This is a genomic window from Pseudomonas sp. ok272 (genome assembly GCF_900109995.1).
Lineage (GTDB): Bacteria > Pseudomonadota > Gammaproteobacteria > Pseudomonadales > Pseudomonadaceae > Aquipseudomonas.
Genome location: NZ_FOCB01000002.1, coordinates 290981 through 513612, shown reverse-complemented (window position 1 = coordinate 513612; position 222632 = coordinate 290981). Strand labels below are relative to the sequence as shown.

Below are 222632 nucleotides of genomic sequence, written 5' to 3'. Positions count from 1 at the left end.
ACCACATCGGTGGCATCGAGCGTCAAGGCTTGTGCGCCGTCCTTGACCTTCTGGCCATCGTTGCGGTTTTCCGCCAGGGCGACTTCGCCGCAGGAGAAAGCCATCAGGCCGAGAGAGGTCGACCACAGACGCCAGGTGTGCGGACGCTGTGGGCTTGATTGATCGGACATGGGGAAAACGCCTCCTTGAGTAAGAAGGCGGGATTCTCATCTGCGAACCATTATCAATCAATCCGATAATGCTTCTCAATCGTGACAGCGTGTAACGGTGGCGAACTTTTACCGCCATCGACAATCGTTCGGGCCAGGGCAATCACCGCCGCCCGATTCGGATTGCGCAGCGGGCGGTGTTCCCGACGAAACCAAGGCGGTGTTCTATCCTTAATGATCAAACACACCTCAGGAGTACCGGCCATGGCGACCCCAAAGCCCCACGAACCGGACGACGTTGACGATCAGGCGCATGAGGAAGAGGCGAGCGAGGAGGAAAACCCGCCTTCGCAAACCTGGAAGCACCCCGACGACGGCAAGGAGTTGTCCGAGCGTGACCAGGAGCGGCCGCTTAAGCCGTGAGCCTACCGGCTCACTCCAGGGCATTCGCCGCGTTGCGTGGGTCAGATAGCACGACGCTGTAGGCCTCGCGTGGTACGCCAGCCAGGCGGTTGTCCAGCAGCGCGCTCAAGGATTCGTCCGGATTCAGGTACGCGTCGCCAAAGTCGCTGCCGAGTGCGGTGGGATGGGTGACGATTTCCAGTACGCCGTCGGTCGGTGGTGCGGCGTTGCGCACGTCCGCGGGGGTGCACACATAGTCGGCCGTCGCCCCGGCCAGGCTGCGCAAACGTTGGTTAAGGCAATGCTTGAACACGCGCTTGGGCAGGCTGAGGTTGTGCCCCAGGTTGCGTGCCAGGCGCACCGGCACCCCTTGCTGGGCGGCGAAGCGCGCGACGAGTTCGCCGATGGGCCAGATGTTGTGCACGTGCTGATGGGAATCCAGGTGGCTGGGGCGCACGCCGTGGTCCAGGCACTGCTGCCATTGGGCCTGGAGTTCCTCCAGTACCGCCGCGCGCTGCTGGCGGTTGAGCCACAGGCGGTGGCGGGGCAGGTTCAGGTCGAACTCGCCAGCGTCGTTGCAGAACCTCGGCTGCCGGAGGATGGCCCGGCTCAGCGGCCGGCCATAGGTCAAGTTGAAGTGCAGGCCCACGCGGCCTTTGAGCAATGGCTGTTGGGCCAGCGCGCACGCGGCGGCGAAGGCCGGCATGTTGGCCATGGCGGTGGCGGAACTGATCACCCCGGCCTGGAACGCCGCCAGGATCACCGCGTTCTCGTTCGTGCTGAGCCCGAAGTCGTCAGCGTTGACGATGAGGTGGCGAGGCATGCTCGTGCTCCATGGCAGGGGCATTGGCTGGGCGGTGTCTGGCCCGCCATGCGTTGAGTCGAGGTTTGAGGTGCTGCCAGAGCCGCAGGCCCAGGCCCAGGCAAATACCGCTGGGGCGCCATGAATAGAAGCTCCAGCGCCAGTGCTCCCGTTGGCCGGTCATACGCTCGTGCAATTGATGGCTGGAGTTGTCCAGGCTCACGCGCGAAGCGTCGATCCACAGCCAGCCGTCGTCCAGCCCCCAACGAATCCACTCGTCAAGCAGCACGCGGCCGCTGCCCAAGTCCGCGTACTGGGGCAGGAACGCCAGGTTGTAGTCGTAGAGCCGACCCTGTGCCAACAGGCCCAGGCGATAGCTGATGCAGCGCCCCGCAAGCTCCAGCAACACCACCCGCACCTGCCCTTGGGCCGCAAGGGCGGTGAAGGCCTCGCTCATCCAGTGCCGATGCCGCGCCTCGCTGAAAATTCCCACCCCCTCGTCACCCTTCCAACTGACGGCTTCGACCTCGGCGATGGCCTCCAGGATCGGTCCCATGTTCGAGGCGTCCGGGGTCAGGCGGCGGACCTGTGCGCCGCAGGCGGCGATGCGTTTGCGCGCCCGGCGCAGCTTGTAGCGTGGGTCGCCGGAGACTTCCTGGCGGTCGTCCTCGCTGATGCGGTGCACCGGCACCCGGCAACTGATGCGGTGTTCGAAGGTGGAACTCAGGGGCAGCCACGCCGTCAGCGCCGGCTGTCGATCCCGGGGCGTCGCGAGTTCATTGAGTTGCAGCAGGGCGTGCGGCAGTCGGCGGCGGATCACGCCCAGGGCCTGGCGTGCGTGTTGATCGTCGAGGCTGGCGAGCAGGGCGATGCGGTCGGCCAGCGGATAACCCAAGTGGCGCACCACGGTGAACGGCAACCCGGCAAAGCGTTCGCGGCGGCAGATCAGGGGCAGGCACAGGCACAGGTGCTCGCCCTGCCAGCCGAGCAAGACGTGCAGCGTCGTGTCGCTGGGCAGGGCGTGCTCGGCGGCGCGCAGCCAGGCCAGGTTGTTGAAGGGCGTGGCCTCGGGAATGCGTTGGCACAGCGCTTCATAGTCAAGCGGTGCAACGTCCTCGCTGTCCAGTGAGGTGCACCACGCCCAGCGCAGCGCCGGGGTGCTCATGACGCACTCCAGCGCAAGGCGAACAGGGTTTCCCCCGGCAGCTCGAAGCTGACCCGGCCGCCCAGGCACTGGAAGGGGGCGGGCCGGCTCTGGTTGTCGGCGCCGAAGACCATCAGGGCGTCGCGCGGCGTCGGGCAGGCGCCGGCGATACCGAGCACGCTGACTTGCTGGCGCCGTGGCGTCTTGTTGACCCCCAGCAGGCTGCGCCGTGGGCCATCGGCCATGGCCAGCACGTCGACCTCGAAGGCGTCGTTGTCCAGGCGCACCACGTCCTTGAGCCAATGCCGGGCGATGAATTGCTGGGCGTAGCCCACCGGTTTGAGGACGTAGTGCTCGTTGCCGGTGTCGCGCAACATACCTTTGCGGTGGTTGCCTTCGTCGTCGATCTGGAACCAGTTGAGCATGTCCAGCAGACCGTCCTGGGCCGAGTTGATCGCCACTGACGCCCACCACAGCGAGGCGAAGTGGGTCTCCTGCTCATAAGGGCTGAGGGTCGGGCCGCTGGAGATGTTGGTCTGGTCCAGCAGCAGCGCCTTGCGGGGCCGGCCTTGGGTGTCCAGGCCCACGAGGTCGGCGGCGCGGCGCACGGTGTCGCGGTAGACCCGGGTGGCCAGCAAGTCGCGGACCATCCACTCGTGCCAGGCCAGGGCGTCAATCTGTTCGCCCGACTCCTTGAGCAAGCGTCGCGCCCAGTCGATGCCCCGACGCTCGCGGGCGTTGTCGGCCAGGGGGCCGTTGACCAGGCGAGAGCTGGCGGGCATGGCGATCCGCACCCCGGCCCGGTAGTTGGCCGGGTCGCTGCGCACCTGGAGCGCCATGTGGGTGAAGATCGCCTGATAGTCGGCGTAGCTCGCGTAGTTGAGGTTCGGTTCGTCAGCGAAAGCGATGTAGTGCAACCCCTTGCCGCCCAGGGCGCGGGTGCCGGCGAGCCAGGCGTCGAGCCCGGCGTTGCTCACCGTATCGGCGCGCAGGTCGGCCACCCGCCCGGTGCCGGCCAGGAGGGTGATGTCGTGGGTAATCCCCAGGTGCTCTTGATAGAAGCGGCGGAACGGGTCTTCGTACTGCGGGCGCTTGGCGCTCAGGTCGACAAAGCTGTAGTAGGTGGCCGCCCGGGGCTTGAGGGCCTCGAACAGCGCTGCGGTCTCGGGTGGCGGCAAGGCGTAGGGCAGGGCGGCGCCCAGGTCCGGGGTGCGGCCGATGACGTCGCCCCGCACGGTGAGGTGGACCTGGCCGTCGTCCTGGCGCAGGGGCGTGAGCGACTGCGGCGCCTGGGCAAACAGGTTGGCCGTGCCGTCGAGCCAGAAGGCCGCCTTGCCGCTGCCGCGCAGGGTCAGGCGCCAGACCTGTTCGCCGGTGTCGACCGGCAGCGCCACCTGATCGTACTGCCAATAGTCGCGGTAGGGCTTGAGGACCAGGTCCAGTTGTTTGTCGTCGCTCACGCGCTCGGCGTGCAGGGCGTTGACACCGTCGTGGTACTTGCCGGCCAGGATCGCCTGTTCACCGGCGCCGACGTTGAAGTACAGCTCATCGCCGTCGCGGGTGTGGGCGCTGAAGTGCAGTTTGACGGGGGCGAACAGCACGGCGGTGTGCTCATCGGTTTCGACCCGGTAGCGTCGAAAGCTGTAGCCGGGGATCTCCAGGCGATAGCTGGCGGCGCTCGGTGCCAGGGGCCAGCGCTGGCTGCCACGGCTTTCGTTGGCCTTGATCTGCCGTTCGCCAGTGAGCCGACCCTGGCCGTCGATCAGGTACAGCTGTTCTTCATTGGCATCGGCCTGCCAGGCCGGGACCCAACTGACGGTGACCGTGGCCGGGCGATCGGTTCGTAGGTACAGGCTGGCGTCGCGAATGCTGTCCCAGGCCATTGGCGCTGCCTCGGCGTTGAGGCTCAAGCCCAGGCCGATCAGCAGCGCAAGACGGTTCATGCCGACTTGCCCATGAGCATCTGGCGCATCGGTGCGAAGTCGCTCGGCAAGATCACCAGGGTCTGCCAGAACGACACGCCGCTGAGGCGGCAATAGAGGATCAGCATGGCGAGGGTCACGGCGAGGTAGGCGATCGACGATGCCATGGCGGCGCCGACGATGCCGTAAGGGGGGATCAGCAGCAGGTTCAGCGCCAGGTTGAACAGCGCGCCCACGCCCATCATCAGCGACAGGGCGCCGGGCCGGTTCTTGCCCAGTAAGTCCAGGCGCAGGATGCTGAAGTAGCACAGCCCCAGCACGCCGGGCAGCAAGGCCAGCAGCGCCGGGTAGGCCGGTTGGTAGACGATGCCGAACAGGGTGACGATCAGCCACTCGCCGATCAGCGCCATGCACAGGCACGCGATGATCATCACCGTGGCCGTCAGGCGCAGGGCCAGCGGCGTCAGGCGCTCCATGGTCTCCTCCTGCTGCAGCAGGCGCTTCATCAGGGGCGTGGTCACCGCTTCCGGAATGATGAACAGCAACTCGGCGGCGGCGGTGGCCATGGCGTAGTGACCCAGGGCCGCGCTATTGAGCAACGCGCCGATGAACAGGAAGTCGGAACGCAGGATCACCTGCTGGAAGAGCAGGTCCGGGTGGCTCCTGGCGCTGTAGCGCAGCAGTTCGTTCTGCCCGGCACGGTCCCACTGCAAGCGCAACGGGTTGTCGCGCCCGAGCCAGACCCAGCCCACCAGCACCACCAGGCTGATGCCCGCCAGCCAACTGATCAGCGCCGCTTCCAGGGCGTAGCGTTTCCACATCCAGAACAGCGCCAGGAACAGCAGCAAGGGCGCCAGGGATTCGAGCAGGCGCAGGACGTTGAACGCGACCACGCCGCCGGAGGCGTTGTGCAACGTCAGCAGGCCGCTCTTGAGCACGGCCAGCGGCACGGCCAGCAGCAGCAACCAGGCCAGTAGGCCGAGTTGAATGGTGATGTCCAGTTCATGGCCGAACTCGCGCACCAGCGCCACCACCAGCAGGGTCAGCAGCGCCGCCAGCAGACAGCCGAACACCAGCACCTGGCTGAGCAGCAGTCCCATGTTGTGTTGCTTGGCCGCCTGGAACCCCACCGCTGAATTCAAGCCACCGCTGGTGGCGGCGCTGATCAGGTCGGGCAGGGTGCTGAGCAGGGCGAACAGGCCCCGTTCGCTGGGCCCGAGGATGCGCGCCAGCAGTACGTTGCGCAGCAGGCGCACGGCGATCATCGCCAACTTGGTGCCCATGCTCAGGGCCAGGTGCCGCAGGTACTGGGTGCGGCTCTCGCTCATGCCCGGGCCCCCCGGGCGATGCGCCAGGCGAGCAGTTCGGGGCGGCTGGCGGTGCGCTGGCTGACCCCGAAGCGCGGCAGGGCCAGCGGGTCGCCGTGGCCCCGGTAGAGGCCGGCGCCGGTGCCCAGGGCAAACGGGTAACGGTGCTCGGTCAAATGCTCGCGGACCCGCTGGTCGTGGTCGCCATTGGGGTAGCAGTACACCGGCAGTGGCTGTTGGCAGCCATTGTCCAGGGCCTCGCGGCTGCGTCGCAGTTCCTGGTCCAGGCGCTGATCGTCGAGGCGCGTGAGGATGGTATGGCTGGCGCCGTGGGGGCCGAAGTTGATCAACCCGGAGTTCTCCATGGCGCGCACTTGATGCCAGTCCATGGCCTGGGGCAACGGCTCCTCGGGGCAGGCGTCGGTGAGTTGGCCGAGGATCTGCGGCGACAGGCGCTTGAGGGTTTGCAGGTAGTGCGCCAGGGCCTGGCTGCGGCGTTGCTCGTCGGGGTCGGCCAGGCATTCCTGGGGCGGTGCCAGGTCCATCTGGCGCAGGACCTCGACCAATTGCTGGCGTGGCGCGTCGCCATGACTGCCCCACAGGGTTTCGCCCAGGCTTTCCCACCAGAAGCGCTGGCGGCTGCCGATGAAGTCGGTGGACAGGAAGATGCTCGCCGGCACGCGATGGCGTTGCAGCAGCGCGAAGGCATTCAGCGCGTTGTCCCGCCAGCCGTCATCGAAGGTCAGGGCCACGCGGGGGCGGTCGGCGTTGCCGGGGTTGTTCAGCAGCTCCATCAGCGGTACGCAGTCGAAGTGGCGCTTGAGCCAGAACAGCAAATGCCCGAACGCCAGGGGGCCGACACACAGCTCGTTGCGATGGGGCAGGGCGGCGGCCTGGTCGTCGGCCAGCACCCGGTGCAGCATCAGGATCACGCCGGCGCCCTGCAGTTGCCGGCGGCCCAACGGAGAGTTGAGGTACAGCCAGCCAGCGGAGCGTTTGAGCAGTTGCTTGATTGGCATGGGCGTCGACTCTCAGCGATTCTGTTCGGGGTTCCATTGGCGGTATCGGTGGCCCCGCAGGAACTGCCACACCCCGCTGCTCATACCGGCCAGGGTCACCAGCACGAAGGCCGCCAGGCGAAACGGCTTGGGCAGGCGGTGGTGCACGTCCAACAGGCCAGCAATAGCGATAGCGTAGCTGAGCAATTGCGCGATGAGGGTCAGGCGGTAGAACGGGTGGACGTTCCACAGCCAGGCGTTGCTGAGCAGCAGCGGGAGCAGCAGCAGTGGCGCCAGGCGGCGGATCAGCTTGTGGCTGATCAACGCCAGGGCGTACAAGCCGTGGGTCAGCGGGTTGAGCAGCTCACGGCGCTGGGCCAGGCTCTGCAAGCCACCGACGGTGACGCGCTGGCGGCGGCGGAATTGTTTGTCGGCTTCGTCCACACCCTGGTCGAGCACCACGGCCTCGGGCACGTAGACAATCCGCTTGAAGGCCACCGGGGCGCAGGTGCTGATGAAAAAGTCATCGTTGACCTCGGCAGGGATCGGCTGGAACAACTCGCGTCGTAGCGCCAGCAGCGCGCCGTCGGCGGAGACCATGCAGCCGGTGCGGTTCTCCACCCGGCGCAGCCAGCCTTCGTAGTGTCGATACAGGCTGTCGCCCAGGCTCAGGCCCTTGCCGGGGTTGGGAATGATCATGTGCCCGGCGCAGGCGCCGACATCCGGGTCATGCAGGGGCGCGAGCAACTGTTCGAGGGTGTCGGCGGACCAGTGGTTATCGGCGTCGGTGAACACCAGGATGTCGCCGCTGCTCCTGGCGACGGCGGCATTGAGGGTGGCGGCCTTGCCCTGGCGGGGCAGGTCGAGCACGGTAATGCGCGAATCGATAACCCGGCGGGCGCAGGCCACGGTGGCGTCGGTGGAACCGTCGCTGGCGAGGATGATCTGTAGGCGTCGCGCCTGATATCCCTGGGCCAGGATGCTGTGCAGTTTGTCCTCGATGTGCCGGGCTTCGTTGTGGGCGGCGATCACCACGCTGATGCGCATGGGCTCGGCGCTGGCGCGGCGTCGCGGGGTAAACAGCGGGCACAGCACCGTCAGCAGCAGCGGGTAGCCCAGGTAGGCGTAGACCGGCAGGAGCAGGCATGTCCAGAAAATCGCTTCAGCCACGGGCGGGCCTCCTGGCATTCCAATGGCACAGGCTGAGGACGAATGCCGCGCCGGCCAGGTGCAGGCGCACCCAGTGCAGGCCCCACAGTTGCAGGGTCAGTGTCGGCTCGTGATGCTTTAAGCTTTGGCGCAGGCTCAAGAGCAAGGCCGGCAAGGCGGCCATCAGCAACATCAGCGTAGCGATGTGCAACTGGCCGTCGAGCAACGCCGACAGCGCCATGAAGTCCAGCACCCAGGCGCCCAGCGACAGTAGCGGAAAGCGCAGCAGGCGCAGGCTCAGGCCCTGGGTCTGCAGCAACTGCACGTGGCTGCCCTGGCGCCACAGCTCCTTGCCAATCCACTCCCGCCAACTGCCTTCATAGCCCCAGTGCAGGGCGGTGCATTCGTTGATCGAGATCAGGCGCGCGCCGGCCTGGGCCAGGCGCAGGGTCAGGTCCTTGTCTTCACCGGTACGCAGGTTTTCGTCAAACCCGCCGCTGGCCAGGAAGCGTTCGCGCTGCAGCAGCAGGTTGGCCGAGGGCAGCCATTGCACCGCCTGCGTTGTCTGGCTGGTCGGGCGCAAGGTGCGGCGTTGCCAGGCGCGGGCAAACCAGGGGGCCTGGGTGGGGGTGTGCAGGTCCAGCGCCAGCACGTCCGCCTGGCCGGATGCGTGCAGGTCGATCAGCCGCTTGAGCCCGTTCGGCGGCAGTTCGATGTCGGCATCGATGAACGCCAGCCATTCACCGTGCGCCACTGCCGCGCCGCGATTGCGCAGGGCGCCGATGGTCAGGCCCGGCAGGCTCAAGACCTGGGCGCCGAGGCGGCGGGCAATGTGTGGGCCCTGGTCGGTGGAGCCGTTGTCGACCACGATCAGCTCGCACGCCAGCCCTGCCACGTCTGCCGCCAGTCTGGCGGACTGCAGGGTGCGGCCGATGTGCTGGGCTTCGTTGTACATCGGCACCACCACGCTGATGCCGCTCATGGCCGGCGTTCCGGCAGCGGGCTTTGCTCGGCCTGCAGGCGCAGCACCCAGGACAGGGCCAGCATGATCCACAGGTACTTCTGCGCCGGTGCGCTCAAGAACATCAGGAACAGCGCCAGCGACAGCAAGCTCATGCCCAGGTGGGTGATCAGGTCGGCCTGGTCCCAGTCGCCGCGTTGCAGCCAGGCCCGGCGCGCGCGTTGCAGGTTGAACAGGCCCAGGCCCAGCAGGCCGACAAACAGCAGCCCCGCCGGGATGCCCAACTCGCTGAAGATCTCCAGGTAGGTGTTGTGGGCGCGCCGGTACAGCTCGCCGGTACTGCGGTTGAAGGAAAAGGCCTTGGCGAAACCGGTGCCGGCGTAGTGCAGCGCGAAGGTGCCGGGGCCGGACCCCAGCAGCGGGTTGTCCTCGATCATCTGGCGGCCGACCACGATGTACGAGGCACGGCGGCTCAGGGATTCGTCCTGGTGCCCGGAGGCGCCCTGGCCGAGGATGCTCAGCGACTGGATACGGGCGACGTAGCCGGCGGGCATGGCGTAGATCGCCAGGGGGATGACGATGGCCGCGCCGAGCATGGCGAATCCCAGGTGCCGTGGACGGATGCGCGGCAGTTGGGCGTGGTAGTGATAGAGGCCGATCAGCAGGCTGATGAACAACACCACCAACCCCGAGCGCGACTCGGTCTTGGTCATGCCGGCGAGCAGCAACAGGCTGCACGCCAGCCAGAACAGCCGCTGTGGCCAATTCGGGCTCTGGCGTACCAGCAGCAGGGCCAGCGGCACGGCAAAGGCAATCAGCATCGCGAAGGCGTTGGAGTCCGCCAGCAGCCCGGCGGCGCGGCCCTGATCCTGATATTGGGTGGAGAACATCGCCAGCACGCAGGTCGAGGTCACGCTCAGGGTCGCCAGGCGACAGAACATCAGCATGTTCATGTCGCGGCCGATCAACAGGGTAATCACGAACAGCACCAGACCCACGCTCCATTCGCGCAGGTTGTACAGGGACATCCCCAGGTTGGCGCTGGCCAGAAAACTCAAACCGTACAAGACCATGAACCACGCGAGGAATCGCCACAGGTTGCTGCGCAGGCGATCGGCGGGGAGTTGATGCAGCAGCAGTTGCAGGCACAGGATCAGCGCCAAGGACGCGCCGACCAGTTTCGAGCCGGTCAGTTCGCTGTCCTTGAACAGGCCTTCAAGCGGCACCAGGGCGACGATGCCGAGCAAGCCCCAGGCCGGGCGCCGGTACAGCAGCAGGACGCCAACGATGCCCAGCACGGCGCCGGGCGCGAGATAGGGCCAGGGGCTGGCCAGCAGCAACACACCGAGCAACCCCAGCAGGCTGACCAGCGACAGTGGGATGATCATGCCCGTGCCTCCTGTGCCGTGCGGATGTACAGCTGCGACCAGCGTTGCGCCAGTGCGCGCAGGTCGTAGCGTTCCAATTGCGTGCGCCGGGCGTTGTCCGCCAGGTTCCGAGCCTGATCGGGGTCGCGGTGCAGGCGCTCGATCTGCCGGGCGAGGCCGGCGCTGTCGGCGGGCGCGGCGAGCAGGCCGTTGTGTTCGTCCTGCAGCACGTCGGGAATCCCACCCACGGCAAAGGCCGCCACCGGCACCCCGGCCTGCATCGCTTCCAGCAGGATCATCGGCGTGCCTTCGGTCCGAGAACTGATCACCAGGGCATCGAGCTGCATCCACCAGGTGTCCATGTCGGTCTGGTAGCCGGGCAGGCGGATGCGCTCGTGCAGCCCGGCGGCATTGACGCGCGCCAGCAGGCTGGGGCGCTCCGGGCCGTCGCCGAGCATCACGCCATACAGCTTGGGGTGTTGCCGGCACAACGGGATCAGCGCATCGAGAAACAGGTCCGGGCCTTTTTCGACACTCAAGCGACCGACGAAGCCCGCCAGCCAACGCTGCCGATCATGGCGCGCGCGCGCGGGGACCCGCAGGTGGGGCAAGCCGTTGGGGATCACGTGCAGCTTGTCCGCCCGCACGCTGGCTTGCCGGCACAGCAGGGCAATGCTTTCGGCGACGCAGACCACCCGATCCACCGAAGCGGTGCGGCACAGTTGCAGGCTCAGCCAGGTGTAGAGGCGTTGCTTGCGGCTGCGGGGGGTGAAGCCATGCTGGGTGATCACCAGCGGCAGGCGCAGCCAGGTGGCGGCGACCCAGCCCAACACCAGGCCCTTGAAGTTGTGGGTATTGATCAACGGTCGCTCGCTGCGCCGGCTGCGCAGGTGACGCAGCAGTTCGCGCAGCCCGTTGATGGGCTGGCAGTCCACCTGGGCCTCGCGAAAGCGGCTGACCAGGGCCGGCGGCGCGTCGAGAAACAGCACCTGGTGGCGCCCCGGCGTCGCCAGGCAATGGTCCAGCAACATCCGCTCGGCACCGTAGAAGCCGCCGCTGCTGAGCAGATGAATGATCGGCAGCGCAGGGGCGGCCTGCCCGTTCAATGGCGCACCCAGTGCATGAAACTGGGCACGGTCCAGTTCGGGTGCGGGTTAGTCGGCATGACGTTCTGATCGTTGATCACCAGCAACACCGGCAGGCCCAGTTGATGGCTGATTTGCGCCGGGTGCTTGAAGCGATGGTCGAGGAACTCACGCACATACACCAGGGCAATCGCCAGTAGCAGGCCGGTGAGCAAGCCGAACGGAATGATCAGCAGCGGCCTTGGGAACGATGGCTCGGTAGGCTCGTAGGGCGGGCTGAGGACCCGGGCGTTGGACAGGTCGTTGTTGAACAGGCGCGCGGTGCTGCTTTCGGCGAAGCGTTGGGCGTAGGTGCCGAAGGCGGCGTGCAGGGCGTTGATCTCGGTGTCCATCTGGCGTTGTTTGCTTTCGACTTCCTGGAGCTGGTGGATGCGGTCCTTGTACTCGGCGATGCGCGCGGTCTTCTGGTCGATCACCGAGCCGAGCACGGCCAGGTCGTTGGTGCGCTCCTGGATTCGGTTGTTGACGACCTTGAGGAACCCCTGGCGGGCGCGGCTGATTTGCTCGCGGGTCAGCAGCATCGGTTCACTGCCCGGTTGGAACACGGCCAGGTCATTGTTGTAGCGCGTTACCAAGGCGGTCAGTTGCTCGCCCAACTGACCGATCTCCCGGTCCTGCAGGGCGACATTGTCGATGGTGGTGCTGAAGGTATAGGGGAAGGTGTACTCGCTGAGTTTGTTCGAGGCGCTGACGCTGGCGTAGCTGGCCTTGAGGTAGTCGAGCCAATGCTGGCCTTGCAGCAGGCGGTCACGGTACTGGTTCAGCGCCTGTTCCTCGGTGTTGATGGCATTGAGGCGGAAGGTGATTTCTTCCTTGGGATCGGAGGCGCCGATGCTTTCGAGCAACGTCAGGCGCGTGCCTTCCAGGTTGTCGAGGCGGGCCTGGTACTGCTGCTTTTTCTGTTCGTAGAACGTCTGCGGCAGGTCGATCGATTGCAGCTCCTGGCGGTTCTTCAGGTAGTTCTGCAGCAGTTGCGCGACGAAGCGCGTGCCCTGGGTCGGATCGCCAAAGGCGTAGACGATCGAGATCACGTTGGAGCCTGGCAGGGTCTCGATCTTGAGGTTGTCCAGGGCCTGTTGCGTGAGCCCGTCCAGGACCGTGTCGCGCACCGGATCGACTTCAAGTCCCAGCACGTTACGCACCGGGTTGATCACGTACGCGCGCAACGGGTTGATCACCCAGTTGCGCAGCGGCGTGCCCACCAGTCGGGAGAATAAGCCGGGGGCGGGGTCGTATTGGCCCTGCTCGCGCAGGTCGCTGATGGTCTGGCGGACCAGGGCGGGCGAACGCAGGATGTTGGCCTCGGTTTCCATGTCCGACAGCGACGGTGGAATGAACGTGGCGTTCTCCTGGTTCAGGGAAGTCGTGGCGTCGCCCTGGGACAGTTTCTTCGACTGCACGATCACTTGTGCCGTGATGTCGAAGCTTTGCTTGAGCACCAGCGGCAGCGCCAGGGTGATCACGGCAAACACCAGGAATACCCGCTTCACCAATTGCTTGTTGGCGAAGAAGATCCTGAAGAACTCATGCAGGTAGTTTTCTTTGGGATTCATGTTCATTCCCCTGCGAGTTAGTTGGAGTTGTTGTCGCTTTTGTTGTCGACGCGATAGCCGAAGCTAAAGCCCACTCCTTGAAACAACACGACATCCGCCAGTTGCCGCGCCAGTTCGCCGGCACTGGCCAGCTTGGTCTTGGGTACGAACAGCATGTCGTCCGGTTGCAGGTAGGCGATCTGCGAGGCGTCGCCGGCCAGGGCCTTCTCGACGTCGTAGTGACGGGCTTCGACCTGATTGCCGGTGCGCCGCATGATCACCACTGAATCCAGGCGCGCCTTGATATTGGCGCCGCGGGCCAGGCTCAGGGCTTCAAGCACCGAGATGGGCCGGCGGACCGGGTAGGCGCCCGGCTGGCCGACTTCCCCCAGCACATAGACTTCGTTGCCTTGGGTGGACTTGAGCATCACGTCGACGCTCATCCGCCCGGGCAGTTGCTCGTAGCGTTTGTTGAGGAAGGTTTGCAGCTGGCTGATCGTCATGCCTTGCAGCGGCACGGCGCCGACTTCCGGGAAGCTGGCGTAGCCGTCATTGCCCACAGTGATTTCCCGGCTCATGCCGGTGGCGGGGTGGTTTAGCGTGTTCTTGAGGTCCTGCTCGTTGGACAGCGGGCTGATCACTTGCACGGTCAGTTGGTTGCGATTGGGCTGGAACAGGGCCTTGCGCTGATAGGCGCGCTGGACCTCCTCGCGGGCCTGGTCGCTGGTCAAGCCTTCGATTTTCACCGAGGTATTGGCGCCGGGCAGTTGGATGGTGCCGTCGGGCAGCACCACCTGGGTGCCGTTGAGTTGGCTGGCGGCACTGAAGGCCAGGCTGATGGTATCGCCGGACTGCACGCGATAGGCCGCCGAACCGCTGGTGCTGACGTGGAAGATCACGTCCAGTTTGTCGCCTGGGCGCAACGTCTGCTCGACTCTGGGCATGTCCGTGGCCTGGGCGTTGGCCGGTGCGGCCGTGAGGATCTGCACCGGCATCATGCGGGTTTCATCGGTGGTGCTGGAGCAACCTGCAAGAGGCAGCAACAGCAGGGCAAGCCATTTCACGTTCATGTCGATATCCTCTGGCCGCTGTTATTACAGGTTGTTGTAGAGCCATTTGGGCATGTAGTACTTACGGCCGTTGAAGATGCTGCCGACCAACTTCGCCCCCGCCTGGGTCAAGCGCTGGCTGGCGGCCTGGGCCACTTCCCAGCGGGTGTCCTCGGCGCGCACCACCAGCACCACGCCGTCCACCAAGGTGGCGATGACCAGGGTGTCGCCGGCCGAGTACACCGGATCGCCGTCAATCACCACGAAGCGGTAGGCCTCGCCCAACTCCTTGAGCAGCGGTTTCAACTGTTCGGGCGTCAGGTGGTCGCCGCGTTCGTGACGGCCGCTGGGCAGCAGGTGGAAGGGCAAGCTGGGCAACTGCACGATGCAGTCGTTCAGCGCCGGGGTGGATTCGCGTTGGAACAGCAGGTCGCGAAAGCCCCGTTCCTTGTGCAGGCCCAGTTGCTGGCTGAGGCTGTGGGCGGACTGGCTGGCGTCGACCAGCAGGACCAGGCCGCTGCTCATCTGCGACAGTTGCCGGGCCAGCGCCAGGGCGCTGGTGCTGATGCCGTCACCGCTGTTGGCGGCCGTCAGGAACAGGACACGCAGGTCCTGGTCGAGCACGGTCGCGGTCAGGTTCGACTCGCTGGGGTTTGCGATGGTCAAGCTTTTAGTGCTGGAACCGTCCATCTCAACATGCTCCGTTGCCGCTGAAAACCTTGAAGGGTGTCTTGAGCAGGATCTTCAGATCCAGCAGAAGGCTCTGATTGGCGATGTAACTCAGGTCGAGCTCGACCCGTTGATCGAAGTCGATGTTGCTGCGCCCGGAGATCTGCCACAGGCCGGTCATGCCGGGGTAGATGCTCAGGCGGGCGAGGTGGGCATCCTTGTAGCGATAGGCGTTGAAGGAGGTCGGCCGCGGGCCTACCAGGCGCATGTCGCCGGTCACCACGTTGATCAGGTTGGGCAGTTCGTCGAGGCTGCTGCGCCGCAGGAAACCGCCAATCCGAGTGACGCGCGGGTCCTGGTCGATTTTGAAGTCGATGGCGTCGATCCCGTGTTTGTTCAGGTGACGCAGCGACTCCTTGAGCTCTTCGGCGTTGACCACCATGGTGCGGAACTTGTACATGCCGAACGTGCGCCCGCGATAACCGGTGCGTTTCTGCACGAACATCACCGGCCCCGGGCTGCTGAGCTTGATGATCACGGCCAGCCCCAGCAGCAACGGCGACAGCATCCCCAGCAGCGTCAGCGCGCCGAGGGTGGCGACCACCCGGTTGGTGCGAGACAGGGTCCACGGGCGCCCGCCGGCCCGGCCAGTGATCCAGCCACGCCCCTGAATGTGAATGGCGGTGTCCAGGCGCATGCGATGTTCGGGGTCCAGACGCTTGTCGCGCCGCATCTGTTTGGACGGTAGACCCTTCTCGTGACCCGTCATAAACGCCTCCGTACCGGCAAGAGCTCGTCCAGGCGCAGTGATTGCCCGGTGAGCGACGTTGGGATGACGGGCAATACGTAGTAATCACGGAACCAGGCCACGAAACGCCTGAGCCCTTCATCGAGTTCGATGCGCGGGTGAAAACCGGTGTCGTCTTCCAGCTCGTGGACATCGGCAAAGGTGTTCAGCACATCACCAGGTTGCAGCGGCAGCAGTTCGACCTGGGCCTTACAGCCCAAGTGCTTTTCCATCAATGCCAGGTAGTCCTTGAGCTCCACCGGATGCTCGCCACCGATGTTGTAGAGCTTCCAGGGCGCCATGCTGGTGGAGGGGTCCGGGTGTTCGCGGTCCCAGTCCGCCGCGAGAAGCGGTGGCCGGTCGAGCAGGCGGGCAATACTTTCGACGATGTCGTCGATGTAGGTGAAATCGCGTTGATGCTGGCCGTAGTTGAACAGCTTCAGCGGTCTGCCCTCGACGATGGCCTGGGCGAAGCGGATCGGCGACATGTCCGGCCGGCCCCAGGGGCCGTACACGGTAAAGAACCGCAGGCCGGTGCACGGGATGCCGAACAGGTAGCTGTAGCTGTGGGCCATCAGCTCATTGGCTTTCTTGGTGGCGGCGTACAGCGACAGCGGGTGATTGACGCCATCGTGGATCGAGTAGGGCGTGTGCTGGTTGGCGCCGTAGACTGAGCTGGACGAAGCGTAGAGCAAATGCTTGACCGGGTGGTGGCGGCAGCATTCGAGGATGTTCAGAAAACCGCTGAGGTTGCTGTCCAGGTAGGCCCTGGGATTATCCAGGGAATAGCGCACCCCGGCTTGCGCGGCGAGGTGAATCACCACCTCGGGTTGTTCGCGGGTGAACAGCGCGGCCATGGCTTCGGTATCCGCCAGGTCGGCGTGTACCAGCGGGAACTCGCCTGTCTGTTCCTGTACCCAGCGCACACGGGCGTACTTGAGGGCGGGGTCGTAGTAGTCGTTGAAGTTGTCCAGCCCGACGACATGATGCCCATCTTGCATTAGCCTCAGTGCGCAGTGGGCTCCGATGAACCCTGCGGCACCTGTGACCAGAATTTTCACGCGTTAGCACTCGCTGGCTTGACGTGCCACAGGCAAATGCAACCCGTACCAAATACGTTCACGTCCATACTGGCGTGCCTCGTAGAGCGGTGGATGTAACTTGGATGAGACTGATAAGAGGGGTATAGCCTAGCGCTGGCAAATCGTGTCATCAAAATGACGCGAAATCCGTGGTGGCAAATGGATCCCTTTCGAGCAAATTGCCATCAAGTGCCCTTGGATAATGGCTTTACTCGGTTTTTAGGGGCGTCGGGGCGTTTTGAAGAATGCGATAGACGGTCGTATAGCTTGTGTTACAAGGGCTCCAGAGGATTTTTGGTGTCAGAAATGAGTTAACGGGTTTTTGACGGTTTTCGTCCGGAAAATGCGAATTATTGCGCTTTCCATAGGGGCTGCTAATGTCAAAAACAGCATGTGATTCAGTCTCCTATGAACCCTAATGCAAATGACATCAAGAGCCTTGACGCGCCATGACTCGATACCTCAAGGAACTGCTGCTGTTCCTGTACTTGCTCCTGAGCTACAGCGCCTATCTCGAGCGCTTCGATGCCATGGGACTGAGTCTGGCGCTGGTGCTCTACGCCGGCATGTTCACGCTGTTGGCGCTGACCTTGTGGCTGTGCGCGTATATCCGCCCGACGCTGGTGCGCCACCTGTTCGCCGTGGTGATGTTCTGCTCGGCGGTGTTCTTCGATGTCTACACCCGTGTCACGGCCGGCTACCTGACCTACGGCAGCTTTGTCTCGCTGGTGTACTCCGCCGGCTTCATCCAGGAGTCGCTGGACCAGTATCAGCCCGTGATTCTCGCGTCCCTGGCCCGTGGGCTGTTGTTGCTGCTGGGGCTGGGCCTGAAGCCGCGTCGACGCCTGTCGGTGCCTGGATGGGTGCCGGTGACGGCGCCGTTGTTTGGCGCGCTGCTGCTCAGTGCGGTGCTGTTCATACGGGCCGGCGAGGGTGCTCGCGGACTGCCAATCATGTACACACCGTTGGCCTACCTGAACTTGTTCACCTATGAGTCGCTGCACAACACGGTGGGCCCGCGCGAACCGGTCAGGCTGGCGCGCGTCGATCAACCCGGCGGCCATGACATCGTGCTGGTCATCGATGAGAGCGTGTCCGGCAACTACCTGGACATCAACACCGCGTTCGGTGCGCACAGCAACCTGAAGGAGGCGCGTCCAGGGCTGGCAATCTTCAACTTCGGCTATGCCGCCGCCATCGCCAATTGCAGCGCCGACACCAACGTGACCCTGCGTTATGGCGGTACCCGCAGCGACTACATGCGCATCAACAGCACCCAGCCCTCGATCTGGCAGTACGCGAAAAAGGCCGGGTTGCGTACGGTCTACATCGACGCCCAGCGTACCGGCGGCAACCTGCAAAACCTGATGACGAACCTTGAACGCAAGGATATCGACCAGTTCGTCCAGTTCGACTCAACCGCCGTGCGCGACCGCGACATGGCAGCGGCACAAAAGCTGATCGAGGTGCTCAACGATGGCGTGCCGACGCTGGTGGTGATCAACAAGGTGGGCGCCCATTTTCCGGTGCATGACAAGTACCCGGACGACTTCATGGCGTACCGGCCGGCCTTGCCCCGCGGACAGTTCCTGGAGGTCTCTGACACGGGCCTGCGCGACGGGTTTAATGGCCAGCCCGACGATTGGCTGCGCTACCGCAATGCCTACAAGAACACCTTGCTGTGGAACGTCGGGGAGTTCTTCAACCGGGTGTTTGCCCAGGCTGATTTGCGCAACACCACGCTGATCTACACCTCCGACCATGGCCAGGATCTGCATGAGCGCGGCAACCCGGGGTTGGATACCCATTGCGGCAGTGACCCGGTGGAAGAAGAAGGCCTGGTGCCGCTGGTGGTGATCCAGGGCAGCGGCGTGCACACCATCGACTGGCAGGCCGCGCTGGCCGGCAACAAGGATCGCTCCAGCCACTACAACATCTTCCCCACGCTGTTGCAGTTGATGGGCTACGACCTGGCGGCGATTGAGCCGGTGTACGGCAAGCCCCTGACCGAGCCGACGGTCGATGACTTCACCTTCAACTACCGGTTCAATGCGCGACTGGGGGCCAAGCCCGCGTGGAAGCACATCGACCTGAACACCATTGTCACGCCGGGCCAGGCCCCGTCGGTGGTGGCAGGCGGCAATCCGTAGCGGCGCGGGGGTTTATCGCCAGGCGTGTCCAGGCCTCACCACGGCGTGGTGTCGCGGCTGATCCTTTTCCAGGTGAGCCCGTCAGTGGTCCGATAGGTTCCACCGCCGGTGCAGCATCCTCCGGCACCGATCGCCCTGCGGCCGAGCCAGACGGTGAGCGCGCCTTTTTCCGCCTTCAGCCACTGCCGTTCACAGATGGAGCCTAACGGGTAGGACTCGGCCTCAAGCACTTTGACGATCTGACGATCCGGCGCCCCGTCCTTGATTTGATGGATGGCACATCCGTAGACAACGAAGTGCACGGCGTTCCCCGCCAACACGCCTTCAAAGACCAGCTCGGGCGGGGTCTCGGCCAGCAGACTGTCGACTTCACTGAGTTGCGGTTCAGGGGCGGGCTCCGGCAGCAACCCGGACACCAGGAAGTAGGCGGCCGCACCGCCTGCGAGCAGCACCAGCAACGTGCCATAGAGAAAAACCCGTAGCAGCACTGATCTTATTTTCACGTCACTGTCCATGCCCGGGGGGCTAAGCGGTTTGCCGACGCATCGTCAGGATGGCTGTGCCGAAAAAAATGAAGGTGGAGCCGACGATGCGATTGAGCCACTTGGAGAACGCCGGTCGGCTCAATGCCCCTTTGGCCCGGGAGGCGAGCAGGGCGTAAAGGCTGAGGGAGCCCAGCGACAGTGCCATGAAAATTAGGGTCAGGATGAGGAACTGCGGGAGCAGCGCCGAGCCTTGGTCGATGAATTGCGGGAACAGCGCGGTGAAAAAGATCGTCGCCTTGGGGTTGGTGGCGGCGGTCAAAAATGCCGATTTGAACAGCTTGAGGCGTGAGGGCGCATTGTCATTGGCGGTCGCGTTGGCGGGGACTGCAAGCACTTGGCTCTTTTTCAGCAATTGTTTGGCGCCAAGATAGAACAGGTAGCCGGCGCCGACGAACTTCACCGCATTGAAGATCCATTCGGAACTGGCAATCAATGCCCCCAGGCCGAGCATGGCGGCCGCGGACATGCAGAACAGGCCGCTGATATTGCCCAGTGACGACCACAACGTGGATTTGGCGCCGTACGTGAGGCTGTTGTTGAGGGCCATCAACGTGGCAGGGCCGGGGCTGGCGACTGAAACCGCGGCGACCAGGGTGTAGGTCAAAACCAGGTGAGCTTCCATTCTTCGATCTCGTAGGGCGTTGGAGCCGCGATTCTACGTTTAAATGCCGGCGCAGTTACAGGCCGGCGACGTTGCTCACGGGGCGTGACGGGCTGGTTTGTTCATTTGCGCTTGATGAGGTACAGCGTGTCGTTGGCTGAAAACAGGGCGTAGTTCAGGTGAGGGTTGCTGTAATAAGCAAAATCAACCAGCAGGCTTTCCTTGGGCGGGAAGTCTTCACCCTTGAAGTCAGTGCGCGATAACGTGCCTTTGTTCTTGAACTTCAACGTGCTGTTGCCCAAGTCGACCTGGTAGTACCCCATGCCCTGCCACAGATAATTCATGTGCGCGGCGTTGTTGTTTGAGCCGCCTGAGGACTCGAATTTTTTGTAGGTGATTTTTTCAAAGTACGCAATGCGGATGTTGGCGGGGGGGACGTACCGGCCGAAGTAGCGCTCGGTCTCCGTGAAGTCGGTAAATAGGGTGTTGAAGATCGGCAGTTGTTTTCCGGTGTAGTCACTTTTTAAGGTGTTGCCATACAACACATACCATTTGCCCGTCGAGTTTAAGTAAAACACCTTGCGTACGCGCCGTTTGTTCTCGGTGGGGCTGATCGCCTCATACACGGTAAATTGGTCGAGTCGCGTGCTTTTTTTAACCAGGTCAGCGTAGAACTCATCCAGTTTCTCCGGGCTCCAGGCCAGGTCCTGATTGAGCGCAATAAGTGGCTTCCTGGTTTTGTCCCCATCGAGCGGCCAGGTGGTGTAGTAGGTGTGTTCCTTGTTGACCAGGAACACCCCGTCTACCAACTGCTCATCGCCGGTGCTTTGTGCAATCAACAGGTTGCGGGTGAACTGATAGGTGTCGACGATCTTTCCAGACGTGTCCAGTTTGTAGAATGTGTACCGCTTGGTGTGGTCGTTGATGGTGGCAGTGGCCTTGATAATGACCCTGTTATTGGCTTTGTTGATGCTGTGTTCGACGGTGGAGGAGGGCGCCAGGTTAAATTTTTCGACGGTGTAGTTATCGACGTCGGTAATGTCGGCGAGGTCCTTGTAGTCGGCGAATTCGGCGGGTAGTTTTTCGGGGGTGTCACTGAATAAAGACAGGCTCGCACCTTGGGCTTCAATGCCCGCTAGCAGGGTCAACACGCAAATAGTTGCGGCGCGGACAATACGATGCATCATGCAATCCTTCTGGTTCAAGGGCGGTTACCCTACCTCATGCTCTCCCAGCGTCCAATGGGCGTCGCGCGCCGACGGCACGCGGGACAATCTCTCGCTCAAGTACTTTAACGCAGGCATTACGCGCTAAAGGGGGCGGCCATTCAGGCGCTGTGACGCGAGCGGTACAGCCCTGGCGCGCAATCGAACCAACGCAGGCAGGCGCGGTTGAAGCTTTGCACGTCGCTGTAGCCGAGCTGGTCGGAGATCTGCACCAGCTCAACATCCGTTTGGCGCAGCAAGTCTTCGGCACGGTAGCGCCGGTACTCGTCCAGTAACTCGGAGAAGCTCCAACCCAGGGCTTTCAAACGCCGGGCGGCGGTGCGTTCGAGCAGGTGCTGGGTGGTGCAGAAGCTCTGCCAATGGGCGCCGGGCAGGTCGCTGATCAGGTGGTCAGCGACCAATTCCAGCAAGGTCGCCTCACTGTTGCGGCGAGTTTGCTCCAGCAGTTCCACCAGGGTGTCTTCCAACTGGTGGTTACCGGGTGTCAGTGGCTGGACGAACAGCCGGGGTTCCAGGCGGATGATGTTGTTCGCCTGGCGCCATTGCACGGGCGCGCGGAAGGCGTGCTCATGGGCCAGCGCACAGGCAGGGGCCGGTTGGATCAGGCCGACACCGAGGATCGGGTCCTCGCCCAGGCCGCTGGCGAGCAGCTTGCGGCGCAGCATGCTGCAGATGCTGACCAGGATGTAGTCGGTCATTGGCGCCGTCGCCCGCAGGCTGCCGATGTCCAGCAAGTGCAGCTCCACCGTGCCTTCGCCATGGACGATACGTGCCTGGAAGTGGCCATTGAAGAACGGGAAGAACCGCACGAAATAGGCGCAGGCGCTTTCCAGGGACGCCGCCACATCAAACAGGTAAGTCAGGCCATTGGTGGAGGTGGACACGAAGCGCCGGCCAGCCGCCAGGCCTACGAGCGGGTCATCGGTGCAGTCCTGGACAAAGGCCCAGAAGCGTCGCGACATGAACAGGGGAATCCGCATGAACGGGGTGCGCAGTTCAAACAGGGTACGGCGAAACACGGCCTCGATGTGCTCGCGGGCAATACCGCGGGCCAACAGCTCCTCCATGGCCGCTTGCAGGCTTGGGGCATAAAAGGCGTTGGGTGTCGGTTGATCGCTTTTTGTCATGTAGGGCTCAGAACATGTTTCGGTTCACTGGTTAGGCTGCCCGACGTTAAGCGATTTGCCGGAGCAAGACCATGCTTGATTTACGCCAGCTCGACCTCAATCTGCTGCTCGCCTTCGATGCTATTTACCAGCAACGCAGCGTCACCCGTGCCGCTCAGGTCATGTGCCTGTCGCAACCGGCGATGAGCAATGCGTTGCGCCGCCTGCGTGACTTGTGTGGTGACCCGCTGTTCATCAAGAGTCGCCTGGGCGTGACGCCGACCCTGGTCGCGCATCGGCTGGCGGACTATGTACGCAACGCGCTGGAATGCCTGCGCGATGGTTTGAAGATGATCCCCGCCGCTCGCCAAAGCAGCCCGTTGCTGCGGATCAGTTGCCTGGACTGCCTGCAACCGGTGCTGCTCGATGCCTTGCTCCAGATGCCCCATGCCGACTGGCAAGTACGCTACTTCCAGCCGCGCCGGCGCGATGCCCTGCAAGAGCTGGCGGCGGGCAAGCTGGACATTCTGATCGACCTTGACCAGCCACTGGCCGGATTGGCGGGTTTACACAAGCAGGTCTTGCCGGCCGATCACTATGTGTTCGCCTGGGGCGAGGCGCTGAAGGAGCCGCCGCGCACCCTGCAAGCCTACTTGGCGCAACCGCAGATCCAGGTTTCCAGCCGTCGGGACGGATTGAGCCCGGTGGACCTGCACCTGGGGTTGAAAAGCCTGCGTCGGACCATCGCCGTGAGCACCCAAAGCACCCTGGCCGCGAAGATGATTGCCGACCGCCAGCCGTTTGGCCTGAGCCTGCCAAGCCGGGTCGCCAGTGCCCTGGGGATGCAGCAGGCGCCATTGCCGCTGGATGAGCCGGTGCCGTTGCAACTGGCGCTGTACATAGAGTCGCGCTACCGCTTCGAACGCAGCCGGGAAGAGGCCATGCACTGTCTGCTACAGGCCTTGGGCGAGCCACGGGCGCCATTGGCGGTGGCGCGCCGGGCCTGACTCAGAAGGCATAGGGAATCGTCACTTTGGCCCAGAGCATCTGGCCCTCGGGGCGGTTTTCCACGTCAAATTCCTTGGCCCAACGCAATTCGGCCGTGGCGTACTTCAAGAAGGTCAAGTGCACCGCCGGGCCGATGGCGAACACCTGGCCCTTGACCCCGTCGTTCACATCCTCGCCGTTGAACTGCACGGTCCTGCCGTACTGTTTGTCGTCGGTGGTCTGCTTGAGGTAATAGCCGTTCAAGCCGATGTGCAGGTTATCGGCTACCTGATAGCTGGCGGAATAATCGAAGTGAAAGATCTGCCCGGAACGGTAATCGGTGTCGTGGTTTTCCTGGTTGAAGCTGTAGGTGGTCTTCATCGACAGCTCGGTATTTTCCGTGGGTAGCCAAGTGAAGGACACCAGTGGTTTGTAGGTGTAGAAGTTGTTGCTGGTGTTGGCCAGGCGCGAGGCGTCGTATTCGCCGGTGGGAATGGTGACTTCCAGGGCGGCGGCCAGTGTCAGGTTCTTTCCCATGTCCCACAGGACAATCGGCGCCAGGGTGGTGTCGCCCATGCTCTCGCGATCATCCGACAGGCCGAAGACCGCCACCTCCTGTTTAATCCACGGTTGGGCGATGTAGAAGCCCAGGCGTCCACCGGCCACGCGCAACGGGCTCAGGTAGTCCAGGCGTGGAATCACCGCCTCGGACTTGATCTCGACGCCCGGCACCTTGCCGCCCAGGGAACTGATGTCCAGTTTGGTGGCTTTGTAATAGTTGTAGTAAAGGTTGAACGCGACCATGTTGTCGGGAAGGTTGTCGCTGTCCAGGGGCAAGATGAAAAAGCCGTCGGTGCCTGGGCCGATGTTATCCACGCCCGATTCGGTGGCGTGTGCCGACAGGCCGACACAGGACAGCAGGGCCACGCTTGTTGCCAGTCGCAGGGGAGAGAACGCACGAGTCGGATTCATTTTTTGGCTCTTATTATTGTTAGCGAATATTTCTATCGGCCGTCACGGGGACCGGGACTTAGAAATAAGCTGTCAGCCTCCGACAGGGCAGGGTATTGCCGGACACAGAGCGGACTTCTGCGGCCAGCCTGTGTCCGCTGGCGGAACACGTAACTGGAGGCGTGCATGGAATTGGCTGTCACGCGGTCAGGCGTGTTAACGTTCTGAGACATAACTGGTTACAAAAATAAGAACTGAACCTGATCCGGAATTCGCTGCCATGCCTATCAATGTCATCGACCCTACCTACGACTTGGCGCTGGTCTCTCCCTTCATGCTGCAAACCTTGGCCGAGGTGGCTGGCGCAAGGGGCATCGATCCCCATGGCTTGTGCCGCGGCCTGGGTTTTTGCCTGGATGACCTGCAAGACCCCGCACAACGGATTTCCTATCGCCAGGCCGTGGCGATGATCCAGCGCGCACTCAAGGTCATTCCCAACCAGGGGCTGGGCTTGTGGGTGGGCAATCAGAACGTGCTGGGGACACTGGGCTTGCTGGGACACGTGCTCTCGCTGTGCAGGACCCTGCGTGATGCGTTCGAGGTGGGCATGCGCCATCAGCACACCTCGGGCGGGATCGTGGTGTCCAGCGTGCGGGAAGAGGCTGCACAGGTGCTGGTGGAGGCCGATTGTCGCCTGCCGTTTGCCGAGGTGCAGATGTTCGCCGTGGAAGAGTTCTTCGCCAGCCTGCTGGTGTATGGCCGGGCGCTGGTGGGGGCTGACTTCAATTGCGTGCGCGTCGAGTTCGTGCACGCGGCCCCCGACTACGTGGCCGAGTACCACCGCCTGCTGGGGCCTGATGTGCGCTTTGGCTGCCTGCACAATCGGTTGGTGCTGGAGGCGCGCTGGCTTGACGTGCGCTTACCCAATCATCATTCCCTGGCCCTGCGCCAGGCGGTGAATTTATTGGAGGCCGAAGGTGCCCAGGTGCATCAGAAAATCGACCTGATCCAGGCCGTGGAGCGGGCGATCTCCCGCGACCTGACGCGCGGCAGCCATATCGAGAAAATTGCCGGCGACCTGAACATGAGTGGCCGCACCCTGCGTCGGCGCCTGACCGAGCATGCCCTGACCTTCGAGACCTTGCTGGAACAGGTGCGCCAGGCACGCACCATGAGCCTGCTGGCCAACCCACAGATGTCCATCGAACGCATCACCGAGGAAGTCGGCTATAGCGATGTGCGCAGCTTCAGGCGCGCGTTCAAGCGTTGGACCGGACAGAGCCCGAGTGCGTACCGGGGCGAGGCTCACTGTTAGTCAGGCAGGCGCTCCTTCGGCCCATTTCAAATCCAGCTTGTACGGCGCACAGCCGCTGCTGGCGAAACTCAGGTAGCGGCCGAACAGGTGGATCAGGTAAATCGAGCCAATGTCCCGGTAGCCCAGTCGGTAGCAAGACTTCAGCGAGTCGAAGTTGTCTGATTCGACGTACGAGACCAGCCCTTCGAAACCCTGTTCCAGGTAGTGCTTGAGCGCCAGGTTCATGCCGATGGCGTGCAGGCGCTGGCCGCGATAGTCGAGATGGGTGAAGCCTTTGTACATGTAGACGAAGGACGTGCTGAAGTGCAGGAACAACTCCGGCGGATCGATAGGCGTCGGCTGGCGCGAGTACCAGCCATAGGAGGCCAGAATCTCGCCATCGAAGAGGCCAAAGCACTGGTCACCCTTGGCCATGGCCTCATCGATGAAATGATCGGGCAGTTCGTTGACCGGGGCCAGGGCGTAGTGGCGCAGTTGCTGTTCACTGAGAAACATCGGCGTGAGGTGGGCCGGGTAGTCGAGAAACTTGGGGTCGACGTGCTGCAACGTCAGACCGCGCAGGATCTTGAACCGAGTGAAGAGGTTGACCAGCCTCAACAGCATCAGGTGCAGGGTGCTGGTGAAGCCGACCTTGTGTAACTTCACCTGGAATCTTTGGAACAGTTGCTGCGCGAGCATGAGGTCCTCCCGGGAGGTGTCGGGATCTTGAACACGACAGGCGTCGTGACGGTGCACTGCCTTTTGGCTAACTTGTAACAAGATGTTAGCAAAAGAATCGGACACCAGTCGGCGAATGAAAGTCGGAACAATGCTGATGGGAGCGCTTCGTATCCAGACGGCCCGGTTGCTGGCCATTGCACACAAGCCTTCCTGTGCCGGTTAAACTTCCCCCCTTTCTTGAAGGAGTTCTCATGAGTTACTACCAGCCTGGCATCCTTGCCACCCCCGTTCCGCCTCAGGCGCGTCATCTGTTTTTTGCGCTCCACTGCGTTGAGGCTTTGCCGGCGGCAATCGATCAACTGATGACCTTAGTGGATGGCAAGTCAGCGGTGGTCGGGCTGGGTAAGTCGCTGGTCAATGCCCTGGGTGGAAAAGTGGCGGGGCTGCGGCCGTTCCCGGCGATGATCGGCGTGGGTGTCGATAACCCCTCGACTCAGCACGCGCTTTGGCTGTGGCTGCACGGTGATGACCGTGGCGAGTTGCTCAACCGCAGTCGTGCCATCGAAGCAGCACTGGCACCGGCCTTTAGCCTGGTGCAGATGAGCGAAGCGTTCCGGCATATGACCGGCCATGACCTCACGGGCTACGAAGACGGCACCGAAAACCCCCACGACGAGGCTGCGGTGGCCGCGGCCCTGGTGGCTGAAGGCGAAGCAGGTCAGGTGGGCGGTAGCTTTGCCGCGATCCAGCAATGGCAGCATGACCTGACGGGCTTCAATGCGCTGGCATCCGATGAACAAGACAACATCATCGGCCGCCGCAAGAGCGACAACGAAGAGCTTGACGATGCTCCGGTGTCTGCCCACGTCAAACGCACTGCCCAGGAAAGCTTCACCCCCGAGGCGTTCATCGTCCGTCGTTCCATGCCCTGGATCGAAGGCGAGCGTGCCGGCCTGATGTTCCTGGCCTTCGGTCATTCCTTCAGTGCCTTCGAAGCCCAACTGCGGCGCATGAGCGGTCTTGAAGATGGCATCGTTGACGGCTTGTACCGCATGAGCCGACCGATCACCGGTGGTTACTACTGGTGCCCACCGCTCAAGGATGGTCGCCTGGACCTGCGGGCACTCAACCTCGGTTGACCCCATCGCCGTCCTGACGCGCACCAGGTCGGCCACTTCGGTTAAATCGACGTACTGACACTCGCCGCACAAGGCTATTTCGCCGAGTCGCCTTGCTTGATATCGCCGCAAAAAACCTCGATATCGCCACTGTCCGGGGCACTTCGCACCACGACGGCGTACTCACCGGACAGCAGGGCCGACATGGCGACAGGTGCACTTCTTGAGAACGCCCAACCGCGTACGGGTTGGCGTTCGGTGGTGACGTGATCATTCATGGCGTAGGCAATCGGCCCGGGTTGCTGGCAGCTGCCTTTATGGATAAAGGTATAGAGGCGCAGGGGCAGCGATGCTCCGTTTGGAACACCGCTGATAAAAAAACTGAACCCGGTTTTATCACCCCAGTCGGCCAGCGTGACGTTGCCGATCTGACCGGTGTTCTGTCGGCTGGCAACCAAGGGAACGCTCACTACATGGCCAGGTTGAGTGGTGCAGCCGTAAAGGCTTGCGGTGATCATTAGCGCTGCAAGTGAGTTTCTGTACTTCATTGCCAACCTCCTGCGTTGAAGAACTGCGATGGGAGATTATCCGGTATAGCTCATCTCGAGTCCCTTCGATGCTTTCACCCCAACAGCATCAAGATTGACCGGGCTGTTTGACCTCCTTTATATCGCCTAGCGTCAACCCTGTGCTGTTGCGCCATTGAGTGCCTTGGTACGTGAGAAATAGCCGTCTTTGGGCAGTTCACCGTGGCAACCCGGAGGAATGATCAGGTAGTTGCCGCCCTTGCCCTGGTCCGGACCGATACGCCCGAGGTCTTCAATCGGCCGCTGCCAGGCATCCAGCACTATGGCGTACTGATTACCCGCAGGAATCTCCACCACCAGCGGGCCGGTTTTGTGCAGGTTGAAATAGCTGAACGAATAGATGACGTCATCGTTGCCCGTTTGCAGCGCTTGGTTGATCTGCAAGCCCTGGTCGAATATGAACAACTCCATGGGCGCGATACCGATGCGCCGCGCCCCTTCGCTCATGGCGCCCAGGCCAACCCGTGGCTGGGCCCAGATATAGGCTTGTACGGCGCGCTGATAGTCCAACTCGTCGTATAGACGCTGGCTGGTTTTTGCGCTGGGATAGTTATTGTTCTCGAAGGCAAATACAGACTGATTGACCTTGCCGACGTGTTCGCTGGCATACACCTTCCCACTCTGCAGGCCGGGCAGCAAAGCCAACGTCAAGATCACTGACGTCAATGAGTAACGACTGAATCGAGTTTCATTTTTGTTGTTTTCCTCGTTGATTGGCGCGAGGTAAACGATAGGAAGGTTGAACGTCCAGGTGCCACGTCTGATTGGACTATTGCATCATGATTGGCGGCATTGGCCATGCTGAAAACCCGGCCTTGAAGTCGGGTTTTACGGCTTCGATAGCGCTTGGCCCTGAGGAAACAGACTGGGCAAATGCCCATGCCATTACATCAGGGCTTAGAGCGCTGTTCCTGTGATCTGCGGGCAGCATTCATTAAGGCGGGGGAAATCACCAAACTCGTCAATGATGTCCAGATAATCGGGGTGTAAGGCCTTTAGGCCCAGGCAGTTATCCAGCCAGGCATTCATCTCAAACAGCATCACTGGGGCGGTGCATGAAAACGCGCGAAGTGCTTCGATGACGGCGTTGCGAAGTTCTGCATCGGATGGCACGCCTCTGGTGCTGACGTACTGATCGATAAAGCACTCGATTGAGAACTGTTCGCAGCTTGAAACGATGATTTGCTCTGGGGTGCTCGGGTAAAGCCTTGCGGGGTGAGGTGACACCGTGAACTCCTGTGTTGAAACGTCCGTGAAGTCTGCAGTGTTTAGATCTCTTGAAGGATATGGATCCAAACGCGCGGCGCGTATTCTACGTATTTCCCTACAAAAAGCATGGCAAAGCAGGCGGCTTCCGACAGGTGGTGTTCCGCGGCTTTCTCCAGGGGCCGGGCGCTGCGGGCCGAGCGTCGGTGGCGGATGGGGTTTGAGCAGGAGTTGGTTACCGTCAAGCGGTCTGTCGGTAGCGACTCCAACAGCCTATTCTGGTTCTAGATGGCCAGCGTGGCAGTAAGGAGCGTAGCGTCATGATTCAGTGCAAGCGTGCTTATATCGCTGCGGCCCAAGACGATGGATATCGTGTTCTGGTCGACCGCCTGTGGCCGCGAAATTGTCGAAAGGACTTTCTTCAATTGGCGGCATGGCGTCCTGATGCAGCGCCTTCCACGCCGTTACGCAAAGCTTTCAAAAGCGGGGAAATGGATTTTGTGCAGTTCGCAACGGCCTATCGCCAAGAGCTGGCCGCTAGCCCACAGAATTGGCTGGAACTGCTCGTGTTCGCCGAAAGAGGGACGCTTACGCTGATTTTTTCAGCCAAGAATCCGCAAGCGAACAATGCTGTCGTTCTCGCTCAATGGCTGGAAGATGAGTTGGATCGTCATGCAGGTCCTAGCTCGCCAGTGTGTTATCGGAGCGATTTTCCTGATGACTGAATTGAGCGGCGACAGCTTACAGGCTACGAGCAGGCGCGGGCTACCGCTGAAGAAGGACGAAAAAAACAAAGCCCCGAAGTTTCTCGCCTTCAGGGCTTTTTCTTCGCCTCCATCCCTTAATGTTTGGGGAGCGTGGCGGGCAGGCTATTAGAACCGTTTACGACAAGCATCAGAGAGTGAGCTTGCCGCTGTTCACTGGTTTTTCGAACGGCCTGCCTTTTCTTTTCCATGATGTTGAACAAGCAGGTAAGCCCTTACGCCGAGCGCGGCGAGGCAGAAAACCATTCCGGTGATAAATTGAAATGTGGTCACGGGAAGCCTCCAAAACAATCAACAGAGAACCATCTCATTTGATGACATCTTAAGCAAGTTGCGACTTGTTACTGATTGTGGCTTACCTTCCTGCCGGTAACCGCTACAGCGTGCGGTATGACGAACTGCTGGCCCTGCAGCACGTGCGCGAATGCCGGGCACTGCCTGATGTGCATGCCGACCTTCACGCCTTTTGTGCTGGTGCGGTATCACTGGTCTGATGGTGATCGTGTTTGCCACTCGTTCGTGACTGACGGCCATATCCAGTTCCTGAGCGACTGTACGCATGCACTGGCGGGTCAGACGGTTGACCTGCGTGAGTTCAGCGAGGACGACCTATGAACGCCGCAACCTGCAAGCATCTGCGCAACACACGGATTTCAATCTCTGACACGTACTTTTCTACCGTGGGAATCGAATCCGACTTTTTCAACACAAACGGCAAGAAGCGGGCGCTCCAGGTCCCCTCGCTCCCCCTCGTATTTGAAGTCTCTTTTTCCCGCCGCGGGCCGTAGATGTTCCGTTCGTCCACAACCCTTGCATAGGTATAGGGGGTATACCTATCATGCGAGCAATATAGGTAGGGGGGGTATCCAATGGGGCATATCGCAGCAAACAAAGACGATCTTCTTAAGCGCGTTAAACGCATCGCCGGACAAATCCAAGCCCTTGAACGGGCACTGGAATCGGACCTCGATTGCGCCAAAACACTGCACCTTGTTGCGGCCACTCGCGGAGCCATCAACGGTTTAATGGAGGAAATCATCGAGGATCACGCGCGGGAGCATGTTGCTAACCCTGGGCTCAGTGAAGAGGAGCGTAACAAGGGCGTCGAAGAGCTTCTTGAAGCTATTCGCCGTTACTCCAAGTGAATACATCCAGGCACACACCCATGAACAGCACGAACATAAACTACACGCACGACCACGTGTTCCTTGGCTCAGCGCACGACGAAAATGCCAAGCGTACGCTTTGGGTAGTGGCGCTAACTGCTGTGATGATGGTCGGCGAAATTACCGCCGGGTATATCACGGGTTCGATGGCGTTATTGGCCGATGGTTTTCACATGGCAACTCATGCCGGCGCATTGGGCATCGCGGCGGCTGCTTACGGATACGCTAAACGCCACGCTTCCAGCCAGCGCTACAGTTTCGGTACCGGAAAGGTTGGAGACTTGGGCGGGTTCGCTTCGGCGCTGATTCTCGGTATGGTTTCCTTGGGAATTGGCGTTGAGTCCGTCATGCGCCTCTTGCAGCCAACGGAAGTTCAGTTCGGCACCGCTACGCTCATCGCTATTGCAGGTTTGATCGTCAACATCGTCAGTGCCCTGCTGCTGGGCCACGGACACAGTCATGGGCACGATCATGATGATCATGGCCATACCCATGCTCATCACGGGAACGACAACAACCTGAAATCGGCCTATGTCCACGTTATCGCAGACGCGCTGACTTCGGTTCTGGCCATCGCAGCGCTGCTCGCCGGTCGGTATCTGGGTTGGGTATGGCTGGACCCGCTCATGGGCATCGTCGGCGCCATCGTTATCGCGCGCTGGGCGTGGACCTTGATGGGGGTTACCGCAGGTGTATTGTTGGATCAAACAGACGCGCACGTTGCCGAGGAAATCCGAGAACTGGTTGAGAAACCGGGGGATGCCACCATCACAGACTTGCACGTCTGGCGGGTTGGACCGCAAGCCCATGCTGCCATCGTCAGTGTGCTTGGTGAGTCCAGTGCGAACGCCGACAGCATTCGTGAACGTCTCAAGCCGGTTCACGAAGTCAGCCATCTGACGGTCGAATTTCGACCGGCCTGATTCAGCGCCTCCCCTCCATTATCTCCAAAGGAACCTGCGATGCCTCCAGGGAAACGTGAACTGGCGCGGATCGAACGCCGCTTGATAACCATGCTGACCGAAGCGTGCGAAACAGCAAAAGGTGAAATCAAAGGCTTTACCTGGCTCACCCACACTGTTGACCTGAACACGTTGGCTGAAACCCTGAAGGTGATCTGGGTGTTCGAAACCCTGGCTGACAGAAAGCTCGCCCAGGTTGATGCGAAGGCTCGCATCTTTGAGCTGACAGCCATCGCGTTGAATGAAGCCTACATCGATCTGAGCCTTTTAGATCGCAATGTCCGCTTTGACTCTGAGGAAGAATGCCAGCGCATTCATAGTGGCGATTGGCAGAAACGTCTGGCGAAAGGTTACTGACGATGGCTAAAGAAATCGGAAATCCCTGCATCTCGGTGTGCCAACTGAGGGGTGATCTGTGTGTCAGTTGTGGGCGGAGCAAGGAAGACATCAGAACGTGGAAGCGCATGAAGCGGCCTGAAAAAATGGCCGCGGTGCAAAGGGCGAATGCGCGCTTGAAAGGGCTCAAGTAAGCACAGGGATAGTCGCGTGCACGGGATGACCGCTTGGGGTCCAGGCTGTGTGAAAGCGTTTTTTAGCGCGTCAGGCCGCCGGGATCGCAACGAAAATCGCGCTCTCACACAAAATCAAGGTCTGTTAACTAACCGAACGCTGACAGATTTTACGTAGCAACGCGGACTTCAAAACGGTGTTTGCGTTTTCACACAGCCTGGGTCGATAGCTGCCTGCCATCCCTTGCTCGGGCACCATCAGCACCGCGAGTTTCAGCTTGATGAGTTCCTAGTAGTGGTCGACTGAAACAGTCCGTTAGGGATTTCCCTTGTAGTCACCGCCCATGATTTCCCTGGTCGGCTTAATGAGGTCCGGGCTGTGATTCTTCACATTGCCAATGGCTATGTCGATTTTGAACCACTCAAAGGCTTCCGTTGGCTCGCCTTGGTGCAGCGCCATCTGCTCGGCGCGCTCCTTGGGTGTGGCCGGGTCCAGCCATTCCCGGGCCAGATCCGGCGCCAAGACCACTGGTCGGCGGTCGTGAATGTCGGCCATGCCGCCGGCGCTGTCGGCGGTGATGATCACGAAGCCGTCGTGCTCGTCCGGTTCATGCTCGTATCTTGGGTACTGACCAATCGCGGCGCACAGTATCGGCGCCCGATCCTTGCGGCGGATCAGGTAGGGCTGCTTCTTCGGTCCACCCTCATAAACCCACTCGAACCAGTTGTCGATCGGCGTTATGGCGCGGTGTGGCCAGGTTGTGCGGAAGTACGGCCCGTGCGCGACCTTCTCAACCCGCGCATTGATCGGTGTTGTGTGGTCCTTCGACCAGTGCGGGCGCCATCCCCAGCGCACCAGGTCGGCGTGGAGGACGTCACCCTCCTGGTGAAGCAGGGCGACTTGCATAGTCGGTGCGACGTTATACCGATCCAGCGGTTGGTTACCGACTGAGTTGGCCAGGGCATTGGGCATGCTTAGCGCTGCCACGAAGTCGTGGATACCGCGGTACTGCGAAAGTCGTCCGCACATGATCGAATCCTCGTGCTGTGCTTTCAGCTTAGCAGTGGGGGATTGGTGGGGATTGTGTTCGGTCGGCAGGACGCCGGGGGCTGGAAAGTCGTTTTCTCAGGTAATTCTGAGGTGTAGTTGCGGAAATAGCCGAAAAGATGCGGAAACGATCCGCGCAGAGGTGACAAAAAAGCCAAACCCCAGAAACGACAAAGCCCTGACTAATCAGGGCTTTGGCGGTACAAATATGGCGGAGGCGATGGGATTCGAACTCATGGACCTGTTACAGTCGACGGTTTTCAAGACCGTTGCCTTAAACCACTCGGCCACACCTCCTATTGCGTTGCGGGCGCCATAATACCTGAATGAAACACACTGTCAAACTCTCTGCATGGCTTGTTACAGAGCGTCTGTTATGATCTTTGCGACTGAACGTTTCAAACCTACAGGAGTGTCGCCATGCGCGAACAGGATTACGCAGTTAATAACAGCGTGCAGGCTGAGCAGCTAGAGGTTAGCCGCGTCCTGCGCAACACTTACGGCTTGCTCGCCCTTACGCTGGCTTTCAGCGGTGTGATGGCGTTCGTCGCTCAGCAGATGCGTGTTGGCTACCCCAACATTTTCGTCGTGCTGATCGGCTTCTATGGTCTGTTCTTCCTCACCAACAAACTCCGTGATTCGGCCTGGGGCTTGGTGTCGGCCTTTGCCCTGACCGGTTTCATGGGTTTTCTGCTCGGCCCGATCCTCAACCGCTACCTGGGCATGCAGGGTGGTGCTGAAGTCGTCAGTTCTGCCTTTGCCATGACAGCACTGGTATTCGGTGGCCTGTCGGCCTACGTGCTGATCACCCGCAAGGACATGAGTTTCCTGGGTGGCTTCATCACTGCCGGTTTCTTCGTTCTGCTGGGTGCAACGCTGGCGAGTTTCTTCTTTCAGATCAGCGGGCTGCAACTGGCGATCAGCGCAGGTTTCGTGCTGTTTTCTTCGGTCTGCATTCTGTTCCAGACCAGCGCCATCATTCAGGGCGGCGAGCGCAACTACATCATGGCGACCATCAGCCTGTATGTATCGATCTACAACCTGTTCATCAGCTTGTTGCAGATCTTCGGTATCATGAGCCGCGACGATTGATCGTAGCTGTTGAACCCAAAACCCGCTTCGGCGGGTTTTTTTTGTCTGCGATTTGATGGGCCGGCTTGAAAGCGATGATTTGCCGTCGACTGTTGCGGCAGGGATGCGTTGGAGAGCGCCAACGTGCCTGTCAGCGTTTATCCCATGGGTGGCAGCCGGCGCTTGACTGGGGTTTTCTTGACGATGGCGGTGTTGGTTTCGGCATAGTTGTTGAGGCGGTCGAGCAGTGTGTCCAGTTGTTCCATGGAGCGCACGTGCAGGCGCGCAATGAAGCAGTCATCCCCTGTGACCTTATCGCATTCAGTGAACTCGGGAATCGCCAGGATCTGGCGTTCGACATGTTGTAACTGGCCAGGTAGCGGGCGGATACGGACGATGGCTTGCAGTTGATAGCCGAAGCACTTGGGGTCGATTTCGACCGTATAACCTTTGAGCACACCGCGCTCTTCGAGACGACGCAGGCGCTCGGCCACGCTGGGGGAAGACAGTCCACTGATACCGGCCAGCGCCTTGAGTGAGCGCCGTGAGTCCTCCATGAGGGCCGCGATCAACAGTTGGTCGATGTCATCAGTCATGTAAACCTCCGTTAGGCAAATTGTCGAATCTACCTTGATAAGAAAGGTCGATAGGCAGTTTAGCCTGCATTCTGCTCTGGAGATGCGCTACGCGGGATTGGCATACTTTGATCCAATCTTGAGGGGCCTGACCATGGATACAACACTTCGTCGCGGCACAGTAGAAATGACGACCGCAATGCTTATTTCCGGAACGATTGGCTGGTTCGTGCTGGTTTCCGGCCAGCCGGTGCTGGATGTGGTGTTCTGGAGGTGTGTGTTTGGCGCAGCGACCTTGCTGGTGATTTGCGCGGTGCTTGGCTTTCTGCGCCCCGGTATCTTGAGTCGCACCACGTTCGTGCTGGCAGCACTCAGCGGCTTGGCGATTGTCGGCAACTGGCTGCTGTTGTTCGCGTCCTACTCGCGGGCCTCGATTGCCATCGGTACTGCGGTGTACAACGTCCAGCCGTTTATGTTGGTGGGGTTGGCGGCGCTGTTTCTGGGCGAAAAGATCACGGTGCAGAAGCTGGGCTGGCTGGGTGTTTCATTTCTTGGAATGTTGGCCATTGTCAGTGCCCATGGCCAGCAGGGCGAGGAGGGGAGTCAGTATCTGCTTGGGATCGGCTTGGCATTGGGCGCTGCGCTGTTGTATGCCTTTGCTGCGCTGATCATCAAGCGTCTGACGGGCACACCACCGCATTTGATCGCATTGATTCAGGTGTGCAGCGGTGTATTGCTGCTGGCGCCGTGGGCTAGCCTGTCGACTCTGCCCCAGGGGAGCGCCGCCTGGGCCAGTTTATTGACCCTGGGTGTCCTCCACACGGGTGTGATGTATGTGCTGCTGTACGGAGCGATTCAGAAGTTACCAACGGCACTCACTGGCGCGCTGTCGTTTGTCTATCCGATTGCGGCGATTTTCGTCGACTGGTTTGCCTTTGGTCATCGCCTTGAACTGCTGCAATGGGTCGGCGTGGGGGCAATTCTGCTGGCCGCCGCCGGCATGCAACAAGGCTGGGGCAGCGGCGTGCGAAAAGCCGTGACTCAGTGACGAACAGTCAGATCTTCCAGCGTGGTGCGGTTTTCAGCAGGCGCTGGCGCATATCGCCGAGGTTGGCCGCCAGTTGCCGGGTTAACAGTCGATAACCGTCCAGTGCACTGTGGATCGGCGCGTCCATCCCGGTCTGCAGGGGTTCGCTAATGCGTTCCAGGCGTTGTGTGGTGCCCGATTGCAGTGCGCGCGACATACTGATCAGCATCTTGCGAATCGCCCGGTGCTCGGCGTTCAACGTTCGTTGCATCTGCTCCATGGCCTGTACATCACTCACGTCGGGGCGGGTGTTGGCGAGGATTTCCAGGGTGCTGATACACATCCGCAGATTGCGTTGCAGGGCGTCGAGTTCAGTCATGGATAGCCGCACTTCCTTGGACACCGAAGGCATCAGCGAACGTAGTTGCACCATCACGCCGTTGAGGCGCCCCAGAAGTTTCAGGTACTGGTCGTCGGTCACTGATTGGCCGCTGACGATGCGGCTATAGATGCGCGCGCAATCACGCAGTGCACCGGAGAGTTTGTAGCGCCAGGAGTAAACCGCGTACAGCGGCAGGGCGAAGGAAAAGGCCAGGGCCAGGACGATGCCAATCAGAATGTCCACGGTGCGCCATAGCCCGTCGGTCACGGGATTGTCACCATGGCCGGCAACGATGAACACGGTGATTGCCGACAGCAGCGCGGTGTATCCGCCCTTGCCAATCGCGTGGTAAGAAAAGAAGCCGCACACCACGGACATGCCGAAGTAGGTCAGCCACGGCAGGCCCAGCCAGGCTTGCTGCACCACCAGCAGCAAACCCACTCCAGCTCCGATCAACGTGCCGTAGGCCCGCTCGGCGGCTTTCTTGCCGATGTTGCCGTGGTGCTGCAAGCCTCCGATCACCACCAACATCGTTACCGACGCCCATTCACCGTGGGGCAGATTGATCCCGGTCGTCAGCAGGATGGTTGCCAGCAGTCCAAGCGACACCCGCACAGCGTGGATCAATCGGGCGTTGCGGTAGCGTCGGTACGGATCCAGTACAGGACGTAGCAGGCGCTTGAAGAGCTGGGACGCAGATCGGTAAGCAGTCATCAGGCTGTCGGGGTGTCCTTGATCCAGGTTTTTAGAATAGGTAGTCGGTGGTCAGGAAGCTCGACTCCCGTCCGCGAATGATATCGCTGATCAATTGTTTGTTGCTCTCCTTGAACTTGGTGGCCACCAGCGTACGGATCGAGAAGGTTCGCAGTGCGTCGTGCACTGACAGCGTGCCCTCGGCCGAATTCTTGCGCCCGTTGAACGGGAACGTGTCCGGGCCGCGCTGGCATTGGGCATTGAGATTGATGCGGCCCACCTGGTTGGCAAAGCTGTCCACCAGGCGCCCGACTTCGGCGGGGTTGGTCCCGAAAATACTCAACTGCTGGCCAAAGTCTGACTCAAGCACATAGTCGAGCACGGTATCCAGATCACGATAAGGCACGATGGGCACCACGGGGCCGAACTGCTCTTCTTGGTAGATGCGCATGTCGGTGGTCACCGGATACAGCACTGCCGGGTAGAAGAACGAGCCTCGCGCCTGGCCACCATTGGGGTTCACCACCTTCGCGCCTTTTCTCACTGCGTCGTTCACCAGGTCGTGCAAGTAGTCGACCTTGCCCGATTCCGGCAGGGGGGTCAGTGATACACCGGGTTCCCATGGCATGCCGGGCTTGAGTGCGGCGAGCTTGTGGTTGAACTTCTCGATGAAACTGTCGACGACGTCTTCATGCACGAAGAGAATTTTCAGCGCGGTGCAGCGTTGACCGTTGAAGGACAAGGAGCCGGTCAGCGCTTCGCTGACAGCGTTATCCAGATCGACTTCGGGAAGTACGATGCCGGGGTTCTTGGCATCCAGCCCAAGTGCGGCGCGCAGGCGGTGTGGCTTGGGGTGCAGTTTTTTCAGGTCGCTGGCGGCCTTGTTGGTGCCGATGAAGGCAAAGATGTCGATCTTGCCACTGGCCATCAGCGCGCTGACGGTCTCGCGTCCGCTGCCGTAGATCACGTTGATCACCCCGGCCGGAAAGCTGTCGCGAAAAGCTTCCAACAACGGACGAATGAGCAGTACGCCGAGTTTGGCTGGTTTGAACACCACGGTGTTGCCCATGATCAACGCTGGAATCAGCGTGGTGAAGGTCTCGTTCAGCGGGTAGTTGTAGGGTCCCATGCACAAGGCAACGCCCAATGGTACGCGGCGGATCTGTCCCAGGGTGTCCTGTTCCAGTTCAAAACGGCTGGAGCGGCGGTCGAGTTCTTTCAGGGCATTGATGGTGTCGACGATGTAGTCGCAGGTGCGGTCGAACTCCTTTTCCGAGTCCTTGAGGTTCTTGCCGATCTCCCACATCAGTAAATTGACCACCGCCTCACGTTGCTCGCGCATGCGGGCCAGAAAGGCTTCGACGTGTTGAATTCGCTCGGCCACGCGCAGGGTCGGCCAACTGCCCTGGCCGCGGTCGTAGGCGCGAACGGCGGCGTCAAGGGCCGTGAGCGCCGTCTGGGCATCGAGCAGCGGGGTGCTGCCGAGTACGACTTGTTCATCGCCGGTGTCGCCGACCAGGTAAACCGGGCTGCGGACCACGGCCAAGGGGCCGTGCCAGGTTCTCAGCTCACCGTTGACGAGGTATTCACGTTGTTCGAGCGGTGCGCTTGGCCGGTACAGCTGCGGGATGTCGTCGGCGCGTGGAAACAGAGTGCTGAGAAGACTGTCGTTCATCATGAGGCTACCCCGTAGTGAATGTGCGCAAGGCAGATGGTTGCGTAGCCCTCAGGCGGTTTGCAATCAATCTTCGGTTGCGTGGGTTATACGCCTAAATGGCGGGCTTTTTTATGTCAGCGGTCAGTGGAAGGGCAGGGCAGAGGGGTGTGCCTGGTTTTCTTATCGCAAGCGTAGTTGAACTTCTGCCCCTTGGCGGGCGCTCGTCATGCACCGTCGAGCGACGCAAGTGGCCTCGAAAGGTCCCTTTGATGACCCCTAATGACCTCAACCTAGTGCGATGTCTGTCTTAGTGTCTGTGTCGTGATCACAAGAAGGCGTCGAACAACAGGCGCAGTACAAGCGAGGAAGGTTATGTGGGTAAGGATCGGGATGATGTTGCTGATGATCGGTGCATTGAGCGGCTGCGGCGATGAGCCTAAGGGGAACGCAGGTGCGCGCGCGACTGCGGCCGCCGGAATGCCGGGTGATGCTGGCCTGGCGCGTACTTACGACACCAGTTGCAAGTTGTGCCACGCCAATCCGGCTTCGGGAGCGCCGCTGACTGGAGATGTGCTGGCCTGGCAGCCGCGCATCGTCCAGGGGGTGGATACGCTGCTCGATCACACCATCAATGGCCACAACGGTATGCCCCCGATGGGGATGTGCGTGCAGTGTTCGGAGCAAGACTTCCTGGCGCTGATCAGCTTTATGTCTGGCCAAAAAATCCAATAAGAATGACAGGGTGGGATTGATGACGATGCACCTCACACGACGCCAACTGTTGCAGCGGGCCGGTGTTGCCGGCGCGTTGAGCGCATTGAGCAGTAATCCGGTGATGGCTGAGCTGATCCGCGCGCCGCGCCTGATACCTTGGCGCAACTGGTCGGGGGCCCAGACGTGCTTGCCCGAAGCACGGTTGGCGCCCAAGGACCTGGATGAGTTGGTACAGGTCATCGGCCAGGCGCCGGGCAAGATTCGCGCCGTGGGTTCAGGTCACTCATTCAGTGCGTTGGTGCCCACCGATGGCACTCTTTTGTCGTTGAGCAATTTCACCGGCCTGTTAAGTCACGACTCCAAAACCCTACAAGCGGAGTTCGGCGCGGGCACACCGATGTCGCGCATGGGCACGGCGCTGAAGGCGGTAGGGCAAGCGCTGAACAATATGGCTGATATTGATTACCAGACCTTGGCTGGAGCGATTTCCACCTCGACTCACGGTACGGGGAAAGGCTTTCAGTCCTACTCCGGTTATGTCGCGGGCTTGCAACTGGTGACGGCGCAGGGGGACGTGCTCGAGTGTGACAGTACTCACAACCCTGAGGTGTTCAATGCGGCTCGCGTGTCATTGGGCGCCCTGGGTGTTGTCAGCAAAATCCGCATGCAGAACCGTGAAGCCTATCGTCTGCGCGAGCATCAGTGGATCGCCAAGACAGAGGAATTACTCGAAGACGTGGAGAAGAACACCCGAGAGAACCAGCACTGGGAAATGCTGGTGGTCACTCATTCCGACTATGCCCTGTCAATGACCCTTAACGAAACCACCGAGCCGGCGACACCGCCGATCAGCGCCGACGAGGAGGGTGGTAACGAGTTTGTGACCTTGATCGAAAAGCTTGATAAGTACGTCAGCGACTTCCCGGAAGCCCGTAGCGTGTTGCTCAACAACATGCGCCACCTTGCCAACTTCGATGACCGCATAGGGGAGTCCTACGAGATCTACGCCAACGTGCGCACGGTGCGCTTCAATGAAATGGAGTACTCGGTGCCGGCTGAACACGGTCCTGCGTGCTTGCGTGAAATCATCAAGCTGATCACCGACAAGGACCTGCGTACCTGGTTTCCCATCGAGTACCGTTACGTCAAGGCCGATGACATTGCTCTGAGCATGTTTGAGGGGCGCGACAGTTGTTCTATTTCAGTGCACCAGCACTACCAGATGGATCACCACAACTTCTTTGCTGCCGTCGAGCCGATCTTCTGGAAGTACGCCGGTCGGCCCCACTGGGGCAAGCTGCACACGCTGAATGCGCGCAACCTGCAAGCGCTGTATCCGCGCTGGCAGGAGTTCCAGCAAGTGCGCCGTGAGCTGGACCCGAACGGTAAATTTTTGAATGCTCATTTGTCGTCGATTCTGGGAGTCAACTGATGGCCATCAATCGTCGAAGGTTCCTGGGTGGGGTACTAGGGACCGGTGCGTTGCTGGTGGGTGTCGCTGCACTGTTGCGCCCTACAGACAAGGGCGGGCCTTATACCGACTATTTCCGTGCATTGAATCAGGAACTCAAACGCCAGGGGCCGATGCGCCCGCTGTTGTTGATCGATCTGGATCGGCTCGATCACAACATTGATGCAGTGATGGCATCGGTCAGGCGAGGCGGCAAGCACCTGCGGCTGGTGGAGAAATCCTTGCCGTCACCAGGGTTGTTGGCCTACATCTGCAAGCGTGCTGGCACACAGCGGCTGATGTCGTTTCATCAGCCGTTTCTCAATCATGACGCGCTGGCCTTCCCCGAGTCCGACATCCTGCTCGGCAAACCCCTGCCAGTTCGTTCGGCCGAGGTGTTCTATCAAACCCATAAGGGCACGTTCGACCCTTCGCGGCAGTTGCAATGGTTGCTCGACACGCCGGCGCATTTGCAGCAATACCTGGCGCTGGCCCAAAGCCTGGGGACACGGTTGCGAGTGAATATCGAGCTGGATGTCGGGCTGCACCGTGGTGGTGTTGCGGACACGGTGGTGCTGGGGCAGATGCTTGAGCTGATACGCGCCAATCCTCGGCACTTGGAGTTCGCGGGGTTCATGGGCTACGACCCGTTTGTAGGGATGGGAGTCCCCGGAATATTGGGCTCTGCGGATGAACTGTTCGCGAAGGTCATGAGCCTTTACACCCGTTACGTGGATTTCACGCAGCAACAGTTTCCGAGTCTTTGGCATGATGGATTGACGCTCAATACCGCAGGCAGTCCGAGTTATCGCATCCACGAAAGGGAGCACCTGAGCAGCGAAGTTTCGGTGGGTACGGCGATGCTCAAGCCGACGCACTACGATCTTCCGTCGCTGGTTGAGCATGTGCCGGCGGCGTACATTGCCACGCCGGTGCTCAAGAGCACGGGCGCGGTGCAGATTCCCGCGCTGGACGGTAAGTCGAAGCTGTTTTCATGGTGGGATACCAATCAACGCGAGACGTTTTTCATCTACGGCGGAAACTGGATGGCGGAGTTCGAATCGCCTGCCGGCTTGCAGAGCAATGGGCTCTACGGTCGCAGTTCCAATCAAGAGATGGTCAACGGCTCGGCAACGGTGGGATTGGCGGTGGATGACCAGGTGTTTTTACGCCCGACCCAAACCGAATCAGTCCTGTTGCAGTTCGGCGATCTGATTGCAGTGCGCGGTGGCAAGATCGTCGAGACCTGGCCGGTCTACTCCTGACGCGACGAACCTGCCGTCGGCGAGTTAGCTTCCCGACGGCCGCAGTGGCTTAGAAGTCTAACTTGTCGCGCAGACCGTAGTACCAGGCGCCCAGCGCGGCGAACGGTGTACGCAGCAGTTGGCCGCCAGGGAAGGGGTAGTGGGGCAAATCGGCAAAGGCATCAAAACGCTCGGCCTGGCCGCGCAAGGCTTCGGCCAGGACCTTGCCGGCCAGGTGCGTGTAGGTCACGCCGTGGCCGCTGCAGCCCTGGGAGTAGTAAATGTTGTCACCCAAACGGCCGACTTGCGGTAAGCGTGACAGGGTCAGCAGGAAATTACCGGTCCAGGCGTAGTCGACCTTCACGTCCTTGAGTTGCGGGAAGGCCTTGAGCATCTTCGGGCGGATAATCGCCTCGATGTTGGCCGGGTCGCGGGCACCGTAGACCACGCCACCACCGAAGATCAGGCGCTTGTCGCCCGATAGCCGGTAGTAGTCGAGCAGGTAGTTGCAGTCCTCGACGCAGTAATCCTGCGGCAACAGGCTGTGTGCCAGTTCATCGCTCAACGGTTCGGTGGTAATGACTTGGGTGCCGCATGGCATCGACTTGGCGGCCAATTCTGGAACCAGATTGCCCAGGTAGGCATTGCCGGCGACGATGATGAACTTGGCCCGCACTTTACCCTGCGGTGTATGCACCACCGGGTTGGCGCCACGCTCGATACGAACGGCCGCGGATTGCTCATAAATAGTGCCGCCCAGCGACTCGACGGCGGCAGCCTCACCTAATGCCAGGTTGAGCGGGTGGATGTGGCCGCCGCTCATGTCGAGCATGCCCCCCACATACTGTTCGCAGGCAACGACGTCACGGATGCCTCGCTTGTCCAGTAGCTCAAGTTGCGTATGGCCGTATCGCTCCCATAGGCGCTTCTGTGATTCCAGGTGCCCCATCTGCTTGGCGGTGATGGCTGCGAATACCCCGCCGTCCTTTAAGTCGCACTGGATCTGATACTTGGCAATACGCTCACGAATGATCTGACCCCCCTCGAAGGCCATCTGCCCAAGCAATTGCGCTTGCTTGGGGCCGACACTGTGTTCGATAACGTCGATATCGCGGCTATAGCTGTTAACGATCTGTCCACCGTTGCGGCCCGAGGCGCCAAAGCCAACGCGGGCGGCTTCCAGCACCGTCACCCGAAACCCGTTCTCCAGCAGAAACAACGCACTGGACAGGCCGGTGTAGCCAGCGCCAATCACGCAGACGTCGGTTTCCACATCATCCTGCAACGAAGGACGCACCGGGGCCGCATTGGCCGACGCGGCGTAATAGGATTCTGGATAAGGGGTGTTCGCCATCCTGCAGCCTCTGTTTAATATATTTTACGATTGGGGCGATCCTACCTGAGTTAAAAATCCACGACCAGCCACCGGAAATGGTTCTTCGCGGGAGGGAAATTAAATATTTCGCGTATTCATAGGGTTAGGTAGAAAAAAGGTGTTGACACCCCTCCGTAATTCCGTAGAATGCCGCCTCACAGCAGGCACGTAGCTCAGTTGGTTAGAGCACCACCTTGACATGGTGGGGGTCGTTGGTTCGAGTCCAATCGCGCCTACCAAACAAAATCCGCTCTGCTGGGCGGTCTAGAAGGCCCCACCGAAAGGTGGGGCCTTTTTTGTTGTCTGCGTTTTGCAAAACTTTTGCAAAACCCCCACTCAAAACGCCAATTCGGCCCCCACCTCCAGGTACTCGATCTTCTTTTCGTCATGCCCCTCCTGATAGTGCTTCGTCATCTTCTCGTCCGCATGCCCCATCAGCGCCTGAATGTATTCCTGCGGGAACTTCTGCTGCTCGTACAGCCATGCACCTAATGCGCGGGTCTCATGAAGGGTGGGGCGCTCACCGGCCAGCACATGGTCGTAGGCGTGCACCGCGTCCCTGGCCTTGCTGAATTTCCTTGGTCAGGTAATCGGCGTGACCGATGACCGTGCGCGAGACGCTGGCCCAGTACCTGGACGCAGTGAACTTCCCCGAAGGTAATCCCACGACCGACCCCACCCAGGAGGCGCTGGAGATCTGGTACATCGACCAGAAGACCGGTGAAGACGGCGAGGTCGTGCAGTGGGAGCTGTCTTCCCCGGGCGAGATCGATAATCACGGATTGCCAGGGCGCCAGATGACGACGTTTTGCCATTGGGCAATGACCGGCGGCTACCGTGGACCGAACTGCCAATACACCGGCGGCGCGATGTTCGATGACGACGACAATCCCACGGATGACCCTAGCAAGGACCAGTGCAAGGGCGGACTGAAGTCTTGCAAGTTGCGCTTCGGCGAGAACAACGAACTCAACCATGGGGGATTCCCCGCAGTGTCCCTGATTGCCCGGAGCTGACCATGCGCAAACACATCATCAGCACCATCCAGGCGCACGCGTCGACCCAGTACCCGAAAGAGTGCTGCGGCCTGCTGTTGGCCATCGGGGCCAAGCAGAAGTACTTCCCGTGCCGCAACACCGCGACGGAGCCAAACGAAGAGTTCCGGATCGACCCCGAGGACTACGCCAGGGCGGAAGACCTGGGCGAGGTGATCGGCATCGTTCACTCCCACCCGGACGCTACCAGCCGGCCGTCACCGCGCGATCTGGCCATGTGCGAGGCGACCGGGCAGCCCTGACACATCCTGAGCTGGCCCGAGGCGGATCTTCGTAGCATCACCCCGACTGGCAGCACATCACTGCTGAGTCGACCGTTCGTGCACGGTGCCTGGGACTGCTGGCAGGTCTGCGCGGATTGGTATCAGCGCGAGTGGGGGCTGGGGTTCGAAGCCTTCAAGCGTGAGGACGGTTGGTGGGAGCAGGCAGACGGGCCGAGTCTCTATAAGCAGGCCTACGAGGCTGCTGGGTTCTACCGAGTCGATCAGCCGCAGCGGGGCGACATGGTCGTTATGGCTGTCGGGCGCACGGCTCACCCGAACCATGCAGGGATCTACCTGGGCACCGATGCGGCACTCCCAGGCGAGGAATCAAACACCTTCGGCCCTGGGCCTTTCCTGTTGCATCACCTGTACGGCCGGCCGAGCGAGATCATAGTTTTTGGTGGGCCATGGCTGGACCGAATCCGACTAATCCTCAGGCATAAAGATGCAAAACAGCCAACATGATGTGCCCGTGCCTCAGGGGTAGATATGCAAGCCAGACAACGGTAGCCGAACCGCTGCACCCACTAATATTTTCAATGCCCAAACGCAAAAGGTACGCTGATATTTTTGGTGACTTAGTTTTTATGTGTTTTTTCTAACAAGTATTATTTATTTCCGTTAAAGAAAAATATCTGCTGGGCGATAGGTATATTTGATACGCCTTCGGTAGGTTGGATAAAAGGAAAAAATATGAAAGCTAGAGACTTGAAAATTGGTGGGCGCGCAGCTATAGGCTTTTCCATTATTGCATTCTTGGTAGTGGTCATGGGGCTGTTGGCGCTAAGTCAAGCGAAAAAAATGGACGCTGCAACTGAAAGGATTCGTGTTGATTGGTTGCCGGCAGTACTCGCAATAAGTGATGTCGGCAATAGTTTGGGTCGGGCTAGGGCGCTTACCTTGCGTAGTGTGATACTGATTGATCAGGCTGAGAAGGAGAGAGCTGTAGCGCAAGTAAAAGTTATCACTAAAGACATAAGCGAGTATTTGGTAGAGTACGAGGGGACTATTCGCAGCTCAGAAGATCTTGAGTTTTTTGAAAGTTTTAAGTTAGCCTATCAAAAATATGTTGAATATCAGTCGAGAATTTTGGAGGCCGCACTTTATCCTGCTTCGCATGGCGAGGGGGTTGGACTTGCTAATGGGCCTCTAGCTGAATACTCAGATGCTATGATGGGTGAGCTGAATAAGTTAATAAAATTTAATGCGGGGAATGCCCGTGGCTCTGCGGAACTTAGCAGTGAGGCATACTCTACTGCTATTGTAACTATTGTGCTGGTGATGCTTTTCATTTTGCTGCTTATGGTAATTGTTGCATTTCTCTTGACTCGCAGTATCGTCTCTCCTTTGACTGAGGCTGTAGAGGTGGCAAATAGGATTTCTAGCGGAGATCTAACCCAAGATATACATGTAAGCGGGAATGATGAGCCAGCACACCTGCTTAGAGCATTGAAAATAATGCAGACTAATCTGCATGACACTATAGAGAGAATCTCTAATTCTTCCGATCAGTTGGCATCTGCGTCTGAGGAGTTGCATGCTGTAACCGAGGATACCAATCGCGGGCTCAATCAGCAGAGTGCTGAGATTGAGCAGGCAGCAACGGCAGTGAATGAAATGACTGTGGCAGTCGAAGAAGTCGCGAGCAATGCTGTTACTACTGCGGACTTCTCTAGAGAAGCAGACCAAAGTACTCAGCAGGGGCGGGCGAAGGTCAATCAAGCGCTAGAGTCCATTCATCTTCTTGTTGGAGAGGTATCTACTACCTCGCAAGAGATAGGCCAACTTGCTGGAAGTATCAATGAAGTCAGTCAGGTTTTGGATGTCATTCGGTCTATTGCAGATCAAACCAACTTGTTGGCACTAAACGCAGCAATTGAAGCCGCTCGCGCGGGCGAGGCAGGACGTGGATTTGCAGTTGTTGCTGATGAGGTGAGGGCATTGGCCCATCGTACCCAGCAATCGACGACGGAAGTTGAAAGCATGATTGACAGTATTCAGTCCGGGGCCAGTCGTGCTGTTGACTCAATGAGTGGTAGCCAGGAGCGAGCCAATAGCACTTTGGAAATCGCACAGGCTGCCAATGAGGCGCTTGAAGTTATTTCCGAGGCAATCACCTCGATTAATATGAAAAATCTGGTTATTGCCAGCGCGTCGGAGGAGCAGGCTCAGGTTGCGCGAGAGGTTGACCAAAATTTGGTGAATATTCGGGACTTGTCTATGCAGACTTCTGCTGGCGCCAACCAGACTAGTGCTGCTAGTCAAGAGTTGTCGCGGCTTGCAGTGGAGTTAAATTCTATGGTTGCGCAGTTTAAGGTTTAAGTTCGGCGCGATTCGGGCCAGAGGCGGCCTCGAGGGGTGTGGACTCACAAAAAGGTAAGTAGGTAGCGAGTGAGGCCAGGGCGGCGCGGCCACCTCGGTCGCTATGGGTGCCGCTGAGCGTGGCTTGATTAGCAATTACTTGCATGGTCTACGCGCTCTAGAACGAAAAAGCCCGACACTTGGCCGGGCTCTCTGTTGCGCTGGTGCGGCTGATTATCGATTGAATCGTTCCACCAGTGAATATTGTGTAGAAGCGGTTTTAGTCAGCTCCCTGTTCAAGCCGGCAGATTGGTGTGCCTGTTCTGAGGTTTGATCGGCCAGGAGAGCGATTGTGGTGATGTTCCGGCTGATTTCCTCGGCGACGGCAGTTTGTTCTTCAGTGGCCGCGGCAATTTGGGTAGTCATATCGGTGATGTGGGAGACCGCTTCACTGATGCCCGACAATGCCTTGTCGGCCTCGAGCACCCGAACCACACCTTCTTCGGCCTGGCGATGACCGCTCTCCATGGTTTGCACGGCGTTGTTGGATGATGTTTGGAGCTTGGTGATCAGGTCATGGATCTGGGTAGTGGACTGGGAGGTACGCTGCGCCAGTTGGCGAACTTCATCAGCCACTACCGCGAATCCTCGGCCCATGTCGCCGGCGCGCGCAGCTTCGATGGCAGCATTGAGTGCCAGCAAATTGGTCTGATCAGCGATACCTTTGATCACATCAACGACGGTCCCTATCTCGTTACTGTCTTTAGCCAACTGTGCGACTGTCAGACTTGTCTCGCCGACGACGGCGGAAAGCCGCTCAATGGCCTCGCGGGTGTCTCGAGCCACATCTCGGCCGCGACTGGTCAGTTGGTTAGCTAGTTGAGTGGCATCCGCTGTACGCTGAACGTGGCTGGCGACCTCCTGGGTGGTCGCGGCCATCTGATTGATTGCGGCAGACACCTGCTCGGTTTCGATGCGCTGGCGATCAAGGCCCTTTGAGCTGTCAGTGGCAAGTACGTCGGATTTTTTTGCCAGCGCGCTGAGTTGTTCAGCAGTGTCTTGCAGGCGTGTGAGGCAGGTCTTCAAGCGTGCGGATTGACTGATGAAAGCGGTTTCAAGGCGGGCTTGTGGTCCGCGCGCATCGCTATACATCTGTGCAATCAACGCGTCAGAGGTGGAGGGCTCAGTCATCTCTAGCAGGCGCAGAGCACCTTGTGTCTGCCAGCGTGAAGAAAGTAAGCCGATCGGCACGGCCATGCCTATTGCCACGGTTAATGCCACGGGCGCGCTGAAAAAAGCGCCGCTTATGGCCGCCGCCATCCCCACAACTAAGAATGGGAGGCAATTCAACAGGACGGGCAGCCAGGTATCGTGACGAGGTATGGCGGGGCCTCCCTGAGTGATGCGCTTGTATAAGGATTCAGCGCGCCGGATTTGATCAGCCGTCGGCTTGACTCTGACCGACTCAAAGCCCACTACCTGACTACCTTCAAATATCGGCGTGACGTACGCGTTGACCCAGTAGTGATCGCCATTTCTGGAGCGGTTCTTGACGATCCCCATCCATGGCCGGCCTTGCTTGAGAGCGCCCCACATATGGGCAAATACAGCAGGGGGGACGTCAGGGTGACGGACGATGTTTTGTGGGGCGCCAATCAGATCAGCCCTATCAAAACCACTGATCTCTACGAAGGCATCATTGCAGTAAGTAATTACTCCTCGAGCATCTGTAGTCGATATGAGTTTCTGCTCAGACGCGAGTGAAATCTCACGCTGTGTGACAGGCTGATTATTTCTCATGCCGATTGATCCTAGGTTCGTGGGTAAGAGGCCATCGGCTAGCCCTGAAGAAAGCTTAATGAGTCACGGATAAAAATTCTTTTATAACAATGAGTTGCATTTGGTTTTGTTTGCTTTTTTGGATCCGGTTTTCCCCACCGATAGGGTCTTGATTTCGATTGAGAAAGCTAGTGCGCGGTGGCAAAGAAGGTAGGTCTTTTTTGATCGATATCGCCCCAAAGTTACTCATGTGCTGAGATCTGTATTCAGAGGCTGGTTGGGAAGGGGGGGCGAAAATGCTGACAGACCAATTAAAAAAGCCCGCTTGTGGGCGGGCGAAGGGATGTAAGGAGGAGTAGCAATCTTGTACCTCGCCCCGTGACTGATTCGTGAAAATGGTGTCGCAGATACGAGAATGCCCAGGCATGGCGGGCTTCAGCAGTTCGCTACGATCAGCCTTCCTTGGCAGAATTTGGCGACGCAATTTCGGGGTAATATGTGGCCCAACGCAAATTGCCAGAAGGGAATGGTATGTCTTCGATCATCAAGCCGATCGGTGCGGCTGATACGAGTCAAGCAGCTGCAGCATTGTGTGAGCTGTGGCCAAAATACTCGCCGGCTGAGATTGCCTCCAGAATTGACGAACTGCTTCGCCCCAATGGCTACCATCTGATCGGATTGTGGGAAGAAGGCTCTGCTTCGGCAGTTTGCGTATTGGGCTACAGGATTCAATATTCACTGTGGCTGGGGAAGTCACTCTACATCGTGGACATTGCAACCCTGCCTCAGAGTCGCGGCAAGGGTTACGCCTCGCAACTGGTGGCCTGGGCTGAAGAGGAAGCTGTGCGCCAGGGCTGCACGGCAGTGCACCTTGACTCCGGGGTTGGTACGGATAGGGCTGCGGCTCATCGTCTCTACATGCAGCGCCACTACCAGATTTCCTGCCATCACTTCCTGAAGCGCCTGGATTGAAAGCTAGGCTCGCATTCGATGCCAGCGAATGCAGTCAGGGCGAAACCCCTTTGGCTGACTGCATTGTGCTGGGCTGGTGTGGCTAAGGCGTGACACGAACGAGCGAGTAAATCGAACTTAGCAGGATCTGCAGCTTGTGATTGTCGCTCGCTGTGGGGCCAGTGATACTCCCCGCGTGAACTGGGCAAGCCAGTTTTCCAGGCCTGAAATCAAAGCGGGAGATGACTGACACTTATGGCCCGGACTTTTGAAGAAAGCGTCATCGGCAGAGGTAAATGTCACAACATCAATGTCCCGGGGTGGCCGATGCTCGAGTATCTCGATATCTTCAGTAAAACTGCCTATTGAGTCCGGCTAGTGACTCATGGGGCGTGTTTGTGCTCCCTGTCGCGCTGATGTGCTTTGCCGGTCTATGCCTGCTGGGGGCTTACTGGCTGGGGTATCGAGCGATTGGTGACATTTGGGTGGTGACGGTGGTGTCGGTGACCTCGTTGCTGATCCTTGAGCCTATCGTGGTCTGGACTTTGTTTGATGAGGCCCCGGGACGGGGCGCGCTGATAGGCTTTTGCCTAGGCGCATTAGGCATGTTGTCGACGGTAATGTTGTAGCTGCACCGATTGGTCCGGCAATGCGTCGCCGGGCCAGTTCCTCTTTTTCTGCTCCCCGCCTTTGATCAGCCCGTCCTGTTGCCCGAACTCTGCGCGTCTAGCGTCATCTTCGGGCAAACCACAGTTATTGGAGCTAAAACTGTGAGGGTGTTTTTTTCTTCTGAAAGAGGAATAGATCGATGTTGATTCATTGGCTTCTCGCAGCGATCCATCTTTTGGCCTATGGGCTTGCGCTCTGGGCGGTGCTGGCACGTGGCAAGGCATTTCTTGGCGTCACTGCGGATGGCAAAGGTGTGCGAGAGGTGTTGCGGGCTGATAACGTCTGGGGCATCTGCGCGCTAACTTTGCTGATGAGTGGTGGCGTGCGCGCCTTCGGTGGTTACGAGAAAGGTGTGGATTACTATCTGCACCAGCCGATGTTTCATCTCAAGATGGCCTTGTTCATCATCATTCTGCTGCTTGAAGTCTCGCCAATGATGACGTTGATCAAGTGGCGAATTGCATCGGGCCGAAACCGGGCGATTGACGTCGGCCGCGCGCGGGTGTTTGCCCGAATCAGTCATGTCGAGAGTCTGTTGATCGTGCTAATGGTCGTGGCAGCGACAGGAATGGCACGGGGCGTGACATTCGGTTGACCAGTTTAGGAGGGCGAGACCCTCACAGCGCAAGTCAACGATGGCGCAGAATCTTTAGCCAGCCATTGCTGCGGGGGAGCCGGCTGGCTACTGATTGCTGTTGAGACTCAGGGCGTTGGTGGTTTTTCCGGGGCAGTGAGACCTGCCTGGATACGCTGGTAGATTTCTTCGCGATGCACCGCAACGTCTTTCGGGGCATTGATGCCAATTCTGACTTGCTGGCCGCTAACGCCCAGTATGGTGATCGTAATGTCGTCACCGATGTTTATGCTTTCACCGACTTTGCGGGTGAGTATCAGCATGATCTTCTCCTTGATAGCTTTGTAGGGCACCTGACTCAAACGATGCAGATGTCGGTATTGCCTATAGATTAGTGCGAAGAGTCGCGGTTTGGGTGCTTCTTTCTGACGCGCAGATGCGTCATTAATTCCCGGGGTGCGACTATACAGAGGCGACAAACATCATTCTCGTTGTTTTGTGCCCTGTTTGCTTGGGTTGTGAGGCATTTTTGAGTGATAAAATCTCCATCTTTGGTCTTGAGAGGAAAAAGCTGTGCGAAAAATGGTGTGGGTGATCGCAGTATTGGCGTTGGCAGGGTGTGGTCAGCAATCCGGCGGCGAGTCAAAAAAGCCCCAGCCCCCTATAGTTCCTGCACACGTAGAGGCCGCAACCCCCCAATGGGACGTACTGGTTCAGGGTGAAACCGTCCAAGCCATCAGTGATCTCACCGGATGGTTGATCGAGCATAGCTTTGTTTCCTACGTAGTCACGCAGGACGGTAAACAACGGGTGCTTGTGGGGCCTTTCAGTTCCAAAGCGGAAGCGGAGTCCCGGCAGGCTGATTTGACCGCCGCCTTGGCCCGGGCCAAGAAAATGAACATCGAGTCTCTGGTCGTCGAGCACCACACCGCTCAGTAAGCACGGCTAAACAGGGCTGTGGTGGTCATCCGTCGTGTAGGGGGAGCAACGGTCCATTCTTAGTGTGGGGGGGCGGGCTGATAATGTGAAAAGGCCCTGGGCAGTAGGATATGCGCAGGGCCTTTTATTGTTTGAGGGGTTAGCCGCAGATCTTCAAGTCGACTGGACCGACGAATTCGTTACCTCGACCCATCACGCACGCCACTGTTTGGTTGCGTTGCCGTTCCCAGGCCTGCACCGGGTAGGTCTTGTTCCACGCCTCGTAGAGCTGCCGATCCTGCTTGGACAGGCGCAAGCCATACTGTTTGCTCATGTAGAAGTAGGTACGGGCGATCATGCCTCGGATGGACGGACGGGGCATGACCTTCTTGGCCTTGAAGTCTACCTGGGTCAGGCACGAGCCATACTGGCCGGACTGCGCGGGTAGCCAGCCGAAACTGAAGTTGCTGCGGTCGCCGTTGACTTCTCCGATGCTGGGCACCAGGTTATGCAGGTCGGCTTCAGCGCGTTGGTAGGTTGGGTCATGGCGCGTGCAGTTCTGGCGGCCGCCTGCTTGCCAGCACTGGCGCTGATGACCAATCTGCCACGCGGGAACAATGTGCTCCCATTCAATGCGGGCTGCACGGTTGGCGTTCTTGCGCGGGACGTAGCCGCACGCCTTGAGATCGACCCGATTACCGGTGTACTTGCAGCCACAGTAGAACTCGGTGGACTGTGGTGCGTAGAGCTTCCAGGCGACTTTCTTGGCCTCGTTGAACGTGCGTGGCGCCTGCGCCTGCGCGCTGGTCGCCACGAGAAGCAACAACAAGGCAAAACAACGAACAATCATTGACTCAGTCTTCCTTTGGCACGACCCAGAAAATCTGCACGCCGCCATCATCGCGATGGGCAAGGGTGACGTTGTCGTTCTCGGCGATTTCCTCCAGTAGTTGTTCCCACTCATCCACGGGCTCGTCGGGGAGGCGGAAGATCAGTGCCGCCTTGGCTTTCTGGGCAGTTGGGGAGTTGATGACTTTTTGAACGCGCAAACCGAGTCGCTCATAGGAGCCTGGGGGAGTGGTTGTTGTTGCAGAGGTTTTGGCCACGGGAGAGTCCTTATTAGGCTGTACGTGCATACAGTATTTAACTGTAAGCGTTTTCGCAACTGCTTAAAATTCAAGAGGATCTCTCAGACAACGTTTTTTTCGGTTTGATGTAAGCCGATAGGTTTTTTCTAGGGAGCTGTCAGCCTTGGCAAGGTTTCGATGGTGGTCGTCCCGACGAACGGTATGGTGAATGCTGCAGCATTCCCATGTCTGGCATGGGAATGCTGACAGGAGGGTTAGCTACGTTGCTTGAACGTGGCGCGGAATCGATGCAACAGCGGCTCGGTGTAACCACTCGGTTGGTGCACGCCCTCAAACACAAGAGCACAAGCGGCCTGGAACGCCACAGATCCATCGAAGTCTGCAGCCATCGGCCGATAGAGCGGATCCCCCGCATTTTGCTGATCCACCACATGAGCCATGCGCTGCAGGATGTCCAGCGTCTGCGGTTGGTCGATCACCCCGTGTCGCAGCCAGTTGGCGATGTGCTGGCTGGAGATACGCAGTGTGGCGCGGTCTTCCATCAGACCGACATCATGGATGTCCGGCACTTTGGAGCAACCCACGCCTTGCTCGACCCAGCGCACCACATAGCCGAGCAGTCCCTGGGCGTTGTTTTCCACTTCTTCGCGAATCTGCTCTGCCGTCCATTTGGCGTCAATGGCAACGGGCACGGTCAGCAGGGCATCGAGCAGGTCGTTGCTGATGGCTGCCAGGTCAATTTCCTCGAGCTCTTGTTGAATCGCCGCTACGTCGACTTTGTGGTAATGCAAGGCGTGCAAAGTCGCAGCAGTAGGGGACGGCACCCAAGCGGTGTTGGCGCCTGCCTTCGGGTGCGCGATCTTCTGCTCGAGCATGGCGGCCATCAAGTCGGGCATGGCCCACATGCCTTTGCCGATTTGTGCTCGGCCGCGCAATCCGCAGTTCAAGCCGACCAGTACGTTGTTGCGCTCATAGGCCTGTATCCAGGCGGTGCTTTTCATGTCGCCTTTGCGCAGCATCGCGCCCGCTTCCATGGCGGTGTGCATCTCATCGCCCGTGCGATCGAGAAAGCCCGTATTGATAAAGGCGACGCGCGGTGCGGCAGCGGCGATACAGGCCTTGAGGTTGACGCTGGTGCGGCGTTCCTCGTCCATGATGCCCATCTTCAACGTGTGGAGTTCAAGACGCAGCAAGTCTTCGATACCGCTGAACAAGCGCGCGGCGAAGGCGACTTCGGCTGGACCGTGCATTTTCGGTTTGACGATGTAGACGCTGCCGGTGCGCGAGTTGCCTTGGCGCTTGAGATCGTGCAGGGCAATCAGGCTGGTGACGATGCCGTCGAGGATGCCCTCGGGCACTTCCCGGTCATTGTCATAACGTATGGCCGGGTTGGTCATCAGATGGCCAACGTTGCGAATGAGCAGCAGGGCGCGGCCGTGTAGTTTGAATGCGGTGCCATCGATGCCGGTGTATTCGCGGTCCGCGTTGAGCCGTCGGATCACGGTTTTACCGTTCTTCTCCAGCGTCTCCGACAGGTCGCCCTTCATCAGGCCCAGCCAGTTGCGATACACCCGTACCTTGTCGTCGGCATCGACGGCAGCGACGGAGTCTTCGCAGTCGATGATGGTCGACAATGCCGATTCGATCAGCAGGTCTTTCACCGAAGCGGCGTCGCTGCGACCGATCGGGCTATCCGGATCGATCTGGATCTCGATGTGCAAGCCATTGTTGCGCAGAACGATAGCCGTCGGTGCGGCGGCGGTACCTTGATAACCCATCAGCTTTTCCGGCTGACGTAGCGTGGTGTGTTGACTACCTTTGAGCATGACTGCCAACGCACCTTCTTCGATGCGGTACGACGTGACGTCGGCGTGCGAGCCCACCTGCAAGGGCAAGGCTTCATCCAGAAAGGCTTTGGCAAAGGCGACCACTTTGGCGCCACGCACCGGGTTGTAACCGCTGCCGGATTCGGCACCGTTGTCGCTGCTGATCACGTCGCTGCCGTACAGGGCGTCATACAAGGAGCCCCAACGCGCATTGGCCGCATTCAAGGCGTACCGCGCGTTGATGGCGGGCACGACCAACTGCGGACCGGCCTGTTGGCTGATTTCGCTATCCACCTGGGTGGTGCTGGCCTGAACCTGGGAGGGTTGCGGTTGCAGGTAGCCGATGGCGGACAGGAACGCGCGGTATGCTGGCATGTCGGTGATGGGCCCAGGATGGGCTCTATGCCAGATGTCCAGTTCCAGTTGCAAGCGGTCGCGCTCGGCCAGCAAGGCACGGTTGACCGGCGCCAGTTCCTGGACCAGATCGGAGAACCCGCTCCAGAAGGTTTGGACGTCGATGCCGGTGCCGGGTAGGACTTCTTCATCGATAAAGGTCTGCAGGACGGGGGCGACGTGCAGGCCATGAAGTTTTACGTAATCAGTCATTGGTGCTTCTCTCCATTCAAGGCGCCGGCGCCGGCTGCGGCAATCTGTGCATCCTGGTCGGCCTTGACGCCGGAAACACCGACCGCGCCAACCACTTGACCCTCGACAACAATGGGTACACCCCCTTCAAGGGACGTCACCAGGGGCGCCGAGAGGAATGCGCTGCGTCCCCCGTTGACCATCTCTTCGTAGCCTTTGGACTCGCGTCGACCGAGGGCCGAGGTTCGGGCCTTTTCCGTCGCGATGTAGGCACCGATCGGCGCGCAACCGTCCAGGCGCTCCAGGGCCAGCGGATGACCGCCATCATCCACCACGGCGATACAGACACTCCATTGGTTGAGCTGGGCTTCTCTGCGCGCGGCAGCGAGGATCAGGCCGACTTCTTTCTGGCTCAATACGGCTTTGCTGTTCATGGGTTTTCCTGTGCGTGAATGGCATCTTCCACCACTTCGATCCAGTGCCGTACCGGGGTGCGGCCGGCGCTGTCGAGGTGGATTTGGCAACCGATGTTGGCGGTGGCAATGACGGCGGGTGAGCCGCTTTCCAACGCCTTGATCTTGTTGTCGCGTAGCTGACGCGAAAGCGCGGGTTGGGTGATTGAGTACGTGCCGGCGGAGCCACAGCAAAGATGGCTGTCGGGCACGGCGGTGAGATGGAATCCCAGGCGAGTCAGCACGCTCTCGACCGCGCCGCCGAGCTTGAGGGCGTGTTGCAGTGTGCACGGGCAATGGAAGGCCAGGCGCTGCTCGCTGCGAGCGCCAAGCTGTTCCAGGGGTTCCGCTTGCAGGACCTCGACCAGGTCTTTGCTCATGGCGCTGATCCGGGCAGCCTTCTGGGCATACGCCGGGTCATGCTTGAGCAGGTGACCATATTCCTTGACGAAAGCACCGCAGCCGCTGGCGGTTTGCACGATCGCCTCGGCGCCGCTTTCGATGGCTGGCCACCAGGCGTCGATGTTGCGCCGGGCCCGTTCCAGCCCCGCTTGCTGGGCGTCGAGGTGATAGTCAACGGCGCCGCAGCATCCCGCCTGGCTGATCGGCGTGAGGCTGATGCCCAAGTGATCCAGCACCCGCGCAGTGGCAGCATTGGTGTTCGGCGACAAGCTCGGCTGCACACAGCCTTCGAGCAGCAACATCGTGCGTGCAAGCGTGCGTGTCGGCCGGGTTTTCGCCTGGGCGATGTGGCGCGGCAGTTTCAGTTGTACGGTTTGTGGCAGTAAGGGACGCAGGCTATTGCCGATGTTCAGCAAGGGCTTGAACAGCGCCGGGTTGGGTAACACGGCGCGCAGGCCATGGCGCAACAGGCGCTGCCCCGTGCTGCGCGGCACGGCCTGATCAACCACGGCGCGGCCAATGTCCAGCAGGTTGTGATAGTCCACGCCAGACGGGCAGGTGGTTTCACAGTTTCTGCACGACAGGCAGCGGTCCAGGTGTTGCTGTGTCTTGGCGGTGACTTCGTTGCCTTCCAGCACTTGCTTGATCAGGTAGATGCGTCCGCGCGGGCCATCCAGTTCATCACCCAGCAGTTGGTAGGTCGGGCAGGTGGCATTGCAGAAACCGCAATGCACGCAACTGCGCAGGATGCTTTCGGCTTCTTCGGCGCGCTCCAGGCGCTGGGCTTTTTCGCTCAAGGTGGTTTGCATGATCAGATCTCTGCGTACATTCGGCCTGGATTGAAAATCCCTTGCGGGTCCAGTTGTGACTTGAGCGATTGCTGGTAGCGCAACAGCGGTGCCGCCAGCGGCTGGAAGGGCTGCTCGGTCTTTGCGTGGCAGGTGGCATGCCCGCCGGCCTGCCTGGCGATGGCGCGAATGGTTGCGGCGTCGGCACTGGATTTCAGCCAGCGTTGTGCCCCCCCCCAATCGATCAATTGCTCGCCTGGCAGACTCAATGGGCCGGTGTTGGTCGGCAGTGACAGGCGCCAGAGCGGCCGAGCATCGGCAAAAAATGCCAGGCGCTGGGCATTCAATTCGCTCCAGTAGCGGGCGTCGAGCAATTCGCCGCCCAAGCGATCATGTGCGGCGGTTACCGAGCCTTCGCCGCCCTCCAGGCGCAGATGCAAGCGTTGTCCGTCATGACTGGCCGCACTGATGGGGATGGGTTGTTGACCCCACTCTGCCAGTTTCAGCAGGGCCTGCTCGCTGCTTATTTCCAGGGTGATACTGAGGCTGTGTCGCGGCTTTGGCAGCACCTTGAGGGAGACTTCGGTCAGCAGCCCCAGACAGCCAAAACTGCCCGCCATCAAGCGCGACAAATCGTAACCGGCCACGTTCTTCATCACTTCGCCACCGAAGCGCAGATGCTTGCCATGACCGGTAATGACACGGGTTCCAAGTACGTAGTCGCGAACCGATCCGGCCCATGGCCTGCGTGGCCCCGACAGGCCGGCCGCGACCATACCGCCAAGGGTGGCGCCGTCATCGCTGTGCGGTGGTTCGCATGGCAGCATTTGCCCGGCGGCGTCCAGCGTCGCGTTCAATTCAGCCAGCGGCGTGCCGGCGCGTGCCGTGATCACCAACTCCGTAGGGTCGTAGGTGACAATGCCGCGATGTGCACGCGTATCGAGCAGTTGACCGCGTACTTCGCGGCCCAGATGAGCCTTGCTGTTACCGCCCTGGATGCGCAACGGAACATGGCTGTGCAGGGCATGTTCAACCTGTCGCAAAAGGTCCGCGCCAGCGTCGTTGGAATGTTGGCCAGGCATTAGAAGCGCTCCAGTTCAGGGAAGGGCAACTGCCCCATGTGCACATGCATGGCGCCGAACTCGGCGCAACGATGCAGGGTGGGAATGTTCTTGCCGGGGTTGAGCAGGCCACTGGGGTCAAAGGCCGCCTTGACGGCATGAAACAGGGTCAATTCGTCGCTGCTGAACTGGGCGCACATCTGGTTGATCTTCTCCCGGCCCACCCCGTGTTCGCCGGTGATGCTGCCGCCGACCTTCACGCACAGTTCGAGGATTTTGCCGCCCAGGGCTTCGGCGCGATCAAGCTCCCCTGGCGTGTTGGCATCGAACAGGATCAGCGGATGCATGTTGCCGTCGCCGGCGTGGAAGACGTTGGCTACGCGCAGGTCGTACTCGGCGGACAGCTCGGCGATTGCCCGGAGTACGCCAGGTAGCTCGCGGCGCGGGATGGTGCCGTCCATGCAGTAATAATCCGGCGAGAGGCGTCCGACGGCGGGGAAGGCATTCTTGCGTCCGGCCCAAAAGCGCACGCGTTCGGCTTCGTCTTTGGCTAGGCGCACCTCGGTGGCACCGGCGTGCTCCAGCACTTGTCGGACACGCTCGCAGTCGTCGTCGACATCGGCTTCGACGCCGTCAAGCTCACACAGCAGGATGGCTTCGGCGTCGACGGGATAACCGGCATGGATGAAGTCCTCGGCGGCACGAATGGCGAGGTTGTCCATCATCTCCAGGCCACCGGGGATGATGCCGGCAGCAATGATGTCGCCTACCGCACGACCGGCTTTTTCAACGGAGTCGAATGCTGCCAGCAGCACCTTGGCCGATTGTGGTTTGGGCAACAGCTTGACGGTCACCTCGGTGATCACCCCGAGCATGCCTTCGGAACCGGTGAACAGCGCCAGCAGATCAAAACCGGGCGAGTCTAGGGCGTCGCTGCCCAGGGTCAGGCGTTCGCCGTCGACCGTGAGGATCTCTACCTTCAGCAGGTTGTGCACGGTCAGACCATATTTCAGGCAGTGCACACCGCCGGCGTTTTCCGCGACGTTGCCGCCGATGGAACAGGCGATTTGCGAGGAGGGGTCCGGTGCGTAATACAAGCCATGGGGGGCGGCAGCCTGAGAGATCGCCAGGTTGCGCACGCCCGGTTGTACGCGGGCAAATCGTCCGGCAGGATCGATTTCAAGGATATTGTTGAAGCGGGCCATGACCAGCAGCACGCCTTTTTCCAGCGGCAGTGCACCGCCGGACAGACCGGTGCCGGCACCACGTGGCACCACGGGGACACGCTGTTGATGGCAGATCTTCAGCAGCTTCTCGACTTGCTCGATTTCTCGGGGCAACGCCACCAGCATTGGCGTAGTGCGGTAGGCAGACAATCCGTCGCACTCATACGGCTTGAGTTCTTCCTGGCTATGGAGGATTTCCAGGTCGGGCATCTGCTCAAGCAATGCCTGTATAAGCGCGTTTTTGTTGCTGGCCGGAAGAACTCCGTCAACACGTTCGTCGTAGAGAATATTCATAGAGGGACAGGCAACCCTTGCTTATTGTTATGACAGGCGAGTGCTGTGGACGCGCTTGCATCATTGGTCGCAGGGGTAATACTGTCTACGTCATTCAGTGCTGGTCGAACCAGTTTTTTCTTCTTTGTTTTTCTTTGTTCTAAATAAAAATGTTTTAAAACAACAAGATATGTTCTTGCTGTAAGCGATAGGAGTTAGAGTCTATGACTGGTCATACCAGTGTGGGGCGTGCCGCGCAGGTGGCAGACGTGGTCTGTGAGCGGATCGAGCGACTGATCGTCGATGGCGTATTGAAGACTGGCCAACTGTTGCCCTCTGAACGGCGCCTGACGGAAAAGCTCGGCGTCTCCCGCACGGCACTTCGTGAAGGGCTGAAGTTGCTGAGTGCTCGCGGGATCATCAAGACGGAGCAGGGCAAGGGCTCCTTCGTTGCCGACCTGTCGGGGCAGAGTACCGCGTCGCCATTGATGCACCTGTTCAGCTCTCAGCCTCGCACGCTTTACGATCTGTTCGAGGTGCGCAGCCTTCTGGAAGGCGAATCGGCGCGCCTGGCGGCCTTGCGTGGCACCGAGGCTGACTTCGTCCTGATCACCCGCAGCTACCACGCCTTGCTCGATGCGCACGCGTGTTCGTTGGAGGCGTCCGAGCACGCCCGGCTCGATCATGCGTTTCACCTGGCAATCTGCGAGGCTTCGCACAACCCGGTGCTGGTGCAAACTTTGCGTTCGCTAACGGACCTGCTGCTCAGCACGGTGTTCGCCTCGGTCAACAACCTCTACCACCGCGAACCGCAAAAGCGGCAAATCGATCGTCAGCACGCACGGCTCTACAACGCCGTCACCGGGCGTTTGCCTGAACAGGCACGCAAGGCTGCTGTGGCTCATATCCAGAGCATCAGTGAGAACCTTAAGGAAATAGAAAATGAAGAACAGCGCCTAGTGCGCTCAACCCTGCGGCTGGAGGGGTGGACGTGATCGCTGCTTTGAGGCGAACGTCGTAAAAATGCGCAATAGGTGCGCGCATTTTTCATGGGTATCCCTTTCAACGCCTGTTGTTACTGAGGGCAAGGAACAGTTCCTTGTGTTTCGGCTTCCTGTCTAGAGAATTTGGGACGATTCAACATCGGCCCAAAGCGTTCAACTGCATCGACCCGCGTACTGGCTTCTTCACGAATGCCTACTCAGCCAGCCCAGGTATGGCAGTGAACATGGAGAATGTCGGCGCCAAGTACCCGGCTACCTTCGTCGATGCCCAAGGTGACTTTCTGTCCGGCAGCAACGGTTACACGCTAAATCTGCCCAAAGGCATTCCAGCCGCGCTTTTCTGGTCGGTAACGGCCTATGACTCAATCACCGCTTCGGGCTTGGACAATGGCCAGCCATTCCCATCGCTGAACACAATGGACAAACCAGGTACGGGTAAAAACTGGATAAAAACACTGCCTGGCGAAGGCTACTTCGTGATTCTGCGTTTGTATGGCCCGACCAAGGCGTTCTTCGACAAAGTATGGACGCCGGGAGACTTGATCAAACATTGATCTGGGGTGTTTGCGAGCGGCATGGGTGCATCAATGCACTCATGCCTTTGGCATTTTTGGCCGGCTGCGAAAAACTCGGCTGGCCCAAACAGGTGGAATCAAGCGAGGTCGGAGCGCAACACGCTACGGCGCCAGCGCTATTCGTCCATGCTGACGCCCGATCCCCCTAATTCACTGGGAACGTCCTTCATCTTGGGCAAACCGTCTTTGATGCGCAGCCTGGTCTCCTGATAGTGGACGTGAATGCCTGGCGAATACGCGAGATCCGGGATGACAGCAGCATACACATCGATGAGCCCCATCCCAGGGTGTTCGGTGAAGAGGTGCCCGCCGCAGTTCTTGCACCATTTGCGATAACTCGACGGAGTCTTGTTGTAGGTGCCAATGTTGTCAGCTCCCCGAGTCACTTGCACCGCCTCGGGTTTCCATAGCGTGAAGGCATTGACCGGTGCGGCTGACCAATGTCGACACGACTCGCAATGGCAATAGCCCATTGCGGTCGGCTCACCGCTGACGGTGAACTCGACTGCGCCGCAAAAACAACTGCCTTTGTAAGACCTTTGAATGCTCATGGAGTGACTCCTTCATCAGTTTTTACACTTACAGCCAACGTTGGGATGGATCGCCTGAGTGGCGGTGAGTTTCACCCGCTAATCTAGCGTACCGCTGTCGCCGGCGTACGTCGCGCCTCCGCCGCGTTGTCGCCTTAAAGCGAGCGAAGCTGCGTTGAGCGCCTCTGCTCGGGTTGTTGTCGACCGTTGATCGGCAGTCTTCTGCCATATCAATAAAAACATATAAATATGCTTTAATTGATATTGCAAGGCACTCCCATACCCAGAGGGTTCGGTCATGAATATCAAGACATTGCTTGTGCTGCTGTTCGCGCTGTGCGCTCAACCGGCCTGGAGCCAGGCATCCACTGCGGCGCCCGCCGCCACCGATAGTGCTGCGACCAGTACCCGACTGGGGTTGCGCGACCTGTGGGTCGAGCACATTTTCTGGATCAGAAACTACGTAATGGCTAATCAGGTTGGCAACCACAACGAGGCGCAGGTTGCTGCCGACCAGGTGGTGGCTAACGCGACTCGCATTGCCAATAGCATTGCCCCGTTGTATGGGCAGCCGGCAGCCGATCAATTGCTCAAGTTGCTGGCAGGGCATTGGGGGGCGGTGAAGCATTACAGTGATGCTTCAGTGGCCAAGGATACAAAGGGCAAGCAGGCCGCAGTAGACGAGTTGACCCGTAATGCCAAGGCTATCGCCAAGTTTCTCGCCACCGCCAACCCCAACCTGCCCGAGGCTACCCTGGTGACCATGCTGGCTGCTCATGGTGGTCACCATATTGCTCAGGTCGATCAGTTGGCAGCCCACGACTATGGCGCCGAGGCAAAGACCTGGCAGATGATGAGGGTCCATATAGAGGCGCTTGCTGACGCATTGAGCGCCGCACTGGTCAAGCAGTTCCCGGACAAGTTCTGAGTTCGCACGAGGTTGGATCATGTTTGAAGGATTGGGTCGCACCCAGCAGGACCTGTTGAATGCGTTGCTGTACCACGGCTCAGGGATGAGCATCGACGAGTTGGCCAGCCACCTGGCGGTAACGCGTACGGCGATTCGTCAGCACCTGGCTGCGCTAGAGCGTGACGCCCTGGTTCTGCGGGGTGCAACCCGAGCCACGGGGCGGCGCCCCGAGCAGCTGTATCAACTGACGGATCACGCCCGGGAGATGTTTCCACGCCAGTACCAACTGCTGGCCAACGTGTTGATCGAGGAAGTCGCCGGTATCATTGGGCCAGAGGCGTTGGCCGTGTTGATGCGCAATTTGGGGCGCAAGCTGGCCGCCGACCGGGAGCGCAATACGGTCGACGAGGCCCGGATCGTGCACCACATGAATCAGGCTGGGTATGAAGCGCAGGTGTTTTTCCGCTCATCCGGCGAGAAGGAAATCGTTGCGCACAATTGCGTCTTCCATCATCTGGCCGCCGCTCATCCGGTCGTCTGCGAACTCGATCTGGCCTTGATCGGGGCGCTCGGCGGTGGCGAGGTGGAGCATCTTGAGTGCATGGTACGGGGCGGCCAGGTCTGCCGGTTCAAACTTGACCCGGATGAACGCCCCTAGCGCGATCCTCAGTAACTGCTGACACGGCCCAAGTGCCAAGATGACCGGTGCCTGGGGCGATTCAGCGTGTGTGGTGAAGGAAAGGCCACTCGCCCGAACGGGCGATGTGGGTATGGAGCGCGTTCGGCCGGGGTTGGCCGAACGCGGTCGATCAGTACTCCCAGAACATCCGTTGCAGCTCTTTACTGTCCGAGGTCTTGGTCAGTGCGACCATGGCGAGGATGCGAGCTTTCTGTGGGTTCAGGTCATGGGCAACGACCCAGTCGTATTTGTCGTCGGGTTGCTCGGCATTGCGCAGGACAAAGCCCCCTGCATTGACGTGGGACGAACGAATGATCTGCACACCATCTTTGCGCAACGCTTGCAGGGTAGGGACTACGCGTGACGAGACTGAGCCATTGCCGGTGCCAGCGTGGATGATAGCTTTGGCGCCAGATTGGGCCAGGGCCTTGTAGGCGGTGTCGCTGACGTTGCCGTAGGAGTAGGCAATTTCGACGTCAGGCAGGTTCTTGATGGTCTTGATGTCGAATTCAGATTCCATGGTATGGCGCTTGGCAGGCAGGCGGAACCAGTAGGACTTGCCTTCGACCACCATGCCCAGCGGACCCCAGGGGCTTTTGAACGCCTCGGTCTTGATGTTGATCATCTTGCTGACATCACGTCCCGACTGGATCTCGTCGTTCATGGTCACCAGTACGCCTTTGCCGCGTGCGTCTTTGCTACTGGCAACGGCAACGGCGTTATACAGGTTGAGCATGCCATCGGCCGACATGGCGGTGCCTGGGCGCATTGAGCCGACCACGATGATCGGTTTGTCGGTTTTCTCCACCAGGTTCAAGAAGTAGGCGGTTTCTTCCAAGGTATCGGTGCCATGGGTGATCACGATGCCATCGACGTCCTTGCTGTCGGCCAGTTCGGCTACACGGCGACCCAGTTGCAGCAGGTTTTCGTTGGTGATGCTCTCGGAGGCGATCTGCATCACCTGTTCGCCACGCACGTTGGCCAGTTGACTCAACTCGGGAACGCCGGCGATCAGTTGCTCGATCCCAACCTTGGCGGCCTGATACGTGGCACTGTTCGCCGCGCTGGCACCGGCGCCAGCAATGGTGCCGCCGGTGGCGAGGATCACCACGTTGGCCAGCTTCTGTTGGTTTTCGACTTCTTTCGCCTGCAAGGCAGTCGGTAGCAGCAGCAGGAGGGCCAAGGCGCCCGGAACAAAGGTCTTCAAAGCAGATGTCATTATTTTTCTCTCTAGTAGTGATGACGGTGCAAATGCAAGTTCATCTAGATGTACCCCCGACCAATCTGAATGCCGGGGGTCACAGGTATGAGCAGGATCTGTACCAGTCATATTTCAGAGTGAAAAATTATCTTAATATTTTGAAATATATAGATATTTTTCGTTTCGCTATTCGCTGTTGATCGTTCATGTGTCCGGGTTTCCGACTGTAAGCTAAGTGTTTGTTCGGATCTCCGAAGTGTCCTGCAGCGCATGTTTTGGCTCTCTACAGTTGCATCAGGAAATGAGCGCTAAAGAAAGCCCGTTTCTGGTCGATGCTTCTTTAAGGATCTTTTCACAGGGAGTTCACATGACAGGTTCAATAGGTTTTCCTGCGGGCGTTACCATCAGCTACAACGGTAAACCCCAGAGTGCCGCTGAGAAGCTCAGCAAAGATGCCTCGGGCGATGCGCTTGCTACGGAGAGGGACGCTGGGAAGCTAAGGATTGCGGGCTCGCAAACCACCGATGGCACCCAGGAGGCGGACGCTGGGCAATCCAGCGGTAACGTGATCGTTGATATGTTGCTCAAACGCATGCAGGAGTTGCGGGAGTTGATGCAACAACAGCAGCAACAACTAGCTGCAGCCCAGGCGGCGGCGTACCCCACGCCCGAAGCGAAAACGACCGTGGTAATGGGCATCCAGTCTCAGATCGCCAGCACCAGTGCGGCCTTGCAGCAGACTTCTGCCCAGTTGGTCAAGGAGTTGAGCAAAGGGGCGGCGGCAGGCTCGTTGATCAGCACGACTGCTTGACCGGCGTATTTTTCGCTATGTGTTCGCGGCGATGCGACCCCAATAGTTGGAAAGGCCGATCGTTGACAAATCACCGTCGGTTTTCCATAGTTTGGTTTACGCAAACGTTTGCGCTTTCGTATTGATAGTTTGATGACGTTTCAGGCGTGCCTGATGCAAACGTTGCTCACAATAATCATAAGATCGGAGTGAACCCATGAAGCTGCCATTCGCTGGACGTCTTCTCGCAGTCGCCATGTTGGCTGCCGCCTCCACCATTATCCCTCTCTCGTCGGTGTTCGCCGCCAGCCCTGAAAAACCCAAAGTTGCGCTAGTCATGAAGTCCCTGGCCAACGAGTTCTTCCTGACCATGGAAGATGGCGCCAAGGCCTATCAGACACAACATCCCGCTGACTTCGACCTGATCTCCAACGGGATCAAGGACGAAACCGATACCGCCAATCAAATCCGCATTGTCGAGCAAATGATCGTGTCGAAGGTCAATGCGCTGGTGATCGCGCCGGCTGACTCCAAGGCCATGGTGCCGGTGATCAAGAAAGCCGTGGATGCCGGTATCACAGTCATCAACATCGATAACCAACTCGACCCGGCAGTGCTCAAGAGCAAGAACATCAGCGTGCCCTTCGTCGGCCCGGACAACCGCAAGGGCGCGCGTCTGGTCGGTGAGTACCTGGCCAAGCGACTCAAGGCTGGCGACGAAGTCGGCATCATCGAAGGCGTTTCCACCACCACCAATGCCCAAGCGCGGACCGCAGGTTTCAAAGATGCGATGGACGCCGCGCAGATCAAGGTTGTGTCGGTGCAATCGGGTGACTGGGAAATCGATAAAGGCAATCAGGTCGCTTCGGCCATGCTGAGCGAGTACCCCAACCTCAAGGCCCTGCTGGCGGGCAACGACAGTATGGCGCTTGGTGCTGTGTCGGCCGTGCGCGCAGCAGGCAAGGCGGGCAAGGTGCAAGTGGTTGGTTATGACAACATCAATGCCATCAAGCCGATGCTCAAGGACGGTCGCGTCCTGGCCACGGCCGACCAATTTGCTGCCGAGCAGGCGGTGTTCGGCATTGAAACCGCACTGAAAATACTCAAGGGCGAAAAGGTCGACAACGGCGCCAGCGGTGTCATTGAAACTCCGGTCGAGCTGGTTACCCAGTAGTTTTTCTGGCAGCACATTGGCGCTCGCCCGTCTGGGGAGGGCGCACGGAGGTTTTTTATGTCAGCGAGTGCCCCGGCGGTCCTATCGGTCAGCGGTATCGGCAAGACTTATGCGCAACCGGTGTTGAGCGGTATCGATCTGACGCTGATGCGCGGTGAGGTACTGGCACTGACCGGCGAGAACGGAGCAGGCAAAAGCACGCTGTCGAAAATCATCGGTGGGTTGGTCGCGCCGACCACCGGCCAGATGCGGCTCCAGGGAGGCGATTACCGACCCGGCAGCCGAGCCCAAGCAGAGGGTCTGGGCATTCGCATGGTCATGCAGGAGCTCAATCTGCTGCCAACCTTGTCCGTTGCGGAAAACCTGTTCCTGAACAACCTGCCAAGCCAGGGTGGCTGGATCAGTCGCAAGCAACTGCGCCAGGCAGCACGCGTGGCGATGGCCCAGGTCGGGCTGAATGCAATTGATCCAGACACGCTGGTGGGCGAGTTGGGGATCGGCCATCAGCAGATGGTGGAGATCGCCCGCAACCTGATCGGCGACTGCCAGGTGCTGATTCTCGATGAGCCCACGGCGATGCTGACGGCCCGGGAAGTGGAGATGCTGTTCGAGCAGATTAGTCGACTGCGTGCTCGCGGCGTGGCCATCATTTACATCTCCCATCGCCTGGAAGAGTTGGCGCGGGTTGCGCAGCGCATCGCGGTGCTGCGTGACGGTAATCTGGTGTGCGTCGAACCTATCGCCAACTACAGCAGCGAACAATTGGTCAACCTCATGGTTGGTCGTGAGTTGGGCGAGTATCTGGACCTGGGAGTACGGCAAGTGGGTGCGCCGGCGCTGACCGTCAAGGGGCTGACCCGTTCGGATAAGGTCCGTGATGTGTCTTTCGAGGTGCGAGCCGGTGAAATTTATGGCATCTGCGGGTTGATCGGGGCAGGGCGTACCGAACTGTTGCGGCTGATCTATGGGGCTGATATCGCAGACAGCGGCACGGTGGCACTGGGGACGCCTGCCCAGGCGGTGAGCATTCGAACGCCCGCTGATGCGGTCGCCCACGGTATTGCCCTGGTCACCGAAGACCGCAAGGGCGAGGGCCTGCTGCTGACTCAGTCGATCAGCGCCAATATTGCCCTGGGTAACATGTCAGTGATCTCCAGTGCTGGCATCGTCAATCCAGGAGCCGAGTGGGCGCTGGCGCAACGGCAGATTGACGCCATGCGCATCCGCAGTTCCAGCCCGGCGCAGCGGGTCAGTGAGTTATCAGGAGGCAATCAGCAGAAGGTGGTGATTGGCCGTTGGCTTGAACGCGATTGCTCGGTGTTGTTGTTCGATGAGCCGACGCGAGGCATTGATGTCGGTGCCAAGTTCGATATCTATGGGCTGCTGGGCGATTTGGCGCGCCAGGGCAAGGCGTTGGTGGTGGTGTCCAGCGACCTGCGCGAACTGACGCTGATCTGCGACCGCATAGGAGTGCTCTCGGCCGGCTCTCTCATCCAGACTTTCGAGCGTGACAGCTGGACCCAGGATGACTTGCTTGCTGCTGCCTTTGCGGGCTATCAAAAACGTGATGCGTTGCTCAATGAAGCAGCGTCTAGGGACCTTTCATGAAAACTGCAGTGCCTGCAGGCAGGCGTAATGGCAACCTCTATGGCCTCGGTACCTACCTGGGACTGGCGGGGGCCTTGCTGGCAATGATTGCGCTGTTCTCGGTATTGAGCAGCCACTTCTTGTCCTATGACACCTTCAGCACCTTGGCCAATCAGATCCCTGACTTGATGGTGCTGGCGGTTGGCATGACCTTCGTGCTGATCATCGGTGGTATCGATCTGTCGGTGGGGTCGGTGCTCGCCCTGGCGGCGTCGACAGTCAGCGTGGCGATTCTTGGCTGGGGTTGGAGTGTACTGCCGGCAGCGTTGCTGGGCATGGCCGCTGCGGCATTGGCCGGAACCATCACGGGCTCAATCACCGTGGCCTGGCGCATTCCATCCTTCATCGTTTCGTTGGGGGTGCTGGAAATGGCCCGAGGCGTGGCCTATCAGATGACCGGATCGCGTACGGCCTACATCGGCGATGCCTTTGCCTGGCTGTCCAACCCGATTGCCTTTGGTATCTCGCCATCTTTCATCATTGCGTTGTTGATCATCTTCATTGCCCAGGCGGTATTGACCCGCACAGTGTTCGGTCGCTACCTGATCGCGATCGGGACCAACGAAGAGGCGGTGCGCCTGGCAGGGATCAATCCTAAGCCCTACAAAGTCCTGGTGTTTAGCCTGATGGGGTTGATGGCGGGTGTCGCGGCACTGTTCCAGATATCGCGCCTGGAAGCGGCGGACCCCAATGCGGGTTCCGGCCTTGAGTTGCAAGTCATCGCGGCCGTGGTGATCGGCGGTACCAGCCTGATGGGGGGGCGAGGTTCGGTGATCAGTACCTTCTTTGGCGTACTGATCATTTCAGTCCTGGCGGCAGGCCTCGCGCAAATCGGTGCGAGCGAGCCGACCAAGCGAATCATCACCGGTGCGGTGATAGTGATCGCGGTGGTGCTGGACACTTACCGCAGCCAACGTGCGCGTCGACGGAGCTGAGCCATGGCAACCATTAAGGATGTAGCAGCGCTTGCAGGGATTTCCTATACAACGGTGTCCCATGTGGTCAACAAGACGCGACCTGTGAGCGATGAAGTCAGGCTCAAGGTCGAAGCAGCGATCCAACGCCTGGACTATGTGCCCAGCGCTGTAGCCCGTTCGCTCAAGGCCAAGACCACCGCGACCATCGGCCTGTTGGTGCCCAATAGTCTCAACCCGTACTTTGCCGAACTGGCACGGGGCATTGAGGACTACTGCGAGCGTAACGGCTACTGCGTGATTCTTTGCAACTCCGACGATAACCCGCAGAAGCAGCGCAGTTACCTACGCATGCTGCAGGAAAAACGCATCGACGGGCTGATTGTGACTTCCGTCGGCAGCGATGCTCGGCTTGCCGAGGGGCTGGCCGGTGTGCGTACCCCAATGGTGATTGTCGATCGTGCGTTGGATGGACTTGAAGCGGACTTGGTCCGCATCGACCACGAACACGGTGCGTATCTGGCGACCCGGCATCTCCTAGAGCTCGGACATCGCGACATCGCTTGCATTGGCGGTCCGGCCCACACCAGTGTGGCGCAGATGCGTATGGCCGGTTTCTGGCGGGCGCTGAAGGAAGTCGGTGTCCAAGTACCCATTGAACGCGTTCTCGAAAGCGACTTTACCAGTACCGGCGGCTACGAGGCGGCGGCCAGTTTGCTCGAACAGGCCCCACCCAGCGCGATTTTTGCTGGCAATGACATGATGGGGATTGGTGTGTTGCGTGCGGCTGCCGAGCGCAGTATCCGAGTGCCAACCGAGCTTTCGGTGATCGGCTTTGACGATATTCAGATGAGCCGTTACGTCTACCCGGCGCTGACTACCGTGGGCCAGTCGATCCTGCAGTTGGGGGAAATGGCGGCTGAAGTGCTCTTGCGACGAATCGCCACCCCCGAACGCCCGACCGATCAACGGATCGTGACGCCGAGCATTGTCCTGCGGGAGTCGACAGCGCCACTTGCCTGCATGTTCGACCAATATCCCTGAACAATTGACGAGTACTGATGTATGCCAGCAAAAGTCGTGGTTGTAGGCAGTTTGAACATGGACCTGGTAACCCGTGCGTCGCGACTGCCCCGTATCGGCGAGACATTGATTGGCGAGTCGTTTGCGACGGTGTCGGGTGGTAAGGGCGCCAATCAGGCCGTGGCGTGCGCCAGGCTAGGCGCGCAGGTCTCGATGATGGGCTGTGTAGGAGATGACGCCTACGGCGGACAGTTGCGTGCGGCGCTGCTGGACGAGCAAATTGATTGCCAGGCGGTGATCTCGGTCGAGGGCTCCAGCGGCGTTGCGTTGATCGTGGTCGACGACAGCAGCCAGAACGCGATAGTGATAATTGCCGGGGCCAATGGCCTGCTGACGCCTGATGCGATTGCCACGCACGACCGCATCTTGCAGAGCGCCGATGTGATCGTCTGCCAGCTCGAGGTGCCGATGCCGGTCGTGGGTCATGTTCTCAAGCGCGGTCGTGAGTTGGGCAAGACGGTGATCCTCAATCCTGCGCCGGCAACAGGGCCGCTGCCGACACAATGGCTCGCTTGCATCGACTATCTGATTCCCAACGAAAGTGAAGCCTCGGCCTTGAGCGGCTTGCTGGTGGACTCCCTGGAGAGTGCTGAGTTGGCAGCCAGCCGCTTGATCGCCTCTGGCGCCGGCAAAGTCATCATTACATTGGGCCCCCAGGGCTCGCTGTTCGCCAACGGGCTGAGCTTCGAACACTTTCCGGCGCCAGTGGTCAACGCGGTCGACACCACGGCCGCCGGCGACACGTTTGTTGGCGGATTCGCTGCCGCGCTGGCGAGTGGCAAAGATGAGACGCAAGCCATACGATTCGGGCAGATGGCGGCGGCCTTGTCTGTGACACGTGCCGGAGCACAGCCTTCTATCCCATCACTGTCCGACGTGCTGGGGTTCAAGACCTCGTGAAAAAGACAATATTGCCTTGTCGCGGTTGATTGCGTCGCTGGGGCGCGGCGACATGCTCGTGATCGGCGATGCCGGTTTGCCGGTGCCGCCTGGGGTTGAATTGATCGACTTGGCCCTGATCCAGGGCATTCCCGATTTCGTCAGCGCGTTGAATGTGGTGCTCAGCGAAATGCAGGTTGAAAGCCATGTGCTGGCCGAAGGCATCAGGCTTGCGGTGGATTACTCCCCTTGTGTGAAGGATGCGCCCGAGTGGTCGGCGGGGTACTTTTCAAACACTTGCTCGATGAAGCGTTGTGCGACCTGAGTGCCGAGTTCTTTGACCAGTAGGTCAATGCCAATGATCGCCAGTTCTTCCGGACTGCCCGGGCTGTAGGCGCAGTGGCCCAGGGGTCAGTTGGTCTTGATGTTGGCGTCGATGTTTACGGTACTCATGGGTGGTTCGCGTAGTCAGAAAAGTCTGTAGGTGGAGTTAACCCTCTTGCGCGAGGTTTGGCACGGTGACTTAGGTATGAAGGCGCTGCTGTGCGACACTTGAGCTTTAGTGATTTCAGGGAAAAAGCTGTGCAGATCGATTTGAATACCCCGGGCAGCTTGACGCTGGAGGCTGTGCGCCAGTTGCTGGCTAGCGCCAGTGATGATGAGCACACGCAATTGCGAGTCACTCGATCAGGCATTGCCTATATTTCGTCAGGTATTGTAGGTGGGGCGCAGATCGATGGGCTGTTGTTTCGCCTGGAAACGTGGGCGAAGGGTTCCGGTTATGTCGGCTTGGTCGCAGCCAATGATGCAGTTTGGGTCATGCAGATCTTCAATGCGTTGCAGCAGAACTGGCCCCATCCGACCTTTGAGTACATCGATATTTACTGAGCATTGTTCATATTCAGTCACGATTGCGCTCGGAACCGGTTCGGTTGCTCAGGCAAACTTGCGCCCTTGACGCGTTTGAGGGCAAGGTAATGGCCGAAACCATGAATCCGAATACTTGGACGGTTGTCGCGCGAATTCAGCTTAACTATCGAAAAGGAGGCGTTATGCCTTGGAAGCTCGCTTCATTGGGGACTTTATTGGCTGTTGCCATGTTGGCCGGTTGCAGCACGACCACCGAGTCGGCGAAAGCGCCGGCTGCAGCTGAGGCAGGTCACGGCCGCTGTGAGGCAAAGGCTGCCGAATTTGCCTTGGGCAAGAAGGCTTCTCCCGAATTGCTGGAGCAGGCTCGTACACGCTCTGGATCGCAAACTGCACGGGTTCTTACACCGAACGACATGATGACGTTGGAGTACCGCTCCGATCGCCTGAATCTGAACACCGATGCCAATCTGGTGATTACTCGCGTCAACTGCGGCTGATCGCTTGGCGGCTTTTGCCGCACCCATAAAAAACCCCGTCACATGGACGGGGTTTTTTTAGTGCGCCGAGAAATTACTCTGGGCGAACCTGTGCAGCTTGCATACCCTTTTGGCCTTTCTCAGCCACGAAGGAAACGGTTTGGCCTTCTTTCAGGCTTTTGAAACCGTCGCTTTCGATAGCTTTGAAGTGTACGAACAGGTCGTCACCGCCACCTTGAGGAGTGATGAAGCCGAAGCCTTTTTCATCGTTGAACCATTTAACGGTGCCGGTTTGGCGATTAGACATGGTGTATCTCCAAGAAACATATATTTTCAGTAGTACTGTGCTGCTCAGGCCAACTGGGCACACCGGGGTATCATAGTCGAAATGTTCGGTTTGGGACCCCCCCGGACGCACGGTTTACCCTGAACTTGTGCTTAGTTCTTGCCTCATATGGGCTGAAAGCCCCGGTTTTACGGGGTTTTTGCTCCTGAAGCATTCATTAAAAAAAGCCATAAAAGCTGTGTAAATTGTGTGAAATGACCGTTTTTGGAGCGATTTACGACCTCTGAACCGCCAAAAAACACTTGGAAGATGGCCTATTTTTGAACTTTACAGACGGAGATTTCCTGTAGCGCACGGTTCTGAAGTTCCGCGCTCGGTGGGTTTTTCTTGTCCAGCAACTGTTTGATTTCCACCGTCGTAAATTTCTTCTCCAGAACGTCGGCGCCACAGGCGCAGTGCTGTTTGGCAACCGTCTCGTTAACGCTTTGGCTTGCAGCACTCGTGCAGTCGTTCATGTAACTGGCTTTCGCGCCCGCAGGCCATGCAGCCTGTGCGCTCAGAGGAAGCAGCAAGGCCAGCGGGGTGGCAAGGGCGAAAATACGGTTCAGGCGCATGGGTAGAACTCCTGTGGGTCAACAAGTGGTTGTGGATTTCAAACTATTCGAGAGGGAGCGTACATCTCAAGTTCATTTTTTGCCGCACAAGCCTGAAGCGTGTGTGCTTGCAAACAACGTCGCCGCGATGAGCGCTCATCTGTGCTAGGATCCAGCGCTTAAGTATTTTCAGGCTCTGGGCGATCTGCTCGCCAGCAGCGGCAAATACTTGAATAACCCTGATTTGATCTCCAGTCACTCTGGTTCGGTTCCCGGTTGGCCGCAAGGCTCCTGCCGCTGTAAGGCAGGCGTTCATCATTGGATGGCCTGGACTGAATCGCGTACTGGCTGCTCATCCCAACCCACGTGACCTTTGGTAGGGGTCACCACTAGGAGAGGAGGCGCCATGCCAACTATTACTCTTCCCGACGGCAGTCAACGCTCATTCGACCATCCGGTATCCGTAGCCGAAGTCGCAGCATCCATCGGCGCCGGTCTAGCCAAGGCTACCGTGGCCGGCAAGGTCAGCGGCAAGCTGGTTGACGCCTGCGATATCATCGATAGCGACGTAACCCTGCAAATCATCACGCCTAAAGACGAAGAGGGGCTGGAGATCATTCGTCACTCTTGCGCTCACTTGATTGGCCATGCGGTCAAGCAACTGTACCCGACGGCGAAAATGGTGATTGGCCCGGTCATCGATGATGGTTTTTATTACGACATCGCCTACGAACGTCCTTTTACTCCGGACGACCTGGCAGCCATCGAACAGCGCATGCACCTGCTGATCGAGAAAGATTACGACGTCATCAAGAAAGTCACTCCGCGTGCCGAAGTGATCGACGTGTTCACCCAGCGTGGCGAAGATTACAAGCTGCGCCTGGTCGAGGACATGCCGAACGAGCAGGCAATGGGCTTGTACTATCACGAAGAATACGTCGACATGTGCCGCGGTCCGCACGTGCCGAACACTCGCTTCTTGAAATCCTTCAAACTGACCAAGCTGTCAGGTGCCTACTGGCGCGGCGATGCCAAGAACGAGCAACTGCAGCGTATTTATGGCACTGCGTGGGCCGACAAGAAGCAGTTGGCGGCTTATATTCAGCGTATCGAAGAAGCTGAAAAGCGTGACCATCGCAAAATCGGCAAGCGCCTTGGCTTGTTCCATACCCAGGAAGAAGCTCCGGGCATGGTGTTCTGGCACCCGAACGGTTGGACCCTGTACCAAGTACTTGAGCAGTACATGCGCAAGGTTCAGCGCGAAAATGGCTACCTGGAGATCAAGACTCCGCAAGTGGTTGATCGCAGCCTATGGGAGAAGTCCGGGCACTGGGCCAACTACGCCGAGAACATGTTCACCACTGAGTCGGAAAGTCGCGATTACGCCATCAAGCCTATGAACTGCCCTTGCCACGTGCAAGTGTTCAACCAGGGCCTGAAGAGCTACCGTGAACTACCGCTGCGCCTGGCTGAATTCGGTGCCTGCCACCGTAACGAGCCGTCCGGTGCGTTGCACGGCATCATGCGAGTGCGTGCTTTTACTCAGGACGACGCCCACATCTTCTGCACCGAGGAGCAGATGCAGGCCGAATCTGCGGCATTCATCAAGCTGACGATGGATGTCTACGCCGACTTTGGCTTCAAAGACATCGAGATGAAGCTGTCCACTCGTCCGGAAAAACGCGTGGGTTCCGATGAGTTGTGGGATCGCGCAGAGTCGGCACTGGCTGCAGCCCTTGATAGCGCGGGCTTGCCGTACGATCTACAACCGGGCGAGGGTGCTTTCTATGGTCCGAAAATTGAGTTCTCGCTGAAAGATTGCCTCGGTCGCGTCTGGCAGTGTGGTACCTTGCAACTCGATTTTAACCTGCCGATCCGTCTGGGAGCCGAATATGTCTCCGAAGACAACAGTCGCAAGCACCCGGTTATGTTGCACCGGGCGATCCTGGGTTCCTTCGAGCGTTTCGTCGGAATTCTGATCGAGCATTACGAAGGGGCATTCCCTGCGTGGCTGGCTCCGACTCAGGCAGTGATCATGAATATCACTGATAAACAGGCAGATTTTGCCGCTGAAGTTGAAAAAACTCTCAATCAAAGCGGTTTTCGTGCCAAGTCTGACTTGAGAAATGAAAAGATCGGCTTTAAAATCCGCGAGCATACTTTGCTCAAGGTTCCCTATCTCTTGGTTATTGGAGATCGGGAAGTCGAGATGCAGACTGTCGCTGTGCGTACTCGTGAAGGTGCTGACCTGGGCTCGATGCCCGTCGCCCAGTTCGCTGAGTTTCTCGCGCAAGCGGTTTCCCGGCGTGGTCGCCCAGATTCGGAGTAATTATTATTAAGCGTGAAATGAGACAAGATAAACGAGCTGCACCGAAAGCCCCGATCAACGAGAATATCTCGGCACGCGAGGTTCGGTTAATTGGGGCAGAAGGCGAGCAGCTTGGGATTGTGTCAATTGAAGACGCGCTTCTTAAGGCTGAAGAAGCCAAGCTCGATTTGGTGGAAATTTCCGCCGATGCAGTACCTCCTGTCTGCAAGCTGATGGACTACGGCAAATCGATCTTCGAAAAGAAGAAGCAGATTGCTGCGGCCAAGAAGAACCAGAAGCAGATTCAGGTTAAAGAAATCAAGTTTCGTCCAGGGACGGAGGAAGGGGATTACCAGGTAAAACTGCGCAACCTGGTACGTTTCCTGAGTGATGGGGACAGGGCCAAGGTATCCTTGCGATTCCGCGGCCGTGAGATGGCCCACCAGGAGCTGGGGATGGAACTCCTCAAGCGAGTTGAAGGTGACTTGCTTGAGTACGGTTCGGTCGAACAGCATCCTAAGATGGAAGGACGCCAACTGATCATGGTCATCGCCCCGAAAAAGAAGAAGTAATCAACAGGGCACGGCAGGCCTTGCGATTATGTTTATCAACTGAATGCGGAGTATCCGAACATGCCAAAGATGAAAACTAAAAGTGGTGCTGCTAAGCGGTTTCTGAAAACTGCTAACGGTATCAAGCACAAGCACGCTTTCAAGAGCCACATCCTGACCAAAATGTCGACCAAGCGTAAGCGTCAACTGCGCGGTAGCAGCTTGCTGCATCCGTCTGACGTGGCAAAAGTCGAGCGCATGCTGCGCCTTCGTTAATTTTTGGTTAAGAATAGAGGAAGTAACTCATGGCTCGTGTAAAGCGTGGCGTCATTGCCCGTAAGCGTCACAAAAAAATTCTGAAACTTGCTAAAGGCTACTACGGCGCTCGTTCGCGAGTATTCCGTGTTGCCAAGCAAGCGGTAATCAAGGCAGGCCAGTACGCCTACCGTGACCGTCGTCAGAAAAAACGTCAGTTCCGCGCTCTGTGGATCGCTCGTATCAACGCTGGTGCTCGTATCAACGGTCTGTCCTACAGCCGTTTCATCGCCGGCCTGAAAAAAGCGTCCATCGAGATCGACCGTAAGGTTCTGGCTGATCTGGCAGTGAACGAAAAAGCGGCGTTTGCTGCGATTGTCGAGAAAGCTAAAGCCACCTTGGCTTAAGTATCCCCGACAGTCACCCGGGCCCACCTCTGTGGGCTCAGGTGTTAAACGTCATAAATAGGGGAAGAGCCTTCAAGCTCTTCCCCTATTTTGTATCTGGAGTCTGTACATGGAAAACCTGGATGCGCTCGTCTCTCAAGCACTAGAGGCTGTGCAAAGCGCTGAAGATATCAATGCCCTGGAGCAAATCCGGGTTCACTACCTTGGCAAGAAAGGTGAATTGACTCAGGTGATGAAGACCCTGGGGAATTTGCCGGCAGAAGAGCGTCCGCAGGTCGGTGCGCTGATCAACGTTGCCAAGGAACGTGTCACAGAGGTTCTCAATGCGCGCAAGGCGTTGCTCGAGGGGGCCGATCTTGCGGCCAAGCTCGCCGCCGAGTCCATTGACGTGACCCTGCCTGGCCGCGGCCAGACCTCGGGCGGTCTACATCCGGTTACCCGGACTCTGGAGCGTATCGAGCAGTTCTTCACCCATATCGGCTACGGTATCGCCGAAGGCCCTGAGGTTGAAGACGATTATCACAACTTCGAGGCGCTCAACATCCCAGGCCACCACCCGGCCCGGTCGATGCACGACACCTTCTATTTCAATGCGAACATGCTGTTGCGCACCCATACCTCGCCGGTACAGGTCCGCACCATGGAATCGCAGCAGCCGCCCATTCGCATCGTCTGCCCAGGCCGTGTGTACCGTAGCGACTCCGATATTACCCACTCGCCGATGTTCCACCAGGTGGAAGGCCTGCTGGTCGATCGCGACATCAACTTCGCTGACCTGAAAGGGACAATTGAAGAGTTCCTGCGGGTGTTCTTCGAAAAAGAACTCGCGGTGCGTTTCCGTCCCTCGTACTTCCCGTTCACCGAGCCATCCGCTGAAGTCGATATGGAATGCGTGATGTGCAGCGGCAAAGGCTGCCGCGTCTGTAAGCAGACTGGATGGCTGGAAGTTATGGGCTGCGGAATGGTTCACCCGAACGTATTGCGTATGTCCGGCATTGATCCGGAAGAATTCTCCGGTTTTGCCTTCGGCATGGGGGTTGAGCGTCTGGCCATGCTGCGTTACGGCGTGAACGACTTGCGTCTGTTCTTCGACAACGACTTGCGGTTTCTTGCGCAATTTCGCTAGTCGTAACGAATTTTTAGGAGAGCAGGATGAAATTCAGTGAACAATGGTTGCGTGGCTGGGTAAGCCCGCAAGTAAGTCGTGACGAGTTGGTTGCTCGTCTGTCCATGGCCGGTCTTGAGGTTGATAGCGTTACGCCAGCCGCCGGCGATTTCAGTGGCGTGGTGGTGGGCGAGGTGCTGAGCACCGAGCAGCATCCTGATGCCGACAAGCTCCGGGTATGCCAGGTCAGTAACGGCTCGGAAACCTTCCAGGTTGTGTGCGGTGCACCAAACGTGCGCCCGGGCTTGAAAATTCCATTTGCAATGATCGGTGCCGAACTGCCAGGCGACTTCAAAATCAAGAAGGCCAAGTTGCGCGGCGTCGAGTCCAACGGCATGTTGTGCTCGCAAGCTGAACTGCAAGTTGGTGAAGGCGACGACGGCCTGATGGAGTTACCGGCCGATGCGCCTGTAGGCGAAGATTTCCGCGTGTATCTGGATCTGGAAGACGCCAGCATTGAGGTCGACCTGACCCCGAATCGCGGTGATTGTCTGTCCCTTGCCGGTCTCGCTCGTGAGGTCGGCGCGTTGTATGCCGCTCCCGTCAGTCGCCCAGCGGTGCCTGTAGTGCCTGCGGTTCACGATGAAGTTCGTCCTGTCGAAGTGCTGGCGCCTGCTGCTTGCCCGCGCTATCTAGGGCGAGTGATTCGTAACGTTGACCTGTCCAAGCCAACTCCGCTGTGGATGGTCGAACGTCTGCGCCGCGCCGATGTACGTAGCATTGATGCTGCTGTCGACATCACCAACTACGTGATGTTGGAGTTGGGCCAGCCACTGCACGCATTTGATCTTGCCGAAATCAATGGCGGCATCCGTGTACGCATGGCCATCGAGGGCGAAAAGCTGGTATTGCTCGATGGTCAGGAAGTCAGCTTGCGTAGCGACACATTGGTGATTGCTGACCATACCCGCGCCTTGGCCATTGCGGGTGTGATGGGCGGCGAGCACAGCGGTGTGTCCGCAACCACGCGCGACGTATTCCTCGAAAGCGCCTTCTTCGACCAGATTGCCGTCGCCGGCAAGGCCCGATCCTACGGCTTGCACACCGATGCCTCGCACCGCTACGAGCGCGGCGTTGACTGGCAGCTAGCCCGCGAAGCGATGGAGCGTGCCACCGGTTTGCTGCTGGACATCACGGGTGGTGAGGCAGGCCCGATCATTGAAACCGTCAGCGAGCAGCATCTGCCGTCGATTGCACCGATTACCCTGCGTGCCCAGCGCATCACCCAGATGCTGGGCATGGAAATGGATGCGGCCGAAGTCGAGCGGCTACTCAGCGCCTTGGGCTTGGCGATTTCAGCTGATGGGGTAGGGCAATGGCGCATTGAAGTGCCAAGCCATCGTTTCGACATCAGTTTGGAAGTTGATCTGATCGAAGAGTTGGCTCGCCTGCATGGCTACAACCGGCTGCCGGTTCGCTACCCGCAAGCCCGTCTGGCGCCACAAGCCAAGGCTGAAGCGCGCAGCGACCTACCTGAGCTGCGCCGCCTGTTGGTGGCACGTGGTTATCAGGAAGCAATCACTTATAGCTTTATCGATCCAAAGCAATTCGAACTGTTCAGCCCAGGCGTCGATCCGTTGTTGCTGGCAAACCCGATCTCGAACGACATGGCGGCCATGCGATCGTCCCTGTGGCCGGGTTTGGTCAAGGCATTGCAACACAACCTGAACCGCCAGCAGGATCGCGTCCGTCTGTTCGAAAGTGGCCTGCGTTTCGTTGGTCAGCTCGAAGGACTGAAACAAGAGCCAATGCTCGCTGGCGTAGTGTGCGGTAGCCGTCTGCCAGAAGGCTGGGCACAAGGTCGTGATGTCGTCGACTTCTTTGACATCAAGGCAGACGTGGAGGCGGTGCTGGGCTTTGCCGGCGCGCTGGACGCGTTTACCTTTGTCCCGGGCAAGCATCCTGCCCTGCACCCAGGCCAAACGGCACGTATCGAACGTGATGGCCGTGAAGTCGGCTTTGTCGGTGCTATTCACCCTGAATTGTCGAAAACCCTGGGCCTGGATCGTCCTGTGTTTGTTTTCGAACTGGTTCTGGCTGAAGTGGCACTGGGTAAAATGCCTAAATTCCACGAGTTATCGCGCTTTCCTGAAGTGCGTCGTGATCTTGCGCTACTGGCCGATACTGGCGTCGCAGCTAGCGCCGTCATGGAAGTAATCCGTGAAAATGCAGGCGAATGGCTGACAGACCTAAGGCTCTTTGACGTCTATCAGGGTAAAGGTATTGATCCTGATAGAAAAAGCCTTGCAGTTGGCTTGACCTGGCAGCATCCATCGCGCACTCTTAATGACGATGAGGTGAATACTACGACGCAAAATATCCTCACCTCGCTCGAACAAAGGTTGAACGCCACGTTAAGGAAGTGACGTATGGGGGCTTTGACGAAAGCTGAGATGGCGGAACGTCTGTATGAAGAGCTGGGCCTGAACAAACGGGAAGCCAAGGAATTGGTCGAACTGTTTTTTGAAGAAATCAGGCACGCTCTTGAAGACAACGAACAAGTGAAGTTGTCCGGTTTTGGCAATTTCGATCTTCGGGACAAGCGTCAGCGGCCTGGCCGCAATCCGAAAACGGGAGAAGAAATCCCGATCACGGCTCGCCGTGTGGTCACCTTTCGTCCAGGGCAGAAGTTGAAGGCCCGAGTTGAGGCTTATGCTGGAACCAAGTCATAACGACGAACTTCCCGTCATTCCCGGCAAACGCTACTTCACCATTGGTGAAGTCAGCGAGCTGTGTGCGGTAAAACCGCACGTGCTGCGCTATTGGGAGCAGGAGTTTCCTCAACTCAACCCCGTCAAACGTACAGGGAACCGTCGGTATTATCAGCGCCAGGATGTGCTGATGATCCGACAGATCCGGGCGTTGCTATACGACCAGGGTTTCACCATCAGCGGCGCGCGTTTACGTTTGTCTGGTGATGAAGCCAAAGACGACACCACTCAGTACAAGCAACTCATCCGCCAGATGATCTCCGAACTGGAGGATGTCTTGGTGGTACTGAAGAAATAAATTTCTGCTTTTAATTACTTCCAGTTTTCAAAAGCTTGCGATATATTCTTCATCGTTCTTCGAGAAGAGGAACAAAATTCACGCCTAGTCGGGGCGTAGCGCAGTCCGGTAGCGCACTAGCATGGGGTGCTAGGGGTCGAGTGTTCGAATCACTCCGTCCCGACCATATTTACTGAGTAAAATCAGACACTTAAGCCGATCAGCTAGATCGGCTTTTTTGTGCCTGCGCAAAACCCGCGCAAAACTGGCGCAAAACTACCCGGTGATTTCGCTGATGTTCAGGTCCGGAACTGCCTCGGACCAGATGACTTCCTCATGGTCTCGCTGGTAGTTTTTGGTCATGCCCTCGCTCGCATGCCCCGCAATTTTCTGCCCATCCTTTCCGGCCTTCTTGTACAGGTGTAGCGACAGCGCCCTTACCTCATGAAAGCCCGGCATTTCTTCCTCCTTCCATCCCTTGTAGCAATCCGCCGCCTCTCGGGCGTCCTTGAATGCCCGCGTCAAATACCTTTCTTCAATCTTCGTCCAGTGGTCCTTGGTCTGCGCCTGCTTCTGCTTCAGGCGCTCAGGCTTGCGGTGCACCAGGTACGGCGAGACGACATCGTCGCGGCACCGGCTGATGACTGCTTGCAGTTCTGGCGTCACGCGAAAGCGGATCCACGCCGCATCACTGGCCTTGGCCGTTTTCTTTTGCACCACATACAGGTGACCTTCCCGAACGCCATCGAACCTCATATCCAGGATGTCTGTTCGCCGCTGAGCGGTGATCAAAGCCAGGTCGATTGCGTTCTGTAGCCAGGCCGGCGACTTCTCGCGGATGGCTTTCAGGCCCTCAATGGTGTGGCGCTTGCGTAGCTTCTTCTCGATGCGATTGATCGTGCTCGCGGCGGGGTTGTCCGGGCACAGGCCCTTGGCTGCGGCATGGTTGAAGATGTCAGTGAGCAGCGCCCGGCACTGGTTCGCGGTTCTTGGGGTGAGTGCGTCGAGCATTTCGGCGACCATGCGAATGCTGATTTGGTCGACCGCCTTGCCCTCGAAAGCCTTTCGGAATCGCCGAAAATGTACCGCATACAGCCCGAGCGTGCCCTTGGCCAGCTCGCGCGGAGGGAGCACCGAACTCTCGTATTGATCCAGGAAGCCAGCGAACGACTCCGAGGAACTGCCCAGCACGGCACCGACTAGGTCGGCACCGCGCATGAACTCCAGGTTGAGTTGCTTCGCGGCATCTATCGCTTTGATGCGGTCGGCGCCGAACTGGAACCACTTCCCATCAGTCGGGCGCCGATAGCGATAGGTCGAGCGCCGCGCATCGAAGTACAGGTTCTGCGGAAGGTTCTTGTTCGCAGTATTGCGCGGCCTTGGGACCATCACGCTGCTCCTTTCAGTACCATTGCCACCAGGTCGTTACCGCCAGACCGATTGAATGCAGTCCAGTCAACGTACCAGAGTTTCCCGATCTGCTCGCCGGGGACCATGCCGTTGCGGATGTGATTGCGGATCGCCTGGGGGCACTGCGGGGTTCCGTTTTCGCCCCAGCGTCGACGCTGAAACTCGCTGATCTTGATCAGTTCTTTTTTCATTGGATGCTCCATGCCGCGCATAGCGGCAGAAGGTGGTTAGTGTGCTGGCCATCCAAGAGGTAGGCCGTTCTCGCGTGGGTGGTGGGACGGCGGGTCTTCCTGCATGCACATCGGAGTGCTTTGCTGGGCGCCGCATGCATGGCAGCCTGACGGCCCACCCCAGCAGGTCGGATGGATGCGCGGGAAGCCGCTTTTGCATTTCGACTGGCGCTCGTCGTATTGCGAGCACGCGATTCGTTCGGGCATACGAATTCCTCCCCGCCGTTCACCGGCAGGTTGATAGGTGCAAGATGGGTTAGGGCTTTGTCGTCTGCTGGCGTTTGCGAGCCGCGGCAACCAATGCTTTCGATGTGCTTGCCACGCCGCCGGCAACGTCCTCGGGGAGGATTGCTGTATTGCAGTGAGGGCAGAGCGGCGCCATCTTCGTGCTGCGCCAGGCTTCGTCCATCACCTTTGCGGCCCGGCTTCGGATCTGGAATTTTTCCGCTTCAGCCAGCTCTGAAGCGCGGCGATTTATCCGCCCTGCTGCGGCGCTGAACTTCTCCACCAGGTGGCGAAAGGCGTCGAACGCTTCTACCTCGGTTTCGCAGTCGCTGCACCAGATGCGGCGTTCCTTGTCGTCGTAGACCATCTTTCTGTGCGTGCAGGAGGACAAAGGCCGGCGTGTCAGGCCGCGGGCAACCCGAATGTCTTCGATTTGCACGACCTTCACACCGTACAAATATTCCTGCGGCTCAATCGGTGCGTCACTCATCGCCACGGCCCCTTATATATGAACCCGAGCATGTAGATCATGGCGTCACCTCGCTGGCAGGCAAGAGCTCGCCGGCCAGCTCCGCAGCCAGACCAATAGGCCACCAGTACCGCGCTCGCTGGTAGTCCGGATAGGTTTCCTCACGAATCACCAGACCTTTCCGCTGAAGTGCCTTGAAGACGCCCAGCACGGATGGAGCGGCGATCCCGAGGCGGCGCCCAACCTGATAGGTCAGACCGCCCATGCCGAACACGCACGCTTGGTCACCCTTAGCCAGCTTCTCGCAGTCACCCTGGTGGAGGTACGGCGTTACGCCGCGATAGCGGTATGCGTTTTCTCGACCGATCTTGCGTAACTCATTGAGTACGCTCTGCTGTTTCTCTGTCAGCTTCATGGCGTCACTCCGTACCCATGAGGTAGGTGGGTTCAGTTGCTTCAGCAAGCCAATCGCGGAGACAGCCGCATTCGGCGTGCGGCGGATCTTCATCAGTCCACTGCTGGTCGAGCATCTTCTCGCTGGTCAGCTCCACATCCCAATCCGCATATTCGGCCGTGTCATCGCCGTTCATTTCAGCCAGGACGCGACGCGCCTCGTCTTCGCTTGTAGCGGCAACCCAGTCTTGATCGCCGACGCTGTAGCAACGCAGATCGGGGCGAGCCGGCTGGCTGCCATCGAGTTCGAATGCTTGATCTTGGTTTTCTTCAGACATGACTGTTCCTTTGCCGCTAAAGCGGCTGACTTTGAAGGGGGAAGGGTTAAGGCAGGGTGGAGTACAGGCGAGCTTTTGCCAAGGCCCCGATTGGCTGGGCTTCGCGCTGACGGATTAGCGTCTCTAACGGCTTGCGAAGTTCGACTTTGATAACCAATTCGACAGCGCCTTCGTTACCTATTATCAAAGGATTGTTGCATAATCCTCGCTACTGAGTAATCAAGGAATTGTGATGGCAAAGGGTTGGCTAGTTACTTGGGTAAGCATTTTTGCAATAGTTGCTATCGGTTTTTATGTGGAATTATTTCCGTATTTACAGATAGATAAGAAGGTCACGACGGCTGATATAGTTGCTGGGATTTCTGCAATCGCAACTGCTATTGCTGCATATGCAGCATGGGAAGCAGCAAGTGTTTCCCGAAAATCTGCTGAAGAAAGTAAGTATTTAACTCGCGCCCAGCTCTATGTGAGTCATCGAAAAGACTTTATTGAGCTACTTGACTACGTTGCTGCAGAGCTCAAGGTGGTTTTTTTTCGTAAGTATGAGCTTTATATGAAGCTTTTCCCGGAGAATCATTACTCTGGTGAGGTGTTTGAGCCCGATGCGAATATTGATGCTATCAAAAATTGGGTAGCTAAATACGAAGAGCTATCCTCAATTACGAAGGGGGCTCCTTCAGATCTTGAGCTTGAGTTTTGGATTATGGAATGCTCGACTCTGGCGGAGCAAATGCACTTCGTATTTCCTCGGAGCGAAGAACCACAGCTTTACTTGCATGCCAGCGAACTCCCCATCCAGACACAGTTCGAAATTAGTCCGGCAAGACCGGTTTTCTATCTTGGTGAGGTCATGAATCATCTTCGAGCCTTTGGGGGGTATACGAGGATCACGCCCTTGTTACTCGCGGATCAACCGTTTGAAGTGTACTTCGCGAGATACTTCACGCGTATTGCAAAAGGTCATCCTACGCACCGCGTTTGTCGTCCAAAGGACTGGGCTGCGTCGGCGACGTAGGAGGACAGGCGGTGACCGTCTTCAGCGCCAGTTAACCGAAGGGGTAACTGTTGCTGTGCATGTACAGCGCTGGGCAGTAGATACGGATTTTTATGGGTACGGGGCGTCCTATGCCGGGACATATCCGGGCGGTGGGGAGGAAACAGGCGACGAACGGCCTGTTACAGCTCTTTCGAAAGGTGCTTGAAGAGGAGAAACGAGAGGATCAGGATGAGCTCTCACTTCATTCGGAGTTACTACAATGGGTCAGGCCAAGCACGAAATGATGAAGGCAGATGAAAAGCGAGATTTAGCTTCTGACATCGCAACACGCGCGGGCGTCCTTGATTACTGTGAACGCCATGTTGTCTATTACCAGACAGGCGCCGATGTAGAAGACGCCTATAAACTTGGAAATTCGATGTACTCCAAAGGCGAGCTGAACGAAATGTTTGAGGATCGGCGTGAAATGACTGACTTCATCAAGGAGGCGGTTGGGTCATGCGCTGATGAGTGCTACGGATGTACCGAATCGCGCGATGACGATTAAGCAGCAACGGCCTGTCTTTCAGCTATCCGCCATGGATCGTTTGCCCTTGCAAGGGCAGCCATCGGCGGAGGGCTGACGCTGTTTCCGCACATGTGCACCTGCTGGGTTTTGGTGAACGGCTTGCCGTCGGCGCCGTGGCTGATGATGTAGTCGGCGGGGAAGCCCTGGGCCTTGTACAGCTCGGCCGGCTTCAGCATCCGCAGGCAGATGTCGACGATCACATAGGGCGTGCCTTTGACCATCACGGTGACCATGGCGAGACGGTCCTTGGTGGTTATCGTCGGCGCCGGCGAGTCGCATGCGCTGATGTTCTCGGTACCGTAGTAGCTGATCAGGAAGGCGGCGACACGCAGGGCACCGGCTTCGTGCTCAGGCGACAACGTGAGCGACACCAGCGAGCTCTTGCCACCGCCGCCGGCTGTGATGGTCGGCGCCGGTTCTTCCAGGCCCTGGCCAATGCTGCCGCCGAATGCCCGCTCCATGAATGCGCTGGCCAACCCGTGGTGCAGGCCGCCGGCGCTGATGGTGTGCAGCGGGTCATTTACGTCCCGGGCATCGCAGTTGCCGCGCAAGTGCACCAGGTTCGCCACCGCCAGTTGCTGCTGGCTGCCGGTGTTGGTGACCGTGGTCATGGGTTCGTGCATGCCCTTGGCGTGCGTGGTGTTGAATCCGCCATTGGCCTGGATCATCACCGCGGCGCTGACGGATTGCCCGCCACCGCTGGCAGTGACAGTGCCGATCGGGCCGCAGATGTCGTTCACCCCGTGGGATCGGCGTTTGTTCGCGCCAGAACCTTCCCCGTGACCGGCCTGGACGATGCAGGCGGAAGCCAGAGCTCGGTGGTTCTGGGTCATCAGCGTGCCCACCGGCTGGTCCATGCCCACCGGCTTTCCTGAGTACTCCGGGCCACCGGCCCCAACCATCAACGGGCTGATCAGCGTCAGCTCGCCGCGGTTTGCGCAGGTCACTGTCGGCAGCGGTTCGAGTGGGTCGTTGATTCGGTCGCTGCCCTGGTGCGTTGCCGGTGCGATGATAGGGCTGACCACCGAGAAGGCGCCGCCCTTTGGGTAGGAGGTGATGGTGCGCAGCGGCTCGTCGGCCGATTGCACAGTCTCGCCTGACCAGTTGGCAATCGGCACAATGAATGGTGCCGCGCTATCGATGACGAACTTCCTCATGCCCTTGGCAACGCGCCGCAGGGTGGCCGGGGCCAGGTCTTTCTTGCGGCCGAAGATACTTTTACCCAGGTCGCTGAAGTCGATACAGTCAGCGGCGGTTTTCCACTTCTGCTGGCCCTTGGCGGGGTTCTTGGCGTGTGTTGGCTCCGGCCACACAATCGGCTGGCCGTCGCACCGGGCAATCATAAACAGGCGTTCCCGGCTGGTAGGCGCGCCAAAGTCGCAGGCCTTGATGACTTTCCACTCAACGACATAGCCCATGCCCTCGAGCAGGGCCACGAAGCGGCGCCAGGTACGGCCGCGCTGCTTGGGGTCAGGGATCAGGAACTGCTGGCCCACCGGCACGACCTCACCAGGTGCGGCAACGTCGCCGCCGAGTTTCACCACCCGGCCGGTGGCCTTGTCGCGCTTGGCGATCAAGCGGCCCCACTGCAGGATCTGCTTCACGTTCTCCAAGCTGATCACCCGGGGCCGTTTCATGCCTGCCCACTTGAGGCCGATCCACGAAAGGTTGCGGATCTCGCGTTTGCGCGGCTGACCGCCGGCCGCTTGGCTGTGGTGAGTGCAATCCGGCGACATATGGAACCAGCCCACGGCCTTGCCGCCGCATTCGGTGTCAGGATCACCCTCGAACACGTCGGTGGTGTAGTGCTTCGCACCTGGGTGGTTGACGGTGTGCATGCTGATTGCCTGGGGGCTATGGTTCTTCGCCACATTCACTGTGCGGCCCAGGCCGATCTCCAGGCCGGTACCGGCACCGCCACCACCACAGAAGAAGTCGACAACGATCTCATCGTCCTGAGGGTTGAAGCCAAGTCCGTATTGGGTTTTGAAATCGAAGGGGTGTTTCTTCTGTTGTGCGGACATAGGGGATCCTCGCCGGTATATTGCGGATTCGTGGGAAATGGATGCGATGAGATGAAAGCTTGGGATCGATATAAGGAAGAACGTAAGCACCGCAAAGATATTGAAGGGCAGATAAAACGAATCGAACAACTTAGCAAAGTTGTTCCTGAGCAGACCCTCGATATGGAGCAGTGGGGGTTTGTGCCTGAAGAGGTAAAAACCCTTGAGCAAGCTGAGCAATGGTTGGCTGTGCTGCAAACCGCACAGCTTCGACGCAAAGCCGAGCGTTATGGGATTGAGATGCCTGATACTTCAATTGAGGAGTTCGGACGCAGAATGGAGTGGGATGCCGATCAAGACGAGCCTTACTATCTGACTAGCAAAGGTATGCGTATCGTAAATCTCGCTCTGCGCGAGGAAGATAAGTATCGCTGGGATAAGTGGAATACCCGCATTTCGGTAACTATTGCACCGCTAAGTTTGATAGTGGCAATCTTGGCGCTTGTGGTTGGCAAGTAGCTGATACTGGCGCAGCAAGTAGGGGGAGATCAGCCGCCGCAGTAGCCTGAGTCGCACTCTGTGGGAAACATTTCCATCTGGTCGCGCGACCTCGGGGCGGCGGCCCATTGCACAACGGCCCGGATACCGACGGCGCCTTTACGGCGTGCCGATCGAAACATCACCCTCGGCTTTCTCTTTTTGGTGAAGCCCAGGGCCTTTTCGGTGACGTCGATCAGTTGAATGCGATCCTCGGAAAGCAGTCGGATATCATCGATGTTCGCGTTGATGCAGGGGTAGCACTCTAGCGAGCGATGCGGCAAGACTTCAAAGCCCGCCCGGCGAATCAGTGCATTACGCATTTCGTCGGTGTGCCGCACCAGCGGCTGCCAAAGCTCCCTACCACCATGTCGTTCCGATGCCGGGACATGCTCTGGCGCATCCGAGCGGTGCTTACTCTCGCTTCTGCGAACCCCTGTCATGGCGCTGGCTTCATTGTCCGGGTCATTTATGTCGAGCCAGTTCAGCGCCGGGATGACCTTCAGTTCGGCAGTACAGAACTGGCCCTGACCACCAGCACCAGGCCAGCCACATTTCCTTTTGACCAAGATGAGCATGCCTTCTGACTGGGTGCGGGCGGTCGTGAAGCCGTAACTCTGGGCCATGGCCTCGCCATCGGCCACACGGGACGGCCACCAGTCTGCCGACCAACCCGTGTCCGAGTAGAGACAATAGACATCTTTCAAGCCTCGCTCATGCGCCCATTGGATCAGGGCAATGGAATCGTTTCCGTAGCTGCAGAACAAGACGTACATAGTAATCTCCAGCCAGGCACCGGGCTCGCCGGCTGGCGTGATTCGTTGAAGTGGGGTATTTGTGTTTGGCGCGGCACGGATTCGGTCGCACACATCAAACCGGAGTTACAAATGGCGCTGCCAAAATATGCTGAAGGTCATTCAAAGGAAGAGCTTGTGCGGATCAACTGCCAGGCCTGCGCTTCAAACAGATACGGTCTACTGAATAAGCCATACATCGCCACAAGTTATGCAGGCATTGATCCGGAGGTCTACGTGACGTGCTTGAAGTGTGGAAACAAGCAGATTGACGCTGAAAACTGGTATGACGTTTAACGTTTACAGCGTCTTGTAAGATCAAAATCAGGACTTGGCTCGCTTTAGCTGCTGGGTCAGTTGAGTTGGCAGCCCGCACAGCGTCAATGTGCCGCCTTCCTCGTCAAACTTGATCTTGTCGCCCAGCAGGTGGGCCTCGAAGCTGATCGACAGACCTTCGGCCCGGCCGGTGAAGCGCCGGAATTTGTTGAGGGTCTTCTTGTCCGGCGGCAGCGTGGCGGAAAGTCCGTAGTCCTTGGCCCTGATGAAGTCGTAGAAGCTCTTCGGCTGGTCTTCGTCGAGTAACTCCGACAGCTCGTCGAGGGTGATTGGCTCGCCCAGCTTGGCCTGGACCATGGCGTAGCTGACCAGGGTCTGCGTCTTCTCGCGGGCCGACTCTTCGCCCAGATCCTCGCTTTCAACGAAGTCACTGAACGCCTTGAGCAGGGTGCGGGTTTCTCCTGGGCCGTCGACCCCTTCCAGGCAGCCGATGAAGTCGCGGAAGTACTCGTTGATCCTGCGCCCCTGCTTGCCCTTGAGGTACGAGATGTACTGCTTCGACTGTGGGTTGTTCTTCCACTCGCTGAGGTTGATGCGCGCTGCCAGGCGGATATGGTCCAGGTCCAGGCGCTTGACCGTCATCAGGTGTAGCTCTTCGGTCATGGTCACCGCTTCGGTTTCCTGCACCAGGGCGATGACCAAATACTCGGTCAGGCCTTGCTGGTAGTGGCAGAAGAGGGCGTGCCCGCCGGCTGTCAGGTTGGACTCTTCCATCAGCTTGACCAGGTGTTCGACAGCAATGGTGCTGAATGCCAAGAAGTCGCTGCTGCCGGTCAGGTACTTGTTGAGCCAGCCGCTGAGTGGATGTGCGCCTGATTCGGAATGAAAGAAGCCCCAGCCCTTGCCGGCGGTGGCGTTGTAGCTTTCGTTGAGCTGGCTCATCAGGTCGTCACGGGCCTGGCTCTCAACCTGTTCGGCGGCGCCGAGGTGCAGAACGGCCGGGCTGCCGTCGGGCTTCTTGTCGATCTTGTGGATTGCGCTGTGAAGTACGGGCATTGCGTTTACCTCGGGTAGGCGCCGTCCTCCGTGACTGGATGCGACGGGTGGGGTTATCGGTAGTGGCGTATTGCTATAAGATTCGCGGCCATTTGCCGGATCTGCCGCAAATCAAAAGGACTCACATGAAACTGAACATTATTACTCTGGGGCTTATCGCTGTTCTGGCTGGCTGCACAACCGCCGGGCCATATGTCACCAATATTTCCAGTGATGGTCGTAACGGTTTGAACATTGAGAAGTGCGCAGTGAAAATGAATGCATTCATGGGCACGGTTAGCACCTCCGAATGCACATCCCAGAATGTTCAACTCAGTCGTAGCAACTGAGTTCAGGCTTCAGTCGGGCGCAATGATCTCGTCGCCGGGGTCTTTCTGTAGTGCGAGAAGGCTTTTACTGTGGAATTCCCGCGCCACCTTTTCCGTAAGTTCGAATTCGTGGCGCGGCGGATTTAGCAGCGGCCGACTCTGGACGGCGCCCATTGCATGCAAGTGATGAATCATCAAGGTCATCGCCTCGCCTTGCTCAGTAATGCCTGACCACCCCATCAGATCGGCCAGAGCCTGGCGTGTGCCGGGGCGAACCCTGAGCCTCAATTCCTCTTCGGCAAGTGCCACACGCTTCCTGGCAGACTTGGCCGATCGCTCCTGTACTGATTTGGCCATGGCCTACCTCTTCAATTCCACTGGCCGGCAGTGCGAGCCAGGTTGGTCGGCGTCTCGCGCTGATCTGTTTGTGGATTCGCTTCACGCTGCAACCTTCTGCTGATTCCAGGCACCGACCGCTTCGAAGATCCGCGCGGCGTGTGCCTCATCGAGCGACAGCGCCTCAGGGATGGCAATCCATCCCGAAGCCACCATCTGGCTCTGGTTGGCCTCGTCACGCAGCTTCTTGTAACAATGCTCGATTACGTCTTCCAGGTGATCGGAGAGGTAGACGCCATCGGGCGCCACCTCCACTGACTTGCTGTAACGGTCGCCGCGGGCGTCGATACAAAGCGCGCTGAGGTAGATCGTCCACCGGTGCGGGATACTGCAGACGGCCTGGCCGATCCTCCCCGGCGCGACGTTCTTCAGCGACTTGTAATTGATCATGCCCTGGCGGCCGCTGGGGTCGATGTTGACCACTGCGACGTGGTTGGTAACCAGCAGCGACCGGCAGGACCGGTCAATGCGGGCTTTGAGGTTGTGGGGCTTGCGCTTGCTCATAAAGCCTCCGCGAGTTTGCGCAGTGCGTTACGCTCGGCCCGGGTTATAGGCGGCTTGCGGCGCTTGAGGATGGTCGTGGGGTCGATCATTTCCGAGCGCTTGGCCGGTTCTGGATTGATCTCCGGGCTCTCGCCGATGGTGAATTTGCCGCCGGCGGCCAGGTGCCGACGGACCTGAGTGGAAAGCTCGAGCGCTTTCTCGCGCCGGAACTCGATGTCTGACTTGAGATTGCTGATCATGCTGCCGCCTTGGCCAGCGTCACCCCGGCCATGCTGAAGGTTGATCCCTGCGCTGCAACCATTGCGTCGAGCGCTTCCCAGTTGACCGAAAGCAGTGTGATCGGCGCTTGACCATATGCCACAGCTTTCACCAGGGCCTCGAAGTCCGTCACGTTGGCCTGCAGCAATACCTGCTCGACGGCAGGATTCGTCACTGGCTTTTCGGTCTGGGTGACGGATGCCGCCGTCTGGATCGGCGCGGCGCGGACTGGCTCGGGCGCCGCCACCTTTTCGGCAACGAGCTCTGGCTTGATGGCAGCCAGGCGCTGGGCTTCCTGCTCTTCGGCGATGCGCTTCGCGTCGGTCTTTTCCTGCTCCGCCTTCTGGTGTTCGGAGATCCTGAATTTGATCAGCGTCACCAGGTCGTCATTGGCTTTGGCCACCAGCTGTTGCACGTCATTGAACAGAAAGACGTGGTCAACGGCGAGTTCCGCCAGGCTGCTCAGGTTCAAGCGAATGCTGTCCGCTGCCTGACTTGCATCGATCTTCGCCCGGGCCAGCTCGGTATCAACTGCGTCCTGGAGGCTGGCGATGGTGCGCTTGTTCTTCATGGCGCCGGTGAAGTCCGAAACGACATGAGGCAGTGTGACTTGGCCAAGGGTCTTGTTGATTGCGGCGATGTGGCCCGCTAGGGCGAGCTCGGCTTTTTGCTTGATGTTGGTCTTCACCAGCAGCTCTTGAGCCTTCACCAGCTTGTCGACCTTCAGGCGGGTCTCGCGGGCATGGGCGCTGATACGATCCAGTGACGAAAACAGTTCGTCGATGCTTTGGGTCTGCGACAGGGCCTGCTTCTTGGCGACCGCGACAGCTTCCTCGACATCGCCGCACCATTTGACCGCCTTCTTGGCGTCGGCGAAATCCTGGTCGGTGGAAAGTGTGGTTTTCACCGAGTCGATGACAGCCAGGGCTGAATCTTCAAACACCTTCAGGTTGCTGGCGGTGACCATGCCGGTCAGCTCGATGCGCAGCGCTGGCAGCTCGTCCGGTGCCTTGCCGACTACGATTGAAGGGGCGTCGGCCATTTCAAAGTTGGCCAGGTCTGCCTCGAACTGTTTCCAGCCCTCAATCAACTGGGCCGCACGACCGGCGACGGGCCGGTACTCCATGTGCACGAAGTTCTCCGCGGTGCCGTCCGAGCAAACAAAGATCACTCGCTCAGCGCCACTGACCAGCAGTTGCTGCTCAAGCTGCCAGTAATAGTGCGGAGCCAGGTCGCCGGCTTTCACTTGGGCCACGACCGACTCATTCCACAGCTTGTGCTCGAACAGGGTCTCTCCGAGCATTGTGGCGCCGTCCATGGAGGCGAGTAGGTTGCCTTTGGTGCCAACGATCGGATACAGCTCTTCGCCGATCAATGCTTCAGTTAGTGGGCGGGCCAGGGCTTCAGTAGCGTGGCCTTTGTCGAAGATAAACTGCTGAGAGGGCGTGACGTCCGGCGTTATGCCGGTCTTTTTGGCTGCCAGCAGGTCGGTGCGAGTTTGGTACTTTGAGGCGCCCATCATTGCCGGGGCCTCAGAGGCGGTGAAGTGCTGGGCGCGGAGGGCAAGCCACTCGGCGGAGCCTTGAGCTACGTTGTGAATTTTCATGCTGCGTCTCCATCGAGGGCTTTGAGGTTGGTGATGATTTCGATCTGGTCATCGCGCAATGAGTACTTGCTGCTGACGTTGGAAATGATGTGTTCCGGACTAGTGCGGCCGGCGTCGATCAGCGGCTGCCATTTTTCGATGTTTTCAGCCAGCAGCTCGTCGGGATAGGCAGGCTTCGCGTCCGGCTCTGGTGGGGTCTGCCGGGTCGGTGAGATGTCTTTGGCTGCCTCCTCGAATGTCTTGCCTTCCATCTCGTCAGCCGTTGGCGCAGATCCGACTTCGGGGAATGCTTTGCGCAGAGCCTGTGCCTCGGCGCATTTGGCGAGTTGGGCAAATGCTCGACGCTTCCACATGGCGTTGGGCGCAGCGGTGTCCTTGCTCGATGTCGCGTAGTTTTCAAGCCAGCGCTCGTTGGCTGTGTATTCAGCAACCAGCCCGTTGCTCATCTGTCTCTTGACGGTCACGCGGCACCATTCGGGGTAGGTGACTTCTACGCCGCTAAGCTTTGCCGTCACTGGTGGGCCATATTCAGGCTCGCTGATTCCGGCGTACTGGCCGGTGCGCGCCGCCTGAATGCGGTACAGGCCGATGCCCGGCATCACCGTGTCCTGCATCTTTTTCGTCTTCGAGTTCCAGATCGGGACGATGTGCACCGGCTTCAGCATGGGGTCCAGGTGCGCGGCCTGGCAGTAAGCCAGCACCATGACGACTGAGTTCTTTTCTGCGCCGGGGTAGAGGCTGCTGCTCAGCACTTCAACGAGCGCGGCCTCCGACATCGCCGGCGCGCCGTCGTCCTGCTTCATTACTGCGGACATGGGGATTCCTTGCCGCGATGCTCGCAGCGTTCAAGTTGGTTTGGACTACTGAGTGACGCGATCAGCGAGAGCGCTGAGCATCATCAGAAAGATGAAGATGGCGAGGACAGGGAATGAGCCGCGCCAGATGAGCATGCGGCGCACGCGCTGGTGGCTGGTCATTGCGACACCACCACCGGAAGTTGGCCCTGCTGCTGAATCTCGCGCATCTCGGCGTAGATTCCCCACCAGAAGACGGTGATGACGACGAGAAACCACCAGAAGGGCCTCATGACACCCTCGCAACCAGCATGCCGCGCCTGGTTTGAATGCGGATGCGCTTGGGCAAATCAGCGACCAGAAAAAAGCCCTGTCTATGCAGGGCTTCGGTCATTGCTTTGGCATTACGGGCGATGATGGTCATGCTACTGCTCCTTGCTTGAGCGATGCGTTGTAGGAGGCGTAGATCTGGTCGATACGTGCGCGGTAGTGGCGGTGCTCGTCATCGCTGATCGCCCGGAGCAGGAACGCCAGGGTCACGGCCGAAGTAGCTGCTGCGCTTGCATTGGCTTTGCCGAGATCACGGATCAAGTTGTCGATCTCGCCCTCGATCCAGGTAACCGCCGTTTGGTGATCACGCTGCTGCTGGTTCATTGCTTCTCTCCATTCATGCCGAAGAAGTCGCCGATCTGCTCAACTGCCAGGCTGATTCGCTTGGCGGCTGCTTTGCGCTCGGCCAGTTGGATAGCTTCGCGCTCGACCAGAGCCTGACTACGCGCCAGTGCGGCCGCTTCGTAGTCATGGAAATCCTCCGCCTTGGGCGCCTTTGGGTGACCCCATTCGTCGAAGCGCCTGTCCCACTCTCGGGCCTGGGCGCTATCTGCATAGCTGGTGGACATGGTCGCCTCCAGAGTGGCGTGCGTTGATCCAACAAAACTCGGCTGCACTCATCCATTCCGCTGGTTGCCGCTGGGCGCGGAGGGGAGTGCATGCGGGTGGTGTCGGGGATTGGCTGTCTTTGGCTCTTTGAATTGCCATGTATCAAAACTGAATTATTGAGCTGATTTGCAGTCTGAAAATTCAACCAATACCAGCTTTTAGGACGTCGAAATGAAGCGCGCAGTAGTTATGATTTTGGCTGTTTCTGGCCTTTTCCTGCTTGGTGGTTGCGTGCCTATCTGGGACGATGGGGGAAGGTATGGGCATGATCATTACAGAGGCGATGATCATGGACGCAGATACGACCAGGGCGACGACAATGATCAAGGTCGAGGCCGTGGTTACGATCGTCGTTACGATAATCGCGGGTATGATCGCAATCACGGCCGAGATCATGATGATCGAGATGACTGATACTGGCAGGCTTTCAGAGTTGAGCTGAATAGTGCAGGCGCCCGGCACTGCCCGGGATGTGTCGAGTCTGGCTAGCTTTGCCCTCGGACTCGCCTGCGGTGTTCGTCTTCGTTTTGGTTGGGCCTACCTTTCGGCTGATGCGCGGTCACATCGTCGGCCCTACTGTCCGCTGCCTGTTAGGGTGTAGGGCGCAGCCTTCAGGCTTGCTGCGCCACGCAGGTGGAACGTTGAGCTACTTCATGGCGGTATCTCCTGTTGTTCGCTCACTGGGAAGGCAGTGGCCACCTATTGAGTGGGTGCCGGTCTTTCCCGGCTGTCACGGCGCTTGTGCCAGATCAAGGTAGCTCGCCAATACCAGGTTGGCGCTGACCCTGCGCAATGCGGGCTGAGCTATTCGCCGAGCGATGCAGAAGGCCGGACGCTACCCCGGCTATGGAACGTTCATGCTCTGTGTAATGGCCGCAGCGCGTTCGGTATCGCCCGATTGCTCGGCAAGGCTGCAGTACGTCCGAATCCAGGGGCCTGTTTCCACCAATACAAGAAGGTGTGCACTTACCCACCTTGGCTCCAATCCCCAAGGAGCGATCCCCATCGAGTCATGCCGTGTGTAGCGTGTCTCCGAGGCTCAGTATCGAGCCCATCTTTCCACGCCGCTTCTGCTGTGTTGCGGTGATGCAGGTGGGCGGTTATAGGCCGCGATTTCGTCCGCATCCGTCTGCCCACTCACTGAATGGGCAGAGGTGATGCTCAGCCTTCGCGTACTCGGGAGATCGGGTTCGGTTCATTCAGGAACGGCGACAGCCGAAGCTGAAGCATCTTTACGTGGTCGGCCTGCTGGTCGATCAGGCTGCGAATGTCTTTGACTTCGTAAAACGCCATCAGCTGCTGAACCTCGGCATCAGGCATAGGCAACGTTCGCGGCTTCATGTCTGCCACGCGAACCGTGTAGACGCTGTTCTCGCTGATCCCGCAGACGATCACGCGGGCCACGTCTTCCATCCGGCCAGCATGAATCGTTGCAGTCGGCGGCGACTGGATCGGAACATCTACCCAAGTGTTCGACTGATAGGTGCCGACCACCTTGTGCGTGTAGATCTCGTTCGGAACGCCGTGACGCTTCATCTCGATCAGCGCGTAATCGCCGAAGCTGGGAAACGACGCTTTGGCTAAGTCGTAGTTGAACTCGCTCATTTGTGACTCCCGGTTGTCATCCCAAGCAGCCCTCGCGAGAAGGCTGCTCAGTGATGCTTTCCACCGTGACCCGCTACTGGCGTCGGTCGCTGGCTTGAATCGAATGTCGTGTCTCACCGCTGCGTCGGCTTGCCGGGCGCATCTGCTCAACGGGTGTTCCTGGCCGCTGTTATTCGCCACCTGCGGACTGGGCGATGATTTCTTTCCATACGTTTACGGTTTGGCTGCTGGGGCCGAGCAATACGGCGTACCTAGGTGGGAGTCGCCCACGCCTGGTACGTCAATGCCTGGCTGATCCAGAAGCTTTCTACGATTGGGTTGTTAAAGAGCGTTCCGGTTGCCCGAGGCTTCTCGGCCTTCGCAGTGGGTGTGTGTTGCTGCGATGGAGTTAATTTAGCCCTGCGCTAAAGTTGAGTCAATAGCTTTGAGCTAAATAAATTAGCTGTTAGCGAAATATGGTCGACTTTATGTGTCAGCCAAGGCGCCGGACTGGTGGGTGTGTAATGGCCTTTACGGAGGACTTAGCACTGCGCTATGATTTTGATGTGCTGTATAGATATACAGTTGTCAGATGAGGGCGAAGATGGACGTTCAGCAGATCCAAAAAGAAGAGTTGAGAGCGGTAGCGTCAGGCATGGAAAGGCTCAGCCTGCGGGTATCCGAGATGATCAATCACCCAATTGCACAGCTTCAGCGCTGGGTAACGATCCATCGCTTGGATGCGGATGGCGATCGGGAGTGGGACGAAGTGCTTGGTGTCATTGCCGACACGGATGAGCTCGAACTCACGCTTAACGACGACGGTAGCGTCACAGTGAGGTGGGAGCAGCAGGAGGCGGAGGGCGTCGCGAGGGGTGTGCCGGAGTTCGAGTCTGAAGAAGAGCCAGCGCCTTTCTGATGAAAAACAAAAGCCCGCGTTTGACGGCCTTAGGGTTGGCGCGGGCTGGTATCCTGCGGGCCTACCCATTACAGGTTTTGCGAGTGGCTTAAATGGAGTTTTATTTGTGTCCGAGGATTTTCGCTGCTGGCGTGGTGCTGGTAGCGCTGGCCGGTTGCGACGTTACTCAAGATATGGCGGTAGATAAGGGCCAAGACATGGTCGCCTCAACCCTCAAGGATCCTGATTCAGCGAAATTTCAGCGTGTTTTCATGGTGGAAGAGAAGGTCATTGGCGATGCGCACTACGGCGTGCTTTGTGGAGAGGTCAACTCAAAAAACTCGCTTGGAGGATTCACAGGCTTCAAGCGATTTGTGGCGAGTTTCAATTACTCCAAAAAAGGCACGGTTGGAGTCAGCTACGTCACTCTTGAGGAGGGGCAGAATGCCGAAATAAATACTTCAGGAAAATCATACTTTAACGATATTTATTGGGTTGGGAGGTGTGAGCCCAGGCTCGCGCCAGCAAAAGCAGAGCCAGCAAAAGAAGACCCGCCAGTCACGACGCTATCAAAGTCAGAGGTACGCAAGGCTGCGAAGTCCGCCCAGGTCGCAAAGACTGCGCCTGCTACCGTAAAAGTTTCTAAATGGGCTGTTCAGGTTGCATCTATGAGCGATGCGGTCCAGGCAGAAAATCTTCAGCAGGCAATAGCCGCTGATGGGTTTACCTCTTATGTAACCACCAAAGACGGCAAGATCCGCGTATTTGTTGGTCCTTTTGCTGATCGAGCAATGGCTGACAGCATGATTGGCGAGCTGAGAACAAAGCAGCGTCTAAAGGGGTTCGTGATAAGGGTTGATTAATAGGATCTGCAGGGCGGGACATAAGTGAGTGCCCCGGCCCGAGGCAGGGCACTGGCAGGTTTTTCGGTACCTGCCTCACTCAGATTCCTGAACCCTCAGCCTCGCCAGGCCCTGCTTGATATGCCCGGCGTTCTCGCCGATCACTTCCAGTGCGCCACGCACGTTCTCACCGGCCTCAGCATGGCCTTGGCTCTCGACAAGCAGGGTCAGCTCCATCAGTGCTGCCTCCAGGGCAAGCTGGTTGTCATACAGGCGCTCAAGAACATCAGGAAGGGAGTATTCGGGGGAGGGCATGGCTTCATCTCCGCTTGAGGGAGTGGAAAGCGTAGCCCATGGAGTGCTCTGCAGACGACGGGCAAGCTGCACGCGCGGGCGCCAACCACAGAGGTGTCCTACTCTTCCAGATTGTTATCGTTTAATTGAGAGGCAGGGTTATGGCAGCCACGGAGCGAACGTTTCCGATGCACGATCTCATCATCGCGCTTTTACGCGACCAGAATATCCATACGGGGTACTGGGGCTTGACCGTGCACTTCAGTGCGACCGGCACCAGTGTTGCACAGGAGGGACGACCTAAAACGGCATTGCCCGGACTTGCAGTCGCAGTCACCGGGGTGACGCTTGTTCCGGCAAAGGACGGAGAGGAGGGCAGTCTTGATGCTTCGCTGGTCAACCCGGCGAAGACTACTCGGACCAGGAGCTCAGCGAAGGCGAAGGCTCTGCATTGATCCGAGGCAAAAAGAAGCCCGCTTGTGGGCGGGCCAAGGGATGTAAGGAGTAGGGGCAATCTGCGCCTCATCCCGTGACTGATTCGTGAAAAGGGTGTCGCAGATACGAGAAAGCCCGCGAATGGCGGGCTCTCTGCAGATGGGACCAAATCAATTTGGCTGACCACATTGTGCTGGGCTGGTGTGACGAAGGCGTGACAGGCAGAAACAAGAAGCCCGGCGCTGGGCCGGGCTTGGAACAAAGCAAGAGTCTTATAGTTTTATCGGGCGGATTACCCTCGATAGCCTATAATTACAAATATCGATTTAGCATTGTCATATAGATTGTAAAGGCTCGCCAAAAATACAGAGATAAGCAGGCACTCTAGTGCTGTTTTTGAGTGAGGCACATTGCCGGTGAATATAGTTGAATTGATCAAAGTCAGGAGCGTGATGGAGCTGAATATAAGGAATATTTGCTCGTATGTGGATTTTCTAAAGGCGGTTATTGTCAAATTAAAATTTGCACCAGTCTTATCTATTAGCTCTCTCATTCTACTCAGCACAACCCCTGCAGTTGTCGTGTTTATTGCAAGCAGTGCAATTTGCAGGTTTATCAAGTTGCTATCAAGAAATCTCAGAATGTAAGATGAGTCAATCCAATCAGAAGCAAATCTGATTGCTGCGCCCATCAGTATCATCATTGAAAATGTCTTGATTGTGTCAATCACTGATTGAACCTCTCTAACAGCAGATATAGCCCATCCTGAGTTAGATTATCCACGGTAAACTCATCGATCTCAAGTGTTTTAATTTCCGTATTTGTTTGTATCTTTTGTCTTATGCCATTTATCTTTACGCTTATGTTTCCTCCGCCCTGTGATGCGTACTCAACTAGGCCAGACACAATTCCGTTTGATTCGTTCAGCTCCAATGCTGCCCCTTGATCGGCATTTAGTTCGACATTTGTCCTGTGTGAATTGGTCTCCTCGTTTATTGATTTTAAATCAATGGTGAGGGATTTTGATATGTTGGACATGTTTGGGGATATGAGTTCAAACTTTACAGATGAAACTTCATCTACGTGCTTGTTTACGATATCCCAAAAGTCGCGCTTATCGAAGCGTGGTTCAATATGCAGCGTGAGCTGTCTAGTTCGCAGGCCGTGTTCAAGGTTTTTCTGTAGTAACTTTGTGACTGCGCGTGTGCTTGAAAAGGCTTTTATGTTGCGTGAAATTGCTATTGATTGTACGGCTGGATCATTATTTATAATGACTGTTATGTGGGGCCAACTATCTATCGTTGACTTCTTAAGGTCGGTAGTGCCAATTTCTACGTGTTTCTTTGCGCCGAGCTTGAATGCGATCCATTGACCACCTACCGGGATCTTTTTTTGTATAATGTCAAATGTTCGATGATTTATTGTTATTAGTTTCTCAATGACCTCGCCAAATATATTGTTCTTTTCTTCTTTCAGCTTCTCAATCGAAAGGTTATCTATGTAGAGATCATCATGAATGTTTCTGCTTATCGGCAGAAGTTGGAAGCGATATAAGTCAAAAGTTAGCTTTTTGTATTCCATTACTATTCCCTATTTGCCTTTTTACGCAGCAATTCTGTTCTTGATCTTGGTTTGATTGGTGTCAGCAAGTGGATACCTTTCTGCGCTCATTACGTATAGCCACTATCAGATACCAGTCTTCCCCCACTCAATCCTCCCCGCCTTCACTAGTGAACCATCACGATCTTCCCGTCATTGCAGACTTTGAGGCGATTCAGTGATTGTTTCAGATTCTTGAGCGCACCAAGAAGGACGTTCGCCTCCTCAATCATGCCGGCTTCGCAGAGTTTTTGAATGGCGTCCTGCAGATTGTCCATTGACTACTTTATTTCCTCGAATCTGGTGCTTGCGGCTGAGTCTTGCATCAGTGTGTTATTCCTTGATTCTCTTGATCAGTCCCATCTTCACCTCTTCCGCATACCCCGCCAGCTTGTCCTCGACATCCTGGAAGCTCAGCGCAATCTTCATCAGATCGTCGGCGCCTTGCTCATCCCCGGCCGCCAGAAGGCGCTTAGCAAAGACGAACAGGTCGACGCCTGACCACTTGAGCAGGGCGGCAGCTTCTTTCAGGTCGCGGCGTAGGTCTTGGTTGGGCTTGGTGAGGGGCATGGGTCACACCGGATTACCATTCCAGACGTAAAGCACCCGAGCCAGGATGTGGGTGTCATCCACTCGGATGTCCTCGGGGTCGTGATGCTTGTTGTCCGAGATCATCTTGAAGCGGTCCTTGCCTTTCTTCTGCAAGCGCTTCACGTACAGCATGTCGTCGTGAGAGAAGAGGTAGATCCCATCCCCAGTGAACTCCCGGATCGTGATGTCCACGAGCAAGGGGTCACGATCCTTGATCGTCGGCGCCATTGACTGGCCCCACCCGGTGATCATCTTCAGGTGGAAGTGCTCTTTGAACGTGAGACCCAGGTCGCGCAGATGCTTGGGGCTGACCCTGATGTCCTGGAGCATTTCCGGGTATTCGTGCGGGATCTGCCCGCCGCCCATCGCTGCGCGCACATCGTAGTGGGCAATCCACACCTCATCACCGACCTGCCCGGGGCGAGAGAAGTCGACGTTGATTACGTTGCTCGACCCCTCGGCCACTTCAATGATTCTGTCTCGAACTGCGCTCGAAAGCCCCTTGACCCTCGCAAGCATTTGCTTCACCTGATCGGCGGCAGACTGCGTTGCTGGCGCCTCTTCGGATGCAACTCCAATTTCGGATGCCTCTGAGGGCGGGAGGGCGGGCTGCTCGCCGGCTGGCAACGAATCAAACCAGCCCCTTGGTAGTCCTTCAACCGCCTCAATCCGGCGAGCTACGTCATCGCCCAAATTTTTCACGGTCTTGTCCGACAAAATCTGACTCAGATGCGCAGGTGCCATCCCCCAGCGTTCGGCGCACGCGCCTTTCTTCTGGCTTCCTATCAGACGAATCAGTTGCTGCTTACGAATCGCATAAATATCCATGAAGGGAAGAATGCCAGCGTTTAGCTCAATGCTAAATGTGCTCAAAGCTAAATGTTCCTTGCTATGATATTAGCCGCGAGCTAAATTAAGCTCATGTTTAAGGAGAATTCCCATGAATGACCATCTGCGTGACTGGCTTGCCAGCGCTCCAAATGAACGGCGCCAGGCTGTGGCGGACGCGGCAAAGACCACGGTTGGCCACCTTTGGCAACTGGCAGGCGGTCATCGCAAGGCATCCGCCGAGCTTGCCGGTCGCCTCCAAGATGCCTCTTGCGGCGAGATCACCATTGCAGGACTTCGTCCAGATCTTCTCGACTTGGCGCACAAAGTTCTCCGCGGCGCTGCCTGACCTCCATGTTCGCCACTCCATTGAAGCCAGATTAGAAGAGAGCAGCCCCTATGCAAACGTCGAACTTGCGACACGAAACACGCGATGCGGTCTTGGTCGCCATTGCGCGCGACATGATCGCGAGAACGAGCATGAGCCAGGACGGCTTTGCGGAGCAGCTCAATCACCAGCTGTTTGTACGCGCACCTGAGCGCTGCAAAGAGAAGGGTTTCCCTGATTTACAGGGAATGACAAAAACCGCCGACATGCAAGCCTATGGCCGCGCCTACAAGGCGTGGAGCAAGCGGGTAGAGCGCTGGCTTGATGACAGCGGCGACCGCATCGAAATCCCGTCATGGATTGAAGAGTCGTGGGTAGCCGCCCTTGATCAGCCTTGGCGTGATCGCGCACTGATTGAGTTGTCCGGCCGTTACGGCCTTCTTGCCGTTAAGCAGATCGGCTCTGGTATCGATGACGCCTTGCAAGTTTTCGCTGGTATCTCGATGAGCTTTGGTCATGTCGCCGGCCTGGGCGGGAAGGTTTTTGCTGACGGTGCGTTTGACCAGAAAGACCAAGTTTACGCCGAGTCATTCGAGACCTTCTGCCGGTCGCTTGCCGCGCACGCAGTTGCGATGGCGGATCGAGCAGCTCTCGTTGCATCGAAGATTCACTAAATCCCGTGCACAAAAAAGCCGGGGCGCAATCCCGGCTAATTCATTACCACTTGATGAGGCCGATTATGCAGAGCCAAACCACTTCAAGCAATACCCCCAACAATGTCGCGACACGTTTTGCGGATTCCGAAAACGTGTCGCGCCTCAAGCTTCGCTCTCTGGGAGTCAAGCAATGACCCCCGACAACATCATCCAGCTGAACAGCAGCAGGGGATTCACCCGTATGGACAACAGCCTGATGGAGGCTTTGGCTACGGTTGACCTGCCAGCGCGCGAACTGCGCGTTCTCATGGCCATTGCACGGCAGACCATCGGCTATCAACTCGAAACCAAACGCCTGACTGCCGATGAGATCGGCAAACAGACCAACATGCGCCGCGACGTTACGTCGAAGGCGATCAGCCATTTGCTTGAGCGGCGGATCATTTACCGGGTCGGCGGTAGTCGCGGAGACATTGGTATTTCCCCGGTGCGTGAGTGGTCGTTCTACGAAGAAAAACTAACAAATCTCACTGAGACCAAAACGTCTCACTCAGCCCAAATCGTCTCACTGAGACCGGCTACGAGTGAGACCAAAACGGCAACTTGCCTTCTTTATACAAAGAAAGAACCCCTATTAACTCTTTCTTCGAAAGAGATTAATCCGCCCCAAGAGCCAACCGAACCGCCGAAGCCTGATCGGAAGGCTCCATTCGGCATGGCCCAGTTGCTGGCCGACAACCCGCACAACGTCCCTGAGCAGTTGCTGGCCGACTGGCTGACCCAGCGCAAAGCCAAACGCGCTGCCGTGACCGCAACCGTCTGGTCGACCGTGAACGCCGAACTGGCCAAGTGCGCCGAGGCCGGGATCACCGCCGACGACGCAATCACCGAAGCGCTGAATTCAGGCTGGCAGGGTTTCAAAGCGTCCTGGGTGATCAAGCGCCTGGCGGAATCCGCACAGGTGCCGGCCCCTCAGTCTCGCCACACCGGTTTTGCTGACCGCAACTACACCGATGGCCTGATTCAGCGCGAGGACGGTTCCTATGCGATCTGAACCCGCTGAGCAATCCACACCTGAGCTACCACCAGGAACTCGCATCCAGCCAGGTGACTGCGAGATCCACGGCGCTTTTGAGCAGAAGGTTTTCCCTGTGCTGGGCAAGGAGCTGAAAAGCAGTTGCCCTGAGTGCGGCCGGATCATTCGCGAGAAGGCCGAAGCTGCAGAACTGGCCAACAGGTCGATGGAGCTCCGCATGGCCATGGAGCGCAAGCTCGGCGCCGCGCTGATCCCCAAGCGCTTCGCCACCAAGACGCTGGATGGATACGTCGCCACCACCACGGAACAGCGAAAGGCGCTGAACACCTGCCGCCGGTATGCCGCTGAGTTCGCGCAGATCGCCGAGACTGGCCGCTGCCTGTTGCTGCTGGGCAAGCCCGGCACCGGAAAGACGCACCTGTCCGTGGCCATCGCCAACGAGATCATGGCCAAGTCCAGCGCGACGGCCGTGTATCGCACGATTGGCTCTGTACTCCAGGCCATCCGCGCCACCTACGACCACTCCAGCGACCAGAGCGAGAGCCAGATCTTGTCGAGCCTGATCAGTCCTTCGTTGCTCATTCTGGACGAGATTGGCGTCAGCAAGGAGAAGCCCAGCGACTTCGAGCTGACCACTTTGTTCGCAATCATTAACGGCCGCTATGAGCAGATGCGGCCCACGGTGATCGTTTCCAACCTGGACGGGCAGTCGCTGCCGGCTGCCATTGGCGAGCGCTGCATTGATCGGCTGCGGGAGGGCGGGGTGATCGTCATTCCGTTCGAGTGGGAATCGCAGCGCGGTAAGGAGGGCTTCTGATGAAGGACGCCCTGATCATTTTTTTGATAGCTGCGTGTGTGCTTTTCAGCGTGAACGGGATCGCCACTGGATCCAGATATCTGGCGCTAGTGTGCGTGAAGATTGCCGCGCAAAGCGCCCCCCTTGATCGTGCGCTGGAGCAATGTAAATGACCGACTACACCGAACTGAAGCGGCTGGCCGAGGCCGCACTCAATGATTCGCTCGATTGCATTTACCAAGCCGAGCAGGTGCTTGGGTCTTTTTCGGCTGCCGCCAACCCAGGCGCAGTCCTGGCCCTGATCGGCGAGAACCAGCGGCTGAATGCTGAAAACAAGCAGTTGATCCTGCTGGAGTGCCACGGCGGCACCGCTGAAGCCGCGATAAACCTGCTGGCTGAGCGCGACCAGCTCAAGGCTGACAACGAGGCGCTGCGCAAGAATGCAGCCCGTTACGAATGGCTCCGTCAGGCGCGCAGCGGCTATATCGAAGTAGTGGAGTGGATCGGCCCGCACGCAACCGGGATGACCGGAGAAGACCTGGACGCACCGCTCGACGCCGCCACGGGCAAGGGAGAGCAGTCATGACTATCGAAGTCGGCACACTGACTATCCGCGAGGTGGCGCACTACAACGGCGGCAAAGCATTTTTCGCATATGGGTATGAATGCGTCCAGCATCCGCGGCTGACGCTGTTCAAGCGGTTCGACCGCAAGACGAAGCAAGTAACGAATACCTGGCGCGTGGATGGCGCGGACCAACCAAGTCTTGAGGTGGCCGTCCAAGCGCTGGAGGTGGCTCATGGCTAAGCCATCCAAGCCCCGCCCAATGCCTGTGTACCTGGTGTTGCGCCGCCTGGTCGACCCAGCCACCGGAAAGGAGGTAGCCGCGTTCGTGCCGTCCTCCGACGCCGACCGGTCGATCCTTCGCGAGCGGGATTTCCGGATCAACACGAAGATCCGCGCCGATCTCAAGCAGCCGCGCAACCCGCGGTTCAATGGTTTGGTTCACGGCCTGGGCCGGGTGCTGAGCCAGAACATCGATCGGTTCTCCGGCAAGCAGTCCCACGACGCAATCAAGGCATTGCAGCTGGAGTCTGGCGTGTACTGCGACGAGGAAGCATTCGATATCCCAGGCCTGGGCCAGCTCACCCGCAAAACACCCCGCAGCCTTTCCTACGACTCGATGGGGGAGGAGACATTCCAAGACTTCTGGCGTCAGTGCTGCGCGTACCTTGTGCTGCGTGACTGGCCGACGCTCACCGAGGAAAGGCTGACTGAAATGGCCGAGTTCGAAGCGTTTAAGGAGGCAGCATGAAGCGCACCCCCCTACAGCGCAAGACCCCGCTCACGTCCGGTGGTCCACGCCGCAAGCGCTGCCCGGAGTGCCGAGTGATGTTCACGAAAGCGCGCGAATCGCAGGTGGTGTGCGGCGAGATCGAATGCGCCCTCGCACACGGCAAGTCCGAGAAGGGCCGGGCGATCGCCGGGAAAGCCCTGGCTGAAGTCGGACGCCGCGAAATCAAGGTCCGGAAGGAGAAACTGAAGAACAGGGCGGAACACCTCAAAGACACGCAGATCGCGTTCAATGCCTGGGTGCGCGCTCGAGACGCCGAACTGCCGTGCATCAGCTGCGGACGTCACCACCAGGGTAAGTATGACGCTGGCCATTACCGGACAGTTGGAAGCAATCCGGCCCTGCGCTTCGAGCCGCTGAACTGCCACAAGCAATGTTCGCCGTGCAACACGCAGCTTTCCGGCGACATCGTGAACTACCGAATCAACCTGGTGCAGAAGATCGGCGCCGAGGCTGTGGCGTGGATCGAAGGCCCGCATGAGCCGAAGAAGTACACCGTCGAAGAGTTGAAGGCGATGACCGCCGACTACCGGGCAAAGACAAGAGAACTTAAGAGGGCGGCAGCATGATCTATCCAGGCGTACTGAATGCAGTTGTTTCGGCCCTCGCCGCCGAAGCTATCGACAACACCAGCAAACAGGCATGGCAGAAGCTGTACAACTCTGCCGACGAGAATGAGGGCGGCGATCTGGCGACACTGGTCCGCTCCCGTGGCGCCGACACAATCGACCGTACGCAGGTTGATTGCTGGGTATCAGCCCGCCTGCATAGCGCGCTCCAGCCCAAACACTGGGATGCGCTTGTGGCGAAGTTCAGCACGCACCGCGGGCGCAAGGTTCAGGCTATATCGGCCCTGCAGGCCCTGATTAGCACTCCGGCGCCGAAGTTGTTCCTGTTCAAAGCGACCACCGCCTGGGCAGTGCCACAGCTGAAGGGGGCGCGCCCTAAGGTCGCCACGTCGGTATCGGTCGATATCCCCCTGGATGCGCCCGACTGGCGCCGCGAAGCGGTAGTGAAGGCGGCGCTGGCCGCTGGCAAGTCGAAGGCTCGCAAGGATGAGTCGCGATCCGCCGAAATGATTGTGCTGAAGGACAGCTTTTACGACATGAACACATGGGACAACGACGGCACGCCGGAGTCGACTCGCCGCCGATGGCGTCAGGATATCGGCAAGGCTGCTGACGACCTGGTAAATGAAGCTCTAGCGCACGCCGCAGACATTCTGGAGGGCGAAGGTTTGCTGATTGAACAGGCTGCGTGATTGCCTGTTGACATCAGTGAGCGGATGAGCGAAATTATCTCCATCCTGTCATTCCTGCGTGTGTAGGACTGATTCGAAAAGCCTCGCCAGAGAAATCTGCCGGGGCTTCGTCGTCTTCGGCTTAGGAGAACGACATGTCTAGAGCTCAACGACGACACGATACACGCCGCATAAAGACCCGCTTTTACGCGAAGCAGCGCGCTCACGCGTGCTGGTCAACCAGCGAGAGGAGCGCTGGGGTTTTTGCGAATCACGGCAAAATCTGCTCCTGCTGGATGTGCGGCAATCCGAGAAAGCTCGGCGAGCTCACCCTGCAGGAAAAAATCGCACGCAACAGCGAATCCGAATGAAACAGAGCCCGGCCACTGCGTCGGGTTTTTATTGCCTGAAATTTACTGTAGCCAGGACAGCCTCACGGAAGGCCTGGCCGCTGTTAGCCGGTAGTGCAGCGCTACGAGAAAACACCGGCAGCCCGCGCACCCTGACCTCACATGCTTGCAGGGTGGCGCGAGACTGGATCAGCGAGATCGATGCAATGGGGCGTCGACGCTGGGAAGGCCTTCGGCAGACGGCGGGAAAGACCGCGCACCTATTCAGGGCCTCGACATTGATCGAGGCCTTTTCGTTTTCGGCCCCACCACACCCTTCGCACTGAGCAGGGAGTGCCGCCGGGGCTGACCTATTGCTGGCGAAGGCCATTTTCTTCATGGAGTGACGATGGATCCTACTGACCTCGGCCCAGGCACAGCTACCTGGCTGGGCGGTAGCGCCACCGTTGTACTGGGCGGCCTGCTTTGGCTGCGCCGTTTCCTGTCCAAGGATGCGACCGACCGCGCAATGGATAGCGCCGATATCGGCACGCTGAAGCGGCTGAACGAACTGCTGAACCAGGAGCGCGCCGCCCGCAAAGAAGCCGAGGCCCGCGCTGATCAGTTCGCGAAAGAGCGGAATGATCTGGCCGCCGCCGTTGGGCGCATGGAAGGCAAGATCGAGGCCCTGACCAGCCAGGTCGCTCAACTCACTGACCGCGTGACGCAGCAGAGCGACGAGATTACTCGCCTGCGCACCAAGCTGGGAGGAATCGCCTGATGGACAGATGCGCATTGGAATTTATCGCACGCCGGTGGTGGCGCCGGACCGAGGTCTGGGCCATTGCCGTCGTGCTGGTGGGTGGCGGTGCCGTTCTCGGCTACCAGGCCGCCTACTGGTCGCTCGCCGAGAAACAGAGTAGCCAGGTGACCGACATCCGAAAGGCTTACGACACCGCCATGACTGAGCGGGACAAGCGCTTGGAAGAATTGACTCGCCAAACGGGTACCGCTGCCGACAAAGCCACGAAGGCTGCGACCACTGCTGCCCAGGCTGCCGACAAAGCGGACGAAGCCCTCAACCGGGTATCGCAGTAATCCGCGCCACGTTTTCGAATGCGCCAAATCGTGGCGCGAGGTTTTCGGATGAGCAACGTCACGCGCCTGCGGCACGTGCTGCCAATGAGCCCTGACATCAACACGGCAGTGAGCGCTCTCGACAAGGCCATTGCCGAAGCCGTGGACGTTGCCAAGGCTGCCGGCCTTCCTCAAGGCCTGATCGTGAGCCTGCTTCACGGCCATGCACACGCACAGACACACCAAATGGTGACCGAATGACCGTCAAGGTTCTGGAGTTCAAGCGGGAAGACTGGCGCGATGCTGCCAAGACCCTGCGCAAGATCGCCGATGACCTCGATGCCGGTGAGCATCCTGAATGCACCGTGGGCGCCTTGACCCTGATCGGCGCGAAGGGAGAGGTCACCGTGTTCGGCCTCGGCCCCAAATGCGATGACCTGCAATGCCTAGGTGCGATGCGCCTGGGCGAGCAGAAGCTGATTGATGTGCTGCTGGATAGCGCGGAAGGGTAGGTGTGCCGCAGGTGAGTGCGGCACGGGTGGATCACTTCACTTTCAGAGCTTCTTGGATCTTGTCGGCGTAGCTTGAGAGTTGCTCGAATTCATACCCAAGATTGACGCCGGACCCTCCGCTCGCTGCAAGGCCGGCAATGATTTCCAAAGCTGCGGCTACGGCGTGAGGCCTGGAGACAGCCTGGGTGTCGATGTACTTACCTGCTGACAACGTGCTTTCGATAACTGAGGCCATGTTGCTTTCCTTGCGGATGAGTTGATCCTCACCAATACCGGCAACGCGCCACTATTTCAAGTTGGAGGGCTGCACATGCAAAGGCCTCTCCCGCCAAAATCGTTACTTGAGTTGTCCGAGCTTTCTGACTTCGGCGTTCGCCTGACGCCAGCACCTGAAGTGTGGGAATGGCTCCAAGCCGAGATCCTCGCCGACACCGGCAGCATTCACAACGAAGACCATGCCCACCTTCTGGATGCAGACATCCGGATCATGTGGGCGTCGTCGAGCTTCGCCAAACAGGGAAGGACAGTCTTGGGCCAGGTCGAGCAGGTAGCGTTCCGCGCCGGTGGTTGGCAGAAAGCCCGGATGGAGCAGCAGATGCGTGATTGGTTCGGCGACGTGCCGGACTTTATCATCACGCTGGCTGCTGACTACTGCGCCCACTGCAGCGACATCGACTTCTGCGCACTCATTGAACACGAGCTTTATCACCTGGCTCACGCGACCGACAAGTACGGTCAACCAGCATTCACCCAAGACGGCGCACCGAAGATCAAGCTCCAGGGCCACGACGTCGAAGAGTTCGTCGGTGTGGTCCGCCGCTATGGCGCAAGCCCCGACGTTCAAGTGTTGGTGGACGCTGCAAACAGTCCTGCTGAGGTGGGGAAATTGAACATATCGAGGGCCTGCGGAACCTGTCTGCTCAAGTCGGCCTGATTCTGGACAGGCTCTGGACGGATGAGAATCTATGGCAGCCCTTCAAAACGACGTGAAGGCCTTTATCGTTCAGGCCCTGGCGTGCTTCGACACGCCCTCACAGGTCGTTGAAGCTGTCCAGAAAGAACATGGCGTTGTTGTAACCCGCCAGCAGGTGGAAACACACGACCCAACGAAGACATCGGGTAAAGGCCTGGCAAAGCGCTGGGTGACGATGTTCGAAGACACCCGAAAGCGATTCCGCGAAGAGACAGCTGACATCCCGATCGCCAACCGCGCCTTCCGCCTCCGCGCCATGAACCGCTTTGTGGAGAAGGCCGAGACGATGAAGAACATTGGCCTGGCCATGCAGATCCTCGAGCAGGCTGCGAAGGAAACCGGTGACATCTACGTCAACCGGGCGCGGAAGGAAGAGACTGGCGACGAACCAGTGATCCCGACCCGTATCCAGGTCGACGTGGTGGATGCGAGGAAGCCGAATGCCGAGCCTTAACGTTCCGCAGGCTCAGTTCCTCACGCTGCCCCACAAATTCCGCGCTTTCGTTGCCGGGTTCGGCTCAGGCAAGACCTGGGTTGGATGCTCGGCGCTGAGCAAGCACTTCATGGAGTGGCCCGGCGTCAACGCTGGCTACTTCGCACCGACTTACCCGCAGATCCGGGACATCTTCTATCCGACCATGGATGAGGTGGCCTACGACTGGGGGCTGAAGACCAAGATCAACCAGGCGAACCATGAGGTTCATATCTACAGCGGCCGGCAGTACCGCGGTACTGTGATTTGCCGGTCGATGGAGAAGCCGCAGACGATTGTCGGTTTCAAGATCGGCCATGCCCTAGTGGATGAGCTGGACGTGCTGACCGCCATCAAGGCGCAGCAAGCCTGGCGCAAGATCATTGCTCGGATGCGCTACAACCTGCCTGGGCTGAAGAACGGGGTGGACGTCACCACGACGCCGGAAGGCTTCAAGTTCGTTTTCCTGCAGTTCGTGAAGCAGTTACGCGACAAGCCGTCACTCAATGAGATGTATGGCTTGGTGCAGGCCAGCACGTTCGACAACGAGCTGAACCTTCCGGATGACTACATCGCTTCCCTGATGGAGTCGTACCCGCCACAGCTGATCATGGCGTACCTCAAGGGCCAGTTCGTCAACCTGACGTCCGGCACGATCTACACGGCCTACGACCGCAAGCTCAACGGATGCTTCGACACCGTGCAGCCTGGCGAGCCCCTGTTCATCGGGATGGACTTCAACGTTGGCAAGATGGCGGCGATCACCCACGTCAAGCGCGACCAGGGACTGCCCAGGGCGGTGGATGAGCTGATCGACGGCTACGACACGCCCGACATGATCCGCCGGATCAAAGAGCGCTACTGGCAGCACGACGGCAACGACTTCAAGAAGACCTGCGAGATCAGGATCTACCCGGATGCATCGGGTGATTCGCGCAAGTCCGTGAACGCCAGCATCACCGACCTGGCCATGCTCAAGCAGGCCGGCTTCGCGGTCATCGCTCCAGCGGCAAACCCGCCGGTGAAGGATCGAATCAACGCAATGAACGCCGCCTTCTGCAACGCGCAGGGCGAGCGCCGCTACCTGATCAACCCATTTACCTGCCCAACCTACGCCGACGGCCTGGAGCAGCAGGTGTGGGGTGCGAACGGGGAGCCAGATAAAACCGCCGGCATCGATCACGCGAACGACGCCGGCGGCTACTTCATTCACCGCGAGTACCCGATCATCAAACCGGTCACCGCTATCAAAATGGGATACGCCCGATGAGCAACGACGTCTCCTTCAAGCGGGCGGAATACACGGCAGTGCTGGACCGCTGGGCGACCGTTCGCGACGTCTGCGCCGGCCAGCACCGAGTGGTGCCCCGGTTGCCGTACATCAACTCGCACGACAAGTCGCCGGAGAACGAAGATCGGAACCGGGCTTACCGCGAGCGCGCAGTGTTCAAAAACGCTACCGGGCACACCCGAAACGGTCTGCTCGGGCTGGCCTTCCACAAAGATCCGACGCTGACTGTACCGACGAAGCTGGAATACTTGCAGGACAACGCGAACGGCTCCGGGGTGAGCATCTATCAGCACTCCCAAGGCACGCTGGAAAAGGTGCTTGAGGCTGGTCGGCATGGCCTGTACGTCGACTATCACCAAGACGACGGCATCGGCGGGCACGCAGTGATCCTGTCCTACTGCGCTGAAGACATCATCAACTGGCGCACCGGGATGGTGAACGGGCACAGCGTGCTGACGCTGGTGGTGTTGCGCGAGTCGCCCGAGATTCCGGAGGGCTTCGGGTTCAAGACAGTTGAGCAGTATCGGGAGCTGGCGCTGGAAGATGATGGCTTTGTGTGCCGGGTCTGGCGCCGGTCAGGGCCGAAGGGTGGTGGGCCGCTGGCGGTCACCGACGAATTCAAGCCTGAAGGTGTCACTGGACGCCTCAAAGAGATTCCGTTCACCTTCGTCGGCGCGCAGAACAACGACCCAAGCATTGATGAGTCGCCGCTGTACGACATCGCCATGATCAACCTGGGCCATTACCGGAACAGTGCCGACTACGAAGATAGCGTTTTCTGGTGTGGGCAGGCTCAGCCGTGGATCTCTGGACTTGATGAGCAATGGCGTGACCACATGGAGAAAAACGGTATTTACGTCGGTTCCCGGGCGCCAATGCTGCTTCCTGCCGGCGGTGCCTTCGCCTATGCGCAGCCACTACCGAACACCCTGGTCAAAGAGGCTATGGGTGACAAGAACCAGATGATGATCGAGTTGGGCGCGAGGATGGTGGTGGCGTCGCTTGCGACCAAGACCGCCACCGAGTCCCGCAGCGATCAGTCGGCATCCACTTCGGTTCTGGCCGGTTGCGTTGCCAACGTCAGCGAGGCCTACACGCGGGCGCTTATGTGGTGCTGCGCCTACATGGGTATCGCCGACAAGAAAGTCGCCTACCAGGTGAATCAGGAGTTCGTCGAGCTGACGGCTGATCCGCAGATGATCACGGCCTTGGTTGGCTTGTGGCAGAACGGCGGCTTCGCGAAAGCGGATCTTCGGGCCTACCTGCGCAAGCTGGGCCTGATCGCGCCAGAGCGCACTGACCTTCAGATCGATGGTGAGCTGCAAGAGCAGGGTGATGGCCTGGGCCTGGATGACGAGGTAACACCAAATGGCGGTAAACCAAGCAATCCTTGACGCCACGATCCGGCACGCGGTCTTCCTTGAAAAGCTGAAGGCTGGGGAGGTTGGCAAGTTCGCCCCCTTCCTCAAGGAGATTGACCGCTCGATCCGCGACAGGCTCACCCAGTCGGACCTGACCGAGTACAACGTAAAGCGCCTCGAAGCGCTGCTGAAGGAAGTGGATAGCCTGCTGCTGGGCATTTTCGACCGATACAGCGCGCAACTGAACCTCGACCTGGTGGACATCGCCAACTACGAGGCAGAGTTTGAGGCAACCAGTCTTGCCAGGTCTGCGCCGGTTGGTGTGTCGCTAGATGTAGTCGCGCCGACAGCTGCAGCGATCCGTACGGCAGTGCTGACAAATCCGCTCAGTGTGCGCGGTACTGGTGGTGGGAAGCTGCTGAAGGCCTTCATCAAGGGGTGGACCGGTGCAGAACGTGAACGCGTTACCGGCACCATCCGGCAGGGCTTCTTTGAAGGTCAGACGAACTTCCAGATCATCCGCAACATTCGCGGCACCAAAGCGGCCGGCTACAAGGACGGGATTCTTGCTACCACCAACCGCAACGCCAGTACGGTCGTGCACACCGCGATTCAGCATGTGTCGTCCCAGGCTCGCATGGAGGTGGCCAAGGCCAACACGGATATCGTCGAAGAGATCCAGATGGTGGCCACGCTGGACAGCAAGACCAGCCAGCAGTGCCGCTCGATGGACAACCGCCGGTTTCCGGTAGATTCCGGGCCAAGGCCGCCGTTTCACCCGAATTGCCGAACCACGTTCATCATGCTGACCAAGCTCAGCGCGATGTTCGCCAAGGGCGCTACGCGGGCTTCGGTGGGGGCAGATGGTGGACAACAGGTCAGCGCCAGTCTCGACTACTACCACTGGCTTAAAGATCAGCCGGCAGCGTTTCAGGACAAGGCAATCGGCCCAATGCGGGCCAAGCTGTTCCGGGAGGGTGGTTTAACCGTCCAGCGCTTCACCGAGCTGCAGCTTGATCGCAACTTCGCGCCACTGACCCTGGCCCAGATGAAAAGCCTCGAACCACTGGCGTTCGAGCGCGCCGGCATTTAATCGAGCACATTCAATCAGCCGCCTGCGGGCGGTTTTTTATTGCCTGCAAAGCGGGCGAAACATACCCAAGGGGTGCATCAACGTGGCAGAAGAAAACGAAATCGACCTGGAAAACCCGGCAATCAAGGCCGCTATCGCGACTGCCGTTGAAGCATCCGTTTCTGGTTTGAAAACCAAGAACTCGGAACTACTGGGCAAGCTGAAGGACACCACCGGCAAGCTGACCCAGTTTGAAACCCAGTTTGAAGGCATCGACATCGACGCCGTCAAAGGCCTGCTGAGTCGTGCTGGCCAAGACGAAGAAACCAAGCTGCTGACAGAGGGCAAGGTGGACGAAGTCTTCAACCGTCGGACCGAGCGCCTGCGCGCTGATACCGACAAGCAACTGAAGGCCATCACCACGCGCGCCGAGAAGGCAGAAGCCTTCGCTGCCAAGTTCCAGGGCAAAGTCCTGGGCGACTCGGTGCGCGGTGCAGCACTGAAAGCCGGCGCTCTGCCGGAAGCAACCGACGACATCATCCTGCGCGCCAAGGGCGTGTTCTCACTGAATGACGAGGGCGAAGCGGTCGCCGTCGATGAGTCTGGCCAGACCATCCTCGGCAAAGACGGCAAAACCCCACTGACTCCTCTCGAATGGGCGGAATCATTGCGCGAAAACGCACCTCACCTGTGGCCAAGGGCTTCAGGGACACAAGCCCCGGGCGGGGGTGGCGGCCAGGCTGCATTCAAACGCTCCGAAATGACCTCCGAGCAAAAGCGCGATTACCAGCGCAAGCACGGCCAAACCGCATTCCTGCAATTGCCCAAGTAAGGGGACTCACTCATGCCAACAACCGTCAACAGCGACCTGATCATCTATAACGATGAGGCGCAAACTGCATACCTGGAGCGTGTCCAGGACAACCTCGATGTGTTCAACGCTTCGTCCAACGGGGCGATCGTTCTCGACAACGAGCTGATCGAAGGCGACTTCCGCAAGCGTTCGTTCTACAAAATCGGCGGCTCGCTTGAGCACCGCGACGTCAACTCCGTCGGCAAGGTAACTGCGAAGAAGATCGGCGCCGGCGAAGCGGTGGGCGTCAAGGCTCCGTGGAAGTACGGCCCGTACCAGACCACCGAAGAAGCGTTCAAACGTCGCGGTCGTCCGGTAGACGAGTTCTCCCAGATCATCGGCGCCGACGTAGCTGACGCAACCCTGGAAGGCTTCATCCAGTACGCCACCGCAGCTCTGCGTGCCGCTATCAGCTCCAACGCCAGCATGGTGGTCACTGCCAACATCGAAACCGACGGCAAGAAGACCCTGACTCGCGGCATGCGCAAGTTCGGCGACAAGTTCGGCCGCATTGCTCTGTGGGTCATGCACTCTTCGGCCTACTTCGACATTGTCGACGAAGCCATCGCCAACAAAGTTTACGAAGAAGCTGGCGTCGTTATTTACGGCGGTCTCCCTGGCACCCTCGGCAAGCCGGTACTGGTTACCGATACCGCTCCAGCGGACGTGATCTTCGGCCTGCTGCCTAACGCGGTGGTGATCACCGAATCCCAGGCCCCGGGCTTCCGCTCGTACAACGTGGACGACGAAGAAAATCTCGGTATTGGCTATCGCGCCGAGGGCACCGTCAACATCGATGTGCTGGGTTACAGCTGGAAGGACGCGGTCGGTGGCGCGAACCCAACTCTGGCCGCTGTAGGTTCGGCAGCCAACTGGGTCAAGCACTCGGACAGCAACAAGGTCACCGCCGGCGTGATGATCACCCTGACGACTACTCCTTAACGCTAATCCATGACGGCGGCCAGCGATGGCCGCTACGGAGATTCAAATGGAACTCATCTATTCCACTCAAAGCTCCGGCTTTGATCCAGATAAGCGTTATCGCAACCCGGAGCACTTCGACCGACCAGAGGCGGGCGTGACGGGTGTTGTCGTGGTTGGCGAATGGCCGAAGGTTGTTGAAGCCTATGAGAATGTCGGCGTCGAAGTGGTGGCGATAGAAGCGGATTCGCGTCAGGTGCTGGTCATCGGTGCTGGCGATAACAAGGCAGAACTGGAAGCGCTGATCGGTAAACTGCAGATTGAAAGCGATTCGATCCGCGCGCTGATTGTTGGCTTGGAGTCTGGCGAGGTTGAGCGTCCAGAAGCTGGTGAGCTGCCAATTCGTTTGTTTGATGCCATCGACGGTATTCGTCTGCAGATGCTCGAGCTGCTCGAGAAGCGCGATCTGCTCGGGCAGGAGAACGAAAAACTCCAGATCGAGATCAATGCCCTCAAGATCGCAGCTGCTCAGTCGGCTGAAGACGGCGGCGAGATTGAAGTCCTGAAGGCTAAACTCGACGCAGCCGGCGTGACTTACCGCGCCAACGCCTCGAAAGAATCCCTGGAAAAGCTCGTCGCTGAGCTGACCAAGGAGTAATACTGCTGGCTGTCGGTGATCCGGCGGCCAATCTTCAAAACCATTCCAGCGAGTTGACGCATGACACTCATCATCGAGGACGGTACCGGCAAGCCTGACGCCGAAAGCTACGCATCCGCCGAGGATTTGGCCATGTACGCCGTGAAGTTCGGCATGACCATCCCTGCGGAAGTGCCAGCGCAAGAGGCATTGCTGCGCCGGGCCGCCTTGGCGATGGATGGCAAGACCTGGAAGGGCCGCAAGACCAGCAGCGAGCAGGCATTGTCCTGGCCGCGCCGGGAAGTGCTGCTGGATCAGGAGATCAAGCCAAGCAATTACCTGCCGGCGCGCATTCAATACGGACAGATGGCCTTGGCTGCTGAGATTCATCAGGACGATATCGATCCGGTCGAGAAGCGCAAAGGCGCTGTATTGCTGGATCGTGTTGAGGGCGCGGTGACGCGCCAGTATGCGGTCATCCCGCCTACCAGCAACCGGCTGCTGCCGGCGGCGCCTGATCGGCCGAGCGCAACGCAGTTTGCTGACTACCTACAAAAGCGGGGCCTGTTCGCCGTCCGCGCATAATTGAAACGGAGCCACCATGGCCACCTTCTACGACGAAATGGCCGTGATGGCTCTGGAGATGATCACAGAGTTCGGCCAGCCCGTGACCATCAGCAAGACGGAGCCGGGCGAATACGACCCTGATACGGGCGGCGAAGCGCCAGGCGCCACTGTCGAGCAGACTACTCAGGGCATCCTCATCGACTTCACTGGCCAAGAATTCCAAGTCAACAGCCTGATCAAGCAGGGCGACAAGAAGCTCAAGATCGCCGCGCAGGGGATGGCCTGGGTTCCCGGCCTGCTCGACAAGGTGATCGTCCAGGGGCGCACCTGGTCAATCGTGCCGCCGCTGAAAGAAGTGAACCCCGCCGGCACGCCGATCCTGTATGAATTGCAGGTGCGGTCATGAGCCGCGCAGGTGCTGGCCAGTCCGGCAGTTTCGCCCTGAGCCTGGCTGAGTTCGCCGCCCAAGCTGGTGAAGCAATCGACGCGAGCCTTCGCGAGATCATTATCGAGATCGGCAGTAGCATCATTCGCATGTCGCCAGTGGGCAACCCTGAGATATGGGCCGCGAACGTCGCTCACCGGGAATCCAATGCCCGGGCGGCTGATGACTACGACTTCAAAGTCGCAGTTCGCAACACGCTCATTAACCTGAACGAGTCGAACTTCACGAAGGCGGGCAACCTCAAGCGCGGCGTGAAATATGCCAAACCGCTAACGAAGACCGAGCGCGACCAGAACTTCAGCGTGAATGGCTTGGTGGCTGGCCGGGACTATGTTGGCGGTCGCTTTCGGGCGAACTGGAATTTCTCCATCGGCTCTGTCGACAACAGCTTCCGTATTCATCCGGACCCAACAGGGGCTGAGGCGACTGCGCGGCTTGTCGCGGGCGCCATTGAGTTCAAGGCCGGGCAAACGGCTTTCATCGTCAACAACTTGCCCTACGCGATCCCGCTGGAGTTCGGCCATTCCACCCAGGCCCCCGGCGGTATGGTTCGGGTAACCGTGGCCCGCTTCCAGCAGATCGTGCTGGAGGCCATCAGGAACAACCAGGTATGAGCCACGCCATAATCACCTCGATCTACGAGGCAAAGCTGATCACCTGGAACTCAGCCAGGTCGGAGAAGCTGAAGATCGTCTTCGAGAACACGGCCTACACGCCGGCGGCGGGCGAGACCTACCTGCGGGCGTTCACGATCCCAGGCGACACCGCGAGCAACACGCTCGGCGGCGATCACCGGCTGTTCACCGGCGTGTTCCAGGTCAGCATCATTGCGCCGGCGGGCACCGGCAAGGCCAAGACGAACCCGATTGTGGATGAGCTGGCCGCTCTGTTCCCTCTGTATGCGCGAGATACGAAAGGCGCGGTCACGGTGATCACCATGTCACCGGTGGACCCTGGCCCAGGCATCACTGGCGATTCAACTTACACCGTCCCGGTCTCGTTCTTGTACCGAGCCGACACCAACTGATCCCGCCCATTGGGCAAACCCACGAACCCGCCATCGAGCGGGTTTTTTCATGTCTGCAAAGAGGAAATACCCATGGGCTACAAAATTCCAAACGGCGGCACCTTCCAGCACGCTGCAACCTATGCGGCCGCACTGGCTTTCGCCACTATCACCAACGCTACCGAGGCTGTAGCCACTGTAGTCGGCGGCACCCTTGCCGCAGGCGACATCGTCCTGCTCACTTCCGGCTGGAGCAAGCTGGATAGCAAGGTCGTGCGCGTGAAGGCGGCGACCGCCACGGCAATTACCCTGGAAAGCATTGACACGACCGATACCCAGGTATTCCCGCTGGGCGGCGGTGCCGGGACCATGCGCAAGGTGCTGACCTGGGTGCAGATCCCGCAAATCTCCGATGTGGCCTTCTCCGGTGGCGAGCAGAACTACCTCGACGTGGTTTTCCTCGAAGACGACCAGGGCAAGCAGATCCCCACCGACAAGTCGGCCGCCAGTATGGTGCTGACCCTCGCCGACGACCCGGCCCAGGACTTCAACAAGGTGCTGATGAAAGCCGATGCGGGGAAACAGGTCGAGGCCGCACGCCTGAACCTGCCGGGCAATGACACCCTGCTGTACGGCGCCTACACGTCGTTCTCCAAGCAGCCGGCCGTGTCCCGCAACAACCTGCTGACCCGCACCGTCAACCTGGCGCTGCAGGCTGAACCGACCCGCTACCTGACAGCGGTGGTGTAACCCATGGCAAAGATCAAGATTGCACAGAACCCAACGTTCAAGGCAGGCGTGCTGATCCCGATCGTGGGCAATGCGCCTGAGAAGGTTGAGTTCACCTTCAAGTATCGGGATCGCGCGGAGCTCGCCGCGCTGTTCGATGACTGGAGCGAGAAGCGAGACAAGGCCCGGGCGGCGCTGGGCGACAAGCCTACCTGGTCGAAGATTGTCGCAACCGATACCGAGCAGCAGGCGCAGCAGATCAAGGACCTGGTGGTTGGTTGGGGCTTCGATGATGAATTCAACGAAGACAACATCGTCGCGTTCGTGAAGTCCTGCCAAGGCGCGGCCGAGGCCGTCGTCAAGGCGCACGAAAGCGCGTACAGCCAGGCCCGCCTGGGAAACTGATCGACGCCGCCCGCGCACTGTACGCCCCCAGTGCGCCAGCCGAACTGATGGGCATGTTCGGCTTGGCGCCCGGCGACCTGGAAGAGCAGACGGAGGTCTGGCCCTGCAACTGGCCGGCCTTCCTCCTGTTTAACAGGATGTCGACCCAATGGCGAGCAGGCGCCGGCGGCGCAATTGGCCTCGACTACGGCTGCATTCGCGACGTGGCCGGGTTCCTTGGCATCAAGAAAAAGAAACTCGCTGAAATCTTCCCTGACCTTCAGGTGCTGGAAGGCGAAGCCCTGCGCGTCATGGCGGAGGAAAGGGAAAACAGCCCGTAACCACGGGCACTTATTCAAGGTGAGTCGATGAACATTGCAGAACTCGGCGTCAAGATCGACTCGGCCGATGCAATCCAGGCGAAAACCAATCTGGATGAGATGGCGAAGGCTGGCGGCCGGGCCGAGCAGTCAGCCACTAGCCTGATGGGCGAGATGCAGGCGCTGGAGAAGTCGCTGTCCACCGGTGCCAAGACTACTCAGGAGCTGACCAAGCAACGTGAAGCGCTCACCAAACTGACCAAGACCGGCGCCTATGGTGAGGCCGAGTTTGCGAAGATCACCGCGCAACTCGACAAGCAGCAAGTGGCGCTAGCCAAGTCGACCCTGGACGAACAGAAGGCCCTCAACAGCCTGCTGGGCGCTATCGATCCGGCCCGCGCAGCAGTGGCCAAGCTCGACACCCAGGTAGAGCAACTGGGCAAACACCTCGACGCCGGACGCATCAGCCAGGAGCAGTACAACTCTGCACTGGGCAAGATCGACAAGGATTACGCCAAGCTCGAAAAGACCGCCACCGGTTTCGACAAGCTCCGGCTTGGCACGCGCCAGGCGCAGGAAAACGTCACGCAGCTTGGCAATGCAATGGCGTCTGGTGACTGGGGTAGTGGTGTTCGCGCTGTCCTGCAACTTGGGGCTGGTGCGGGCGCTTCGGCGGCTGGCTTGTTCGCCATGCTCGCGCCGATTGCTCTGGCCACCGGTGCCGTTGCGGCTCTCGGAGTTGCCTACTACAAGGGCAGCGAAGAGCAGGACAAGTACAACAAGTCGCTGGTCCTGACAGGCAATTACGCTGGTGTCAGCGCTGGGCAGTTGGGCGACATGGCCCGCCAGGTGAGCGCCACTGTCGGCACGACCGGGCAGGCCGCCGAAGTGCTGGCGCTGCTGGCCGGCAATGGCAAGATCGCCGGCGAGAGCTTCGCCGATATCACCCAGGCCGCCGTTTCCATGCAGGAAGCGACCGGAAAGGCTGTGGGAGAGACGGTCGCCGAGTTCTCCAAGCTGGCCGACGATCCGGTCAAGGCATCGGCGGCGCTCAATGATCAGTATCACTACCTCACCGCTTCGGTGTACTCGCAGATCGCCGCCCTGGAGCAGCAGGGTGACCACGCAGGCGCAGTGAAGCTGGCGACCGAGCAATACGCTGACGCGATCAACGAACGCACGCCGAAGATTCTGGAGAATCTCAGTTACTGGGAGAAGGGCTATAACCTGGTAGCTCGTGCTGCTGACAGGCTAAAAGATATAGGCCGTCCTAATCTGGATATGGATATCTACTTTGCACAACGAGATCTAGAAAACGCAAAGTCTGGAAACGTTGGCTTGTTCCAGGACAAGCAGGTGATGATCGATTTTTATACCAATCGGCTCAACATGCTCGAGGACCAAAAGGAAGCGGAAGCCGATATCGCCAAATGGCAGGGAGATCAAGCCAAGGCCAACGATCTATCTGTCGAGTCCCAGTCGAAATTAAATGCGCAAATCGCCGCCTCCGCGAGCAATGCTAAAAAACTGAAAGATCGGCTGGAAGAGATCGATAAGCTCGCGAAGAATGCGGCTGGAGGCACTGGCGGGAAGGCTTATTCCGAAGCTGAGCTTAATCAGCTTCGAGATGCCGCTCGCAAGCAATTCACCGACAGGCCTGCTGCCGGGTCGGTCGACCTGACTGGCTTCAATACTACAAAAAACGACCTGTCGAGCATCCTTTCTGAGTACAAAAACGCCCAGAAGGAACTGGACGCAGCGCAGAAAGCCGGCCTGATCTCCCAGGAAGACTACGCCCTGAAGCGCGAAGCCCTGATCGGGAACGAGCGCGACGAGGTGACGGCAGCATACGAGGCCGAGATCGCCGCGTTGGAGGCCGTCAAAGCCAAGTCCGGCACATCGGCTGCCCAGCGTATTCAACTTGACCAGAAGATCGCTGACGCACGCACAGGCATGGTCAAGGCGCAGAAGGACGCAGACAGTCAGCTTGAAGTGCTGGCAACAAGCGAGACCGGGCGCCTGGCCAAGCAGGAACGGGCGATCACTTCCTACGTCCAGGCTCTGAGCCAGCAACAGAAGGCCCTGGAGCTGGCTGGTCAGCGCGCAGTTCTCGGCGTTGGGCAGGGCGATCGCCAGAATGCGCTCAGCGGGCAGTTGAACAACCAGCAAGATCGATTCGCTCAGCAGTCGCTGGCGCTGGAGGATCAGCGCTCCGACCCGTCGCGCAATATGTCGGACGAAGAGTTCAAGCGTAAGTCGCAGGCTCTCGCGGATGCGAACAAGGCCGCTACCGACCAGATCCGGCAGAACTACGCGGACGTGGAGGACGCCCAGGGTGATTGGACGAAGGGCGCCACCTCGGCGTGGGACAACTACCTGGATTCGGCGCAGAACGTCGCCGGCCAGACCAAAAGCCTGTTCGGCAACGCCTTCAGCTCAATGGAAGACGCAGTCGTCAACTTCGCCATGACCGGCAAGCTGTCGTTCGCTGACTTCACCAAGTCGATTCTGGCGGACATGGCCCGGATCGCTACGCGGCAGGCAGCATCTGGATTGCTCAGCTCCCTGGTTGGGGTTGGTGTCTCGGCCGCGGGCTCGTACTTCGGCGGCGCTTCATCTGGGGGCTCGACCCAGGCGGGGTACACCGGCACCGATCTATCGGGATTCACTCCGGGCAGCATTCAGGCCAATGGTGGCGCTTGGTCGGGCGGCGTGCAGATGTTCGCCGACGGCGGTACCTTCACCAACTCCATCGTCAGCAAGCCCACGGTGTTCGGCATGGCCAACGGCAAGACCGGGGTCATGGGCGAGGCGGGCGAAGAGGCAATCATGCCACTGACCCGCACGGCCAGCGGCAAGTTGGGCGTCATGGCAATGGGCGGCGGGTCTGGCGGTACGCAGATCAACGTCGACGTTCGCATCGATGGCGACGGCAACGCATCCTCCTCGACCGATACGCCGGGTTACGAGGCGTTCGGCAAGGACCTGGCCAACTTCGTCGAGCAGAAGTACCAGCAGTTGATGAAGAAGGACCTGGGGCAGGGCGGCCGTATCTCAACGGCAATCAAAGGACGCTAAACCATGGCACTCGAAACATTCACCTGGGCCACCGAGAAGGGCGCGGAGGGAGAAATTACCCAGCGCGTCCGCACCCAGCAGTTCGGCGACGGCTACTCGCAATCGGTCGAGGATGGGATCAACAACCGGTCGCAATCCTGGCCGGTCACCTTCACCGGTGCAAAGGCTCGCACCCAGGCGATCATGGTGTTCCTTGATCGCCACAAGGGGGCAAGGGCCTTCCTCTGGACGCCGCCCTTGGGCGAGTTGGGGCTTTACAAATGCAAAGGCTACAAGCCCGTGCACAGAGGCGGTTCGGTCTACGCGATCAACGCAACGTTTGAACAAACCTTCCACCCCTAAAGGCAATCCTCATGGCACTGATCGCGGACATCCAGAAGCTGGAGCCCGGCGGCGAAATTCGCCTGTTTGAAATTGACGGCACCGAGTACGGCGCCGACTACCTGCGGTTTCACGGTCATGCGATCCCGCACACGCCGGATGAGCTTCGGGCTTATGCCGGATCGGGCCAGGATCTGCCGGCCAAGTCGATCTGGTGGCAGGGCAACGAGTACGCGGCCTGGCCGGTGCAGCTTGAGGGCCTGAGCTCAAGCAGTGATGGATCAGCCACGCGGCCCACGTTCGCTGCTGGCAACGTCAACGGGCGGATCACCGCGCTGTGCCTGGCCTTCGACGACCTACTGAAGTTCAAGCTGACCGTGTGCGAGACGCTGGCCCAGTACCTGGACGCAGCGAACTTCCCCGAAGGTAATCCCACGGCCGACCCCACCCAGGAGGCGCTGGAGATCTGGTACATCGACCAGAAGACCGGTGAAGACGGCGAGGTCGTGCAGTGGGAGCTTTCCTCTCCGGGTGAGATCGACAACCACGGTTTGCCCGGGCGCCAAATGACGACCTTCTGCCACTGGGCAATGACCGGCGGCTACCGTGGGCCGAACTGCCAATACACCGGCGGTGCGATGTTCGATGACGACGACAATCCCACGGACGACCCAAGCAAGGATTGGGAGAACAACGAACTCAACCATGGGGGATTCCCCGCAGTGTCCCTGATTGCCCGGAGCTGACCATGCGCAAACACATCCTGAACGCGATCGAAGCGCATGCGGCTGCCCAGTACCCGAAAGAGTGCTGCGGCCTGCTGTTGGCCATCGGGGCCAAGCAGAAGTACTTCCCGTGCCGCAACACCGCGACGGAGCCAAGCGAAGAGTTTCGGATCGACCCAGAGGACTACGCCATGGCGGAAGACCTAGGTGAAGTGATCGGCATCGTTCACTCCCACCCAGACGCTACCAGCCGGCCGTCACCGCGCGACCTGGCCATGTGCGAGGCGACCGGGCTGCCCTGGCACATCCTGAGTTGGCCCGAGGCGGATCTGCGCAGCATCACCCCGACTGGTAGCACGCCGCTGCTGAATCGGCCGTTCGTGCACGGTGCCTGGGACTGCTGGCAGGTCTGCGCTGACTGGTACAAGCGCGAGTGGGGGCTTGAGTTCGAAGCCTTCAAACGTGAGGACGGCTGGTGGGAGCAGGCCGACGGCCCGAGTCTTTACGAGCAGGCCTACGAGGCTGCTGGGTTCTACCGAGTCGACCAGACGCAGCGCGGAGACATGATTGTCATGGCCGTGGGCCGGACGGTGCACCCGAACCATGCTGGGATCTACTTGGGCGCTGATCCAGCGCTACCAGGTGAGGAGTCGAGCACATTCGGCCCTGGGCCTTTCCTGTTGCACCACCTGTACGGCCGGCCGAGCGAGATCATCGTATTCGGTGGGCCATGGCTGGACCGGGCACGCCTGATCCTCAGGCACAAAGACGCAAAGCAACCACATTGACGCGGCTGTGCCGCAGGAGAAACATATGAAAAAAGCAATCTGCAGTGCTGCGAAAGACTCAAGCGGCAAGCCAATGTGGTTGATCATGCCGGATGGCAGCTTTTTCATCAGCCAAAAGGCTGTTGATCAGGCCAGCATCCAGCACTTGGAACTTAAAGGTTAGTTTCCTTCGAGGGATTCAGGCAGCTATCTCAGTCAACAACGGTTGGAAGGTTTTGGCCTGGGAAAACCTTTTTAAAAACCTCTAGCGGGTAGTAATCACCTACGCCTTGCTGCCTGGAAGCGTAAACAGCCGCTCCAATTCGTTGCATTGCGTGCTCGGGATTGGCGGCAGCCTGAGTGTGTGCGAGCGCCAGTACCAAATTGGTGAGTTGAGCAACTGCGTGCTCAGTGCTTATTTCTTGCTGTGACATATTGACCTCCAGGTCATAAAAGCGCCGATATTGGCGCTATCCCAGTCCTTGGGCTTGCAGGCAAAGGACTGGGGAAATCCTTGCGTGAAGGCTGGAGGCTACTACGGAGGGTGCTGGGGCGTTACTGGCATTCCATCCAGTTAGTTGAACCGCCGTAGAGATCGGAGTCTTGTGCAGTTTCGGGTATCTTGTTCGATTTTCCAGTTAGGGGGTTCGAATCATGGAGATAGGGAAGGTTTCCTTGGTCGACGTAGTGACATTGCTTTTCGCCTTGGTGAGCTTGTTGGTGGCCATGCGTGCGCTGGGTAGGACAAAATCCAATGAGCTTTTTGCATTGCGTCAGAGCCTCGTGCTTAAGTCCGAGCAGGCGCGCTCAGAGTGGCACAAGCTGAATCGAGAAAATGAATCAGTTATTAAGCAAGTTGAAGCGCGCTTTCCAGCTGCCTTGCCAGAGGTCGCTGTGATGTTGGAGTTTCTTCTCGGACAGCGAGAGCATTTGAAGATGTGTCTCCGCGACGCGGCAGCATTGGCGGAAGACATCCATAGAAATGTCGACAAGATGAGCGAAAAAAAGTGTCGGCTTTATCTGCGAGACATTGATCCAAGCTTGGAAATGCTCTCTCGCAATCGCGGCGTAGTGCAGGGCCGAATGGAGGAGTTGATGGCGCGCCTGGATGCAAGCTCTGGGCAATTGCAGCAGCGTTAGTGTTTGAGGCCAGCGGAAGGTGACTTCTACGCGGACGGGTCCAGAGACCGGCTTTTTGCATCCGTCCCTCAGTGCTACAGTCCCGCTAAACCATAGAGGGAACGACATGCGAATTTTGATAGCGGCGCTGCTGGGGGTGATGCTGGCGGGGTGCATGGCTCCAACCATGAATGAAGCTCGGCAGGAGGGGCCTTACAAGGTGCTGACCTCGAGTAAATCCGATGCTGCACTGGCTAAATGCGTTCAGTACGAATGGCAGAATCAGCCTATCTTCGGCGGCGCGCCCGGGGCAACGCTTCAGCCAGGGCGTGACGCCGGATACACGGTTTTCACCGAGGGCTCTCAGTACTTCGTTGATATCCAGCCCAAGGGCTCAGGTTCTGAGGTGAAGTATTACGTGGTAGTTGGTAACTGGATCGCCAATAAAAGACTCTCCGCGCTGCAAGGCTGCCTGTAGCGGCACATCAATTTGTTCACGGCTCGCTTCGGCGGGCCTTTTTATTACCTGGAGAGAAGTACATGGCGGCACTTGCGATCAATTATCAGCCCATGACCACGATCCTACTTTATGGCCAGCTCCGACAGTTCGGGCGCTCCTTCCGTATGGCTGTGAAAACTCCGGCTGAAGCAATCAAGGCTTTGTGTGTGCAAATACCGGGGTTTGAACGATTCCTGTCCAACGCCAAGTCCAGGGGGATTGAGTTCGCCGTATTCCGTGGAGCGACGAACCTTGCAGAAAAGGAGCTCGGGTTTACCGGTGAGGGGGATATCCGTATTGCCCCGATCATTACCGGAAGCAAGCGCGGTGGCGCGCTGCAAACCATTATCGGCGCAGTATTGATTGTTGTCGGCCTTGTAATCACCGGCGGCACATTCGGTGCAGGCGCGCCATTCGGTTCGGCGCTGATCATGATGGGTGGTTCTATGATGCTGGGCGGCGTCATCCAAATGCTCAGCCCCCAAGCTAAAGGCCTCAAGACCAGCGCAGCCCCCGAGAACACCCCTGGTTACGCCTTCGGCAGCGCCAAGAACACCACGGCTTCGGGCAATCCGGTTCCGCTTTGCATCGGCAAGCGGCGCTGGGGTGGGGCAATCATCAGTGCCGCCATCTACGCCGAAGACCAGATGTAGCCATTCAATCGAACACTGCAGCCGCCCATGAGGCGGCTTTTTACTGCCTGGAGGAAAGCATGGGCGCAGCACCACAGCTCGACATCAGCGGCGCCAAGGGCGGATCCGACAAACCCAAGACCCCGACTGAGGCACCGGACAGCCTGCGCTCGATAGCCGTGGCCAAGATGCTGATTGCGATGGGCGAGGGCGAGTTCGCGGGTAACCCGACCGCACAGGACATCTACCTCGACAACACGCCCCTACAAGACCCCCAGGGCAACATGAACTTCCCGAACGTGAAGTGGGAGTTCCGCAGCGGCTCGGTGGAGCAGGGCTACATCCAGGGCATCCCTTCGGTGGAGAACGAGACCACGCTGGGTATTGAGCTGCGCAGCGACACGCCGTGGGTCCGAGCCATCAGCAATACCGAACTGTCGGCCGTGCGCCTGCGCTTCGCCTGGCCCGCGCTGCAGTCGGTCAGTTCTAATGGCAACATCAATGGCTATCGGATCGAGTACAAGGTTGAGGTGGCCACCGATGGCGGCGGCTATCAGCCAGTGTTGAGCGAGGCTGTGGACGGCAAGACGACCAGCACCTACGAGCGTACGCGCCGTATCGATCTGCCGCCGGCATCGAGCGGCTGGCTGCTTCGCGTCACTCGCATCACGCCCAACAAGAACAACAACAAAATCGCCGACACCATGCAGATCGCAGGCTTCACCGAGGTGATAGACGCGAAGCTGCGATACCCGAACACCGCGCTGCTCTACATCGAGTTCTCGGCTGAGCAGTTCCGCAACATTCCGGCCGTGACGGTCGATTGCCGCGCGCGTAAGTGGCAGGTGCCGAGCAACTACGATCCAGACAGCCGCACCTACAACGGCATCTGGGACGGCACCTTCAAGCAGGCGTGGACCGACAATCCTGCCTGGGTCACCTATGGCATCACCGTCAACGATCGTTTCGGCCTCGGCCGCCGCATCAAGCCATGGCAGGTCGATAAGTGGGAGCTGTACCGGATCGCCCAGTACTGCGACCAGTTGGTGCCAGACGGTAAAGGTGGCCAGGAGCCGCGCTTCATCTGCAACCTGAACCTGCAGGGCAAGGCCGATGCCTGGTCGCTGCTGCGCGACATCTCGGCGATTTACCGGGGCATGACCTACTGGGCCCAGGGCCAGGTATTCACGTTGTCGGATATGCCGCGCGCGACCGACTTCGACTTCGCTTACACCCGGGCAAACGTGATCGATGGCAAGTTCACCTATTCCAGCTCATCGGAACGCACCCGCTACAGCCGTGCTCTGATCAGCTACGACAACCCGGCGAACAACTACGACACCGACGTCACCGCGGCGACCGATGCCAAGCTCCAGCGTCGCTACGGCGACAACCCGCTGGAGATCAGTGCCATTGGTTGCACTCGAGAGTCGGAAGCGCAGCGCCGTGGCAAGTGGGCGCTGCTGACCAATGCCAAGGACCGCGGCATCACCTTCAAGGTGGGGCTGGACGGACGCATCCCGCTGCCGGGCTACGTCATTCCGGTGGCTGATGAGTTGCTCGCCGGCCGCGCTATCGGCGGCCGTATCTCGGCAGTGAGCGGCAAGGTCATCACCCTGGACCGAGACACCCAGGCCAAGGCCGGTGACCGGCTGATCCTCAACCTGCCAAACGGCAAGTGTGAGGGTCGCACGGTGCAGTCGGTCAGCGGCCGCAAGGTGACTGTGACGACCGTTTACTCGGCAACGCCTGAGCCGCAACTGGTGTGGGCGCTGGATGCGCCTGACTTGGCTATTCCGCTGTACCGGGTCACCAGCGTTTCACGCCCAGAGCCTGGCGTGTTCGAGATCTCGGCCGTGCAGTACGACCCGAGCAAGTTCGCCCACATCGACACCGGTGCTCGTCTGGAAGATCGGCCGATCAGCGTGATTCCGATCACGGTTGTTCCGGCGCCGGCCAGCGTCACCCTGACTGCAAACTCGGTTGTCTCCCAGGGCATTGCAGTCGCAACCATGAGCATCACTTGGCCGGCGGTGGTTGGCGCAGTCGCCTATGACGTCGAGTGGCGCAAGGACAGTGGCAACTGGATCAAGCTGCAGCGTATCGGCACGACCAGCGTTGACGTGGTGGGGATCTACGCCGGGGCCTATCTGGCTCGGGTTCGAGCAGTGAGTGCCTTCGACATCTCGTCGATCTGGCGTGACTCGGTGCTGACCGAACTCACTGGGAAGCAGGGCCTACCCCCTGCCGTTTCGTTCCTGACCGCCGAAAGCCTGCTGTTCGGCATCGGCCTCAAGTGGGGCTTCCCCGCTGGCGCCGAGGACACCCAGCGCACGGAGATCTGGTACAGCCAGGCCACCAGTATTGAGACGGCGACCAAGCTGGCCGACCTGTCCTACCCGCAAAGCGACTACAACCTGCAGAGCTTGAAAGCCGGCGCGCAGTTCTTCTTCTGGGCGCGGCTGGTCGACCGCACCGGCAACATCGGGCCGTGGTACCCGGCCGGGGTTGGTGTCATGGGGCAGGCCAGTGCAGATGCTGGGCCGATCCTCGACATGATCGCCGGGGAGATTGGACGCACCGAGCTGGGCAAGGACCTGCTCGACGAGATCGATAAGATCCCGGGGCTACAAGACCAGCTCGACGCACTCGATGGGCTTTCCGCCTATAAGCCTGACGAGGTGTATCAGGCAGATCAAATGGTTGTTGGGGATGGGCGCATCTACCAGGCTACACAAGAGGTGCCCATCAACACGCCGCCGCCGAACCCGGCTTACTGGCTCGACGTTGGCAAGACGGTGCAGACCGCCAATGGCCTGGCGCAGCAGGTGGCGACCAACACCGCCAACATCACCGAGATCGACGGGGTGGTCACCGCCCAGGCAACGGCATTCGATGCGCTGCGGGCTTCATGGCGCGAAGACGACGGGGAAGGTGATCTGGCTGGCGCGTTGAAGGACTGGGGCAGCACTGCCGCAATCGCGGAAGAGTCGAAGGTGCGAGCTTCCGAGGGCGAGGCCTTCGCCCAGCGCCAGTCCACCCTCGATGCCAAGTTGGGTGTGAACGCAGCGAACATCACCGAGTTGTCACAGGTGGTGGCCACCAACGATTCAGCCACAGCAGTGAAGATCACCCAGCTCAACGCCAAGGTTGGCGATAACTCGGCGGCAATTCAGGAGACCAGCAAGGTCGTCGCCGATCTGGACGGCAAGGCCTCGGCGATGTGGTCGGTGAAGATGCAGGTCAACGCCCAGGGGCAGTACGTCACCGCGGGCATTGGCCTTGGAATCGAGAACGTTGGCGGAGTGTTTCAAAGCCAGTTCCTGGTGAGCGCTGATCGGTTTGCGGTTGTGAATGGGATTAATGGAAGCCTGGCTTCGCCATTCGCGGTACAGGGCGGCCAAGTATTCATGAACTCGGCATTCATCCAGGACGGCAGCATCTCGATGCTGAAGATCGGGCAGTACCTGCAGTCCGATAACTACATTGCCGGCGTTCAGGGTTGGCGCCTGGATAAGGCCGGCAACCTGGAGTTCAACGGTCCGGCTCCCGGTGGCGGGCGACTGACAATGACCAATCGGGCGATCAAGGTCTACGATCAGAACAACATCAAACGGGTGCAGTTGGGGGATCTCGACGCATGAGTCATGGGATGCGGATCTGGGGCGGTGATGGTGCGCTTCAACTTGATGAAAACTCGTTTACGGTCAGGCTAGTTTTGTCCGTGTCGGTAACATTTAACGGAGCGAAGGGCTATCAGGATTTCGCTGTGCCAGGCTGCAACGCCAGTAACGCAACGGCGTTCGTTGTCCCTTCCTCGCCTGTGACAGCATCCGATCGTCAATTTGAAACTGAGATGCTCGATGGCGTGGCGCGAGTCTACAACTACACGCGCACGTTCGATGCCAGCTCGGTCTCTGTTGGGACTATGAGGCTATTTGTTGTGAGGTTTAAATAATGAGCTTTGGTTTAAGCTTTTCGAATAATGACAACGTTGTTGTTTTGGATTCGGAGTATGCAAGGTTGTGCGTAGTCTACAGTGGGCGCTACGCACCAAACGACGGGACGGGCTATCGCTCTATTATTACTTTCCCAGCTCCTATAACAAGTATTGAACAGCCGCTGATTTTCATAAGGCCAGACACTGTGGCGGGCCTTCTTAAACTTGGCGCTGCGGGGGTTCCACAAGGCAGTCCGGGAAACTGGACGGGGTTTATTACTGGTGCATTCGATCAGGTGGGATTTCGTCCAAATGGGAGATATGTGGTCGCAACATTTGGTGCTCAGCCTATAGCGCAGTATGGACTTAGGCTATTTTCAAGTGCGGGAGCCACTATATTTGACTCTGGAACACCTAGCTTCTTATTCACAAGAGCGTTTCAGAATTGGACCTATGTAAAGTCAACTCAGGGCGATCAGGGGTCATATGTCAATTACTACACAGTGCCTTTTGATTTTCCTGAGAACGAGTATTTGATGGCTAACTCATTTTCCATGAGGATGAACAATGCTGACAACCTCGGTCGAACGCTGTACACGTGGTGGGACTTCCCGAATAAGGTTTTGTATGCAGTAACTAACGGGTTCTCTAACCCGTATGCCTTTTGGTTGCCAGCGATGTTCGGCAAGCTTGCAGTCTAGCTAGGTACAACAAACCCAGCCCGCCAAGTGCGGGTTTTTTATCGACCAAATAAAGGAATAGCCATGCCCTGGTACAAAGCCGGGACGGTTTCTGTCGTCCAAAATTCCAATGCGGTGACCGGTGCAGGTACTGCGTTTATTGCCAACAGCCGGGTAGGGGATGCCTTCCGTGGGCCCGACGGAGGCTGGTACGAGATCACCAACATTGCCAGTAATACCGCCCTGTCCATCGCGCCGAACTACCAGGGCGCTACTACAGCAGCAGGGATCTATGCGCTGGCTCCGATGCAGGGCTACGTCAAGGATTCAGCCGACGCACTGCGCGCACTAGTCAACCAGTTCGGAGCAACGCTGGCAGCGCTGGGCACCGCCTCTACAGCGACAGTCACGACCTCAATAACGGATGCAACACTCGGAAGACTTCTGAAAGTTGGGGACTTCGGCATGGCCCTTCCGGCAGGGGCCCAGTGCTCGGCTGTCGGAGACGCCAATACAGCAACCATTCCTGGGGCGTACCGGATGGGAGCTCCCGACCTGAATAAGCCGGCCGCTGGCCAAGGGCAGCTACTGGTGTGGAAGTCTTACGCGAATTACGTCCTCCAAATGTACGTACCAGCCACTGCAGCGATTAGTAATCTGTGGACGAGAACATCCCCAGATCTCGGGGTTACCTGGACTCCTTGGACAACCCCCGCGGCCGGCAGTACGGAAACCGACAACCTGGTGGTTGACCCTAACGGTGCGTTGGGTACTGGGGCATTTGGGGGGCAGGTAGTTTCGGTTGTGGATCGATATAGTTCGGGCGCGCCTTCATTAGCGCCAAGCAAGGTTCTGCACAAGATCACCTTCACCAACACAAACAACCAATACTCGCAGGTGTACCTGGACCCCAAGCGGGCGGCTGGAGTTACCTCGCTGGACAATGCAGGTGCTATCGCCGTACGGCCCGGTGAAACATACACCGTAAGTTTTGACGGGTTCGCGGATGGTGTTGTTGGCGGCAGGCGAATTGGGGCTATTGCTCACTGCTACCAAGCGAACACGAACGTCACCAACCTCAACATTGCAGGGCCGACAGTAGACGCCAATGGCGCATGGACCCCGTACAGCTTCACCTTCACCGTACCGGCTGATATTTACAGTATTTGGGTTCGCTTATTAGCGCCCTCCGGCGTCACAACCAATCTTTACGTCGGCAACATTCGTGTAGAGAAGCTTCAGCCTCAACCTGGCCTGGCTACGTCGGGCGCTAACAGCAATATCACCAGTCTTGCAGGGCTCACCACGCCGCTCAGTGTTTCTCAGGGTGGTACGGGATCCAGCACGGCAAGCGGCGCACTGGCCAATTTAGGCGCGATGCCCGCTGCTGGTGGCTTTTACAATCCAGACTTTGTATCCGTAAAGGTTGGCGGGACTCGACCAAACTTGGCTGCACAAGGAATGCACCTGCTCTGGAATACCGCCGCTGGCGGCCTCACCGGGGAAGGGGCGTTTGTGTGCAACAAGGGAGGGGGGACTGGCGGGTTTAGCTGGCGATCAATCGACACGGGCAACACTACCACCGGCCCGACAATGACTTACACCTATGCCGGCGTGCTCAATGTCCCCGGTGCCGTTAACCAAAACTCTGATAGACGCCTAAAAACAAACGACATCGAGATCGTTGACGGTCTTGAGAGGATCTTGAGGGTTCGCCCCGTAGAGTATGACCGTAGAGACTCCTTTGATTCTGAGGAGTACCCACACCATGAAGTTGGCGTTATTGCTCAGGAACTCTTCGAAATAGCACCTTTACTGGTTACGCCTGCCAACCCTGACGACGCGAAAGATGCCTGGAAAGTAAACTACACCGGGCTGATTCCGTACCTGGTATCCGCGATCAAAACCCTCAAGGCCGAAATAGAAGAGCTGAAGTCAGCCGGCAAATAGATCAATCAGAGCAGCACATCACCCGCCATCGAGCGGGTTTATTTTTGCCTGGAGAAAAGTAATGGCAAGACTTTCAGAGGCCCGCGCGGGCACCCGCAACGCGCTGGCCTTCATCGACATGCTGGCCTGGGCCGAAGGCACCAGCACCTCCCCAGCCACGGCCATGGACGGCTACGACGTGATCGTCACTGGCATCGACAACAAGCCGGAGGTGTTCAAGGACTTCACCGACCACCCCTTCGCCAAGGGCCGCAAGTCCAAGGTGATCAACAGCAAGGGCCTGACCTCGAACGCCTCGGGCCGGTACCAGCAGATGCTCAGGGACTGGCCGCACTACAAGGCTTTGCTCAAGCTGCTGGACTTCAGCCCGATCAGCCAGGACCTGCTGGCCCTGCAGCATGTGCGCGAGTGCCGGGCGCTACCCGACGTTCATGCCGGCCGGATCGAGACTGCTATTCGCAAGTGCGCGAACATCTGGGCCAGCCTGCCCGGGGCGAACTACGGCCAGCGGGAGCGCCGACTCGAGGACTTGCTCAAGCAATACCGCCTGGCGGGCGGGGTGTTGTCGTGACGGCCTTTCGCAGGTTGTCCCGTGTGCTGGCCAAGTGCGAAGAGGATCGACTGTTCTTCAACTGCCCTGGCTGCGACATGGTCCATGGCATTTCGCATGGCTCAGGCCCGGGGCCGCGCTGGGGCTGGAATGGCGATGTCGATAAGCCGACGTTTACGCCTTCTGTGCTGGTGACGTGGAGCGAACCGAGCGACAACCCTGGCGAATTTGATGATGCCTCCAAGGATGTGAAGAAGGTCTGTCACTCATTCGTGACCGACGGCCGCATCCAGTTCCTAGGCGACTGTACGCATGCACTGGCGGGCCAGACGGTTGGCCTGCCAGGATTAAGCGAGGATTACCTGTGAGCGCCGCTGGCTGGAAGATGGCGGGCGTAGGGTTGGTGGTTGTCCTGCTGCTGGCAATGGGCGCCGCGGGTGGCGTGTGGCTGGCTGCTGGGCATTACCGGCCGCTGCTCGACGCCGCGAACACTGACCTGGCCAACATCAAGTCCGCACGCAACAACCTGGAGGCGCTGGCGGGTGAGCAGGGCAGGAAGCTTGGCGAGTTGGTGCGGGCCGGCGATCTGCGGGAGCGAAACGCAGCTTTGGCGCAGACCCAGGCCAAGGAAGAGGCCCGGCCAGACTACACCGCAGCCAATCGACTGCTGCAGGAGCGAACTAGCGGAGACCCGGCCCTGGCCGCGTCATCGATCATTGATCAGGAGTTGGGGTTATGAGGTTGCTGCTGATGGGGTTGGTGGTGCTGCTGGCGGGATGCGTGACTCAGGAGCCCGAGGTACGCACTGTGCGGGTGGAGGTGCCGGTGCTGGTGCCCTGCAGGACGCAGGAGGTGACGGTGCCACCTTGGGCAGCGGCCAGCGTGAAGAAGGCCGATCCGTTGGAGTTGAAGGTGCGGGCGCTGCTGGCTGAGCGTCGGCAGCGAATCGGGTACGAGCGGGAATTGGTCGCGGCGGTTGGTGCGTGTCGGTAGGGCGCGGGCCTGGAATGGGCTGCGTGACTTTTGCGTGACTGTGCGTGACCTTATGTTGATCTATAGCCATTCGATTGCAGCGAGCGCCAATGAAATCAACCATGTACCAAGGGTTTACTGTGTTCCTGCGCGCATGGGGTACAAACCGGCGAAATTTTCCTCACGGGTTACCCATGATTGCAGTCTTGCATCGCTCCTCATAGGTAAATTTCAAGGTTGACACATTACGGTCTTCTACTCTGAACGATCCCCAGTCCTCGAAAGGTGGCCGAAGCACCGTCCGCAGACTCTCGATAACTTTCTCTGGGTCAGCATCATTTCGGACATCCTTGCTGCAGGTTGCTAGAAGTCCGCACATCTGGCCGGGGTTTTGAAGGTCTAGCGGTACGTGCCAAGGAAGGCAACTTGTCGTTCCGTCAAACAGGCAGAACAGGGCTGGATAGCCTTTGAAATGCTGATAGAACATCCAGCGAAGATGGTTGGTGAAATCCTCAAAATAGATCTCTAGGTCTGTGACCACCGCCTGCTCGGTACCGTGGAAGAAACATTCCCGGCTCGCCTCCAGTGTGAAAGTGAAGAATCTTGCGTGACCCTGCTGGTTCACCACTCCAACCCCATACTGCCCGGTCTTGCGGATGATTGGCCGCTGCGTGATGTAGAGGTAATCGGGGGCGCGCGGAGGCGCGCATGAATCGTCATCGTCGTAAGATGATGATTGGGTGCCGCGCGAGCTCGCGTAAGCTGAGTTATTTGGATTTAGCTGGTTAGAGCGGTTATCCCTATCGTCTTTACTCGACATGCACTTCTTCCCATTACATGTGTCTGGGCTTACAAGTTAGCTTAGTTGGTTCCGATGCTCGGTCAATCTGACAAGCTTTCTATTTCCACTAAAGCAATCACTCGGGTAACGAGGTGCAGGTGATTTCACTCCGGCGTCATGAGCACCGCGAGTGTCAGCTTGATGAACTCCTCGTTCTTGTCGATGGTATCCAAGGCGCCGCGGACGTTCTCGGCGACGCCTGCCGAGCCTCCACCCAGTTCGATAGCTCCATGATGGCGGCCTCGAGGGCGAGCTGGTTCTCGTTGATCTTGAACAGCAGGGAAGGGAGCAGGTCTGAATTTGGCATCGCGAATCCTCCGTGGAGTTTTCAGCGTAGCAGGGGGATTGGGAGTGATGTTCTTTCGGCAGAACGCCTGGGAAGGGTGTGCGCAAAACCTCGGCTACAGGCCACGGATTACCGTTTGCATAAGCACAAAAAAGCGCTATTTTTGCTGGAGCCAATAAGTTAGTTATTCTATTTAAATCAATAGGTTAGCGTAGTTCAGTCCCCAGCATGGGGTGCTAGGGGTCGAGTGTTCGAATCACTCCGTCCCGACCATATAATTCAAGGGGTTGCGAGATTTTATCTCGCGACCCCTTTTTATTTTTTGTCGTTTTTACTCCTACAAAACGACTGGCTCTCGGTGGAATCCTCACCTCTTTCGGAGGAGATGGGCGAAAGCTTTCTCGGTTCCGGATCGCATATTCAACGGCACGGTGACCAGCCAGATGGCGTCGATGTGGATCACGGGGCAGGTCTCGCAGCTACCTCCACAAAAGGAAGCTGCTTTTCGGTCACTTGCTTATCGGTGTGTTCTTTTCACTACGCTGTTCAACGCTCAGCACGCTGGAAATAACGCCAGAACAGTAATGCATAGACGATGTCACCCGATGCCACTACTGGCAATGGCCAGGGTATGCTGCCCGCCAGCCAGTGACCGTAAACCACCACAACAAAGAGTACTTTCAGGATTACCCCGAGCAGGATATAGGGACGATACTGCAGCGGATCGCGAGCGATCATCCAATAGGCCCAGCCGAATATGATAACCAGGCACGTGGTGAGTTGAATGAAGAGGGTTGAGGTAGGGGTAATTTGCAGCCCCAACAGTGCAGCTACGGGTCGCAGAGCAATGAGTAATGGAAGACCCGCGAGTACGTTGAAACAAGCGGCGGAAATAAAAAGCTTGCGGGTATAACTGTCGGTCATGGGATTGTTCCTGGGAGGAGGTGATGTCTCGCATCACACAGAGACATCTTGTATTTTTTGGGTCTCAGCCAAGCAGCTTGAGTAATACCGGATAACTATTCGGAAATAGCCTGCTTATCCAGAACAAGGTACTCGACTTGTTCCCTGTGATAATGCGTTTGGTTCCGTTGCGGAGCCCCTTGATGATGTCGCCGGCACAATCCGCCGCTGGCGTCAGTAGCATTTTTTCTGCCAGAGCCGTGAACCTTTCTTCTGTTTTACCGGCGGCTTTACAACGTCGTCCGGCCTTTTCAATATTGGTTCGAATTCCTCCGGGGTGCACACATACAGCGCGTACACCGCTACCATCGAGTTCAGACCATAATGCTTCGGTCAGACCACGTACGGCGAACTTCGACATGTTGTAAGCGCTTTGCATCGGGAAACCCACCAGGCCAAATACGCTGGAAATGTTGACGATGCAGCCTTCTCGCTGGGCTTGCATCATCGGCAGGAACGCTTTGGTGCCGTACAGCACGCCCCACAGGTTGATACCGAGTTGCCACTCGTACTCATCGATGGAGGTGTTGGCAACTGTCCCGATGACTGCGGCACCTGCGTTATTGATGACGAAGTGCGCCGTGCCAAAATCTCGCTTTACCTCGTCGGCATGGGCCTGGAAGGCGTCCCAGGACGATACGTCCAGGAGATAACCTTTCGCTTTGCTGGCGTCAGGCAATAGCTTCATGGTTTTGTCGAGACCAACCTGGTTGATGTCCGACAGCGCGACGTGCGCGCCAGCTTCCACCATCTGGATAGCCAACTCTCGACCAATGCCTGATCCTGCGCCGGTGATGACGACTACTTTGTTTTGGAACATGTTTTTTATCCTTCTTGTTTTAATTGGTTTCGCCACTACAAGTTTTTGGCTGACAACAACTATTTGCTGAGAATGTGGATCGCGACTGCTGCCTCCTCAATACCCTGCAAACCGCCGCCGTTCTCCTGGATTGCATGGCGTGCGCCATGTACCTGGCGTGTGCCAGCCTCCCCGCGCAGTTGCGTCACAAGTTCGTAGAGCTGGCCGATCCCGGTAGCGCCGAGTGGATGGCCTTTCGATTCCAGGCCACCTGAGGTATTGACCGGGATGCGCCCGCCCAGCGTGAATTCGCCACGTTCAGCCGCAGGTCCGCCCTGACCAAACGGGACCAGGCTCAGGTTTTCGACCTGAATTATTTCGCCCATCGCCGAGGCGTCATGGACTTCGGCGACATGCATGTCTTGCGGCCCCAGGCCCGCCTGTTCATAGGCCTGGTTAGCAGCCAGGCGACCTACGTTCAGTTCCGGCTGATCGAGCCGGCGATGGCTGAAGCTACGGATAACGCTGGCCGCTACCTTGATGCAGCGGCTTCTGTCGGCACCGATACGTGCGAGTCCTTCCTCGGTGCACAGAATGGCTGCTGCTGCACCGTCCGACAGCGGTGCGCACATTGGCAGGGTGAGCGGGTAGGTGATCGGAGGGGCGGCAAGGATTTCGTCGATGCTGAAGGCTTTGCGAAATTGCGAGTAGGAGTTATGGACCGAGTGAGTGTGGTTTTTTGCCGACACCGCTGCGATCTGCCGCTGCGTGGTGCCGTAAGTTTTCATATGCTGGCGGCATAATGCGGCATAGATGGCCATGAACTTACTGTAAGGCTTGTCCGATTCCGACCCGGCGGGCGGCACCACGCCTTCGCCCATTTTCACCAGCGTCTGATAATTCTCTTCGGCGCGAGATACGTCCCAACCAGCCTCGAACAGCGAGAGGGCCTTCAGCTTATCCGGGATGTTCATCTTTTCCGCACCCAACGCCAGCGCGATACTGGCCGTACCGGCCTTGAGGCTTTGCACGGCCAAATTGAAGGCTGAGCTACCCGAGGCGCACGCATTCTCGACGTTATAGATAGGAATGCCTTGAATACCGATCTTGCTGAACACGACCTGACCGGGGATCGAGAGCTGGCCTTGCAATGGGCCATTGGTCATGCCGGCATAAAACGCGATATCGAGATCGGCGGCAGTGCAGTGGGCGTCCTTCAATGCGCCCTGGAAAGCCTCACGTGCCAAGTCGTCGAGACTGCGTTCGATGTGGCGACCGAAGACGGTCATGGCGATGCCGGCGATATAGATATTGCTCATTGAAAAATTCCTTATATTCAGTGGGTCAGTGTCCAGTTCGCACCCCACGGCGTGGTTGACGTTGGGTGCGCCTGGGCAGCGGCTTACTGAAGTTGCTAGTCGTTACCAGGTTCAGGCAGGCGTATCTCGGCCACGTGCAGACCGAGGTTGAGATCGACCTCGATTTTTCCCGTCAGATCTTCCGAGCTGATTTTTCCCAATAAGGCTGGCGCAGATCTTTCTTCAGCACCTTACCCACCGGACTACGTGGCAGGCTGGTAGTGAAGTCGACAGACTTGGGTGCCATCACGCTCCCCAACTTGACTTTGCACAGCTCGATAAGCTCCTGCTCGGTGGTTTCCTGGCCTGGGTTGAGCTCGACCACGGCCTTGACCGCCTCACCCCATTTCTCATCGGGCACGCCAATCACGGCGCAGTCCTGAACGGCCGGATGTCCCCACAGCACTTGCTCGACCTGGCTGGGATAGACGTTGAAGCCGCCGGAAATGATCATGTCCTTTTTGCGATCGGTGAGGTGCAGATAGCCTTCGGCATCGATATGGCCGATGTCGCCGGTATGCAGCCAACCGTCGACGATGGTCTCGGCGGTCTTCTCCGGCTGCTTGTAGTAACCCTTCATGATCAGGTCGCCGCGCACGCATATTTCACCGGTTTCACCGCGCGGCAGGATCTGGTGGGTGTCGCTCATCACTTCGACGCGGACCAGCGGGTTAGGGCGTCCGACCGAGGACAGGCGTTCGTCGTCGGCGAATTGGTCACCCACCAGATGCTCGTCAGGACGAAAGTTGGCGATGCTGGCCGGTGCTTCGGTCTGACCATAGCCGCCGGTCATGACCGGGCCGAAAATCTCGATAGCTTTCTTCAGCTTGTCTACCGACATGGGAGCCGCGCCGTACATCAGGTACTTCACCGAGGAGAAGTCCAGCTTCTCGATACCGGGAATTTCCAACAGCCTGTAGATCACCGTTGGCGGCAGAAAGAGCTCGCTGACCCTGCGCTGTGCAATGGCGTTCAACATCAATGCCGGATCGGGTTTGGTAATGACCACTACAGTGCCACCTTGCGCCGTGCAGGGTACGGACAACAGGCCGGCAGTGTGGGTCATCGGTGCGGCGGCCATATTCACCGGCTTTTCACCATTGCGATAAGCACAGGTCAGCATGAAGTGGGCGATGAACGTCTGCAGGCTGCGGTGGGTGTTCATCACTCCCTTTGGCGTGCCCGTAGTGCCACCAGTGGGTGAGACTGCCACCACGTCGTCCATGTCATAGGCGACTTCGGGACGGCTCGCCGGCTGGCCGGCACTCCATAGCTCCAGCGAAGGTGCATCGACAGCGTCGGCATCGATACAGATCCAGTGCTTGATCTTCGGCAGCTTGGGCCGTAGCTCGGTGATGATTTGCGCGAAGTCGTTCTGGTAGAACATCACCTCGCAGTCGAATGCGTCGAGGATGTAGTGATTCTCTTCGCTCGAGTTGCGCGCGTTGACTGGAATCCAGGTCATGTTGGCGCGCCATAGACCTAGTGTGCAGGCCCAGGCGGTGACGTCGTTACCTGACCAGACGGCACCCTTGGTTTCCTTCGGCAAGCCCAGTGCGAGCAACTTGTTGGCGATGCGACACGAGAGCTCGCCGATTTCGTTGAAGGTGTAAGAGCGCTCGCCCTGGATGTAGGCGACCCCGGCAGGGTTGATGCCCCAGCCGCGATCGTAAAAGTCGATGATGGCCATAAGTGGTTCCTGTGCCGGTAATCAGAGTTTGGTAACGGTGGCACGGGCCAGGCCGCGTTCTTCCAGGAAGCCGAGCAGATAGCGGTGTCCAAAAGCCTTGGAGCCAGAAGCGAAGCCGACCTTGTTGGTGTCGTCGTCGAGCAGCCTGATCGCCGCAGCGGCCTGTAGGGCACCGGTGGAAATATAGGGTGTGACGCCATGCACGGTAGCGCGCACGGCGGCCAGGTGACCGCGGCCGATAGCGATGTCGACGCTGCGTTGCAAGGTGGTGCGTTCGCGAGGCGGCATGCTCGGCGTGGTGGCCTCTACCAGGCTCTTCACCACCGCGTCCTGCTGCTCCTTGGACAGGTGCTTGTATTCCGCTTCCCACTTCTGGCTCAGGCCATGCACCATCGGCATCACATTGTTGTCGTAGAAACCGACCGCGGAGGTGCAGGCGCGCACGCGCGGATCATGCTCGAAGTAAATCGGCAGCGAGGTTCCCCCCCAAGGCAGGCAGAAAACCGGCTGCATGAAGTTGGGGTCGACAATGTTGAACGAAGCGGTGGCGGGGTGTTGCACCAGCTTGTTTTCCCACAGGTAGAACTGCTCCCGGTGGAACAATTCGAAAATCGAGGCCGCCGAGCCCAGGCTGACCCCGGCGACATCACGCGGGCCGCGGCACAGGGCGGCGGTTTCCAGCACGTCGATCCCGGGGGTTTCCAGCGCCAGTTCGGCGGCGATCTCGGAGAAGCTAAACATGTAGGACAGCGATGGCGAAACCAGTAAGCCAGCCTGACGATAGAGTTCGCCAAATTGCTCGCGAACCTGACGAACATAGCTTTGCTCGCCGGTGGTATCTATGTGGTGGCAGCCGGCCTTGAGCGCGGCCTCGACGGTGGTCAGACCGAAATTGACGAAGGGGCCAACGGTGTTGCAGACCACTTTGGCCCCCTTGAAGGCGGCGCTCAGCGATTCGACGTTGTGCTCGGCCTCGATGATTTCATAGGTCGCGGACTCCAGGCGTACCACACGTTGCGCCATCATTTCCTGCGCGCGCTTGGCATTGCGCGCCACAGCGGTGAAGGGGATGTTCTGGTCGATCAGCCAGTCCATGGTCAGCATGCCGGTGTAGCCACTGGCGCCATAGACAACTACGGGATACTTAGCCATTTCTATTGTCTCCAAAGTTTATTGTTAGTCGGGTTTGGGATCAGTACTGGGGCCAGCCGTCTTCGTAGAGCTCCTGTACAAGGAAGCCAAGGCGGGTGGTGAGCATCATGTTCTCGCCATCCTCGATCAGCGCGGCGCGGGCATCGCGGAACAATTTCTCCATGGGGTACTCGCGGGTCAGGCCGTTGCCGCCGAACAGCTGCATGGCATCGCTGACCACGCGCATGGCCTCTTCGGTCACGGTGACCTTGCTGGAAGCCGTGGCACAGGGGTGCCCCTGCGGGGACAGGCGCGCATAGGCCAGGGAGCGGCGGGCGACAGCCCGGCAAAGCTCGACACGACGCATCATGTCGCCGATGCGGTAGCGGGTAAGCTGGTGGTTGATCAGCAGTTGGCCACCCTGCTTGCGTTCATGACAGTAGGCCAGGGCCAGTTCGAAGGCGGAACGTGCCACGCCAGTGAACCATTGCGCCATGTGGGTGCCAGCGAACGACCAGGTCGAAACGACGTTGCCGTAGTACTCGTCCTGCAGGGCCACGGCGAAGCGCTTGGGAATCCGCACGTTGTCGAAATACACCTCGCCCTGCGGCAGGGCGCGCTGACCGATCTTCTCCAGCGGCTTGCCCCTGCTGACACCGGGCAAGTCCAGGGGTACGATTACAGAGATGCCATAGGGCAAGCCATTGGCATCGTAGAAGCCGTTGCCATAGTCGGCGGTCATGTAGGCCAGAGCCACCTGGGCCACCGCGCCGTTGGACACCCAGGCCGAGCACTGGCCATTAATGACGATCTCGTGCTCGCCGACCTTGGCGAAGAGATTGCCCTTGTTGCCCAACTGCCCCGGCACCCAGTCGCGCTGCAAGTCGAAGGCGCTGACGTCAGTGCCCTTGTCCGGATGGGTAATCATCCAGCAGCCGATTTTCCCGGCACTCAGATCGATCAGCTCCTGGTTCCCTACGGCTTTGGCCATCTCGTTCGGGAAAGTGCTGACGCCCAGGGAAACCGCCAGACCGGCATCGCCCCAGCCCATTTCCTCGCCGATCATAGACTCGACGCGTACAGCCGTTTCCGGCGGCAGTTCGGCCAGCAGATCGGAATCCAGGCCCAGCTTGGCGGCTTCGCTGAACATGCTGTAGTACGGCGAGCCGGGGGCGACCGCCTGCTCTGCGGTCATTTTGTCGAGTTCCTGGCCGAGGGGACGCATGAAGTCCTTGGCAAAGCGATGCACGCTGTCCTGGATGCCGCGCTCGACCTCGTTCAGGGGTGTTTCAAAGCCGGTTATTGAAATGTCAGGCAGGTTGATCCGGTTACTTAGTTTCATGATGGGCCTCGTCATATCACTCGGTTTTTTTATGGCCTGTGCTCTAGGCGTCGAGACGCATCAGGCGTCGGCCGGCAGTTCGCCGGCGGCGATTAGCGCGGCGCGCGTGGCCTCGACGAAAGGCTCTACGGTGTCGACGAATAGCTCTTGCAGCGGCGTCCCCTTGAACTCGGGGAGGAAGGTCTTGTTCCAGTGGCCGCACAGCGACATGCCCGCTGGGGTATCGACCATGGCGACGCCGATCGCCAGCAAGGTCTGGATGGCACCGGGAGGGGAAGCCGCGTAGGCTGCGCGCCACTGCTCGGACGTCAACTCATTACGCTTGATCGGGCGACCCACGGCCTGTTCGCGCGCGGCCAGCAGCTCGTTCCACGAACACCAGGCCGTGGCCGCGACTGGGCAGATCGCATTGCGCGAGGCCGGGTGGGCCAACACATGCGGAATGATGCGACCGACATCCGCGCCGGTCGACCAGGCCAGCTTGGCGTCGGGATCACCCATCACCATCACCGGCTCGAGCATGTAGTACTCGATCCAGGCACCGGCCGGAATGATGGTGTAGTCCATGCCAGCCAATTCGATCATGCGCCGGATGAACGCCTTCTGCCGGGCCATCAAACGGTGCGTGGTGTCGGTCTGCCAGAACTGCTCGAACTCGTAGATCGCGCCGTACTCGGATGGCACGAAGCGTTCGACCCCGGCTTCCTTGGCGGCAAAAATCAGCGGCATCTGCGATTCGGTGGCGTAGAGCGGCACGCAGGACACCAGGTAGTCGGTGCCGCGCAGCGCCGGGACCAGCGCTTCGGCAATGGTGACGTCGACCTCCTTGATGGTCACGCCCTGGCGCGCCCATTCGGCGTACTGCAGCTGTTTTTGCGCCTCGCTCTTGCTGATGCCCGACGATGAGCGTTCCACCTGGCCGGAGCGGCGCGCCAGCACATTGATATTGACCAGGCCCTGGCGAATGAGCTCATTGACACAGGCGACGCCGGCAGTCCCGGTGGCGCCGAATACGGTGACGGTCTTCTTGCTCATGCTGTTCTCCTGGCTATGATCAGTCATGCGGGCGAGCGGTTGTGCCTGCCTCGCATTAAGGCGAGTGGCGGAATATTTGGCCGATTATTGTTCTTCCCGACATCGACAACTCACCTGAAAAGCGGTCATATTTGTCAAAATATGCTCATCCCGAGATGCCCATGAATCCGCAGCAACAGGTCCATGAAACACTGGGATTGCCCTTGCTGGGCGGCGTGGTGTGCAGTGAAATCCCCTTGTATGCGGAGCGCTACTTCCTGCATACGACTGATCTATCCGTCCCGCCAGTTGACTTCATGGCCCTGCTGACCCAGTTCGGTGGCTCGCGGGCGGATGAGGGGGCAGGGGGCGAGTTGCGCTCAACATCGATGCCCCGCTTGTCAATGCTGCTGCCTGCAGGTTGTGCCACTCAATGGCACTATTCCGGCAGCATTGATTTCGCAGTTTTTTATCTGCCCGAGCGATCTGATGGCGTGTTTCAGCAACTGCGTGAGATATGCGCTGATGCGCAGGCACCATTGCCCTTCAGTGATGGATTGGTGAGCGCAGCGGCCCGGCAATTGATGGATGAGCTAAGTCTTGGGAAAGGGGCTGATCAGGGGTTCATGGCACGATTGGCCATGGTCATGCTTGAGCAGGTGTATCGTGCACTGCGAGTTGACGCGAGCAGAGGTATTTATCCGCCGCATATTCATCTGGCGCGCCTGCATACAGTACTGCTCTTCATTCGCGAGCATCTGGGGCAGGAACTGTCGATCAGCACGCTGGCTGGCCAGGCGGGTGTCAGCCCGGCTCATTTCCGACGGCTGTTCCAGCGCGCCATGGGTATGCCACCCCATCGCTATGTGATGAATGTACGACTGGAACATGCACGTGATCTGCTCATGCAGACCGATCTACCTATTTTGCATGTGGCACTTGAGTGTGGCTTCAGCTCTCAGAGCCACCTGACTGCAGCGTTCAAAGTTGCGCACGCAAGTACACCGGCCGAATACAGAGCCCTGACTGGAAGGCAGGGGCGACCCTAAACGGATGCTTTGGCGTGGCGAGCAGGGCACTCCACCGAAAGTACGCAAGCGGCTTGCGTTGGATTGCACCGGGGGGCAGCCCTCGAACTATTCCATGGTAGTGTGCGACCGTTTGGAACTGTATCCAGCGGTGTTTGGCGAGAACTTGCAGAACTCGAGTCAGAGAATCACTGGCTTCAAAGTTGCCATCAAAGGCCACGATCAGCGACCTTCAGACGCTCCTTGGGTCAGCGTCTCTCAACCACCAGGGTCTGAAAAAATGGATAGCATAGAGCCCCAACTGATCCTCAAAACGACACCGCCGCGTAGTCAGAAATCAGCACGGATGCGAAACCGCCTGGGTATCCATACCCAGGAACTGACAGACAAAGTGGTGATCGCCGTTCAAGCGCCGGCAGGCTTCGGCAAAACCTTTCTGCTGACCCAATGGCGCCGTGAATGTTTGTCCCACGGCGCAGTGGTGGCCTGGATGACGCTGGACGCACAGGATGATGGTGCTCGTTTTGTCCAGGGGCTGGGAGCTGCCATGACAATTGGCAGCGGTCGGCCGTCGTTTGCCCGCGCATTCGAGCCTATTGCGGGACTGGGGCGTGACGAACAGGAGGGGCTGACGCAGTGGTTGGCGGAAGTGGCTGATCTGGGTAGCGAAACTGTATTGATTCTGGATGAAGCGGATACCTTGCCCGAACTGACGATCCGTCACTCCCTGACGTACCTGGTGCACAACGCGCCGGCCAATTTGCGCATCATCATGGCCTCTCGGGTACGGTTGAATCTCCAGGTGGCGGACCTCGCGGCAAGAGGGCTTTTCACGACGATCATGACAGCGGCTTTACGACTGAATGTGGAAGAGGCGGTCGCCATCCTCAATGACCGTTTCGGCGCAAGAGTCGATGCCGACCTCTGCGTGCGGCTGCACGAGATAACCGAAGGCTGGCCGCTTGGCCTGCAATTAGCGATTTCGGCGTTGGAGAAGAGCCCGAATCGGAGTGCGGCAGTCGAAGAATTGTCGACTTGTCTGGGTGATATCCAGCGTTATTTCGTCGACAGTTTGCTCGCACATCTTCGGGAGGAGCAGGTTCGCTTTCTGACCGGTATTGCATTGTTGGAAATGGTCCAGCCCTTGTTATGTGAGGCGCTGACGGGTAACGCTCGCTCGGGTGAATTGCTGAAGGAATTGTGTGCCTCGACACCGATTTTTGTTGAAAGTATCGACAGTGACTGGGTGCGGATCCATCCATTGGCGCGGGAGTTTCTGCTCGACCGTTTTGCCGACTTGCCGTTGGAGGAGCGTCAGGGTTATCACCGGCGCGGCGCTGTGTGGCTGGAGCACCACGGTTTCCTGGAGCAGGCCGCCCGGCAATATCTATTGGCCGGCATGCCTCAACCGGCCTATACGTTGATCGGCAAATGCCTATACGAAGTCATGTTGCAAGGGCAGTTCAGCCGGGTGCTGGAGTGGGTCGAGGAGCTTGACCCCGCTGACGTGTTGTCGCATCCGCGCATCTGCCTGGCGGCGGCCTGGACATTAGCAATGGGAGAGCGTCAGGCAGAAGCGGCACAATTGATTGCTGCGATTGAACAGCATCCGTCCGCCGACGAGGCGACACGTTGTGAAGCTGCCGCCATCGCTGCCGCAGCCGCTTACTTTGCGGACCATCCGGATCAATCGCATGAACTCATCATGCCTTGGGTCGATCGATTGCCTTCATTCTCAATCAAGGTGCAAGCCATTGTCGCGACCCAGATCGCCCGGCTGACGCTGTTGCAGGGACAACCGGAGAAAGCCCGGCGAATCTTTCAGCGAGCAGCGCTTTACGCGGGTAGTCCTGGCCTTGATGCCGTACGCGGGTATGGCGAGTGGGTGGTCGGCCTTGCTTATTTATACGAGGGTCGAATGGTGTCGGCGCGCACGGCGTTGCACGACAGCCTGTTGCATGCCGAACGGGACATCGGTCGGCGCAGTCCGGTGGCGGTCATGTTAGCGAGCGCTCTGGCGACGGTGTTGCTGGAACAGGGGGACATTCAGGAGTCCGCTACGGTGCTGGCGAACAGGCTGGATATCGTTGAGCGATTGGCGTCCCCCGATGCCATTGTGCAGGGTTTTCTCGCCGCCGCTCGACTGGCCTCGCTCCAGGGGCAGGGGCATCGCGGGCAGGATCTGCTTGAGGCGTTATTCGCCCTTGGAGAAGAGCGAAATATTCCACGATTTTGCATTGCCTCCCTGGGAGAACAAATACGCCTGCATGCCTTGCAGGGACGCGGCGATACCTGTCAGGCATTATGGCGACGGCTGGAGAGTTTCACGCCGGTTATTGCCCGTGAGCGAGCAGGGTTGCTGGGTCCGGAGCTGGCTTTGCTGGCCGGGGTAGCCAGCGCTTATGCATTACTGGCCCAACGTGATTGGGACGCTATGCTGGCGGTGCTGGACAAGGTTGGCGAAACAGCGGAATACCTGCGTCGTGGGCGAGACATCGTGCAGATCAAGCTGCTCAGGGCACTGGCACTTCGGGCGACCGGACAGGGCGGCACTGACTATTTGCTGGAGGCTGTCAGCCTCGCGCAAGAAAACGGTATGTTACGCGTGGTGCAGGACACCCATCCGGACCTGATCAAATGGGAGCAGACGCTCCAGGGTGAAACGGTCCCATTGCTTGCGGTGACCTCTACGCCCGAACCTGTTGCGCGACCGGAATCCACCCCATTGAGCGTGTCCGCGAGTCGTCTCTTGACGCCCAAGGAGCGTGAGGTGTTGCAGCTATTGGCTCGCAACCTGTCCAACAAGCAAATCGCCCTGGCGCTGAATGTCGGCGAGGAAACCGTGAAGTGGCACCTGAAAAACCTGTTTGGAAAATTCCAGGCCGGCACCAGACAGCATGTAGTCGCGCGTGCATACATGCTGGGAATTCTCGAGACTGGGGGCTAATGCCAAGCCACCACCCGAGATGATCCGTTCGGATCATCCTTCAACTCCCCCTCATATCCGATTTCCAATCGCCCCCCCAGTCAATGGGGGGGTACGCTTTTCGACTTCGCAATAGTCTGACCTCACAAAAGCGCCAACGTATCGGCGAGTGGGAGCAGGTCTATGTCTGAAAGAGTGCTGATCGCCGGTGCAGCAATGGTGCCGTTTCTACCGCTGGGTGGCTCTGACAGTCATGCAGTGTTGGCGGGGCAAGCCATTCGTGCGGCGCTGGCCGACGCGCGGATCGACTATGACCTGGTCGACCAGGTGTTTACTTCCTGCGTACACGGTGAAGCCGGTATCGCCGAGCAAATGTTGTCGCAGATTGGCTACTCGGGGGTGCCGATTTTCAGCCTCGGTGATGGCTGTGCGTCGGCCAGTAGTGCTTTCCAGTTGGCTCGCAATAGCCTGCTGTGCGGCCAGGTTGAATGTGTCCTGTTGGTGGGTGTCGAGTGCATGCCAGCACGCATTTCCAACCGTGAGTTTTTCGGTTTGAAAGATCTCGCTCGCGATGAGTCGGCAGCGGTCAGGCAGGACGAGAACCCCGTCGGCTTTATCGAGCGTCGACAACAACCGGCGCTGCTGTTCGCTGCCCAAACCAGCTGGTTATTGACACGCATGGGCATTGCTCAAAGCAGCTTCAATCAGGTGCTTGAGCAGGCACGGGCCCAGGCCGGGCGCAATCCCTACGCCGTATTGAACCGCGTGCCTGATCGCGACGACTGGCTCCCGCCTTATCTGTGTCCGCCCGCCTGCGGTGCGGCGGCCATCCTGCTCTGTACCCCGGCCTTCGCCCTGCGCTTCGGCGCTCGGGCGGACGTCACCGTGCTGGCCAGTGTCAGGGGCAGTGACAGCGCTTCAGAGCAGGAAGCAGGTTGCGTGCTGGATGTGCTCGGACAGGCGACCACCCGGCGAGTCGCGAAGTTGGCCTATCAGCAGGCGGGCCTCGGTGCGGAAGACATTGACGTGGTTGAACTGCACGACCAAAGCGTCGGCGACTTCATGGTCAATAGCGCCGCGCTGGGCTTTTGCCGGGAAGACGAGATCGATCGATTCGTGCAGCAAGGACGCCGCCTGAAAGGACAGATGAATGCGGTGTGCCCATCGGGTGGCTTGCTGGGACGTGGTCACGCCCCGGGTGCCACCGGGTTGGCGCAACTGGTCGAGTTGGTCTGGCAACTGCGCGGCGTGGCCGAGGGCAGGCAAATTGCTGGTGCCCGCACGGCTTTACAACATAGCACCGCCCTGGGCCGGGCGGTGTCGGTCACCCTTTTGCAGCGCACCTGAGAGGAGGCTCACTACGCCGTTATTCAACCCATGACTTTTCGTAAACCATAGAGCAGGTGGCAAGCTAGATGAACAAAAATAATAAGATCTGCCATGCAAACCTTCGCAAAGGGTTGTTGGCCTCCGCCATTCTCACCGGCCTGGGCATTGCGCCCGTAGGGGCTGTGGAGATAAACACGGGGAATGAAGACTTTGCGGTTCGCTTCGACAACACGCTGAAGTTCAACTACGCCCAGCGCGTGGAAGCCCCCAACAGCAAGTTGGCCAATTCGTGGAACAACAATGACGGGGATCGCAACTTCTCCTCCGGCAGTCCCGTTTCTCAACGACTGGATGTGCTGACCGAACTGGACGTGGTTTACAAAGAAAAAGTCGGTTTCCGTGTCAGCGCCAACACTTGGTACGACCACGCCTACGACGATATTGGCAGCGATAACGCCTCGACCAATCAGCTCAACAACGGTAAACCGGACTCTCATCATCAAAGCGGTTACGCCGATCGGTATTACAACGGTCCTTCTTCGGAAATCCTTGATGCCTTCGTGTTTGGCAGCACTGAAGTCGGCGATGAGTCACTGCTCAGCGGCAAGCTCGGCAAGCACACCGCTTACTGGGGCGAAAGCATCCTCGCCTTTGCCCATAGCAATAGTTATGGCCAATCCGGCCTGGATATTTCCAAGTCGCTGGCGGTCCCGGGAACAGAAGCCAAAGAACTGTTCATTCCGCGTAATCAGTTGTCCACCAGCCTCACGGTCAACCCGGAACTGACCCTCGCCGCGCAGTACTTCCTGGACTGGGACGCCGCGCGGTTGCCGGAGTCGGGTACTTATTTGGGGTTCAACGACGGCATTCAAAATGGCGGGCACAACCTGTCGTTGATCGGCGGCCGAAACCCGCTGTTCGGTACACCTGGCCCACTGGGTGCCAACCAGTTTTTACGGCTGTCCAACGGGCATACGTTTACCCCGGACAACCAGGGTGACTTTGGCCTGATGGCCAAGTGGAGCCCGGAATGGCTGCAGGGTACGCTGGGTTTCTACTACCGCAAAACCTCCGACATTCTGCCCAACCTGGTGTTGCAGCCAACGGCGGTCGGCCCTGCGCAACTGATCTCCGGCAATGCCGGCAGCTACAACCAGTTCTATGTCGACGATATCGATATCTACGGCATCAGCCTGTCGAAAAGCATCGAAGGTGTCAGCGTCGGTCTCGACCTGAACTATCGCCACAACATGCCGCTGGCCAGCGTGCCGGCAACGGTCAGTCCGGCAGCCGGTGCTGCCGGTTTGCCAGGCTTCATCAGCCGCTTTGATGGTGACAACGGCGTGGCCCGAGGCAACACCGTGCACGCGGTGCTCAACGGCTTGACCACGTTCGGTGCGACACCGGTCTGGGACAGCTCGACCTTGCTGGTTGAACTCGCCTACAGCCGCTGGCTGGACGTCACCGAGAACGAGCAGTTGTTCAAAGGCGAAGACTGGTATCGCGGTGTCGACAAGGTCAGCAAGGACAACTACGTCCTGGGCGTCAACTTCAACCCGACCTGGTATCAGGTGTTCCCCGGCATCGATATGTACCTGCCGGCCAGCTACGGCGTCGGCCTTGCGGGCAACTCGTCGGTTCAGCTCGGGGGTAACAAGGACTCCGGAAGTTACTCGGTGGGCGTTGGCATGGACGTACACAACCAGTACCGGTTTGACCTGAAGTACGTGGACAACTTTGGTCCGTTCGACACCTGCGGCTCAGCCGGTGGTGCAGGTGCACAGGGCCAGGGCGCAGCACCAGGGGCCAACGGCCAATACAACTGCGTACCGGGGCAGACCACTGCATTCGGCGGTGTTCAGCCTCAGCTCAAGGATCGGGGCATGGTCACTTTTACCTTCAAAACGACCATTTGATCGAAGTCTTTGCTTGATAGCAGGAGTCACTCCATGAAGTTCGTCAACACGCTTTTGTTCACTGCTTTGACCGTTGCCATCGCTGGTGCGGCACACGCAGCCGTGTCCCCCGATGAAGCGGCCAAACTCGGCAACAGCCTGACAGGCGTCGGCGCTGAAAAGGCCGGCAATGCCGACAACACCATTCCGCCCTACACTGGCGGACTCACCACGGCGCCGGCCAGTTTTCAACCGGGTAGTTCGTTCCGTCCGGACCCTTACGAGGCCGACAAGCCACGCGTCGTCGTCGATGGCAAAAACCTCAGTCAATACACCGACAAACTGACCGCGACCACGCAAGAACTGCTCAAGCGTTACCCGACGTTCCGGGTCGATGTGTTTCCGACCCATCGCAGCGTTGCGCTACCTCAACGGTTGCTGGACAACACCGCAAAAAATGCCGTCGGCACCAAGACACTCGAAGGCGGGGTAGCACTGGAAAACGCGTTGCCGGGCGTTCCGTTCCCGATCCCGAAAGATGGCTATGAGGCCATGTGGAACCACCTGCTGCGTTATCAGGGTTATGCCACCAATATCAAATATGACTCCTGGAACGTCGACAGTTCCGGCCGGGCGATACTGGCCACGACCGGTAATGGCTATCTGGAGTACCCGCTATACGATCCGAAGCGTACGGAACCGGCGAAAGAGACGGATCTGTTCTTCAAGACCAAACTCTACTACCAGGCCCCGGCCCGTCGCGCAGGCGAAGCCATCCTGGTGCAGGATGCCGTCAACCCTCTGAAGATGGAGCGTCGTGGCTGGCAATACCTGCCTGGTCAGCGCCGCGTGAAACTCGCACCGGATATCGCCTACGACACACCAAACCCTGGCTCGGCCGGTGCTTCGACCTATGACGATGCCTGGGTATTCAACGGCGCAATGGACCGTTACGACTTCAAACTCGTCGGCAAGAAGGAAATGATCATTCCTTACAACACGTACAAGTTGAACTACCACAAGGTCGCTGCGGATATCACCACGCCGCATCACGTCAATCCGGACCTGGTGCGCTGGGAGTTGCACCGCGTGTGGGTGGTTGAAGCCACGCTGAAACCGGGCAAACGCCACATCTACAGCAAGCGCACCTTCTACCTCGACGAAGACAGCTGGATCGCCCTGGCCTCGGATGAATATGACGCCAGCGGCAAGCTGTACCGCGGGTCCTTTGCACATTTGGCATACAGCTATGACGTGCAGGCGCCGAATTCCGATAACCACATGATTTATGACCTGGTCTCTGGCAGCTACAACATCACCGGCATCTACGGCCCGTACGGCGGCGTCAAGTACATCGACCCGCTTTCGAAAGCGCAGTGGGCACCTGAGTCATTGGCCGGCACGGGTATTCGCTGAGCCATAACGCAGGTGTTTTTTTGTCGCCGACAGTGTGTATCGCACTGTTCGGCGGCTTTTTTTGCCGAGTAGACTTCATGAATACATTTAGATGGATTGCGCTCACTGCGCTAATTTTGGCGTTGGCTGCCCCATTCACCAGATCCGTCGTCGCCGCTGACTTTGTCGACGTGCTGTCGAGCCCCGCGATTGAGAGTGACAAGGCGATTGGCGGGGTGTTCACCGGGTTGACCCGTGCAGGTCAGCGCCTGGTCGCCGTGGGCCAACGCGGCCATATTTTTTATTCCGATGACAACGGCGTCCGCTGGCACCAGGCAGAAGTGCCGGTGAGTTCCGATCTGGTGGCCGTGCATTTTCCGAGCCCGACGCAGGGGTGGGCGGTCGGGCACGACGGCATTGTGTTGCACAGCGACAACAGGGGTGAAACCTGGAAGCGTCAGCTCGATGGCCGTCAGCTGGGGCAGATCATGCTCGAACATTTTCAGAGGCATGAAGGGCAACAGCCCAATGAGGCGTTATTGGCCGAGGCTCAACGAATGGTCGATGAAGGGGCTGACAAACCTTTTCTGGACGTTTGGTTCGCCAATGATAAAACCGGCTATATCGTCGGCGCGTTCAATCTGATTTTCCGCACTGAAGACGGCGGCCGGAACTGGGTTCCGTTGATGGATCGCACCGACAATCCGGGAGCGTTGAATTTCTACGGGATACGAGCAATCGGCGATGACCTGTTCGTTGTCGGCGAGCAAGGCCTGGTATTGAAACTGGACCCGGCAACGCAACGCTTCATCAACCTCCCGACGCCCTACGGCGGCAGCTATTTCGGCATCACCGGCAAGCCGGGCTCGGTGCTCGTTTATGGCCTGCGGGGCAATGTTTATCGCAGCGTCGATCACGGCGTGAACTGGGACAAGGTTGAACTGGGGCTGTCCTCAAGCATCACCGCGAGCACGATCACCGCCGACGGCCGAATCATCCTGGTCAGCCAGGCCGGGCATGTGCTTGTCAGCACCGACGACGGCGCCAGTTTCACGCTAAAGCCTCAAGACCGCCTGGGGCCCGCCGCTGCGGCGCAGGCCATCGCATCAGACGTCGTGGTGGTCGCGGGCGCACGGGGCTTGCGCCAGTTGTCCTTCGAATGAACCCACATCCCACATAATAAAAAGAGACGAGCCACTTCATGGGTAACTACAACCTCGATACGATGCCGGTGATCCGAGAGCTGAAGGGCTTCGATGCACGCTCCGGCAATGTCCTTGAACGCCTGATTTTCAACAACCGCCTGCTGGTGGTGCTGACCTGCCTGATCGTGACGGTAGTGCTGAGCTATTTCGCGGCCACTGGGCTGACGCTCAATGCCAGCTTCGAAAAAATGATTCCGCAGAGTCAGCCGTACATCAAAAACTACCTTGAGAATCGCCAGTCGTTACGCGGGCTGGGCAATACGGTTCGGGTGGTGGTGGAAAACACCGACGGCGACATCTACGACCCGAAATACCTGGAGGTGCTCAAACAGGTTAATGACACCTTGTTCCTGACCCCGGGCGTGGATCGGGCCTGGATAAAGTCATTGTGGACGCCTGCCGTGCGCTGGACCGAGGTCACGGAGGAGGGCTTCCGTGGTGGCCCGGTCATGCCGGACTCCTACAACGGCTCGGCCAGTGGGGTCGAGCAACTGCGCTTGAACATCGCCCGTTCCGGCATCATCGGCAGTCTTGTCGGCAATAATTTCAAATCGAGCATGATTGTGGTGCCGCTGCTGGAGAAGGATCCGGTCACGGGCGCAGCAATCGATTATCACCATTTTTCGCGGATGCTTGAAGAGCAGCTACGCAACAAGTTTGAGTTTGCCGGCAGTAGCGCGGTACACCTCGCCGGTGAAGAGGGCAAAGGCCCGATCAAGATCCGCGTGATCGGTTTCGCCAAACTGGTGGGCGATCTGATCGATGGCCTGATGCTGATCATGATGTACTTCGGCGCCGCAGCGCTGATCGCTACTGCCATCATCTTTGGCTTTACCCGTTGCGTGCGCAGCACCGCGCTAGTGATTCTGTGCTCGGTGGTTGCGGTGGTCTGGCAACTGGGCCTGATCACCTTGTTCGGTTATGCACTCGACCCGTTTTCGATTCTGGTGCCGTTTCTGGTATTCGCCATCGGCGTGTCCCACGGTGCGCAGAAAATGAACGGGATCATGCAGGACGTCGGACGCGGTACCCATCAGTTGGTCGCCGCGCGTTACACCTTCCGCCGTCTGTTTCTGGCCGGACTGACCGCATTGCTGGCCGATGCCGTAGGTTTTGCGGTGCTGATGCTGATCGACATTCCGGTGATCCAGGACCTGGCCGTCACCGCCAGCATTGGTGTGGCGGTGCTGATCTTCACCAACCTGGTGTTGCTGCCAGTGCTGCTGTCTTATTGGGGTGTCAGTCCCAAGGCGGCGGCGCGCAGCTTGCGTCAGGAAAGTCAGGAGCTGAAAGGGAAAGGGCTGGGCAATGTGTGGAGCCTGCTTGACCGCTTTACCGAGCGTCGTTGGGCAACAGTGGCGGTGGTGGTGGCCGGGTTGCTGGCGGTAGGTGGCTTCATGGTCAGCACGCATTTGAAGATTGGTGATCTCGATCCGGGCGCACCCGAGCTGCGCGCCGACTCACGTTACAACCGCGACAACGCCTACATCACTGCCAACTATTCGCTGTCCAGCGACCAGTTTGCGGTCATGGTCAAAACCGCCAGCGAAGGATGCCTGAAGTACGAAACCCTGGTGGAAGCCGATCGTCTCGGCTGGCTGCTGCAACAGCAACCGGGTGTGCAGACTACCGTGTCGCTGGTCAACGCTGTGCGCCAGATCACGGCGGGTTCCTATGAAGGCAACCCGAAAATGCTGACCGTCGCGCGCAACCAGAACGTGCTCAACTACGGCGCGCAACAGGCCTCGGTGAACAACCCGGAACTGTTCGACAGTGACTGCTCGATGATGCCGGTGATCGCTTATCTCTCCGACCACAAGGCCGAAACCCTCGATCACGTGGTCAAAGTGGCGGATCAGTTCGCCCGTGAACACAGCAACGACGATCGGCAGTTCATGCTCGCCGCCGGTAGCGCCGGGATCGAAGCGGCGACCAATATCGTCGTGCGCGACGCCAATCGCACCATGTTGTTCTACGTGTATGGCGCGGTGATCGTGCTGTGCTTCATCACCTTCCGCAGCTGGCGGGCGGTGGTGGTGGCGGTCGTGCCGTTGATGCTGACATCGATTCTCTGCGAGGCATTGATGGTCTGGCTGGGCATGGGCGTGAAGGTCGCGACCTTGCCGGTGATTGCCTTGGGTGTCGGTATCGGTGTCGATTACGCGCTGTACCTGCTCAGTGTTCAGTTGGCTCAGCAGCGTGCCGGTCTGTCGTTGACCGAAGCCTACAAAAACTCCGTTGCGTTCACCGGCAAAGTGGTGGCGCTGGTTGGCATCACCCTGGCGGCGGGCGTCATCACCTGGGCCTGGTCGCCGATCAAGTTCCAGGCCGACATGGGCATCCTGCTCACCTTCATGTTCATCTGGAACATGGTCGGCGCCTTGGTGCTGATCCCGGCACTCTCGCATTTCTTGCTCCGTCGTGCTCCTTGAAACGGGAACCCTCATGGCCATCCCCGAGCTCAAAAACAAGAACGTGCTGATCACCGGTGCCGCCTCGGGCATCGGTCGCGCGGCGCTGGCATTTGCTCGCAGCGACGCCCGGAAAATCGGCTATCTGTGAGTCTCTGCCGTTTCTGAAACGTCGACATCAAACAAGAATAAAAGGAACACAAATCCATGCTGGGCTTGATGCAAGATCAACCGCTGTTGATTTCTTCCGTTCTGGAACATGCGCTGAAGGCGCATCCGCACACTGAAATTGCCTCACGCACGGCAGATGGATCGGTGCATCACTGCACTTACGCCGACATCGGCGAACGCGCTAAACAAGTAGCTAATGCGCTGGTTGCGTTGGGCGTGCAACCAGGCGACCGAATCGGCACCCTGGCCTGGAACGGTTACCGGCACATGGAACTGTATTTCGGCGTGTCGGGCATGGGTGCGGTACTGCATACGATCAACCCACGGCTGTTCGCCGAGCAGATCGAATTCATCGCCAACCACGCCGAGGATCAGTACCTGCTTTTCGACCTGTCGTTCGCTGAGTTGGTCGAGCAGATCGCGCCGCACCTGAAGACAATCAAAGCTTTCATCGCTCTGTGTGACCGGGAGCAAATGCCGGCAATCAATGTGCCTGGTTTGATGTGCTACGAAGACCTGATCGCCGAGCACAGCAACGACTTCATCTGGCCTGAGTTCGATGAGCGCACGGCGTCGTCAATGTGCTACACCTCGGGCACCACTGGCAATCCAAAGGGTGTGCTGTATTCGCACCGTTCTTCGATCCTGCATTCGCTGGCGCTGTGTACCTCGGATGGCTTCGGTCTATCGGCGGCGGATTCAGCGTTGTTGGTCGTGCCGATGTTCCACGTCAATGCCTGGGGGATGCCGTATGCCGCCGCAATGTGTGGCGCCAAATTGGTGTTGCCGGGCGCCGCACTTGACGGCGAGAGCCTCTACACGCTGATGCGAGATGAACGGGTGACCCTGGCGCTGGGTGTGCCGACGGTGTGGATGATGCTGCAACAGCATGTTGAGGCGCAGGCTTTGCAACCGGCGACAGAGCTGTGCCTGAACCGGGTGGTGATCGGCGGAGCCGCCGCGCCGCGCAGCCAGGTCGATACGTTTGAAACCCGTTTCAATGCGCGTGTTTTGCATGCCTGGGGGATGACCGAGATGTCCCCGCTGGGCACCATCTGCAATCCGTTGCCCAAACACCGTGATGCTTCGCTGGAAGCAGTGCTCGACTTGCAGGCCAAACAAGGGCGGGCGTTGTTTGGGGTGTCAATGAAGATTGTCGATGAGCAAGGCGCTGAACTACCGCGAGATGGCAAGGCTGGCGGTCTTCTACTGGTCAAGGGACCGTGGATCGCCAGCCAGTATTACGGTGGCGAGGGAGGGCAGATTCTTGATAGCGAAGGCTGGCTCGATACCGGTGACATCGCAACGATCGACACTGACGGCTACATGCAGATCACCGACCGCGCCAAGGACGTTATCAAGTCGGGTGGCGAGTGGATTTCCTCGATTGATCTGGAAAACGCTGCCGTCAGTCATCCGGCCGTCGCCGAAGCAGTGGTGATTGGCATCCCTCATCCCAAATGGCAGGAACGGCCGTTGTTGGTGGTGGTGCTCAAACCAGGTAAAACCGCGAGCAAAGACGATCTGCTGAAGGTACTGCAAAGCCGCGTGGCGAAGTGGTGGCTGCCGGACGATGTGGCGTTCGTCGAAGCGCTGCCGCATACCGCCACCGGCAAATTGCAAAAGATGAAGCTTCGCGAACAGTTTCGCGACTTCAGCTTTCAGAGCTAAAAGGCTATTTATCCAGTGGCACGATCAGCGGGCCGGCGAAGGCCTGCATGATCAACGCCACGGGTTGCTTGTGGCTGACCAGTTGGGCCATGGCGTTCATGTAGGGCGTCAGGTGACGAAAGTATTTCTTGTAGCTCGGACACAGGTAATTCAGACCCGGCTCGCCGTTGGGCGCGTTCATGAAGCGGTTTTTCGGGCATTCGCCATGGCAGGCGAAGCGGTAATCGCACTGCTGGCAATACGTCGGCAGTGTCTCTTCCTTGGCGGCGCCAAAGGCTTGTTGCGCAGCAGAGGCGAGTAGCACGGCAGGATCATCGGTCTTCAAGTTGCCCAGCAAATACTCGGGATACATGTAGTGATCGCAGGAGTAGACGTTGCCGTCGTGCTCCACGATCGCCGCTTTGCCGCAGCGCGGGCTGAACAGGCACACCGAGGCCGGCAGCTGGCACCATGAGGCCAGTGCCCATTCGAAGTTCATGACATGAATCTCCCCGACATCCTGGCGCACCCACTCGTCGAAAATCGTGATGAGAAAATCGCCATAGGCCTCAGGGGCAACCGTTTGTTCCGTCACCATCGCGGGCTCCGGCACCACGTGCAGGCGCAATTCCGGCGGGATAGCGAAATGCAGACCCAGACTGACCTGTGAGGCGCTTGGCACACGTTCCACCACGGGGTTGAACTGAATATGACGAACGCCCTCAGACTTGAGGAATCGATAGATTTCCAAGGGGAATCTGGCGACATCGCGCGCCACCGTAACCAACACATTGAAGTCGACGCCATGCTGCTTGAGCAGTTCGAGACCGTGTATCACGTCATCGAAACTGGAGTGTCCGCGCTTGTCGGGGCGATAGAGGTCGTGGACGAATCGCGGGCCATCGAGGCTGATCCCCACCATGAAGCGTTCACGGGCGAGGAATGCGCACCAGTCGTCACTGAGTAACGTGCCATTGGTCTGCAACGTGTTGCGAATGACTTTGTTCCCCGCGAACTGGCGTTGATACAGGACCGCGCGTTGGAAAAAATCCAACCCCAGCAACGTCGGTTCGCCGCCTTGCCAGGTAAATTCGACCTCAGGCGTGGGCTGGGCCTCGATGTAGCGCTGCACATACAGACGCAGCACCTCGTCGGTCATGCTGAAGCGTTGCCGAGGAGGGTAAAGCTGTTCTTTTTCGAGATAGAAACAGTAACTGCAATCGAGGTTGCAGATCGGCCCGACGGGTTTGGCCATCAGATGCAAGCCCTGGGGCGGGGTTTCGTGGGTAGGCATGGGGGCAGGGTCCGGGAGTCGTCAGACTGCCGCCCGGTTATCTGGGCGGCATTGAGGGTCAAGGCAAATACGTCACGTGTACATCCTTGACCTTGCCATTGAGTGCGAAGGGCGCACGCTCGAAATAGTCCAGGGTGACGGGGGAACCGAGGTCTTGAGCGACGTCGAAGGTTTCGCTGGCGGTGAACGTCAGTGCCGGAGTGAACGGTGTCACCCCTTTGGCGGCTTCCTGTCCGTCAAGTCGCAGGCTCAGATTGGCCGGCGCTCCGGGCTTGGCTGACGACAGGGTCGTCAGCACTTCGATACTGACTTTGCCTGCGGGTACTCGTTTGGCCGAACGCAGTTTGACTCGAGAGATAGCCAGCGCGTTGTACTCGTAGTTCAGGAAACCGTCATCCATGTACAGGCTGACCCCGCCACCGATACCGCCCAAGGCATACAACACGCCGGTGGCGTTAGCCGGAACGTCGGCGTCGACGACAACTTTGCTGTTCTGATTGCGCAGGTTCGGGGCCGCAAACTCCGGAAAGCGCTGGACACGATCACTGAAATGCCATTCGCGTTGGCTGCTGGAGATTCGTGCAGTCGGATCGAGGAAGGGGTAGAGACCGGCGCCAATCGGATAGACATGGTTAGCCTTGGCCTGCACGTCAAACTCGGCCTTCAGCTCTGCAAGCTTTTGCGGGTTGCTCGCGGCGACATCCTTGGCCTGGGAGTAGTCGTCTTGCAGGTTGTAGAGCGACCATTGATCGTTCACCGGATTCCAGCCCATGAACTGCGCGAAGCCTTGCACCCAGGGTTTGCGCGGGCCAAAAACCGAGGCCATCCAGCCATCCTTGTAGACGCCGCGACTGCCGAAGACTTCGAAGTATTGCGCCGGTTTTTTCGACTTCACCTGAGCGTCGTTGAAGGTGTAGCGCAGGCTGACGCCATCCATTGGGTCCTGAGCGATACCGTTGACCTCTATGGGTGGCGTGATCGACAGCACGTCGTAGACCGTCGGGGCAATGTCGTTGACATGGTGGAATTGTGCGCGAACTCTGGCGTCGGCCTTGATCTGTTTCGGCCAGGAAACGGCCAGCGGCGTGCGCGTCCCGCCGAAGTAGCCGGCGACCAGTTTAGTGCCTACGAATGGCCCTGAACCTGCCCAGGCCCACGCGGCGTTGTACATGCTTTCAAGTTTAGGACCGCCGAGCGCGGACAAGCCGCCATACATCTCGTCGAGGACTTTCAACTGCTGCTCTTTGGGAACTGGAATCCCGTTTTGGGCCAGCAACTCATTAATCGTGCCTTCCATCCCCTCGGAAGAAGCGCCGTTGTCGCTGAAGACATAAAAGATCAGCGTGTTGTCGCGCTTACCTTCACGCTCCAGTTCGTCGAGGATCTTGCCGGCCTGCGTGTCGGCATGTTCCAGGAAGCCGGCATACACCTCCATCAACCGTGCCTGATACTGTTTCTGTTCGGAAGACAAGCTGTCCCAGGCTGGGAGTTCCGCCGGGCGCGGCGTGAGGACGGCGTCATGCGGGATAAAGCCCAGCGCTTTCTGGCGAGCAAACGTCTGCTCACGATAGGCGTCCCAACCACCGTCGAACTTGCCTTTGTATTTATCGGCCCATTGCGCATTCACTTGGTGCGGGCCATGCACGGCACCCGGTGTCCAATACATGAAAAATGGTTTTGCCGGCGCGTAGGTCTGATGGTCTTGCAGCCAGTTTACGGCCTGATTGGCGAGATCTTCGCTGAGGTGATATTTCGGATCTCGCGCCGGTTCGATTGGCGTTGTGTTGCGGTACAGACGCGGTTCGTACTGGGAGGTTTCGCCGGCCAGGAAACCGTAGAAATATTCAAAACCGTAGGCCGTCGGCCATGTATCGAAAGGACCGGCCGCCGTGGTGTCCAGAGGGGGGGTGTTATGCCATTTGCCGAACGCGGCGGTGCTGTAGCCATATTGCTTGAGCACCTCGGCCATGGTCGCCGAGCTTTTGGGGATCTTGCCGGTGTAGCCTTCCCAATCGGTGGCCAGCTCTGCGATGACGCCGTTGCCAACTCGGTGATGGTTGCGTCCGGTGAGCAATGCGGCGCGAGTAGCAGAGCTGATGGCAGCGGTATGAAAAGCGTTGTAGCGCACACCGCTGTCGGCGACTCGACTCAGGGTCGGCGTATGGACTGCGCCGCCGACGGTATCTGACTGCGCGAAGCCGGCGTCATCGAGCATGATCACCAGAATATTGGGGGCCTCGGCAGGAAGATGAGATTGCTGCTGACGTTTCTGGTGTTTCGATTCTTGCAGCGTCGGTTTGGCGTCACTGGCCGAAGGCGTCGGCGGGAAGGGCAGCGAGTCTTGTGCGGATGCGACCGAGCTGGCCAACAGTGCGCAGAGTTTCAGGGTGAAACGTCCGGCGGGTTGCAGCTTCTGGGACATGGGTGTCTCCGTTTTTTATTCATTGCAACGGCGCAGCCGCCCGGTCGAACACCGGACGGCCGAGAGATTGGAGCGCGGGTCAGACCGCAAAGCTGGTGATGTCTTTGGGCTCGATATCATTGGCTTGGCAGAACGCCAGGTAACGATCCACGCTGGATTTCCAATTCTCGATGGCCACGACGTTGTTGTTATCGTCGTAATACAGCAGGTCGCCCTGGGTGATATTCAAGGTGATCAGTTCATCGCCATATTCACTCAGCACGATCGGCGTATGGCTGGAACCTGCGGTTTCGAACACCACGCCGCCCGGTTTTGAGATCCAGTCGTGCTCCAGGTATTTCCAGCCACCCTTGATGGTGTAAACGATGACCGTGCCGGAGTGATGGTGCTTGGGCAGAGAAGACCCGGCCGGGGCCTTGAGCAGGGTGATGGTTTCCCCGCGAACCGGGTCGCATTTGATGTATTTGATGAAAATTTCATCGCTGTAAGGTGCGAACGGAACCCACGGCAGGTCCTCGTCGTTGATGGAGGAGGTGTCGATGTTTTCATAAAACATGCTTGTTGTTCTCTGTTGGACGGTGAAAGGATATACACGGTGCGTCAAGAGCATCGTGAACAGACCGTGCTCACACCGCCCCCCTCTTGAGGAGGGGGATCCATCCAATGGCGTTGAATCGCGGCATGCGCAGGGCCGTGCAAATAACGCCAAAACAACAACATCTACGGTTTGCGGCCACCGCCGGCCTTTGGCTAATCAAAGCGTACGTCAGGGCCTCTGCGAAACCCTGACGCCCCGGTTCAGCGGCGCCACGCCTGGGCCGTCCGCTGCAACCGGTCGTCAGATGCTCAATTGATTTTAACGATCGCGGGTGGACTCCACGTGCCTTTGCCAGGCGGCAGGACGGAAGGGTTTTCCGTCTTCGGCCAATACAGGCGCATCACCATGTAGATCAGATCATTCGGTGCGGGCAGCCAGTTGCTTTCCTTGTCCGCGCCGGGCGAGTCCTTCTGGACGTAGAGCGTCAGCGAGCCGTCTGCGTTCTTCTTCATGTCGGGTAGCATCGGCGAGTTGATGAGGTAGCGATTGATCGGGTTTTTAATCAGCAGTTGCGACTTGCCGTCGTACATGGTAACCGACCAGAAGGCATTGACCGGCGGAAGCTGTCCGGCAGGAAAGGTGATGGTGTAGTTGTGCTTGCTGCCGTCAAGCGGCGTACCATCGGACAGGACCTTGGCCATCGGATACGTGGCCTCTTCGGCGTCGTTGGCGTAGATGCCCGCTTGTGCGATCGCGGCACGCTTTAGCCAATCACCCTTGTAGAACGCAGCATCACCGCCGGAACTCACAATGTTCCAGCCATTGACCTGCGTCCCGAGATGATTGACCGCGTCCTGGACCTTCGCATGCCCAGCCTGCATGCCCTCAACCACTGCGGCCTTTTGCTCGGCGGACAGATCCTGGAAGTTGAAGTCCTTGCCGGCGCCAATGCCCATACGGGCCAGCTTCGCGCGGATCGCCACTTCATCCGGTGTGGTCGGGGCAAACTGCAAGGCAAAGCCCAGGTACTTGAAGAAGTCGCTCTTCGCCATGGCCTTGTCGAACTTCGGAAAGTTGATCGCCGGCGCGTCAGGCGGCGCGGGCTGCTTGAGATAAGCCGATAGCGGCTGGGTCGCATAACCGGACTGGATCTTTTCGACGTTTGGCATGTCCGCCGGATTGAAGAGCTGGGTGCGAAAGATCACGAAGAGGAGTTGTGTATTGGAACGAAACACCTCCTTGATCCCTGGCGGGGTCACGCCCTTCCAGTCTGGGCCGACCAGCAGGTAATCGCCGGCTTCGCTGCCGGTGGTACGACTGCCGATGTAACCGAAGTTGTTGGTGTTGTTGTCGATGAGCTGCACCGAGTAGTACCGCGGTTTCTCCACCGTCGGTACCGATAGCACGATCGGCTCGCTACGCAGGTCCATAAACATCAAGGAATACGGCGTGTCGCTGTTCGGCGAGACAATGGCCGTGTCCTTGTAGCTAAAGACTTTGTGCATGTTGTAAATGTGGTTGAACGGCGCCTTGTACTGGCTGGAGCTTTTGTCCACGGCATAGTCGTACATGGTCGCGTAGTTCATCACGATGGGCAGACCGTAGACGTAGCCTTCCTCGGCGATGGCTTTCGTTTCGGCGGGAGTGATGTCCGCTGCCTGGGCGTGCGTAAATCCAAAGGACGCGAGCAATACCATCGCACAGCCAAATGTTCTCGGGAGTGTGGTTATCATGAACTTGAGACTCCATTTTTCGTATTGGATGAGTGAGTCGGACAGTCAACTGCCGGTCCGGTGATATTCTAGTTTCACTTAGGAAAAAGTAGGGTGTACGCGACTCGAAACCCCCAGCCGTGTGCACCCTCTTCAGGACTGTCCGCCCAATATCGCGGTCCCACCTGAAGGCTCATGGGCTGCTTGCCGACTTTGAACAATTGCGTCACGAACAAGTTGATCGGCACATTCCACTCCCTGGCTTCCCAGTCGTAAGTGGATTCGGTATTAATTCCAAAACTGGTGTAGGACGTTGTCGTATAAACCAGGAAGGGTTGTAGATACGTCTGGTTGACCTTCTCCTTGTCATCGGCTGGGTCGTTGTCCAGTGACCAGATATGGTTCGCCAGAATACCGGTCGTCCAACCGTTGGCTTGTTTCAATGCCACCGCTGTCGGTCCAATTCCCCATTGTTCGCTACTCAGAAGCTCATCACTGCCGGTCGGTAACAACAACGCGGGGCCTGCGCCCCAGATCCAGCCGTCGTCGGTGGGCTTTTTGGGCGAGAAAAAGAAGCTTTGCGAGGTGTCACCCACTCCGCTTTTATCGGCGATACCCCTTGGTGCCAACCCGTGCTGATCAATGATCGGGAGGATCGTGCGAGAAATCAGATTCCAATCTTCATTAAGGGTGAAGGGTAATACCGGCTGGATATTGGTTACGCTCTGGATTCCATTACCGGAGGGACCCATTTTCTGATTCCAGTTGTATTGAATGGGTAAGCTGTACAGTGCCGCGACTGGATTTAATGACTGCTTAGCCAGTTCCGCCTGATCGTCAGCCTGGCTGGAAACGGAAATACCTAAAAACAAAGGTGATAGCACGAGTCGTTCAATGTACTTGTTCATGTCGAGTTCCGTTTACAGTCAGCCTTAACTGCCTTGCGGCACAACGCGGGCATCATTGCCGGAGCCTTGGATATACACCTTCGAGCCCTTAGCCAGGGACGGATTGATCGGTTGGGTCACCGATACGAGCACGCCACTGCTGACCCGCACGATGATCTGTTGCGCCTCGACCGGTTGGTCATACTTTTTCTTCTCGGCGTAGTTACCGCCAGCAGCACCGGCGAGCGCGCCGGCAACCATGGCGACGTCACGCCCGGTGCCACCCCCGATCAAGCTACCAAGCGCCAGACCGCCAAGGCCACCGAGTACGGCACCGACACCACTGTCGTGGTTGGTCTGCATCTGTGTCAGCGATATCTGCTCGATCTTCCCTGAGCGAATGTCGATTTCACCAGCGCCGCCATCGGTTGACCCGACGGCGGAACAGGCACTTATCAGCACCGTCATCAACATGACTGACAGCCAGGACAGGATTACTTTCATTGCGGTGCGTCTCGTTATTGGTAGTGTATTGAACCAGCGTCTGTTGGCAGTTCAATCAAGGTTTAACTGCGAATGAACGCCCAGAGATCGACATTCAACTTGTCGATCGCCGCTTTGAAGTCCTGGGCGGTTATCTTCTGACTTTCGTTTTCCAGCGATGTACCAAATACCTTGCGTACTACCTTGGCGACCGTCTGGTTGGTTCTTGCATCGATAATCTCGGCCTCGATGAACAAAGTGCTGTCCTGATCACGGTGGCCGGTGGCGGCCTGTGTTGCTCCGACCACGGCGGCGATCGGCACCACTTCGTACCATTTCATCCCTTCGTTTTCGGCATTCACCCCGGTGATCGCCGCACGCATCAGCAGGGTTTTGGAACCCACCGGCGCGGCGCTGGTGTTGGAAACCACACGGTATTTCTGACCCAGAGTGCCTTTGACCTCACTGGTCATGTGGTTCTGGATCGCGGTCAGCGTTTGCTGGTTGACCCGCTCATCGGGCTTGGGCGCGGGATAGAGCTCCAGCTTGTTGAACACTACCGTGTCATAGGCATTCGAGTTCCACGACGGACTGACCCAACGCATTGTTGTGCCGCCGCTTGCCGTTTTGACTTCCTGCAAGTTGTTGTAGTTGGACAGATAGCCCGAGTATTGCTCGGCTTCAGTAACTTTCGATACGCAGCCGGTCAATAACAAGCTGCTCAATGCGGCACCCGTTATCCATTTGTGCGAGAAGTTCATGTAACGGTACTCCTTGAGGGATGTGTTCCTGAATGTCGTTTATTCAAGGTCAGACCCTGTGGCCTCAGCCCTTTCGGAGTAGGGCCCATTGGATCTCAGCCTGAGCAATCAAACGACTGCTTGCCAACTGCAAGCAGTCGCAAGTGTCGCGTTACTTCGATGCCACCACTGCCGGCGGCTGCCAGCTCCCCGCGCCAGCAGGAAGAATCGAAGGCGGCGTGGCCTTCGGCCAATAGAGGCGCATCACTAGATAGGCCGTGTCGTCAGGCGCGGGCAACCAGTTGGACTCCTTGGTCTTGCCTGGCGAATCCTTCTGGATATACAGCGTCAGTGAACCGTCCACGTTCTTTTTCATGGCCGACAGCATCGGCGAATTGATCAGGTAGCGGTTGATCGGATTCTTGATCAGCAACTGGCTCTTGCCGTCGTACATGGTCACCGACCAGAAGGCATTGACGGGAGGCAGTTTTCCGGCAGGGAAGGTCAGCGTGTAGTTGTGCTTGCCGGTATTCAACGTCTGGCCATTGCCATCGGTACGCGTAATGGGGTACATCGCCTCGGCGGCGTCATTGCCGTACAGACCCGCCTTCGCGGCGCCAGCCCGCATCAGCCAGTCGCCTTTGTAGAACGCCTGGTCGCCGAAGAACGCGCCGACGCTCCAGCCGTTGATATTCTTCATGCCGGTCGAGAGGAACTTGTCGACCTTCTCGTCGCCGGCCTTCATCCCGAGCAGGACCACGGCCTTGTGCTCGAGCGAGAGGTCCTTGAATTCGAAGCTGCGACCGGGGCCTACGCCGATGCTGGCCAGCTTCGCACGGATCGCCTTGTCCTCAGCCGATGGCGGCACATACTGCAGCGCCGCCGACAGGTACTCGAAAAAGTTGGCCTTGATGCCCTCCGTGGTGGCTGGCACGAAAGCGATCTTCGGCGCAGCGGGCGGCGCGGGTTGATGGAGGAAAGCGGACAGCGGCTGAACCTTGTAACCCGCCTGCACCTTCTCGACATTCGGCATGTCGGCCGGATTGAACAGCTGGGTGCGGATCAGCGTCAGTGCGAAAGGGGTTGTGGAGCTGAACACCTTGTCGATGCCTGGAGGTGTCGCACCCTTCCAGTCGGGGCCTGCAATCAGATAGCTCCCGGGTGCGCTGGCCGTGGCCCGACTGCCGATGTAGCCGTAGTTATAAGTGTTGCCGTCGATCAGTTGCACCGAGTAGTAGCGTTTTTTGGAGACGGCCGGCACGGTGATCACCAACGGCTCGGCGCGCAGGTCGGTCCAGAGAAAGGAGTACGGCGTGTCGCTGTTGGGGGTAATGATGGCCGTGTCAGCGGGCGTCGCGACCTTATGATCGTGGTGCAGTTGGTTGAAGGGGGCCTTGAACTGGCTGGACTTGGAGTCCACCGCGAATTCGTTCATTACGGCGTAGTTCATGACCAGCGGCAAGCCGTAGATAAAGCCTTCCTCGGCGATCGCCTTGGTTTGCTCCAGGCTCGGCACGGGAACGCCCTTGGTCACATCCGCCTTGTCGGCCTGTGTGATCGGATCGAGCTTGCTCGTGCACCCGGTGAAAAGCGTTGAACCTACGACGACCGCCGCAGCCAATGTCCAGCCACTGTGAGACTTCCTGTTCATTTTCACCTCGTTAATTTGGTACAAACCGGCGTCGTGAGCGTTCATGCCCACGGTTAGATACCAGGCATGACACCTGAAACGCTCTTGAATTTTTCTCAGTAACGCCAAGTCATGTTGGCAGTCAGGGCTTGAATCCAGGCGTTGTCGAACTCACCTGATACACGACTGCCTGACAGCGTTTTTTGCTGATCGACTGACATGTCCCCCATCCACACCGTGACCCAACTGAAATTCACGTCTGTCTCTTTATTCAGCGAATAAGTAAAGCCTGTGGCGAAGCGCCAGGCGGCGCCCATGGGCACGGTGAGCGTACGATTTCCGTCGGACACGGCGGACGTGTCATAGGCGACACCGAAGTCCCAGATCCAGTCCTGGTTCATCTGGTACTGAGCGCCAAGCGCCAATTGATACGTGTCTTTGTAATGCGCATCGATCGAGGTAGACCGGGAACCGGTTCTGGAAGTGTCTACGTCAATGCCGATGTCACCGAATTTCGACCAGTCCTGCCAATTGACCGAGGCCAGGACAGCCCATTGCGTATCCAGTTGCTGATACAGGCTGAGGGTCGCCGTTTGCGGTACTTTCAGGTCGATCTTGGTGTTGACGCTGTTGAGGCGACTCACCAGCGGAGCATTGCTCTCCACATCCAGGCGATCTTCGAAGTCGAGGTCAACCTGACTGGTGTAGGCCAAGCCAATCCGGGTACCTGGCTTTGGTGCATAAATGACGCCTGCGTTGGCGCCATAACCCCATGTGCTGTCTCGGTATTTGTATTGGCCGTCGCCCCGTTGTGTCAGTCCGAGCGGCGCCTGATCGATGGCGGCTTCGCTTTTCAACGTCCCGTACATGGCTTTCAAACCGACGCCGACGGACCACTGATCGTTGAAGCGATAGGCGACACTGGGTACCAGTGACAGTCCCGCTATGCTCGCGTTCTGCACGAAATAACGGCCCGACCAGTCGTTGTCGTAGTTTTCAGCGAGACCGAAATCGCCATAGGAGCCGAAACCGACGGACCACCGGTCATCCAGTTGATGGCTGATGAAGAAACTGCCGCCCGGTATGGGATCAAGCGCGTTACCGCTGCCAGTGCCCGGCGCATTGGTTTCGCTGTCCCGATCGAACGATAAGTCACCAAAAAGAACCTGAGCGCCAGCGGAGATCTGTGTTCCGCTGAGGTAGCTCAAGCCGGCGGGGTTGCTGGCTATGGTCGAAGGACCCTGTGCCCGGGCCGCTGCACCAGCATTGGCCAGTCCGACGTTGTCGGTGGCGATTTCGTACAACATCAGGCCACCGGCAACACTGCGACCACTGGTAAAGAGTGTCAGCGCACCAAGAACAGTAATCGACAACACACTTTTATTTAATGGCATGAAATCCCTCTCTATCAGATCACTCAATCGATATAGCTGAGATCGCCCCAAGGCTTGGGCACCGTTTTTTTACTCGTGCGGCTTTCTTGAGTATCTGCGCGGGACTCCAACCGCAGGTGCAACTAGTCGCCAGCCTCATGAACAGCACAAAAAACCGAAGATCAGCTTTGCAGCCAGCCTGTTGTTACGTTCACTTTACGGCAATCATCAGAAAGGCATCTTGCATTTTCGGACACCGATGCGCGGTATCTCGGGTGTGTGGAAACAGTTGGATCAATCCTCAATGGAGGCGAGCTCCAGTCCATCTCTCCAATGCTGGGGTGACGTATTTGTCCACGTTTTGAACGCGCGGGAGAAAGCGTTTGGGTCCTGGTATTGAAGGGTCTGAGAGATTGTGGATATCGGCAAATCCGTATCTTTCAAGAGCTGCCGCGCGAAGTTGCTTCTGGAGTCGGTGATCAGTTCTTTCAGGTGAGAACCCTCCGCATCCAGTCGGCGTCGCAGCGTTCTTTCATTCAATGAGAATTGGCTGGCGATGTGCTTGGAATTCGCCTGGCCTTTCAATAATAGAGCGTATGTCTGGCTCTTTATTTTTTCTGACATCGTCAAGTGTGACGTGGCGGTCGAAATAGCAAGTTTAAGCAGATGATGTAAGCGTGGGTTCGCCGTACATTGAATTTGCCGAAGTTGCTGATTGTTTATTACAAGTCCGGAGATGCTTGCATTGAACTGAATGTTACAGCGAAATCTTCTGACGTACGGGGTGATGTCTGAAGGCTTGCGATATGAAAATTGCACGCGAACGGGCGTCCAGTTAGCGCCTAATAATGCCCGCAGCATTTGGAAGCCAACCGTGACGGCAGCGTCAACAAGTAACGATTGATTGGGCAGGTCGTGGCGATAAATAACATACCCCAACAAACTGTGTTGGCCCGCCAATGGAAGAAGGAGTGGGGTTGCGCCACGATCATAGAGGCATGCATGCCCGACAAGGTCGTTCAATGCGTCGCCTGGTGAAGTCGCCAGACGCATGAGTTGACCCACTGGCCCCAAGTTATCCAGCATAAAGCGCTCGCCGATCAGCAGGCCAATATGGGGGCACTGAGTGTGTTCGAATGCCGTATTGAACAGACGAGCAACGTCCATGTAGGCGAGGTGACTGTCTTCATGTGTAAACTGCTCCAAGCTGATACCCGCGCTTTTGAACACGCTTCGCGAGGAACCCCCTATCGCATCAACTACTTCCGGAAACCAACGGAATGGGCTAGTACTAATTTCTCCAGGCCTGCCCGTTCTTAAAGACGATTTTTTTATGGGCATATTAGCTCGCTATCATTCCTGAAACTGGCGCATTGGCCACGCTGGCGAACATCTGACACATGACGAGCAAAAGAGTGTAGCGCCCATGAGTCCGCGTCTGGCACCTCACGACCGTTCTGCAACGCCCCTCAGTCCTTGGGCCGAATGATCGAATACACGAGTCGTGCACATTAACTGCATCCAAAAATACATACTATTGAATACATTGGTTTTAGCACGGATGCGCTTTTTTTCAAATGGCCCATAGAGACTATGCTCCACCCTAATAGCTGCTTCCATAGATCAAGGAAGCTAGGTTAGAGGGCATCTTACTGGTGTTTTCGTTCCGATATACTCAGGATAAACAGGTCTTTACTAGCGACGTGCCATTGCCGTGTTGCTGCCAGGCAAGGCGCCGCGACGAGTCATAGCAGGGCTATGGCGAGGAGTGGCAACGCAGCATGGCGGCGACAGGTGCCGTCAAAAGGGAACAGCTTATTTCCGAGACAGGACACTAGGCACCTTTTGTAGGCGCTGAAGTTGTTTGGTGGTGGATTGTATGTGGTCGGCAGGACGCCGGAGAGGGGTAGATCTGTGCGCAAAACCACCGCTGTAAGCGAAACAAATGTCTTTAGAGTCTCGTCGAGAAGCTCTTGAGCCCCTTGACCAATAAAGGGGCAGGGGAGTGTGTCTGCCAAGACGGCTCGCATTTCTTGTCGTACGTTGTCATGCATCATCGCACCCAGACCATCGAACTGGGGAGGGGCACCGCTGCGTGCTGCTGAAACGATGATGACTCTGGCCTGGAGATCAACATCACGAACCCGACGCCTTGGATATTTCAGAAGCTAGCGGGGTAATGCGTGCGAGCCGTTATTCATTGAGAAGTCCCCTCACATGCGAACTGCTGAACAAACGACAATAACAATCGGTCGCATCATTTTCGCTGATTGGGGAACTCAAAACGGCCCTTCAATTGGATCAACCCGCTGCTGCTGAATCAGCAACGCTCGCTCCCACACGAGTACAGCAGGATCAGACGCGGAACTGGTCCATCAAACTCTGCTGCTGATTCGCCAGGCTATTGAGTGACTGACTCACCCGGGCCGACTCATTGGCCTGTTCCGACAGCGACTCGGTCACATCCCGAATGGTTGCCACGTTGGTGTTGATCTCCTCGGCCACTGCGCTTTGCTCTTCGGCGGCGCTGGCGATCTGCAGGTTCATGTCGGTGATGATCGTCACTGCGTCGCCGATCTGGCGTAGCGCTGTGACTGCCTGACCGACCTGTTCGACACTGCCCTGTGCCTGGCGATGGCTGTTGTTCATCGAACCCACCACCTCCTGAGTGCCGCTCTGCAACTGTTCGATCACCAGGCGGGTTTCTTCGACAGACTCTTGAGTACGGCGCGCCAGGTTGCGCACCTCATCGGCCACCACGGCAAAACCGCGTCCGGCTTCACCGGCGCGGGCCGCTTCGATCGCGGCGTTGAGTGCCAACAGGTTGGTCTGATCGGCGATGGCGCGAATCACTTCCAGTACCGAACCGATTTTTTCGCTGTTGGCCGCCAGGCCTTCGACTTGAAGCATCGCAGTGCTCATGTCGGCGGCGAGGTTGCCAATGCTGGTGGTGGTGCGGTCGATCACGGTCAGGCCCTGATGGGTCGCCTGATCCGCGTCCCGTGCGGCCTGTGCCGCTTGTGCTGCGCTGCGGGCGACGTCCTGAGCGGTGGCGCTCATTTCGTGGGAGGCGGTCGCGACCTGATCCACCTGACGGTATTGCTGCTCCATGCCGGCGCTGGTCTGGGTGGCAATGGCGGAGGATTGGTCCGCGGTACTGCGGGCGTCCTGCACCGAGCGTTTGACCTCGGCGATGATCGGTTGCAGCTTGTCGAGGAAACGGTTGAACCCGCCGGCCAACCGGCCCAGTTCATCCTGTTTGTCGTAGGCCAGGCGCCGGGTCAGGTCGCCTTCGCCGCTGGCGATGTCTTCGAGCATGTGCGCCACGCCGAGGATCGGCTTGGTCACGCTACGGGCCATCAGCCACACCAGCAAAAGGCCGATCAATGCGGCCAGGGCGCCCAAGCCCAGTTCGATCAGGGTGCCAGCGGTATTGCTGTCATCCAGTTGCTTTTTCAGCGCTTCGGCCGGGCCGACCAAAACCTCCTTCGGCACGTCGAGCAGCACACCCCAGGATTTGCCACCCGGGATCGGCTGGAACGGCGCCAGAACCTTGAGCTGCTCATCACTGTGCAGGCTGGTGGTCGTGCTGATGGCGGCGAGCATCCGCGTCAGCTCGGCGCCGCTGCGCTTGTCCACTGCTTCCAGGCGCTGGCTGAGTTTGCTGGCATCCGGGCTGTAGCCAGCGAGCAAACCGGCCGGAGTGACAATGCTGACATTGGTCTGGCCGTCATAGAGCTTTTTGCTCGCGCCTTGGCTGATCGATTGCAGGCTGTTGAGGTTGATGTCCACCGACAGTGACGCGATGAGTTTGCCATTGAGCACCAACGGGAAAACGATGCTGGTCATCAGCACGTTTTGGCCGTCGATCACATAGATATACGGCTCGATCACGCAGGGCTTGAGGCGGGTGCGCGGGCAGGTGAACCATGCATTGTTCGGTTCGCCGCTGGGGCCGGTGCTGGTGTCGGCAATGTCTTTTTCGGGCAGCGCGATGGAGGTCACCTTGCCGGGTGTCGGTTGCGACCAGTACAGGGCGAAGCGACCCTTGTCGTTACTGCCCAGCTCCGCGTGGCCTTTGAACAGTTCGTCGTTGCCGTCCAAGGCATTGGGTTCAAATACCAGGGCCAGGCCGAGCAGCTCCGGATTGGTTTGCAGGGCTGATTTGACCTGGCGAGTCAGGTCTTCACGCAAGTCCGAGGCGTCGAGCGAGCTCTTTTCGGCCTGCTCGTGCAAGAACAGCACCTGACGCGAAAAGCCGTGGCCATATTGATAGGCGTCCATGAATTGCTGGCGAATGTTCAGCGCCTGGTTCTCACCTTGGGATTCGATGCGCGCCTGGGCGGCTTCATTGAGCATCTCCATACTCGAGGCCTTCACCAGTTCGGAACTGTTGTCCATGCGATACAACGAGAGACCTACCAGCAGGATCTCGATACCTGCCAGGCACAAACCGGCCAGCAGAGTGATTTTCCATTGAATGGAAAGTTGTCTGAGTGACATGGAAACGTCCTTTTACGAAGAATATTTTAGACTTTTCATGACGCCGGCGAAGCAACGGCTTTCTTGGCCGTTGAGCAGCAGGCGACCGACACTTCAGTGTCAGCAATGGTTTCAAGGCGACGAACGTCGCTGGCGCGAGCACAACGTTGAAATGATGAAGTCGAATCCTGTTGTATCGACGCATCAGGAGCTTGCTGATATTGCTTTGGACTTCTTGGGCGGCTCCTGGCGCAATAAACGACTCGCACACCAAGCCTGGTATGAGGTCAGTCTTGGTCTGGCTGGCCTCACCAGGCCTCCTTAGCTGCTGTGCATTCACAAAGGCGCAGGAGAAACGTTTGTCCGTGGGCTATTAGTGTTTGAACATTACATGCCGCACAACGGTGTAGTCCTCCAACCCATACATCGACATGTCCTTCCCGTAACCGGATAGTTTCTGACCGCCGTGGGGCATTTCACTGACCAGCATGAAGTGCGTGTTCACCCACGTGCAGCCGTACTGCAAGCGAGCAGACATCCGATGGGCGCGACCGACATCGGCAGTCCAGACCGACGACGCCAGGCCGTAGTCCGAATCGTTGGCCCAGCCCAGTACCTGCGCTTCATCGCTGAACTTGGTCACCGAGACCACCGGACCGAACACCTCGCGACGGACAATCTCGTCGTCCTGCTGCGCATCCGCCAACACGGTCGGCTCGAAGAAGAAACCATTGCCTTCCACGGTTTTGCCGCCGGTGATCAAGCGGATGTGCGGTTGCGCCACGGCGCGTTCGACGAACCCGGCCACGCGGTCGCGATGTTGTGCAGTGATCAGCGGGCCCAACTCGGTGGACGGATCATCCTGTAAGCCGTATTTGATGCTGCTGACCGCCGCACCGAGCTTCTCGACGAATTTTTCGTAGATGCCGGCCTGCGCGTAGATACGGCACGCAGCGGTGCAATCCTGGCCGGCGTTGTAGAAGCCGAAGGTGCGAATGCCTTCAACTGCAGCGTCGATGTCGGCGTCGTCAAAGATGATCACCGGAGCCTTGCCGCCCAGTTCCATGTGCATGCGTTTGACGCTGTCGGCGGTGCTGGAAATGATGTTCGAGCCGGTGGCGATCGAGCCTGTCAGCGACACCATGCGCACTTTCGGGTGCGTGACCAATGGGCTACCGACGGTAGGACCACGACCGAACACCAGGTTGAGGACGCCGGCCGGGAAAATATCCGACGCCAGTTGCGCCAAGCGCAGGGCGGTCAGCGGGGTTTGTTCCGACGGCTTGAGCACCACGGTATTACCGGCGGCCAGGGCTGGGGCAATTTTCCAGGCGACCATCATCAGCGGGTAGTTCCACGGCGCAATGGACGCGATCACGCCCACCGGGTCGCGGCGGATCATCGAGGTGTGGCCCGGCAAGTATTCACCACCCGCCGAACCGCTCATGCAACGGCTGGCGCCGGCGAAGAAGCGAAACACGTCGGCAATCGCCGGAATCTCGTCGTTCAACGCGGCGCTGTACGGTTTTCCGCAGTTGTCCGACTCCAGTTTGGCCAGCTCTTCGCCATGGGCTTCGATGGCGTCGGCGAGTTTGAGCAGCAGCAACGAGCGCTCTTTCGGCGGGGTCTGCGACCAGCTGTCGAAGGCGGCATCGGCGGCACGCACGGCGGCATCGACCTGGGCTTCGCTGGCTTCATTGATCTCCACCAACACGCGACCGAGTGCCGGGTTGAACACCGGTTGGGCGGGGCCTTCGCCGTCGATCAGTTGGCCGTTGATCAGCAGTTTGATTTGCATAACTGTTCCTCAATTTTTTATAGGCCGGGGAAGTGAGACTTCCCCGGCCCTTTGTTAGCGCTGTTGTACCGACACCCCGGAAATATCAGCGGACTTCGCAAGCGGTTTGGAGAATTTCCAGGCATCGCCTGCAGGGGCGGTGCCTTTGTCGTAAGGCTTGCCGAGCAGCATGTAAATCAGGCCTGCGCCCATCACTACCAAAGTGGTCAGGATCATCGCGTAGTTGATGTACCACGGTGCGTCCGGGGAGCGCGGCCAGACCATGTTGACGATGGCGCATACGCCATACAGCAGCGCTGCCAAGTTCACCCAAAGGCCCCAGGCACCGAGCGTGAATTGGCCATTTGGGCGCCAGCCCTTGGCGCGAGCGATCAATGCCGCGACGACGATCAACTGGAACGCAACGTAGATACCAATTGCCGCGAAGCCGACGATGGTCGCCACGGCATCGGCCATGAACATGCCCAGGCAGACAATCGCTGCGGGCACCACTCCGCTGATTAACAATGCGAACGACGGCACGTGGTTGCCCGAAAGTCGTTTGAGTAGCGAGCTGCCGACGATCATTTCGTCACGGGCATAAGCGAACAGCAGGCGGCTGGCTGCCGCTTGCAAGCTCAGTACGCAGGAGATGAACGACACCATTACCACTGCCATCACCAGCCGCGAACCTACCGGGCCGAAGGCGTTAGCCAGGATGGTAGCGACTGGATCGGTGTCTTCACCGGCCAAGACCTTGGCCATGTCCGGTACCGAAAGAATCAGCGCCAGGCAGGCGAACATCGCGGCGGCGCCGCCGATGTAGATCGTCATGCGCATGGCTTTGGGGATGCGCTGACCCGGGTTCGGGGTTTCTTCGGCGACATCGCCACAGGCCTCGAAGCCGTAGTACTGGAACAAACCCGCCAGCGACGCCGCGAGGAACGCCGGCAAATACGAGCCATTGACCTCAAGGTTGAAGGTATTGAAGAGCACACTGAACGGCTGGTGACGCTCGAAAATCAACAGGTAACCGCCGACCAGAATCGCCCCGACGAGTTCGCAGAGAAAGCCGAACATCGCCACCCGCGCCAACAGTTTGGTGCCCACCAGATTGAGTGCGGTCGAGAGCAGGATGATGGTCAATGCAATGTAGGTGTTGGCCTCGGGACCGGGGGCGAAACCGAGCAAGATCGCCAGGTACGGCCCGGCACCCACGGCGACGCCGGCGATGGTTGCGCACAACGCCCATGCGTACACCCAGCCGACCATCCACGCCCAGCGCTTGCCTACCAAACGGCGGGCCCAAGGATAGACACCGCCGGAAATCGGGAACTGCGAAACGATTTCACCGAAGATCAGGCACACCAGCAGTTGGCCGGCGCCGATCAGCAGGTAGGACCAGAACATCGGCGGGCCACCTGCGGCCAAGCACAGACCGAACAGAGTGTAGACACCGACGACCGGTGATAGGTAAGTGAAGCCCAGGGAGAAGTTTTCCCACAGGCTCATGCTGCGATTGAAATCTGAACTGTAGCCGAGGGCGCGGAGTTGTTCCGCATCCTGATCGGCGACGCTTGCACGCGCGTTGGATAAGCCACTCATTTTATTTCCTCATTATCAATGGCAGTTGATTTCAGTACTGGCGGGTTGTCCCGCTTATTTGAGTTTCTTGTTGTAGTGAATGTCAGGCTCACGCCTGTTTGTTGGTCTCGCTGTCGCGGCCGTCGTCGTACTTGGAGAGCCATTCGACGGCGGCATCGCGGTAGCGGCTGAAACCCTTGTAATCGACCAGTTGCTGGTTCAAATCTCGCAGCACTCGATGCATGCGTCGGGCCCACGCCGGGTTGGTGGCGATGTCTTCGAGGCTGAGCAGGTAAGTGCGAATCGGAAAAACGATGGCGTTACTGCGCGGCAGGCGATGCAGCGGCTGCAGCTCGATACGCAGGTAGACCAGCTTGCCTGCGTTTTCCGCGGTCACGATGGTGCGGTCCGGTGCCCATTCCGGCAGACTTTCGGCCGAGACTTCGAGGCGTGGATTGACGGTCAGCGACCAGTTCAAACGACGCACCGGGTGGCCCGTGCGCAGGCGCAGCAGAAACTTCAATGCGCGGTCGAGCATGCCGATTTCCTTCACCAATGGCACCGGCCCATGGAATTCTTCCCAGCTCATGCCGAGGTTGAAACGCAGGGAATAATCGGCGCGCTGGGTTGCGATCCCGGCGCCCCAATACAACGTGCCATCGCGTTCCTCTTGCAGTACCCAGTCGCCTTGGGCCTGACGGGTCACGTATTCCATTGGCTCGTAGGGCAGGGTGGCTGGATCGCCGAAGGTAAAATGGTCGTCGATGTTCAGCAGACGGTTGGTCCAATGCCACTGCCGACCTTCACGCGCCAGGCTGAAGTACTGTGGGTAGTCACGGGCGTAGGACTCCATGATCAGTTCAAGCAAATCCCATTGCGCCTCCATCATGTGCGGCGCCGAGACGTAATGCATACCCGGATCTTTCTCCAGGGTGATCGCGCGGTCCCGGCACTCGCTGATGTAGTGCTCATCAATATCGAAAGCGGCGCGAAACGCACCGTCGCCGACCGAGACATGCGGCTCGAGGTTCATCGAGTACATGTAGTCGTCGTCAGGGAACGGGAAGGGGGCTCGGGCGATGGTTTCCGGGCTGTTGGCGAAGGTGTAGTCATCGCGGTAGGTTTCGTCGGGATTAAATTTGATATTCATTGTTATGTCTCCGTCGATCACAGGTCGATGACCAGGCGATTGCACTTGGCGCGGGATACGCAGGGCATGATTTTCTTGCGGCTGGTTTTATCTTCGTCGGACAGCCAGTCATCGGTGTGCAGCAGCTCGCCGTCGAGTTCCAATACCTCGGTTTCGCAGTGGCCACAGGCGCCGCCACGGCACAGGTAGGGCATGGTGTAGCCAGCGGCTTCTACCGCTTCGAGCATGGTCTGGTCGGGGGAGACCTCGATGGTGGCGCCGCTGCGGCCGAGGGTGAAACTGAAGGCTTCGCCGCCGCTGCTTTGTTCAAGGAAACGTTCGAAGTGGACGTGGCTGTCGGTCCAGCCAAGGTCGCGGGCACAGCTCAGGGTGGCGTCGATCATGCTGTCTGGACCGCACGCGTAAACATGGCTGCCCAGTGGACGGTCGGCGAGGATTCGCCCAATCTCCATGCGCGATTCGATGCCCTTGCGGTACAGGTGAACCTGTTCGCCGTAGGTGCCCTGCAACTCTTTGCCGAGCTGGGCGTGCGCTTCGCCGCGCACCGCGTAATGCAGCTCGAACGGCACCTTGCTCAGGCGCAACTCTTCCAGTTGGGAAATGATCGGCGTGATGCCGACCCCACCGGCGATGAACAGGTGCAGGCGCGCCTGTTTGATCAGCGGGAAGAGGTTGGCCGGTGGCGTGACCTCGATGAGATCGCCCTTACTGACGTTGTCGTGTAGCAAGATTGAACCGCCGCGACCGCTTTCTACTCGGCGCACGGCAATCTGATAACTGCTGGTGTCGTACGGTGAGCTCAGCAGCGAGTAAGGATTGCGCAGTGTGTTGTTTTGAGTGCCTATCAGCACCACGACATGGCTACCACCGGAGAAGGCGGGCAGATGTGCGCCGGTTGGCGACACCAAGGTGAAGCGTTTGATTTCCGGGGTTACCGATTCGATTCGGGCCACGCGCAGGTTCAACGTCCCTTTGTTCTGGCTCATGTGTCGAGCTCCTCGGCTTCAGGCAATTCACCCGGGACTTCGGCATCGGCTTTGACTGCCTGGAAGGCTGCCAGTCGCCGGGAATAGTGATCGCGAACCACCAGCGTCACGCCGCAGCCAGGGCAGTCATAGACGCGCTGAGTGACGTTTTCGGTGTAGGTGTCGCAGTGCACGCACCAGACGCGGCGGACTAGGGTGCCGGAGTGCTCGCGCAGGACCTCATCGCGATTGAGGTCAAAGCGGGTGGCCACTTGCATGGCGCTGCCCAGGAAGCTTTCGGACCCGGCGAGGTACAACCGGGTGCCCATCCGCGCATCAAAAAGCAGGTTATTCAGATCGTCGATCAATGCTTGGTTACTGGCATACACCTTCAATTGATGACTTGGGTGCTGCTGCAACTCGGCCAGGAAGTCCTGACCGGAGAAAGATTCCTGCGAGTACAGCAGTGTGATCGGCCGATCCTGTCCGACCATATCGCCCAACAAGCGCAACATGGCGCGGCCGCCACTGCCTTGCCCGGCAATGATGTGCCGGGTACCTCCCGGCAGCGGTTGCAACTGGTCGTAAACCGGTCGACTTTTGATCCCGGTGATCAACATTTTTATTATTCCTCCTGACTACCGGCTCGGCTGATGGAAGCCGGCTCTGATGCAAAGCCCAACGATGATGGGGTGCAGATAGCAGGAGCACAGGTCGTGCCATATATTCAACTTGTTGAATTTAAAGGTATTTATGTAACTCTTGGCGTGAGGTACAGGCAAAAATAGCCACTCGTGTAGGCGTTTTTGCAGCGTTTTATGCAAAAAGAAGGGGGGACACGTCCCTGTGTCGGGGGGTCAGTCGCGTTGAAGCTTGCGGATGAGCGTGCCGATGTCGATGCCCAGGTGCTGAGCAGCTTTGCGCTTGCTGCCGCATAGATGCACGGCCCTGAGAATGACTTGGCGTTCGAAATGCTGGACTTGAAGCTTGAGATTCTGTTCTGGATCGTTCTCTGGTTCATCGCGCGCAGCCGAGGGCTTCAAACGTTCCTGAGAGCGCACCGGATCGAGCAATTCAGCCGGCAAATGATGCTCCTGCGCTTCGTCGTCGGCGAGGACCGCCAGCCGTTCAAAGATATTCACCAGCTCGCGGATATTGCCCGGAAAATCATAGCCCATCAGCCGCTTCCGGCAGCCCGCAGACAGACTCAGTGAGGGCTCGCGATCGCCATTGATGCGGCTTAACAGGATGTCGATGAGAAACGGTAGGTCATCCCGGTGCTGGCGCAACGGCGGAATTTCTACCGGCAGGACGGCGAGGCGATAGTAGAGGTCGGCGCGAAACTCACCCATGCTCACTAGGTGATGCAGGTCCTTGTTAGTGGCCGCAATGACTTGCACCTGTATCGTTTTGCTCAGGGGCGAGCCAACCGACTGGATGGTACTGTCCTCAAGGAATTTCAGCAGCTTGGCCTGGACATGCAGGGGGATTTCGCCAATTTCATCGAGGAACAAGGTTCCGCCAGAAGCCGCTTCGATATAGCCTTGCTTGCCGCCCTGCAGTGCGCCGGTAAAAGCGCCGCGTTCATAGCCGAACATCTCCGACTCGAACAGACTCTCTGGAATGCTCCCGCAGTTAACGTGAATAAAAGGGCGATCACCCCAGCCGGCTGCACGGTGGATATGCCGCGCAATGGCGGTCTTGCCAACGCCGGGTTCGCCAAGCAGTAACAGCCGTGCGCGACGTCGGAAAGCGCGCACGCCGGTGTCCGCGATGCTTGATAGCTGCGGTGACAGGTGGAGGGTACTGTCCTGGGGGTCGCGTAGACCCTGCGGCTCCGCTGGCCGGTTTCCCAGCGATGCTCGACGCTGCGGCTGACTACCGTCGAAGTCTTTCTGAGTCAACATTCTGAACGGTTTTTCGTAGGCGCCCGTGGGGATGGCGTGGGCGCTGCTGAGCAGATTCCGGCCTTCTCGTGATCGGGTCAAGGCGCTGTTACCGCCGCGATTCAGTGCAGCCTGTAAGTCGTCGTAATTCAATGCCGAGCGTTGGTAAAACTCACTGTCGGACAACCCGACGGCTTGTTGTTTGGACAGTCGATTAATGCGCTCGGCGGCCAGATTGAGAAAACGCACGCGACCTTCACCGTCTGTCACGATCAGTGCTTCACCGAAGCTGTCGAGTAAGGCGTGCAACGCGGGTGTTTCCAGCAATGCCCCGAGGACTTCGCTGCTGACATTGACTGAAGAGCGCATGCCCATCTGCAGTGCGGGTGGCAGGTTCTTGTCTTTCATGGGTGCAATTCTTGCGCACGACGCGCGCCCTGACTTTCGCGAAACACCGCGACCCGCCAGGCCACGCCTTCACGAATCAGGATGCGCGAACAATGCACATTGAAGTTCAATTCTCGCCCGCTCAAATCAGGCAGTGGCAGGCTGTGCCAAGTGCGCTCGGGCAGGGCATTATCCAGCAGCAGTCGAGCGATACCGGCGCCATGGGTAATGCCAAAGGTCTCTTCGAAGGCTGCGTTGCGCCATTGTGGTTGCAGGTGTTCGTCGATCACCAGCACCGCATCCGGCACCGCATCGAAGACCCGGCGCAAGGCATCGATGCGCTGCTCGGCGTCGTGCTGCATGCGCAATTCCTGGCTGACGTCGCGAATGCTGCCCCACATGCGCAGTAGATGTCCGTTGACGATGGTTGCGCGTACATCGTTCTCGACGTAGGCCGGTGAACCATCGTGACGCCGATCCACCGAGAGCGCGCAGTCGACGCTGAAACCGGCTTCGATCAAGCGTCGCACGAACTCCTCGTTGGCCGGGCTGCGAGGCCAGTAAAGACGAACCGGTTGCTGGTTGAAGTCGACATCCGAAGGCATTTCATACACGTCCGCCATGGCCCGGTTGCACAATCGCCAGTGGGAGTCGTTTTCGAAAACCTGGCGAACGATTTCGTCAGGAGACGTGTTGATGTCCACCGCCTCGACGAACTCGATGCACCAGTAGGCAACCTTTGCGCTCTGCAGCATTTGACTCATTACTTCATTGGCGTTGTGCATTTCCCGCAGCCGATGGCCCAGCGACCCAAGCGGAATCTTCAGCAGGTGCAGGCGCGCCGGTTGAACTGAGCGCCACTCCATAAACCCGCAGGCGACCACTGGCAGCAGACCGCCATTGTGGCGAAGCAGGGTCAGCTCCAAGCTCTGGACTTGCTCATCGGCAGGAGGACTGGCGAACAGCAAACGCAAGGCACGCACTGACTCGAGGCTGTAGATACGTTCAATCGGCTGATGCAGCAGCTCCTCTGGTGCATACCCCAATTTATCGCTCAGGCTGGCGGACAGACTGACGAGTTGCCCGTCAGCACTTACGGTGCTTGAAAGGGGCTGCAGTTTGCTAGTCAGTAAATTCAGGGTATCCATCGATGTGTTGGCTCGATTTGGCTTATGGGGATTGAGTTGAAACACTCAGACAAGTAAAACCGGGCATATCGCATGCCAACTAAAAGGCTTGTAAACATTGAGCTTTGACGTCCCGTGAGTGAATGATCGCTGTGATATTGCAGCGTAATGTGCATTTTTGCAGCGATTGGAGAGTCAGCTTAGTTCTATTTATGACCTCACCCTACGTCCACTGCCCACCGGTAGCGTCGTGCCTAATCCATGTTTTGCCTGGCGAGGTCGTGTGCCAACCATTAGGCAAAAAAACGTGATTCAGGCATCGCCTTCGATGCGCTCCCGTAGTAATAGTGAGACACCGGCATACGTAGGAACAGACAGTGAATATGGCCCCGAAGGCAGGTTCGTTTTCGATAGCAGCAATCGACACAGGCTGTGTGAAAACGCCAGTGATTGTCTAACCAAGGCGTGCGGGTTGGGCGCCGTTCAGTTCGAACCCACGGTTTTGGTTTTCAGTGGCCGGGCTGGTTAGGTTTTGGTGCTTCCGGTGGATAGTGGTAGATTGCCTCCATCAACAAGGAGGCGTCATGGAATATCTCATCATCTGGATTGCTGTTGCAGTTCTGAGCGGTTATTACGCAAATCAAAAAGGCAGAAACGTTGTCAGTTGGGTGGTTCTCGGATTCTTTTTGTCCGTCTTTGCACTTATTGCCCTTTGGTTTCTTCCTCCTCTGGGTATTGCCGATAAAAGAAGCGATATTGCGAGAAAGTTAGATATGTCCGGGCGCTATAGGAAATGTCCGTCATGCGCTGAGTTGGTAGAAAACGAGGCGATCAAGTGCAAACACTGCCATGTAGATCTGCCGGCGCTCGCTGAGTAAACGACTTTTTACAGTAACCCGCTTCGGCGGGTTTTTCTATGGCACGCCCGGCAGGGCGAGCTTACCTGCACACCCGGCCAGGGGAAGTGCTAGCGAGAGTGCGGGTGGTGTCGGGGTTTAGGGAGAAGGCAGTGGCCAGGCTTGAACCTCTCCTGCTGGAGCGGATCAAACTAAAACAAGGTCAGGCTTTGTCTGATTGGAGACGCTCAAATGAAAAGAACAACTGTTTGGATCTTTGTGCTGTCAGCCGCGCTGCTACTCGGTGGGTGCTGGCCTTACTGGCATGATGGTGGGCATAGACATGACCATGATCATGGGCGCTACTACGATGGGGGCCAGGGTTACAGCAGATAGGAGGCGGTAGTGCTGGATCCGCGGCAGTCTATGGCTCAGATGCTGTCCTCGTGCTTGGAAGCGGCGGCGGCAGATGTAGCGCGTCGGGAGAACAAGGTCCGCAAGGAGAAGCTGAAGAGCAGGGCGCAAGCCCACTCACGAAGAGCGCAAGCATGGCGCCATCCTGGAACTGCCGAATCCAGTGAAGACGCCGGCGGCGAAACGGTTCTGGGAATTCGCGGTGCTGATCTGGGCCACTCCGCAAGTTGTCGGTGCCGAGGGCAAACGTTCCGCCGCAGTGCTGCCGACCGCTTGGCACGACATCACGAGTCGGGACAACGACGGCAAGCCGGAATCGACCCGTTATCGGTGGCGCTCATCAATCGGCAAGGCGCTCGACGATCAGGTGAATGAGGCGCTCTGTAGTGGTGCACGGATGTCGACGATCGAATCGCATCTACATCTAGCAGCCCTTGAACTATCCTCGATCTGATATTGTTGCGCGCCTTCGGGGGAGACAAGGCTGTCTGTCATCCCCCTCAATCATACGGATAGCGACCTCGGGCTATGGAAACCTTCATTCCACACATATCAACTAAAGAAAATCTAAGCAACTTCACCTTTCAGTTCTGTCGGGCAGACGGATCGCATGAAGTCGCGCGGGTTCGCTTATTGCCGGGCGGAATCATTGATGGCTACCTCCACAAAAATGAATCTAGCTGGGCTTTATTTGAAGGTGATGTAGCCCTGCTCACACGCGATGGGCGTCCGAGCACTATCTTCAACCGAGTTACCAAAACGGATGGAAAAATCGTCTTGGAAGGCGATTTTCTACTACGTCCGGAGCTGAAAATAGTCCATCAGCTTCGCCAGGTTGACGGGGGATTTCACAATCGTCAGCGCCACCACAAGCTAACGGCAAAAATGCTCGAGGCTGATATTGAAAAGTTTGGTTGGACTATCGGCGATCATTCCTACGGTGCTCCAAAGGTCATCGAGAATCCCTGCGCGAAACTGCATATTGGTAAGTTCTGCTCCATTGCCGCTGGCGTTCTGATCGCTCTAGGTAATCATCGGATCGATGGTGTAACCACCTACCCCTTCGCCACCCTCGCTAAGTTCTGGCCTTCGATGCGAGGATTTACCGAGGGAGACCATGTTTCAAAAGGTGATGTCTGTATCGGCAACGATGTTTGGATTGGCTATGGCGCGACCATCCTATCGGGCGTCACGATAGGTGACGGGGCCGTAATCGGCGCTCATAGCCTCGTGACCAAGGACGTACCTCCGTTCGCTGTTTATGGCGGGAATCCAGGGAAGGTCCTGAAGTATCGCCACACGCCCGAAGTTATCGATAACTTGATGCTAGTTGCGTGGTGGAATTGGGACGATTTGACGCTCGATGAACGGCTGCCTCTCATGATGTCCAATTTACCGGCCTTTCTGGAAAAATATCGATAATCCCGGCGTTCTTGTACAAATTCGTCATTTCAGATTGTTTGATTTTTACTCGTCGGAGGGGTATCAGTCGGCCCCATGGATACCCGCGCAGTCCTGGTATTTGGCAACGTGTTCTAGCGCTGACGAACGAGCGGGAAACCTGGCGGCCGATGCTGATCAAAGCCGGGGCAGGGGAGTGACGTGCGGGCGAGTCTATGAGGCTCTGGCCAATTAGGGATTCCCGTTATAGTCGCCACTCATGGTTTCCTAGATCGGCTTTATCAGCTCTGGGCTGTGGCTCTTCACGTTATCGGTGGCGTTGGCTAATTCGCTAAAGTGGATGGCACAAATTAGTGAAGCTCCTGATTGCTGTTCAAGTGAATCAGCCAAGTGTTGATCAGCACACCGATGAAGGTGCTGGCAGCTATCACGATACAGGTGGTGGTGATCCAGATCATTGTTTGATTCCTTCTGCTGTTCCATCCGTATAACTCACGATAGTTACAGATTGATGCCCTGCATCTGGGCATTGATTTTTTCTGACCAATGACCCTCAGAACGCGGTTTTTCCGCCTGGAGAAATGCAAAGGCAAGACTCTCAGGGGGGGCCGTGAGGACAACCGTAACGCGCTCGCCTTTCTCGACATTGGCCTGGGCGGAGGGCGCCAGCACTTCCTCGGTCACGGGCATCCGCCATCTGCAAGTGCGCGAACATCTGGGTCAGTCTGCCAAGTGCTATGGCCAGCGGGAGCGCCGGCTGGAATGGAGATATCAATAAGCCGACGTTTACGCCTTCTCTGCTGGCGCTGGCTGAGCGTTGGCAACGAATCGGTTACGAGTGGGAGCTGCTGACAGCGGTCACGGGCGGTCAGTAACAATTTGCCCGACGTGTGATGAAATGGCCTAGATCAGGGTTGCAAGGCGTGGCATTGTTCATGCTCATGCGGATTAAAAAAACGAATAGGGAAGTAGCATGCGAGCCGTCACCGTGAGAACAAAAGCTGATCTTGAATCTGCCAAGAACGCTGGATGTGTACAGATCATCGTAGAGGGGGACCTTGCTGACAAGCTCAAAAGATCCAAGAAGGTAGCCACGGCGGGGGCTATCACTATCGCCCTGCTGGGCACAGCGCTTGCGGCCATTCCTTTTACTGGAGGTCTCTCAATGGCCGCAGCTGCACCAGTAGCCGCCCTGACGGGTTTTGAAATCGCAGCCATCATCGCCGCCGCCTCTTTGGGCTTGGGCCTCATCATTGCTTTGTTCAAGGATTATGAGGAAGTCTCTTGCGAGCCCGGAAAGTTGGTGCTGAAAAAGAAGCAGGCATGAGCCGTTTTATTCCGGGTCCTCCGTATTTCTTCCGGTGCAAGAAATGTGAGCATCGATTCAGTCGCACGGTGAAGCTAGGACTCATTTGCCCAAAGTGCAGATCCTTCAGAGTTGAAAAGGATTGGGCCGTGCAGAAATAAGCGCTGCGACAACCAGATGCTGAAGGAGTCCGCACCCGACGTGCTCAGCTCTTGCTCGGAGAGCTCTTGGAATCACCGAAGCCGGCGATCAAGGACTGTTTGCCCTGGCGGCCTGTCAGGACTATGTGCGGAAGTTAGGTCGATAGAGTTATCGGGTACCGGTGTACGCACATCGAGAGCCGGCTACAAAAGGTCATCCTCATCGTCACGCAAGTGGCGATACCAGCCGAATAACGCTAAGCCAAGAATGGCTACGACTGCCGCAATAGTGATGAAGATCAGATATTGCATCAAGGTCGGTCTCTCAGCATTGGGTTTGGTGACTCTAGCCTACGCTCTAGATATTCCCCGACCCGTAAGAAAATTCCTAATGTGACCAGTCTTTTTTTCCCAAACATGATGCGGGTGAAGCACTCACATGAATTGGCGGTAGTTGCTGGTGCCGCCAAGGGCGGGGATCAGGCGCAGTGTGACCAGCTTTCGGAGGCGATCAAGCGGACATACGTACCACGTTCTACCTGTCCACCGGTTATGCCTCTGCGGCACGTCAGATACATGGTGCATCCTGATCGGGCTCAGCCGCCAGTTTCAATCGGTCAGCTTTACTAATGTATTTGGATTTATTGACCGGTGCCAATTTGGCGCTGGCCTTTTTGGCGTGAGCCTTTAGCAACTGCTTTATTTTCTTCTGACGATTCATGCTTCTACTCAGCGTGTAAATTGCCAAATGATATCAGTTTAGAATTTGCCAGCGGTCATTTCGAGGAGGCGGTAGCCATGACTCAAAAGCTGTTTTGGGACGATCCCTATCAAACCCAACTGACAACCCGGGTGACCGGCGTTAGCGGCCAGCAAGTCAGGCTTGAGCAAACCATTTTCTACGCGTTCTCCGGCGGGCAGGAAAGCGATAGCGGCACTATCGGTGCGTACCCGGTGCTTGAGGCGAGAAAGGACGGGCTGGATATCGTCTACACGCTTGCCGAACCCCATGAGCTGCGGGTTGGGGCGGTTGTGGACGTACACATCGATTGGGATCGTCGATATAGGCTGATGCGGCTTCATTTTGCCGCGGAAATGATCCTGCAATGCGTCTATCAATACTGCCCCGGCATCGAGCGAATCGGTGCCCACATTGCGCAGGACAAATCCCGTATCGACTTTGCCAGGGACGGCAGTATTGCGGTGCTCTTTCCCCAGCTTGAGCAAGCGGCTGCCGGGCTGGTCAACGCTGGCAGCCCAATCATCACCGCGTTTGAGGATGAGCCGAGTCAGCGCCGTTATTGGAAAGTCGAGGGGTTCGCCACGATGGCCTGTGGTGGAACGCATCCTCGGACCACGGCGGAAATTGGCGGGATCAAGCTCAAGCGCAAGAACATCGGCAAGGGCAAGGAAAGAATCGAGATCACGCTGGCCTAGCCATGCCTCACCCGGGCTGTTGGCCTCCCATTGCCAGGACCCGGAAGCCCTGGCGATGAGGTGGTGATTAGCGTCGATCCAGCCACACCGTTTGGGCGTTGCAGAACTCGCGCACGCCGAAGTGCGACAACTCCCGGCCGAACCCGCTTTTCTTCACGCCACCGAAGGTGACCCGCGGGTCGCTGGCGCAGTAGCCGTTAATGAACACGCCCCCGGTTTCCAGTTCGCCAGCCATCTGCTGGGCAAGCTCGACATTGGCGGTGTAAAGGGTCGAGGCCAGGCCAAACTCACTGTCGTTGGCCAACTGCAATGCATGAGCCGCATCGCGGGCGGTGATGATTGACGCCACCGGGCCGAACAGTTCTTGTTTGAAAGATGTCATCTGGTCGGTCACATCACCGAATACCGTGGGTTCATAGAAGTTGCCAGGGCCTTCGGCCTTGTTCCCGCCCATCAACAATGTCGCGCCTTCCGCCAAGGTGTCGCGCACCTGTTGATCGAGTTCATCGCGCAGGTCGAAACGCGCCATTGGACCGATGTACGTGTCGGCGGCCAGTGGGTCGCCAACCACCAGTTTGCCCGTGGCTTCGACGAACTTGCGCGTGAATTCCTGGACGATACCTTGCTCGACAATCAGGCGCTTGGCGGCGGCACAGACCTGCCCGGTGTTCTGGTAGCGGCCAATCACGGCGGCTTTGACCGCTTCGTCCAGGTCAGCATCGTTCAGCACAATGAACGGGTCGGAGCCGCCCAGTTCCAGGACGCACTTCTTCAACGCCGCACCGGCCTGCGCACCGATGGCCATGCCCGCTCGTACGCTGCCGGTCAGGGTCACAGCGGCGATGCGCGGGTCGGCAATGGCCGTGGAGACACCTTCAGGCGTGACGTTGATGACCTCGAACACGCCGTGCGGGAAGTTGGCGCGCTTGATGGCGTCGAGCAGCAGGTAGGCGCTGCCCATGACGTTGGGCGCATGCTTGAGCACGTAGGTGTTACCGGCGATCAGCGCCGGGACGGCACCGCGCAGGACTTGCCAGATCGGGAAATTCCACGGCATCACGGCGAGGATCGGCCCCAGCGCGCGGTACTCGATTCGGGCCTTGCCGCCCTCAACCAGGGTTGGCTCGGCAGTCAGCATCGCCGGGCCGTGCTCGGCATACCACTCGCAGAGTTGGGCGCACTTCTCAATTTCACCCCGCGCCTGGGCGATGGGCTTGCCCATCTCCACGGTGATCATGTTCGCCATCGTGGCGGCGTTGTCGCGCAGGACCTGGGCGAGGGCGACCAGCCGTTGCGCACGTTGCGCAACAGGTGTCTGGCGCCAGACGCGGAAACCCGCGGCGGCGCGGGCCAGAGCGGCCTGCAGTGCCGATTCGGATTCGAACGGGTAATGGCCAACCTGTTCGCCGGTGGTGGGGTTGATCGAAATGGCATGGGTAAGGCTGCTGATTTGGCTCATGGCACCGTCCTGCGGGGTGGGGATGGGCCGAGATTACGGTGGTGTTTGCGTTCTGGAAACTGAATAATGCTGAGCATGTCGTTCACGTTTGGAGAATGAATTGGATCTGGTTCAACTCGAAATATTCAAGGCCGTGGCCGAGCACGGCAGTATCAGCGCCGCCGCCCAGCACATCCACCGAGTGCCGTCGAACCTGACGACCCGGATCAAGCAACTGGAACAGGACCTGGGAGTGGACCTGTTCATCCGTGAGAAGAGCCGCTTGCGGCTGTCCCCGGCAGGCTGGAGTTTCCTGGACTATGCCCGGCGGATCCTCGACCTGGTCCAGGAAGCCCGCGCCACAGTCGCAGGTGAGGAGCCTCAAGGATCATTCCCCTTGGGTTCGCTGGAAAGCACGGCGGCGGTGCGCATTCCCGGGCTGCTGGCGGCGTACAACCAGAAGCACGCCAAGGTCGAGTTGGACCTCTCCACCGGCCCTTCGGGGACCATGATCGATGGAGTGCTGTCGGGTCGCCTGGCCGCCGCGTTTGTCGATGGCCCCGTGTTGCACCCGGCCCTGGAAGGCGTGCCCGCGTTCGAGGAGGAGATGGTGCTGATCGCACCGCTCAACCATCCGCCGATCCACCGTGCCCAGGAGGTGAACGGCGAAAACATCTATGCCTTCCGCTCTAACTGTTCCTATCGCCACCACTTCGAGAGTTGGTTCGCCAAGGACGCGGCAGTGCCAGGCAAGATCTTCGAAATGGAGTCCTATCACGGCATGCTGGCCTGCGTCAGCGCCGGTGCCGGCCTGGCGCTCATGCCGCGTAGCATGCTGGAGAGCATGCCAGGCTGCACCACGGTAAGTATTTGGCCGCTGTCGGCGTCCTTTCGTTACTTGTGCACGTGGCTGGTGTGGCGCCGGGGCACGGTGTCGCAAAGCCTGACCATGTTTGTGCGCTTGCTGGAAGAACAGGGCGTGGTGCCGGAGCCCGTGTGACTGCAGGGTTGGCGCCGTCGATTACGCGGGTGAATGGCACAACCGTTCGGCCTTTCATTGCATCACCCACCAGGGTGTGGAGCAGAAGTGAGCGGTGTGACCTTCGCGAGACCTTTACCGCCCCTGTGTGACGGCCGGTGAGCCAGGAAAGAACAAACAGATCCCAGTCACGATATAGCTAAAGTCTGCGAGCAATCTGGCGACAACGTCCTTAACTACCAGAGGAATGTCGCTATGAACGTCAAGCATGGGTTGGTCGTGGCAGGTTTGTTTTGCGTGATGGTCGATGCCCAGGGTGGCGCCTCGGGGGTCATTCGTTTCCAGGGGAGCATCGTTGAGGTGGGCTGTGTTGCCCAGCGTGCCGAGGGCGCGGCGATGGAGTTGCGGGGCTGTCCGATGATCGCGCGCAGCAACGGCATCAGTGTCCCGGGCGCGCGTCCCCTCGGCAGTGTAACGCCCGTCGGTAACTCGACCGCCAACGTCCAGCTCAAGGCTGATAGCCGTCAGCGCGATCGCTTCATCCTGGTAGACGCCACGGGCAAGCACGTGCAGTCAGGCGCCTATATCGTGACACTGACGTTACCTTGATTCCCGCATTCGCGAGCAGGCTCGCTCCCACAGGGTATTCGGCGTGCGCAAACGTTACGTCCGATCACGGACTCCTTGTGGGAGCGAGCCTGCTCGCGAAGAGACCCTCACACCGCCCACCGTCTTAGCTGCCCCGTGCCGTCTCCAGCAGCCACTGTCGAAAGAACAACACTTCGGGGCTCTGCCGCTTGCCCGCCCTGGGGTGCAGCAGGTAGTGGGCCTGCTCGATAGGCAGCTCACCGTCGAAGGGCGCAATCAGTCGGCCAGAGTCGATGTAGGACTGGGCCAGGCTGCGCAGCACCAGGGCGAAGCCCGACCCGGCGGCGGCCAGCTCCAGGGCCGTGAGCGACGTATCGACCTGCAAGCCCTTGGCACCATTGGTATCCGGGATACCGGCCAGGCGGAACCAGCGCGTCCATAAGTCCTCACACCCCATGATGTGAATCAGGTTGTGTTGTGCCAAGGCCGCCAGCGCTTCGGTGGAGTCTGCCCGGGCAAGCCACAGCGGGCTGCACACCGGGATCGATGCTTCTTTCTGGATCAACTCGGCCTCGAACCCTTCCCAATGACCGTCACCAAAGCGGATATCGATAGCGCTCTGGTCAGCCCCTTGGGCGTTGGCCCAGATGTCGGCCAACAGGCGGATTTCAATGGTGGGATGCGCCTCGATGAACGAGTGCAGCTTCGGCGCCAGCCAGAGCACTGCGAACGCGGCGGTGGAGCGGATGGTGATCGAGCAGTCGCCCCGGCTGCCGAACAGCCCCACGGTGGACACCGCCAGCTCATCGAACGCCTTGCGCACCGAAGGCAGGTACGCCAGCCCCATGTCGGTGAGCCGCACGCCACGGGGCAGTCGCTCGAACAACTGGAACCCCAGGTATTGCTCCAGCGAGCGAATCTGCAGGCTGACGGCCGCCGCTGTCATGTGCAGGTCTTCGGCAGCGGCGGTGAAACTCAGGCTGCGGGCGGCGGCCTCGAAGGTGCGTAGCCAAGGCAGGTGGGGCAATTTATAGGACATGACTGAGCCTTAAATATTTTTGGCCCAAAGGCCATATTTTGCTTGTTTGTCTTGAAGCAGCTTTACGCAAATGATGGGCCCGGACAAGTAGGCCATAACAACAAATACGGTTTGCGGGCATTCGAGAGGCAAGGCACATGGCGGTTGCGGGGGAGTACGACTACATCATCGTGGGCAGCGGCTCGGCAGGTTCGGTACTGGCCGACCGGTTGTCCGCCGACGGGCTGGCCCAGGTGCTGGTGCTGGAAGCCGGGGGCAGTGATCGGCGCTTTTTCATCAAAATGCCGATCGGCTACGGGCGCACCTTCTTCGACGAGCGGGTCAACTGGAAGTACGAGACCGAACCCGAGCCGGCCATCGCCGCTCGCCGCAGCTACTGGCCGCGCGGGCGGGTGATGGGCGGTTCCAGTTCGATCAACGCGATGGTCTATTGCCGTGGTTTGCCGGTGGATTTCGATGGCTGGGCGCAACGAGGCAACGCCGGTTGGGGTTGGGCCGATGTGCTGCCGTACTTCCAGCGCTCCGAGCGGCGGGTCGACGCCCAGGGCAACGCCGCCCAGGGTGGCCCGTTGTATGTCTCCGATGTCTCCGCCCAACTGCATCCATTGCGCCGCCATTTCTTCGCCGCCGCCAAAGAACTGGGCCTGCCGTACTCCGACGACTTCAACGGCAGCCACCCCGAAGGCGTGGGCTCCTATCAGATCAACACCTACAAAGGCATCCGCTGCTCGGCCGCCGACGCGTTCCTGCGCCCGGCGTTGCAGCGCCGCAATGTGCGATTGATGACCCAGGCGCTGGTACACCGGGTGTTGTTCGAAGGCCGGCGAGCGGTGGGCGTTGCCTTCGAGCGGGAAGGGCAGATGATCACCGTGCGTGCCCGCCGCGAGGTGATCCTCAGTGCCGGGGCGGTCAACTCGCCGCAGTTGCTGCAACTGTCAGGGGTCGGGCCGGCGGACCTGCTGGCGCGTCACGGCATCGCGGTGCTGTTGGACAACCCCGCCGTCGGCGGCGCGCTCCAGGACCACCTGGGCATCAATTACTACTACAAGGCCACCGAGCCTACCCTTAACAACCTGCTGTACCCGCTGCATGGCAAGCTCTGGGCCGGATTGCGCTACGTGCTGACCCGCAAAGGGCCCTTGAGCGTCAGCGTCAACCAATCCGGCGGGTTTGTCCGCTCGCACGCCCGCAGCACCTGCGCCGACACCCAGTTGTACTTCAATCCCGTGACCTATTCGACGGCGCCCGCCGGCAAGCGCCCGCTGATGAACCCCGACCCCTTCGCCGGCTTCATCATCTCGTTCCAGCCCTGCCGCCCCAAAAGCCGTGGCCGGATCGACATTTGCAGCACCGACCCGCGCGTCGGCCCACAGATCCGCCCCAACTACCTGTCTGCGCCTGAGGATGTCGCGGCAGTGATCTGCGGTGGCCGGCTGATCCAGCAGATGGTCCGCACCCAAGCCCTGCGCGGACTGATCAAGGACGTCATCCAGCCTGACCTGGGCAGCATGTCCGATGCGCAAATCCTCGAAGACTTCCGCCAACGTTGCGGCTCGGTGTTCCACCCGGTCGGCACCTGTGGGATGGGCCCGGACCCACGCACCTCGGTGGTCGACAACCGACTGCGGGTACACGGACTCGACGGGCTGCGGGTGGTCGACGCCTCGATCTTCCCCACGATTACCTCGGGCAACACCAACGCCCCAACCATCATGGTCGCGCAGAAAGCGGCCGACCTGATCCTGGCCGACAACAAGACAATGGAGAGGCGTGATGCGCATCAGCAAGCTTGAAACATTCTGCGATCCCTACGTGGGGTTCGTCCGCGTCACCAGCGACACTGGGGCGATTGGCTGGGGCCAGCTGTCGACCTACAACGCCGACATCAGCGCCCAGGTGTTCCACCGCCAGGTCGCACCGTGGGCGCTGGGGGCCGACGCCTTCGACATCGACGGTTTGATCAGCCTGATCCCCGAGCGCGAGCACAAATTCCCCGGCACCTACCTGTGCCGGGCGATGGCCGGCCTGGACACCGCCCTCTGGGACCTGCGCGGCAAGGTCGAAGGCAAACCGGTGGTCGAGCTGCTCGGCGGCACCCCCGGCCGTTTGCGCGCCTATGCCTCGTCGATGCGTCGTGACATCAGCGCCGCCGACGAAGCCCAGCGCCTGCTGCGCCTGCGCGATACCTACGGTTTTGATGCGTTCAAGTTCCGCGTGGGCGCCGAGTGCGGCCACGACATCGATGAGTGGCCACAACGCACCGAGCAGATCGTGCCCAAGGTGCGCCAGGTACTGGGGGACCGGGTGTCGTTGCTGGTGGACGGCAACTCCGGCTTCTCGCCCAAGCGCGCCATCGAGGTCGGCGGGATGTTGCAGGACTACGGCATCGAGCACTTCGAGGAACCGTGCCCGTATTGGGAGCTGGAGCAGACCAAGCAGGTCACCGATGCCTTGCGCCTGGATGTCACCGGCGGCGAGCAGGACTGCGACCTGGCGACCTGGCGGCGGATGATCGACCTGCGCGCGGTCGATGTGGTGCAGCCCGACGTCCTGTACCTGGGCGGCATCAGCCGCTCGATGAAGGTCGCACGGATGGCCGCCGAGGCGGGCCTGCCCGTGACGCCCCACAGCGCCAACCTGTCGCTGGTGACCCTGTTCACCATGCACTACCTCAAGGCCATCCCCAACGCCGGCAAGTACCTGGAGCTGTCCATCGAAGGCCTGGATTATTACCCGTGGCAGGACGGCCTGTTCGTCGAGTCGCCCTACACCGTCGAAGACGGTCAGGTGACGGTCAGTGATGCGCCGGGCTGGGGCATCGAGGTCTCGCCGCAGTGGCTGGAACGCTCCACCTACCAGGTCAGCGAGGTGGCCAAATGAGTGCTGAAACCGAGGCGTTGATCGCCGAGTACTTCGCCAGCGGCACGTTGGCCGGTTTGCCGTCTGCGCATTGGATCGACGGCCAGTGGTGCGCGGCTGCCGGTGGCGAGTCAATGGAAACCTTCGACCCCGGCACGGGGCGGGCCTTTGCCCGCTTCGCCGCCGGCGACGAACAGGACGTCGAGCACGCCGTGGCCGCCGCCGAGCGGGCGAGCAAAGGCCCGTGGGGCAAGGCGACGCCCGCCGAGCGCAGCCGCATGCTGTACCGCGCCGCCGAGGGCATCCGGACCAACGCCGAACGCCTGGCGGTGATCGAGACCCTGGACAACGGCAAGACCCTGGCCGAGGCCCAGGGCGACGTGCGCTCAGCGGCGCGGGTGTTTGAGTATTACGCGGGCGCTGCCGACAAGTTGCACGGTGAGACCATGGCCCTGGGCCCGGATTATATGGCGCAAACCAGCCTGGAACCGGTGGGCATCACCGCCCATGTGATCCCCTGGAACTACCCGTTCTCCACCGCCGCCCGAGGCCTGGCGCCGGCGCTGGCGGCGGGCTGCACAGCGGTGCTCAAGCCGGCCGAGCAAACGCCACTGACGGCCCTGCTGCTGGCCGAGATCCTGCACCGGGCCGGGTTGCCTGCGGGTGTGTGCAATGTGATCACCGGCACCGGTGCCCGAGTGGGCGCGCCGCTGGTGGCCCACCCCAAGGTCCGACACGTGACCTTCACCGGTTCGGTGCAAACCGGGCGCACGGTGATGCAGGCCGCTGCGCGCAATATCACCAGCGTCACCCTGGAGTTGGGCGGCAAGTCGCCGATGGTGGTGCTCAAGGATTGCGACCTGGAGGCCACGGTGGAAGACGCGCTGTGGGCCATCTACTCCAACGCCGGGCAGATCTGCTCGGCCGGTTCACGGCTGGTGATCGAGCGCAGCCTGCATGCCGAGTTCGTCGAGCGCCTGGCGGCCCGGGCCAACCAGTTGAGCGTCGGCCATGGCCTGCGCAATCCCAGCATCGGCGCGATCAGTTCCCTGGAACAGTTGGAGAAGATCAGCGCCTACGTCGAAGACGCCAAGACCCGCAAGATCGGCGTGCTGGCGGGCGGCACCCGCTTGACCGACCCCGACAGTGGCGCGGGCTGGTTCTTTGCGCCGACGCTGCTGGACCGCGTCGGTCCCAATGATCGGTTGGTGCAGGAAGAAATCTTCGGTCCCGTGTTGTCGGTGCAGGTCGCCGACTCGATCGAGCATGCGCTGGAACTGGCCAACGGCACGCCCTTCGGGTTGGCGGCGGGCATCTACACCCGCGACATCACCAAGGCCCTGCGCCTGGCCCGGGACATCGACGCCGGCCAGGTCTACATCAACGAGTATTTTGCCGGTGGCATCGAGACCCCGTTTGGCGGCAACAAGCTGTCGGGGTTCGGCCGCGAGAAGGGTCTGGAAGGCCTGCGCAGTTATTGCCGGGTCAAGGCGGTGACGGCGCGCATATAAAGCGTGGTAAGAGGGACGGCGACACGTGCGTGGGTCCGGCGCCTGCTTGTGCAAGCAAGGCGCCGTGACAACTCCTGATAAAACAGCCAATAACGGGGACACCTCATGAGCAAACTGATTGACGAGCTGACACGGGGCCTGCAACAAGGGCGAATTGATCGACGTACCTTCATGCAATGCCTGCTCGCGGCGGGGGCGAGCATGGCTGTGGCCACCAGCTTTCCCGGCCAGGCCTGGGCCGATACGCCGGCCGCGAGCCCCAAGCGTGGCGGCAACTTCAAGCTGGGCATTGCCAGCGGCTCGACCACCGACTCGTTCGACCCCGGCACCTTCGGCGACAACTACATGCAGTCGGTGGGCCACTCGATCCACAGCTACCTGACCGAAGTCACCAACAGCGGTGAACTGATCGGCGAGCTGGCGCAGACCTGGGAGCCCTCCGCCGACGCCAAGGTCTGGACCTTCAAGCTGCGCCCCGGCGTTGAGTTCCACAACGGCAAGTCCCTGGAAGCGGCCGATGTCGTGGCCTCGCTCAATCACCATCGGGGCGCCGATTCCAAGTCCGCAGCCAATAGCCTGCTGGCGCCGATTGTCGACATCAAGACCGAGGGCAAGGACACCGTCGTCATCACCCTGAGCGGCGGCAATGCCGACTTCCCGTACCTGCTCTCCGACTACCACCTGCCGGTGATGCCGTCCCAGGATGGCAAGGTCGATGCCACGGCCGGGATCGGTTGCGGCGCCTACATCCGCGAAGCCTTCGATCCGGGCGTCCGCACGCTGGTCAAGCGCAACCCCAATTACTGGAAGCCCGATCGCGGCTGGTTCGACTCGGTGGAGTTCCTGGTGATCGCCGACGTCGGCGCGCGCACCAACGCCCTGAGTACCGGCGAGATCCACGCCATGAACGGCTGTGACCTCAAGACCGTGCACCTGCTCAAGCGCAACACCGCCCTGGAAGTGTCCTCGATCAACGGCGGCCAGCATTACAGCCTGCCGATGAACACCACCATGGCACCGTTCACCGACCGCAACGTGCGCATGGCCCTCAAGCATGCGCTGGACCGCAAGACCATGCTGCAGACCATCCTCCACGGCCACGGCGAAGTCGCCAACGATCACCCGATCAGTTCCGGCTATCGCTACTTCGACCCGCAACTGGCCCAGCGCGAATACGACCCGGACAAATCGCGCTTCTACCTCAAGCAGGCGGGCATGAGCACGCTCACGGTCGACCTCAGCGCCGCCGACGCGGCCTTTGCCGGTGCGGTGGACACGGCCGTGCTGTTCAAGGAGCACGCGGCCAAGGCCGGTATCAACATCAACGTGGTGCGTGAACCCAATGACGGTTACTGGAAGAACGTCTGGATGAAGAAGGCCTGGAGCATGGACTACTGGGGCGGCAAGCCCACGGCAGACTGGGCGTTCTCATTGGTCTACGGCAAGGGCGCCAGTTGGAACGAAACGTTCTGGGACAACGATACATTCAACGCCCTGCTGTTGGCGGCGCGCTCCGAACTCGACGACGCCAAGCGCCGCGAGATGTACGGCGAGATGCAGGGCATTCTGCGTGACGATGGCGGCGCGCTGATCCCGCTGTTCGCCAACTACGTCGACGGCATCTCGCGCCGCATCGGCCACGAAAAACTGGCCAGCAACTGGGACCTGGACGGCCTGCGTGCCGCCGAGCGCTGGTGGTTCGTATGAGACGGCGCAGCGGCAAAGGGGAGGGCGGCACATGAACCCGATGGCAAGCCTGTTGCTTAAACGCCTGGCCCTGGGCGGCCTGAGCCTGTGGGTGGTCTCGGTGATCATCCTGTTGGGGGTGGACTTTTTGCCCGGCGACATCGCCACCGAGATCCTCGGGCAATCGGCCACGCCCGAGGCGGTGGCTGCCTTTCGCCAGGCCCTGGGACTGGATCAACCCTTGTACCTGCGCTACCTGCACTGGCTGGGGGCATTCGTCCAGGGCGACTTCGGCAGCTCCCTGGCCAACGGCCGGCAGATCGCTGAGTTGCTCGGCACCCGCTTGCTCAACACCCTGTTCCTGGCCTCGGTGACGGCGGTGATCGCGGTGCCGCTGGCCTTGGGCCTGGGCTTTCTCGCGGCGATCTACCGCAACGGCTGGTTCGACCGGATGATCAACAGCGCGACGCTGACCTTCATCTCCTTCCCCGAGTTCTTCCTGGCGTACCTGTTGATCCTGCTGTTCTCGGTCAAGGCCGGCTGGCTGCCGAGCCTGGCCAACGTCGACCCGTCCCAGCCGCTGCTCGAACGCCTGTATCGGGTGACGCTGCCGGCGCTGACGCTGACTCTGGTGGTCATGGCCCACATGATGCGCATGACCCGGGCGGCGATCATCAACCTGCTGGCCAGCCCCTACATCGAGATGGCCACGCTCAAGGGCGTGCCGCGCTGGCGGGTGATCCTGCGCCATGCCTTGCCCAACGCCTGGGCGCCGATCATCAACGTGATCGTGCTCAACCTGGCGTACCTGATCGTTGGCGTGGTGGTGGTCGAGGTGGTCTTCGTGTATCCGGGCATGGGCCAGTTGATGGTGGACTCGGTGAAGAAGCGCGACATGCCGGTGGTCCAGGCGTGCAGCCTGGTGTTTGCGGCCACCTACATCCTGCTCAACCTGACGGCGGACGTGCTGTCCGTGCTCACTAACCCACGGTTGAGGCACCCCAAATGAACAAGCCAAGCCTGGACCTCGACGCTCAAGGGATGACTCCGCTGCTTGAACCCACCTCCCGCTCCCGCCTGGGCCAGCGCCTGTGGCAGGGATTGAAGATCGCGCCCTGGACGGCCCGTTTTGGCCTGCTGGTGATCGTGCTCTACACCCTGGGGGCGATCTTCGCGCCTTGGCTCACGCCGTACGGTGAGTCCCAAGTCGTCGCCCCGGCGTTCGAGCCCTGGGGACCGCAGTTCCTCCTAGGCACCGACAACCTGGGACGCGACATGTTGACCCGCTTGCTCTACGGCGGACGCAACACCATCGGCATCGTCGCCCTGGCCACGGCCCTGGCGTTCCTGCTCGGCGGCACGGCCGGCCTGCTCGCGGCAGCGCGGGGCGGCTGGGTCGACCAGGTGCTGTCACGGGTGGTCGATGTGCTGATGGCAATCCCGCAACTGATCTTCGCCTTGATGCTGCTGACCCTGTTCGGCACCTCGATCCCGACATTGATCATCATCATTGCGGTGCTCGATTCGACCCGGGTGTTCCGCCTGACCCGCGCCGTGGCCAGCAACGTCGCGGTGATGGACTTCGTCGAAGTGGCGCGCCTGCGCGGCGAAGGCAACGCCTGGATCATGTTCCGCGAGATCCTGCCCAACATCATGGCGCCGCTGGTGGCCGAGTTCGGCCTGCGCTTTTGCTTCACCTTCCTGTTCATCAGCGCCCTGAGCTTCCTCGGCCTGGGCATCCAGCCCCCGACGGCGGACTGGGGCTCGATGGTACGGGACAACGCGACGTTGATCTCCTATGGCGACATCACCCCGTTGTTGCCGGCGGCGGCCATTGCCTTGCTGACCATCGGCGTCAATTTTGTAGTGGACTGGTTCCTGCACCTGACGAGTGGCCTGCGCGATGAACAGTGAGCACAACAGCCGTAACCGTAGCGACACCTTGCTGACCATCACCGGCCTGCGCATCGAAGCGCAGAGCGGCGGTGCGTGGCAGGAGATCGTCAAGGGCATTGACCTGCAACTGCACCGTGGCGAGATCCTCGGCCTGATCGGTGAGTCCGGCGCCGGCAAGTCCACTCTGGGCTTGGCGGCCATGGGCTTTGAGCGCCCGGGCTGTCGGATCACCCAGGGCAGCATCGTCTTCGATGGCGTGGACCTGGCCCAGGCACCGCAGAAGGACAAACTCAAGCTGTGGGGCTCGCGCATCGCCTACGTCGCCCAATCGGCGGCGGCCGCGTTCAACCCGGCGCACAACCTGATCGACCAGTACGTCGAGACCGCCGTGCAGCACCACGTGCTCAGCGAAGAGCAGGCGCGCGCCGACGCGGTCGAGATGTACCGCCGCCTGCGTCTGCCGGATCCCGAACACATCGGCTTTCGGTATCCGCACCAAGTCTCCGGCGGCCAGTTGCAGCGCGCGATGACTGCCATGGCGATGGCGTGTCGGCCCGACCTGATCATCTTCGACGAACCGACCACGGCGCTGGATGTCACCACCCAAGTGGACGTGCTGGCGGCTATCCGCGAAGTGGTCCAGCAGTTTGGGACTGCCGCCCTCTACATCACCCATGACCTGGCGGTGGTCGCGCAGATGGCCGACCGGATCATGGTCCTGCGCCACGGCCACACAGTGGAGCAGGCGCCGACGCGGCAGATGCTGGCGGCCCCGCAAATGGACTACACCAAGTCGTTGTGGGCGGTGCGCGAGATGCAGCACATCCCCAAGACCTTCGCCCAGCAGGTGCCAGTGCTCAAGCTGGCGGGTGTGTCGGCGGGCTACGGGCAGTTGCCGATCCTCCACGACATCTCCCTGGAAGTGCCCAAGGGCGCGACAGTGGCGGTGGTGGGGGAGTCGGGCTCGGGAAAATCCACCGTGGCCCGGGTGTTGACCGGGTTGCTGCCGGCCAGCAAGGGCCAGCTTTACTTCCAGGGTGAGCCGTTGGCGCTCGGCTACCGTGAGCGCAACCGGGACACCCTGCGCCATATCCAGATGATCTACCAGATGCCGGATACCGCCCTCAATCCACGTCAGCGGGTGCGCGACTTCCTCGGCCGGCCACTGGAGTTCTACCTGGGCCTCACCGGCAAGGCCAAGGAGGCGCGCATTCATCAACTGCTGGAGCAGATCGAACTGTCGCCGGCGCGGATCATCGACCGCTTTCCGGGCGAGCTGTCCGGTGGCCAGAAGCAACGCATCTGCATCGCCCGCGCCCTGGCCGCCGAGCCCCAGGTGATCATCTGCGATGAAGTCACCTCGGCCCTCGACCAGATCGTGGCCAAGGACATCCTGCAACTGTTGCAGCGGCTCCAGGCGCAGCTCGGGCTTTCGTACCTGTTCATCACCCACGACATCGAAACCGTGAAGGGCATCGCCGACCAGGTAGTGGTCATGCACCAGGGCAAAATTGTCGAGCAAGGCTCGTTGGCGCAGGTCTTCAGCCCGCCCCATCACGACTACACCGCCAAGCTGCTGGCCTCGGTGCCGCAGATGGACCCCGATTGGCTGACCCGCAGGCTGGCCGTCACCGCTTGAATACCCACCCAAGGAATCCACCACCATGCACAGCAAAGCGGTACTGACTCACGCCGACGTCGTTCTGATTCTCGAAGCCGCCCGCAGGGAAGCCCGGGCCAACCAGTGGCCGGTGGCGATTGCCGTAGTCGACGACGGCGGTCACCCCTTGGCCCTGGAGCGTTTGGACGACTGCGCGCCAGTGGGCGCGTACATCGCCACGGAAAAGGCCCGCAGCTCGGCTCTCGGGCGCCGGGAAACCAAGGTCTACGAAGACATGATCAACGGCGGACGCACGGCCTTTCTCTCGGTGCCGCTGCTCAGCGGGACACTGGAGGGCGGGGTGCCGATCTGGGTGGCGGGGCAGGTGGTGGGCGCCGTGGGTGTCTCCGGCGTACAGTCCGGCCAGGATGCGCAGGTGGCCAGGGCCGGTGCTGGCGCACTGGATCTGCTGCGCGAGGTTGTTTAATCGTTGTGCGTCATCCGCTCTCGCTTCTCGCCTTGGATTCAGATGACTCTTATATCCAGCGTTGATCCCGCTGGATTAGACTCGCGGCCACGACTTCCCCCTTCCTTATTCATGCCTAGTGACTCTGGGTCGAGGTGAACGTCTCAATGGCATCGCGGCTTGCCGTCTTTCATGTCTGGGTTCAGGGTCGAACAATCAATGACATCAATGTCTTCATCGCCCGTTTTGCTGCCCTTGAAGGTCATCGCCACCGGCGTGGCGCTCCCCCCCAACTGCGTAGCCTCCAGCGATCTTGATCGGCGGCTCAACAAGCCCGCCGGTTACGTCGAGAAGCGTTCGGGCATCGCGCACCGCTTTCATGCCACGGACACTGCCAGCCAGGCCGAGTTGGCCGCCGCGGCCCTTCACGACGCGCTGGCCCGGCAGGGCATCGAGGCCGCGTCCATCGATTTGCTGATCTCGGCGTCGGCGATCTCGGTGCAGGCCTTGCCTTGCACCGCCGTGCACATTCTCAAAGTCGCCCACCTGGCGCCCGGCACCCCCGGTTTTGACATCAACAGCAGCTGCGTGAGCTTCATCTCGGCGCTGCAGGTTGCCGCCGGCTTGTTGAATGCCGGCACCTACCGCCGCATCGCCATTGTGTCGGCCGACCTGGCCTCGCGGGGTATCGACTGGGCGGATGAAGAGTCCTCCCTGATTTTCGGCGACGGCGCCGCGTGCGCCATTGTTGAGCGGGGCGACGGCAGCAGCGGGATCCTCGCCAGCCTGGTTGAAACCCACCCGCAAGGCAGCGAACTCTGTGAGATCCGCGCGGGCGGCACGCGACGTAATCCGCGCGCGGGGATGACGGACCGCGACTTCCTGTTCCACATGCGCGGCAAGCAACTGTTCAGGCAGGCCAGCGCGTTGATCGAGGACTACCTTGCGCGCTTGCTGGCGGCAAGCGGATTGACCCTGGAGCAGATCGCCACGGTCGTGCCGCACCAGGCCAGTCATCTGTCGCTGGAACATATGCGCCGCCGCCTGCATGTCTCTTCCAGCGTGTTGGTGGATATCTACCGTTATCACGGCAACCAGGTCGCCGCGTCGATCCCCACGGCCTTGCACGCAGCGGTCACCAGCGGGCGCTTCAATCGCGCCGAGCCGGTGATGCTCATCGGTACCGCCGCTGGCCTGTCGCTGGCCGGCATGGTCCTGCTGCCATGAAGGTCCTGCTGACCGGCGCCACCAGCGGGCTTGGGCGAAACGCCGCACAGTGGCTGCTCGACGCCGGTCATGAGGTGCACGCCACCGGTCGTGATACCCAGGTCGGCAGCGCCTTGCGTGCGCAAGGTGCCGAATTCACCGCGCTGGACCTCAGCCACGCGACCCGCGAACAGTGCCAGGCATTGATGAGCGGGTGCGAGGCGGTCTGGCACTGCGCGGCGAAGTCCTCGCCGTGGGGGCGCGAGGAGGATTTCCACCAGGCCAACGTGGTTGCCACGCAAAAACTGGCCGAGTCAGCGGGGCGTGCCGGTGTTCGGCGCTTCGTGCATATCTCCACGCCGGCGATCTATTTCGACTTTGCGCCTCATCACGAGATCGACGAGGGCTACCGTGCCGCACGTTTTGCCAACCACTACGCCAGCAGCAAGTTTGCGGCGGAGCAGGGCATCCAGGCGCTGGTGCCGCGTTATCCAGGCACGACCTACATTATCTTGCGACCCCGCGGCCTGTTTGGCCCACACGACCGGGTGATCCTGCCCAGGGTTCTGAGCCGGCTTGAACAGGATCGCGGCGTGTTGCGTCTTCCTGGCGGTGGCAATGCGCTGCTGGACCTGACCTTTGTGCTCAACGTGGTGCATGCCATGGACCTGGCGAGCGGTGGCACTGCGCTGCCTTCCGGTGCGGCGTACAACATCACCAATCACCAGCCGATGCGCTTGGCCGACATGCTGCACCTGTTGCTGCGTGAGCAACTGGGCCTGCGCTATCGGCTGCAGGCGGTTCCCTACCCACTGCTGCATGCGTTGGCCGGGGGCCTGGAGCTGTTGAGCTGCGCCACGGGCAAAGAACCGCAACTGACGCGCTACAGCGTCGCGGCGTTGAACTTCGACATGACGCTGAGCCCGGTGCGCGCCACGCAGGAGCTCGGGTACTCGCCGCGCTACACGATGGAGCAGGGGATCGAACAGACCGGTGCCTGGTTCAGGCAACAGGGAGCGGCGGCGCATGGCTAACGTCACCACCTTCGAGGTGGGCTACTGCACCCATATCGCCTGCATGGCCCAACGTGGAGCCGGCCTGCGCGTGTGCAAGTTCCCGGCCCGGGCCTATCTGCTGGAGGTGGGCAGCCGTCGCTGGCTATGGGACACCGGCTACTCGACGCATTTCCAGGCGCAGACCCAATCCGGCATTTTCCGCGTGTACCGCCAGGTCACGCCGGTGTACTTCGACCCGCGCGAGTCTTTGGTCGAACAACTGCGTAGCGCGGGCTTGGCGGGCAATGACATCGAAGGGCTGATCCTGTCGCATTTTCATGCCGACCACATTGCCGGGCTGCGCGATTTCGACGCGGTCAATTTCATCTGCTCGGGCCAGGGCTGGCAACAGACCCGGACGCTACGTGGGTTCTCGGCATTGAAACAGGCCTTCATTCCCGGCTTGATCCCGGAGAGTTTTGAGGCGCGGGTGCAGTTCATCGAAAGCTTCCCAAGGGTGGGGCTGTCCGCGCACCTGGCACCGTTCGACCAAGGTTACGAACTGCCGGGCAGTGACGGGCAGATCTTCCTGGTGCCTTTGCCGGGGCATGCGGCGGGGCACATCGGCGCGTTCATTCTCACCGACACCGGCTGGACGCTGTTGGCCAGTGACGCCGGGTGGTCTGCGCAGAGTTATCAGACCCTGCGCGGCCCTTCGCTGCTGGCCAATCTGCTGATGGAAGACGCTCGCGCCTATTACGCCACGCTCCGCCGCCTGAACCAGCTGTGGGCGGCCGGGCATGTCGACATTCGCCTGTGCCACGAGGGGGACCTATGAGTGTGTTGAAGACCCTTTGGCACTACTGGCGCACACGGCGCCTGACCTTCACCGATCGCGCTGTGCTGGACGCCTATCAAGCCCGACAGCTCAAGCGTTTTGCTCGTCGGGTCCTGGCAAAGAGCCCGTATTTTCGCCCCTACAGCCAGCTGGCGTTGCGCGAGTGGCCGCTGATGGACAAGGCGCTGATGATGGCGCAGTTCGACCAGATGAACACCGCCCACTTGCAGCGCGATCAGTTGCTGGCGTGCGCGCGGCGCAGCGAAACCGAACGTGACTTCACCCCCAAGGTCGGGGCCTACAGCGTCGGCTTGTCGTCCGGGACGTCGGGGCAGCGCGGGGTATTTGTCGTCAGTGAGCGCGAGCAACAGGTCTGGGCCGGGGGCATGCTGGCGAAGATGTTGCCCGATGGGATTTTTGCCGGTGAGCGCGTCGCGTTGTTTTTACGCGCGGACAACAACCTCTACCACAGCGTCAACAACCGCTGGCTGAGCCTGGAGTTCTACGACCTGTTCGCGCCTTTTTCGGCGCAACTGCCGCGCTTGCAGCAACAGGCCCCGAGCATCATCGTCGCGCCGGCCCAAGTGCTCCGGGCGCTGGCGCTCGCGGTTCTCGATCGGCAACTGGTGCTCAACGTCAAGAAAGTGATCTCGGTGGCCGAAGTCCTGGATCGGCATGATCGACGGATACTGGAACAGGTGTTCCCCGATATCGGTGAGGTGTATCAGGCCACCGAAGGATTCCTGGCGGCTACCTGTTCCCACGGCACGCTGCACTTGAATGAAGAGTTTCTCTATATCGAGCCCCAATGGATCGATGAACACCGCTTTACCCCGCTGATCACCGATTTCACCCGCAGCACCCAACCCATCGTGCGCTACCGGCTCGACGATGTACTGGTCAGGAAGGCCGAACCCTGCCCGTGCGGGCAAGCGAGCATGGCCATCGACCGCATAGAAGGCCGCTGCGATGACCAACTGCTCCTGCTCAATCACCAGGGACAGGCGCAGGTGATTTTCGCCGACCTGTGCACGCGGGCCATGGCCAATGCGTTGCCGCTGACCAGCGACTACCGCTTGATTCAACAGGCCGGGAATCGTTTGCAGCTCGTGGCCGACTGCTCGCAGCAGGCATTGGAACGCTGTCGCACGCAATTGGTCGCCGCGTTCGAGCGGCAGGGCATCGACACGCAGGTGCTGGAGTGGCAGTTGTCGGTGCAGGCGGTGATGCCGGCGTTCGATCGCAAGCGACGGCGAATCATTCGGCAGGTGACCCCATGATCAAGGCCATTCTTCCCAGGTTGTGGCACATGCTGCTGGGCTGGGGATGTGTGGGGCTGGTTTACAACCTCACGGACCGCTTTCAAGGTACGGGGACGGTGATCTCGCCTTCGTTGATTGATCGCCTGATCCCATTCAGCCCGCACGCCATCTGGTTGTACCTGTCGTTCTTCATCCTGATCCCACTGGCTTACCTGCTGGCCCCGATGGAACGGGTCAAACCCTTGGCCAGGGCCATGCAACTGACGGCGATCGGGGCGGGGGCGGTGTATCTGGCGTGGCCGACGACCATGGTCTATCCGCTCGATCACGGCACCACCCTCAGTTCAGCGGTATTGGGTGCCTTGGCGCAGTTCGACTCAAAGCAGAATTGCCTGCCCTCCCTGCACATGGCCCTGACGGTACTCGCCGTATGGGCCTTGGGCGATGCACGGCACACGTTGAGGACGGTGTTGCTCATCGCATGGGCGGTCGCGATAGGCTTTTCGATCCTGCAGCTACGCCGCCACTTGTTGATTGACCTGGTCAGCGGTGCGCTGTTGGCGCTGGTGGCCGCAGGGTTGGCCCGACGCCTGGACGTGAGCCGCTATCGTGCGCTCAGAGGAGAAGTGTGATGATCGACCTGGCGTTCCCCATCCTGTTCATGCTGCTGGTGGTGATTGGCGAGATGCTGATTGTGCAGTGGCGCCGGCACGAGGCAGTCAACTGGCATGACGTGATGTTCAACCTGAACTCCGGGCATCTCATGCTGTGGTTGTTCCGTGGGCTGGAAATCGCCTGCTACGGCTATGTCGCCAGCCACTTCAGCCTCGCGTTGTTCGAGTCATGGCCACCGGTGCTGACCTGGGTGTTTGCGCTGTTTGCCTGGGACTTCGGTTTCTATTGGTTGCACCGAGCCCACCACTACCTGCGTGTGCTGTGGGCGGTGCACGTGGTTCACCACCAGGGTGAGCATTTCAACCTGTCATTGGGGGTACGCAACTCGTGGTACTCGTCACTGACCTCGATCCCGTTCTTCCTGCTGTTGGCCGTACTGGGGGTACCGTTGTCGGTGTTTGTCACGGTGTCGATCCTGCACTACACCATTCAATTGTTTAACCACAGTGCGCTGACGCCCAAGCTGGGTTTGCTGGAATCGATCTTTGTCACGCCGGCTCACCATCGGGTGCACCACGTCAAAGACATGGCCTACTCGAACAAGAACTTTGGCGGCAGTTTCATCTTCTGGGACAAGCTGTTCGGGACTTTCTGCCCGAGCTTGCCCGCAGCGCCGTTCGACTATGGCGTAGGCGGCACCAAGCCGTCTGCCAACCCCTTCTGGGCGAGCAATGTGCCGTTGTTGCGCTACCTGCGCCTGCCAGTGACCGTGTCCGATAAAGCCGGGCGCTGGCGTTGCTCGAACCTGACGGTGTTCAGTGGCGCGCTGCTGGTGTTCGCCGGGGTGATTGCCTATGTCTACACGTATGGCTACGGCTATACCCAGGTACATTGGCCACAAGTCGCGTTGTTCAGCCTGTTGGCGCTGGGGCCGGTGGCGCTGGCGGGCATGGTGCAGGGACGTACCCTGAGTGTGATCGCTTGGCTGCTGATTACGCTGGGCTTGCCACTGCTGTTTCTCGGGCTGCTGGGGTGGTCGCAGGGGTACTGGCAGGTGGTGTTGCTCGCCCTGGGCCTGCACGGCATGACGGTGTTGTGGTCGTGCGCCAGGCGGCGATCCGACGCTGCGTCTGTGCTGGAGCAACCCCATGGTTGAGTCACTCAGGCCCCTGGCCTTTCCCGCCGACGGTGAACAGGCTTTCCATCAAGCACTCAAGCGCGCGGCTCGCGCCTATCTGGCGGATGACCACCGTTATGCCGATGGTTGGCTGCTCGCCAGGGCCTTGGCGCTGCTGGTGCTGTGCGTGGGGTTCTACGCCTTGAGCCTGATGCAGCACGACGCGTGGGCATTTTTCGGGTGCTACTTCCTGTTTGTGATGATGGGCATGTTGCTCAACGTGGTGGTCAATCATGACGCCTCCCACAACGTGTTCTTCCGTGCACCGTGGGCCAACCGCCTGGTAGGGCGCCTGGTCACGCTGCCGTTGGGGGTGGACCCGGATTTCTGGCGGGTGCGCCACGTCGACTTTCACCACGTCTACGCCAACGTCGAACACTACGACCTGGACACCGAAGAGAACGGGATCTTCCGGCAGACACCGTTCCAGCGTTGGCGGGCGCACATGCGCTATCAACACCGATATTGGCCGTTGATCGCGGCGTTGTCACTGCCCTATGTCGCCTGGATCTTCGACTGGTCGGATCGCCTGGGGAAAACGCCGCTGGCCGCAAAGCACGTGCTGCCGGGGCGCCGGGGCTGGGCCGTGTTCCTGGCCAGCAAGGTCGGCCATGTGCTCCTGGTCCTGGGCGTGCCGTTGATCGTGGCTCCGCTCAATGGCATCGACGTGTCGACGGTGCTGCTGGCGTATGCCGTGAGCCAGATGTGTGCCTCGTTGCTGGTGGTGTATTTGCTGCTCGGCACGCATTGGGCACAGGCGCAGTTTTACCCTGTGCCGGAGACCGCGGTGATGCCCCATGGCTGGTATCGGCACAACTTCTCCACCGCGTGCGACTGGTTGACCACGCCACGCTGGCTGCGTCATTTCACGGGTGGGCTGAATTATCATTTAACCCATCACCTGTTCCCCGGTTGGAGCCATCGTCACTACCCGGCGCTGGCAGCCATCATTGAGCGCCTGGCGGCGCAACACGGCATGGACTATCGCTGCATTGGCTATCGTGAACTGCTCAGGCAACAGCAACAGTTCCTGCGCCAGATGGGGCAAGCGCCCCTGGTTCAACCATGAAGCCGTTGGCGTTCCAGCGTGATGACGCGGATGTGCACAAGGCGCTGATGCAGGCGGCCAACGATTACCTGGCGGCGCATCGCGATCACCGTTTTGCCGATGCCGGGATGATCGTCAAGTTAGGCCTGCTGGTGCTGGCAGGTGCCGGGTTCTACGGCATGAGCCTGCAGCAATCCACGGGGTGGGGGTACTTTGGTTATTACCTGGGCTTCATTTTCACGGCCATGCTGATCACGGTCAACGTGGTCCATGACGCGTCCCACAATGCCTTTTTCAAACGGCGCTGGGCCAATCGCTGGCTCAACGTCATGGTCAGCATCCCGCTGGGTCTTGACCCTGACTGTTGGCGGGTGCGGCACGTGATCTTTCACCACGGGCACAATAACGTCGAGGGCTACGACCTCGACATCGAGCCAAACGGGGTGCTACGCCAGACGCCTTTCCAGCGCTGGAAGCCCTTTATGCGCGTACAGCGCTTTTACTGGCCATTGGTGGCGGCCATGACCTTCCCGTATTACATCTGGCTGTTCGACTGGTTGGACCGGGCAGGGCAAACCCCGGTGACCCGGCGCATGGCGCAGCACGGCGTGCGCGGCTGGGGATTGTTTGTGCTGGGCAAGGGCCTGCACCTGACCCTGGCCTTGCTGATTCCGCTCTGGGTGCTACCCCCGACCCTCAGCGCCCTCGACATCGTGCTGGTTTACCTGGTCAGCCAGATGCTCTCGTCGTTGCTGTTCGTGATGCTGATCATCGGCACCCACTGGGCCAAGGCGAAGTTCTACCGGGCGCCGTACAGTGGCGAGTTGCCCCACGGCCGCTATCACCACGTGTTTGCGACCACCATTGACTGGCAGACCACGCCGCGCTGGCTGGGGTACTGGGTGGGCGGGGCGAACCTGCACTTGACGCACCATCTGTTCCCCCACTGGAGCCACCGCCATTATCCGGCCCTGAGCCAGATCATCAGCGAGGTGGCGCCCCGTTTTGGCCTTGCGTACCAGCGTATCGGGCCCCGTGAAATGCTGAGGCTGCAACAGCGGTTCCTCAGTGCGATGGGCGCGAACAAGGCACCGGATGCTTGACCGCCGACCCCCTTCAGCTTTTATCCCCATGACCACCTTGAGGAACCACGCTCCATGCCTACCATCATCACCCATGCGGTCGTGCCCCTGATTGTCGGGGCTGCACTGGGACGGCGCTGCATCAGCGCAAGGTTACTGATCGCGGGTGCGGTCCTGGCTGCACTACCGGACCTGGATGTGGTGTCGTTCAAACTCGGCATCGCCTATACCGACACCTGGGGCCATCGCGGTGCTTCTCATTCGATCCTGTTTGCCCTGGCCATCAGTTGCCTGGTGAGCCTGTTTCATAAATCCCTGCAGACCAGCCCCGGGCGGTGCATCGGCTTTCTGTTCCTGGCGGCGCTGTCCCATCCACTGCTCGATGCCTGTACCGATGGCGGCCTGGGCGTGGCCCTGTTCTGGCCTTTCAGTGACCTGCGGTGGTTCATGCCGTTCACGCCGATTGAGGTTTCACCCATCGGCTTGACACGCTTTTTGAGTCAGCGCGGATGGGCGGTGATGCAATCGGAGCTCTATTGGGTGTGGCTGCCGACCCTGGGCCTGGCCGCCGCGATCCTGGCCGGTCGAGGGCTGTGGCCGGCGAAGCGCAGCTAGTCCTCACACCGGGCAGAGCCGCCAAACTGCATAGCGCGCATGCAGGCGTAGCGACTCTTTTTCAGGGTCGCCGGGGCCACGGCGCAGGGCAACACGTTCGGGTTGATCTCCATCGACAGGGTGTTGCCGTCCAATTGTCGTGCCGCCGGGCGCATGATGCACACCCCATCCTCCTGGTTGCGCGTGGTCTCGAAGTCGGTGATGAGCCGGCCGTCCATTTTCAGCAGCAAGGGGTTCTGGGCGGGGGTTGGGCAGTGCTTGAGATCCTTGTGCTTGACCTGGATGAGCAAGGGGTAGGGTTGGTCGAGGGAGCTTGGGAACAGGGGGATGAAGAACAACGCGACGAGCGTGGTTGCGTCCATGCGCTCTACGCCCACGGTGAGCGGGGTGCCCTGGCACGTGGCTGTGAGGAATACGCTCCGGATGCTCTCGACCTTGGTTTCGTCCGTCCAGCCTCCCGGCGCCTCAGTGCGCCAGTTGTGGCCCCACTTGTAGTCGGTACAACCACTGAGCGTCAGTAACACGACAAAACAGCGTGCAATCCTGTGCATGGCAACGTGTCCCTTGAATAAGGGTGGGCAGTGTACACGGCGGTTGAACGGGTAAAAAAATCCCCGGCCCAGCGCCTGGGAGATGTTTATAGTGCCCGGCTAGCCTTTGTTTCGATGAGTATGACTACGACCCCCTTCAAGGAGAACACCATCAAGGCCTTATCCATCGTGCGCCCCAGCGGCAGCCGCATCGCCTGTGGCGACAAGACCCTTGAAGTTCGGCGCTGGCAGCCTGGACTGGCGCCCACCGAGGATCTGTTGATCGTCGAGAACGGGCGCTTTCTGCATGCCGAGGGCGATGAGGATGAGGACGGCCTGGCGGTGGCCATCGTTCGGGTCACGGCCGTGCGCCCGTTTGTCCTGGCGGACATGCAGGCAGCCTGTGCCAACTCCTTTGAGCAAGGCTGGCTGGCCTGGGAGCTGAGTGACGTGCGGCCTGTTACGCCGCCGGTGCCCGTTCGAGCGGCGCGCGGGATTTATGAGGTGGACGCAGGGCTGTTGAGCTGACCGTCCAGCCTGCGACACAGCACAGATAGCCTGTGGGCGAGAGCCTGCTCGCGAAGGCGGTAGATGCACTGGCCGCTTCGCGAGCAGGTTCGCTCCCACAAGGGGGTGTTTTATGCTTGGGTTGAGTGGGGCCTCAGTAACCGCCGTCTTCAAAGTCCTTGCAGTGGAAGCCGGCGTCATAGTGCTTCATGCCGTACGGTGAGCCTGGATGCTTGTGAGCGCAGTTGCCGATCGTGCCCACCTTGACGTAGGTGTCCCGTTTCATCACCGGGTGCTGGACCCGTTCGCCACGCCAGTGTATGCAACTGGCGCACCAGTGCGGGGTGGTTGCCTTGCTGACCCTGCGGTGGTGGAGGGTAAAGGTGTTCAGGTCCGGCTTCCTCTCCACCGGGCGGCTTTCGTGGCGCTGGCGGGTGGGCGGGGTAACGTATTCATCGTCATCGTCATCGTCCTCATGCCGTTGCCGACGTCGGCCAGTACCTCGCGTCGGCGCAGCGGCCGGCAGGTTGCGCCACACCATCCACGCAATGAACAGGGCGCCAATCACCAATACTCCGGTGAACACCTGCTTCAGCACCACCTTGATCCTGTTGGGCCACGACTCGGCTTCTTCCTTGGCCAGGCGCACGCGTTTGGCTTCCTCGGCCTGGGCTTGCTGCGAGGCGATTTGTGCCCAGACTTGATCGGCGACCGAACGGAACGCCTGGGGCTTGTATAGGCCGTTGGAGCCGTCGACATTGTGCTGGGTGATGTCACCGGTGCAGCCGGTCACCTCGCCCTCGAACATCGCGCGTGTCAGCACCTTCAGGGTGGTGGTGGCGGCTTCCAGGCACTGGCTGAATTGCCCCAGCTCGGCGTTGTGCAGTTGCGTCAGGGACAAGCCGCTGGCCGTGGTGTACGGGGCTTTAGTGGCGGGATACCAACTGAAGGGCGCCTCGTTCATCTCGGCAAAACGCGTGTCGAGGTCGCGAGCCACCCGTTCGAACGAGTAGGAGGTCAAGACATTGGCCGCCTTGAATTGCTCCGCGAGCCGCTTGGACAGCAGTTGCTCCCGCAGGGATTTGTCGAAGTCGATCCACTGCGCGCGCGCCTGTTCGTACAGTTCGTTCTGCGCCTGGGTGAACGTCACCCCGTTGTAGTCGCCCTCGCGCAGTGAACGCACGGCAGGATTGCTCGCTCGGCATTGGGCCACGGTCCCGGCCTGCCACTGGTTGGCGGCGTAGGTGTGCTGGATGCAACGGATATAGCCCTGGACATCGCCGGGGGCCTGTTCGATGGCGGGAATGGCAGCGTGGGCGGCACCCGAGATGACCAGCAGGGCGACACACAGCGTTTGAAACACGTTCATCCTTGGGGCTCCGGCACGGAAAGTCGGCGAAGTCTACCTAAAAACCCCAGGCTAGTGGCCAATAGCCTTGCCAGTGGCGTGGTGTCGGCATTGAACGTGGGGTTTCTGGTGTGATTGCGGGGCTCGCGCTGGACTGCGTAGCAGTCCTTTTTTAGGGGACCGCCGCGCGAGCAAGCCATATTAAGTAACGAGGGTGCTTGTTACTGTTCGGCTTCGCAGTTGACCATCCAGGCCACCCCGTAGCGGTCGGTCAGCATGCCGAAGCGGGCGGCCCAGAAGGTCGCTTCCAGCGGCATCTGGATACTGCCACCGTCCGCCAGGGCAGTGAATACGCGCTCGGCCTCGGCCACGGTGTCGACATTCAATGAGATCGAGCACGCACTCATGGCGTTCACCGGGCGGTCGGGCGTGGTGTCCGAGCCCATGATCGCCTGATCGCCTACCACCAGGCGGGTATGCATGATCAAGCCACGGCAGTGCTCGGGCACGTGCTCGGCGGCCGGGCTTTCGCCGAAGGTCATGCTCATTTCGATTTGCCCCGACAGGGCCTGGGCGTAATGGCTGAAGGCGGCTTGGCAGTCGCCGTTGAAGATCAGGTAGGGATTGATTTTCATGGAGTGTTCTCGGCAGTTCACAGGTAAGCCCGACGGCGCCCAAGGTGGGCCGTTGGCGTGACCTCATAGCAAAGCCCTAAAACGTCTCCAGTGGGAGGGCTTTTTTAGAGAGTTTGCTCATGAATGCGTTGCGATTTATTTCTTTGATGTGGGGTGGCCCCGCATTCCGTGGGCGCGTCAGGGCTCGGCGAGCGCCTGTGGTATCGGGTAACCAACGCGATAGATAGTTACCACCGAAGGCCCGGTTCCCCGTGATGTATTCGCGGCTCTTTTTTATTGGAGCCGCACCATGACTGCACCACTCACATCGCCCCCCGTTGCGCTGGGCAAAGGCTTGCACACGAGCTTTATCAAGCGACGGGTTCCGGGCTGGATTCAGCGGGTCACTCCCGATGACCTGAAGACACTGCGCAAAGGCGTGCTGGCGGGGCTGGACAGCAACGACTTGCAGGCCCCCTGGTTCACTCAGGCCAATGAGGCGCAGCGTCAGGCCTTGCTCGATTGCGTGGCCAACAGCGTGGCCTCCAGTCATGCGCTGGCGAGCAGCCTCAAGGGCTTAAAAGGCCTGAACGAGTTCGCCGAACCGCTGCTCAAGCACGCCTTGCGCAAGCGCTTTGGCAGTGAAGTTGACGTCAACAACAACCACCTGTACCACCTGCGCGGCCAGGAGCGAAAGGTTGTACAACCCTTGCTGCAAGCGGCGTTGTTGAACTTTGAAAGCGGCACCGATTTTGACCAGGAGACTTTGCAGGCCACCAGTGCGATTGCCCCGGCAGGCGCGTTGGTGTCCGAAAAGGACGGCCCGGAACAGTACAGCTGGATCATCAACCGGACCTGGCAGCCGTATAAGTATCGCTACAGCGAGACCCTGGGGATCAAGCCCGCTGAGTTTGCCGACCTGTGCCGCGATCTCGATCTGGGCCAGCAGTACCAGGAGCATTTGGACCACGTGTTTGACGGTGCCAACCAGGCCCAGGTGCGGCGCCAGATGATCGACGCGCGCAAGGACCTGTTGGCGGTGCACGCACACCGCGCGCGACTCAAGTCACACCTCAGCGCCGAGGCGTTCGAGGTCGTGCAGGCGCTGTTGCGTGGGGAAACCGCGCGCTACAACGGCCATGGGGTGTGGTACAGCGAGCTGGAGATGTTTGGCTCCGCCCTGGGCGAGGTGTTCATCATCGGCTGTAGGGCACGCTTGTTCCGCCTGCCACTCAAGTCCTGGAAGTTTAACGTGACCGAATTCTTGTTGCCGGTCAGGCCTAGCGAGCTGCTGGATCGACCGCTGAGCGCCGACGAGCAAAAGATCATTGTCTACATTCCCGGCGCCGGCCGTCATGAGCTGGTGGAATACGCTTCCCTTGGAGATTTTGAGAAGGCATTGGCGGTCGGGCTGTACGCCACGAGGATGCAGCAGGGCTTCGCGGCGTTTGTGAAGCACGATGAGCAGCAGGCATTTTTCCGCCGTCTCAAGGCCCAGCGCTACGGCAAGCGCTGGGACCCCAAGGGTTTCTATGAGGTGATCGATAACCCTGAACCGGACCTGTCGCTCAAGGAAACCTTGCTCACCGGCGACCTGTTCGAGGCCTTGCACGAGCGTCATCAGGTGCGTATGCGCGACAATGCGCGACTGCTGGCGGTGCCGACGGCGATTGTCGACAACGAGGCGATGTGGGCGCGGCTCAAGCACTACGCCGAGATTGGCCTGGACGTGCTCAATGTGGCCGCCTTCTTTGTGCCGGTGTTGGGCCATGTGATGCTGGCCGTGACGGCGGTGCAGTTGTCCCTGGAGGTGTATCACGGCATCGAAGCCTGGAGCGTGGGCGACCGGGAGGAGGCGTGGGCGCATTTCGAGTCGGTGGCGCTGAACGTGGCCGCTGCAGCGGCATTGATCGGCGTCGGGGCCGCCGCGCACACGGTGCCGAAAATCCAGGTCTCACGCTGGGTCGATGGCATGGTGCCGGTCAAGCTGCCCAATGGTCAGGCGCGTTTATGGAAGCCCGACCTGGCGCCGTATCGCAGCGCCGTGACGCTGGATCCGACGCTGCGCCCCAATGCCCTGGGCCAGTACCAGAGCGGCGGGCGCACCTATGTGCGACTGGGCGAGGATCTGTATGAGAAGACCTTCGACCCTGAGCTAAAACAGTGGCGAATCAACCACCCGACCGACCCCGAAGCCTACCAGCCCGTGCTGGACCATAACCACGCCGGCGCCTGGCGCCACGCCCACGAACAGCCGTTGGCCTGGGATCGCTTGACCCTGATGCGCCGCATCGGCCATCAGGTCGAGGGCTTTAGCGATGACACGCTGCTGGAAATCGCCGAGGCCAGTGGTGTCGATGATGATGCGCTGCGCAAGATGCACATCGATCGCCAATCACCACCGCCGCTGCTGGCCGAGACCTTGCGTCAGTTCCGGGTCGATCAACAGGTCGATGGGATGATTGAGCACCTGCGCAACGGCACCTGTGTGGAAGGCCTGTGTGAGTATGCATTGCCGTTGATCGTTGAGATGCCGGGCTGGCCCCGCGAGGAGGTCCTTGAAGTGTTCGAGGGGGCGGAACCGTGGGGCCGGTCCCAAGTCCATGGCACCCCGCCACTGGGCGGCGCCAGGCGCACCATCAAGGTCACCCGGACCGAGGCCATGAGTGGCAAATTGGCCGCTACGGTGTTGTCGGAGCTCGATGAGGAACAAATCGTCGAGTTGCTCGGTGTCGAAGGTGCGCACGACGTCAGCAAGCGCGGGCAGGTGTTCCGTGACCGCCTGGCCAACCACGCACGGAGCCGCAAAAAAGTGCTGTTCGACGGACTTTACGCGGGCAGCCATGAGCCGTTGGAGCCTGATGTCCTACGCCTGCAACGGCACTTCCCGAGCCTGAGCCGCTATGCGGCACGCGACCTGCTGGCCCAGGCCAGTGCGCAGGAATTGGCACAACTGCGCAGCCACGGGCGTATTGCCTTGCGCATCGCCCAGCAAGCCCGTGTCTATGTCCAGCAAGGTGCGTTGAATCGAGCACTTGCGGGCCTGCACTTGGAGAACATGGCCTCGGCGGCCAGCGACCGCTTGGCGCTGCATTGCCTGGAGCACCAGCCCGGCTGGCCGGCGAACTTGCGCCTGGAAGTGCGTGCCGATTCAATCCATGGCGCGCTGCTTGACAGCGTCGGCAGCGAACAGGCGTCGGTGCGCAGAGTCCTGGTCAAGGAGGGCGCTGGCTACCAAGCGTTTGACCCCGACGGCCGGGTGTTCAACGCCAAACCCCGGCTGGGGCGCAACCTGTATGAATCGCTGGCCGCGGTGTTGCCTGAAAGCATGGCCCCGGCCCCGTCGGAGCATCCCGTGCACGGGCTGCGACGTCAGTTGGGGCGTTACGCCGCCGGCCATCGCGATGAGATGGCGCAGCTGCTCAAACTGCGCCCGATCAACACCGGGCGTGGCCCAGGGCTGCGCCTGGCCTCGGGGCGCCTGGGTTACCTGGCCAGTGGGCGTGGCAAGGGCTTTGCCGATGCCTTGCTGATCAACCGGGCACGGATAACCTACCCCAACCTCTCGGACGAGCAGGCCGGTGAATGGATCCAACAACACCTGCGCAGCGGAAAAACCGATCAGCAAGTCGCGCACCTGCTCAACAATCGCCAACGTGAACTCGATGGGTTGGCGGCGGTGCTGTCGCCGTGGGCTGACGCAGACCCTGCACCGTTGGCCTATGGGGTACCCAGCCGGCGGATGATCGCCGAGCGGATCGTCGCGGGCTGGCGCGACGGCTTCAATCGTGAGCTGGAGTCCGTCGTCGAGTTGGACGTGCGCGATGTCGGCCGCTTGCCGTCCTGGGATGCCGATTTTTCCCATGTGCGCGCCTTGGTGCTGAATAGCGAGCAGTTGCTGGGGCCGGCGGGCGACGATTTGCTGGGTCGATTCCCCAACGTCAAACGCTTGAGCATTCGGGTGCAGGAGGCGCATCTGCCGGCGCTCAGTCAGCAGCTGGGCGAGCTGAGCACGATCACTGAGCTGTCCCTGGATACCGCAGACGTGGTCGACACCCAGGCATTGGCCCAAGCCCTGCAGACGATGCCGCAGCTTGAGCTCTTGTCCCTGCAAGACTGGCGCGCATCACTGGATGTTCGTCCGCTGCTCCAGTTGCGCTCATTGACGGTGCGCGGTTCGATGTCGAGCTGGCCGGACGGTGTGTTGGACTTGCCGCAACTCACCACCCTGGATCTGCGCGGCACCTCGATCAACACCGTGCCAGCGCCGTTGTTTAGCGGGTACCAAACCCTCTGGCGGGGCCTGGACCTGGACTGGACACGGCTGGAGCCGTCGACGCTGGTCCAGGTCTATGAGTACCTGGGCAGTCATGTGCCGCATCAACTCGGCGAGGAGCGGATGCTGGAGGCGTATTGCCGTGCTCGCTTGCACGCGCTGGCGCCAGCGGACCCGGCATTTGCCAATGCCGCGCTGGAGCGTTTCAAGGCCACGGGCTTGAGTGGGCGCGCGTTGTTGGATCACGTCCTCGACCTCCACCGCGAACAGGTGCTGTTCGACCAGCAGTTGGACGAATGGCAGGCCAGGGTCGTGCGCGTGGACCGTCGACAAGTCGATGCCTATGTGCGTCAGCGTGCGGCGGATAAAATCCGCCAGTGCCGGGCAGACGGCCTGCGTGCGCAGTATGCCCCCCAGGAACTCGTGGCCGGCCCCTCGTGGCGTACGTTCGCGATCGATGACGTGCTCGACCTTGCCGATGGTCCTCTCGGCGACCTGCCGGCGTTGCCCGACACCACGTTTGGCCATGTCCGGGTGTTGAACTTGGGGGGCGCACGGTTATCGGCAGACAGCCTCGATGGGTTCCTCGGCAAATTCCCCAACCTGCGGCAACTGACCCTCAATGGCAACCGCCTGGGTGAGCTGCCACCGGCGTTCGATGCATTGGGCCAGCTTGAACAGCTGCACCTTTGCGGCAACGAACTGAGCGTGACCCCATCGTTGCAACAACGCTTGAACCGCATGCGCTCACTGCGCGTCTTGAACCTCTCCTACAATCGGCTCGGAACGCTGAACGTACAGGCGATGGAAGCGTTGCAAGTGCTGGACCTGAGCCACAGCGGTATTCGCGCCTGGCCGACAGGGGCATCGGAACTGCCCGATTTGCGCCGCCTGGACTTGAGCCACAGCGCGCTGACCCACGTTCCCGAAGGGGTCTTCTCGGGGCCCGAGCAGCTGTTGATGGGCCTGCACCTGCAAGGTTGCCGGCTGGATGCACCGACGATGACCAGGGTCCAGCGTTTCGCCGCCCGTACGACGCAGCCTACGCCGGTTGGGATCGCGCGTGAGCGCCTGTTGGTGGGGCGAACGGGAGGCGACCCTGAGTTCTTTCCACCGCAGGTGACCGACGATCCGAACCTGCTGCTGCCGCTGACGCCGACAGGCAGCAACGCACGCCTGACCCCGGCGGCGCAATTGCAGCGCCTGGATCCGGATTTGAGTGTCGAAGAGGCGGTCCGACGCATTGACGATTTGAGCGCCGAAGGGTTGGGGGCGCTGGACATCGAGACGCGCCTCAATCAGTGGCAACAGCAGCACGAGGCGCTGACCCGCGGTTTGAACGACTGGATCGATGTGCGCAGCTACCGCGAGGGCGATGACTGGATCAGCGCAGTCAGTCGCCGGCGTGCGGCAGATCGAATCCTGGCCTGTTGGCGCGAATCCCTGCGCCCGGCGGCGCGCACCCGGCGCACGATGCTGGATATCAGTGAACTCACGGTCGGTGAGTTGCCTGAGCTCCCGAGGGTGTTCGATCACGTTACCCGGTTGGACGTCAGCGGGGTGCGCCTGAGCGCAGAAGGCTCCAATGAGTTCTTCCGTTCGTTTACCCATCTGGAGCACCTGACGATCAACGGCAACGGCCTGAGCGCGCTGCCTGAGTCGCTTTCCGAGTGCCCACAACTCACACGCCTGGAAGCCAACCACAACGACTTCAGGGACAGCGCCCAGTTGCGCCGGCAACTCAACGGGTTCACTCGCCTGGAGCGACTTGACCTGAGTGACAACACCCTGGGGGAATTTGATGTGCGCGGCCTTGATCAACTGCGCGTCCTCGACCTGAGTGGCAACATCCTCAGCGACTGGCCGGAGGGTGTGCTGGAGCAGCCCGGATTGACGACCCTGAACTTAAGCAATAACCAGATCAGTACGATTCCCGCCGATGCCTTGCTGCCGGCCCACGGCCGCTTGATGGGTGATACCGATCTGTCCGACAACCTGCTCGATGAAGTGGACTTGCAGCGCTTGCGTGATTACCTGGAGGACACCGGCCGAGGCCTGGGCTTTACCCTTGGCGACATTGATCGTTTGATGGAGGGCTACGCGATATCGGAACTGGATTCGGGCAGTGACCTGGACGACGACTCCGATGGCCAAGCCCACCCGGGTGATGAGACGCCGGCGCGCAACAAAGACCGCTGGCTTGCCGGGGTTGCCGATGACGCGCAGGACCATGAAGTCTGGGACTCGCTGGCGGCGCATGAGGACAGCAAGGACTTGTTTAAAATCCTGTCCCAACTCAGGCATACCAAAGACTTCAAGGTGGATCCCGCCAACCTCAGGCGGCGAGTCTGGGAAGTGTTGCATGCCGTTTACGACGACGAAGCGCTGCGTGATGAGCTGTTCAGCCTGGCCAGGGATTTGCGGGTGCGCGAGACGTGCGGCGATGGGCGCATCCTGCTGTTCAATGACGTGGAACTGAAGGTGTATGAGTTCAATGCCTTGAAGAACATCGCACCTGAGCATCAGGGGCGCGAGCTGTTGAAACTCTCCAGGGGGCTGTTCCGCCTGGACAAGGTCGAGGGGGTCGCCCGGGCGGCCAGCCGGCGCAACCCGAGCCTGGATCCGGCGGAAATACGCCTGGCGTACCGCATTGGCCTGGAACAGCGCCTTGCGCTGCCGCCTCAGCCCAAGACGATGATTTACGCCAATCTGGCCAGGGTGTCGGCCCAGGACCTGGATGCTGCGTATGCCGCCGTCATCGCCGAAGAGGGGCAGCCGGAGTTTGTCGAACAGTTGCTTGCCCGACCTTACTGGATGCCGTACCTGGAGGAGCGTTATGCCGCTGAGTTCTTACAGTTGCAGCAGCGTTACGAGGTCAGGGGCGAAGCCCTGGAAGAGCAATACCCTGACTTTGACGAGGCGCACTTTGCGGCATGGGAGCAGATGGACAGCGAACGCAAGGCCGAGCGCCTGGTGTTGGCCACCGAGCTGTCCACGCGCGAGATTGCCGAGCTGGAGGGGCAGGCCTAAGGACGACGCCGGGCAACAACAGGGGTGAGCCCGTAGGCGCGAGGCTTGCCCGCGAACCGGTCGGTCCATCCAGCATCAATGTCGCCAGGCTTACCGCTTTCGCGGGCGAGCCTTAATGCCAGTCAGTTAAGGCGCCAAACCTGTGGGAGCGAGCCTGCTCGCGAAGACGGCAACACAGCCAACATCTCCGTTGACTGACCTACTGCTA

Annotated in this window: 228 protein-coding genes, 3 tRNA genes and 10 pseudogenes (1 of these 241 cut by a window edge); 137 read left to right on the top strand and 104 right to left on the bottom strand. The window is 59.3% G+C overall.

Annotated features, from left to right (window positions below; all coding sequences use genetic code 11):
• A protein-coding gene (locus tag BMW74_RS05340) for a TonB-dependent receptor (protein ID WP_093414630.1) crosses the window boundary here: on the bottom strand, positions 1–170 show its 5' portion. It extends 2002 nt beyond the left edge of the window; 170 of the gene's 2172 nt are visible here — the first part of the coding sequence; the start codon lies at positions 168–170; the stop codon falls past the left edge of the window.
• A gap of 243 nt (positions 171–413) precedes the next feature.
• Here BMW74_RS05340 and BMW74_RS25180 point away from each other — a divergent pair, with 243 nt between their 5' ends.
• Positions 414–572 (top strand): hypothetical protein, encoded by a 159-nt coding sequence (locus BMW74_RS25180; RefSeq protein ID WP_175479155.1) that lies wholly within the window; start codon positions 414–416, stop codon positions 570–572.
• A 10-nt stretch (positions 573–582) separates the two neighbouring features.
• Here the strand turns inward: BMW74_RS25180 and BMW74_RS05335 are convergent, their stop codons facing one another.
• From BMW74_RS05335 to BMW74_RS05270, 14 genes are read right to left on the bottom strand one after another with little or no spacing between them, the layout of a single operon-like run.
• Positions 583–1374 (bottom strand): ChbG/HpnK family deacetylase, encoded by a 792-nt coding sequence (locus BMW74_RS05335; protein ID WP_093414627.1) that lies wholly within the window; start codon positions 1372–1374, stop codon positions 583–585.
• On the bottom strand, positions 1346–2518 hold the full coding sequence (locus BMW74_RS05330) for a GNAT family N-acetyltransferase (RefSeq protein ID WP_093414624.1): 1173 nt from the start codon (positions 2516–2518) through the stop codon (positions 1346–1348). Before BMW74_RS05330 ends, BMW74_RS05335 begins: the two co-directional genes overlap by 29 nt.
• Positions 2515–4440 carry a hypothetical protein gene (locus BMW74_RS05325; RefSeq protein WP_093414621.1) on the bottom strand — a complete coding sequence of 642 codons (1926 nt, stop codon included), beginning with the start codon at positions 4438–4440 and terminating at the stop codon, positions 2515–2517. The genes BMW74_RS05330 and BMW74_RS05325 overlap by 4 nt, the downstream gene beginning before the upstream one ends.
• Complete coding sequence (locus BMW74_RS05320) at positions 4437–5747, bottom strand: lipopolysaccharide biosynthesis protein (protein WP_093414619.1); 1311 nt, start codon at positions 5745–5747, stop codon at positions 4437–4439. Before BMW74_RS05320 ends, BMW74_RS05325 begins: the two co-directional genes overlap by 4 nt.
• The gene (locus BMW74_RS05315) at positions 5744–6745 is read right to left on the bottom strand and encodes a polysaccharide deacetylase family protein (protein ID WP_093414616.1); all 1002 of its coding nucleotides are present in this window, start codon (positions 6743–6745) and stop codon (positions 5744–5746) included. Before BMW74_RS05315 ends, BMW74_RS05320 begins: the two co-directional genes overlap by 4 nt.
• 12 nt (positions 6746–6757) lie before the next feature.
• Entirely contained in the window at positions 6758–7894 is a 1137-nt protein-coding gene (locus BMW74_RS05310) for a glycosyltransferase family 2 protein (RefSeq protein WP_093414613.1), read from the bottom strand.
• Positions 7887–8855: a glycosyltransferase family 2 protein gene (locus tag BMW74_RS05305; protein WP_093414610.1), complete on the bottom strand. Its 969-nt coding sequence runs from the start codon at positions 8853–8855 to the stop codon at positions 7887–7889. The genes BMW74_RS05310 and BMW74_RS05305 overlap by 8 nt, the downstream gene beginning before the upstream one ends.
• Entirely contained in the window at positions 8852–10222 is a 1371-nt protein-coding gene (locus BMW74_RS05300) for an O-antigen ligase family protein (protein ID WP_093414607.1), read from the bottom strand. Before BMW74_RS05300 ends, BMW74_RS05305 begins: the two co-directional genes overlap by 4 nt.
• Complete coding sequence (locus tag BMW74_RS05295) at positions 10219–11319, bottom strand: glycosyltransferase family 4 protein (protein WP_371911741.1); 1101 nt, start codon at positions 11317–11319, stop codon at positions 10219–10221. The genes BMW74_RS05300 and BMW74_RS05295 overlap by 4 nt, the downstream gene beginning before the upstream one ends.
• A complete protein-coding gene (locus BMW74_RS05290; protein WP_093414604.1) occupies positions 11304–12899 on the bottom strand; it encodes a GumC family protein in 1596 nt (531 codons plus the stop codon). Before BMW74_RS05290 ends, BMW74_RS05295 begins: the two co-directional genes overlap by 16 nt.
• 17 nt (positions 12900–12916) lie before the next feature.
• A complete protein-coding gene (locus BMW74_RS05285; protein WP_093414602.1) occupies positions 12917–13948 on the bottom strand; it encodes a polysaccharide biosynthesis/export family protein in 1032 nt (343 codons plus the stop codon).
• Positions 13949–13972: 24 nt separating this feature from the next.
• Positions 13973–14617 (bottom strand): CpsD/CapB family tyrosine-protein kinase, encoded by a 645-nt coding sequence (locus BMW74_RS05280; RefSeq protein ID WP_093414599.1) that lies wholly within the window; start codon positions 14615–14617, stop codon positions 13973–13975.
• A 1-nt stretch (position 14618) separates the two neighbouring features.
• A complete protein-coding gene (locus BMW74_RS05275; protein WP_093414596.1) occupies positions 14619–15365 on the bottom strand; it encodes a sugar transferase in 747 nt (248 codons plus the stop codon).
• The gene (locus BMW74_RS05270; RefSeq protein ID WP_093414593.1) at positions 15362–16444 is read right to left on the bottom strand and encodes an NAD-dependent epimerase; all 1083 of its coding nucleotides are present in this window, start codon (positions 16442–16444) and stop codon (positions 15362–15364) included. Before BMW74_RS05270 ends, BMW74_RS05275 begins: the two co-directional genes overlap by 4 nt.
• Before the next feature lie 470 nt (positions 16445–16914).
• Between BMW74_RS05270 and BMW74_RS05265 the strand changes: the two genes are divergently transcribed.
• The gene (locus BMW74_RS05265) at positions 16915–18615 is read left to right on the top strand and encodes a sulfatase-like hydrolase/transferase (RefSeq protein ID WP_093414589.1); all 1701 of its coding nucleotides are present in this window, start codon (positions 16915–16917) and stop codon (positions 18613–18615) included.
• A gap of 35 nt (positions 18616–18650) precedes the next feature.
• Here BMW74_RS05265 and BMW74_RS05260 read toward each other — a convergent pair whose 3' ends face one another.
• The 4 genes from BMW74_RS05260 to BMW74_RS05245 all read right to left on the bottom strand — a co-directional run bounded on the left by BMW74_RS05260 (position 18651) and on the right by BMW74_RS05245 (position 22114).
• Complete coding sequence (locus BMW74_RS05260; RefSeq protein WP_139208369.1) at positions 18651–19118, bottom strand: hypothetical protein; 468 nt, start codon at positions 19116–19118, stop codon at positions 18651–18653.
• Between the two features lie 22 nt (positions 19119–19140).
• Complete coding sequence (locus BMW74_RS05255; RefSeq protein ID WP_093414583.1) at positions 19141–19782, bottom strand: LysE family translocator; 642 nt, start codon at positions 19780–19782, stop codon at positions 19141–19143.
• 101 nt (positions 19783–19883) lie between these two features.
• Positions 19884–20945, bottom strand: coding sequence for a hypothetical protein (locus BMW74_RS05250; RefSeq protein ID WP_093414581.1), 1062 nt, complete (start codon positions 20943–20945; stop codon positions 19884–19886).
• Positions 20946–21088: 143 nt separating this feature from the next.
• The gene (locus tag BMW74_RS05245; RefSeq protein ID WP_093414572.1) at positions 21089–22114 is read right to left on the bottom strand and encodes an AraC family transcriptional regulator ligand-binding domain-containing protein; all 1026 of its coding nucleotides are present in this window, start codon (positions 22112–22114) and stop codon (positions 21089–21091) included.
• Between the two features lie 71 nt (positions 22115–22185).
• On the opposite strand from BMW74_RS05245, the gene BMW74_RS05240 reads away from it, so the two are divergent.
• On the top strand, positions 22186–23100 hold the full coding sequence (locus BMW74_RS05240; protein WP_093414569.1) for a LysR family transcriptional regulator: 915 nt from the start codon (positions 22186–22188) through the stop codon (positions 23098–23100).
• A gap of 1 nt (position 23101) precedes the next feature.
• Here BMW74_RS05240 and BMW74_RS05235 read toward each other — a convergent pair whose 3' ends face one another.
• Complete coding sequence (locus BMW74_RS05235) at positions 23102–24052, bottom strand: SphA family protein (protein ID WP_093414566.1); 951 nt, start codon at positions 24050–24052, stop codon at positions 23102–23104.
• 259 nt (positions 24053–24311) lie between these two features.
• On the opposite strand from BMW74_RS05235, the gene BMW74_RS05230 reads away from it, so the two are divergent.
• Positions 24312–25346: an AraC family transcriptional regulator gene (locus BMW74_RS05230; protein ID WP_093414563.1), complete on the top strand. Its 1035-nt coding sequence runs from the start codon at positions 24312–24314 to the stop codon at positions 25344–25346.
• Here BMW74_RS05230 and BMW74_RS05225 read toward each other — a convergent pair whose 3' ends face one another.
• Positions 25347–26024 (bottom strand): GNAT family N-acetyltransferase, encoded by a 678-nt coding sequence (locus BMW74_RS05225; RefSeq protein ID WP_093414560.1) that lies wholly within the window; start codon positions 26022–26024, stop codon positions 25347–25349.
• Between the two features lie 233 nt (positions 26025–26257).
• Here BMW74_RS05225 and BMW74_RS05220 point away from each other — a divergent pair, with 233 nt between their 5' ends.
• Positions 26258–27145, top strand: coding sequence for a Dyp-type peroxidase (locus BMW74_RS05220; RefSeq protein ID WP_093414557.1), 888 nt, complete (start codon positions 26258–26260; stop codon positions 27143–27145).
• Positions 27146–27219: 74 nt separating this feature from the next.
• Here BMW74_RS05220 and BMW74_RS05215 read toward each other — a convergent pair whose 3' ends face one another.
• The 3 genes from BMW74_RS05215 to BMW74_RS05205 form a co-directional block, all read right to left on the bottom strand.
• Positions 27220–27672, bottom strand: a complete 453-nt coding sequence (locus tag BMW74_RS05215; protein ID WP_093414555.1) for a hypothetical protein — start codon at positions 27670–27672, stop codon at positions 27220–27222.
• 132 nt (positions 27673–27804) lie between these two features.
• Positions 27805–28362, bottom strand: coding sequence for a DUF1254 domain-containing protein (locus BMW74_RS05210; protein WP_139208368.1), 558 nt, complete (start codon positions 28360–28362; stop codon positions 27805–27807).
• Positions 28363–28608: 246 nt separating this feature from the next.
• A complete protein-coding gene (locus tag BMW74_RS05205) occupies positions 28609–28938 on the bottom strand; it encodes a hypothetical protein (protein ID WP_093414551.1) in 330 nt (109 codons plus the stop codon).
• Between the two features lie 299 nt (positions 28939–29237).
• Between BMW74_RS05205 and BMW74_RS05200 the strand changes: the two genes are divergently transcribed.
• The 7 genes and pseudogenes from BMW74_RS05200 (at position 29238) to BMW74_RS05175 (ending at position 32339) form a co-directional block, all read left to right on the top strand.
• Positions 29238–29642 (top strand): DUF488 domain-containing protein, encoded by a 405-nt coding sequence (locus BMW74_RS05200; RefSeq protein ID WP_093414548.1) that lies wholly within the window; start codon positions 29238–29240, stop codon positions 29640–29642.
• A gap of 389 nt (positions 29643–30031) precedes the next feature.
• The gene (locus tag BMW74_RS25175; RefSeq protein WP_175479153.1) at positions 30032–30175 is read left to right on the top strand and encodes a hypothetical protein; all 144 of its coding nucleotides are present in this window, start codon (positions 30032–30034) and stop codon (positions 30173–30175) included.
• Positions 30132–30296: pseudogene (locus tag BMW74_RS25435) on the top strand (ammonia monooxygenase); the annotation flags it as partial. The gene BMW74_RS25175 and the pseudogene BMW74_RS25435, both read left to right, overlap by 44 nt.
• A 254-nt stretch (positions 30297–30550) precedes the next feature.
• Complete coding sequence (locus tag BMW74_RS05190) at positions 30551–30826, top strand: metal/formaldehyde-sensitive transcriptional repressor (protein WP_093414545.1); 276 nt, start codon at positions 30551–30553, stop codon at positions 30824–30826.
• Between the two features lie 20 nt (positions 30827–30846).
• Positions 30847–31770: a CDF family Co(II)/Ni(II) efflux transporter DmeF gene (gene dmeF / locus BMW74_RS05185; protein ID WP_093414543.1), complete on the top strand. Its 924-nt coding sequence runs from the start codon at positions 30847–30849 to the stop codon at positions 31768–31770.
• Between the two features lie 39 nt (positions 31771–31809).
• Positions 31810–32166, top strand: coding sequence for a hypothetical protein (locus BMW74_RS05180; RefSeq protein ID WP_093414540.1), 357 nt, complete (start codon positions 31810–31812; stop codon positions 32164–32166).
• Between the two features lie 2 nt (positions 32167–32168).
• Positions 32169–32339 carry a DUF1289 domain-containing protein gene (locus tag BMW74_RS05175; RefSeq protein WP_093414537.1) on the top strand — a complete coding sequence of 57 codons (171 nt, stop codon included), beginning with the start codon at positions 32169–32171 and terminating at the stop codon, positions 32337–32339.
• A 295-nt stretch (positions 32340–32634) separates the two neighbouring features.
• Here the strand turns inward: BMW74_RS05175 and BMW74_RS05170 are convergent, their stop codons facing one another.
• Both BMW74_RS05170 and BMW74_RS05165 read right to left on the bottom strand, forming a co-directional pair.
• On the bottom strand, positions 32635–33348 hold the full coding sequence (locus BMW74_RS05170; protein ID WP_093414534.1) for an SOS response-associated peptidase family protein: 714 nt from the start codon (positions 33346–33348) through the stop codon (positions 32635–32637).
• A gap of 227 nt (positions 33349–33575) precedes the next feature.
• Positions 33576–33663 (bottom strand) — tRNA-Ser (locus tag BMW74_RS05165).
• Between the two features lie 123 nt (positions 33664–33786).
• Between BMW74_RS05165 and BMW74_RS05160 the strand changes: the two genes are divergently transcribed.
• The gene (locus BMW74_RS05160) at positions 33787–34458 is read left to right on the top strand and encodes a Bax inhibitor-1/YccA family protein (protein ID WP_093414531.1); all 672 of its coding nucleotides are present in this window, start codon (positions 33787–33789) and stop codon (positions 34456–34458) included.
• 137 nt (positions 34459–34595) lie between these two features.
• Here BMW74_RS05160 and BMW74_RS05155 read toward each other — a convergent pair whose 3' ends face one another.
• Positions 34596–35033 carry an Lrp/AsnC family transcriptional regulator gene (locus BMW74_RS05155; protein WP_093414528.1) on the bottom strand — a complete coding sequence of 146 codons (438 nt, stop codon included), beginning with the start codon at positions 35031–35033 and terminating at the stop codon, positions 34596–34598.
• Between the two features lie 133 nt (positions 35034–35166).
• Between BMW74_RS05155 and BMW74_RS05150 the strand changes: the two genes are divergently transcribed.
• Positions 35167–36060, top strand: coding sequence for a DMT family transporter (locus BMW74_RS05150; protein WP_093414525.1), 894 nt, complete (start codon positions 35167–35169; stop codon positions 36058–36060).
• 7 nt (positions 36061–36067) lie between these two features.
• On the opposite strand, the gene BMW74_RS05145 is transcribed toward BMW74_RS05150, so the two are convergent.
• Together BMW74_RS05145 and BMW74_RS05140 are read right to left on the bottom strand one after the other, a co-directional pair.
• The gene (locus BMW74_RS05145) at positions 36068–37135 is read right to left on the bottom strand and encodes an FUSC family protein (protein ID WP_093414523.1); all 1068 of its coding nucleotides are present in this window, start codon (positions 37133–37135) and stop codon (positions 36068–36070) included.
• Between the two features lie 31 nt (positions 37136–37166).
• A complete protein-coding gene (locus tag BMW74_RS05140) occupies positions 37167–38789 on the bottom strand; it encodes an NADP-dependent glyceraldehyde-3-phosphate dehydrogenase (RefSeq protein ID WP_371911736.1) in 1623 nt (540 codons plus the stop codon).
• A 375-nt stretch (positions 38790–39164) separates the two neighbouring features.
• On the opposite strand from BMW74_RS05140, the gene BMW74_RS05135 reads away from it, so the two are divergent.
• The 3 genes from BMW74_RS05135 (at position 39165) to BMW74_RS05125 (ending at position 42200) form a co-directional block, all read left to right on the top strand.
• Positions 39165–39503 carry a c-type cytochrome gene (locus tag BMW74_RS05135; protein WP_371911735.1) on the top strand — a complete coding sequence of 113 codons (339 nt, stop codon included), beginning with the start codon at positions 39165–39167 and terminating at the stop codon, positions 39501–39503.
• Between the two features lie 19 nt (positions 39504–39522).
• The gene (locus BMW74_RS05130; RefSeq protein ID WP_093414517.1) at positions 39523–40917 is read left to right on the top strand and encodes a D-arabinono-1,4-lactone oxidase; all 1395 of its coding nucleotides are present in this window, start codon (positions 39523–39525) and stop codon (positions 40915–40917) included.
• Positions 40918–40991: 74 nt separating this feature from the next.
• Complete coding sequence (locus BMW74_RS05125) at positions 40992–42200, top strand: DSD1 family PLP-dependent enzyme (RefSeq protein WP_175479158.1); 1209 nt, start codon at positions 40992–40994, stop codon at positions 42198–42200.
• Between the two features lie 49 nt (positions 42201–42249).
• Here the strand turns inward: BMW74_RS05125 and BMW74_RS05120 are convergent, their stop codons facing one another.
• Positions 42250–43533, bottom strand: a complete 1284-nt coding sequence (locus BMW74_RS05120) for an NAD(P)/FAD-dependent oxidoreductase (protein WP_093414512.1) — start codon at positions 43531–43533, stop codon at positions 42250–42252.
• A 183-nt stretch (positions 43534–43716) separates the two neighbouring features.
• On the opposite strand from BMW74_RS05120, the gene BMW74_RS05115 reads away from it, so the two are divergent.
• A tRNA-Val gene (locus tag BMW74_RS05115) sits at positions 43717–43793 on the top strand.
• A gap of 97 nt (positions 43794–43890) precedes the next feature.
• Here the strand turns inward: BMW74_RS05115 and BMW74_RS05110 are convergent.
• Positions 43891–44106: a tyrosine-type recombinase/integrase gene (locus BMW74_RS05110; RefSeq protein WP_093414509.1), complete on the bottom strand. Its 216-nt coding sequence runs from the start codon at positions 44104–44106 to the stop codon at positions 43891–43893.
• 50 nt (positions 44107–44156) lie between these two features.
• On the opposite strand from BMW74_RS05110, the pseudogene BMW74_RS05105 reads away from it, so the two are divergent.
• The 3 genes and pseudogenes from BMW74_RS05105 to BMW74_RS05095 form a co-directional block, all read left to right on the top strand.
• Positions 44157–44570: pseudogene (locus tag BMW74_RS05105) on the top strand (phage minor tail protein L); the annotation flags it as partial.
• A gap of 2 nt (positions 44571–44572) precedes the next feature.
• Positions 44573–45337 (top strand): annotated as a pseudogene (locus BMW74_RS05100) (C40 family peptidase).
• 228 nt (positions 45338–45565) lie between these two features.
• A complete protein-coding gene (locus BMW74_RS05095) occupies positions 45566–47194 on the top strand; it encodes a methyl-accepting chemotaxis protein (protein WP_093414507.1) in 1629 nt (542 codons plus the stop codon).
• A 213-nt stretch (positions 47195–47407) separates the two neighbouring features.
• On the opposite strand, the gene BMW74_RS05090 is transcribed toward BMW74_RS05095, so the two are convergent.
• Complete coding sequence (locus tag BMW74_RS05090; RefSeq protein ID WP_093414505.1) at positions 47408–48973, bottom strand: methyl-accepting chemotaxis protein; 1566 nt, start codon at positions 48971–48973, stop codon at positions 47408–47410.
• 510 nt (positions 48974–49483) lie between these two features.
• Between BMW74_RS05090 and BMW74_RS05085 the strand changes: the two genes are divergently transcribed.
• The 3 genes from BMW74_RS05085 (at position 49484) to BMW74_RS05075 (ending at position 51167) form a co-directional block, all read left to right on the top strand.
• Positions 49484–49924 (top strand): GNAT family N-acetyltransferase, encoded by a 441-nt coding sequence (locus tag BMW74_RS05085; protein ID WP_093414502.1) that lies wholly within the window; start codon positions 49484–49486, stop codon positions 49922–49924.
• 344 nt (positions 49925–50268) lie between these two features.
• On the top strand, positions 50269–50532 hold the full coding sequence (locus tag BMW74_RS25430; protein WP_093414500.1) for a hypothetical protein: 264 nt from the start codon (positions 50269–50271) through the stop codon (positions 50530–50532).
• A gap of 179 nt (positions 50533–50711) precedes the next feature.
• Positions 50712–51167 carry a DUF2214 family protein gene (locus BMW74_RS05075; RefSeq protein ID WP_093414498.1) on the top strand — a complete coding sequence of 152 codons (456 nt, stop codon included), beginning with the start codon at positions 50712–50714 and terminating at the stop codon, positions 51165–51167.
• 107 nt (positions 51168–51274) lie between these two features.
• Here the strand turns inward: BMW74_RS05075 and csrA are convergent, their stop codons facing one another.
• Positions 51275–51469 (bottom strand): carbon storage regulator CsrA, encoded by a 195-nt coding sequence (gene csrA / locus BMW74_RS05070; RefSeq protein WP_093414496.1) that lies wholly within the window; start codon positions 51467–51469, stop codon positions 51275–51277.
• Positions 51470–51719: 250 nt separating this feature from the next.
• On the opposite strand from csrA, the gene BMW74_RS05065 reads away from it, so the two are divergent.
• The gene (locus BMW74_RS05065) at positions 51720–52085 is read left to right on the top strand and encodes an SPOR domain-containing protein (protein ID WP_093414493.1); all 366 of its coding nucleotides are present in this window, start codon (positions 51720–51722) and stop codon (positions 52083–52085) included.
• Between the two features lie 139 nt (positions 52086–52224).
• On the opposite strand, the gene BMW74_RS05060 is transcribed toward BMW74_RS05065, so the two are convergent.
• From BMW74_RS05060 to glcD, 7 genes are all read right to left on the bottom strand, one after another.
• Positions 52225–52914 (bottom strand): endonuclease, encoded by a 690-nt coding sequence (locus tag BMW74_RS05060; protein WP_093414491.1) that lies wholly within the window; start codon positions 52912–52914, stop codon positions 52225–52227.
• 4 nt (positions 52915–52918) lie between these two features.
• On the bottom strand, positions 52919–53200 hold the full coding sequence (locus BMW74_RS05055) for a DUF1654 domain-containing protein (RefSeq protein WP_093414487.1): 282 nt from the start codon (positions 53198–53200) through the stop codon (positions 52919–52921).
• A 206-nt stretch (positions 53201–53406) separates the two neighbouring features.
• Positions 53407–55584 (bottom strand): malate synthase G, encoded by a 2178-nt coding sequence (locus BMW74_RS05050; RefSeq protein ID WP_093414484.1) that lies wholly within the window; start codon positions 55582–55584, stop codon positions 53407–53409.
• Entirely contained in the window at positions 55581–55997 is a 417-nt protein-coding gene (locus BMW74_RS05045) for a heme-binding protein (RefSeq protein ID WP_093414479.1), read from the bottom strand. The genes BMW74_RS05050 and BMW74_RS05045 overlap by 4 nt, the downstream gene beginning before the upstream one ends.
• Positions 55994–57226: a glycolate oxidase subunit GlcF gene (glcF, locus tag BMW74_RS05040; protein WP_093414476.1), complete on the bottom strand. Its 1233-nt coding sequence runs from the start codon at positions 57224–57226 to the stop codon at positions 55994–55996. The genes BMW74_RS05045 and glcF overlap by 4 nt, the downstream gene beginning before the upstream one ends.
• A 2-nt stretch (positions 57227–57228) precedes the next feature.
• On the bottom strand, positions 57229–58287 hold the full coding sequence (gene glcE, locus BMW74_RS05035) for a glycolate oxidase subunit GlcE (protein ID WP_093414473.1): 1059 nt from the start codon (positions 58285–58287) through the stop codon (positions 57229–57231).
• The gene (gene glcD / locus BMW74_RS05030; protein ID WP_093414470.1) at positions 58287–59786 is read right to left on the bottom strand and encodes a glycolate oxidase subunit GlcD; all 1500 of its coding nucleotides are present in this window, start codon (positions 59784–59786) and stop codon (positions 58287–58289) included. The genes glcE and glcD overlap by 1 nt, the downstream gene beginning before the upstream one ends.
• A gap of 203 nt (positions 59787–59989) precedes the next feature.
• On the opposite strand from glcD, the gene glcC reads away from it, so the two are divergent.
• Complete coding sequence (gene glcC, locus BMW74_RS05025; protein WP_093414467.1) at positions 59990–60760, top strand: transcriptional regulator GlcC; 771 nt, start codon at positions 59990–59992, stop codon at positions 60758–60760.
• Positions 60761–60921: 161 nt separating this feature from the next.
• A pseudogene (locus BMW74_RS05020) lies at positions 60922–61323 on the top strand (DUF1214 domain-containing protein); the annotation flags it as partial.
• Positions 61324–61460: 137 nt separating this feature from the next.
• Here BMW74_RS05020 and BMW74_RS05015 read toward each other — a convergent pair.
• On the bottom strand, positions 61461–61895 hold the full coding sequence (locus BMW74_RS05015; protein WP_093414464.1) for a GFA family protein: 435 nt from the start codon (positions 61893–61895) through the stop codon (positions 61461–61463).
• A gap of 277 nt (positions 61896–62172) precedes the next feature.
• Here BMW74_RS05015 and BMW74_RS05010 point away from each other — a divergent pair, with 277 nt between their 5' ends.
• Positions 62173–62802, top strand: a complete 630-nt coding sequence (locus tag BMW74_RS05010) for a hypothetical protein (RefSeq protein ID WP_093414460.1) — start codon at positions 62173–62175, stop codon at positions 62800–62802.
• Positions 62803–62821: 19 nt separating this feature from the next.
• Positions 62822–63442 carry a helix-turn-helix transcriptional regulator gene (locus BMW74_RS05005; RefSeq protein ID WP_093414457.1) on the top strand — a complete coding sequence of 207 codons (621 nt, stop codon included), beginning with the start codon at positions 62822–62824 and terminating at the stop codon, positions 63440–63442.
• Between the two features lie 151 nt (positions 63443–63593).
• Here the strand turns inward: BMW74_RS05005 and BMW74_RS05000 are convergent, their stop codons facing one another.
• Positions 63594–64682, bottom strand: coding sequence for an asparaginase (locus BMW74_RS05000; RefSeq protein WP_093414454.1), 1089 nt, complete (start codon positions 64680–64682; stop codon positions 63594–63596).
• 283 nt (positions 64683–64965) lie between these two features.
• Between BMW74_RS05000 and BMW74_RS04995 the strand changes: the two genes are divergently transcribed.
• The 9 genes and pseudogenes from BMW74_RS04995 (at position 64966) to BMW74_RS04950 (ending at position 72518) form a co-directional block, all read left to right on the top strand.
• Positions 64966–65475 (top strand): hypothetical protein, encoded by a 510-nt coding sequence (locus BMW74_RS04995; RefSeq protein WP_371911734.1) that lies wholly within the window; start codon positions 64966–64968, stop codon positions 65473–65475.
• Between the two features lie 196 nt (positions 65476–65671).
• Positions 65672–66628, top strand: coding sequence for a sugar ABC transporter substrate-binding protein (locus tag BMW74_RS04990; RefSeq protein WP_093414451.1), 957 nt, complete (start codon positions 65672–65674; stop codon positions 66626–66628).
• Positions 66629–66685: 57 nt separating this feature from the next.
• A complete protein-coding gene (locus BMW74_RS04985) occupies positions 66686–68236 on the top strand; it encodes a sugar ABC transporter ATP-binding protein (RefSeq protein ID WP_093414448.1) in 1551 nt (516 codons plus the stop codon).
• On the top strand, positions 68233–69210 hold the full coding sequence (locus BMW74_RS04980) for an ABC transporter permease (RefSeq protein ID WP_093414445.1): 978 nt from the start codon (positions 68233–68235) through the stop codon (positions 69208–69210). The genes BMW74_RS04985 and BMW74_RS04980 overlap by 4 nt, the downstream gene beginning before the upstream one ends.
• Before the next feature lie 3 nt (positions 69211–69213).
• Positions 69214–70233 (top strand): LacI family DNA-binding transcriptional regulator, encoded by a 1020-nt coding sequence (locus tag BMW74_RS04975; protein ID WP_093414442.1) that lies wholly within the window; start codon positions 69214–69216, stop codon positions 70231–70233.
• A gap of 21 nt (positions 70234–70254) precedes the next feature.
• Entirely contained in the window at positions 70255–71172 is a 918-nt protein-coding gene (rbsK, locus tag BMW74_RS04970; RefSeq protein WP_093414439.1) for a ribokinase, read from the top strand.
• A 10-nt stretch (positions 71173–71182) separates the two neighbouring features.
• A pseudogene (locus tag BMW74_RS04965) lies at positions 71183–71377 on the top strand (RbsD/FucU domain-containing protein); the annotation flags it as partial.
• A 356-nt stretch (positions 71378–71733) separates the two neighbouring features.
• Positions 71734–72039 carry a hypothetical protein gene (locus BMW74_RS04955; protein ID WP_093414436.1) on the top strand — a complete coding sequence of 102 codons (306 nt, stop codon included), beginning with the start codon at positions 71734–71736 and terminating at the stop codon, positions 72037–72039.
• Positions 72040–72203: 164 nt separating this feature from the next.
• A complete protein-coding gene (locus BMW74_RS04950; protein ID WP_093414433.1) occupies positions 72204–72518 on the top strand; it encodes an I78 family peptidase inhibitor in 315 nt (104 codons plus the stop codon).
• A 73-nt stretch (positions 72519–72591) separates the two neighbouring features.
• On the opposite strand, the gene BMW74_RS04945 is transcribed toward BMW74_RS04950, so the two are convergent.
• Positions 72592–72804: a cold-shock protein gene (locus tag BMW74_RS04945; protein WP_003179963.1), complete on the bottom strand. Its 213-nt coding sequence runs from the start codon at positions 72802–72804 to the stop codon at positions 72592–72594.
• Positions 72805–73097: 293 nt separating this feature from the next.
• On the bottom strand, positions 73098–73397 hold the full coding sequence (locus BMW74_RS04940) for a hypothetical protein (RefSeq protein ID WP_093414430.1): 300 nt from the start codon (positions 73395–73397) through the stop codon (positions 73098–73100).
• A gap of 385 nt (positions 73398–73782) precedes the next feature.
• Here BMW74_RS04940 and thrS point away from each other — a divergent pair, with 385 nt between their 5' ends.
• From thrS to BMW74_RS04890, 9 genes are all read left to right on the top strand, one after another.
• On the top strand, positions 73783–75705 hold the full coding sequence (thrS, locus tag BMW74_RS04930; protein WP_093414423.1) for a threonine--tRNA ligase: 1923 nt from the start codon (positions 73783–73785) through the stop codon (positions 75703–75705).
• Positions 75705–76256, top strand: a complete 552-nt coding sequence (infC, locus tag BMW74_RS04925) for a translation initiation factor IF-3 (protein WP_172435341.1) — start codon at positions 75705–75707, stop codon at positions 76254–76256. The genes thrS and infC overlap by 1 nt, the downstream gene beginning before the upstream one ends.
• A 60-nt stretch (positions 76257–76316) precedes the next feature.
• Complete coding sequence (gene rpmI, locus BMW74_RS04920; RefSeq protein ID WP_002553160.1) at positions 76317–76511, top strand: 50S ribosomal protein L35; 195 nt, start codon at positions 76317–76319, stop codon at positions 76509–76511.
• Between the two features lie 29 nt (positions 76512–76540).
• On the top strand, positions 76541–76897 hold the full coding sequence (gene rplT, locus BMW74_RS04915; protein WP_007905879.1) for a 50S ribosomal protein L20: 357 nt from the start codon (positions 76541–76543) through the stop codon (positions 76895–76897).
• 109 nt (positions 76898–77006) lie between these two features.
• Positions 77007–78023 carry a phenylalanine--tRNA ligase subunit alpha gene (gene pheS / locus BMW74_RS04910; protein ID WP_093414420.1) on the top strand — a complete coding sequence of 339 codons (1017 nt, stop codon included), beginning with the start codon at positions 77007–77009 and terminating at the stop codon, positions 78021–78023.
• Positions 78024–78049: 26 nt separating this feature from the next.
• A complete protein-coding gene (gene pheT, locus BMW74_RS04905; RefSeq protein ID WP_093414417.1) occupies positions 78050–80428 on the top strand; it encodes a phenylalanine--tRNA ligase subunit beta in 2379 nt (792 codons plus the stop codon).
• Between the two features lie 3 nt (positions 80429–80431).
• Entirely contained in the window at positions 80432–80734 is a 303-nt protein-coding gene (gene ihfA, locus BMW74_RS04900) for an integration host factor subunit alpha (RefSeq protein WP_002553164.1), read from the top strand.
• Positions 80715–81071 (top strand): MerR family transcriptional regulator, encoded by a 357-nt coding sequence (locus tag BMW74_RS04895; RefSeq protein WP_093414414.1) that lies wholly within the window; start codon positions 80715–80717, stop codon positions 81069–81071. The genes ihfA and BMW74_RS04895 overlap by 20 nt, the downstream gene beginning before the upstream one ends.
• 89 nt (positions 81072–81160) lie before the next feature.
• Positions 81161–81237, top strand: a tRNA-Pro gene (locus BMW74_RS04890).
• A gap of 89 nt (positions 81238–81326) precedes the next feature.
• On the opposite strand, the gene BMW74_RS04885 is transcribed toward BMW74_RS04890, so the two are convergent.
• From BMW74_RS04885 to BMW74_RS04865, 5 genes are all read right to left on the bottom strand, one after another.
• On the bottom strand, positions 81327–82439 hold the full coding sequence (locus BMW74_RS04885) for a tyrosine-type recombinase/integrase (protein WP_093414411.1): 1113 nt from the start codon (positions 82437–82439) through the stop codon (positions 81327–81329).
• The gene (locus BMW74_RS04880) at positions 82439–82651 is read right to left on the bottom strand and encodes a hypothetical protein (protein ID WP_093414409.1); all 213 of its coding nucleotides are present in this window, start codon (positions 82649–82651) and stop codon (positions 82439–82441) included. Before BMW74_RS04880 ends, BMW74_RS04885 begins: the two co-directional genes overlap by 1 nt.
• 295 nt (positions 82652–82946) lie before the next feature.
• Positions 82947–83405 carry a hypothetical protein gene (locus BMW74_RS04875; RefSeq protein ID WP_093414407.1) on the bottom strand — a complete coding sequence of 153 codons (459 nt, stop codon included), beginning with the start codon at positions 83403–83405 and terminating at the stop codon, positions 82947–82949.
• 37 nt (positions 83406–83442) lie between these two features.
• Positions 83443–83799: a hypothetical protein gene (locus BMW74_RS04870; protein ID WP_093414405.1), complete on the bottom strand. Its 357-nt coding sequence runs from the start codon at positions 83797–83799 to the stop codon at positions 83443–83445.
• Between the two features lie 4 nt (positions 83800–83803).
• Entirely contained in the window at positions 83804–84115 is a 312-nt protein-coding gene (locus BMW74_RS04865) for a hypothetical protein (protein WP_093414403.1), read from the bottom strand.
• Positions 84116–84347: 232 nt separating this feature from the next.
• Between BMW74_RS04865 and BMW74_RS04860 the strand changes: the two genes are divergently transcribed.
• Together BMW74_RS04860 and BMW74_RS04855 are read left to right on the top strand one after the other, a co-directional pair.
• Positions 84348–85130: a hypothetical protein gene (locus tag BMW74_RS04860; RefSeq protein WP_093414401.1), complete on the top strand. Its 783-nt coding sequence runs from the start codon at positions 84348–84350 to the stop codon at positions 85128–85130.
• Positions 85131–85371: 241 nt separating this feature from the next.
• Entirely contained in the window at positions 85372–85659 is a 288-nt protein-coding gene (locus tag BMW74_RS04855; protein ID WP_093414399.1) for a hypothetical protein, read from the top strand.
• Here BMW74_RS04855 and BMW74_RS04850 read toward each other — a convergent pair.
• Positions 85656–87704, bottom strand: coding sequence for a DNA cytosine methyltransferase (locus tag BMW74_RS04850; protein WP_093414396.1), 2049 nt, complete (start codon positions 87702–87704; stop codon positions 85656–85658). The two genes, BMW74_RS04855 and BMW74_RS04850, sit on opposite strands and share 4 nt — an antisense overlap.
• A 51-nt stretch (positions 87705–87755) precedes the next feature.
• On the opposite strand from BMW74_RS04850, the gene BMW74_RS04845 reads away from it, so the two are divergent.
• The gene (locus BMW74_RS04845; RefSeq protein WP_093414393.1) at positions 87756–88202 is read left to right on the top strand and encodes a hypothetical protein; all 447 of its coding nucleotides are present in this window, start codon (positions 87756–87758) and stop codon (positions 88200–88202) included.
• A gap of 29 nt (positions 88203–88231) precedes the next feature.
• On the opposite strand, the gene BMW74_RS04840 is transcribed toward BMW74_RS04845, so the two are convergent.
• The gene (locus BMW74_RS04840) at positions 88232–88996 is read right to left on the bottom strand and encodes an adenine nucleotide alpha hydrolase family protein (protein ID WP_093414390.1); all 765 of its coding nucleotides are present in this window, start codon (positions 88994–88996) and stop codon (positions 88232–88234) included.
• Between the two features lie 111 nt (positions 88997–89107).
• Between BMW74_RS04840 and BMW74_RS25320 the strand changes: the two genes are divergently transcribed.
• A complete protein-coding gene (locus BMW74_RS25320; RefSeq protein ID WP_093414387.1) occupies positions 89108–89311 on the top strand; it encodes a hypothetical protein in 204 nt (67 codons plus the stop codon).
• Positions 89312–89338: 27 nt separating this feature from the next.
• Here BMW74_RS25320 and yejK read toward each other — a convergent pair whose 3' ends face one another.
• Positions 89339–90346 (bottom strand): nucleoid-associated protein YejK, encoded by a 1008-nt coding sequence (yejK, locus tag BMW74_RS04830; RefSeq protein ID WP_093414384.1) that lies wholly within the window; start codon positions 90344–90346, stop codon positions 89339–89341.
• A 125-nt stretch (positions 90347–90471) separates the two neighbouring features.
• On the opposite strand from yejK, the gene BMW74_RS04825 reads away from it, so the two are divergent.
• Positions 90472–90675, top strand: a complete 204-nt coding sequence (locus BMW74_RS04825; protein ID WP_093414381.1) for a hypothetical protein — start codon at positions 90472–90474, stop codon at positions 90673–90675.
• A 9-nt stretch (positions 90676–90684) separates the two neighbouring features.
• Here the strand turns inward: BMW74_RS04825 and BMW74_RS04820 are convergent, their stop codons facing one another.
• From BMW74_RS04820 to BMW74_RS04790, 8 genes are all read right to left on the bottom strand, one after another.
• Positions 90685–91011: a hypothetical protein gene (locus BMW74_RS04820; protein ID WP_093414378.1), complete on the bottom strand. Its 327-nt coding sequence runs from the start codon at positions 91009–91011 to the stop codon at positions 90685–90687.
• Positions 91012–91092: 81 nt separating this feature from the next.
• Complete coding sequence (locus tag BMW74_RS04815; RefSeq protein ID WP_093414376.1) at positions 91093–91554, bottom strand: hypothetical protein; 462 nt, start codon at positions 91552–91554, stop codon at positions 91093–91095.
• Complete coding sequence (locus BMW74_RS04810; RefSeq protein WP_093414373.1) at positions 91551–91793, bottom strand: hypothetical protein; 243 nt, start codon at positions 91791–91793, stop codon at positions 91551–91553. The genes BMW74_RS04815 and BMW74_RS04810 overlap by 4 nt, the downstream gene beginning before the upstream one ends.
• Entirely contained in the window at positions 91790–93418 is a 1629-nt protein-coding gene (locus tag BMW74_RS04805; protein WP_093414371.1) for a YqaJ viral recombinase family protein, read from the bottom strand. Before BMW74_RS04805 ends, BMW74_RS04810 begins: the two co-directional genes overlap by 4 nt.
• Positions 93415–94221: a phage recombination protein Bet gene (bet, locus tag BMW74_RS04800; RefSeq protein ID WP_093414368.1), complete on the bottom strand. Its 807-nt coding sequence runs from the start codon at positions 94219–94221 to the stop codon at positions 93415–93417. The genes BMW74_RS04805 and bet overlap by 4 nt, the downstream gene beginning before the upstream one ends.
• 280 nt (positions 94222–94501) lie before the next feature.
• Positions 94502–94636 carry a hypothetical protein gene (locus BMW74_RS25425; RefSeq protein ID WP_256562525.1) on the bottom strand — a complete coding sequence of 45 codons (135 nt, stop codon included), beginning with the start codon at positions 94634–94636 and terminating at the stop codon, positions 94502–94504.
• Positions 94633–94866 carry a hypothetical protein gene (locus BMW74_RS04795; RefSeq protein WP_093414366.1) on the bottom strand — a complete coding sequence of 78 codons (234 nt, stop codon included), beginning with the start codon at positions 94864–94866 and terminating at the stop codon, positions 94633–94635. The genes BMW74_RS25425 and BMW74_RS04795 overlap by 4 nt, the downstream gene beginning before the upstream one ends.
• A complete protein-coding gene (locus BMW74_RS04790; protein ID WP_093414363.1) occupies positions 94863–95111 on the bottom strand; it encodes a hypothetical protein in 249 nt (82 codons plus the stop codon). Before BMW74_RS04790 ends, BMW74_RS04795 begins: the two co-directional genes overlap by 4 nt.
• Before the next feature lie 299 nt (positions 95112–95410).
• Here BMW74_RS04790 and BMW74_RS25675 point away from each other — a divergent pair, with 299 nt between their 5' ends.
• Positions 95411–95593, top strand: coding sequence for a hypothetical protein (locus tag BMW74_RS25675; protein WP_175479152.1), 183 nt, complete (start codon positions 95411–95413; stop codon positions 95591–95593).
• A gap of 719 nt (positions 95594–96312) precedes the next feature.
• On the opposite strand, the gene BMW74_RS25165 is transcribed toward BMW74_RS25675, so the two are convergent.
• Positions 96313–96756 (bottom strand): hypothetical protein, encoded by a 444-nt coding sequence (locus BMW74_RS25165; protein ID WP_175479151.1) that lies wholly within the window; start codon positions 96754–96756, stop codon positions 96313–96315.
• Positions 96757–97339: 583 nt separating this feature from the next.
• Between BMW74_RS25165 and BMW74_RS04775 the strand changes: the two genes are divergently transcribed.
• Together BMW74_RS04775 and BMW74_RS04770 are read left to right on the top strand one after the other, a co-directional pair.
• Positions 97340–97654, top strand: a complete 315-nt coding sequence (locus BMW74_RS04775) for a DUF1654 domain-containing protein (protein ID WP_256562524.1) — start codon at positions 97340–97342, stop codon at positions 97652–97654.
• Positions 97655–97746: 92 nt separating this feature from the next.
• A complete protein-coding gene (locus tag BMW74_RS04770) occupies positions 97747–98496 on the top strand; it encodes an SPOR domain-containing protein (RefSeq protein ID WP_093414357.1) in 750 nt (249 codons plus the stop codon).
• A gap of 75 nt (positions 98497–98571) precedes the next feature.
• Here BMW74_RS04770 and BMW74_RS04765 read toward each other — a convergent pair whose 3' ends face one another.
• The gene (locus tag BMW74_RS04765; protein ID WP_093414353.1) at positions 98572–98790 is read right to left on the bottom strand and encodes a hypothetical protein; all 219 of its coding nucleotides are present in this window, start codon (positions 98788–98790) and stop codon (positions 98572–98574) included.
• Positions 98791–98957: 167 nt separating this feature from the next.
• On the opposite strand from BMW74_RS04765, the gene BMW74_RS04760 reads away from it, so the two are divergent.
• On the top strand, positions 98958–99224 hold the full coding sequence (locus BMW74_RS04760) for a hypothetical protein (protein ID WP_218189034.1): 267 nt from the start codon (positions 98958–98960) through the stop codon (positions 99222–99224).
• 706 nt (positions 99225–99930) lie between these two features.
• On the opposite strand, the gene BMW74_RS04750 is transcribed toward BMW74_RS04760, so the two are convergent.
• From BMW74_RS04750 to BMW74_RS04740, 4 genes are all read right to left on the bottom strand, one after another.
• A complete protein-coding gene (locus tag BMW74_RS04750) occupies positions 99931–100785 on the bottom strand; it encodes a hypothetical protein (protein ID WP_093414344.1) in 855 nt (284 codons plus the stop codon).
• Between the two features lie 146 nt (positions 100786–100931).
• Entirely contained in the window at positions 100932–101081 is a 150-nt protein-coding gene (locus BMW74_RS25160) for a hypothetical protein (protein ID WP_175479150.1), read from the bottom strand.
• 55 nt (positions 101082–101136) lie between these two features.
• A complete protein-coding gene (locus BMW74_RS04745; protein ID WP_093414342.1) occupies positions 101137–101373 on the bottom strand; it encodes a hypothetical protein in 237 nt (78 codons plus the stop codon).
• Between the two features lie 3 nt (positions 101374–101376).
• The gene (locus BMW74_RS04740) at positions 101377–102222 is read right to left on the bottom strand and encodes a S24 family peptidase (protein ID WP_093414845.1); all 846 of its coding nucleotides are present in this window, start codon (positions 102220–102222) and stop codon (positions 101377–101379) included.
• Positions 102223–102334: 112 nt separating this feature from the next.
• Here BMW74_RS04740 and BMW74_RS04735 point away from each other — a divergent pair, with 112 nt between their 5' ends.
• The 14 genes from BMW74_RS04735 to BMW74_RS04675 all read left to right on the top strand — a co-directional run bounded on the left by BMW74_RS04735 (position 102335) and on the right by BMW74_RS04675 (position 109550).
• A complete protein-coding gene (locus tag BMW74_RS04735) occupies positions 102335–102571 on the top strand; it encodes a helix-turn-helix domain-containing protein (protein WP_093414339.1) in 237 nt (78 codons plus the stop codon).
• A 50-nt stretch (positions 102572–102621) separates the two neighbouring features.
• Positions 102622–103224, top strand: coding sequence for a hypothetical protein (locus tag BMW74_RS04730; RefSeq protein WP_093414336.1), 603 nt, complete (start codon positions 102622–102624; stop codon positions 103222–103224).
• A gap of 172 nt (positions 103225–103396) precedes the next feature.
• Entirely contained in the window at positions 103397–104260 is an 864-nt protein-coding gene (locus BMW74_RS04725) for a replication protein (protein WP_093414333.1), read from the top strand.
• Positions 104250–105059, top strand: a complete 810-nt coding sequence (locus tag BMW74_RS04720; protein WP_093414331.1) for an ATP-binding protein — start codon at positions 104250–104252, stop codon at positions 105057–105059. The genes BMW74_RS04725 and BMW74_RS04720 overlap by 11 nt, the downstream gene beginning before the upstream one ends.
• On the top strand, positions 105059–105211 hold the full coding sequence (locus BMW74_RS25155) for a hypothetical protein (protein ID WP_175479149.1): 153 nt from the start codon (positions 105059–105061) through the stop codon (positions 105209–105211). The genes BMW74_RS04720 and BMW74_RS25155 overlap by 1 nt, the downstream gene beginning before the upstream one ends.
• A complete protein-coding gene (locus tag BMW74_RS04715; RefSeq protein WP_093414329.1) occupies positions 105208–105624 on the top strand; it encodes a hypothetical protein in 417 nt (138 codons plus the stop codon). Before BMW74_RS25155 ends, BMW74_RS04715 begins: the two co-directional genes overlap by 4 nt.
• Positions 105621–105845, top strand: a complete 225-nt coding sequence (locus tag BMW74_RS04710; RefSeq protein ID WP_093414326.1) for a hypothetical protein — start codon at positions 105621–105623, stop codon at positions 105843–105845. Before BMW74_RS04715 ends, BMW74_RS04710 begins: the two co-directional genes overlap by 4 nt.
• On the top strand, positions 105838–106353 hold the full coding sequence (locus BMW74_RS04705) for a hypothetical protein (protein WP_093414324.1): 516 nt from the start codon (positions 105838–105840) through the stop codon (positions 106351–106353). The genes BMW74_RS04710 and BMW74_RS04705 overlap by 8 nt, the downstream gene beginning before the upstream one ends.
• Positions 106350–106961, top strand: coding sequence for a recombination protein NinG (locus BMW74_RS04700; RefSeq protein ID WP_093414322.1), 612 nt, complete (start codon positions 106350–106352; stop codon positions 106959–106961). Before BMW74_RS04705 ends, BMW74_RS04700 begins: the two co-directional genes overlap by 4 nt.
• Positions 106958–107653: a hypothetical protein gene (locus BMW74_RS04695; RefSeq protein ID WP_093414320.1), complete on the top strand. Its 696-nt coding sequence runs from the start codon at positions 106958–106960 to the stop codon at positions 107651–107653. Before BMW74_RS04700 ends, BMW74_RS04695 begins: the two co-directional genes overlap by 4 nt.
• Positions 107654–108370: 717 nt before the next feature.
• Positions 108371–108742, top strand: a complete 372-nt coding sequence (locus BMW74_RS04690; protein WP_025856073.1) for a chemotaxis protein — start codon at positions 108371–108373, stop codon at positions 108740–108742.
• On the top strand, positions 108742–109059 hold the full coding sequence (locus tag BMW74_RS04685) for a hypothetical protein (RefSeq protein ID WP_093414318.1): 318 nt from the start codon (positions 108742–108744) through the stop codon (positions 109057–109059). Before BMW74_RS04690 ends, BMW74_RS04685 begins: the two co-directional genes overlap by 1 nt.
• Before the next feature lie 48 nt (positions 109060–109107).
• Entirely contained in the window at positions 109108–109299 is a 192-nt protein-coding gene (locus tag BMW74_RS04680; RefSeq protein WP_093414314.1) for a hypothetical protein, read from the top strand.
• Complete coding sequence (locus tag BMW74_RS04675; protein WP_093414311.1) at positions 109296–109550, top strand: hypothetical protein; 255 nt, start codon at positions 109296–109298, stop codon at positions 109548–109550. Before BMW74_RS04680 ends, BMW74_RS04675 begins: the two co-directional genes overlap by 4 nt.
• Positions 109551–109581: 31 nt before the next feature.
• On the opposite strand, the gene BMW74_RS04670 is transcribed toward BMW74_RS04675, so the two are convergent.
• Positions 109582–109785: a hypothetical protein gene (locus BMW74_RS04670; protein ID WP_093414308.1), complete on the bottom strand. Its 204-nt coding sequence runs from the start codon at positions 109783–109785 to the stop codon at positions 109582–109584.
• A 75-nt stretch (positions 109786–109860) separates the two neighbouring features.
• Between BMW74_RS04670 and BMW74_RS04665 the strand changes: the two genes are divergently transcribed.
• The 20 genes from BMW74_RS04665 to BMW74_RS25150 all read left to right on the top strand — a co-directional run bounded on the left by BMW74_RS04665 (position 109861) and on the right by BMW74_RS25150 (position 125656).
• On the top strand, positions 109861–110484 hold the full coding sequence (locus tag BMW74_RS04665; RefSeq protein ID WP_093414306.1) for a putative metallopeptidase: 624 nt from the start codon (positions 109861–109863) through the stop codon (positions 110482–110484).
• 31 nt (positions 110485–110515) lie between these two features.
• Positions 110516–110977: a DUF2280 domain-containing protein gene (locus BMW74_RS04660; protein WP_093414304.1), complete on the top strand. Its 462-nt coding sequence runs from the start codon at positions 110516–110518 to the stop codon at positions 110975–110977.
• Positions 110964–112265 carry a terminase large subunit domain-containing protein gene (locus BMW74_RS04655; RefSeq protein ID WP_093414302.1) on the top strand — a complete coding sequence of 434 codons (1302 nt, stop codon included), beginning with the start codon at positions 110964–110966 and terminating at the stop codon, positions 112263–112265. Before BMW74_RS04660 ends, BMW74_RS04655 begins: the two co-directional genes overlap by 14 nt.
• Entirely contained in the window at positions 112262–113680 is a 1419-nt protein-coding gene (locus BMW74_RS04650) for a DUF4055 domain-containing protein (RefSeq protein WP_093414300.1), read from the top strand. Before BMW74_RS04655 ends, BMW74_RS04650 begins: the two co-directional genes overlap by 4 nt.
• On the top strand, positions 113655–114740 hold the full coding sequence (locus BMW74_RS04645; protein WP_093414298.1) for a minor capsid protein: 1086 nt from the start codon (positions 113655–113657) through the stop codon (positions 114738–114740). Before BMW74_RS04650 ends, BMW74_RS04645 begins: the two co-directional genes overlap by 26 nt.
• A gap of 82 nt (positions 114741–114822) precedes the next feature.
• Positions 114823–115551, top strand: coding sequence for a hypothetical protein (locus BMW74_RS04640; protein ID WP_093414296.1), 729 nt, complete (start codon positions 114823–114825; stop codon positions 115549–115551).
• A gap of 12 nt (positions 115552–115563) precedes the next feature.
• Positions 115564–116514: a major capsid protein gene (locus tag BMW74_RS04635; protein WP_093414294.1), complete on the top strand. Its 951-nt coding sequence runs from the start codon at positions 115564–115566 to the stop codon at positions 116512–116514.
• A 46-nt stretch (positions 116515–116560) separates the two neighbouring features.
• Positions 116561–117151 (top strand): hypothetical protein, encoded by a 591-nt coding sequence (locus tag BMW74_RS04630; protein ID WP_093414291.1) that lies wholly within the window; start codon positions 116561–116563, stop codon positions 117149–117151.
• A gap of 60 nt (positions 117152–117211) precedes the next feature.
• Positions 117212–117715 carry a DnaT-like ssDNA-binding protein gene (locus tag BMW74_RS04625; protein ID WP_093414289.1) on the top strand — a complete coding sequence of 168 codons (504 nt, stop codon included), beginning with the start codon at positions 117212–117214 and terminating at the stop codon, positions 117713–117715.
• Between the two features lie 16 nt (positions 117716–117731).
• Entirely contained in the window at positions 117732–118103 is a 372-nt protein-coding gene (locus BMW74_RS04620; protein ID WP_093414287.1) for a lipocalin/fatty acid-binding family protein, read from the top strand.
• Positions 118100–118756 (top strand): hypothetical protein, encoded by a 657-nt coding sequence (locus BMW74_RS04615; RefSeq protein WP_093414285.1) that lies wholly within the window; start codon positions 118100–118102, stop codon positions 118754–118756. Before BMW74_RS04620 ends, BMW74_RS04615 begins: the two co-directional genes overlap by 4 nt.
• Entirely contained in the window at positions 118753–119169 is a 417-nt protein-coding gene (locus tag BMW74_RS04610) for a phage tail terminator-like protein (protein WP_093414283.1), read from the top strand. The genes BMW74_RS04615 and BMW74_RS04610 overlap by 4 nt, the downstream gene beginning before the upstream one ends.
• Before the next feature lie 72 nt (positions 119170–119241).
• On the top strand, positions 119242–119898 hold the full coding sequence (locus BMW74_RS04605; protein ID WP_093414281.1) for a phage tail protein: 657 nt from the start codon (positions 119242–119244) through the stop codon (positions 119896–119898).
• Positions 119899–119901: 3 nt separating this feature from the next.
• Positions 119902–120282: a phage tail assembly chaperone gene (locus BMW74_RS04600; protein WP_093414278.1), complete on the top strand. Its 381-nt coding sequence runs from the start codon at positions 119902–119904 to the stop codon at positions 120280–120282.
• 47 nt (positions 120283–120329) lie between these two features.
• Complete coding sequence (locus tag BMW74_RS04595; RefSeq protein ID WP_093414276.1) at positions 120330–120602, top strand: DUF1799 domain-containing protein; 273 nt, start codon at positions 120330–120332, stop codon at positions 120600–120602.
• A gap of 27 nt (positions 120603–120629) precedes the next feature.
• Entirely contained in the window at positions 120630–123659 is a 3030-nt protein-coding gene (locus tag BMW74_RS04590; protein WP_093414273.1) for a phage tail tape measure protein, read from the top strand.
• 3 nt (positions 123660–123662) lie between these two features.
• Complete coding sequence (locus tag BMW74_RS04585; RefSeq protein ID WP_093414270.1) at positions 123663–124001, top strand: phage tail protein; 339 nt, start codon at positions 123663–123665, stop codon at positions 123999–124001.
• An 11-nt stretch (positions 124002–124012) separates the two neighbouring features.
• Positions 124013–124726: a phage minor tail protein L gene (locus BMW74_RS04580; RefSeq protein ID WP_093414267.1), complete on the top strand. Its 714-nt coding sequence runs from the start codon at positions 124013–124015 to the stop codon at positions 124724–124726.
• A 2-nt stretch (positions 124727–124728) separates the two neighbouring features.
• The gene (locus tag BMW74_RS04575; RefSeq protein ID WP_093414264.1) at positions 124729–125493 is read left to right on the top strand and encodes a C40 family peptidase; all 765 of its coding nucleotides are present in this window, start codon (positions 124729–124731) and stop codon (positions 125491–125493) included.
• A 25-nt stretch (positions 125494–125518) separates the two neighbouring features.
• Positions 125519–125656: a hypothetical protein gene (locus BMW74_RS25150; protein ID WP_175479148.1), complete on the top strand. Its 138-nt coding sequence runs from the start codon at positions 125519–125521 to the stop codon at positions 125654–125656.
• Between the two features lie 28 nt (positions 125657–125684).
• On the opposite strand, the gene BMW74_RS04570 is transcribed toward BMW74_RS25150, so the two are convergent.
• The gene (locus BMW74_RS04570; RefSeq protein WP_093414261.1) at positions 125685–125906 is read right to left on the bottom strand and encodes a hypothetical protein; all 222 of its coding nucleotides are present in this window, start codon (positions 125904–125906) and stop codon (positions 125685–125687) included.
• A gap of 241 nt (positions 125907–126147) precedes the next feature.
• Here BMW74_RS04570 and BMW74_RS04565 point away from each other — a divergent pair, with 241 nt between their 5' ends.
• The 12 genes and pseudogenes from BMW74_RS04565 (at position 126148) to BMW74_RS04515 (ending at position 135835) form a co-directional block, all read left to right on the top strand.
• Complete coding sequence (locus tag BMW74_RS04565) at positions 126148–126612, top strand: hypothetical protein (RefSeq protein ID WP_139208367.1); 465 nt, start codon at positions 126148–126150, stop codon at positions 126610–126612.
• 106 nt (positions 126613–126718) lie between these two features.
• Positions 126719–127069, top strand: coding sequence for a hypothetical protein (locus BMW74_RS04560; protein WP_093414255.1), 351 nt, complete (start codon positions 126719–126721; stop codon positions 127067–127069).
• 62 nt (positions 127070–127131) lie between these two features.
• Positions 127132–127743 (top strand): tail assembly protein, encoded by a 612-nt coding sequence (locus BMW74_RS04555; RefSeq protein ID WP_093414252.1) that lies wholly within the window; start codon positions 127132–127134, stop codon positions 127741–127743.
• Positions 127744–127802: 59 nt separating this feature from the next.
• Positions 127803–131366: a TipJ family phage tail tip protein gene (locus BMW74_RS04550; RefSeq protein WP_093414249.1), complete on the top strand. Its 3564-nt coding sequence runs from the start codon at positions 127803–127805 to the stop codon at positions 131364–131366.
• 8 nt (positions 131367–131374) lie between these two features.
• On the top strand, positions 131375–131680 hold the full coding sequence (locus BMW74_RS25415) for a hypothetical protein (RefSeq protein WP_093414246.1): 306 nt from the start codon (positions 131375–131377) through the stop codon (positions 131678–131680).
• Entirely contained in the window at positions 131680–132363 is a 684-nt protein-coding gene (locus BMW74_RS04540; protein WP_093414243.1) for a hypothetical protein, read from the top strand. The genes BMW74_RS25415 and BMW74_RS04540 overlap by 1 nt, the downstream gene beginning before the upstream one ends.
• Before the next feature lie 63 nt (positions 132364–132426).
• Positions 132427–132742, top strand: a pseudogene (locus BMW74_RS25410) (phage tail protein); the annotation flags it as partial.
• Between the two features lie 65 nt (positions 132743–132807).
• Positions 132808–134292 carry a tail fiber domain-containing protein gene (locus tag BMW74_RS25670; RefSeq protein WP_371911740.1) on the top strand — a complete coding sequence of 495 codons (1485 nt, stop codon included), beginning with the start codon at positions 132808–132810 and terminating at the stop codon, positions 134290–134292.
• A gap of 61 nt (positions 134293–134353) precedes the next feature.
• A complete protein-coding gene (locus BMW74_RS04530; RefSeq protein WP_093414237.1) occupies positions 134354–134863 on the top strand; it encodes a glycoside hydrolase family 24 protein in 510 nt (169 codons plus the stop codon).
• A complete protein-coding gene (locus BMW74_RS04525; protein ID WP_093414234.1) occupies positions 134860–135210 on the top strand; it encodes a ubiquitination-like system serine protease family protein in 351 nt (116 codons plus the stop codon). The genes BMW74_RS04530 and BMW74_RS04525 overlap by 4 nt, the downstream gene beginning before the upstream one ends.
• Positions 135207–135581, top strand: coding sequence for a hypothetical protein (locus tag BMW74_RS04520; RefSeq protein WP_256562522.1), 375 nt, complete (start codon positions 135207–135209; stop codon positions 135579–135581). Before BMW74_RS04525 ends, BMW74_RS04520 begins: the two co-directional genes overlap by 4 nt.
• Positions 135578–135835, top strand: coding sequence for a hypothetical protein (locus BMW74_RS04515; RefSeq protein WP_093414232.1), 258 nt, complete (start codon positions 135578–135580; stop codon positions 135833–135835). The genes BMW74_RS04520 and BMW74_RS04515 overlap by 4 nt, the downstream gene beginning before the upstream one ends.
• Before the next feature lie 160 nt (positions 135836–135995).
• Here the strand turns inward: BMW74_RS04515 and BMW74_RS04510 are convergent, their stop codons facing one another.
• The 9 genes and pseudogenes from BMW74_RS04510 to BMW74_RS04470 all read right to left on the bottom strand — a co-directional run bounded on the left by BMW74_RS04510 (position 135996) and on the right by BMW74_RS04470 (position 145259).
• Complete coding sequence (locus BMW74_RS04510; RefSeq protein WP_093414229.1) at positions 135996–136634, bottom strand: hypothetical protein; 639 nt, start codon at positions 136632–136634, stop codon at positions 135996–135998.
• Positions 136635–136759: 125 nt separating this feature from the next.
• A pseudogene (locus BMW74_RS25400) lies at positions 136760–136962 on the bottom strand (hypothetical protein).
• Positions 136963–137487: 525 nt separating this feature from the next.
• Positions 137488–137865: a hypothetical protein gene (locus tag BMW74_RS04500; RefSeq protein ID WP_093414226.1), complete on the bottom strand. Its 378-nt coding sequence runs from the start codon at positions 137863–137865 to the stop codon at positions 137488–137490.
• A gap of 64 nt (positions 137866–137929) precedes the next feature.
• A complete protein-coding gene (locus tag BMW74_RS04495) occupies positions 137930–138724 on the bottom strand; it encodes an SDR family NAD(P)-dependent oxidoreductase (RefSeq protein ID WP_093414224.1) in 795 nt (264 codons plus the stop codon).
• A 59-nt stretch (positions 138725–138783) separates the two neighbouring features.
• Complete coding sequence (locus BMW74_RS04490; protein ID WP_093414221.1) at positions 138784–140022, bottom strand: thiolase family protein; 1239 nt, start codon at positions 140020–140022, stop codon at positions 138784–138786.
• Positions 140023–140194: 172 nt separating this feature from the next.
• Positions 140195–141751: a class I adenylate-forming enzyme family protein gene (locus BMW74_RS04485; RefSeq protein WP_093414219.1), complete on the bottom strand. Its 1557-nt coding sequence runs from the start codon at positions 141749–141751 to the stop codon at positions 140195–140197.
• Between the two features lie 21 nt (positions 141752–141772).
• On the bottom strand, positions 141773–142903 hold the full coding sequence (locus tag BMW74_RS04480) for a saccharopine dehydrogenase family protein (protein WP_093414216.1): 1131 nt from the start codon (positions 142901–142903) through the stop codon (positions 141773–141775).
• A gap of 40 nt (positions 142904–142943) precedes the next feature.
• Positions 142944–144224, bottom strand: coding sequence for an acyl-CoA dehydrogenase family protein (locus BMW74_RS04475; protein ID WP_093414213.1), 1281 nt, complete (start codon positions 144222–144224; stop codon positions 142944–142946).
• Positions 144225–144284: 60 nt separating this feature from the next.
• Entirely contained in the window at positions 144285–145259 is a 975-nt protein-coding gene (locus BMW74_RS04470; RefSeq protein ID WP_093414210.1) for an NmrA family NAD(P)-binding protein, read from the bottom strand.
• 161 nt (positions 145260–145420) lie between these two features.
• On the opposite strand from BMW74_RS04470, the gene BMW74_RS04465 reads away from it, so the two are divergent.
• The 8 genes from BMW74_RS04465 (at position 145421) to BMW74_RS04430 (ending at position 159269) form a co-directional block, all read left to right on the top strand.
• Positions 145421–146287 carry a helix-turn-helix domain-containing protein gene (locus tag BMW74_RS04465; RefSeq protein ID WP_093414207.1) on the top strand — a complete coding sequence of 289 codons (867 nt, stop codon included), beginning with the start codon at positions 145421–145423 and terminating at the stop codon, positions 146285–146287.
• Between the two features lie 259 nt (positions 146288–146546).
• The gene (locus tag BMW74_RS04460) at positions 146547–149213 is read left to right on the top strand and encodes a winged helix-turn-helix domain-containing protein (RefSeq protein ID WP_093414839.1); all 2667 of its coding nucleotides are present in this window, start codon (positions 146547–146549) and stop codon (positions 149211–149213) included.
• Between the two features lie 162 nt (positions 149214–149375).
• A complete protein-coding gene (locus tag BMW74_RS04455) occupies positions 149376–150539 on the top strand; it encodes a thiolase C-terminal domain-containing protein (RefSeq protein ID WP_093414204.1) in 1164 nt (387 codons plus the stop codon).
• A 68-nt stretch (positions 150540–150607) separates the two neighbouring features.
• Positions 150608–152437, top strand: a complete 1830-nt coding sequence (locus BMW74_RS04450; protein ID WP_093414202.1) for a DUF1302 domain-containing protein — start codon at positions 150608–150610, stop codon at positions 152435–152437.
• 33 nt (positions 152438–152470) lie between these two features.
• Complete coding sequence (locus BMW74_RS04445; RefSeq protein ID WP_093414199.1) at positions 152471–153832, top strand: DUF1329 domain-containing protein; 1362 nt, start codon at positions 152471–152473, stop codon at positions 153830–153832.
• Positions 153833–153909: 77 nt separating this feature from the next.
• Complete coding sequence (locus BMW74_RS04440) at positions 153910–154974, top strand: WD40/YVTN/BNR-like repeat-containing protein (protein WP_093414196.1); 1065 nt, start codon at positions 153910–153912, stop codon at positions 154972–154974.
• A gap of 38 nt (positions 154975–155012) precedes the next feature.
• A complete protein-coding gene (locus BMW74_RS04435) occupies positions 155013–157448 on the top strand; it encodes an efflux RND transporter permease subunit (RefSeq protein ID WP_093414193.1) in 2436 nt (811 codons plus the stop codon).
• Between the two features lie 186 nt (positions 157449–157634).
• Positions 157635–159269, top strand: coding sequence for a 3-(methylthio)propionyl-CoA ligase (locus BMW74_RS04430; RefSeq protein WP_093414190.1), 1635 nt, complete (start codon positions 157635–157637; stop codon positions 159267–159269).
• A gap of 4 nt (positions 159270–159273) precedes the next feature.
• On the opposite strand, the gene BMW74_RS04425 is transcribed toward BMW74_RS04430, so the two are convergent.
• The 13 genes and pseudogenes from BMW74_RS04425 to BMW74_RS25660 all read right to left on the bottom strand — a co-directional run.
• Positions 159274–160542 (bottom strand): anaerobic sulfatase maturase, encoded by a 1269-nt coding sequence (locus BMW74_RS04425; RefSeq protein WP_093414187.1) that lies wholly within the window; start codon positions 160540–160542, stop codon positions 159274–159276.
• Between the two features lie 58 nt (positions 160543–160600).
• Entirely contained in the window at positions 160601–162964 is a 2364-nt protein-coding gene (locus BMW74_RS04420) for an arylsulfatase (RefSeq protein ID WP_093414184.1), read from the bottom strand.
• 79 nt (positions 162965–163043) lie between these two features.
• On the bottom strand, positions 163044–163520 hold the full coding sequence (locus tag BMW74_RS04415) for a 2,4'-dihydroxyacetophenone dioxygenase family protein (RefSeq protein WP_093414181.1): 477 nt from the start codon (positions 163518–163520) through the stop codon (positions 163044–163046).
• Positions 163521–163810: 290 nt separating this feature from the next.
• On the bottom strand, positions 163811–165199 hold the full coding sequence (locus BMW74_RS04410; protein WP_371911739.1) for a DUF1254 domain-containing protein: 1389 nt from the start codon (positions 165197–165199) through the stop codon (positions 163811–163813).
• Between the two features lie 110 nt (positions 165200–165309).
• Entirely contained in the window at positions 165310–166122 is an 813-nt protein-coding gene (locus BMW74_RS04405) for a transporter (RefSeq protein ID WP_175479147.1), read from the bottom strand.
• Positions 166123–166146: 24 nt separating this feature from the next.
• Positions 166147–166605 (bottom strand): glycine zipper 2TM domain-containing protein, encoded by a 459-nt coding sequence (locus BMW74_RS04400; RefSeq protein ID WP_093414177.1) that lies wholly within the window; start codon positions 166603–166605, stop codon positions 166147–166149.
• Between the two features lie 62 nt (positions 166606–166667).
• Positions 166668–167345: a DUF3313 domain-containing protein gene (locus BMW74_RS04395; protein ID WP_093414174.1), complete on the bottom strand. Its 678-nt coding sequence runs from the start codon at positions 167343–167345 to the stop codon at positions 166668–166670.
• 151 nt (positions 167346–167496) lie between these two features.
• Complete coding sequence (locus BMW74_RS04390) at positions 167497–168975, bottom strand: DUF1254 domain-containing protein (protein WP_093414833.1); 1479 nt, start codon at positions 168973–168975, stop codon at positions 167497–167499.
• Positions 168976–169070: 95 nt separating this feature from the next.
• A complete protein-coding gene (locus BMW74_RS04385; protein WP_093414172.1) occupies positions 169071–170348 on the bottom strand; it encodes an OmpP1/FadL family transporter in 1278 nt (425 codons plus the stop codon).
• A 273-nt stretch (positions 170349–170621) separates the two neighbouring features.
• Positions 170622–171668, bottom strand: a complete 1047-nt coding sequence (locus BMW74_RS04380) for an AraC family transcriptional regulator (RefSeq protein WP_093414170.1) — start codon at positions 171666–171668, stop codon at positions 170622–170624.
• Positions 171669–172270: 602 nt separating this feature from the next.
• Positions 172271–172480, bottom strand: a pseudogene (locus tag BMW74_RS25395) (hypothetical protein); the annotation flags it as partial.
• Positions 172481–172682: 202 nt separating this feature from the next.
• Positions 172683–173192 (bottom strand): annotated as a pseudogene (locus tag BMW74_RS25665) (methyl-accepting chemotaxis protein); the annotation flags it as partial.
• A gap of 348 nt (positions 173193–173540) precedes the next feature.
• Positions 173541–174611, bottom strand: a pseudogene (locus tag BMW74_RS25660) (HAMP domain-containing protein); the annotation flags it as partial.
• A 217-nt stretch (positions 174612–174828) separates the two neighbouring features.
• On the opposite strand from BMW74_RS25660, the gene BMW74_RS04365 reads away from it, so the two are divergent.
• The gene (locus BMW74_RS04365; protein ID WP_093414166.1) at positions 174829–175134 is read left to right on the top strand and encodes a hypothetical protein; all 306 of its coding nucleotides are present in this window, start codon (positions 174829–174831) and stop codon (positions 175132–175134) included.
• A 48-nt stretch (positions 175135–175182) separates the two neighbouring features.
• Here the strand turns inward: BMW74_RS04365 and BMW74_RS04360 are convergent, their stop codons facing one another.
• The 7 genes from BMW74_RS04360 to BMW74_RS04330 form a co-directional block, all read right to left on the bottom strand.
• A complete protein-coding gene (locus tag BMW74_RS04360; protein ID WP_093414164.1) occupies positions 175183–176607 on the bottom strand; it encodes a gamma-aminobutyraldehyde dehydrogenase in 1425 nt (474 codons plus the stop codon).
• 54 nt (positions 176608–176661) lie between these two features.
• Complete coding sequence (locus BMW74_RS04355) at positions 176662–178191, bottom strand: APC family permease (RefSeq protein ID WP_093414162.1); 1530 nt, start codon at positions 178189–178191, stop codon at positions 176662–176664.
• Between the two features lie 88 nt (positions 178192–178279).
• Entirely contained in the window at positions 178280–179320 is a 1041-nt protein-coding gene (locus tag BMW74_RS04350; RefSeq protein ID WP_093414160.1) for a heme-dependent oxidative N-demethylase family protein, read from the bottom strand.
• Between the two features lie 17 nt (positions 179321–179337).
• Positions 179338–180306 (bottom strand): PDR/VanB family oxidoreductase, encoded by a 969-nt coding sequence (locus BMW74_RS04345; protein ID WP_093414158.1) that lies wholly within the window; start codon positions 180304–180306, stop codon positions 179338–179340.
• A complete protein-coding gene (locus tag BMW74_RS04340) occupies positions 180303–180905 on the bottom strand; it encodes a dimethylamine monooxygenase subunit DmmA family protein (RefSeq protein WP_093414156.1) in 603 nt (200 codons plus the stop codon). The genes BMW74_RS04345 and BMW74_RS04340 overlap by 4 nt, the downstream gene beginning before the upstream one ends.
• 237 nt (positions 180906–181142) lie before the next feature.
• Positions 181143–182579: a sigma-54 interaction domain-containing protein gene (locus BMW74_RS04335; protein WP_093414153.1), complete on the bottom strand. Its 1437-nt coding sequence runs from the start codon at positions 182577–182579 to the stop codon at positions 181143–181145.
• A complete protein-coding gene (locus tag BMW74_RS04330) occupies positions 182576–183706 on the bottom strand; it encodes a PAS domain-containing protein (protein ID WP_093414150.1) in 1131 nt (376 codons plus the stop codon). The genes BMW74_RS04335 and BMW74_RS04330 overlap by 4 nt, the downstream gene beginning before the upstream one ends.
• 563 nt (positions 183707–184269) lie before the next feature.
• Between BMW74_RS04330 and BMW74_RS04325 the strand changes: the two genes are divergently transcribed.
• The 3 genes from BMW74_RS04325 to BMW74_RS25610 all read left to right on the top strand — a co-directional run bounded on the left by BMW74_RS04325 (position 184270) and on the right by BMW74_RS25610 (position 186357).
• Positions 184270–184563, top strand: a complete 294-nt coding sequence (locus tag BMW74_RS04325) for a hypothetical protein (RefSeq protein WP_093414148.1) — start codon at positions 184270–184272, stop codon at positions 184561–184563.
• A 535-nt stretch (positions 184564–185098) separates the two neighbouring features.
• Positions 185099–185389 carry a hypothetical protein gene (locus BMW74_RS04320; protein ID WP_256562521.1) on the top strand — a complete coding sequence of 97 codons (291 nt, stop codon included), beginning with the start codon at positions 185099–185101 and terminating at the stop codon, positions 185387–185389.
• Positions 185390–185463: 74 nt separating this feature from the next.
• Positions 185464–186357 carry a CatB-related O-acetyltransferase gene (locus BMW74_RS25610; RefSeq protein WP_305881713.1) on the top strand — a complete coding sequence of 298 codons (894 nt, stop codon included), beginning with the start codon at positions 185464–185466 and terminating at the stop codon, positions 186355–186357.
• Positions 186358–186837: 480 nt separating this feature from the next.
• Here BMW74_RS25610 and BMW74_RS04310 read toward each other — a convergent pair whose 3' ends face one another.
• On the bottom strand, positions 186838–187020 hold the full coding sequence (locus tag BMW74_RS04310; protein WP_139208366.1) for a hypothetical protein: 183 nt from the start codon (positions 187018–187020) through the stop codon (positions 186838–186840).
• A gap of 289 nt (positions 187021–187309) precedes the next feature.
• Here BMW74_RS04310 and BMW74_RS04305 point away from each other — a divergent pair, with 289 nt between their 5' ends.
• On the top strand, positions 187310–187663 hold the full coding sequence (locus BMW74_RS04305) for a hypothetical protein (protein ID WP_093414143.1): 354 nt from the start codon (positions 187310–187312) through the stop codon (positions 187661–187663).
• Positions 187664–188350: 687 nt separating this feature from the next.
• Here BMW74_RS04305 and BMW74_RS04300 read toward each other — a convergent pair.
• Positions 188351–188503, bottom strand: coding sequence for a DUF2986 domain-containing protein (locus BMW74_RS04300; protein ID WP_093414138.1), 153 nt, complete (start codon positions 188501–188503; stop codon positions 188351–188353).
• A 77-nt stretch (positions 188504–188580) separates the two neighbouring features.
• Between BMW74_RS04300 and BMW74_RS04295 the strand changes: the two genes are divergently transcribed.
• The gene (locus tag BMW74_RS04295) at positions 188581–189219 is read left to right on the top strand and encodes an alanyl-tRNA editing protein (protein WP_093414133.1); all 639 of its coding nucleotides are present in this window, start codon (positions 188581–188583) and stop codon (positions 189217–189219) included.
• Between the two features lie 67 nt (positions 189220–189286).
• Here BMW74_RS04295 and BMW74_RS04290 read toward each other — a convergent pair whose 3' ends face one another.
• Positions 189287–190678, bottom strand: a complete 1392-nt coding sequence (locus BMW74_RS04290) for an aldehyde dehydrogenase family protein (RefSeq protein WP_093414131.1) — start codon at positions 190676–190678, stop codon at positions 189287–189289.
• Positions 190679–190778: 100 nt separating this feature from the next.
• Here BMW74_RS04290 and BMW74_RS04285 point away from each other — a divergent pair, with 100 nt between their 5' ends.
• Positions 190779–191657, top strand: coding sequence for a putrescine utilization regulator PtrR (locus BMW74_RS04285; RefSeq protein ID WP_093414129.1), 879 nt, complete (start codon positions 190779–190781; stop codon positions 191655–191657).
• Positions 191658–191891: 234 nt separating this feature from the next.
• Complete coding sequence (locus BMW74_RS04280) at positions 191892–192245, top strand: hypothetical protein (protein ID WP_093414127.1); 354 nt, start codon at positions 191892–191894, stop codon at positions 192243–192245.
• A 124-nt stretch (positions 192246–192369) separates the two neighbouring features.
• Here the strand turns inward: BMW74_RS04280 and BMW74_RS04275 are convergent, their stop codons facing one another.
• The gene (locus tag BMW74_RS04275) at positions 192370–193263 is read right to left on the bottom strand and encodes a LysR substrate-binding domain-containing protein (RefSeq protein ID WP_093414125.1); all 894 of its coding nucleotides are present in this window, start codon (positions 193261–193263) and stop codon (positions 192370–192372) included.
• A gap of 137 nt (positions 193264–193400) precedes the next feature.
• Between BMW74_RS04275 and BMW74_RS04270 the strand changes: the two genes are divergently transcribed.
• From BMW74_RS04270 to BMW74_RS04190, 17 genes are all read left to right on the top strand, one after another.
• Positions 193401–195056, top strand: a complete 1656-nt coding sequence (locus BMW74_RS04270) for a GMC family oxidoreductase (protein WP_093414123.1) — start codon at positions 193401–193403, stop codon at positions 195054–195056.
• Complete coding sequence (locus tag BMW74_RS04265; protein WP_093414121.1) at positions 195037–196143, top strand: mandelate racemase/muconate lactonizing enzyme family protein; 1107 nt, start codon at positions 195037–195039, stop codon at positions 196141–196143. The genes BMW74_RS04270 and BMW74_RS04265 overlap by 20 nt, the downstream gene beginning before the upstream one ends.
• Positions 196140–197633: an aldehyde dehydrogenase family protein gene (locus BMW74_RS04260; RefSeq protein WP_093414119.1), complete on the top strand. Its 1494-nt coding sequence runs from the start codon at positions 196140–196142 to the stop codon at positions 197631–197633. Before BMW74_RS04265 ends, BMW74_RS04260 begins: the two co-directional genes overlap by 4 nt.
• Before the next feature lie 105 nt (positions 197634–197738).
• Entirely contained in the window at positions 197739–199340 is a 1602-nt protein-coding gene (locus tag BMW74_RS04255) for an ABC transporter substrate-binding protein (protein ID WP_093414117.1), read from the top strand.
• Between the two features lie 31 nt (positions 199341–199371).
• The gene (locus BMW74_RS04250) at positions 199372–200328 is read left to right on the top strand and encodes an ABC transporter permease (RefSeq protein WP_093414114.1); all 957 of its coding nucleotides are present in this window, start codon (positions 199372–199374) and stop codon (positions 200326–200328) included.
• Entirely contained in the window at positions 200325–201233 is a 909-nt protein-coding gene (locus BMW74_RS04245; protein WP_256562520.1) for an ABC transporter permease, read from the top strand. Before BMW74_RS04250 ends, BMW74_RS04245 begins: the two co-directional genes overlap by 4 nt.
• Positions 201223–202854, top strand: coding sequence for an ABC transporter ATP-binding protein (locus BMW74_RS04240; protein ID WP_093414112.1), 1632 nt, complete (start codon positions 201223–201225; stop codon positions 202852–202854). The genes BMW74_RS04245 and BMW74_RS04240 overlap by 11 nt, the downstream gene beginning before the upstream one ends.
• 25 nt (positions 202855–202879) lie before the next feature.
• Positions 202880–203302 (top strand): heme-binding protein, encoded by a 423-nt coding sequence (locus BMW74_RS04235; protein WP_093414110.1) that lies wholly within the window; start codon positions 202880–202882, stop codon positions 203300–203302.
• A 207-nt stretch (positions 203303–203509) separates the two neighbouring features.
• Entirely contained in the window at positions 203510–204508 is a 999-nt protein-coding gene (locus tag BMW74_RS04230; RefSeq protein WP_256562519.1) for a 3-oxoacyl-[acyl-carrier-protein] synthase III C-terminal domain-containing protein, read from the top strand.
• Positions 204505–205521: an NAD-dependent epimerase/dehydratase family protein gene (locus BMW74_RS04225; protein ID WP_093414106.1), complete on the top strand. Its 1017-nt coding sequence runs from the start codon at positions 204505–204507 to the stop codon at positions 205519–205521. The genes BMW74_RS04230 and BMW74_RS04225 overlap by 4 nt, the downstream gene beginning before the upstream one ends.
• On the top strand, positions 205514–206320 hold the full coding sequence (locus tag BMW74_RS04220) for an MBL fold metallo-hydrolase (protein ID WP_093414104.1): 807 nt from the start codon (positions 205514–205516) through the stop codon (positions 206318–206320). The genes BMW74_RS04225 and BMW74_RS04220 overlap by 8 nt, the downstream gene beginning before the upstream one ends.
• Positions 206317–207600, top strand: a complete 1284-nt coding sequence (locus BMW74_RS04215) for a F390 synthetase-related protein (RefSeq protein ID WP_093414102.1) — start codon at positions 206317–206319, stop codon at positions 207598–207600. The genes BMW74_RS04220 and BMW74_RS04215 overlap by 4 nt, the downstream gene beginning before the upstream one ends.
• A complete protein-coding gene (locus BMW74_RS04210; protein ID WP_093414100.1) occupies positions 207597–208214 on the top strand; it encodes a phosphatase PAP2 family protein in 618 nt (205 codons plus the stop codon). The genes BMW74_RS04215 and BMW74_RS04210 overlap by 4 nt, the downstream gene beginning before the upstream one ends.
• The gene (locus BMW74_RS04205) at positions 208214–209353 is read left to right on the top strand and encodes a sterol desaturase family protein (RefSeq protein ID WP_093414097.1); all 1140 of its coding nucleotides are present in this window, start codon (positions 208214–208216) and stop codon (positions 209351–209353) included. The genes BMW74_RS04210 and BMW74_RS04205 overlap by 1 nt, the downstream gene beginning before the upstream one ends.
• On the top strand, positions 209346–210443 hold the full coding sequence (locus BMW74_RS04200) for an acyl-CoA desaturase (protein WP_093414094.1): 1098 nt from the start codon (positions 209346–209348) through the stop codon (positions 210441–210443). The genes BMW74_RS04205 and BMW74_RS04200 overlap by 8 nt, the downstream gene beginning before the upstream one ends.
• Positions 210440–211525 (top strand): fatty acid desaturase family protein, encoded by a 1086-nt coding sequence (locus BMW74_RS04195; protein ID WP_093414091.1) that lies wholly within the window; start codon positions 210440–210442, stop codon positions 211523–211525. Before BMW74_RS04200 ends, BMW74_RS04195 begins: the two co-directional genes overlap by 4 nt.
• A gap of 54 nt (positions 211526–211579) precedes the next feature.
• On the top strand, positions 211580–212119 hold the full coding sequence (locus tag BMW74_RS04190; protein WP_093414088.1) for a metal-dependent hydrolase: 540 nt from the start codon (positions 211580–211582) through the stop codon (positions 212117–212119).
• Here BMW74_RS04190 and BMW74_RS04185 read toward each other — a convergent pair.
• Positions 212116–212670 carry a hypothetical protein gene (locus BMW74_RS04185; RefSeq protein WP_093414085.1) on the bottom strand — a complete coding sequence of 185 codons (555 nt, stop codon included), beginning with the start codon at positions 212668–212670 and terminating at the stop codon, positions 212116–212118. The two genes, BMW74_RS04190 and BMW74_RS04185, sit on opposite strands and share 4 nt — an antisense overlap.
• 120 nt (positions 212671–212790) lie before the next feature.
• Between BMW74_RS04185 and BMW74_RS04180 the strand changes: the two genes are divergently transcribed.
• Positions 212791–213177: an ASCH domain-containing protein gene (locus BMW74_RS04180; protein WP_093414082.1), complete on the top strand. Its 387-nt coding sequence runs from the start codon at positions 212791–212793 to the stop codon at positions 213175–213177.
• A 133-nt stretch (positions 213178–213310) separates the two neighbouring features.
• Here the strand turns inward: BMW74_RS04180 and BMW74_RS04175 are convergent, their stop codons facing one another.
• Positions 213311–214525: a hypothetical protein gene (locus BMW74_RS04175; RefSeq protein WP_093414079.1), complete on the bottom strand. Its 1215-nt coding sequence runs from the start codon at positions 214523–214525 to the stop codon at positions 213311–213313.
• 200 nt (positions 214526–214725) lie between these two features.
• Positions 214726–215139, bottom strand: a complete 414-nt coding sequence (locus BMW74_RS04170; protein ID WP_093414077.1) for a VOC family protein — start codon at positions 215137–215139, stop codon at positions 214726–214728.
• Positions 215140–215428: 289 nt separating this feature from the next.
• On the opposite strand from BMW74_RS04170, the gene BMW74_RS04165 reads away from it, so the two are divergent.
• Positions 215429–222424 carry an NEL-type E3 ubiquitin ligase domain-containing protein gene (locus BMW74_RS04165; protein ID WP_093414074.1) on the top strand — a complete coding sequence of 2332 codons (6996 nt, stop codon included), beginning with the start codon at positions 215429–215431 and terminating at the stop codon, positions 222422–222424.
• The last annotated feature ends 208 nt before the right edge of the window (positions 222425–222632 follow it).

Bases quoted from the DNA above. Each gene is read 5' to 3' on its own strand.
- BMW74_RS04590 (WP_093414273.1), top strand. From the start codon at position 120,630: ATGAACATTGCAGAACTCGGCGTCAAGATCGACTCGGCCGATGCAATC.
- BMW74_RS05005 (WP_093414457.1), top strand. From the start codon at position 62,822: ATGTTTGAAGGATTGGGTCGCACCCAGCAGGACCTGTTGAATGCGTTG.
- BMW74_RS04300 (WP_093414138.1), bottom strand. From the start codon at position 188,503: ATGAATCGTCAGAAGAAAATAAAGCAGTTGCTAAAGGCTCACGCCAAA.
- BMW74_RS04515 (WP_093414232.1), top strand. From the start codon at position 135,578: ATGAGGTTGCTGCTGATGGGGTTGGTGGTGCTGCTGGCGGGATGCGTG.
- BMW74_RS05160 (WP_093414531.1), top strand. From the start codon at position 33,787: ATGCGCGAACAGGATTACGCAGTTAATAACAGCGTGCAGGCTGAGCAG.
- BMW74_RS04220 (WP_093414104.1), top strand. From the start codon at position 205,514: ATGGCTAACGTCACCACCTTCGAGGTGGGCTACTGCACCCATATCGCC.
- BMW74_RS04490 (WP_093414221.1), bottom strand. From the start codon at position 140,022: ATGAGCAATATCTATATCGCCGGCATCGCCATGACCGTCTTCGGTCGC.
- BMW74_RS05335 (WP_093414627.1), bottom strand. From the start codon at position 1,374: ATGCCTCGCCACCTCATCGTCAACGCTGACGACTTCGGGCTCAGCACG.
- BMW74_RS04680 (WP_093414314.1), top strand. From the start codon at position 109,108: ATGAGCAACGTCACGCGCCTGCGGCACGTGCTGCCAATGAGCCCTGAC.
- BMW74_RS04880 (WP_093414409.1), bottom strand. From the start codon at position 82,651: ATGAAAAAAGAACTGATCAAGATCAGCGAGTTTCAGCGTCGACGCTGG.
- glcF (WP_093414476.1), bottom strand. From the start codon at position 57,226: ATGCAAACCACCTTGAGCGAAAAAGCCCAGCGCCTGGAGCGCGCCGAA.
- BMW74_RS04430 (WP_093414190.1), top strand. From the start codon at position 157,635: ATGCTGGGCTTGATGCAAGATCAACCGCTGTTGATTTCTTCCGTTCTG.
- BMW74_RS04395 (WP_093414174.1), bottom strand. From the start codon at position 167,345: ATGAACTTCTCGCACAAATGGATAACGGGTGCCGCATTGAGCAGCTTG.
- thrS (WP_093414423.1), top strand. From the start codon at position 73,783: ATGCCAACTATTACTCTTCCCGACGGCAGTCAACGCTCATTCGACCAT.
- BMW74_RS25425 (WP_256562525.1), bottom strand. From the start codon at position 94,636: ATGACCATCATCGCCCGTAATGCCAAAGCAATGACCGAAGCCCTGCAT.
- BMW74_RS05090 (WP_093414505.1), bottom strand. From the start codon at position 48,973: ATGAGAAATAATCAGCCTGTCACACAGCGTGAGATTTCACTCGCGTCT.
- BMW74_RS25165 (WP_175479151.1), bottom strand. From the start codon at position 96,756: ATGAGCGAGTTCAACTACGACTTAGCCAAAGCGTCGTTTCCCAGCTTC.
- BMW74_RS04685 (WP_093414318.1), top strand. From the start codon at position 108,742: ATGGACAGATGCGCATTGGAATTTATCGCACGCCGGTGGTGGCGCCGG.
- bet (WP_093414368.1), bottom strand. From the start codon at position 94,221: ATGAAGCAGGACGACGGCGCGCCGGCGATGTCGGAGGCCGCGCTCGTT.
- BMW74_RS04440 (WP_093414196.1), top strand. From the start codon at position 153,910: ATGAATACATTTAGATGGATTGCGCTCACTGCGCTAATTTTGGCGTTG.
- glcC (WP_093414467.1), top strand. From the start codon at position 59,990: ATGACTGGTCATACCAGTGTGGGGCGTGCCGCGCAGGTGGCAGACGTG.
- csrA (WP_093414496.1), bottom strand. From the start codon at position 51,469: ATGCTGATACTCACCCGCAAAGTCGGTGAAAGCATAAACATCGGTGAC.
- BMW74_RS04465 (WP_093414207.1), top strand. From the start codon at position 145,421: ATGAATCCGCAGCAACAGGTCCATGAAACACTGGGATTGCCCTTGCTG.
- glcD (WP_093414470.1), bottom strand. From the start codon at position 59,786: ATGAATATTCTCTACGACGAACGTGTTGACGGAGTTCTTCCGGCCAGC.
- BMW74_RS05285 (WP_093414602.1), bottom strand. From the start codon at position 13,948: ATGAACGTGAAATGGCTTGCCCTGCTGTTGCTGCCTCTTGCAGGTTGC.
- BMW74_RS04990 (WP_093414451.1), top strand. From the start codon at position 65,672: ATGAAGCTGCCATTCGCTGGACGTCTTCTCGCAGTCGCCATGTTGGCT.
- BMW74_RS04940 (WP_093414430.1), bottom strand. From the start codon at position 73,397: ATGCGCCTGAACCGTATTTTCGCCCTTGCCACCCCGCTGGCCTTGCTG.
- BMW74_RS05215 (WP_093414555.1), bottom strand. From the start codon at position 27,672: ATGAAGTACAGAAACTCACTTGCAGCGCTAATGATCACCGCAAGCCTT.
- BMW74_RS25610 (WP_305881713.1), top strand. From the start codon at position 185,464: ATGGAAACCTTCATTCCACACATATCAACTAAAGAAAATCTAAGCAAC.
- BMW74_RS04895 (WP_093414414.1), top strand. From the start codon at position 80,715: ATGCTGGAACCAAGTCATAACGACGAACTTCCCGTCATTCCCGGCAAA.
- BMW74_RS04620 (WP_093414287.1), top strand. From the start codon at position 117,732: ATGGCCACCTTCTACGACGAAATGGCCGTGATGGCTCTGGAGATGATC.
- BMW74_RS04560 (WP_093414255.1), top strand. From the start codon at position 126,719: ATGCGAATTTTGATAGCGGCGCTGCTGGGGGTGATGCTGGCGGGGTGC.
- BMW74_RS04580 (WP_093414267.1), top strand. From the start codon at position 124,013: ATGGCACTGATCGCGGACATCCAGAAGCTGGAGCCCGGCGGCGAAATT.
- BMW74_RS05045 (WP_093414479.1), bottom strand. From the start codon at position 55,997: ATGAACAGCAAAGCCGTATTGAGCCAGAAAGAAGTCGGCCTGATCCTC.
- BMW74_RS05060 (WP_093414491.1), bottom strand. From the start codon at position 52,914: ATGATTGTTCGTTGTTTTGCCTTGTTGTTGCTTCTCGTGGCGACCAGC.
- BMW74_RS04735 (WP_093414339.1), top strand. From the start codon at position 102,335: ATGAATGACCATCTGCGTGACTGGCTTGCCAGCGCTCCAAATGAACGG.
- BMW74_RS04730 (WP_093414336.1), top strand. From the start codon at position 102,622: ATGCAAACGTCGAACTTGCGACACGAAACACGCGATGCGGTCTTGGTC.
- ihfA (WP_002553164.1), top strand. From the start codon at position 80,432: ATGGGGGCTTTGACGAAAGCTGAGATGGCGGAACGTCTGTATGAAGAG.
- BMW74_RS04770 (WP_093414357.1), top strand. From the start codon at position 97,747: ATGGAGTTTTATTTGTGTCCGAGGATTTTCGCTGCTGGCGTGGTGCTG.
- BMW74_RS04705 (WP_093414324.1), top strand. From the start codon at position 105,838: ATGGCTAAGCCATCCAAGCCCCGCCCAATGCCTGTGTACCTGGTGTTG.
- BMW74_RS04410 (WP_371911739.1), bottom strand. From the start codon at position 165,199: ATGGTATTGCTCGCGTCCTTTGGATTTACGCACGCCCAGGCAGCGGAC.
- BMW74_RS05265 (WP_093414589.1), top strand. From the start codon at position 16,915: ATGACTCGATACCTCAAGGAACTGCTGCTGTTCCTGTACTTGCTCCTG.
- BMW74_RS05140 (WP_371911736.1), bottom strand. From the start codon at position 38,789: ATGAACGACAGTCTTCTCAGCACTCTGTTTCCACGCGCCGACGACATC.
- BMW74_RS04570 (WP_093414261.1), bottom strand. From the start codon at position 125,906: ATGTCACAGCAAGAAATAAGCACTGAGCACGCAGTTGCTCAACTCACC.
- BMW74_RS04820 (WP_093414378.1), bottom strand. From the start codon at position 91,011: ATGGCCAAATCAGTACAGGAGCGATCGGCCAAGTCTGCCAGGAAGCGT.
- BMW74_RS04260 (WP_093414119.1), top strand. From the start codon at position 196,140: ATGAGTGCTGAAACCGAGGCGTTGATCGCCGAGTACTTCGCCAGCGGC.
- BMW74_RS04200 (WP_093414094.1), top strand. From the start codon at position 209,346: ATGGTTGAGTCACTCAGGCCCCTGGCCTTTCCCGCCGACGGTGAACAG.
- BMW74_RS05200 (WP_093414548.1), top strand. From the start codon at position 29,238: ATGATTCAGTGCAAGCGTGCTTATATCGCTGCGGCCCAAGACGATGGA.
- BMW74_RS05015 (WP_093414464.1), bottom strand. From the start codon at position 61,895: ATGAGCATTCAAAGGTCTTACAAAGGCAGTTGTTTTTGCGGCGCAGTC.
- dmeF (WP_093414543.1), top strand. From the start codon at position 30,847: ATGAACAGCACGAACATAAACTACACGCACGACCACGTGTTCCTTGGC.
- BMW74_RS04350 (WP_093414160.1), bottom strand. From the start codon at position 179,320: ATGAATATCAAATTTAATCCCGACGAAACCTACCGCGATGACTACACC.
- BMW74_RS04870 (WP_093414405.1), bottom strand. From the start codon at position 83,799: ATGAAGCTGACAGAGAAACAGCAGAGCGTACTCAATGAGTTACGCAAG.
- BMW74_RS04795 (WP_093414366.1), bottom strand. From the start codon at position 94,866: ATGAACCAGCAGCAGCGTGATCACCAAACGGCGGTTACCTGGATCGAG.
- BMW74_RS25150 (WP_175479148.1), top strand. From the start codon at position 125,519: ATGAAAAAAGCAATCTGCAGTGCTGCGAAAGACTCAAGCGGCAAGCCA.
- BMW74_RS05325 (WP_093414621.1), bottom strand. From the start codon at position 4,440: ATGAACCGTCTTGCGCTGCTGATCGGCCTGGGCTTGAGCCTCAACGCC.
- BMW74_RS05010 (WP_093414460.1), top strand. From the start codon at position 62,173: ATGAATATCAAGACATTGCTTGTGCTGCTGTTCGCGCTGTGCGCTCAA.
- BMW74_RS05190 (WP_093414545.1), top strand. From the start codon at position 30,551: ATGGGGCATATCGCAGCAAACAAAGACGATCTTCTTAAGCGCGTTAAA.
- BMW74_RS04205 (WP_093414097.1), top strand. From the start codon at position 208,214: ATGATCGACCTGGCGTTCCCCATCCTGTTCATGCTGCTGGTGGTGATT.
- BMW74_RS05330 (WP_093414624.1), bottom strand. From the start codon at position 2,518: ATGAGCACCCCGGCGCTGCGCTGGGCGTGGTGCACCTCACTGGACAGC.
- BMW74_RS04340 (WP_093414156.1), bottom strand. From the start codon at position 180,905: ATGTTGATCACCGGGATCAAAAGTCGACCGGTTTACGACCAGTTGCAA.
- BMW74_RS05095 (WP_093414507.1), top strand. From the start codon at position 45,566: ATGAAAGCTAGAGACTTGAAAATTGGTGGGCGCGCAGCTATAGGCTTT.
- BMW74_RS05235 (WP_093414566.1), bottom strand. From the start codon at position 24,052: ATGAATCCGACTCGTGCGTTCTCTCCCCTGCGACTGGCAACAAGCGTG.
- BMW74_RS04625 (WP_093414289.1), top strand. From the start codon at position 117,212: ATGACACTCATCATCGAGGACGGTACCGGCAAGCCTGACGCCGAAAGC.
- BMW74_RS04445 (WP_093414199.1), top strand. From the start codon at position 152,471: ATGAAGTTCGTCAACACGCTTTTGTTCACTGCTTTGACCGTTGCCATC.
- BMW74_RS04975 (WP_093414442.1), top strand. From the start codon at position 69,214: ATGGCAACCATTAAGGATGTAGCAGCGCTTGCAGGGATTTCCTATACA.
- BMW74_RS04460 (WP_093414839.1), top strand. From the start codon at position 146,547: ATGGATAGCATAGAGCCCCAACTGATCCTCAAAACGACACCGCCGCGT.
- BMW74_RS04710 (WP_093414326.1), top strand. From the start codon at position 105,621: ATGACTATCGAAGTCGGCACACTGACTATCCGCGAGGTGGCGCACTAC.
- BMW74_RS05075 (WP_093414498.1), top strand. From the start codon at position 50,712: ATGTTGATTCATTGGCTTCTCGCAGCGATCCATCTTTTGGCCTATGGG.
- BMW74_RS04355 (WP_093414162.1), bottom strand. From the start codon at position 178,191: ATGAGTGGCTTATCCAACGCGCGTGCAAGCGTCGCCGATCAGGATGCG.
- BMW74_RS04305 (WP_093414143.1), top strand. From the start codon at position 187,310: ATGCGAGCCGTCACCGTGAGAACAAAAGCTGATCTTGAATCTGCCAAG.
- BMW74_RS04290 (WP_093414131.1), bottom strand. From the start codon at position 190,678: ATGAGCCAAATCAGCAGCCTTACCCATGCCATTTCGATCAACCCCACC.
- BMW74_RS04815 (WP_093414376.1), bottom strand. From the start codon at position 91,554: ATGAGCAAGCGCAAGCCCCACAACCTCAAAGCCCGCATTGACCGGTCC.
- BMW74_RS04670 (WP_093414308.1), bottom strand. From the start codon at position 109,785: ATGGCCTCAGTTATCGAAAGCACGTTGTCAGCAGGTAAGTACATCGAC.
- rpmI (WP_002553160.1), top strand. From the start codon at position 76,317: ATGCCAAAGATGAAAACTAAAAGTGGTGCTGCTAAGCGGTTTCTGAAA.
- BMW74_RS04635 (WP_093414294.1), top strand. From the start codon at position 115,564: ATGCCAACAACCGTCAACAGCGACCTGATCATCTATAACGATGAGGCG.
- BMW74_RS04980 (WP_093414445.1), top strand. From the start codon at position 68,233: ATGAAAACTGCAGTGCCTGCAGGCAGGCGTAATGGCAACCTCTATGGC.
- BMW74_RS04745 (WP_093414342.1), bottom strand. From the start codon at position 101,373: ATGCCCCTCACCAAGCCCAACCAAGACCTACGCCGCGACCTGAAAGAA.
- BMW74_RS04655 (WP_093414302.1), top strand. From the start codon at position 110,964: ATGCCGAGCCTTAACGTTCCGCAGGCTCAGTTCCTCACGCTGCCCCAC.
- BMW74_RS04195 (WP_093414091.1), top strand. From the start codon at position 210,440: ATGAAGCCGTTGGCGTTCCAGCGTGATGACGCGGATGTGCACAAGGCG.
- pheS (WP_093414420.1), top strand. From the start codon at position 77,007: ATGGAAAACCTGGATGCGCTCGTCTCTCAAGCACTAGAGGCTGTGCAA.
- BMW74_RS04360 (WP_093414164.1), bottom strand. From the start codon at position 176,607: ATGCAAATCAAACTGCTGATCAACGGCCAACTGATCGACGGCGAAGGC.
- BMW74_RS04225 (WP_093414106.1), top strand. From the start codon at position 204,505: ATGAAGGTCCTGCTGACCGGCGCCACCAGCGGGCTTGGGCGAAACGCC.
- BMW74_RS04335 (WP_093414153.1), bottom strand. From the start codon at position 182,579: ATGAAAGACAAGAACCTGCCACCCGCACTGCAGATGGGCATGCGCTCT.
- BMW74_RS04185 (WP_093414085.1), bottom strand. From the start codon at position 212,670: ATGCACAGGATTGCACGCTGTTTTGTCGTGTTACTGACGCTCAGTGGT.
- BMW74_RS04600 (WP_093414278.1), top strand. From the start codon at position 119,902: ATGGCAAAGATCAAGATTGCACAGAACCCAACGTTCAAGGCAGGCGTG.
- BMW74_RS04650 (WP_093414300.1), top strand. From the start codon at position 112,262: ATGAGCAACGACGTCTCCTTCAAGCGGGCGGAATACACGGCAGTGCTG.
- BMW74_RS04550 (WP_093414249.1), top strand. From the start codon at position 127,803: ATGGGCGCAGCACCACAGCTCGACATCAGCGGCGCCAAGGGCGGATCC.
- BMW74_RS05155 (WP_093414528.1), bottom strand. From the start codon at position 35,033: ATGACTGATGACATCGACCAACTGTTGATCGCGGCCCTCATGGAGGAC.
- BMW74_RS04235 (WP_093414110.1), top strand. From the start codon at position 202,880: ATGCACAGCAAAGCGGTACTGACTCACGCCGACGTCGTTCTGATTCTC.
- BMW74_RS04470 (WP_093414210.1), bottom strand. From the start codon at position 145,259: ATGAGCAAGAAGACCGTCACCGTATTCGGCGCCACCGGGACTGCCGGC.
- BMW74_RS05225 (WP_093414560.1), bottom strand. From the start codon at position 26,024: ATGCTCGCGCAGCAACTGTTCCAAAGATTCCAGGTGAAGTTACACAAG.
- BMW74_RS04275 (WP_093414125.1), bottom strand. From the start codon at position 193,263: ATGTCCTATAAATTGCCCCACCTGCCTTGGCTACGCACCTTCGAGGCC.
- BMW74_RS05050 (WP_093414484.1), bottom strand. From the start codon at position 55,584: ATGACTGATTACGTAAAACTTCATGGCCTGCACGTCGCCCCCGTCCTG.
- BMW74_RS04380 (WP_093414170.1), bottom strand. From the start codon at position 171,668: ATGCCCATAAAAAAATCGTCTTTAAGAACGGGCAGGCCTGGAGAAATT.
- BMW74_RS05085 (WP_093414502.1), top strand. From the start codon at position 49,484: ATGTCTTCGATCATCAAGCCGATCGGTGCGGCTGATACGAGTCAAGCA.
- BMW74_RS04245 (WP_256562520.1), top strand. From the start codon at position 200,325: ATGAACAAGCCAAGCCTGGACCTCGACGCTCAAGGGATGACTCCGCTG.
- BMW74_RS04810 (WP_093414373.1), bottom strand. From the start codon at position 91,793: ATGATCAGCAATCTCAAGTCAGACATCGAGTTCCGGCGCGAGAAAGCG.
- BMW74_RS04180 (WP_093414082.1), top strand. From the start codon at position 212,791: ATGACTACGACCCCCTTCAAGGAGAACACCATCAAGGCCTTATCCATC.
- pheT (WP_093414417.1), top strand. From the start codon at position 78,050: ATGAAATTCAGTGAACAATGGTTGCGTGGCTGGGTAAGCCCGCAAGTA.
- BMW74_RS04495 (WP_093414224.1), bottom strand. From the start codon at position 138,724: ATGTTCCAAAACAAAGTAGTCGTCATCACCGGCGCAGGATCAGGCATT.
- BMW74_RS04415 (WP_093414181.1), bottom strand. From the start codon at position 163,520: ATGTTTTATGAAAACATCGACACCTCCTCCATCAACGACGAGGACCTG.
- BMW74_RS04280 (WP_093414127.1), top strand. From the start codon at position 191,892: ATGAACGTCAAGCATGGGTTGGTCGTGGCAGGTTTGTTTTGCGTGATG.
- BMW74_RS04675 (WP_093414311.1), top strand. From the start codon at position 109,296: ATGACCGTCAAGGTTCTGGAGTTCAAGCGGGAAGACTGGCGCGATGCT.
- BMW74_RS04700 (WP_093414322.1), top strand. From the start codon at position 106,350: ATGAAGCGCACCCCCCTACAGCGCAAGACCCCGCTCACGTCCGGTGGT.
- BMW74_RS04175 (WP_093414079.1), bottom strand. From the start codon at position 214,525: ATGAACGTGTTTCAAACGCTGTGTGTCGCCCTGCTGGTCATCTCGGGT.
- BMW74_RS04630 (WP_093414291.1), top strand. From the start codon at position 116,561: ATGGAACTCATCTATTCCACTCAAAGCTCCGGCTTTGATCCAGATAAG.
- BMW74_RS05320 (WP_093414619.1), bottom strand. From the start codon at position 5,747: ATGAGCGAGAGCCGCACCCAGTACCTGCGGCACCTGGCCCTGAGCATG.
- BMW74_RS04450 (WP_093414202.1), top strand. From the start codon at position 150,608: ATGAACAAAAATAATAAGATCTGCCATGCAAACCTTCGCAAAGGGTTG.
- BMW74_RS05250 (WP_093414581.1), bottom strand. From the start codon at position 20,945: ATGCATCGTATTGTCCGCGCCGCAACTATTTGCGTGTTGACCCTGCTA.
- BMW74_RS25415 (WP_093414246.1), top strand. From the start codon at position 131,375: ATGCGGATCTGGGGCGGTGATGGTGCGCTTCAACTTGATGAAAACTCG.
- BMW74_RS04385 (WP_093414172.1), bottom strand. From the start codon at position 170,348: ATGCCATTAAATAAAAGTGTGTTGTCGATTACTGTTCTTGGTGCGCTG.
- BMW74_RS05305 (WP_093414610.1), bottom strand. From the start codon at position 8,855: ATGAGCGGCATCAGCGTGGTGGTGCCGATGTACAACGAAGCCCAGCAC.
- BMW74_RS25160 (WP_175479150.1), bottom strand. From the start codon at position 101,081: ATGGACAATCTGCAGGACGCCATTCAAAAACTCTGCGAAGCCGGCATG.
- BMW74_RS04585 (WP_093414270.1), top strand. From the start codon at position 123,663: ATGGCACTCGAAACATTCACCTGGGCCACCGAGAAGGGCGCGGAGGGA.
- BMW74_RS05150 (WP_093414525.1), top strand. From the start codon at position 35,167: ATGGATACAACACTTCGTCGCGGCACAGTAGAAATGACGACCGCAATG.
- BMW74_RS05275 (WP_093414596.1), bottom strand. From the start codon at position 15,365: ATGACGGGTCACGAGAAGGGTCTACCGTCCAAACAGATGCGGCGCGAC.
- BMW74_RS05240 (WP_093414569.1), top strand. From the start codon at position 22,186: ATGCTTGATTTACGCCAGCTCGACCTCAATCTGCTGCTCGCCTTCGAT.
- BMW74_RS04725 (WP_093414333.1), top strand. From the start codon at position 103,397: ATGACCCCCGACAACATCATCCAGCTGAACAGCAGCAGGGGATTCACC.
- BMW74_RS04690 (WP_025856073.1), top strand. From the start codon at position 108,371: ATGGATCCTACTGACCTCGGCCCAGGCACAGCTACCTGGCTGGGCGGT.
- BMW74_RS04760 (WP_218189034.1), top strand. From the start codon at position 98,958: ATGCACGATCTCATCATCGCGCTTTTACGCGACCAGAATATCCATACG.
- BMW74_RS04825 (WP_093414381.1), top strand. From the start codon at position 90,472: ATGAAACTGAACATTATTACTCTGGGGCTTATCGCTGTTCTGGCTGGC.
- BMW74_RS04695 (WP_093414320.1), top strand. From the start codon at position 106,958: ATGATCTATCCAGGCGTACTGAATGCAGTTGTTTCGGCCCTCGCCGCC.
- BMW74_RS05280 (WP_093414599.1), bottom strand. From the start codon at position 14,617: ATGGACGGTTCCAGCACTAAAAGCTTGACCATCGCAAACCCCAGCGAG.
- BMW74_RS04435 (WP_093414193.1), top strand. From the start codon at position 155,013: ATGGGTAACTACAACCTCGATACGATGCCGGTGATCCGAGAGCTGAAG.
- BMW74_RS04950 (WP_093414433.1), top strand. From the start codon at position 72,204: ATGCCTTGGAAGCTCGCTTCATTGGGGACTTTATTGGCTGTTGCCATG.
- BMW74_RS04945 (WP_003179963.1), bottom strand. From the start codon at position 72,804: ATGTCTAATCGCCAAACCGGCACCGTTAAATGGTTCAACGATGAAAAA.
- BMW74_RS04530 (WP_093414237.1), top strand. From the start codon at position 134,354: ATGGCAAGACTTTCAGAGGCCCGCGCGGGCACCCGCAACGCGCTGGCC.
- BMW74_RS04365 (WP_093414166.1), top strand. From the start codon at position 174,829: ATGGAAACGTCCTTTTACGAAGAATATTTTAGACTTTTCATGACGCCG.
- BMW74_RS04995 (WP_371911734.1), top strand. From the start codon at position 64,966: ATGAGCGCTAAAGAAAGCCCGTTTCTGGTCGATGCTTCTTTAAGGATC.
- BMW74_RS05255 (WP_093414583.1), bottom strand. From the start codon at position 19,782: ATGGAAGCTCACCTGGTTTTGACCTACACCCTGGTCGCCGCGGTTTCA.
- BMW74_RS04845 (WP_093414393.1), top strand. From the start codon at position 87,756: ATGAAAGCTTGGGATCGATATAAGGAAGAACGTAAGCACCGCAAAGAT.
- BMW74_RS04805 (WP_093414371.1), bottom strand. From the start codon at position 93,418: ATGAAAATTCACAACGTAGCTCAAGGCTCCGCCGAGTGGCTTGCCCTC.
- BMW74_RS04265 (WP_093414121.1), top strand. From the start codon at position 195,037: ATGCGCATCAGCAAGCTTGAAACATTCTGCGATCCCTACGTGGGGTTC.
- rplT (WP_007905879.1), top strand. From the start codon at position 76,541: ATGGCTCGTGTAAAGCGTGGCGTCATTGCCCGTAAGCGTCACAAAAAA.
- BMW74_RS25155 (WP_175479149.1), top strand. From the start codon at position 105,059: ATGAAGGACGCCCTGATCATTTTTTTGATAGCTGCGTGTGTGCTTTTC.
- yejK (WP_093414384.1), bottom strand. From the start codon at position 90,346: ATGCCCGTACTTCACAGCGCAATCCACAAGATCGACAAGAAGCCCGAC.
- BMW74_RS05245 (WP_093414572.1), bottom strand. From the start codon at position 22,114: ATGACAAAAAGCGATCAACCGACACCCAACGCCTTTTATGCCCCAAGC.
- BMW74_RS04875 (WP_093414407.1), bottom strand. From the start codon at position 83,405: ATGAGTGACGCACCGATTGAGCCGCAGGAATATTTGTACGGTGTGAAG.
- BMW74_RS04610 (WP_093414283.1), top strand. From the start codon at position 118,753: ATGAGCCACGCCATAATCACCTCGATCTACGAGGCAAAGCTGATCACC.
- BMW74_RS04665 (WP_093414306.1), top strand. From the start codon at position 109,861: ATGCAAAGGCCTCTCCCGCCAAAATCGTTACTTGAGTTGTCCGAGCTT.
- BMW74_RS04860 (WP_093414401.1), top strand. From the start codon at position 84,348: ATGGCAAAGGGTTGGCTAGTTACTTGGGTAAGCATTTTTGCAATAGTT.
- BMW74_RS25320 (WP_093414387.1), top strand. From the start codon at position 89,108: ATGGCGCTGCCAAAATATGCTGAAGGTCATTCAAAGGAAGAGCTTGTG.
- BMW74_RS04345 (WP_093414158.1), bottom strand. From the start codon at position 180,306: ATGAGCCAGAACAAAGGGACGTTGAACCTGCGCGTGGCCCGAATCGAA.
- BMW74_RS05290 (WP_093414604.1), bottom strand. From the start codon at position 12,899: ATGAATCCCAAAGAAAACTACCTGCATGAGTTCTTCAGGATCTTCTTC.
- BMW74_RS04230 (WP_256562519.1), top strand. From the start codon at position 203,510: ATGTCTTCATCGCCCGTTTTGCTGCCCTTGAAGGTCATCGCCACCGGC.
- BMW74_RS04390 (WP_093414833.1), bottom strand. From the start codon at position 168,975: ATGAACAGGAAGTCTCACAGTGGCTGGACATTGGCTGCGGCGGTCGTC.
- BMW74_RS04420 (WP_093414184.1), bottom strand. From the start codon at position 162,964: ATGTCCCAGAAGCTGCAACCCGCCGGACGTTTCACCCTGAAACTCTGC.
- BMW74_RS05000 (WP_093414454.1), bottom strand. From the start codon at position 64,682: ATGACATCTGCTTTGAAGACCTTTGTTCCGGGCGCCTTGGCCCTCCTG.
- BMW74_RS04330 (WP_093414150.1), bottom strand. From the start codon at position 183,706: ATGGATACCCTGAATTTACTGACTAGCAAACTGCAGCCCCTTTCAAGC.
- BMW74_RS04325 (WP_093414148.1), top strand. From the start codon at position 184,270: ATGGAATATCTCATCATCTGGATTGCTGTTGCAGTTCTGAGCGGTTAT.
- BMW74_RS04765 (WP_093414353.1), bottom strand. From the start codon at position 98,790: ATGCCCTCCCCCGAATACTCCCTTCCTGATGTTCTTGAGCGCCTGTAT.
- BMW74_RS05315 (WP_093414616.1), bottom strand. From the start codon at position 6,745: ATGCCAATCAAGCAACTGCTCAAACGCTCCGCTGGCTGGCTGTACCTC.
- BMW74_RS04840 (WP_093414390.1), bottom strand. From the start codon at position 88,996: ATGTACGTCTTGTTCTGCAGCTACGGAAACGATTCCATTGCCCTGATC.
- BMW74_RS04790 (WP_093414363.1), bottom strand. From the start codon at position 95,111: ATGTCCACCAGCTATGCAGATAGCGCCCAGGCCCGAGAGTGGGACAGG.
- BMW74_RS04400 (WP_093414177.1), bottom strand. From the start codon at position 166,605: ATGAAAGTAATCCTGTCCTGGCTGTCAGTCATGTTGATGACGGTGCTG.
- BMW74_RS04500 (WP_093414226.1), bottom strand. From the start codon at position 137,865: ATGACCGACAGTTATACCCGCAAGCTTTTTATTTCCGCCGCTTGTTTC.
- BMW74_RS04720 (WP_093414331.1), top strand. From the start codon at position 104,250: ATGCGATCTGAACCCGCTGAGCAATCCACACCTGAGCTACCACCAGGA.
- BMW74_RS04170 (WP_093414077.1), bottom strand. From the start codon at position 215,139: ATGAAAATCAATCCCTACCTGATCTTCAACGGCGACTGCCAAGCCGCC.
- BMW74_RS04405 (WP_175479147.1), bottom strand. From the start codon at position 166,122: ATGAACAAGTACATTGAACGACTCGTGCTATCACCTTTGTTTTTAGGT.
- BMW74_RS05300 (WP_093414607.1), bottom strand. From the start codon at position 10,222: ATGATCATCCCACTGTCGCTGGTCAGCCTGCTGGGGTTGCTCGGTGTG.
- BMW74_RS04190 (WP_093414088.1), top strand. From the start codon at position 211,580: ATGCCTACCATCATCACCCATGCGGTCGTGCCCCTGATTGTCGGGGCT.
- BMW74_RS04715 (WP_093414329.1), top strand. From the start codon at position 105,208: ATGACCGACTACACCGAACTGAAGCGGCTGGCCGAGGCCGCACTCAAT.
- BMW74_RS04475 (WP_093414213.1), bottom strand. From the start codon at position 144,224: ATGAAACTAAGTAACCGGATCAACCTGCCTGACATTTCAATAACCGGC.
- BMW74_RS04425 (WP_093414187.1), bottom strand. From the start codon at position 160,542: ATGCCTACCCACGAAACCCCGCCCCAGGGCTTGCATCTGATGGCCAAA.
- BMW74_RS05220 (WP_093414557.1), top strand. From the start codon at position 26,258: ATGAGTTACTACCAGCCTGGCATCCTTGCCACCCCCGTTCCGCCTCAG.
- BMW74_RS05145 (WP_093414523.1), bottom strand. From the start codon at position 37,135: ATGACTGCTTACCGATCTGCGTCCCAGCTCTTCAAGCGCCTGCTACGT.
- glcE (WP_093414473.1), bottom strand. From the start codon at position 58,287: ATGCCTGGCCAACATTCCAACGACGCTGGCGCGGACCTTTTGCGACAG.
- BMW74_RS25670 (WP_371911740.1), top strand. From the start codon at position 132,808: ATGGCCCTTCCGGCAGGGGCCCAGTGCTCGGCTGTCGGAGACGCCAAT.
- BMW74_RS04855 (WP_093414399.1), top strand. From the start codon at position 85,372: ATGGGTCAGGCCAAGCACGAAATGATGAAGGCAGATGAAAAGCGAGAT.
- BMW74_RS04270 (WP_093414123.1), top strand. From the start codon at position 193,401: ATGGCGGTTGCGGGGGAGTACGACTACATCATCGTGGGCAGCGGCTCG.
- BMW74_RS04660 (WP_093414304.1), top strand. From the start codon at position 110,516: ATGGCAGCCCTTCAAAACGACGTGAAGGCCTTTATCGTTCAGGCCCTG.
- rbsK (WP_093414439.1), top strand. From the start codon at position 70,255: ATGCCAGCAAAAGTCGTGGTTGTAGGCAGTTTGAACATGGACCTGGTA.
- BMW74_RS04775 (WP_256562524.1), top strand. From the start codon at position 97,340: ATGGACGTTCAGCAGATCCAAAAAGAAGAGTTGAGAGCGGTAGCGTCA.
- BMW74_RS05230 (WP_093414563.1), top strand. From the start codon at position 24,312: ATGCCTATCAATGTCATCGACCCTACCTACGACTTGGCGCTGGTCTCT.
- BMW74_RS05130 (WP_093414517.1), top strand. From the start codon at position 39,523: ATGACGATGCACCTCACACGACGCCAACTGTTGCAGCGGGCCGGTGTT.
- BMW74_RS04595 (WP_093414276.1), top strand. From the start codon at position 120,330: ATGGGCATGTTCGGCTTGGCGCCCGGCGACCTGGAAGAGCAGACGGAG.
- BMW74_RS05175 (WP_093414537.1), top strand. From the start codon at position 32,169: ATGGCTAAAGAAATCGGAAATCCCTGCATCTCGGTGTGCCAACTGAGG.
- BMW74_RS04255 (WP_093414117.1), top strand. From the start codon at position 197,739: ATGAGCAAACTGATTGACGAGCTGACACGGGGCCTGCAACAAGGGCGA.
- BMW74_RS05120 (WP_093414512.1), bottom strand. From the start codon at position 43,533: ATGGCGAACACCCCTTATCCAGAATCCTATTACGCCGCGTCGGCCAAT.
- BMW74_RS04540 (WP_093414243.1), top strand. From the start codon at position 131,680: ATGAGCTTTGGTTTAAGCTTTTCGAATAATGACAACGTTGTTGTTTTG.
- BMW74_RS04165 (WP_093414074.1), top strand. From the start codon at position 215,429: ATGACTGCACCACTCACATCGCCCCCCGTTGCGCTGGGCAAAGGCTTG.
- BMW74_RS05170 (WP_093414534.1), bottom strand. From the start codon at position 33,348: ATGTGCGGACGACTTTCGCAGTACCGCGGTATCCACGACTTCGTGGCA.
- BMW74_RS04750 (WP_093414344.1), bottom strand. From the start codon at position 100,785: ATGGAATACAAAAAGCTAACTTTTGACTTATATCGCTTCCAACTTCTG.
- BMW74_RS04455 (WP_093414204.1), top strand. From the start codon at position 149,376: ATGTCTGAAAGAGTGCTGATCGCCGGTGCAGCAATGGTGCCGTTTCTA.
- BMW74_RS04480 (WP_093414216.1), bottom strand. From the start codon at position 142,903: ATGGCTAAGTATCCCGTAGTTGTCTATGGCGCCAGTGGCTACACCGGC.
- BMW74_RS04615 (WP_093414285.1), top strand. From the start codon at position 118,100: ATGAGCCGCGCAGGTGCTGGCCAGTCCGGCAGTTTCGCCCTGAGCCTG.
- BMW74_RS05055 (WP_093414487.1), bottom strand. From the start codon at position 53,200: ATGCACGTACAGCCTAATAAGGACTCTCCCGTGGCCAAAACCTCTGCA.
- BMW74_RS04865 (WP_093414403.1), bottom strand. From the start codon at position 84,115: ATGTCTGAAGAAAACCAAGATCAAGCATTCGAACTCGATGGCAGCCAG.
- BMW74_RS04295 (WP_093414133.1), top strand. From the start codon at position 188,581: ATGACTCAAAAGCTGTTTTGGGACGATCCCTATCAAACCCAACTGACA.
- BMW74_RS04985 (WP_093414448.1), top strand. From the start codon at position 66,686: ATGTCAGCGAGTGCCCCGGCGGTCCTATCGGTCAGCGGTATCGGCAAG.
- BMW74_RS25180 (WP_175479155.1), top strand. From the start codon at position 414: ATGGCGACCCCAAAGCCCCACGAACCGGACGACGTTGACGATCAGGCG.
- BMW74_RS04555 (WP_093414252.1), top strand. From the start codon at position 127,132: ATGGCGGCACTTGCGATCAATTATCAGCCCATGACCACGATCCTACTT.
- BMW74_RS04510 (WP_093414229.1), bottom strand. From the start codon at position 136,634: ATGTCGAGTAAAGACGATAGGGATAACCGCTCTAACCAGCTAAATCCA.
- BMW74_RS04605 (WP_093414281.1), top strand. From the start codon at position 119,242: ATGGGCTACAAAATTCCAAACGGCGGCACCTTCCAGCACGCTGCAACC.
- BMW74_RS04210 (WP_093414100.1), top strand. From the start codon at position 207,597: ATGATCAAGGCCATTCTTCCCAGGTTGTGGCACATGCTGCTGGGCTGG.
- BMW74_RS04485 (WP_093414219.1), bottom strand. From the start codon at position 141,751: ATGGCCATCATCGACTTTTACGATCGCGGCTGGGGCATCAACCCTGCC.
- BMW74_RS04250 (WP_093414114.1), top strand. From the start codon at position 199,372: ATGAACCCGATGGCAAGCCTGTTGCTTAAACGCCTGGCCCTGGGCGGC.
- BMW74_RS04240 (WP_093414112.1), top strand. From the start codon at position 201,223: ATGAACAGTGAGCACAACAGCCGTAACCGTAGCGACACCTTGCTGACC.
- BMW74_RS25675 (WP_175479152.1), top strand. From the start codon at position 95,411: ATGGGCATGATCATTACAGAGGCGATGATCATGGACGCAGATACGACC.
- BMW74_RS04645 (WP_093414298.1), top strand. From the start codon at position 113,655: ATGGCGGTAAACCAAGCAATCCTTGACGCCACGATCCGGCACGCGGTC.
- BMW74_RS05135 (WP_371911735.1), top strand. From the start codon at position 39,165: ATGTTGCTGATGATCGGTGCATTGAGCGGCTGCGGCGATGAGCCTAAG.
- BMW74_RS04740 (WP_093414845.1), bottom strand. From the start codon at position 102,222: ATGGATATTTATGCGATTCGTAAGCAGCAACTGATTCGTCTGATAGGA.
- BMW74_RS05180 (WP_093414540.1), top strand. From the start codon at position 31,810: ATGCCTCCAGGGAAACGTGAACTGGCGCGGATCGAACGCCGCTTGATA.
- BMW74_RS04850 (WP_093414396.1), bottom strand. From the start codon at position 87,704: ATGTCCGCACAACAGAAGAAACACCCCTTCGATTTCAAAACCCAATAC.
- BMW74_RS04215 (WP_093414102.1), top strand. From the start codon at position 206,317: ATGAGTGTGTTGAAGACCCTTTGGCACTACTGGCGCACACGGCGCCTG.
- BMW74_RS04885 (WP_093414411.1), bottom strand. From the start codon at position 82,439: ATGGTCCCAAGGCCGCGCAATACTGCGAACAAGAACCTTCCGCAGAAC.
- BMW74_RS04575 (WP_093414264.1), top strand. From the start codon at position 124,729: ATGCGCAAACACATCCTGAACGCGATCGAAGCGCATGCGGCTGCCCAG.